This window comes from Streptomyces sp. NBC_00569 (assembly GCF_036345255.1).
GTDB lineage: Bacteria > Actinomycetota > Actinomycetes > Streptomycetales > Streptomycetaceae > Streptomyces.
This window is the reverse complement of sequence record NZ_CP107783.1, coordinates 3,397,501-3,628,186: the sequence shown is the minus strand read 5'-3', so window position 1 is coordinate 3,628,186 and position 230,686 is coordinate 3,397,501. Positions and strand designations below refer to the sequence as shown.

At 70.3% G+C, this 230,686-nt stretch carries 200 protein-coding genes, 5 tRNA genes and 1 pseudogene (2 of these 206 running past the window's edge); 135 read left to right on the top strand and 71 right to left on the bottom strand.

Annotation, left to right across the window (positions count from 1 at the left end; all coding sequences use genetic code 11):
- The 3 genes from OHO83_RS16210 to OHO83_RS16200 all read left to right on the top strand — a co-directional run.
- Window positions 1-1,249, top strand: partial view of a glycoside hydrolase family 3 protein gene (locus tag OHO83_RS16210; RefSeq protein ID WP_266674518.1) — the 3' portion only. The gene continues 1,778 nt to the left of window position 1, outside the view; 1,249 of the gene's 3,027 nt are visible here — the last part of the coding sequence; its start codon lies off the left edge, out of view; its stop codon occupies window positions 1,247-1,249.
- A gap of 91 nt (window positions 1,250-1,340) precedes the next feature.
- On the top strand, window positions 1,341-2,711 hold the full coding sequence (locus OHO83_RS16205; RefSeq protein WP_443066047.1) for a hypothetical protein: 1,371 nt from the start codon (window positions 1,341-1,343) through the stop codon (window positions 2,709-2,711).
- Between the two features lie 185 nt (window positions 2,712-2,896).
- A complete protein-coding gene (locus OHO83_RS16200) occupies window positions 2,897-3,772 on the top strand; it encodes an LLM class flavin-dependent oxidoreductase (RefSeq protein WP_266674520.1) in 876 nt (291 codons plus the stop codon).
- A gap of 15 nt (window positions 3,773-3,787) precedes the next feature.
- On the opposite strand, the gene qcrB is transcribed toward OHO83_RS16200, so the two are convergent.
- The 4 genes from qcrB to OHO83_RS16180 form a co-directional block, all read right to left on the bottom strand.
- Complete coding sequence (gene qcrB / locus OHO83_RS16195; protein WP_266674522.1) at window positions 3,788-5,431, bottom strand: cytochrome bc1 complex cytochrome b subunit; 1,644 nt, start codon at window positions 5,429-5,431, stop codon at window positions 3,788-3,790.
- A gap of 122 nt (window positions 5,432-5,553) precedes the next feature.
- On the bottom strand, window positions 5,554-6,474 hold the full coding sequence (locus OHO83_RS16190; RefSeq protein ID WP_266674524.1) for a hypothetical protein: 921 nt from the start codon (window positions 6,472-6,474) through the stop codon (window positions 5,554-5,556).
- Window positions 6,475-6,544: 70 nt separating this feature from the next.
- Window positions 6,545-8,011: an APC family permease gene (locus tag OHO83_RS16185; RefSeq protein ID WP_266674526.1), complete on the bottom strand. Its 1,467-nt coding sequence runs from the start codon at window positions 8,009-8,011 to the stop codon at window positions 6,545-6,547.
- 354 nt (window positions 8,012-8,365) lie between these two features.
- The gene (locus tag OHO83_RS16180) at window positions 8,366-8,977 is read right to left on the bottom strand and encodes a YceI family protein (RefSeq protein WP_266674528.1); all 612 of its coding nucleotides are present in this window, start codon (window positions 8,975-8,977) and stop codon (window positions 8,366-8,368) included.
- A 244-nt stretch (window positions 8,978-9,221) separates the two neighbouring features.
- Between OHO83_RS16180 and OHO83_RS16175 the strand changes: the two genes are divergently transcribed.
- From OHO83_RS16175 to OHO83_RS16155, 5 genes are all read left to right on the top strand, one after another.
- Complete coding sequence (locus tag OHO83_RS16175) at window positions 9,222-9,731, top strand: hypothetical protein (protein WP_266674530.1); 510 nt, start codon at window positions 9,222-9,224, stop codon at window positions 9,729-9,731.
- Between the two features lie 117 nt (window positions 9,732-9,848).
- Window positions 9,849-13,688: an endo-alpha-N-acetylgalactosaminidase family protein gene (locus OHO83_RS16170; protein WP_266674532.1), complete on the top strand. Its 3,840-nt coding sequence runs from the start codon at window positions 9,849-9,851 to the stop codon at window positions 13,686-13,688.
- Between the two features lie 92 nt (window positions 13,689-13,780).
- Window positions 13,781-16,132: a polysaccharide lyase 8 family protein gene (locus OHO83_RS16165; protein WP_266674534.1), complete on the top strand. Its 2,352-nt coding sequence runs from the start codon at window positions 13,781-13,783 to the stop codon at window positions 16,130-16,132.
- A gap of 154 nt (window positions 16,133-16,286) precedes the next feature.
- Window positions 16,287-17,888: an acyl-CoA carboxylase subunit beta gene (locus OHO83_RS16160; protein WP_266674536.1), complete on the top strand. Its 1,602-nt coding sequence runs from the start codon at window positions 16,287-16,289 to the stop codon at window positions 17,886-17,888.
- 22 nt (window positions 17,889-17,910) lie between these two features.
- Window positions 17,911-18,105, top strand: a complete 195-nt coding sequence (locus tag OHO83_RS16155) for an acyl-CoA carboxylase epsilon subunit (protein ID WP_266674538.1) — start codon at window positions 17,911-17,913, stop codon at window positions 18,103-18,105.
- A 121-nt stretch (window positions 18,106-18,226) separates the two neighbouring features.
- Here OHO83_RS16155 and OHO83_RS16150 read toward each other — a convergent pair whose 3' ends face one another.
- From OHO83_RS16150 to OHO83_RS16115, 8 genes are all read right to left on the bottom strand, one after another.
- Window positions 18,227-18,808, bottom strand: a complete 582-nt coding sequence (locus OHO83_RS16150; protein WP_054239772.1) for a GTP-binding protein — start codon at window positions 18,806-18,808, stop codon at window positions 18,227-18,229.
- Complete coding sequence (locus OHO83_RS16145) at window positions 18,789-19,385, bottom strand: DUF742 domain-containing protein (protein ID WP_227297381.1); 597 nt, start codon at window positions 19,383-19,385, stop codon at window positions 18,789-18,791. Before OHO83_RS16145 ends, OHO83_RS16150 begins: the two co-directional genes overlap by 20 nt.
- A 93-nt stretch (window positions 19,386-19,478) precedes the next feature.
- Window positions 19,479-19,892, bottom strand: a complete 414-nt coding sequence (locus OHO83_RS16140) for a roadblock/LC7 domain-containing protein (RefSeq protein WP_100595178.1) — start codon at window positions 19,890-19,892, stop codon at window positions 19,479-19,481.
- 10 nt (window positions 19,893-19,902) lie between these two features.
- Window positions 19,903-23,136, bottom strand: a complete 3,234-nt coding sequence (locus OHO83_RS16135; RefSeq protein ID WP_266674541.1) for a sensor histidine kinase — start codon at window positions 23,134-23,136, stop codon at window positions 19,903-19,905.
- A 367-nt stretch (window positions 23,137-23,503) separates the two neighbouring features.
- Entirely contained in the window at window positions 23,504-24,085 is a 582-nt protein-coding gene (locus tag OHO83_RS16130) for a GTP-binding protein (protein WP_100595019.1), read from the bottom strand.
- Complete coding sequence (locus OHO83_RS16125) at window positions 24,066-24,476, bottom strand: DUF742 domain-containing protein (RefSeq protein WP_100595020.1); 411 nt, start codon at window positions 24,474-24,476, stop codon at window positions 24,066-24,068. Before OHO83_RS16125 ends, OHO83_RS16130 begins: the two co-directional genes overlap by 20 nt.
- A 108-nt stretch (window positions 24,477-24,584) precedes the next feature.
- On the bottom strand, window positions 24,585-24,998 hold the full coding sequence (locus OHO83_RS16120; protein ID WP_067164664.1) for a roadblock/LC7 domain-containing protein: 414 nt from the start codon (window positions 24,996-24,998) through the stop codon (window positions 24,585-24,587).
- Window positions 24,999-25,007: 9 nt separating this feature from the next.
- Window positions 25,008-28,829: a sensor histidine kinase gene (locus OHO83_RS16115; RefSeq protein WP_266674544.1), complete on the bottom strand. Its 3,822-nt coding sequence runs from the start codon at window positions 28,827-28,829 to the stop codon at window positions 25,008-25,010.
- A gap of 578 nt (window positions 28,830-29,407) precedes the next feature.
- On the opposite strand from OHO83_RS16115, the gene OHO83_RS16110 reads away from it, so the two are divergent.
- The 9 genes from OHO83_RS16110 (at window position 29,408) to OHO83_RS16070 (ending at window position 33,304) form a co-directional block, all read left to right on the top strand.
- Entirely contained in the window at window positions 29,408-29,605 is a 198-nt protein-coding gene (locus OHO83_RS16110) for a hypothetical protein (protein ID WP_116509458.1), read from the top strand.
- A gap of 91 nt (window positions 29,606-29,696) precedes the next feature.
- Window positions 29,697-30,485 carry a fumarylacetoacetate hydrolase family protein gene (locus tag OHO83_RS16105; protein WP_116509456.1) on the top strand — a complete coding sequence of 263 codons (789 nt, stop codon included), beginning with the start codon at window positions 29,697-29,699 and terminating at the stop codon, window positions 30,483-30,485.
- Window positions 30,478-31,953 carry a glutamate--tRNA ligase gene (gene gltX, locus OHO83_RS16100; protein WP_266674548.1) on the top strand — a complete coding sequence of 492 codons (1,476 nt, stop codon included), beginning with the start codon at window positions 30,478-30,480 and terminating at the stop codon, window positions 31,951-31,953. The genes OHO83_RS16105 and gltX overlap by 8 nt, the downstream gene beginning before the upstream one ends.
- A 10-nt stretch (window positions 31,954-31,963) precedes the next feature.
- Window positions 31,964-32,692: an HAD family hydrolase gene (locus OHO83_RS16095; RefSeq protein ID WP_266674549.1), complete on the top strand. Its 729-nt coding sequence runs from the start codon at window positions 31,964-31,966 to the stop codon at window positions 32,690-32,692.
- An 88-nt stretch (window positions 32,693-32,780) separates the two neighbouring features.
- Window positions 32,781-32,852: transfer RNA gene (locus OHO83_RS16090), tRNA-Gln, on the top strand.
- 41 nt (window positions 32,853-32,893) lie between these two features.
- Window positions 32,894-32,966, top strand: a tRNA-Glu gene (locus OHO83_RS16085).
- Between the two features lie 62 nt (window positions 32,967-33,028).
- Window positions 33,029-33,101 (top strand) — tRNA-Glu (locus OHO83_RS16080).
- A 30-nt stretch (window positions 33,102-33,131) separates the two neighbouring features.
- Window positions 33,132-33,203: transfer RNA gene (locus OHO83_RS16075), tRNA-Gln, on the top strand.
- A 28-nt stretch (window positions 33,204-33,231) separates the two neighbouring features.
- Window positions 33,232-33,304 (top strand) — tRNA-Glu (locus OHO83_RS16070).
- A 150-nt stretch (window positions 33,305-33,454) separates the two neighbouring features.
- Here the strand turns inward: OHO83_RS16070 and ndgR are convergent.
- Window positions 33,455-34,171: an IclR family transcriptional regulator NdgR gene (gene ndgR, locus OHO83_RS16065; protein WP_100595026.1), complete on the bottom strand. Its 717-nt coding sequence runs from the start codon at window positions 34,169-34,171 to the stop codon at window positions 33,455-33,457.
- Between the two features lie 185 nt (window positions 34,172-34,356).
- Between ndgR and leuC the strand changes: the two genes are divergently transcribed.
- The 4 genes from leuC to OHO83_RS16045 all read left to right on the top strand — a co-directional run bounded on the left by leuC (window position 34,357) and on the right by OHO83_RS16045 (window position 37,695).
- Window positions 34,357-35,787 carry a 3-isopropylmalate dehydratase large subunit gene (gene leuC, locus OHO83_RS16060; RefSeq protein ID WP_266674551.1) on the top strand — a complete coding sequence of 477 codons (1,431 nt, stop codon included), beginning with the start codon at window positions 34,357-34,359 and terminating at the stop codon, window positions 35,785-35,787.
- 6 nt (window positions 35,788-35,793) lie between these two features.
- A complete protein-coding gene (leuD, locus tag OHO83_RS16055) occupies window positions 35,794-36,387 on the top strand; it encodes a 3-isopropylmalate dehydratase small subunit (RefSeq protein ID WP_266674553.1) in 594 nt (197 codons plus the stop codon).
- 270 nt (window positions 36,388-36,657) lie between these two features.
- Complete coding sequence (locus OHO83_RS16050; RefSeq protein WP_266559656.1) at window positions 36,658-36,888, top strand: hypothetical protein; 231 nt, start codon at window positions 36,658-36,660, stop codon at window positions 36,886-36,888.
- Window positions 36,889-37,026: 138 nt separating this feature from the next.
- Window positions 37,027-37,695 (top strand): HU family DNA-binding protein, encoded by a 669-nt coding sequence (locus OHO83_RS16045; RefSeq protein ID WP_266674555.1) that lies wholly within the window; start codon window positions 37,027-37,029, stop codon window positions 37,693-37,695.
- 96 nt (window positions 37,696-37,791) lie between these two features.
- Here the strand turns inward: OHO83_RS16045 and OHO83_RS16040 are convergent, their stop codons facing one another.
- A complete protein-coding gene (locus OHO83_RS16040; protein WP_266674557.1) occupies window positions 37,792-37,995 on the bottom strand; it encodes a hypothetical protein in 204 nt (67 codons plus the stop codon).
- A 13-nt stretch (window positions 37,996-38,008) separates the two neighbouring features.
- Window positions 38,009-38,644: a 2-phospho-L-lactate guanylyltransferase gene (gene cofC / locus OHO83_RS16035; protein WP_266674559.1), complete on the bottom strand. Its 636-nt coding sequence runs from the start codon at window positions 38,642-38,644 to the stop codon at window positions 38,009-38,011.
- 165 nt (window positions 38,645-38,809) lie between these two features.
- On the opposite strand from cofC, the gene OHO83_RS16030 reads away from it, so the two are divergent.
- Genes OHO83_RS16030 through OHO83_RS16020 form a run of 3 tightly spaced genes read left to right on the top strand, consistent with a single transcriptional unit; the run spans window position 38,810 to window position 41,832 of the window.
- Window positions 38,810-39,610, top strand: coding sequence for a lysophospholipid acyltransferase family protein (locus OHO83_RS16030; RefSeq protein WP_266674561.1), 801 nt, complete (start codon window positions 38,810-38,812; stop codon window positions 39,608-39,610).
- The gene (locus OHO83_RS16025) at window positions 39,607-40,617 is read left to right on the top strand and encodes an NAD(P)H-dependent glycerol-3-phosphate dehydrogenase (RefSeq protein WP_266674563.1); all 1,011 of its coding nucleotides are present in this window, start codon (window positions 39,607-39,609) and stop codon (window positions 40,615-40,617) included. The genes OHO83_RS16030 and OHO83_RS16025 overlap by 4 nt, the downstream gene beginning before the upstream one ends.
- A 57-nt stretch (window positions 40,618-40,674) precedes the next feature.
- On the top strand, window positions 40,675-41,832 hold the full coding sequence (locus tag OHO83_RS16020; RefSeq protein WP_266674565.1) for a D-alanine--D-alanine ligase family protein: 1,158 nt from the start codon (window positions 40,675-40,677) through the stop codon (window positions 41,830-41,832).
- A gap of 26 nt (window positions 41,833-41,858) precedes the next feature.
- On the opposite strand, the gene OHO83_RS16015 is transcribed toward OHO83_RS16020, so the two are convergent.
- Both OHO83_RS16015 and OHO83_RS16010 read right to left on the bottom strand, forming a co-directional pair.
- A complete protein-coding gene (locus tag OHO83_RS16015) occupies window positions 41,859-42,350 on the bottom strand; it encodes a DUF3515 domain-containing protein (RefSeq protein ID WP_266674567.1) in 492 nt (163 codons plus the stop codon).
- 20 nt (window positions 42,351-42,370) lie between these two features.
- Entirely contained in the window at window positions 42,371-42,604 is a 234-nt protein-coding gene (locus OHO83_RS16010; protein WP_016642988.1) for an Lrp/AsnC family transcriptional regulator, read from the bottom strand.
- Window positions 42,605-42,828: 224 nt separating this feature from the next.
- Between OHO83_RS16010 and OHO83_RS16005 the strand changes: the two genes are divergently transcribed.
- On the top strand, window positions 42,829-43,794 hold the full coding sequence (locus OHO83_RS16005) for a thiamine-phosphate kinase (protein WP_266674569.1): 966 nt from the start codon (window positions 42,829-42,831) through the stop codon (window positions 43,792-43,794).
- 5 nt (window positions 43,795-43,799) lie between these two features.
- Here OHO83_RS16005 and OHO83_RS16000 read toward each other — a convergent pair whose 3' ends face one another.
- The 3 genes from OHO83_RS16000 to rpmB all read right to left on the bottom strand — a co-directional run bounded on the left by OHO83_RS16000 (window position 43,800) and on the right by rpmB (window position 48,509).
- A complete protein-coding gene (locus tag OHO83_RS16000; protein WP_266674571.1) occupies window positions 43,800-45,056 on the bottom strand; it encodes an FAD-dependent monooxygenase in 1,257 nt (418 codons plus the stop codon).
- A 35-nt stretch (window positions 45,057-45,091) separates the two neighbouring features.
- Window positions 45,092-48,112, bottom strand: coding sequence for a BTAD domain-containing putative transcriptional regulator (locus OHO83_RS15995; protein WP_266674573.1), 3,021 nt, complete (start codon window positions 48,110-48,112; stop codon window positions 45,092-45,094).
- Between the two features lie 211 nt (window positions 48,113-48,323).
- A complete protein-coding gene (gene rpmB / locus OHO83_RS15990) occupies window positions 48,324-48,509 on the bottom strand; it encodes a 50S ribosomal protein L28 (RefSeq protein WP_003951095.1) in 186 nt (61 codons plus the stop codon).
- Window positions 48,510-48,756: 247 nt separating this feature from the next.
- Here rpmB and OHO83_RS15985 point away from each other — a divergent pair, with 247 nt between their 5' ends.
- The 9 genes from OHO83_RS15985 (at window position 48,757) to mutM (ending at window position 57,918) form a co-directional block, all read left to right on the top strand.
- Window positions 48,757-50,418, top strand: coding sequence for a DAK2 domain-containing protein (locus tag OHO83_RS15985; protein ID WP_266674575.1), 1,662 nt, complete (start codon window positions 48,757-48,759; stop codon window positions 50,416-50,418).
- A gap of 221 nt (window positions 50,419-50,639) precedes the next feature.
- On the top strand, window positions 50,640-52,865 hold the full coding sequence (gene recG, locus OHO83_RS15980; protein WP_266674576.1) for an ATP-dependent DNA helicase RecG: 2,226 nt from the start codon (window positions 50,640-50,642) through the stop codon (window positions 52,863-52,865).
- A 52-nt stretch (window positions 52,866-52,917) separates the two neighbouring features.
- On the top strand, window positions 52,918-53,520 hold the full coding sequence (gene rsmD / locus OHO83_RS15975) for a 16S rRNA (guanine(966)-N(2))-methyltransferase RsmD (RefSeq protein WP_116509421.1): 603 nt from the start codon (window positions 52,918-52,920) through the stop codon (window positions 53,518-53,520).
- 26 nt (window positions 53,521-53,546) lie between these two features.
- A complete protein-coding gene (gene coaD / locus OHO83_RS15970) occupies window positions 53,547-54,026 on the top strand; it encodes a pantetheine-phosphate adenylyltransferase (protein WP_199841845.1) in 480 nt (159 codons plus the stop codon).
- Window positions 54,027-54,099: 73 nt separating this feature from the next.
- On the top strand, window positions 54,100-55,170 hold the full coding sequence (locus OHO83_RS15965; protein WP_330279626.1) for an ATP synthase F0 subunit B: 1,071 nt from the start codon (window positions 54,100-54,102) through the stop codon (window positions 55,168-55,170).
- 152 nt (window positions 55,171-55,322) lie between these two features.
- The gene (locus OHO83_RS15960; RefSeq protein WP_266676663.1) at window positions 55,323-55,958 is read left to right on the top strand and encodes a YceD family protein; all 636 of its coding nucleotides are present in this window, start codon (window positions 55,323-55,325) and stop codon (window positions 55,956-55,958) included.
- A gap of 2 nt (window positions 55,959-55,960) precedes the next feature.
- Window positions 55,961-56,134, top strand: coding sequence for a 50S ribosomal protein L32 (gene rpmF, locus OHO83_RS15955; RefSeq protein WP_006139588.1), 174 nt, complete (start codon window positions 55,961-55,963; stop codon window positions 56,132-56,134).
- 19 nt (window positions 56,135-56,153) lie between these two features.
- The gene (gene rnc / locus OHO83_RS15950; RefSeq protein ID WP_266674579.1) at window positions 56,154-56,954 is read left to right on the top strand and encodes a ribonuclease III; all 801 of its coding nucleotides are present in this window, start codon (window positions 56,154-56,156) and stop codon (window positions 56,952-56,954) included.
- Window positions 56,955-57,051: 97 nt separating this feature from the next.
- A complete protein-coding gene (gene mutM / locus OHO83_RS15945; protein WP_330279625.1) occupies window positions 57,052-57,918 on the top strand; it encodes a bifunctional DNA-formamidopyrimidine glycosylase/DNA-(apurinic or apyrimidinic site) lyase in 867 nt (288 codons plus the stop codon).
- Here mutM and OHO83_RS15940 read toward each other — a convergent pair.
- Entirely contained in the window at window positions 57,885-58,277 is a 393-nt protein-coding gene (locus OHO83_RS15940) for a winged helix-turn-helix transcriptional regulator (protein ID WP_330279624.1), read from the bottom strand. The genes mutM and OHO83_RS15940 overlap by 34 nt on opposite strands.
- A gap of 72 nt (window positions 58,278-58,349) precedes the next feature.
- Complete coding sequence (locus OHO83_RS15935; protein ID WP_330280782.1) at window positions 58,350-59,444, bottom strand: CAP domain-containing protein; 1,095 nt, start codon at window positions 59,442-59,444, stop codon at window positions 58,350-58,352.
- A 134-nt stretch (window positions 59,445-59,578) separates the two neighbouring features.
- Between OHO83_RS15935 and OHO83_RS15930 the strand changes: the two genes are divergently transcribed.
- The 4 genes from OHO83_RS15930 (at window position 59,579) to OHO83_RS15915 (ending at window position 66,190) form a co-directional block, all read left to right on the top strand.
- Complete coding sequence (locus OHO83_RS15930) at window positions 59,579-59,860, top strand: acylphosphatase (protein WP_330279623.1); 282 nt, start codon at window positions 59,579-59,581, stop codon at window positions 59,858-59,860.
- A 381-nt stretch (window positions 59,861-60,241) separates the two neighbouring features.
- Window positions 60,242-60,445, top strand: coding sequence for a hypothetical protein (locus OHO83_RS15925; RefSeq protein ID WP_100595048.1), 204 nt, complete (start codon window positions 60,242-60,244; stop codon window positions 60,443-60,445).
- Window positions 60,446-60,712: 267 nt separating this feature from the next.
- Window positions 60,713-64,465 (top strand): AAA family ATPase, encoded by a 3,753-nt coding sequence (locus OHO83_RS15920; protein ID WP_330279622.1) that lies wholly within the window; start codon window positions 60,713-60,715, stop codon window positions 64,463-64,465.
- 300 nt (window positions 64,466-64,765) lie between these two features.
- On the top strand, window positions 64,766-66,190 hold the full coding sequence (locus OHO83_RS15915) for a sugar porter family MFS transporter (protein ID WP_266674589.1): 1,425 nt from the start codon (window positions 64,766-64,768) through the stop codon (window positions 66,188-66,190).
- Between the two features lie 40 nt (window positions 66,191-66,230).
- On the opposite strand, the gene OHO83_RS15910 is transcribed toward OHO83_RS15915, so the two are convergent.
- Window positions 66,231-67,211 carry an LLM class flavin-dependent oxidoreductase gene (locus tag OHO83_RS15910; protein WP_266674591.1) on the bottom strand — a complete coding sequence of 327 codons (981 nt, stop codon included), beginning with the start codon at window positions 67,209-67,211 and terminating at the stop codon, window positions 66,231-66,233.
- 65 nt (window positions 67,212-67,276) lie between these two features.
- Complete coding sequence (locus OHO83_RS15905; protein WP_266674593.1) at window positions 67,277-68,725, bottom strand: cytosine permease; 1,449 nt, start codon at window positions 68,723-68,725, stop codon at window positions 67,277-67,279.
- A gap of 406 nt (window positions 68,726-69,131) precedes the next feature.
- Between OHO83_RS15905 and ftsY the strand changes: the two genes are divergently transcribed.
- Window positions 69,132-70,346 (top strand): signal recognition particle-docking protein FtsY, encoded by a 1,215-nt coding sequence (ftsY, locus tag OHO83_RS15900; protein WP_266674595.1) that lies wholly within the window; start codon window positions 69,132-69,134, stop codon window positions 70,344-70,346.
- 112 nt (window positions 70,347-70,458) lie between these two features.
- Here ftsY and OHO83_RS15895 read toward each other — a convergent pair whose 3' ends face one another.
- The gene (locus OHO83_RS15895) at window positions 70,459-71,136 is read right to left on the bottom strand and encodes a bifunctional DNA primase/polymerase (RefSeq protein WP_266674597.1); all 678 of its coding nucleotides are present in this window, start codon (window positions 71,134-71,136) and stop codon (window positions 70,459-70,461) included.
- A gap of 467 nt (window positions 71,137-71,603) precedes the next feature.
- On the opposite strand from OHO83_RS15895, the gene nsdA reads away from it, so the two are divergent.
- The 5 genes from nsdA to ffh all read left to right on the top strand — a co-directional run bounded on the left by nsdA (window position 71,604) and on the right by ffh (window position 79,291).
- Complete coding sequence (gene nsdA, locus OHO83_RS15890) at window positions 71,604-73,076, top strand: transcriptional repressor NsdA (protein WP_266674599.1); 1,473 nt, start codon at window positions 71,604-71,606, stop codon at window positions 73,074-73,076.
- A 303-nt stretch (window positions 73,077-73,379) separates the two neighbouring features.
- Entirely contained in the window at window positions 73,380-74,723 is a 1,344-nt protein-coding gene (locus OHO83_RS15885) for an ammonium transporter (RefSeq protein ID WP_266674601.1), read from the top strand.
- Window positions 74,720-75,058: a P-II family nitrogen regulator gene (locus tag OHO83_RS15880; protein WP_116509391.1), complete on the top strand. Its 339-nt coding sequence runs from the start codon at window positions 74,720-74,722 to the stop codon at window positions 75,056-75,058. The genes OHO83_RS15885 and OHO83_RS15880 overlap by 4 nt, the downstream gene beginning before the upstream one ends.
- 21 nt (window positions 75,059-75,079) lie before the next feature.
- Entirely contained in the window at window positions 75,080-77,569 is a 2,490-nt protein-coding gene (locus OHO83_RS15875) for a [protein-PII] uridylyltransferase (protein WP_266674603.1), read from the top strand.
- Between the two features lie 168 nt (window positions 77,570-77,737).
- Window positions 77,738-79,291, top strand: coding sequence for a signal recognition particle protein (gene ffh, locus OHO83_RS15870; RefSeq protein WP_266674604.1), 1,554 nt, complete (start codon window positions 77,738-77,740; stop codon window positions 79,289-79,291).
- A 51-nt stretch (window positions 79,292-79,342) separates the two neighbouring features.
- On the opposite strand, the gene OHO83_RS15865 is transcribed toward ffh, so the two are convergent.
- The 8 genes from OHO83_RS15865 to yhfZ all read right to left on the bottom strand — a co-directional run bounded on the left by OHO83_RS15865 (window position 79,343) and on the right by yhfZ (window position 87,062).
- Entirely contained in the window at window positions 79,343-80,593 is a 1,251-nt protein-coding gene (locus OHO83_RS15865) for a phosphopentomutase (protein WP_266674605.1), read from the bottom strand.
- Complete coding sequence (locus OHO83_RS15860) at window positions 80,593-81,756, bottom strand: alanine racemase (RefSeq protein ID WP_266674606.1); 1,164 nt, start codon at window positions 81,754-81,756, stop codon at window positions 80,593-80,595. The genes OHO83_RS15865 and OHO83_RS15860 overlap by 1 nt, the downstream gene beginning before the upstream one ends.
- A gap of 2 nt (window positions 81,757-81,758) precedes the next feature.
- Complete coding sequence (locus OHO83_RS15855) at window positions 81,759-82,895, bottom strand: aminotransferase class V-fold PLP-dependent enzyme (RefSeq protein ID WP_266674608.1); 1,137 nt, start codon at window positions 82,893-82,895, stop codon at window positions 81,759-81,761.
- A gap of 2 nt (window positions 82,896-82,897) precedes the next feature.
- Window positions 82,898-83,848 carry a phosphotriesterase family protein gene (locus OHO83_RS15850; protein WP_266674610.1) on the bottom strand — a complete coding sequence of 317 codons (951 nt, stop codon included), beginning with the start codon at window positions 83,846-83,848 and terminating at the stop codon, window positions 82,898-82,900.
- A 29-nt stretch (window positions 83,849-83,877) separates the two neighbouring features.
- Window positions 83,878-85,218 carry a YhfT family protein gene (locus tag OHO83_RS15845; RefSeq protein ID WP_266676667.1) on the bottom strand — a complete coding sequence of 447 codons (1,341 nt, stop codon included), beginning with the start codon at window positions 85,216-85,218 and terminating at the stop codon, window positions 83,878-83,880.
- Between the two features lie 49 nt (window positions 85,219-85,267).
- Window positions 85,268-85,624 (bottom strand): DUF2620 family protein, encoded by a 357-nt coding sequence (locus OHO83_RS15840; protein ID WP_266674612.1) that lies wholly within the window; start codon window positions 85,622-85,624, stop codon window positions 85,268-85,270.
- Window positions 85,621-86,022: a PRD domain-containing protein gene (locus OHO83_RS15835; RefSeq protein WP_266674614.1), complete on the bottom strand. Its 402-nt coding sequence runs from the start codon at window positions 86,020-86,022 to the stop codon at window positions 85,621-85,623. The genes OHO83_RS15840 and OHO83_RS15835 overlap by 4 nt, the downstream gene beginning before the upstream one ends.
- 101 nt (window positions 86,023-86,123) lie before the next feature.
- On the bottom strand, window positions 86,124-87,062 hold the full coding sequence (gene yhfZ / locus OHO83_RS15830; RefSeq protein ID WP_266674616.1) for a GntR family transcriptional regulator YhfZ: 939 nt from the start codon (window positions 87,060-87,062) through the stop codon (window positions 86,124-86,126).
- Window positions 87,063-87,155: 93 nt separating this feature from the next.
- On the opposite strand from yhfZ, the gene ftsH reads away from it, so the two are divergent.
- Window positions 87,156-89,165 (top strand): ATP-dependent zinc metalloprotease FtsH, encoded by a 2,010-nt coding sequence (gene ftsH / locus OHO83_RS15825; protein WP_266674618.1) that lies wholly within the window; start codon window positions 87,156-87,158, stop codon window positions 89,163-89,165.
- A 6-nt stretch (window positions 89,166-89,171) separates the two neighbouring features.
- Here the strand turns inward: ftsH and OHO83_RS15820 are convergent, their stop codons facing one another.
- Window positions 89,172-90,035 carry an SAM-dependent methyltransferase gene (locus OHO83_RS15820; RefSeq protein ID WP_266674620.1) on the bottom strand — a complete coding sequence of 288 codons (864 nt, stop codon included), beginning with the start codon at window positions 90,033-90,035 and terminating at the stop codon, window positions 89,172-89,174.
- Between the two features lie 222 nt (window positions 90,036-90,257).
- Here OHO83_RS15820 and proS point away from each other — a divergent pair, with 222 nt between their 5' ends.
- The 18 genes from proS to OHO83_RS15730 all read left to right on the top strand — a co-directional run bounded on the left by proS (window position 90,258) and on the right by OHO83_RS15730 (window position 104,950).
- A complete protein-coding gene (gene proS, locus OHO83_RS15815) occupies window positions 90,258-91,673 on the top strand; it encodes a proline--tRNA ligase (protein WP_266674622.1) in 1,416 nt (471 codons plus the stop codon).
- Window positions 91,674-91,943: 270 nt separating this feature from the next.
- Complete coding sequence (locus OHO83_RS15810) at window positions 91,944-92,540, top strand: hypothetical protein (protein WP_266559563.1); 597 nt, start codon at window positions 91,944-91,946, stop codon at window positions 92,538-92,540.
- A 221-nt stretch (window positions 92,541-92,761) separates the two neighbouring features.
- The gene (gene rpsP, locus OHO83_RS15805) at window positions 92,762-93,199 is read left to right on the top strand and encodes a 30S ribosomal protein S16 (protein WP_116509370.1); all 438 of its coding nucleotides are present in this window, start codon (window positions 92,762-92,764) and stop codon (window positions 93,197-93,199) included.
- Window positions 93,200-93,201: 2 nt separating this feature from the next.
- A complete protein-coding gene (locus tag OHO83_RS15800; protein ID WP_014176063.1) occupies window positions 93,202-93,441 on the top strand; it encodes an RNA-binding protein in 240 nt (79 codons plus the stop codon).
- 101 nt (window positions 93,442-93,542) lie between these two features.
- Window positions 93,543-94,121 (top strand): ribosome maturation factor RimM, encoded by a 579-nt coding sequence (rimM, locus tag OHO83_RS15795; RefSeq protein WP_266674625.1) that lies wholly within the window; start codon window positions 93,543-93,545, stop codon window positions 94,119-94,121.
- Window positions 94,121-94,942 carry a tRNA (guanosine(37)-N1)-methyltransferase TrmD gene (trmD, locus tag OHO83_RS15790; protein ID WP_266674627.1) on the top strand — a complete coding sequence of 274 codons (822 nt, stop codon included), beginning with the start codon at window positions 94,121-94,123 and terminating at the stop codon, window positions 94,940-94,942. The genes rimM and trmD overlap by 1 nt, the downstream gene beginning before the upstream one ends.
- Before the next feature lie 133 nt (window positions 94,943-95,075).
- Window positions 95,076-95,426, top strand: coding sequence for a 50S ribosomal protein L19 (rplS, locus tag OHO83_RS15785; RefSeq protein WP_054235359.1), 351 nt, complete (start codon window positions 95,076-95,078; stop codon window positions 95,424-95,426).
- Window positions 95,427-95,471: 45 nt separating this feature from the next.
- Complete coding sequence (lepB, locus tag OHO83_RS15780; protein WP_266674629.1) at window positions 95,472-96,170, top strand: signal peptidase I; 699 nt, start codon at window positions 95,472-95,474, stop codon at window positions 96,168-96,170.
- Window positions 96,163-97,248: a signal peptidase I gene (gene lepB, locus OHO83_RS15775; protein ID WP_266674631.1), complete on the top strand. Its 1,086-nt coding sequence runs from the start codon at window positions 96,163-96,165 to the stop codon at window positions 97,246-97,248. The genes lepB (OHO83_RS15780) and lepB (OHO83_RS15775) overlap by 8 nt, the downstream gene beginning before the upstream one ends.
- The gene (lepB, locus tag OHO83_RS15770; RefSeq protein ID WP_266674633.1) at window positions 97,136-98,125 is read left to right on the top strand and encodes a signal peptidase I; all 990 of its coding nucleotides are present in this window, start codon (window positions 97,136-97,138) and stop codon (window positions 98,123-98,125) included. Before lepB (OHO83_RS15775) ends, lepB (OHO83_RS15770) begins: the two co-directional genes overlap by 113 nt.
- Window positions 98,126-98,184: 59 nt before the next feature.
- Entirely contained in the window at window positions 98,185-98,940 is a 756-nt protein-coding gene (gene lepB / locus OHO83_RS15765) for a signal peptidase I (protein ID WP_266674635.1), read from the top strand.
- Complete coding sequence (locus tag OHO83_RS15760; RefSeq protein ID WP_266674637.1) at window positions 98,906-99,451, top strand: NUDIX hydrolase; 546 nt, start codon at window positions 98,906-98,908, stop codon at window positions 99,449-99,451. The genes lepB (OHO83_RS15765) and OHO83_RS15760 overlap by 35 nt, the downstream gene beginning before the upstream one ends.
- Window positions 99,452-99,506: 55 nt before the next feature.
- Window positions 99,507-99,815 (top strand): DUF2469 domain-containing protein, encoded by a 309-nt coding sequence (locus tag OHO83_RS15755; protein ID WP_003965949.1) that lies wholly within the window; start codon window positions 99,507-99,509, stop codon window positions 99,813-99,815.
- Window positions 99,816-99,944: 129 nt separating this feature from the next.
- Window positions 99,945-100,328 carry a YraN family protein gene (locus OHO83_RS15750; RefSeq protein ID WP_266674639.1) on the top strand — a complete coding sequence of 128 codons (384 nt, stop codon included), beginning with the start codon at window positions 99,945-99,947 and terminating at the stop codon, window positions 100,326-100,328.
- Window positions 100,328-101,947 (top strand): YifB family Mg chelatase-like AAA ATPase, encoded by a 1,620-nt coding sequence (locus OHO83_RS15745; RefSeq protein WP_266674640.1) that lies wholly within the window; start codon window positions 100,328-100,330, stop codon window positions 101,945-101,947. The genes OHO83_RS15750 and OHO83_RS15745 overlap by 1 nt, the downstream gene beginning before the upstream one ends.
- Window positions 101,944-103,104 carry a DNA-processing protein DprA gene (gene dprA, locus OHO83_RS15740; protein WP_266674642.1) on the top strand — a complete coding sequence of 387 codons (1,161 nt, stop codon included), beginning with the start codon at window positions 101,944-101,946 and terminating at the stop codon, window positions 103,102-103,104. The genes OHO83_RS15745 and dprA overlap by 4 nt, the downstream gene beginning before the upstream one ends.
- A 347-nt stretch (window positions 103,105-103,451) precedes the next feature.
- The gene (whiG, locus tag OHO83_RS15735; protein ID WP_266674644.1) at window positions 103,452-104,288 is read left to right on the top strand and encodes an RNA polymerase sigma factor WhiG; all 837 of its coding nucleotides are present in this window, start codon (window positions 103,452-103,454) and stop codon (window positions 104,286-104,288) included.
- Between the two features lie 104 nt (window positions 104,289-104,392).
- Window positions 104,393-104,950, top strand: coding sequence for a TetR/AcrR family transcriptional regulator (locus OHO83_RS15730; RefSeq protein ID WP_266676669.1), 558 nt, complete (start codon window positions 104,393-104,395; stop codon window positions 104,948-104,950).
- A 151-nt stretch (window positions 104,951-105,101) separates the two neighbouring features.
- Here the strand turns inward: OHO83_RS15730 and OHO83_RS15725 are convergent.
- Window positions 105,102-105,617: pseudogene (locus OHO83_RS15725) on the bottom strand (M23 family metallopeptidase); the annotation flags it as partial.
- Window positions 105,618-105,901: 284 nt separating this feature from the next.
- Here OHO83_RS15725 and rpsB point away from each other — a divergent pair.
- The 6 genes from rpsB (at window position 105,902) to OHO83_RS15695 (ending at window position 111,254) form a co-directional block, all read left to right on the top strand.
- Window positions 105,902-106,816 carry a 30S ribosomal protein S2 gene (gene rpsB, locus OHO83_RS15720; RefSeq protein WP_266674645.1) on the top strand — a complete coding sequence of 305 codons (915 nt, stop codon included), beginning with the start codon at window positions 105,902-105,904 and terminating at the stop codon, window positions 106,814-106,816.
- Between the two features lie 93 nt (window positions 106,817-106,909).
- Window positions 106,910-107,746, top strand: coding sequence for a translation elongation factor Ts (gene tsf / locus OHO83_RS15715; RefSeq protein ID WP_266674647.1), 837 nt, complete (start codon window positions 106,910-106,912; stop codon window positions 107,744-107,746).
- Window positions 107,747-107,956: 210 nt separating this feature from the next.
- Complete coding sequence (pyrH, locus tag OHO83_RS15710; RefSeq protein WP_266674649.1) at window positions 107,957-108,730, top strand: UMP kinase; 774 nt, start codon at window positions 107,957-107,959, stop codon at window positions 108,728-108,730.
- A 124-nt stretch (window positions 108,731-108,854) separates the two neighbouring features.
- Window positions 108,855-109,412 (top strand): ribosome recycling factor, encoded by a 558-nt coding sequence (frr, locus tag OHO83_RS15705; RefSeq protein ID WP_093780078.1) that lies wholly within the window; start codon window positions 108,855-108,857, stop codon window positions 109,410-109,412.
- Between the two features lie 7 nt (window positions 109,413-109,419).
- The gene (locus OHO83_RS15700; protein ID WP_266674652.1) at window positions 109,420-110,703 is read left to right on the top strand and encodes a phosphatidate cytidylyltransferase; all 1,284 of its coding nucleotides are present in this window, start codon (window positions 109,420-109,422) and stop codon (window positions 110,701-110,703) included.
- Between the two features lie 392 nt (window positions 110,704-111,095).
- On the top strand, window positions 111,096-111,254 hold the full coding sequence (locus OHO83_RS15695) for a hypothetical protein (RefSeq protein WP_266674654.1): 159 nt from the start codon (window positions 111,096-111,098) through the stop codon (window positions 111,252-111,254).
- A 116-nt stretch (window positions 111,255-111,370) separates the two neighbouring features.
- Here OHO83_RS15695 and OHO83_RS15690 read toward each other — a convergent pair whose 3' ends face one another.
- Both OHO83_RS15690 and OHO83_RS15685 read right to left on the bottom strand, forming a co-directional pair.
- Complete coding sequence (locus OHO83_RS15690) at window positions 111,371-111,601, bottom strand: winged helix-turn-helix transcriptional regulator (RefSeq protein WP_266674656.1); 231 nt, start codon at window positions 111,599-111,601, stop codon at window positions 111,371-111,373.
- Window positions 111,601-111,798, bottom strand: a complete 198-nt coding sequence (locus OHO83_RS15685) for a hypothetical protein (protein WP_266674658.1) — start codon at window positions 111,796-111,798, stop codon at window positions 111,601-111,603. Before OHO83_RS15685 ends, OHO83_RS15690 begins: the two co-directional genes overlap by 1 nt.
- Before the next feature lie 273 nt (window positions 111,799-112,071).
- Here OHO83_RS15685 and rlmN point away from each other — a divergent pair, with 273 nt between their 5' ends.
- The 5 genes from rlmN to OHO83_RS15660 all read left to right on the top strand — a co-directional run bounded on the left by rlmN (window position 112,072) and on the right by OHO83_RS15660 (window position 118,119).
- Window positions 112,072-113,178: a 23S rRNA (adenine(2503)-C(2))-methyltransferase RlmN gene (gene rlmN, locus OHO83_RS15680; RefSeq protein ID WP_266674660.1), complete on the top strand. Its 1,107-nt coding sequence runs from the start codon at window positions 112,072-112,074 to the stop codon at window positions 113,176-113,178.
- 208 nt (window positions 113,179-113,386) lie between these two features.
- A complete protein-coding gene (locus OHO83_RS15675; protein ID WP_406316370.1) occupies window positions 113,387-114,487 on the top strand; it encodes a thiamine ABC transporter substrate-binding protein in 1,101 nt (366 codons plus the stop codon).
- A gap of 107 nt (window positions 114,488-114,594) precedes the next feature.
- A complete protein-coding gene (locus OHO83_RS15670; protein ID WP_266676673.1) occupies window positions 114,595-116,241 on the top strand; it encodes an ABC transporter permease in 1,647 nt (548 codons plus the stop codon).
- A complete protein-coding gene (locus OHO83_RS15665) occupies window positions 116,241-117,296 on the top strand; it encodes an ABC transporter ATP-binding protein (RefSeq protein WP_266674662.1) in 1,056 nt (351 codons plus the stop codon). The genes OHO83_RS15670 and OHO83_RS15665 overlap by 1 nt, the downstream gene beginning before the upstream one ends.
- 10 nt (window positions 117,297-117,306) lie before the next feature.
- Window positions 117,307-118,119 (top strand): maleylpyruvate isomerase family mycothiol-dependent enzyme, encoded by an 813-nt coding sequence (locus OHO83_RS15660; protein ID WP_266674664.1) that lies wholly within the window; start codon window positions 117,307-117,309, stop codon window positions 118,117-118,119.
- Window positions 118,120-118,169: 50 nt separating this feature from the next.
- Here the strand turns inward: OHO83_RS15660 and OHO83_RS15655 are convergent, their stop codons facing one another.
- The 6 genes from OHO83_RS15655 to OHO83_RS15630 all read right to left on the bottom strand — a co-directional run bounded on the left by OHO83_RS15655 (window position 118,170) and on the right by OHO83_RS15630 (window position 123,852).
- Window positions 118,170-119,309, bottom strand: coding sequence for an LOG family protein (locus OHO83_RS15655; protein WP_330279621.1), 1,140 nt, complete (start codon window positions 119,307-119,309; stop codon window positions 118,170-118,172).
- A gap of 32 nt (window positions 119,310-119,341) precedes the next feature.
- Window positions 119,342-119,749: a VOC family protein gene (locus OHO83_RS15650; protein WP_266674668.1), complete on the bottom strand. Its 408-nt coding sequence runs from the start codon at window positions 119,747-119,749 to the stop codon at window positions 119,342-119,344.
- Window positions 119,750-119,901: 152 nt separating this feature from the next.
- Entirely contained in the window at window positions 119,902-121,068 is a 1,167-nt protein-coding gene (locus OHO83_RS15645) for a hypothetical protein (protein ID WP_266674670.1), read from the bottom strand.
- Window positions 121,050-121,796, bottom strand: a complete 747-nt coding sequence (locus OHO83_RS15640; RefSeq protein ID WP_266674672.1) for an ABC transporter ATP-binding protein — start codon at window positions 121,794-121,796, stop codon at window positions 121,050-121,052. Before OHO83_RS15640 ends, OHO83_RS15645 begins: the two co-directional genes overlap by 19 nt.
- Before the next feature lie 194 nt (window positions 121,797-121,990).
- Window positions 121,991-123,370: an aspartate aminotransferase family protein gene (locus tag OHO83_RS15635; protein WP_116509314.1), complete on the bottom strand. Its 1,380-nt coding sequence runs from the start codon at window positions 123,368-123,370 to the stop codon at window positions 121,991-121,993.
- A complete protein-coding gene (locus OHO83_RS15630; protein WP_206302065.1) occupies window positions 123,355-123,852 on the bottom strand; it encodes an Lrp/AsnC family transcriptional regulator in 498 nt (165 codons plus the stop codon). The genes OHO83_RS15635 and OHO83_RS15630 overlap by 16 nt, the downstream gene beginning before the upstream one ends.
- A 181-nt stretch (window positions 123,853-124,033) precedes the next feature.
- On the opposite strand from OHO83_RS15630, the gene OHO83_RS15625 reads away from it, so the two are divergent.
- Both OHO83_RS15625 and OHO83_RS15620 read left to right on the top strand, forming a co-directional pair.
- The gene (locus OHO83_RS15625) at window positions 124,034-125,473 is read left to right on the top strand and encodes a gamma-aminobutyraldehyde dehydrogenase (RefSeq protein ID WP_227297499.1); all 1,440 of its coding nucleotides are present in this window, start codon (window positions 124,034-124,036) and stop codon (window positions 125,471-125,473) included.
- Between the two features lie 197 nt (window positions 125,474-125,670).
- Window positions 125,671-126,864, top strand: a complete 1,194-nt coding sequence (locus OHO83_RS15620) for a polyamine ABC transporter substrate-binding protein (RefSeq protein WP_266676675.1) — start codon at window positions 125,671-125,673, stop codon at window positions 126,862-126,864.
- A gap of 42 nt (window positions 126,865-126,906) precedes the next feature.
- Here the strand turns inward: OHO83_RS15620 and OHO83_RS15615 are convergent, their stop codons facing one another.
- The 3 genes from OHO83_RS15615 to OHO83_RS15605 all read right to left on the bottom strand — a co-directional run bounded on the left by OHO83_RS15615 (window position 126,907) and on the right by OHO83_RS15605 (window position 129,331).
- Window positions 126,907-127,302 carry a hypothetical protein gene (locus tag OHO83_RS15615; protein WP_266674674.1) on the bottom strand — a complete coding sequence of 132 codons (396 nt, stop codon included), beginning with the start codon at window positions 127,300-127,302 and terminating at the stop codon, window positions 126,907-126,909.
- Window positions 127,303-127,546: 244 nt separating this feature from the next.
- Window positions 127,547-128,227, bottom strand: a complete 681-nt coding sequence (locus tag OHO83_RS15610) for a glycerophosphodiester phosphodiesterase (RefSeq protein ID WP_266674675.1) — start codon at window positions 128,225-128,227, stop codon at window positions 127,547-127,549.
- Window positions 128,228-128,248: 21 nt separating this feature from the next.
- Window positions 128,249-129,331 carry an adenosine deaminase gene (locus tag OHO83_RS15605; RefSeq protein WP_389567623.1) on the bottom strand — a complete coding sequence of 361 codons (1,083 nt, stop codon included), beginning with the start codon at window positions 129,329-129,331 and terminating at the stop codon, window positions 128,249-128,251.
- Between the two features lie 87 nt (window positions 129,332-129,418).
- Between OHO83_RS15605 and OHO83_RS15600 the strand changes: the two genes are divergently transcribed.
- The gene (locus OHO83_RS15600; protein WP_266674677.1) at window positions 129,419-130,438 is read left to right on the top strand and encodes a DUF4190 domain-containing protein; all 1,020 of its coding nucleotides are present in this window, start codon (window positions 129,419-129,421) and stop codon (window positions 130,436-130,438) included.
- 115 nt (window positions 130,439-130,553) lie between these two features.
- Here OHO83_RS15600 and OHO83_RS15595 read toward each other — a convergent pair whose 3' ends face one another.
- A complete protein-coding gene (locus OHO83_RS15595) occupies window positions 130,554-131,141 on the bottom strand; it encodes an NADAR family protein (protein WP_266674679.1) in 588 nt (195 codons plus the stop codon).
- A 207-nt stretch (window positions 131,142-131,348) separates the two neighbouring features.
- Between OHO83_RS15595 and OHO83_RS15590 the strand changes: the two genes are divergently transcribed.
- The 7 genes from OHO83_RS15590 to OHO83_RS15560 all read left to right on the top strand — a co-directional run bounded on the left by OHO83_RS15590 (window position 131,349) and on the right by OHO83_RS15560 (window position 139,154).
- Complete coding sequence (locus OHO83_RS15590; RefSeq protein WP_266674681.1) at window positions 131,349-132,878, top strand: gamma-aminobutyraldehyde dehydrogenase; 1,530 nt, start codon at window positions 131,349-131,351, stop codon at window positions 132,876-132,878.
- Window positions 132,879-132,949: 71 nt separating this feature from the next.
- Window positions 132,950-134,197 (top strand): polyamine ABC transporter substrate-binding protein, encoded by a 1,248-nt coding sequence (locus tag OHO83_RS15585; protein ID WP_330279620.1) that lies wholly within the window; start codon window positions 132,950-132,952, stop codon window positions 134,195-134,197.
- A gap of 48 nt (window positions 134,198-134,245) precedes the next feature.
- Entirely contained in the window at window positions 134,246-135,400 is a 1,155-nt protein-coding gene (locus tag OHO83_RS15580) for an ABC transporter ATP-binding protein (RefSeq protein ID WP_266674685.1), read from the top strand.
- Window positions 135,397-136,332, top strand: a complete 936-nt coding sequence (locus OHO83_RS15575) for an ABC transporter permease (RefSeq protein ID WP_266674687.1) — start codon at window positions 135,397-135,399, stop codon at window positions 136,330-136,332. The genes OHO83_RS15580 and OHO83_RS15575 overlap by 4 nt, the downstream gene beginning before the upstream one ends.
- Window positions 136,332-137,129, top strand: a complete 798-nt coding sequence (locus OHO83_RS15570; RefSeq protein ID WP_266674689.1) for an ABC transporter permease — start codon at window positions 136,332-136,334, stop codon at window positions 137,127-137,129. Before OHO83_RS15575 ends, OHO83_RS15570 begins: the two co-directional genes overlap by 1 nt.
- Before the next feature lie 13 nt (window positions 137,130-137,142).
- Complete coding sequence (locus tag OHO83_RS15565) at window positions 137,143-138,570, top strand: NAD(P)/FAD-dependent oxidoreductase (protein WP_266674691.1); 1,428 nt, start codon at window positions 137,143-137,145, stop codon at window positions 138,568-138,570.
- A gap of 116 nt (window positions 138,571-138,686) precedes the next feature.
- A complete protein-coding gene (locus OHO83_RS15560) occupies window positions 138,687-139,154 on the top strand; it encodes a hypothetical protein (protein WP_266674692.1) in 468 nt (155 codons plus the stop codon).
- A 19-nt stretch (window positions 139,155-139,173) separates the two neighbouring features.
- On the opposite strand, the gene OHO83_RS15555 is transcribed toward OHO83_RS15560, so the two are convergent.
- The gene (locus tag OHO83_RS15555; RefSeq protein WP_323186934.1) at window positions 139,174-139,854 is read right to left on the bottom strand and encodes a phosphatase PAP2 family protein; all 681 of its coding nucleotides are present in this window, start codon (window positions 139,852-139,854) and stop codon (window positions 139,174-139,176) included.
- 271 nt (window positions 139,855-140,125) lie between these two features.
- Window positions 140,126-141,460 (bottom strand): 4-aminobutyrate--2-oxoglutarate transaminase, encoded by a 1,335-nt coding sequence (gene gabT / locus OHO83_RS15550; protein WP_266674696.1) that lies wholly within the window; start codon window positions 141,458-141,460, stop codon window positions 140,126-140,128.
- Window positions 141,461-141,689: 229 nt separating this feature from the next.
- On the opposite strand from gabT, the gene OHO83_RS15545 reads away from it, so the two are divergent.
- The 18 genes from OHO83_RS15545 (at window position 141,690) to OHO83_RS15460 (ending at window position 166,257) form a co-directional block, all read left to right on the top strand.
- On the top strand, window positions 141,690-144,089 hold the full coding sequence (locus OHO83_RS15545; protein ID WP_266674698.1) for an ATP/GTP-binding protein: 2,400 nt from the start codon (window positions 141,690-141,692) through the stop codon (window positions 144,087-144,089).
- A 139-nt stretch (window positions 144,090-144,228) separates the two neighbouring features.
- A complete protein-coding gene (locus tag OHO83_RS15540; protein WP_266674700.1) occupies window positions 144,229-145,926 on the top strand; it encodes a PucR family transcriptional regulator in 1,698 nt (565 codons plus the stop codon).
- A 170-nt stretch (window positions 145,927-146,096) separates the two neighbouring features.
- Window positions 146,097-147,542, top strand: a complete 1,446-nt coding sequence (locus OHO83_RS15535) for an aldehyde dehydrogenase family protein (protein ID WP_266674702.1) — start codon at window positions 146,097-146,099, stop codon at window positions 147,540-147,542.
- Window positions 147,543-147,808: 266 nt separating this feature from the next.
- Window positions 147,809-149,749 carry an acyl-CoA dehydrogenase family protein gene (locus OHO83_RS15530; RefSeq protein WP_266674703.1) on the top strand — a complete coding sequence of 647 codons (1,941 nt, stop codon included), beginning with the start codon at window positions 147,809-147,811 and terminating at the stop codon, window positions 149,747-149,749.
- A 66-nt stretch (window positions 149,750-149,815) separates the two neighbouring features.
- Window positions 149,816-150,202, top strand: coding sequence for a hypothetical protein (locus OHO83_RS15525; protein WP_266674704.1), 387 nt, complete (start codon window positions 149,816-149,818; stop codon window positions 150,200-150,202).
- A 104-nt stretch (window positions 150,203-150,306) separates the two neighbouring features.
- On the top strand, window positions 150,307-153,036 hold the full coding sequence (gene secA / locus OHO83_RS15520) for a preprotein translocase subunit SecA (protein ID WP_266676677.1): 2,730 nt from the start codon (window positions 150,307-150,309) through the stop codon (window positions 153,034-153,036).
- 58 nt (window positions 153,037-153,094) lie between these two features.
- Window positions 153,095-154,369 (top strand): 1-deoxy-D-xylulose-5-phosphate reductoisomerase, encoded by a 1,275-nt coding sequence (gene dxr / locus OHO83_RS15515; protein ID WP_266674705.1) that lies wholly within the window; start codon window positions 153,095-153,097, stop codon window positions 154,367-154,369.
- An 8-nt stretch (window positions 154,370-154,377) separates the two neighbouring features.
- Complete coding sequence (locus OHO83_RS15510) at window positions 154,378-155,670, top strand: M50 family metallopeptidase (RefSeq protein ID WP_266676679.1); 1,293 nt, start codon at window positions 154,378-154,380, stop codon at window positions 155,668-155,670.
- A 189-nt stretch (window positions 155,671-155,859) separates the two neighbouring features.
- The gene (gene ispG / locus OHO83_RS15505) at window positions 155,860-157,014 is read left to right on the top strand and encodes a flavodoxin-dependent (E)-4-hydroxy-3-methylbut-2-enyl-diphosphate synthase (RefSeq protein WP_266674706.1); all 1,155 of its coding nucleotides are present in this window, start codon (window positions 155,860-155,862) and stop codon (window positions 157,012-157,014) included.
- 250 nt (window positions 157,015-157,264) lie between these two features.
- The gene (locus OHO83_RS15500; RefSeq protein WP_266674708.1) at window positions 157,265-158,113 is read left to right on the top strand and encodes a GNAT family N-acetyltransferase; all 849 of its coding nucleotides are present in this window, start codon (window positions 157,265-157,267) and stop codon (window positions 158,111-158,113) included.
- A 161-nt stretch (window positions 158,114-158,274) separates the two neighbouring features.
- Window positions 158,275-158,997 (top strand): DUF1684 domain-containing protein, encoded by a 723-nt coding sequence (locus OHO83_RS15495; protein ID WP_266674709.1) that lies wholly within the window; start codon window positions 158,275-158,277, stop codon window positions 158,995-158,997.
- A gap of 44 nt (window positions 158,998-159,041) precedes the next feature.
- Window positions 159,042-160,562, top strand: a complete 1,521-nt coding sequence (locus tag OHO83_RS15490) for an ABC transporter substrate-binding protein (protein ID WP_266674710.1) — start codon at window positions 159,042-159,044, stop codon at window positions 160,560-160,562.
- Window positions 160,562-161,527 carry an ABC transporter permease gene (locus OHO83_RS15485; RefSeq protein ID WP_266674711.1) on the top strand — a complete coding sequence of 322 codons (966 nt, stop codon included), beginning with the start codon at window positions 160,562-160,564 and terminating at the stop codon, window positions 161,525-161,527. Before OHO83_RS15490 ends, OHO83_RS15485 begins: the two co-directional genes overlap by 1 nt.
- Window positions 161,524-162,342 carry an ABC transporter permease gene (locus OHO83_RS15480; protein WP_266674712.1) on the top strand — a complete coding sequence of 273 codons (819 nt, stop codon included), beginning with the start codon at window positions 161,524-161,526 and terminating at the stop codon, window positions 162,340-162,342. The genes OHO83_RS15485 and OHO83_RS15480 overlap by 4 nt, the downstream gene beginning before the upstream one ends.
- The gene (locus OHO83_RS15475) at window positions 162,339-163,139 is read left to right on the top strand and encodes an ATP-binding cassette domain-containing protein (protein WP_266674713.1); all 801 of its coding nucleotides are present in this window, start codon (window positions 162,339-162,341) and stop codon (window positions 163,137-163,139) included. The genes OHO83_RS15480 and OHO83_RS15475 overlap by 4 nt, the downstream gene beginning before the upstream one ends.
- Window positions 163,136-163,900 (top strand): ABC transporter ATP-binding protein, encoded by a 765-nt coding sequence (locus OHO83_RS15470; protein WP_266674714.1) that lies wholly within the window; start codon window positions 163,136-163,138, stop codon window positions 163,898-163,900. Before OHO83_RS15475 ends, OHO83_RS15470 begins: the two co-directional genes overlap by 4 nt.
- Window positions 163,901-163,940: 40 nt before the next feature.
- Entirely contained in the window at window positions 163,941-164,483 is a 543-nt protein-coding gene (locus tag OHO83_RS15465; protein ID WP_266674715.1) for a GNAT family N-acetyltransferase, read from the top strand.
- Between the two features lie 79 nt (window positions 164,484-164,562).
- A complete protein-coding gene (locus OHO83_RS15460; RefSeq protein WP_266674716.1) occupies window positions 164,563-166,257 on the top strand; it encodes a proline--tRNA ligase in 1,695 nt (564 codons plus the stop codon).
- An 86-nt stretch (window positions 166,258-166,343) separates the two neighbouring features.
- Here OHO83_RS15460 and OHO83_RS15455 read toward each other — a convergent pair whose 3' ends face one another.
- The 3 genes from OHO83_RS15455 to OHO83_RS15445 all read right to left on the bottom strand — a co-directional run bounded on the left by OHO83_RS15455 (window position 166,344) and on the right by OHO83_RS15445 (window position 168,287).
- Entirely contained in the window at window positions 166,344-167,237 is an 894-nt protein-coding gene (locus OHO83_RS15455) for an aminoglycoside phosphotransferase family protein (protein WP_266674718.1), read from the bottom strand.
- 65 nt (window positions 167,238-167,302) lie between these two features.
- Window positions 167,303-167,785, bottom strand: coding sequence for a ferritin-like domain-containing protein (locus OHO83_RS15450; RefSeq protein WP_266674720.1), 483 nt, complete (start codon window positions 167,783-167,785; stop codon window positions 167,303-167,305).
- 1 nt (window position 167,786) lies between these two features.
- A complete protein-coding gene (locus OHO83_RS15445) occupies window positions 167,787-168,287 on the bottom strand; it encodes a hypothetical protein (RefSeq protein WP_266674722.1) in 501 nt (166 codons plus the stop codon).
- 183 nt (window positions 168,288-168,470) lie between these two features.
- Here OHO83_RS15445 and rimP point away from each other — a divergent pair, with 183 nt between their 5' ends.
- From rimP to OHO83_RS15400, 9 genes are all read left to right on the top strand, one after another.
- Window positions 168,471-168,983, top strand: a complete 513-nt coding sequence (gene rimP, locus OHO83_RS15440) for a ribosome maturation factor RimP (RefSeq protein WP_266674724.1) — start codon at window positions 168,471-168,473, stop codon at window positions 168,981-168,983.
- A 2-nt stretch (window positions 168,984-168,985) separates the two neighbouring features.
- Window positions 168,986-169,975: a transcription termination factor NusA gene (gene nusA, locus OHO83_RS15435; protein ID WP_266674726.1), complete on the top strand. Its 990-nt coding sequence runs from the start codon at window positions 168,986-168,988 to the stop codon at window positions 169,973-169,975.
- Between the two features lie 79 nt (window positions 169,976-170,054).
- Window positions 170,055-170,333 (top strand): YlxR family protein, encoded by a 279-nt coding sequence (locus tag OHO83_RS15430; RefSeq protein WP_266674728.1) that lies wholly within the window; start codon window positions 170,055-170,057, stop codon window positions 170,331-170,333.
- A 146-nt stretch (window positions 170,334-170,479) separates the two neighbouring features.
- Window positions 170,480-173,578 carry a translation initiation factor IF-2 gene (infB, locus tag OHO83_RS15425; protein ID WP_329433861.1) on the top strand — a complete coding sequence of 1,033 codons (3,099 nt, stop codon included), beginning with the start codon at window positions 170,480-170,482 and terminating at the stop codon, window positions 173,576-173,578.
- 141 nt (window positions 173,579-173,719) lie between these two features.
- Entirely contained in the window at window positions 173,720-174,013 is a 294-nt protein-coding gene (locus OHO83_RS15420; protein WP_116509238.1) for a DUF503 domain-containing protein, read from the top strand.
- A gap of 33 nt (window positions 174,014-174,046) precedes the next feature.
- Window positions 174,047-174,514 carry a 30S ribosome-binding factor RbfA gene (rbfA, locus tag OHO83_RS15415; RefSeq protein ID WP_266674733.1) on the top strand — a complete coding sequence of 156 codons (468 nt, stop codon included), beginning with the start codon at window positions 174,047-174,049 and terminating at the stop codon, window positions 174,512-174,514.
- Window positions 174,511-175,419: a tRNA pseudouridine(55) synthase TruB gene (gene truB, locus OHO83_RS15410; protein WP_266674735.1), complete on the top strand. Its 909-nt coding sequence runs from the start codon at window positions 174,511-174,513 to the stop codon at window positions 175,417-175,419. Before rbfA ends, truB begins: the two co-directional genes overlap by 4 nt.
- A gap of 226 nt (window positions 175,420-175,645) precedes the next feature.
- On the top strand, window positions 175,646-179,101 hold the full coding sequence (locus tag OHO83_RS15405; protein ID WP_266674737.1) for a serine protease: 3,456 nt from the start codon (window positions 175,646-175,648) through the stop codon (window positions 179,099-179,101).
- A 123-nt stretch (window positions 179,102-179,224) separates the two neighbouring features.
- Complete coding sequence (locus OHO83_RS15400) at window positions 179,225-180,178, top strand: bifunctional riboflavin kinase/FAD synthetase (RefSeq protein ID WP_266674739.1); 954 nt, start codon at window positions 179,225-179,227, stop codon at window positions 180,176-180,178.
- A 49-nt stretch (window positions 180,179-180,227) separates the two neighbouring features.
- Here OHO83_RS15400 and OHO83_RS15395 read toward each other — a convergent pair whose 3' ends face one another.
- The 8 genes from OHO83_RS15395 to eccE form a co-directional block, all read right to left on the bottom strand.
- Window positions 180,228-181,226, bottom strand: a complete 999-nt coding sequence (locus OHO83_RS15395; protein ID WP_266674741.1) for an oligopeptide/dipeptide ABC transporter ATP-binding protein — start codon at window positions 181,224-181,226, stop codon at window positions 180,228-180,230.
- Window positions 181,223-182,224 (bottom strand): ABC transporter ATP-binding protein, encoded by a 1,002-nt coding sequence (locus OHO83_RS15390; protein ID WP_266674743.1) that lies wholly within the window; start codon window positions 182,222-182,224, stop codon window positions 181,223-181,225. Before OHO83_RS15390 ends, OHO83_RS15395 begins: the two co-directional genes overlap by 4 nt.
- Window positions 182,221-183,165 (bottom strand): ABC transporter permease, encoded by a 945-nt coding sequence (locus OHO83_RS15385; RefSeq protein WP_266674745.1) that lies wholly within the window; start codon window positions 183,163-183,165, stop codon window positions 182,221-182,223. The genes OHO83_RS15390 and OHO83_RS15385 overlap by 4 nt, the downstream gene beginning before the upstream one ends.
- Window positions 183,162-184,238 carry an ABC transporter permease gene (locus OHO83_RS15380; protein ID WP_266674747.1) on the bottom strand — a complete coding sequence of 359 codons (1,077 nt, stop codon included), beginning with the start codon at window positions 184,236-184,238 and terminating at the stop codon, window positions 183,162-183,164. The genes OHO83_RS15385 and OHO83_RS15380 overlap by 4 nt, the downstream gene beginning before the upstream one ends.
- Before the next feature lie 77 nt (window positions 184,239-184,315).
- Window positions 184,316-186,220, bottom strand: coding sequence for an ABC transporter substrate-binding protein (locus OHO83_RS15375; protein ID WP_266674749.1), 1,905 nt, complete (start codon window positions 186,218-186,220; stop codon window positions 184,316-184,318).
- Between the two features lie 330 nt (window positions 186,221-186,550).
- On the bottom strand, window positions 186,551-189,496 hold the full coding sequence (locus tag OHO83_RS15370) for an SCO5717 family growth-regulating ATPase (protein ID WP_266674750.1): 2,946 nt from the start codon (window positions 189,494-189,496) through the stop codon (window positions 186,551-186,553).
- 337 nt (window positions 189,497-189,833) lie between these two features.
- Window positions 189,834-190,652: a hypothetical protein gene (locus tag OHO83_RS15365; protein WP_266674751.1), complete on the bottom strand. Its 819-nt coding sequence runs from the start codon at window positions 190,650-190,652 to the stop codon at window positions 189,834-189,836.
- The gene (gene eccE, locus OHO83_RS15360; RefSeq protein ID WP_266674752.1) at window positions 190,652-192,013 is read right to left on the bottom strand and encodes a type VII secretion protein EccE; all 1,362 of its coding nucleotides are present in this window, start codon (window positions 192,011-192,013) and stop codon (window positions 190,652-190,654) included. Before eccE ends, OHO83_RS15365 begins: the two co-directional genes overlap by 1 nt.
- 179 nt (window positions 192,014-192,192) lie before the next feature.
- Between eccE and eccB the strand changes: the two genes are divergently transcribed.
- The 6 genes from eccB to OHO83_RS15330 all read left to right on the top strand — a co-directional run bounded on the left by eccB (window position 192,193) and on the right by OHO83_RS15330 (window position 198,484).
- The gene (gene eccB / locus OHO83_RS15355; protein ID WP_266674754.1) at window positions 192,193-193,725 is read left to right on the top strand and encodes a type VII secretion protein EccB; all 1,533 of its coding nucleotides are present in this window, start codon (window positions 192,193-192,195) and stop codon (window positions 193,723-193,725) included.
- A gap of 14 nt (window positions 193,726-193,739) precedes the next feature.
- The gene (mycP, locus tag OHO83_RS15350; protein ID WP_266674756.1) at window positions 193,740-195,014 is read left to right on the top strand and encodes a type VII secretion-associated serine protease mycosin; all 1,275 of its coding nucleotides are present in this window, start codon (window positions 193,740-193,742) and stop codon (window positions 195,012-195,014) included.
- Entirely contained in the window at window positions 195,011-195,613 is a 603-nt protein-coding gene (locus OHO83_RS15345) for a hypothetical protein (protein WP_266674758.1), read from the top strand. Before mycP ends, OHO83_RS15345 begins: the two co-directional genes overlap by 4 nt.
- 644 nt (window positions 195,614-196,257) lie before the next feature.
- Window positions 196,258-196,563 (top strand): hypothetical protein, encoded by a 306-nt coding sequence (locus OHO83_RS15340; RefSeq protein WP_266674760.1) that lies wholly within the window; start codon window positions 196,258-196,260, stop codon window positions 196,561-196,563.
- A gap of 62 nt (window positions 196,564-196,625) precedes the next feature.
- A complete protein-coding gene (locus tag OHO83_RS15335; protein ID WP_266674762.1) occupies window positions 196,626-197,924 on the top strand; it encodes a putative T7SS-secreted protein in 1,299 nt (432 codons plus the stop codon).
- Window positions 197,925-197,947: 23 nt separating this feature from the next.
- Complete coding sequence (locus tag OHO83_RS15330; RefSeq protein WP_266674764.1) at window positions 197,948-198,484, top strand: hypothetical protein; 537 nt, start codon at window positions 197,948-197,950, stop codon at window positions 198,482-198,484.
- 73 nt (window positions 198,485-198,557) lie between these two features.
- On the opposite strand, the gene OHO83_RS15325 is transcribed toward OHO83_RS15330, so the two are convergent.
- Entirely contained in the window at window positions 198,558-199,274 is a 717-nt protein-coding gene (locus tag OHO83_RS15325; protein WP_330279619.1) for a hypothetical protein, read from the bottom strand.
- Window positions 199,275-199,527: 253 nt separating this feature from the next.
- On the opposite strand from OHO83_RS15325, the gene OHO83_RS15320 reads away from it, so the two are divergent.
- Window positions 199,528-199,881, top strand: a complete 354-nt coding sequence (locus OHO83_RS15320) for a DUF4333 domain-containing protein (protein WP_266674768.1) — start codon at window positions 199,528-199,530, stop codon at window positions 199,879-199,881.
- Between the two features lie 279 nt (window positions 199,882-200,160).
- On the opposite strand, the gene OHO83_RS15315 is transcribed toward OHO83_RS15320, so the two are convergent.
- From OHO83_RS15315 to OHO83_RS15305, 3 genes are read right to left on the bottom strand one after another with little or no spacing between them, the layout of a single operon-like run.
- The gene (locus tag OHO83_RS15315) at window positions 200,161-200,706 is read right to left on the bottom strand and encodes a hypothetical protein (protein WP_266674770.1); all 546 of its coding nucleotides are present in this window, start codon (window positions 200,704-200,706) and stop codon (window positions 200,161-200,163) included.
- Between the two features lie 47 nt (window positions 200,707-200,753).
- Entirely contained in the window at window positions 200,754-203,015 is a 2,262-nt protein-coding gene (locus OHO83_RS15310) for a hypothetical protein (protein WP_266674772.1), read from the bottom strand.
- Window positions 203,015-203,518, bottom strand: coding sequence for a hypothetical protein (locus OHO83_RS15305; RefSeq protein WP_266674774.1), 504 nt, complete (start codon window positions 203,516-203,518; stop codon window positions 203,015-203,017). Before OHO83_RS15305 ends, OHO83_RS15310 begins: the two co-directional genes overlap by 1 nt.
- Window positions 203,519-204,168: 650 nt before the next feature.
- Between OHO83_RS15305 and OHO83_RS15300 the strand changes: the two genes are divergently transcribed.
- From OHO83_RS15300 to OHO83_RS15265, 8 genes are all read left to right on the top strand, one after another.
- Window positions 204,169-204,573 carry a hypothetical protein gene (locus OHO83_RS15300; RefSeq protein ID WP_266674776.1) on the top strand — a complete coding sequence of 135 codons (405 nt, stop codon included), beginning with the start codon at window positions 204,169-204,171 and terminating at the stop codon, window positions 204,571-204,573.
- A complete protein-coding gene (locus OHO83_RS15295; protein ID WP_266674778.1) occupies window positions 204,570-205,445 on the top strand; it encodes a hypothetical protein in 876 nt (291 codons plus the stop codon). Before OHO83_RS15300 ends, OHO83_RS15295 begins: the two co-directional genes overlap by 4 nt.
- Window positions 205,446-205,797: 352 nt before the next feature.
- A complete protein-coding gene (locus tag OHO83_RS15290) occupies window positions 205,798-206,274 on the top strand; it encodes a hypothetical protein (protein WP_266674780.1) in 477 nt (158 codons plus the stop codon).
- Between the two features lie 92 nt (window positions 206,275-206,366).
- Window positions 206,367-207,995 (top strand): WXG100 family type VII secretion target, encoded by a 1,629-nt coding sequence (locus tag OHO83_RS15285; protein ID WP_266674782.1) that lies wholly within the window; start codon window positions 206,367-206,369, stop codon window positions 207,993-207,995.
- A 98-nt stretch (window positions 207,996-208,093) separates the two neighbouring features.
- The gene (locus OHO83_RS15280) at window positions 208,094-209,296 is read left to right on the top strand and encodes a S8 family serine peptidase (RefSeq protein WP_266676681.1); all 1,203 of its coding nucleotides are present in this window, start codon (window positions 208,094-208,096) and stop codon (window positions 209,294-209,296) included.
- Between the two features lie 96 nt (window positions 209,297-209,392).
- Complete coding sequence (locus OHO83_RS15275) at window positions 209,393-209,731, top strand: WXG100 family type VII secretion target (RefSeq protein WP_266674784.1); 339 nt, start codon at window positions 209,393-209,395, stop codon at window positions 209,729-209,731.
- Between the two features lie 59 nt (window positions 209,732-209,790).
- Window positions 209,791-210,090, top strand: coding sequence for a WXG100 family type VII secretion target (locus OHO83_RS15270; RefSeq protein ID WP_266674786.1), 300 nt, complete (start codon window positions 209,791-209,793; stop codon window positions 210,088-210,090).
- Between the two features lie 189 nt (window positions 210,091-210,279).
- Complete coding sequence (locus OHO83_RS15265; RefSeq protein WP_266674788.1) at window positions 210,280-211,692, top strand: outer membrane protein assembly factor BamB family protein; 1,413 nt, start codon at window positions 210,280-210,282, stop codon at window positions 211,690-211,692.
- Window positions 211,693-211,912: 220 nt separating this feature from the next.
- Here the strand turns inward: OHO83_RS15265 and OHO83_RS15260 are convergent, their stop codons facing one another.
- From OHO83_RS15260 to eccCa, 5 genes are all read right to left on the bottom strand, one after another.
- Window positions 211,913-212,245 carry a DUF397 domain-containing protein gene (locus OHO83_RS15260; protein ID WP_266674790.1) on the bottom strand — a complete coding sequence of 111 codons (333 nt, stop codon included), beginning with the start codon at window positions 212,243-212,245 and terminating at the stop codon, window positions 211,913-211,915.
- A gap of 155 nt (window positions 212,246-212,400) precedes the next feature.
- Complete coding sequence (locus tag OHO83_RS15255) at window positions 212,401-212,889, bottom strand: hypothetical protein (RefSeq protein ID WP_266674792.1); 489 nt, start codon at window positions 212,887-212,889, stop codon at window positions 212,401-212,403.
- Window positions 212,890-212,936: 47 nt separating this feature from the next.
- On the bottom strand, window positions 212,937-215,006 hold the full coding sequence (locus OHO83_RS15250; protein WP_266674794.1) for a hypothetical protein: 2,070 nt from the start codon (window positions 215,004-215,006) through the stop codon (window positions 212,937-212,939).
- Window positions 215,006-215,455 carry a hypothetical protein gene (locus tag OHO83_RS15245; protein WP_266674796.1) on the bottom strand — a complete coding sequence of 150 codons (450 nt, stop codon included), beginning with the start codon at window positions 215,453-215,455 and terminating at the stop codon, window positions 215,006-215,008. The genes OHO83_RS15250 and OHO83_RS15245 overlap by 1 nt, the downstream gene beginning before the upstream one ends.
- A gap of 149 nt (window positions 215,456-215,604) precedes the next feature.
- Window positions 215,605-219,573, bottom strand: coding sequence for a type VII secretion protein EccCa (gene eccCa, locus OHO83_RS15240; RefSeq protein WP_266674797.1), 3,969 nt, complete (start codon window positions 219,571-219,573; stop codon window positions 215,605-215,607).
- A gap of 315 nt (window positions 219,574-219,888) precedes the next feature.
- On the opposite strand from eccCa, the gene eccD reads away from it, so the two are divergent.
- The 6 genes from eccD to OHO83_RS15210 all read left to right on the top strand — a co-directional run bounded on the left by eccD (window position 219,889) and on the right by OHO83_RS15210 (window position 227,090).
- Entirely contained in the window at window positions 219,889-221,403 is a 1,515-nt protein-coding gene (gene eccD, locus OHO83_RS15235) for a type VII secretion integral membrane protein EccD (protein WP_266674799.1), read from the top strand.
- Between the two features lie 184 nt (window positions 221,404-221,587).
- Window positions 221,588-221,875 (top strand): 30S ribosomal protein S15, encoded by a 288-nt coding sequence (rpsO, locus tag OHO83_RS15230; protein ID WP_116509164.1) that lies wholly within the window; start codon window positions 221,588-221,590, stop codon window positions 221,873-221,875.
- 370 nt (window positions 221,876-222,245) lie between these two features.
- Window positions 222,246-224,462 (top strand): polyribonucleotide nucleotidyltransferase, encoded by a 2,217-nt coding sequence (locus tag OHO83_RS15225; protein ID WP_266674802.1) that lies wholly within the window; start codon window positions 222,246-222,248, stop codon window positions 224,460-224,462.
- Window positions 224,459-225,838 carry a M16 family metallopeptidase gene (locus tag OHO83_RS15220; RefSeq protein ID WP_266674804.1) on the top strand — a complete coding sequence of 460 codons (1,380 nt, stop codon included), beginning with the start codon at window positions 224,459-224,461 and terminating at the stop codon, window positions 225,836-225,838. Before OHO83_RS15225 ends, OHO83_RS15220 begins: the two co-directional genes overlap by 4 nt.
- Before the next feature lie 35 nt (window positions 225,839-225,873).
- Window positions 225,874-226,629, top strand: a complete 756-nt coding sequence (gene dapB / locus OHO83_RS15215; protein ID WP_266674806.1) for a 4-hydroxy-tetrahydrodipicolinate reductase — start codon at window positions 225,874-225,876, stop codon at window positions 226,627-226,629.
- Between the two features lie 8 nt (window positions 226,630-226,637).
- On the top strand, window positions 226,638-227,090 hold the full coding sequence (locus OHO83_RS15210) for a hypothetical protein (RefSeq protein ID WP_266674808.1): 453 nt from the start codon (window positions 226,638-226,640) through the stop codon (window positions 227,088-227,090).
- A 72-nt stretch (window positions 227,091-227,162) separates the two neighbouring features.
- Here the strand turns inward: OHO83_RS15210 and OHO83_RS15205 are convergent, their stop codons facing one another.
- Together OHO83_RS15205 and OHO83_RS15200 are read right to left on the bottom strand one after the other, a co-directional pair.
- Window positions 227,163-227,723, bottom strand: a complete 561-nt coding sequence (locus OHO83_RS15205) for a PH domain-containing protein (RefSeq protein ID WP_266674810.1) — start codon at window positions 227,721-227,723, stop codon at window positions 227,163-227,165.
- A 104-nt stretch (window positions 227,724-227,827) separates the two neighbouring features.
- Window positions 227,828-228,067 carry a hypothetical protein gene (locus OHO83_RS15200; protein ID WP_266674812.1) on the bottom strand — a complete coding sequence of 80 codons (240 nt, stop codon included), beginning with the start codon at window positions 228,065-228,067 and terminating at the stop codon, window positions 227,828-227,830.
- 256 nt (window positions 228,068-228,323) lie between these two features.
- On the opposite strand from OHO83_RS15200, the gene thyX reads away from it, so the two are divergent.
- The 3 genes from thyX to OHO83_RS15185 form a co-directional block, all read left to right on the top strand.
- Window positions 228,324-229,064 carry an FAD-dependent thymidylate synthase gene (gene thyX / locus OHO83_RS15195; RefSeq protein WP_266674814.1) on the top strand — a complete coding sequence of 247 codons (741 nt, stop codon included), beginning with the start codon at window positions 228,324-228,326 and terminating at the stop codon, window positions 229,062-229,064.
- A gap of 208 nt (window positions 229,065-229,272) precedes the next feature.
- The gene (gene dapA / locus OHO83_RS15190) at window positions 229,273-230,172 is read left to right on the top strand and encodes a 4-hydroxy-tetrahydrodipicolinate synthase (protein ID WP_266559340.1); all 900 of its coding nucleotides are present in this window, start codon (window positions 229,273-229,275) and stop codon (window positions 230,170-230,172) included.
- A gap of 135 nt (window positions 230,173-230,307) precedes the next feature.
- Window positions 230,308-230,686 carry the 5' portion of a ribonuclease J gene (locus OHO83_RS15185; protein ID WP_266674815.1) on the top strand. 1,307 nt of this gene lie beyond the right edge of the window, so the window shows 379 of its 1,686 coding nt (coding positions 1-379); the start codon lies at window positions 230,308-230,310; its stop codon lies off the right edge, out of view.

The window sequence follows — 230,686 nt, the reverse complement described above, 5'->3', positions numbered from 1 at the left end:
CCCGGTGAAGATGCACGCGGACGCCGCCATGATCAACGGAGTCCTGAAGGACCGCATGGGCTTCGACGGCTTCGTCATCAGCGACTGGCAGGCCATCGACCAGCTCCCCGGCGACTACGCGTCCGACGTCCGTACGTCGGTCAACGCGGGCCTGGACATGATCATGGTCCCGTCCGCGTACAAGGACTTCCGGACGACCCTGATCGACGAGGTGAAGGCGGGCCGGATCGGCGAGTCGCGGATCGACGACGCTGTGTCGCGCATCCTGACCCAGAAGTTCAAGCTGGGCCTCTTCGAGAAGCCGTACGCCGACACGAGCGGGGCCGCCGCCATCGGCTCGGCCGGACACCGCGCCGTCGCCCGCACCGCCGCCGCCGAATCCCAGGTCCTCCTGAAGAACGCGGGCGGCGTGCTCCCCCTCAAGAAGAGCCAGAAGGTGTACGTCGCCGGGTCCAACGCCGACGACATCGGCAACCAGACAGGCGGCTGGACCGTCTCCTGGCAGGGCTCGTCCGGAAAGATCACCGACGGCACGACGGTCCTCGAGGGCATGAAGAAGGCCGCGCCAGGCGCCACCATCTCCTACTCCAAGGACGCCTCCGCACCCACGGACGGCTATGACGTGGGCGTCGTCGTGGTCGGCGAGACCCCGTACGCGGAAGGGATCGGCGATGTCGGCAACGGCAACGACCTGGAGCTCACGCCCGCCGACCAGGCCGCCGTGGACAAGGTGTGCGGCGCCATGAAGTGCGCGGTGCTCATCGTCTCCGGCCGCCCGCAGCTCATCGGCGACCGGCTCGGCGACATCGACGCGCTCGTCGCGTCCTGGCTGCCCGGCACGGAGGGCGACGGCGTCGCGGACGTCCTGTACGGGGCGAAGCCCTTCACCGGGCAGCTCCCCGTGACCTGGCCGAAGTCGCAGGCCCAGCTGCCGATCAACGTCGGGGACACGGCGTACGACCCGCAGTTCCCCTTCGGCTGGGGACTGACGACGCTGCGCACCCCGCCGGGCGGCGGCACGCTCACCCTCAAGGCCCTCGCCCTCGCGGCCGCCGCGGCGCAGAAGGCCGGGTCGGCGGAGGCCGGCCGCGCGGTGGTGGGCAGGGCGCGGCTGCTCGTCCAGCAGAAGGTGGGGCAGGACATCACGCCGGCGGTGGCCGAGCCGTTCGCCGACGCGGACCACCTGCTCCTGTCCGGGCGCTACGCGGACGCGGTCGCGAAGCTGACCGAGGCGTACCGCGCCGCGTGAGACGGCGCGGGGAGGGGCCCACCGCGGAGCCGGTGGGCCCCTCCCCGCAGTACGTACGGCATACGGGTGCCTCCTGGGTTAGCGTCGAGGTATGAGGCCCACCCGTCGGGCATCGCGCCTGATATCCGTCCTGTCCGGTTCACTTCTCGCCCTGGGGGCCATGACGGCGGTGACACCGGGGGTCCAGGCGGCTGCCTCCGACGTCTCGACGGTGGCCGACGCCCTGAAGAAGAGCCCCGTGTACGTCGACCCGGCCGCCTCCGCGCAGCTGTCCGCCGGGGACGCCGACGCCCTCAGCAAGAAGATCAAGGACGCGGACAAGCCCGTCATGGTGGCGGTGCTGCCCGCGAACTTCCCCACCCAGGACCTCTTCACCGACCTGCGAACCAAGACCGGCATCACCGGCGTCTACGCGGTCCGCCTCGGCCAGAAGTTCGATGCCCGGGCCGACAGCCGGGTCATGTCCCAGGACGCGGTCAGAAACCTGACGACCAGCGTCCAGGGCGAGAACGCCACCCGCCAGCTCAACGACTTCGTCGACACGGCCGTCCGTAACGCGCGCGGCTCGGCGCCCTCCGCGTGGGGCGCGGGCGGCGCCGGCAGCGGCGCCCCGGTCGGCGCCCTGATCGGCATCGGAGCGGTCGTCGTCGCGGCCGGCGGCGCGGCGTACGTGGTGTCCCGCAGGCGGCGCCGGCAGCGGGAGGACGAGCAGCGGGCCGCCCTGGAGCAGCTGCGCGTGGTCGTCGACGAGGACATCACGGCGTTCGGCGAGGAGCTGGACCGCCTCGACTTCCACCCCGCCGAGCCCGGCGCCGACGACGCGATGCGCGCCGACTACGAGCGGGCGCTCGACTCGTACGAGAAGGCGAAACAGTTCATGGCCGCCGCGCAGCGCCCCGAGGAGGTGCGCGGGGTGACGCAGGCCCTGGACGACGGACGGTTCTCGCTGGCCATGCTCGCCGCGCGCCGCGAGGGCCGGCCGCTGCCCGAGCGCCGGGTGCCCTGCTTCTTCGACCCGCGGCACGGGCCCTCCGTGACGGACGCGCTGTGGTCGCCTCCGTCCGGCGCCGAGCGCGAGGTCCCCGTCTGCGCGGCCGACGCGACCCGCCTCAAGGACGGCGCCGAACCCATGGTCCGCACGGTCGACACGGGTTACGGCGAGCGGCGCCCCTACTACGACGCAGGCCCGGCCTACGGCCCCTGGGCGGGCGGCTACTTCGGCGGCGGCATCCTGCCCGGACTCCTCCTCGGCACGTTGCTCGGCTCGATGATGTCGAGCCCCGCCTACGCAGCCGACTACGGCTCCGGATACGGCGACTTCGGCGCGGGAGCCGGATACGACGGCGGGGACTACTCGGGGGCCGACTTCGACTCGAACGACTTCGGGGACTTCGGCGGCGGCGGGGACTTCGGCGGCGGGGGCGACTTCGGGGGCGGCGGGGATTTCGGCGGCGGGTTCTGAGCCCCGCGGTCCGAAAAGGGAAGGCGCGAGGGCCCGCGTCCCGGCTAGTCTGGCCGCACTCTTACGAACCGCTTCCCCAGAAGTACGCCGCAGACGGGAAGCAAGCCGGCACGTACACACCGTGCGCGGTCCCGGAGGGGCGGCAGCGAGATTCCGCATGCCCCCTTCCGAAGGAGCTCCACCCCATGCGTACCGCGCGCACCCCGCGTATCGGCCTCGGCCTGCCCGTCGACGACCCCGCCGTCCTGCTCGACTGGGCCCGTCGCGCCGACGCGACCCCCTTCTCCACGCTCGGCCTCCTCGACCGGCTCGTGTACGACAACCCCGAGCCCCTGGTCACCCTCGCCGCACTCGCCGGAGCCACCTCACGCGTCCGCGTCCAGACCGAGGTCCTGCTGGCCCCGCACCACGGCACCGCCCTGCTCGCCAAGCAGACCGCGACCCTCGACCGGATGTCCGGCGGCCGCTTCACGCTCGGCATCGGCGTCGGCGGCCGTGAGGACGACTGCCGTGCGGCGGGCATCGACATCCGCCGCCGCGGCCGCCGCCTCGACGAGCAGATGGAGACCCTGCGCCGCACCTGGGCGGGCCACCCCTACGACGACGCCGAGGGCGTCGGCCCGATCGGCCCCGCCCCTCTCACCCCCGGCGGCCCCGAGGTCCTGTTCGGGGGCTTCGCACCGGCGGCCCTCGCCCGCGTGGCCCGCTTCGGCGACGGCTTCCTCGGGGCCGCGCTGCCTCCGCAGTGGATGGACCCGATGTTCCGCGACGTGGAGCGGCTCTGGGACGAGCACGGCCGCCCCGGCCGCCCGCGTCTGGTCGCCCAGGTCAATGTGGCGCTCGGCCCGGACGACCTGACCGCCCGCGCCCGCGACGCGATCACCGCGTACTACGGCTTCGACCCGCGCGCCGCGGGATCCGCCGAGCGCATGCTCGCCACGACCGCGCAGATCCGCGAGGCCGTCACCGGCTTCACGGACATCGGCGCGGACGAGGTGATGCTGTACTGCTGGGGCACCGACCCCGACCAGGTCGACCGCCTGGCCGACGCGTTGTTCTGACGCCGCTTCCACGCCTCACCGGTGCTCGCGCCGCGCCTCCTCGTACTCCCGCGCGGTCGGCTTCGGCACCTGCGCGCCCTCTCCGTGGAGGGCGCGCGAGAGGCGCACCCGGAGCCGCTCGGCCCGGGGTGTGCGCCGCCGCACGCCGTTCCCGTCGGTCTCCGGCCCGCTCTCCAGGGCCGGGGGCTGCTCGTGCGCGGTCAGGGTGTGCAGCTCGGCCCGGGTGAGCGGCTCGTGGATCTCGACGTACTCGCCGTGCGGGAGGCGCTTGATACGGCCCGACTCCCTTCCGTGCAGCACCAGTTCGCGGTCCCGGTGCTGGAGCCCGAGGCAGATCCGCCGCGTGACGACGAAGGTGATCACCGGGCCCACGACGAGCGCGACGCGCACGCACCAGGTGACCGCGTTCAGTGACACATGGAAGCGCGTGGCCCAGACGTCGTTGCCGCCGCCCACCAGGGCCACGAGGAAGAACGTCAGCCAGGCCACGCCGAGTCCTGTGCGCACCGGCCGGTTGCGCGGCCGGTCCAGGAGGTGGTGCTCGCGCCGGTCGCCCGTGACCCAGGCCTCCAGATACGGATACACGCCGATCACGACGAGCACCGCGGGGAAGACGACCAGCGGGACGAGCACACCGAGGGCCAGCGTGTGCCCCCACAGCGTGATCTCCCAGCCCGGCATCACCCGCAGCAGCCCCTCCGCGAACCCCAGGTACCAGTCGGGCTGCGCCCCCGTGGACACCTGGTCGACGCGGTAAGGCCCGTAGTTCCAGACGGGGTTGATGGACGCGACGGCCGCGAGGAACGCGACGACGCCGAACACCAGGAAGAAGAAGCCGCCGGCCTTGGCGAGGTAGACGGGGAAGAAGGGTGCCCCCACGACATTGCGCTCGGTCTTTCCCGGCCCCGGAAACTGTGTGTGCTTGTGGTGGACGACCAGGATCAGATGGGTCACCACGAGTGCCGCCATGATGCCGGGGAACAGCAGCACGTGCACCGAGTAGAACCGCCCCACGATGTCGTGCCCCGGGAACTCCCCGCCGAAGAGGAACATCGACAGATACGTCCCGACGACGGGCACCGACAGGATCGCCCCGTCGAGGAAGCGCATGCCCGTACCGGACAGCAGGTCGTCCGGCAGCGAGTACCCCAGCAGGCCCTCGAACAGGCCGATCAGGAGCAGCGTCCAGCCGAACACCCAGTTCAGCTCGCGCGGCTTGCGGAACGAGCCCGTGAAGAAGTGCCGCATCATGTGCAGGAGCATCGCCGCGACGAAGATCAGCGCCGCCCAGTGGTGGATCTGCCGGATCAGCAGTCCGCCCCGGACGTCGAAGCTGATGTCGAGCGTGGAGGCGTACGCCTCGGACATCCGGATCCCGTTCAGCGGGACGTAACTGCCTTGATATTCCACCTCGTTCATCGAGGGGTGGAAGAACAGGGTGAGGTAGACCCCGGTGAGGACCAGGATCACGAACGTGTAGAGGCAGACCTCGCCGAGCAGGAACGACCAGTGGTCCGGGAAGACCTTGCGCAGGTACTTCCTGGACAGGGTGTGCAGACCGAGGCGGCCGTCCGCCCAGTCCGCGAGCCGCTCACCGGCCGGTGCCGGCCCTCTCTCCCGCGCCGTCCCCGTGCTGCCTTCCGCGACCCTCTCGGACATCGGGCTCGCTCCTCCCCTGGGCGCTCACCACATGGGTGCTCACCAGTTGGACGGAAGAGACGGGCCGGAATGTGACATCACGGAGGCGTGAAGTGGCCCACGTCACATGTGTGTAGGTCAGGTCAACCCAGAAGCTTCGACTGCCAGCGCGTGAAGATCTCCTCCGGGGCGCCGTGGCACGACCACGGGACACGGGTCGCGTGCCCGTCGAGAAGCCGGAAGAGGTGCGCGGCCTCGCCGGTCAGGTCGGCGTAACAGGACGCGTGCGCAAGAGTGTTGAGGTCGGCGACGTCCTGTGCGTACGTGTACTGCCGCTGCGCCATCCACAGGTGCCAGGCACGCCGGGCCTGCGACGCGCTGTTCTCGTTGTTCCAGAACTGGAGCAGGCCGATCGCCTGGGAGCCCTCGCGCTCGACGCGGTAGCGGTACTCCTCGATCCGGGCCACCTGCGGCAGCACGGCGAGCGGCGACCCGGGCGGGAGGGTCGCCGTCACGTCCTGCGCGAAGTTGTACATGACGCCGTGCGAGCCGTGCCAGCGCGCCGAGAGATGGCGCAGCACCTGGTGGTTGCCCTCGCGGTTGTACGGGTCCCGCTGGTGCAGCTCCTTCCACCAGAGCTCCATGGACGGGTGCCCGCCGGGGAACAGGCGGGCGACCGTCAGGAGCGAGACCCAGGGCACCGGATCCGCGGGAAACGCCTCGGCCGCCCGCAGCGCGGTGCGCACGGCCCGCTCCAGCTGGTCCGGGTCCACCGGGTTCCCCGGGCCGGCCGCCATCGCCAGGTTGAACGCCCGCATCACCTCGGTCTCGGCCCGCAGGACCAGCGCGTCGGCGTTCTGCGGCTGCGACTCGTGCCAGGACTCGGCGACGGACGTGCCCGCGGTGGCCTGGGCGAGCAGACGCATCCGGAACGTCCGCCGGTCCCAGTCGGAGCCGGCCGCCGCGCACAGCCCGGGCAGTCCTTGCCAGCGACCGATCGTGATGTCCGCGCGGGCCTCCGCCAGGGCCCGGTCGCCGTTCGTGGGATCGAAACGGACGGTCATCGGCGTCCTCGCCAGTCAGTAGTCGGTGATGGTCCTGGGTGCGGTCGGCCGGTCCGCCGGCGGGGGCTGCTCAGAAGTCCGTGGACAGGGTGTCGCCGGACGACGCCGCGTACACCGGCGCCTGGTGCCCGTATTCGGCGTGCACCTGCTCCGAGCGCGCTGCGTCCAGGCGGGCGGGCCGGTAGTAGGGGGAGCCCTTGGCGCGGTACCAGAGCATCGGGACGAGACCCACGGCGATGCCGCCGACGCCGATCGAGACGGCCGTGCCCGACAGGCTGCCGAGGGACTCGACGAACACCCAGATCATGAAGAGCGAGCCGGTCAGCGGCCACAGACCGCCGAAGAAGAAGTTGGCCGCCGACTTGAACAGCAGCTTGCGGTACGCCACGACGACGGCGAGGCCCGCGAGGCCGTAGTAGACCGCGATCTGCAGTCCGATCGCGGCGACGGCGTCCTCCAGGACGGCCGAGACCGAACCGAGCGCGGTCGACGCCACGAAGAGGGCGAGGGCGACGACACCGACGACGACGATCGCGACCCACGGCGTCTGCCGGCGCGGGTGCGACCTGCCGAGGGCGGAGGGCAGCGTCCGGTCGCGGCCCATGGAGAAGAGGGAGCGCGTCACCTGGATCAGGGTGGTCTCCAGGGTGGCGATGGTGGACAGCATCACGGCGACGATCAGCAACTCGCCGCCGGGGCCCGGCAGTACGCGTTCGCCGAGCAGCCTCAAGATGTTGTCGCTGGTGGCGATCTCCTTGGGCGTGAGCAGCATGTTGGTGGTGATCGTGAAGACCTCGAAGAGGACGAACACGATGCCGACGCCGATCAGCCCGGCGAGCCCCGAGGTCTTCCGGCTGTTACGGGTCTCCTCACTGAGGTTGCTGGTGACGTCCCAGCCCCAGTAGTAGAACGCGGCGATCAGCGCGCCCGCGGCGAACCCGGACGCCCCGTCGAAGTGCCCGAACCCCAGCCAGGACCAGGAGAATTCGTTGACCCGCTTGTCGCTGAACAGCGCGGCGACGGCCACCGCGAGCAGGATGACCAGCTCGATCCCGGACATCAGGAGCTGGGCGTGGACGGTCAGTTTGGCGCCCATGAGCACGACGACCAGCATGGCCAGGAACCAGACCGCGCCCACGGCCGCGGCGAGCGCGGTGTTGTCCGCGTGGGAGGGGGCGACGAGTTCGAGCGTCATGGCGCCGGCCGGGAGCGAGCCCGCGACCATGAAGATGGTCGCCGAGACGACCAGGGACCAGCCGCTGATGAAGCCGAGGAAGGGGTGCAGCGCGCGGCCGACCCAGGAGTAGCTGGCGCCCGCGTTCACGTCGAGGCGGCCCAGGTAGTTGAAGGCCCAGGCGATGCCGAGCATGGGTATCGCGCAGTAGAGGAGCGCGGCCGGTGCGGCGAGGCCCACCGTGCCGATCAGCACGGCGGTGGTGGCGGCGATCGAGTAGGCGGGCGCGCTGCCCGCCACGGCCATCACGATGCTGTCGGTGGTGCCGAGGGCATTGGCCTGAAGCCCTCTGTTCGTGCTCATGGGATCGGTGGCGCCTTTCGGGGAACGGCAGAAGGCCTGCCCTGCGGCGCCACCGGGGCGCGACGGGGAGGGGGAGACCTCTGGAGGCGAGCGGAGTCGAATCGAGCGGAGTCGATCGCTCGGCAGTCGCTCGCAGCGTAGCGCCGCGTGATGCCCAAGTGAAGGGAGAGTAACGAGTCGTCTCAAGTGACGGAATTACCGGAAGGTAGCCTTCAATTTCCTTGGCCGCGGCCCGTGTTGTCGCTCGCGTGGACACCCCGTACACGACGAGAGCCCGCCCTTCGTCCGCGCGGGACGGGAAGGACGGGCGCGCTCGTGGTGCGGTGAGCCGTGAGGGGTGGGCTCGTGGCGGCGTCAGGCGGCGTTCTTGATCGCCGAGATGTCGAAGGTCAGCTTGATCTTGTCCGAGACGAGGACGCCGCCGGTCTCCAGGGCCGCGTTCCAGGTCAGGCCCCACTCGGAGCGCAGGATCTCGGACTTGCCCTCGAAGCCGACGCGCTCGTTGCCGAACGGGTCCGTGGCCGAGCCGTTGAACTCGAGGTCGATCGTGAGCGGCTTGGTGGTGCCGAGGATCGTCAGGTCGCCGGTCATCCGGTAGTCGTCGCCGCCCAGGGACTCGGCGGAGGTGGAGCGGAACGTCATCGTCGGGAACTCGTCCGTCTTGAAGAAGTCGGAGCTCTTCAAGTGGGTGTCACGGTCGGCGGAGCCGGTGTCGATGCTGTTCATCGTGACCTCGATCGTCGCGGTCGACTTCGACGGGTCCGCGCCGTCCAGGTGCAGGGTGCCCGACGACTGGGTGAACGAGCCCTTGACGTTGGTGACCATGGCGTGGCGGGCCACGAAGCCGATCGTGGTGTGCGCCGGGTCGATGGCGTAGTCGCCGGTCAGCGCGGCGAGGTCGGGGCCGGCGGTGCCGGTGGCTGCGGGGGTTTTGGCGTCGTCGTTCTTGCGGCCGAAGAGACCCATGACTGCTCCTTGGGGACGGGATGGGGCGGGGGAGTCCGTTGAATGTTTAACGTTCAACGAGCTCGACTGTAGCGCCGTTCTGTTCAACTTTCAACATCCAACATCTGGTGTCGTCTCGATTACACCGCGTCGTCATCCGACGCGCTCTGGCGGACGCGCGTAGAACTCGGGCACTATCTCCTTGCTCCACCTGCACAGCCGTCTCACAGTCAGCACGGTCACCAGCAGGAAGGACCTCCTCCCCATGAGAATCCGCTCGGTCGTGAGCGCCCTCGCGCTCGTACTCGGCGCCCTCTTCGCCCCCGGCTTCGGTGTGTTCAGCTCCGCCACCGACGCCCAGGCCGCCACCAAGATCACCCACGCCACCGCGACCTCCATGTTCAGCCAGGTAGGCATCACATGGTCGTCCTCCGGCGGCTGCTCCAACCGCAACAACTCCACCTGTACGTCCTTCGACCAGCTCAACCTCGCCACCGCCCAGGGCGCCCAGACCCTCAAGCGCGCCACCGGCTGCGCCCTGAACATCACCGGCGGCACCGAGACCGGTCACGCGAGCGGCACCTACTCGCACTGGAACGGCTACAAGCTCGACTACGGCAAGAACACCTGCGTCACGAACTACATCAAGAACACGTTCACGTACATCGGCCTGCGCGGTGACGGAGCCCCGCAGTACCAGTCGGGCTCCGGCAACATCTACGCCGACGAGGGCAACCACTGGGACGTCCTCTACTACAACTGCGGCGGCTGCTGACCGAACCGTCGCCCGTGCGCGGTGACTTGGACTTCCGGGCGGTGGTTGTTGGACTGCCGCCGCCCGGGAGCGCCGAGTCCGTTGACCGGCCGCGCCCGCGCAGATACCCAGTCTCCTATGTCACGAAGATCTCGCGCCGCATGCGCCGTCGCGGTCGCCGCCGCATCGTCCGCCGTGTTCGCCCTCACCGGCCCCGTACTGCCGGCCGCCGCCGACCCCGCGCCCGCCGTGGCGCAGTCCGTCATCGGATCCGCGCAGCTGTCCGTCGCCGTCGCCGACGACTTCCCGCGCGTCCTCGCGTACACCGACCGCGCCTCCGGGGCCGAGCTTCTCGGCAGTACGAACCCGGTGGACAAGGTCACCCTGAACGGCAAGGCGTATGCGGTCGCCGTGAAGGGCTCCCCGGTCCTCACCGGGTCCAAGGCCTCGTACACGCTGACCTTCCCGGACCTCGCCGGCGTCGAGATCGACGCCTCGCTGAGCGTCAGCGGGCGCGCGACGACCTTCAAGGTGACCGCCGTGCGCGACACCGCGGCCTTCCGGGTCGGCACGATCGACATACCCGGGCACGACCTCGTCTCCGTGGGCAGCGCGGACGGCGGCGCCGAGACCGCGTTCACGACGCTGGACAACGACTCGACGCGGACCGCCGACGTCTTCGGCAAGGTCGCGGCGGACACCCCGGCCGACGCCTCGCCCGTCGGCGCCACGTACGCCATCGTCAACACGGGGCGGCTCGCCGCCGCCGTCGAGTCCAACTCCACGTACGACAAACCGAGCGGCAAGACCGGCGGCGACGACGCCCGCTTCTGGCACCAGGCGCGCAAGTCGGCCGACGGCTCCACCCGCGTCGGCGTCTGGTCGGGCCAGTGGACCTATCGCGGTGAAGGCGCCCCGGAGCCGGACAAGGACCTGCCGTGGGCCAAGGTCGTCGTCACGCCCGACGCGAACGGCGACGGCAAGGTCGACTGGCAGGACGGTGCGGTCGCCTTCCACTCGATCGGCGTGAAGGCGAAGGGCAGTGACGCGACCCCCGACCGGGTCATCACGCACATCCCGTTCAACTTCGCCAGCCAGGCCACGCACCCCTTCCTGCGCACGCTCGACGACGTCAAGCGGATCTCGCTCGCGACCGACAACCTCGGCCAGTTCGCCCTGCTCAAGGGCTACGCCTCCGAGGGCCACGACTCCGCGCACCCCGACTACGGCGGCAACACCAACAAGCGTGCCGGCGGCCTGAAGGACCTCAACGAGCTGCTCAAGGGCGGCAAGAAGTTCGGCACCAGCTTCGGCGTGCACGTGAACGCCACCGAGGCGTACCCCGTCGCCAAGCACTTCACCGGCGACCTGGTCGACCCCAAGGCCCCGGGCTGGAACTGGCTCGACCAGAGCTACTACATCGACCAGCGCCGCGACATCAACAGCGGGGACCTCGCCGCCCGGTTCAAGCAGCTGCGCGAGGAGACCGACCCGAACCTCACGACGATCTACATCGACGTCTACTACACGCACGGCTGGATCGCGGAGAAGACCGCCGAGGCCGTCCGCGCCCAGGGCTGGAACCTGGCCTCCGAGTGGGCCGACAAGTTCGAGCGCGAGTCGCTGTGGTCGCACTGGGCCAACGACCTCGACTACGGGCCCAAGACCGACAAGGGCCTCAACTCGAAGATCATCCGCTTCATCCGCAACGGCGAGAAGGACGTCTGGAACGGCGACCCGGTCCTCGGCCAGAGCGCCGTCGACGAGTTCGAGGGCTGGACCGGCGAGAACGACTGGAACGCCTTCTACGACAACGTCTGGCAGCGCGACCTGCCCGCCAAGTTCCTTCAGCACCAGCAGATCACCCGCTGGAACGGCGACGACATCACCTTCACCGGCGGGCTCCGCGGCACCGTCGAGGACGGCCGGCGCACCTTCTACGACCACGGCAGGAAGGTCCTCGACGGGACGGCCTATCTGCTCCCGTGGGACGGCGGCAAGAAGCTGTACCACTACAACAAGGACGGCGGTACGACGAGCTGGGCCGTGCCCGGATCCTCGTACACCGTCTACCGGCTCACCGACAACGGCCGCGTGAAGACCGGCACCGTGCGGGCCTCCGGCGGCAAGGTCACGCTGAAGGCCGAGGCCGGGCAGCCGTACGTGCTCTACCCCGCGGACAGGACGCCGCACGCGGTCGACCCGGCCTGGGGCGAGGGCACGCACATCAAGGACCCCGGCTTCAACGACGCCCGCCTCGCCGCCTGGGACAAGGACGGCACGGTCGGGCGCGACACCGACGACCACGGCCGCAACAGCGCCGCCCTCAGCGGGAACGGCACCGCCGCGCTCGAGCAGCGCGTGAGCGGACTCGACGCGGGCAAGCGCTACACCGCCTCCGCCTGGGTCGAGGTCGAACCCGGCAAGTCCCGCCGTACGACGCTCAGCGCGGGCGGCAGATCGGTCGCGGTCGAGCGCTCCACGCTGCAGAACAGCGTCGCCTCCAACGACTGGGGCGGCACCTACATGCAGCGGGTGAAGGCCACCTTCACGGCGCCCGCGAACGGCCGCACCACGCTGCGGATCGAGGCAGCCAAGGGCTCGTCCGCGAAGGTCCGCATCGACGACGTACGTCTCGTGCGCAACGACCCGTCGACGAAGCCCGGCACCGTCGTGCACGAGGACTTCGAGGGCGTCGACCAGGGCTGGGGCCCCTTCGACAAGGGTGACGCCGGCGGCGTCACGGACCCGCGCACGCACATCGCGCAGAAGAACGCCCCGTACACCCAGGCCGGCTGGAACGGGAAGCTCGTCGACGACGTCATCGGCGGCGGCGAGTCCCTGAAGTCCCACGAGGAGAACGCCGGCGTCGTCTACCGCACGTCCCCGGCCGAGGTGCCGATGACGGACGGGCACGCCTACAAGGTCGCGTTCGACTACCAGTCCAGCCACGCGGGCGCCTACCAGTGGGTGAGCGGCTACGACCGGATCGCCGCCGACGGCACCCCCGACCAGGTCGAGACCGCGAGCACCCCGATCGGGCAGCAGCGCACCACGGGTCACTACGAGGGCACCGTCACGGCGGGCTGCGGCGACACCTGGACCGGCCTGCGCAAGCTCGAAGGGGCCCCGGACGGCGCCGACTTCGTCCTCGACGACTTCACCGTCACCGACCTCGGCCCGGCCGAGAAGAAGGCGGCCTGCGGCACCCTCGCCCTGAAGTCGGACGAGACGCTGGAGCCCGGACAGAAGAACAAGGTCGAGGCCACCTTCACCAACTACGAGGCGAGCGAGATCCAGGGCGCGTCCCTCTCGCTCGACCTTCCCGAGGGCTGGCAGGCCGAGCCCGCGGGCCCGGTCACGCTCGACCCGGTCGCGCCCGGCGCCAAGGCGACGGCCACCTGGCAGGTCACCCCGCCGGTCGACGCCAAGTACCAGCCGTACCAGCTGAGTTCGAAGGCGACCTACACCGTCGGGGACAGTGCGCGGACGCTGACCGCGGGCGCCGCCGTGCGCACGCTCCCGCCGCCGCCCACCGCGGACACGTACGCCAGTGACCTGGACTGGACGGCCATGGACAACGGCTGGGGTCCCGCCGAGAAGGACATGGAGAACGGCGAGACCGGCGCCGGCGACGGCAAGCCGCTGACCGTCAACGGCACCGTCTACGCCAAGGGCCTCGGCACCGCGTCCCCCGGGAAGATCCGCTACTACCTGGGCGGCCGCTGCACCTCGTTCACCGCCGAGGTCGGCCAGGACGACTCGCAGGGGACGCGCGGCAGCGTGCAGTTCTCCGTCGAGGCGGACGGCACCCAGAAGGTCCAGTCGCCGGTCCTCAAGGCCGCCGACAACGCCTGGTCGCTGACCGCGGACGTGACCGGCGCCAAGTACGTCGACCTGCTCACGGGCGACGGCGGCGACGGCCCGGGCAACGACCACGCCGACTGGGGCAACGCCCGCTTCCACTGCGGTAGTTGATCCCACCACCCCCGGGGCCCCGCTCTCAGTGGCGGGGCCCCTTCCGCGCACACCGTAGACAGCGCTTTCTACGACTGATTAGGTGCAACCCCATGACACCCACGCGCCGCACGTTCCTCATCGCGTCGACTCTCCTCGCCGGGGCGGCGCTTGCCCCGCCCGCCCATGCCGCCGACGCTTCGGACGCTTCCGGCGACGAGTTCGACGCCCTGCGCGAGCGATGGCTGGAGATCTCCCTCGGCACCGGCTACGACGCCACCGCCGAGCCCTTCGCCTCGCGCCTGAAGGAACTCGGAGAACTCGCCCGCGGCTTCAGGGCGACGATGGCCCCGACGGCCACGTCCCTCTGGCCCGGCTACCCCTTCGACCCGCCCGCCGGCATCACCCAGGCCTACAACCGCCTGTGGACGATGACCCAGGCGTACGCCCAGGAGGGCACGGGATCCACCGGCGACACGGGCCTCCTCGCCGACATCGTCAAGGGCCTCGACCACGTCGCCACGACCGTCTACAACGCGACCACCACGCCTTACGGGAACTGGTGGGAGTGGCAGATCGGCAGCCCCCGCCTCCTGATGGACATCGTCGCCGTCCTCTACGAGCACCTCTCGCAGGACCGGCGCGACGCCGCGTTCGCCGCCGTCGACCACTTCGTCCCCGACGCTGTCCTGCGCGACTACTCGGGCACCTCCACCGGCGCCAACCGCGTCGACCTGTGCCGCTCGGTCGCGCTGCGCGGCATCCTCGGCAGGAACGCCGACAGGACGGCCCTGGCCCGCGACGCCCTCTCGCCCGTCTTCCCCTACGTCACCAAGGGGGACGGCCTCTACGCCGACGGCTCGTTCATCCAGCACACCTGCATCGCCTACTCGGGCACCTACGGACAGGTCATGCTCGACGGGCTCGGCCGCCTCTTCGCGCTGCTCGCCGGGTCCACGTGGGCCGTCACCGACCCGAACCGGCAGATCATCCTCGACAGCGTGGAGCACGCCTACGCCCCGCTCCTGTTCGACGGCCTGATGATGGACAGCGTCAACGGCCGTGCCATCAGCCGCGGTTACCTCAACAGCGACGACCTCAAGGTCATGCGCAGCGACCACTTCCACGGCCAGGTCCTGATCGCCGCCATGGCGCAGCTCGCCGCCGGCGCGAGCGCGGCCGAGCGCGAGCGCTGGCACGGGCGGATCAAGGGCTGGATCGAGCGGGACACGGTCACGCCCCTGCTGACCGCCAGGCAGTTCGGGGTCGCCGACCTGTCCCGGCTGCACGCCGTTGCGGACTCCGCCGTCGCGGCCGCGCCCGAGCCCGTCGGACACCAGCTGTTCGCCGCCATGGACCGCGCGGTGCACAAGCGCCCCGGCTTCGCCGCGAACATCTCCATGTCCTCGGACCGGATCGCGTACTACGAGTGCGGCAACGGCGAGAACCCGCGCGGCTGGCACACCGGCGCCGGCATGCTCTCCTGGTGGGCGTCCGGGAAGCGCGGCGACCGGTCCGACCAGTACACGGACTGGTTCTGGCCGACCGTCGACTTCTACCGGCTGCCCGGCACGACCGTCTCCACCAAGCGCCTCGCCGACAAGGCCGGCGGGGAGTGGGGCGCGGCCCGGCCCGACGTGAAATGGGTCGGCGGCGCCACCGACGGCGAGTTCGCGGCGGTCGGACAGCACGTCAAGGGCCTCGGCTCGACGCTCCAGGCCCGCAAGTCGTGGTTCTGCCTCGCCGACACCGTCGTCTGCCTGGGCGCGGGGATCACGGCGACCGACGGTGTCCCCGTCGAGACCGTCGTCGACAACCGCAACCTCGGCGAGGGCGGCACCCAGGCCTTCACCGTCGACGGCGCCGCCCGCGCCCGCTGGGCCCACCTGGAGGGACACGGCGGCTGGGTCTTCCCCGGCGGTGCCCCGCTGCGCCACCTGCGCGAGGACCGCACCGGCGCCTGGTCCGACATCAACACCACCAGCTCCACCGAGCGCCGCACGCGCCGCTGGCAGACGCTCTGGCTCGACCACGGCACGGACCCCACCGACGCCGCGTACGCCTATCTGCTGATGCCGGGCGCCTCGAAGCACGACCTCGCGCGGCGCGCGGGCGACCGCCACTGGCTGTCGGTCCTCGCCAACACGGCCGCCGCCCAGGCCGTCGCCGTGCCCTCCCTCGGTGTGATCGCGGCGAACTTCTGGCAGGCCGGGAGCGCGGGGGAGCTCACCGTGTCGGCTCCCGCCGGCGTCCTTGTGCGCAGGCAGGGGCGCACCGCGACGCTGACCGTCAGCGAACCGCCGCGCACGGGGGAGCCTGTGGACATCACCTGGGACCGGCCCGTGCGCCGCGTCGTCAGCCACGACCCCTCGGTCGAAGTGGTCGCCACGGGCCGTAGGCTGCGGCTGCGCGTCACTCCGGGGGAGGCATGCGTGAGCCATCGGTGTGAGGTGACTCTCAGCTGAGCCATTTGTGTGACCCCTACAAGGCAGCGGGGCCCTGAGCAGTCACTTCGCCTGCATGGCGACGACGTTCTGTTCGGGGGTACCAGGAAAACGGGCCGGAGACTGTACGGAGTCGACGGCCCGTTTTGCTTGGTGGTCTTCGTAAGGTCGCTACATGACCGTTTTGGACGACACCGCCTCAGCCGGTTCCACCGGGGATGAGCCCACCGACGCGCGCGGACGCGTCGCCGAGCTGCACGCGATCCGTGAGGAGGCGCTGCGCGGGCCCAGTGACAAGGCGACCGAGGCTCAGCACGCGAAGGGCAAGCTGACCGCACGCGAGCGGATCGAGCTGCTGCTCGACGCGGGATCGTTCAACGAGGTCGAGCAGCTGCGCCGGCACCGGGCGACCGGCTTCGGCCTGGAGGCCAAGAAGCCCTACACCGACGGTGTCATCACCGGCTGGGGCACGGTCGAGGGCCGCACGGTCTTCGTCTACGCGCACGACTTCCGCATCTTCGGCGGCGCCCTGGGCGAGGCCCACGCCACCAAGATCCACAAGATCATGGACATGGCCATCGCGGCCGGTGCTCCGCTGGTCTCCCTGAACGACGGCGCGGGCGCCCGTATCCAGGAGGGCGTCTCCGCCCTGGCCGGCTACGGCGGCATCTTCCAGCGCAACACCAAGGCGTCCGGCGTCATCCCGCAGATCAGCGTGATGCTCGGCCCGTGCGCCGGTGGCGCGGCCTACAGCCCCGCCCTCACCGACTTCGTCTTCATGGTCCGCGAGACCTCGCAGATGTTCATCACCGGACCGGACGTCGTCAAGGCGGTCACCGGCGAGGAGATCACCCAGAACGGCCTCGGCGGCGCGGACGTGCACGCCGAGACCTCGGGCGTCTGTCACTTCGCGTACGACGACGAGGAGACCTGCATCGCCGAGGTCCGCTACCTCATCTCGATGCTGCCCTCCAACAACCGCGAGAACCCGCCGACCGTGGCCTCCGAGGACCCCGCCGAGCGCCGCTCGGACGTCCTGCTCGACCTGGTCCCGGCCGACGGCAACCGCCCGTACGACATGACCAAGGTCATCGAGGAGCTCGTCGACGACGGCGACTACCTCGAGATCCACGAGCGCTGGGCCCGCAACATCATCTGCGCCCTGGCCCGCCTGGACGGCCAGGTCGTCGGCATCGTCGCCAACCAGCCCTCGTCCCTCGCGGGCGTCCTGGACATCGAGGCCAGCGAAAAAGCTGCCCGCTTCGTCCAGATGTGCGACGCTTTCAATATTCCCATCGTGACCCTCCTGGACGTTCCCGGCTTCCTGCCGGGTGTCGACCAGGAGCACGGCGGGATCATTCGGCACGGCGCCAAACTGCTGTACGCGTACTGCAACGCCACCGTGCCGCGGATCTCGCTCATCCTGCGCAAGGCGTACGGAGGTGCCTACATCGTCATGGACTCGCAGTCGATCGGTGCCGACCTCACCTACGCCTGGCCCACCAACGAGATCGCCGTGATGGGCGCCGAGGGCGCCGCCAACGTCATCTTCCGCCGTCAGATCGCCGAGGCCGAGGACCCCGAGGCCATGCGCACCCGCATGGTGAAGGAGTACAAGGCCGAGCTGATGCACCCGTACTACGCGGCCGAGCGGGGCCTTGTCGACGACGTCATCGACCCCGCCGAGACCCGCGAGGTGCTCATCCGCTCCCTCGCGATGCTGCGCACGAAGCACGCCGACCTGCCTTCGCGCAAGCACGGCAACCCCCCGCAGTAACCCCACAAGGAGATCACTGCACATGACTGCACACGACATCCGCGTTGAGAAGGGCCACGCCGAGCCCGAGGAGGTCGCGGCCCTGACCGCGATCCTGCTGGCCCGCGCCGCGGCCGCGCCGACCGACGGCCCCGCCCTGCGCGGCCGCGACAAGGCCGGCTGGCGCCGCCTGGAGCGCCAGCACGGCTTCCGCGCCCCGCACAGCTGGCAGGGCTAGGCAGCGGGCCCGTCCGGCCCGATCGGCCCGTCCGGCCTCGCAGGACGGGCCCCCAACGCGAAGAAGCCCCCGGTGACCCAAAGGGTCCCGGGGGCTTCTCCATGACCGGAGGCGCCGGAGGCTAGCGGAGGCGGGCCATCAGCGCGTGCTCGACGAGCGTGATGAGCGCCGACTTCGCATCCGCGCGGTGGCGGGCGTCGGTCGTGATGATCGGGGTGTCCGGGCCGATCTGGAGCGCCTCGCGCACCTCGTCCGGCTGGTACGGCTGGCTGCCGTCGAAGCCGTTGAGGGCGACGACGAAGGGCAGCCCGGAGTTCTCGAAGTAGTCGACGGCCGGGAAGCAGTCGGCGAGGCGGCGGGTGTCGACGAGGACGATCGCGCCGATCGCGCCGCGGACCAGGTCGTCCCACATGAACCAGAAGCGGTCCTGACCGGGTGTACCGAAGAGGTACAGGATCAGGTCCTGGTCGAGCGTGATGCGGCCGAAGTCCATCGCCACCGTGGTGGTGGTCTTGTCCCCGGTGTGGGTGAGGTCGTCGATGCCCGCGGACGCGGACGTCATGACGGCCTCGGTGCGCAGAGGGTTGATCTCCGAGACGGCGCCCACGAAGGTCGTCTTGCCGACGCCGAAGCCGCCCGCCACCACGATCTTCGCGGACGTGGTGGAGCGGGAAGGCCCTCCGCTAGAGCTTGCGAAGTCCACTGAGCACCCTTTCGAGCAAAGTCACGTCTGGCTGGCCGCCGGCGTTCTCTTCGCCGCCGGGCTGATGAATGGCGACCAGGCCCGCCTCCGCCAAGTCGGCGACGAGGATCCTGGCCACACCGAGGGGGATGCTGAGCAGGGCCGAGACTTCGGCCACTGACTTGATCTCTCGGCAGAGGGTGCAGATCCGCTGGTGCTCGGGCAACTGGCCCTGCAACTGGTGCGGCTGCGCGGTGGTGTGCACCAGTGCCTCGATGGCGAGCTGGTAGCGCGGCCTGGTGCGGCCACCCGTCATGGCGTAGGGACGCACCAGGGGGTTGTTGGCAGCCGGCGCAGGGGTGTCGGGACGCCGCTGCGGCTGCACGGGCTGGATGCGCGGTGCCGACGGCTGGTCGTACGGCCCCGGCTGCCGCGGCTGCGGCGGGTGCGGGGGCGCGTACGGCTGTCGCCGGTGGCTCGGCGCGGAGGGGAAGTTGTACCGGTTCGGCGCGTCACCCTGCCCCTGGCCCTGACCCTGGCCAGGGCCGTAGGACCAGTTCGCCGATGAACCGCTCGGGGGTGTTGCAGAACCAGCCACGCTTTCCTCCTCCAACTGTGCCGGGCACCATCACCGTGGAGCCGCGTCCCGAAACCTTACGGCCACGGGACGCGAAATCGCACCGTCTGTCTGTCAGTTGAGAAGGCTCCCCTGAAGCTCGGCCCGCAGGTCGGGAGTGAGAACCGTCCCCGCGCGGTCGACAAGAAGTGCCATCTCGTACCCGACGAGGCCAATGTCCGCCTCCGGGTGTGCGAGGACAGCGAGAGAAGAGCCGTCGGAGATGGACATAAGGAAGAGGAATCCTCGCTCCATCTCCACAACTGTCTGATTCACGCTGCCGCCCTCGAAGATGCGGGACGCGCCCGCGGTCAGCGAGGTAAGACCCGACGCTACGGCCGCCAGCTGGTCGGCACGGTCACGCGGGAACCCTTCGGACATCGCCAGAAGGAGTCCGTCGGCGGAGACCACCACCGTGTGGGACACCCCAGGGGTGTTGTCCACGAAGTTGGTGATCAACCAGTTCAGGTTCTGTGCCGCCTGGCTCATCGGGCTCACACTAACGCTCCTGGTTGTAGGTGCTGTCAGGACCACTGTGCTGATTCGTGGCCTGGCCGTTCGTGTCACTTCCTGCTTCGCGTCCCCGCTGCACGCCACGGCGCAGGTTGCTCAGCCTGCCCCTGACGTCCTCAGGCGCGCGGGAGACCTGGGGGCCGCCCTGCGGGGTCGATTCCGCCGTGCCCTCGACCAGGTTGGCCTTGGGCACCCGGCGCGGCAGACCGGAGGAGGTGACTCCGCCGGCCTTGGGCTTCCGGAGCTGCTCCGCGCGGACCCAGCGCTCGTCGTTGGACGAACGCCAGTCGTCGGGGCCGCCGCCGTTGCTGCCGCTGCCGTTGTCCTGGGGGGTGTTGTCGCCGCGGTCGGGCGTCGGCGTCGCCGGGGCCTGGTGCTGCTGCCCGCCCGAACCGCGCATCGGAAGACCGGCGTCGGTGAGCGAACGGGCGGCGGACGAGGTGGGGCCGGCCGGCGCCGCGGGACCGTGCGGGTCGAAGCCTACGCGCTCCTGCTGACCGGCGTCAGCGCGCTGCGCGGATTCCGCTTGAGCGCTGCGCTCGGACCGGTACGCCTCCTGGTAACCGTCCCGCGTCGGCCAGTCGTCCTGCTGCGAGTTGCGCCGCGGTCCGCCGCCGAAGGCCGAGTACGTCTCCTGGACGGGTTCCGTATAGGCGTCCTGCGGCGCGTAGCCGTCCTGCGGGGCGAAGAACGAGTCGCTGTAGGAGCCGTTCTGGGGCTGCTCGTCGTACGTCTGCCGGCCCTGCGCGTAGACGGACGAGGGGTCCTCGTACGTCTGCTGCTGACGGTCGTCGTACGCGGGCTGCGCGGGGGCATAAGTGGTCTGCTGCTGCTCGTACGGGTCCGGGCCCTGCGCCGCCGTGATCTCGTCGCGGAACAGGGGGCGGTCGTCACCGGTGTGCGCCTGGGCCTCCAGGGCCGCGCGGCGCTCCTCGCGCATCAGCGAACGGCCGACCGGGTCCAGGTCGCGCACGTCGTCCGGGGTCTCGCCGTAGCGGCTGTCGTCGAAGCCGAGCTCCGCGGCGGTGCGCAGCGGGGCGGGCTCGTACGCGGCCTGGGACGGGATCATCGAGGAGACGGTGAACTCGGACTCGGGGAGCTGGTCGCCGCTGCCACCGTGGGTGATGACGTCGGGCAGCATGACGAGCGACGTCGTGCCGGCCTGCTCGCCCGAGGGGCGCAGCTGGACGCGGATGCCGTGCCGGTCGGACAGGCGGCCGACCACGAACAGACCCATGCGCTGCGAGATCGCGGCGTCCACCGTCGGCGGGTTGGCCAGCTTGTGGTTGATGTCCGCGAAGTCCTCGGCGGTGAGGCCGATGCCCTTGTCGTGGATCTCGACCATGACGCGGCCGTCGGGGAGACGGGTCGCGGTGACGCGGACCTTGGTCTGCGGCGAGGAGAACGTGGTGGCGTTCTCCAGGAGCTCGGCGAGCAGGTGCACGAGGTCGGTCACCGAACGGCCGTGGATCTCGGCCTCCGGCACGCCCGACAGCTCGATGCGCTCGTACTGCTCCACCTCGGAGGAGGCGGCACGCAGGACGTCGACCAGCGGGACCGGCTGGTCCCAGCGGCGGCCCGGCTCCTCGCCCGCGAGGACGAGGAGGTTCTCGCCGTTGCGGCGCATACGGGTCGCGAGGTGGTCCAGGCGGAAGAGGTTCTCCAGCTGGTCCGGCTCGGCCTCGTTGTTCTCCAGGTCCGTGATGAGGGTCAGCTGGCCCTCGATCAGGGACTGGTTGCGGCGCGACAGGTTGGTGAAGATCGCGTTGATGTTGCCGCGGAGCAGGGCCTGCTCGGCGGCGAGGCGGACGGCCTCGCGGTGCACCTGGTCGAAGGCGCGGGCGACCTCGCCGATCTCGTCCGTGGAGTTGATCGGGATGGGCTGCACACGGGTGTCGACGCGGCCCGGGTCGGTGCGCGAGAGCTGGTCGACGAGCATCGGCAGGCGCTGCTCGGCGACGTCGAAGGCGGCGGTGCGCAGGCGGCGCATCGAGCGGCTCATCTGGCGCGCCATCATGCCGGCCAGCGCGAACGCGGCGAGCAGGGCGACCAGCACGATCGCACCGGTGACGAACGTGGACTGCTTGGCGTCGTCGGCGATGCCGGCGGCCTCGTTCACCGCCTTGTCGGCGAGGTCGGACTCGATGGTGCGGTACGCGTTGAACTTGGCGGTGTTGACCGCCCACCAGTTCTCCGCGGTGACGCCCTTCTGCGCGATGGCGAGGCGGGCGCTCGGCTGCGTGGTGGGCAGCGTCGCGATGTAGGACACCATCGGGGGGTCGGTCGGCGGCGGGACATAGGTCTTGCCCTGCGCCTTCGCGGCCGCGACGGTCTGCTTGGCCTGCTTGGCGCCGTCGATCGCCAGCTGCTTCTTGGCGGCGTCGAGCTTGTCGACGTCGGCCTGCGTGCCGCCGCCCTTGTACTCCTCGACGGCGATGCCCTCGAGGTAGGCGTAGGAGGAGAGGGCGATCTTCTGCTTGCCGAAGGTCTCGGCCGTCGGGCCCGGCTTGACCAGCAGGTGCATGCCGATGGACCGCTCCAGCGAGAGCGCGGCCTTGGAGAGCGAGATCGCGTAGACCGTGCGGCCGTAGCTCGTGATGTTTCCGGTGCCGAGGCCGAGCTCGTTGGCGAACTCCATCAGCGGGTGCTGGATGCCGACGTAGCCCTCTTCGGTCTGCACGGCGGGGAGCTTGCTCGTGTAGGCGGCGGCCCGGAGCTTCTCCAGACCGGGCTCGACCTGACGGAACTGGGTGAGGCGGCGCTCGAGGCCTTCCTTGGCCGGCATGTTCTTCGCGGCGGCGTCGAAGGCGTCGGCGGCCTCGTTCGTCGTCTCGCGGGCCTTGACGACCTTCGGGTCGTTCTTGTGGCCGAGCAGCAGGGGTTCCGCGGAGATGTCGCGCTCGTCGATCAGGCTGTTGGCGTACGTGAGGGACGCCTGCACGAGACGGGCGGTGTTCTCCGCGTCCTCGGCCTCGTTCCAGGTGTCGATCGAGCCCTTGACCTGGAAGCCACCCATGATCAGACCCACGAGCACGGGTATGAGCAGGATCGCGTTCAGCTTGGTGGGCACACGCCAGTTGCGCGGCGACATCCGTCCGCCGGACGGCTCGGGGGCCGCCTCGGCCCGTGGCACATGCGCGGCCGGCGCCGCTGCACGCGGCGGCGGGGTGAAGTTGCCCCGTGCCGACGACGGCTCGGGACTGTTCTTGCTTCGCCTCACTCGACCAACAACCTCTCGGCGTCGGCACCTACGCTGTGCCGCTGTCTCCAGGCCCTTACCTACTGGGCAGTTCAGCGCATTCCAGCACGTCAGGCGGTTCTCTTCCAAACACCGGGAACCGGAACCTCTGAGTGACGGATGCCCCAGATAAAACGGTCATAAAGAGCGAGCCCCGCCAAAAGGCGGGGCTCTTGTGCGCACAGTGGAACCGGGTGTGCGCGACCTGTGTCTGAGGCCCTGGAATTCTCTGTCGAAACGTTATGAACACGGAGGCCGACCGTGTCAAAGGACACAGCGGCCTCCGGGCGCACTACGACAACTGCCGTATGCATCTAGCCACTTGGTGGCCGGATTTTCGGCGGTCGGGCTACTTCAGGCGGGCCATCAGGGCGTGCTCGACCAGCGTGATCAGGCCACTCTTTGCATCCGCACGGTGTCGGGCGTCCGTGGTGATGATCGGGGTGTCCGGGCCGATCTGGAGCGCCTCGCGCACCTCGTCGGGCGTGTAGGGCTGGTGTCCCTCGAAGCCGTTGAGGGCGACGACGAAGGGCAGCCCGGAGTTCTCGAAGTAGTCGACGGCCGGGAAGCAGTCGGCGAGGCGGCGGGTGTCGACGAGGACGATCGCGCCGATCGCGCCGCGGACCAGGTCGTCCCACATGAACCAGAAGCGGTCCTGACCGGGTGTACCGAAGAGGTACAGGATCAGGTCCTGGTCGAGCGTGATGCGGCCGAAGTCCATCGCCACCGTGGTGGTGGTCTTGTCCCCGGTGTGGGTGAGGTCGTCGATGCCCGCGGACGCGGACGTCATGACGGCCTCGGTGCGCAGAGGGTTGATCTCGGAGACGGCGCCCACGAACGTGGTCTTGCCGACGCCGAAGCCGCCTGCCACCACGATCTTCGCGGACGTGGTGGAACGGCCGCCTCCGCCGTTAGAGCTTGCGAAGTCCACTGAGCACCCTTTCGAGCAGTGTCACGTCGGGCTGGCCGCCTGCGTTCTCGTCGCCACCGGGCTGGTGGATGGCCACCATTCCCGCTTCCGCCAGGTCCGCGACGAGGATCCGGGCCACACCGAGAGGCATCGACAGCAGGGCCGACACCTCCGCCACGGACTTGACCTCGCGGCACAGGTGGCAGATGCGCTGGTGCTCGGGGAGCAGCCCTATCAGCTGGGCCGGGTCGGCGGTCGTGCTGACGAGCGCCTCGATGGCGAGCTGGTAGCGCGGCCGTGTCCGGCCACCGGTCATCGCATAAGGACGCACCAGCGGCTGGTCGCCCTCAGGACCGTACGAGGCGTGCGGAGATACGCCGTACGGGTCGTGAGAGGCGGTGGGCGGGGTCATGAATCCTCCGGGCGGGACAGCAGGTGGTCTGCGTGCCGTCTGACGTGGCCGGTGGGGGCGGTGGCGGCCTGACGGTGCGGTCATACGTGCGTGTGGGGGAGGTCTTGACTAGTGCAGCAGGCTGCCCTGCAGTTCGGCGCGGAGATCGGGGGTGAGCACGGAGCCCGCGCGGTCCACGAGCAGCGCCATCTCGTAGCCGACGAGGCCGATGTCGCACTCGGGGTGCGCGAGCACCGCGAGGGACGAACCGTCCGAGACCGACATGAGGAAGAGGAAGCCACGCTCCATCTCCACCACGGTCTGGGCGACCGTGCCGCCCTCGAAGATCCGGGACGCACCCGCGGTCAGCGAGGTGAGGCCCGAAGCGACGGCGGCCAGCTGGTCGGCGCGGTCCCGGGGGAACCCCTCCGACATGGCGAGCAGCAGGCCGTCCGCGGACACGACGACGGTGTGGGAGACCCCCGGCGTGTTGTCCACGAAGTTGGTGATCAACCAGTTCAGGTTCTGTGCCGCCTGGCTCATCTGGGTCAACTAACGCTCCTGCTGGTGAGTGGGGCTGGGGAAGCTGCCGGTCTGGCCCGTACCGGCCTGGCGACCCTGCTGGATGCCCCGACGGAGATTGGTCAGCCGGCCGCGAACGTCATCAGGCGAACGCGAGACCTGCGGACCGGTTTGGTGCTGTTGCTGCTGAGCCGTGCCCGCGACGAGGTTCGCACGCGGGACGCGACGCGGGAGCCCGGAGACGGTGACTCCGCCGGCCGAGGGCTGGCGGACCCGCTCGGCCTGGCGGCCGAGCTCGTCGTTGGGCGACTGGCGCCAGTTGGCGGGCGCCTGAGCCTGCTGGGGCGCCGAGGGTGCGGCGGCCGCCGGGCGGGCGGGGGCGGGAGTGGCGTTGGGCGACTGGGGCTGCTGCGGCGAGCGCTGCGGCAGGCCGCCCGGACGGCCGTTGTTCTGCTGGGGGGCGGGCGCCTGCTGCGGGGCCTGCTGGCCCGACTGCTGGCCGTGGAACCAGTTGGTCTCAAGGGTGTCGAAGAGCGGCGTGCGGCCGTCGCCGGGTCCGGCGGGCGGCAGCTCGTCCTGCCGTCCGGGGGCCTGCGGCTGCGCCGGGAACCCCTGGTCCCGGCCGCCCTGGGCGGGCGGCCGCGGCATGGAGAAGTCCGCCGCGTCCCGGGAGCCGAGCTGCGGCAGGTCGCGCGCGGAACCGCCGTTGCGGCCCTGCGGCTGCGGCTGCGACTGACCCTGTCCCTGGCCGAAGGCGTCGGCACCGGGGAACTGGCCGTCCTGGCGCGGATGCCCCGGGGGGTTCTGGCCGGGGGCCGCGAACTGGCCGGTGGCGGACGGGTCCTGAGCACCGGAGCGCAGACCGTCGTCGAAGCCGGGCGCCGCGAACTGGCCGGTCTGGTGGTTCGGGTTCTGCGGCTGGCCGGGCGCCTGGTTCTGGGGCTGGAAGTGGTTCGGGTTCTGCGACTGGCTCTGGTGGCCGCCGAAGACGTCGTTACGGACGAACGCACCCGTGTCCTGACCCTGGCCCTGGTCGAGCGGGGCGGGCGCGCCGGGACGGGGCCCGTCGAAGTCGGGCCGGGGGAACTCGGCCGTCGAGCCGGGGCCCTGACGGTCGTCCACCCGCGGGAACTGCGACGTGGAGTCCGGCTCCTCGTGCCCGCGCGGCGCGTCGAGCGAGGCGCGCGGCACGGGCGGCTGCGCGTCGTCGTTGCCCCAACTCGGCACGCGCGGCTGGGGGTTGCCCCCGGGCAGCTCGGCACGGGGACCGCCACGCGGCGGCAGGACCGGCCTGCGACCCTGCTCGGGAGACTGGTTCGTACGCTGCTGGGGCGGCACGGGACCGTTCTGGCCCGGGCCCTGGCCGAGGCCCTGACCCTGGCCGGGACCACCCTGCGGGCCGGCCTGCGCGCCGAACAGTCCGGCCGGAGCCGGACGCCCCTGCTGAGGGGACTGCTGCGGCTGCTGGGACTGCGGAGACTGAGGTGCCTGCGGCCCGTTGCCGTCACGGCTGGGCAGCGCCGCGCGCGGACCCGAGCCGGCGACCTGCGGACGTGTCGCGCCGGGACCGGCACCGAGCCGACCCGCACCACTCGCACCGCCGGGACCGCCCTGCGGACCCGCGCCGACCCCACGCCGTGCGGCGGCCACACCGGCGGCGGCCTGCGCGGCGGCGGGGCCACCGGAGGCGGCGCCGGGACCGGGCTTGCCCGGAGCCTTCTTGCCACCCTGGGCGACGTCGACGGGCAGCATGACGAGTGCCGTCGTACCGCCGGAGTCGGACGGGCGGAGCTGGATACGGATGCCGTGACGCTGCGACAGACGGCCGACCACGAACAGACCCATGCGGCGCGAGACCGACACGTCCACGGTGGGCGGCGACGCGAGCCGCTCGTTGATCGCGGCGAGGTCCTCGGGGGAGAGGCCGATGCCGGTGTCGTGGATCTCGATGAGCACACGGCCGTCGGGCAGCGCGTGACCGGTGACCTTGACCTTGGTCTGCGGCGAGGAGAAGGAGGTCGCGTTCTCGAGCAGCTCGGCGAGCAGGTGCACGAGGTCGTTGACGACGCGTCCGGCGACCTCGGTCGAGGGGACCGAGGCCAGCTCGATGCGCTCGTACTGCTCCACCTCGGAGGCGGCGGCGCGCAGGACGTCGACCAGCGGGACCGGGCGGGTCCAGCGGCGGCCGGGCTCTTCACCGGCGAGAACGAGGAGGTTCTCACCGTTACGGCGCATACGGGTCGCGAGGTGGTCGAGCTTGAACAGCGAGGACAGCTGGTCGGGGTCGGCCTCGCGCGACTCCAGCTCGGAGATCAGCGAGAGCTGGCGCTGGATAAGACCCTGGGAACGGCGCGAGAGGTTGGTGAACATCGCGTTGACGTTGCCCCGCAGGAGGGCCTGCTCGGCGGCCAGACGGACCGCCTCGCGGTGCACGTCGTCGAAGGCCGAGGCCACCTGGCCGATCTCGTCGCGCGAGTGCACACCGACGGACTCGACGGAGGTGTCGACGTCCTGCGGGTCCGACTCGGACAGCTGCTTGACCAGCTCGGGCAGGCGGTCCTGGGCGACCTTGGTGGCGGTGTCCTGGAGCCGGCGCAGCGAGCGGATCATGGACCGGGCCACGACGAACGCGCCGACGAGCGAGACGCCGAGGACGAGCAGGATCAGCGCACCGTTGATGATGGCCGTGCGCTCGGACTCGTTGCGCAGCTCGCGGGCCTGCTGCTCCATCTGGTTGAGCAGCGTCAGCTCGATCTTGGACATTTCCTGCAGACGCTGGCTGTCCGCGTCGACCCAGTCCTTGTAGGACCGCTTGTCCTGGATCCTGATGCCGCCCTCCTGGCTGAGGGCGCGGCGGGCGTACTGGTCGGCGGCCTTGATCGTCGCGTTGCCCGAGTCGATGGGCTTCATCAGCTCGGTGGCGGCGACGTTTCCGTAGACGGAGCTGAAGCCCTTGAGGTCGGACTCCTGGTTCTCCAGCGCGGACTCGCCGTAGCGGCGGTCGGTCTCGGAGAGCTTGCCGAAGTCACGGTCGTTCGGGGGCAGGGCGGCCGCGATGACGGCGCGCTGCACGGACGCGTACTCCTTGGCGGAGGAGAACGACGCCAGGGCGCGCGTGCGCTTGATCATCTCGGGGTTGCTGGTCGCCTGCGCCATGTCGGTGGACAGCGACAGGAGCTGCTCGACGAGGCGGCTGTAGGCGTCGATCGTCTGGGACGAGGTGCTGCGGTCCTTGAACGCGTCCTGCCGGATGCCCTTGAGGTTGTTGAGCTGGCCGGCGATCTGCGTGACGTGGTCCTGCACACCGTCGAGACCGCTGTTGCTGGACCCGTCGGTGATCTCGTAGGTGCCTTCCATGAAGGCCTTGCGCGCGCGGTCGGTCTTCTGGCGCGCTCCCTTGACGGTGTAGTCCTCGGTCGCCTTGCCGCCATTGGCCAGCGGGCCCGCCGACTGGTCGCGCTCCTCCTGGAGCGCGGACGCGAGCTCGGTGGCCTGCTTGGTCATGTCGGTCAGCAGCTTCATGTTGTCGAGCTGCTGGATGTCGCTCATCGACTCGCCGATACGCAGCGCGCCGAGGGAGGTCGCGGCGACCACGGGGAGGGCGAGCAGCGACACCAGGCGGGTGGAGATACGCCAGTTGCGAAGAGCTATTCGCGAGCCGGGGCCGGTCGGGCTCTTCGGCTTCGCGGCGGTCTTGGGCGCGGCCGAGGCCGCCGTACTGCCCTCGACGGAGGCGGTCCGGCCCGGGTTCTGGGCGTGCTGGGGCGAGGAACTGCCTGTCATCGGGCCAGTCCCGCCGCGCGGCTCCGGCTCCGCCGCAGCGCTGCCATCCCTGTTCTTACGTCCCTGCACTAGCGTCGCAACCTCTGGACCAGGCGTCCCCCGCGTGCGCGGACGGGACGGTGTCGGCGTAGTTCGGGGGCGAGCTGACACGCCCCCTTCGGTCGTCGGTGACCGGCGCTGCTCCCCCTTCCCGCCGCGACTCGGCGCTGCGTTGCGCCCCGTGCGCGCCGGCTCGATCTCGCGGCGGTCCCGCGAATTCCAGCACAGTGCAGGATCTCCAACAAGGGCCGAGGGTCAGGACCGGACCAGTGTGACGCCTTGTGAGGGGTGCGTCACGAGACGTAGAAAGTGATCTCATCGATAACGGACTTTTACTGACGTTCCACCTACACCCCGGGGGTGTCCCAGTCGCCATGATCGGGAGCGGAATGGTGGCTTCAGTGGCGGAATGCCCTTTTCGGTACGACGCACATCGGGTCCGAATTGAAACTTTTGCCCGCCCTCTGGTGAGGAAACTCACATGAAGAACTTCGCCTCTTCCTCGCTTTCGACGGGAATCAGATGTTTAGCCTGACGCTTTACAGGGATGGCGAATCCGACAACCGGCGCCCCGCGGGCGCCCGCACCGACAAGGTCACGAGCGACACATGAAGACTGTGAAGTCCACGATGTTCCGCAACATCGCCAACCCCCGGCGCACGACGCTGATGCACCTCAAGGACGCCGACGAGCTGCAGACGGCACCGGAGCTCCCGGAGTACTCCGTCGAACTCCCCGCGCAGACGGCCAACCCGCGCCGCGCCATCCTGATGGAAGCCCCGGAGCAGACGCCCGTCGCGTCCTGACGCGCGGCAATCCGCGAGGCCGGGGGCCCGCGCCGCGTTAGCCTGGGGCGTCAGACTCCAGCCAGCGGAAGTAGAGGGGCGCAAGGCACCCGTGCGCATCGCCAGATTCTCCATCGACGGCAATGTCGCCTTCGGCGCGGTCGAGGGCGACAGTCCCCCCGGAACGACCGATGGGCTTGTCCTCGACATCATCAAGGGCATTCCGTTCGCGGACTTCGAACTCTCCGGCACGAAGGTCCCGCTGAGCAAGGTCAGGCTCCTGCCGCCGGTGCTCCCGAACAAGGTCGTCGCCTTCGGCCGCAACTACGCGGAACACGCGAAGGAACTGGGCAACGAGGTCCCGGACGCCCCCTTCGCGTTCTTCAAGCCGTCCACCTCGGTGATCGGTCCCGGCGACGAGATCGCGTACCCCTCCTTCTCGCAGGAACTGCACCACGAGGCCGAGCTCGCCGTGGTCATCGGCCGCATGTGCCGCGAGGTCCCGCGCGAGCGCGTCAAGGACGTCATCCTCGGCTACACCTGCGCGAACGACGTCACCGCGCGTGACGTCCAGAAGCGCGAGAAGCAGTGGGCCAGGGCCAAGGGCTTCGACACCTCCTGCCCGCTCGGCCCCTGGGTGGAGACGGACCTCGACCCCAGCGACCTGACGATCCAGTGCACGGTCAACGGACAGCAGCGCCAGCTCGGCCGCACGTCCCAGATGATCCACTCGATCGAGGACCTGATCGTCAACATCTCCGAGGCCATGACGCTGCTCCCCGGCGACGTGATCCTCACGGGCACCCCGGAAGGGGTCGGCCCGCTCAACGTCGGCGACGAGGTCGCCGTCACCATCGAAGGCATCGGCACTCTCACCAACAAGGTGATCAAGCGTGGCTAACGCGAACGTCCGCGTACGTTTCTGTCCGTCCCCGACCGGCAACCCCCACGTGGGCCTGGTCCGCACGGCGCTGTTCAACTGGGCCTACGCCCGGCACAACCAGGGCACCCTGGTCTTCCGCATCGAGGACACCGACGCGGCCCGCGACTCCGAGGAGTCGTACGAGCAGCTCCTCGACTCGATGCGCTGGCTCGGCTTCGACTGGGACGAGGGCCCCGAGGTCGGCGGCCCCCACGCGCCGTACCGCCAGTCGCAGCGCATGGACATCTACAAGGACGTCGCCGAGAAGCTCCTCGCCGCCGGTCACGCCTACCGCTGCTACTGCTCCACCGAGGAGCTCGACGCCCGCCGCGACGCCGCCCGCGCCGCCGGCAAGCCCTCCGGTTACGACGGCCACTGCCGCGACCTGAGCGCCGAGCAGATCGCCGCGTACGAGGCCGAGGGCCGGCAGCCCATCGTCCGTTTCCGCATGCCCGACGAGGCGATCACCTTCGAGGACCTGGTCCGCGGCGAGATCACCTACCAGCCGGAGAACGTCCCGGACTTCGGCATCGTCCGCGCGAACGGCGCCCCGCTGTACACGCTGGTCAACCCGGTCGACGACGCCCTGATGGAGATCACCCACGTCCTGCGCGGCGAGGACCTGCTCTCCTCCACACCCCGCCAGATCGCCCTCTACAAGGCGCTCACCGAGCTCGGCATCGCGAAGCTCACGCCCGCCTTCGGTCACCTGCCGTACGTCATGGGCGAGGGCAACAAGAAGCTCTCCAAGCGTGACCCGCAGGCGTCGCTCAACCTCTACCGCGAGCGCGGCTTCCTGCCCGAGGGCCTGCTCAACTACCTGTCCCTGCTCGGCTGGTCCTTCTCGGCCGACCAGGACGTCTTCTCGATCGAGGACATGGTCGCGAAGTTCGACCTCGCGGACGTCAACTCGAACCCGGCGCGCTTCGACCTCAAGAAGGCCGAGTCGATCAACGGCGACCACATCCGCATGCTGGACGCGAAGGCGTTCGCGGAGGCCTGCGAGCCGTGGCTGCGCGCCCCGTTCGCCAACTGGGCGCCCGAGGACTTCGACCAGGCGGCCTGGGAGGCCATCGCCCCCCACGCGCAGACCCGCGTGACGGTCCTGTCCGACATCACGGCCAACGTCGACTTCCTGTTCCTCAAGGAGCCGGTGGAGGACGAGGCGTCCTGGACCAAGGCCATGAAGGGCGACCCGGTCGGCCTCCTGACCACGGCCCGCGCGAAGCTCGAGGCCGCCGACTGGGCGTCGGCCGACTCCCTCAAGGAGGCCGTCCTGGCCGCCGGCGAGGAGCACGGCCTCAAGCTCGGCAAGGCGCAGGCCCCGGTCCGCGTCGCCGTCACCGGCCGCACGGTCGGCCTGCCCCTCTTCGAGTCCCTGGAGATCCTGGGCAAGGACAAGACTCTGACCCGCATCGACGCCGCCCTGGCCAAGCTCACGGCCTAAGCTCGGGCACATGCCGATCCGCGCGGTCCTGTGGGACGTAGACGACACGATCTTCGACTACGCGAACGCGGACCGCGCGGGAATGCGGGACCACCTTCGGGCCGAGGGCCTGGCCGACGGATTCACCTCCGTCGGCCAGGCCCTCGCCCGTTGGCGCACCCTCACCCGGGAGCACTGGGCGCGCTTCGAGTCGGGCGAGACCGACTGGGAGAGCCAGCGCCGCAATCGCGTACGGGCCTTCGTGGAGCGCGGCGCCGACGACATGGACGACGCCGAGGCGGACGCCTGGTTCGGGCGCTACATCGTCCACTACGAGGCCGCCTGGGCGCTTTTCCCCGACACCGTCCCCGTGCTCGACCTGCTCGCGGAGCGCTACCGGCACGCGGTCCTGTCCAACTCCTCGCTCCACAACCAGGACCGCAAGCTGCGCGTCCTCGGCGTCAGGGACCGCTTCGAGGCCGTCGTCTGCGCCGCCGAACTCGGCGTGGCCAAACCGCAGGCCGCCGCCTTCCACGCCGCCTGCGAGGCCCTGGAACTGCCCCCGCACGAGGTCGCGTACGTCGGCGACCAGCCCGACACCGACGCCCGCGGAGCCGAGGAGGCGGGGCTCACCGGCATCTGGCTGGACCGTGCGCGGACCGGCGGCCGTCCCGAACTCACCCGCATCACAGCGCTCGATCAGCTCCCCGCCCTGCTGGCCCCGGATACCCGTTTTGGAGCGCCGTCCACCTTCGGGTAATGTTCTTCCTGCGCCAAGGGAAACGGGCCGACAGGCCGGACCCGGAAGCGTAAATCAAACAGAACCCTCGCAAGGGGTTGCTTTTTGATGGCCTATGGTGTAATTGGCAGCACGACGGTTTCTGGTTCCGTTAGTCTAGGTTCGAGTCCTGGTAGGCCAGCTCGCAGAGCTTATCTGCATCGCGGATTCCAGATCCGCAAAGCCCCCGTTGTGTAGCGGCCTAGCACGCTGCCCTCTCAAGGCAGTAGCGCCGGTTCGAATCCGGTCGGGGGTACAGATCCTTCCCAGGGGGACAGTCCGGGTCGCACCCGCTGTTTTTCATGCAGGATCGCTAGGGCCCCCGTTGTGTAGCGGCCTAGCACGCCGCCCTCTCAAGGCGGTAGCGCCGGTTCGAATCCGGTCGGGGGTACTGATCGGGCCATCCAGGCCTGGATCGCATTGGGCTATGGTGTAATTGGCAACACGACGGTTTCTGGTTCCGTTGTTCTAGGTTCGAGTCCTGGTAGCCCAGCTGGATCGTGTGGCAACACAAGATCCTTGCCCCCGTTGTGTAGCGGCCTAGCACGCCGCCCTCTCAAGGCGGTAGCGCCGGTTCGAATCCGGTCGGGGGTACAAGACAGCAAGAGGCCCTCCCCACAGGGGAGGGCCTCTTCGCGTTGCCCGGAGCACGTGGGCGGGAAAGTCTCACCGAGTCTCAACTCGGGCCGGTCGCTGCGGCGTTGAAGCGGCCGGCCCGAGACGGGGCGGTGTGGTGGGGGAGGGTCAGCCGGTGCGGCGAAGGGCCTCGGAGAGGCGGCCCGCCGCGTCGATGACGGCCTGCGCGTGCATGCGGCCCGGGTGGCGTGTCAGGCGCTCGATCGGCCCGGAGACCGAGACCGCCGCGACGACGCGGTTCGAGGGGCCGCGCACCGGTGCGGAGACGGACGCGACGCCCGGCTCCCGCTCGCCGATCGACTGGGCCCAGCCGCGGCGCCGCACGCCCGACAGGGCCGTCGCCGTGAAGCGGGCGCCCTGGAGGCCGCGGTGGAGGCGCTCGGGCTCCTCCCAGGCCATCAGGATCTGCGCCGACGAGCCCGCCTTCATCGTGAGCGTGGAGCCCACGGGGACGGTGTCCCTGAGCCCCGACAGGCGCTCGGCGGCCGCGACACAGATGCGCATGTCGCCCTGCCGGCGATAGAGCTGCGCGCTCTCGCCCGTCACGTCCCGGAGGTGGGTGAGTACCGGGCCCGCCGTCGCGAGCAGGCGGTCCTCGCCCGCCGCCGCGGCCAGCTCGGCCATGCGCGGGCCGAGGATGAACCGGCCCTGCATGTCACGCGCCACCATCCGGTGGTGTTCCAGTGCCACGGCGAGACGGTGTGCCGTGGGTCTTGCCAGTCCGGTCGCCGCGACCAGCCCCGCGAGGGTGGCCGGACCGGACTCCAGGGCGCTGAGAACAAGGGCCGCCTTGTCCAGAACGCCGACGCCGCTAGAGTTGTCCATGCGTCGATACTCGCGTCTCACTCTGTGAAACGCAAGTTCAATTTCCCGTGAAACTTGACACCCTGTACTTACGGCGGCCCGCAGACCAACGGGCCGGGACGTTCACGTCCGGTACGAGGGGTACGGACGTCGGCGACCACGATCTCTAGTTGGGCCGGCTCACGATGCCGGCCGGAGGGAAAGCGATGGGTAGGACACTCGCGGAGAAGGTCTGGGACGACCACGTCGTCCGGCGCGCCGAGGGCGAGCCCGACCTCCTCTTCATCGATCTGCACCTGCTGCACGAGGTGACCAGCCCGCAGGCCTTCGACGGCCTGCGTCAGGCCGGTCGCCAGGTGCGGCGCCTCGACCTCACCATCGCGACCGAGGATCACAACACCCCGACCCTCGACATCGACAAGCCGATCGCGGACCCGGTCTCGCGCGCCCAGCTGGAGACGCTGCGCAAGAACTGTGCCGACTTCGGTGTGCGTCTGCATTCGCTGGGTGACGTCGAGCAGGGCGTCGTGCACGTCGTCGGCCCGCAGCTGGGCCTGACCCAGCCGGGCACCACGGTCGTCTGCGGCGACTCCCACACGTCCACGCACGGCGCGTTCGGCGCGCTGGCCTTCGGCATCGGCACCTCCCAGGTCGAGCACGTCCTGGCGACCCAGACGCTGCCGCTGGCCCGTCCCCGCACGATGGCCATCACCGTCGACGGCGAGCTGCCCGACGGCGTCACCGCCAAGGACCTGATCCTCGCCATCATCGCGAAGATCGGTACGGGTGGCGGCCAGGGCTACATCCTGGAGTACCGCGGCTCTGCCATCGAGAAGCTCTCGATGGAAGCCCGCATGACCATCTGCAACATGTCGATCGAGGCCGGCGCCCGCGCGGGCATGATCGCCCCCGACGAGACCACCTTCGCCTACCTCGAGGGCCGCGCGCACGCCCCCAAGGGCGAGGACTGGGACGCCGCGGTGGCGTACTGGAAGACGCTGAAGTCGGACGACGACGCGGAATTCGACGCCGAGGTCGTCATCGACGCCGCCGCGCTGTCGCCGTTCGTCACCTGGGGCACCAACCCCGGCCAGGGCTCCCCCCTGTCGGCACAGGTCCCCGACCCTGCTTCGTACGAGGACGCTTCGGAGCGCCTCGCCGCCGAAAAGGCCCTGGAATACATGGGGTTGACCGCCGGGCAGCCGCTGCGCGACATCAAGGTCGACACCGTCTTCGTAGGTTCGTGCACCAACGGCCGCATCGAGGACCTGCGCGCCGTCGCCGAGATCGTCGGGGGCCGCAAAGTCGCCGACGGCGTACGGATGCTGGTCGTTCCCGGCTCCGCTCGGGTGGGTCTGCAGGCCGTCTCCGAGGGCCTGGACAAGGTCTTCAAGGAGGCCGGCGCCGAATGGCGGCACGCGGGCTGCTCGATGTGTCTGGGCATGAACCCCGACCAACTCGCCCCCGGCGAGCGCTCCGCGTCCACCTCGAACCGCAACTTCGAGGGACGGCAGGGCAAGGGTGGCCGTACGCACCTGGTCTCGCCCCAGGTGGCCGCCGCCACCGCCGTGCTTGGCCACCTGGCCGCTCCGGCCGACCTGTCCGACACTGACGCCCGTACGCCCGCTGGAGTCTGATCAGCCATGGAAGCATTCACCACGCACACCGGCCGGGCCGTCCCGCTGCGCCGCAGCAACGTCGACACCGACCAGATCATCCCCGCCCACTGGCTCAAGAAGGTCACCAGGGACGGTTTTGAGGACGGGCTCTTCGAGGCCTGGCGCAAGGACCCCGAGTTCGTGCTGAACAAGGCCGAACGCGAGGGCGCCACGGTCCTGGTGGCAGGTCCCGACTTCGGCACCGGATCCTCCCGCGAGCACGCGGTGTGGGCGCTGCAGAACTACGGCTTCAAGGCCGTCATCTCCTCGCGCTTCGCCGACATCTTCCGCGGCAACTCGCTCAAGAACGGCCTGCTCACGGTGGTGCTCGACCAGAAGGTCGTGGACGCGCTCCAGGACCTGGTGGAGAACGACCCCCAGGCCGAGATCACGGTCGACCTGGAGGCGCGTGAAGTACGGGCCGAGGGCATCACCGCCGCCTTCGAGCTCGACGAGAACGCGCGCTGGCGGCTGCTGAACGGCCTGGACGACATCAGCATCACGCTCCAGAGCGAGGGTGACATCGCGGAGTACGAGTCCAAGCGTCCCGCGTTCAAGCCGCAGACCGTGCAGATCTGAACTCTGCAAGGCTGATTCCGGCCATCGCAACAAGCCCTCTGTACCCCCAATCGTGGACGGTTGGGGGTACAGCTGTGTCCGGCCCCGAACCGCTCGCCAAGTGCCGTTCCGGGTCTCTCAACTCCCCGTGTTTTCAAGGGTGTTCAGGGGGTACGCGCATTTCGTGGCGCCCGTGCGCGTACGCCTCTCGAAGGGGCCCAGGAGGCCCGCCAGGGACGGCAGTTACCCCCTGCGGAGGCGACAACTCGCCCCAGATGGCACAATCTGTGCATGGAACACGACGGCCAACTCCAGCTCTATGCGGCGGTCGCGGACCAACTCAAGGAAGCGCACTCCAGGGTGCGCGCACTGCAAGTCCCGGAGGGCGTACGGATGGCGCTGACCCGGAAGCTGCTGGTCATTACGGCCGCGGCCAAGCACGATCTCGCCGATGCGGCAAGGCGACTGGACCGATTCATGGTGGACCTCGACGAGGGTCGATTCTCGCAAGAGGACCACTGAGTAACTTCGCGACAGCCCGAGTTCGTTGCGGCACAAGGGTGATTAGCCCGTTTCGTGTTTGATTTGCGGTATATATCTGCCTAACGTGCGAAAAAGCCGGACCGGATACGTTCCGGCAATGTCTCCGAAGGGGAAGACGTGAACAAGGCGCAGCTCGTAGAAGCGATTGCCGACAAGGTCGGCGGCCGTCAGCAGGCCGCGGACGCCGTCGACGCGGTCCTGGACGCCATCGTCCGTGCCGTCGTCAGCGGGGACCGGGTCTCGGTCACCGGCTTCGGCTCGTTCGAGAAGGTCGACCGCCCCGCCCGCTACGCCCGTAACCCGCAGACGGGTGAGCGCGTACGGGTCAAGAAGACCTCCGTTCCGCGTTTCCGTGCCGGTCAGGGCTTCAAGGACCTCGTCGCGGGTTCGAAGAAGCTCCCGCGTGGTGGCGAGGTCGCGGTCAAGAAGGCGCCCAAGGGCAGCCTGACCGGCGGCGCCGCGGCGACGGTCAAGAAGGCCGCGGCCAAGAAGGCCACGACGGCCAAGAAGGCGACGGCGAAGAAGACCACCGCCAAGAAGGTCACCGCCAAGAAGACGACGGCGAAGAAGACCACGGCGACGGCGAAGAAGGCCACCGCCAAGAAGACCACCGCCACGGCGAAGAAGGCCACCGCGAAGAAGGCCGCTCCGGCGAAGGCCGCCGCGAAGAAGGCCACCGCGAAGAAGACGGCGCCCGCCAAGAAGGCCACGGCCAAGAAGGCGCCCGCCAAGAAGTCCACTGCGCGCAAGACGACCGCCAAGAAGACCACCGCCCGCAAGAAGTAAGGGCGACGGCCTCAAGGGCCCCTCACGCGCCGGGCCGGGCTCCCCTCGGGGAGCCCGGCCCGCGGTGTGTGCGCGAAAGCCCGGTTCGGCGGAGGCTCAGAGCGTCTGCAGCGTCACCAGCGTGATGCGCCGCGCCTCGCCCTCGCCCTCGACCTCGATACGGACCCGCTGCCCGGGGCGCAGCAGCCGGAGGCCGCCCGCGTCGAACGCCGGGCCGTCGAACGGCACGGGGGTGCCGTCGTCGAGCAGCACGCTGCCGGAGCGGGAGTCGGGGTCGTATGTGTACGCGGTCGCCTGCATACAGGCAGCGTACTCAGTCCGGGATCAGCAGCCCGGCGGCCGCCCCCGCGGTGCGCGGGCCGACGCCGAGCGACAGCGCCACCCGCAGGTCCTCGCCGGTGTCCACGTCCTGGCGTACGGAGTCGACGCCCGTCAGCGGGAGTTCCACCGCGCCGGACGCGGCATGACGGGCGCGGGACGCGGTGCCGAATGCGGGAAGCAATTCCGTACCGGAACGGGCACTGAGAAGTGTCGTCCCGATTCCCGCCGCATCGGGGAGAAATGCGCGGGGAAATAGCGCGGCCTCCGCGAGAACCCGGGACAATTCCGCGGACCGCAGGGCCGGCAGATCGGCGTTGAGTGCCGCGACGGCCGCATCGGGACGCCGGGCCCTCGCCGCCGCCGCACCGTGCGCCAGGGCGGCGTTCAGGCCCGCTCCCGGGGCATCGGGGACGATCAGGGCACCCAGGGCGGCCAGTTCCCTCCCGGCGAGCGCGTCGTCCGTGACTACCACCACATCCCGCACCCCGGCCGAGGCGGTCGCGGCGGCCACGGTGTCCTGCGCGAACGCCAGCGCGAGCCCGGGACGCACCCCGTCACCCGCCGTGGGTGCCAGCCTGCTCTTGGCCCGCACCAGGGGTTTCAGCGGTATCACGAGGGTCCACTGCACGTGAGGTCCGTCCCTTCGGGTCGCGCTCATTGTGGCCCGGCGCGTGAGGTGGGCATAAACGTGCGGGCGTACGGTGTTCTCGACAGACCGGCGGCCCGGGGCGACACTTGTGCGGCTGACCAGGTCCGAGAGGGCCTTCAAGGGTCCATAGAGGAAGGTGTCCGAGTGTCCCGCCGCAGAATCGGCTTCTGGTACCGCCTGGCGGCGGTCATCGCTAAACCGCCGCTCGTGGTTCTGATCAAGCGGGACTGGCGCGGAATGGAGAACATTCCGGCCGACGGCGGCTTTATCACCGCGGTGAACCACAATTCGCATCTCGACCCGTTCGCGTACGCGCACTTCCAGTACAACACCGGACGCGTTCCGCGATTCCTCGCCAAGCACGGGCTCTTCAAGAAGGGGTTCATCGGCGCCATCATGCGCGGCACCGGACAGATCCCCGTCTACCGCGAGACCACGAATGCGCTCAGCGCGTTCCGTGCCGCCATCGACGCCGTCGAGCGCGGGGAGTGCGTCGCCTTCTACCCCGAGGGCACCCTCACCCGCGATCCGGACCTGTGGCCCATGACCGCCAAGACGGGCGTCGCGCGCGTGGCACTGCAGACCAAGTGCCCCGTCATTCCCGTCGCCCAGTGGGGCGCCAACCTCGTGCTCGCGCCGTACGCGAAGAAGCCCGACCTGCTGCCGCGCAAGACGCACCACGTCCTCGCCGGGCCGCCGGTCGACCTGGAGCGCTTCTACGACAAGGAGATGACCCCGGAACTCCTCAAGGAGGCCACCGAGGTCATCATGACGGCGATCACCGGACTGCTCGGTGAACTGCGCGGCGAGCAGCCTCCGCAGCGGCGTTACGACCCCCGCGAGGCGCGCATCGCGCAGCGCCGCAAGGCCGCCGGGGTCAACACCCTTACGGAGCAGGCCGGTTCGGCCGCCATCGAGCACGGAAGTCCTGAGGAGAGCAAGTGACCCCACCCGTCAAGGCGGCCGTCTTCGGAACCGGCTCCTGGGGCACGGCCTTCGCCATGGTGCTCGCCGACGCGGGGTGCGACGTCACCCTGTGGGCGCGCAGGCCCGAACTGGCCGAAGCGGTCAACTCCACGCGTACGAACCCCGATTACCTCCCCGGCGTCGAACTCCCCGGCAACATCAGGGCCACCACCGACGCCGCCGAAGCCGCGGACGGCGCCGACTTCACGGTGCTCGCCGTGCCCTCGCAGACGCTGCGTGCCAACCTCGCCGAGTGGACGCCGCTGCTCGCGCCCGGCACGGTCCTCGTCTCCCTCATGAAGGGCGTCGAACTCGGCTCCGCCATGCGGATGAGCGAGGTCATCGAGGACGTCACCAAGGTCGGCGAGGACCGCATCGCGATCGTCACGGGCCCCAACCTCGCTCGCGAGATCGCCGCCCGGATGCCCGCCGCCGCCGTCGTCGCCTGCCGCGACGAATCGGTTGCGCAGCGCCTCCAGACCGCCTGCCACACCCCGTACTTCCGGCCGTACACGAACACCGACGTGATCGGCTGCGAGCTCGGCGGAGCCGTGAAGAACGTCATCGGGCTCGCCGTCGGCATCGCCGACGGCATGGGCCTGGGCGACAACGCGAAGGGCTCGCTCATCACGCGCGGCCTCGCCGAGACCACCCGGCTCGGCCTCGCGATGGGCGCCGACCCGCTCACGTTCTCCGGGCTCGCGGGCCTCGGCGACCTCGTCGCCACCTGCTCCTCGCCCCTGTCGCGCAACCACACCTTCGGCACGAACCTGGGCAAGGGCATGACCCTTCAGGAGACGATCGCGGTCACCAAGCAGACCGCCGAGGGCGTCAAGTCCTGCGAGTCGGTGCTCGACCTGGCGCGCCGGCACGGCGTCGACATGCCGATCACCGAAACCGTCGTCGGCATCGTGCACGAGGGGAAGTCCCCGGTCGTCGCCCTGAAGGAGATGATGTCGCGCAGCGCCAAGCCCGAACGGCGCTGAACGCGGGTCTCGCCGGACGCTGACTCCGCTGCTACCAGCAGGTACGCTCAACGCGATATGAGCAGCGAGAACCTTCCCCAGAGCAGCCGTCCGTCGGGCCAGAAGCCCCGTGTGGCCGTCGTCTTCGGCGGTCGCAGCTCCGAGCACGGCGTTTCCGTCGTCACCGCAGGTGCCGTGCTGCGGGCCATCGACCGCACCAAGTACGACGTGCTGCCGATCGGCATCACGCGGGAGGGGCGTTGGGCGCTGACGGCCGACGATCCCGAGCGGATGGCGATCACCGACCGCAAGGTGCCGGACGTCGCCGAGCTCGCCGAGTCCGCCGAGGGCGGGGTCGTGCTGCCCGTCGACCCGTCGAGCCGCGAGGTCGTCTACACGGAGCCCGGCTCCGTGCCCAAGGTCCTGGGCGACGTCGACGTCGTGTTCCCCGTCCTGCACGGCCCCTACGGCGAGGACGGCACCATCCAGGGCCTGCTCGACCTGTCCGGGACGCCGTACGTCGGCTGTGGCGTCCTGTCCTCGGCCGTCGGCCAGGACAAGGACTACATGAAGCGGGTGTTCACCTCGTTCGGGCTGAAGGTCGGCCCCTACCTGGTGATCCGGCCGCGCGAGTGGGAGAACGACCGGGAAGGCGCGCGGCGCCGCATCGCGGACTTCGTCGGCGAGCAGGGCTGGCCGCTGTTCATCAAGCCCGCGCGCGCGGGCTCGTCGATCGGCATCACCAAGGTCGACTCCTTCGAGGGCCTCGACGAGGCGATCGAGGAGGCCCGCAGCCACGACCCGAAGATCATCGTGGAGGCGGCGCTCGTCGGCCGCGAGATCGAGTGCGGCGTCCTGGAGTTCGAGGACGGGCCGCGCGCGAGCGTGCCGGCCGAGATCCCGCCGGTCCAGGCCCACGACTTCTACGACTTCGAGGCCAAGTACATCGACTCGGCGTCCGGCATCGTGCCCGCGCCGCTCACCGAAGAGCAGACGGCCGAAGTGCAGCGGCTCGCGGTGGAGGCGTTCGACGCGGCGTCCTGTGAGGGCCTCGTGCGCGCCGACTTCTTCCTCACCGAGGACGGCGAGTTCGTGATCAACGAGATCAACACGCTGCCCGGCTTCACCCCGATCTCCATGTACCCGCGGATGTGGCAGGAGAGCGGCGTGAGCTACCAGGAGCTGGTGGACCGCCTCATCCAGGCGGCGCTGAACCGGTCGACGGGGCTGCGCTAGTCACGCAGCGACCCGATCCGCGCAGGTCAGTCGGCGATCCCTTCGGGGATCGCCTTCTTGACGGGCTGGGCGAAGTCGACCAGGGGCGAGGCCCCCTCGGCGGCCAGCTCCTTGGGCAGGGTGACCTCCACGTAGGCGACCCGCAGCGTCGTCGTGAGCACCTGCGTGCCGTCGTCCCGCTTCTCGTACGCCCAGCCCACGCCGTTCACCTTCACCGGCAGAGCCTGGGGGTCGTCCATCAGCGCGGGCCGCGCGACACCGCAGCGCAGTATGATCGCCGGATCTCCCCACCCCGCGGTCAGCTCGGACCGCGGAGAGGGGTCGTTCCTTCCGTGCCCGTCCACCGTGTCCGGAAGCCTTTTGTGCAGGTTCCGGCACAGGTCCGTGACCTTGGCGTCAGGGGTGGGAACCGCTGCGTGTGCCGTGTCGTCTGCTGAGGAGCAGCCCGAGACGGCGACAAGCAGGGCCAGGGCGGGGAGCCCGGTGGCAAGGCGGGGCCGGTGACGGAAGAAGTTCACCGGCCAAGGTTAGACGGGGGCTACAAGTGCACGACCGGGCAGGTCAGGGTGCGGGTGATGCCGTCCACTTGCTGGACCTTGGCGACCACCATGCGGCCGAGCTCATCGACTGTGTCGGCCTGTGCGCGCACGATGACGTCGTAGGGACCTGTCACGTCCTCGGCCTGGATCACCCCCGGGATCTTGCCGATCAGCTCGGCTACGGTCGACGCCTTGCCGACTTCGGTCTGAATCAGGATGTACGCCTGTACCACGGAACCTCCAGGGCGGCCACGAGGATCATGTGGGGAGAAGAGACGCCACGGTATCGCGTCGCCGCTCGCCGCGGGGAGACCCGCGGTGACTGTGGCGTACACACTGCGACTGACGTACGGCGGGCACCGGTCCACAGGACGGCCCCGCCGATGACAATGACCGTACCTATGACAGAGACGGCTCGCGACCGCAAGCGGACCGGGGCAGAAGGGGCAGTACGCGCATGAAGGGCACCGTCGGCGAGCTGGGAGAGTTCGGGCTCATCCGAGAGCTCACCTCCCGGCTCACCACCACCCCGGCCGTACGACTCGGCCCGGGCGACGACGCGGCCGTGGTGGCCGCGCCGGACCGCAGGGTCGTCGTGAGTACGGACATCCTCCTCGAAGGGCGGCACTTCCGCCGCGACTGGTCCACGGCCTACGACGTCGGGCGCAAGGCGGCCGCGCAGAACCTCGCGGACATCGCCGCCATGGGCGCCGTCCCGACCGCGCTCCTGCTCGGCCTCGTGGTCCCCGCCGAACTCCCCGCCAGCTGGCCGAACGAGCTGATGGACGGCCTGCGCGACGAGTGCCAGGTCGCGGGCGCCGCCGTCGTCGGAGGCGATGTCGTACGCGGCGACACCATCACCGTCGCGATCACCGCGCTCGGCGACATGCGCAACCACGAGCCGGTCACGCGCTCCGGCGCGCAGCCCGGCGACGTCGTCGCGGTGACCGGCTGGCTCGGCTGGTCCGCGGCCGGGCACGCGGTCCTCTCGCGCGGCTTCCGCTCGCCCCGTGCCTTCGTCGAGGCCCACCGCCGGCCCGAGCCGCCGTACCACGCGGGCCCCGCGGCCGCCGGGCTCGGCGCCACGGCCATGTGCGACGTCAGCGACGGCCTCATCGCCGACCTGGGGCACATCGCGGAGGCCAGCAAGGTCCGTATCGACATCAAGTCCGGCAAGGTCGACGTGCCTTCGCAGATGAACGACATCGGGCAGGCCGTCGGCGTCGACCCGATCCAGTGGGTGCTCACCGGGGGAGAGGACCACGCGATCGTGGCCACGTTCCCGCCGGACGTGAAACTGCCCGCCCGCTGGAAGGTGATCGGCGAGGTCCTCAACCCGTCGGCGCTGCCCCAGGTGACGGTCGACGGCGCCCCGTGGACGAACAAGGGCGGCTGGGACCACTTCGGGGACGTGGAGGGCTGACGGGCTCACCGGCCGCGTACCGCCGCGGCCGGTGCGCCCAGCAGGGCCGGGTAGTCCTTCAGGTCGATCGCGGTCGCGGCCTTCTCCGTCAGGCGCTTGAAGAACCCGGCCATCAGGCGGGAGCTGAGCAGCCGGTACATCCGGTCGCGGCTGCGGATCCTCCGCTCGGTGGGCGGGGCGAAGAAGGGGCCCGCGTTGCCCGAGATCTTCTGGCAGCCCTTCGCGAAGTCCCCGATCTGCGCCTCGTAGGCGGCGAACGCGGTGCGGTGATCGCCGCCGGCCAGGGCCAGTTCACCCGCCAGGACGTACGCGCCGACGATCGCGACGCCGGTGCCCATGCCGCCCATCGTGGCGCCGTACCCGGCGTCGCCGAGCAGGACCACGCGGCCCTTGGTGAGCCGCTCGACGTGGATCTGCGCGATGGCGTCGAAGTACAGGTCGTCCGCGTCCTCCAGCGCCTCCAGGACCCGTGGCGCCTCCCAGCCCATCCCCGCGAACCGCTCCGCGAGGATCCGCTTCTGCTGGTCCACGTCCCTGCGGTCGTGGTCGAGGGGTTCGGAGCGGAACACCAGGAGCGCGCCCGCGCGGTCCGGGTCACCGTCGTAGTTGCTGACGGAGACCGCCCGGCCCGGGTCGCTGTACAGCCGGCCGGTGCGGTCGAGGCCCAGGTGGTTGGGGATGCCGAAGCCGGCCACGTAGTGGTCGAGGAACCGCAGGTAGCGGGACTCGTCGCCGAACACGAGGCGGCGGGTGGGGGAGTGCAGCCCGTCGGCCGCCACGACGAGGTCGAAGCGGCGGGGTGCCGCGTGCTCGAACGTGACGTCGACCCCGCGGTCGTCCTCGGTCAGGGTGGCGATCGAGTCACCGAAGACGTACTTCACCGCGTCCTTGCTGTGTTCGTACAGGATGTGGGCGAGGTCGCCGCGGAAGATCTCCACGTCGCCGCTCATCAGCTCCGCCGGCAGATCGACGCGCGGGGTGCCGTCGGCGTCGACGACCGTCTGGCGGCCCATGCGGGTCTGGCGCGCGTGGATGTCGTCGTGGATGCCGAGGGCGGTCAGGACCGTGCGGTGCACCCAGCCGCGGAAGTCGACCGCGAATCCACCCTCGCGCAGGGCGGGGGCCTTCTCGACTACGGTGACGCGGGCTCCGTGGAGGGACAGGGCGAGGGCGACGGCGGGACCGGCGACGCTGGCGCCGGAGACCAGGACGTCGAGGTGGGACAGCCGGGTCGACGCGTACGGGGTGTGTGTGTTCTTCATGTCCCCGAGCCTCGCGGGCGCCCCTGACCACCCGCTTACCGTCGGCTGACCGCCGCTGACCGCATCGCCCGGCCCTCCTCGAACGCCTTCTCGTACGTCTCCGGAGTGAGCGCCGCACGGACCCGCGCCTCCACGGGGGCGACGTCCGGGTCTCCCACGAGCGCGAGCCCGCGCAGGCCCGTACCGGCCCCGAGCAGCACCGCGGCTTCGCGCGGATCCTGTGTCACGCACGCCAACGCCTCGGCCGCATCGGCGAGTTCGAGGGCGCGCGTGGGCCCGTCGCAGAGCGCGACGCCCTGCTCGAACCAGTCGCGCGCCTCGTCGGGCCGTGACGCGGCGAGCGCGATGCGGCCCAGGCCGATGAGGGTCCGCACGGTCTCGCCGACGCTGAACCAGTTCGCCGCGCACAGTTCGAGAGCCGCTTCGTAGTGCACGCGCGCGTGCTCCGTGTCCCCGCCGATCCGTGCCACATCGCCCAGTCCGCGCCGCGCGCTCGCCACCTTGTCGGGGACGGCCGCCGTGCGGGCCATCGCGGCCGACCGAGTGAAGTGGTCCGCGGCGTCCCGGAGTTGGCCCTGGTGAAGCAGTACGTACGCGCGCCGGTGCAGCAGATCGGCGGTCTCCTCCGGGGCTTCGAGCGCGGCCACGTGCGCGAGACCCTCGTCGAGCAGCGTCAGGGCCCGCTCCCGATCGCCGCGCCAGTCCGCGAACATGCCGAGCGGATCAAGGCAGTTGGCCATGCCCCACCGGTCCCCGGTCGCCCGGAATCCGGCGAGCGCCCGCTCGAAATGCTGCTCCGACGTGTCGGGGCGCCCCGTGAACCACTCCTGGAAGCCCAGCCCGACGTCGAGCAACGCGAGTCCCCAGGGCGCTTCTCCGACCTGCCGGCGCACTCGCTCCTGCACGGCGTACTGCGGCCCGTACGCCACCGACCACAGGACCACCACGAACGGCCGCCGCAGCGCGTGGTCCCGGGACGCGAGCACGGCCTCCGCGCGGGCCAGGCGCTCCGGTTCGCGCGGGTCGTTCCCGTCGCCCGAGACCGTGTTGATCACGCACAGGACGTACTCCTCGGCAAGGTCCTCCGGCGGCTCGTCCCCGAGCGCGGCGAGCAGTTCGCGGGCCAGCGGCACATGCGCGCCGTGCAGCCCGCGCAGCCGCCAGAACCAGGACAGGTCCGCCATCAGCCGCAGCGCCGCGCGCGGGTCCGCGCGCACGAGGTGGCGCAGGGCCGCCGACAGGTTGTCCCGCTCGGCCCCGAGCGCGGCCAGCCGCGGCAACTGCCCGCCGCCGCGCAGATACGGCTCGGCCCGCGCCGCCACCCCCCGGAAGTACGCGGCGTGCGCGTCCCGCAGCCGCGTCAGCTCGCCCTCGTCGGCCAGGTGCTCGGCGCAGAACGCGCGGATCGTCTGAAGCATCCGGTAGCGCCCACCGGCCGCTTCCAGGAAGGACTTCTCCGTGAGCGAGGCCAGCAGGTCCTCCGGATACGGCACCCCGCACACGGCCTCGACCGCGGCGAGCGTCGCACCCCCGGACGACCCTCCGGCGAACACGGCCATCCGCCGCGCGAGATCCCGCTCCTCCTCGTCGAGCAGCTCCCAGCTCCACTCGACGACCGCGCGCAGCGTGCGGTGCCGGGGCGCCTTGGTGCGGTCGCCGCGCGACAGCAGCCGGAAGCGGTCGCCCAGGCGGTCGGCGAGCTCGTCCACGGTGAGCGTGCGCAGCCTGGCCGCGGCGAGTTCGATCGCCAGCGGCAGCCCGTCGAGGGCCTCGCAGATCCCGTGAACGGCCTCCACGCGCGCGTGGAGATCGGCATCGGGCCGTACGGCGGCCGCCCGGTCCATGAACAGACGCGCCGCGGGTCCGGCCGCGAGTGGCGGCACCGGGCACAGCGCCTCACCGGTGATACCGAGCGCCTCCCGGCTCGTGGCGAGGACGCGCAGCCCGGGACACGCGCCGAGCAGCACGCCCGCGGTGCGGGCCGCTTCGTCGACGAGATGCTCGCAGTTGTCGAGCACGAGCAGCACCTCGCGCCCCTCCAGCGCGTCGATCAGCCGCTCGACCGGATCCCCCTGAGGCCCCCGGAACCCCTCACGCACCCCGAGCGCCGCGAGCAGCGCGTACGGCACCTGCTCCCCGCCGGCGAGAGGTGCCAGCTCCGCCCAGCACACGTCGGCCCTGTCCCGCGCGGCCTCGGCCGCGAGCCGGGTCTTGCCCGCCCCGCCCGGCCCCGTCAGCGTCACGAGCCGCGCCCGGGCGAGCAAGGTGTCGATCCGCGCGAGCTCGTCGGTCCGCCCGACGAACCGGGTCAGCTGCGCGGGAACGCCCCGCCCGCGCGCGGGCTCCCGCCCCCGAAGGAGTTCCACGTGCAGCCCCGAGAGTTCCGCCGACGGATCGGCCCCCAGCTCGTCGGCGAGGACGCGCCGCACCTCCTCGTACACGGCGAGCGCCTCCGCGGGCCGCCCGTCCGCGTGGAGGGCGCGCATCAGCTGACCGTAGAGGCGTTCGCTCAGAGGATGGGCGGCGATCAGCTCCCGCAGCTCGGGGACGAGGCCGCCACCCGAGCCGAGCGCGAGTTCCGCCTCGATACGGGTCTGCGCGGCGGTGAGCCTGATCTCGTCGAGACGGCCGCCGAAGGCGGCAGGCAGGTCGGCGAGGGCGGGACCGCGCCAGAGACCGAGCGCCTCCCCGAGGAGGGCGGCTGCCTGGGAAGGATCCCCGGCCGTGAGGGCACGCTCGCCCTCGGCGGCCAGCCGCTCGAAGCGGTGCACGTCCACGTCGTCCGGGCCGACGGCCAGCCGGTAGCCCGCCGGAGTGGCCTCGATGTCGAGGGAGAGCCGCTTGCGCAGCCGTGAGACCTGCGACTGCAGCGCGTTCGCGGCGCCGGCCGGCGGCTCGTCCCCGTACAGGCCGTCGATCAGGCGCTCCGCCGTGACGGTCCGGCCCGCCTCCAGGAGCAGCAGCGTCAGCAACGCCCGCGGACGCGGACCGCCGGGGTCCAACGGGGTGCCGTCGGGGGCGCGTACGTCGAGGGGGCCGAGGATGCCGAAGCGCATTGGTCAGATTGTGGCAGGGGTTACGGGGAGCATCCCGGGTCTGTGCCTTGGCACTTGCCGGCACGAGAGCCCTCGGGACTCCTCCTGGCATGAGGACGGCATGGAGAAGGCAGAAGGCATGGCGACGGCATGAGACGGCATAAAAAAGGACCGGTCCCCGAGGGGACCGGTCCTTCAAGCAACCAGCTAGGTGGCCGCGCTACGCGTTACGTCAGCGCGAGACCTTGCCGGCCTTGATGCACGAGGTGCAGACGTTGAGCCGCTTCGGCGTCCGCCCGACCACTGCACGTACACGCTGGATGTTCGGGTTCCAGCGACGGGACGTACGGCGGTGCGAGTGCGAAATGTTGTTGCCGAAGCTCGGCCCCTTGCCGCAGACGTCGCAGTTGGCAGCCACGGGTCACTCCAAGACTTCAGATGCACTTACGGTTGATCCCGGCATGCCGGGATCGGATCGGAGGATCTGAGTGGCGGTGCCAGGGGAAGGCCCGATGGATATCGGGCAACCGGAGCAGCATACAACGGCTGCTTCGGTAGAACGAAACTACCATGGTTGCCCCGGTTGCCGTCCCGGGCCCTCTTCCGGAGGGACCCCCTCCGGGGTCTACGCTGCGATGCCAGTTCGGCTGCTCTAGGAGGCGCAGGTGCCGCAGGTGCTCGACGTCCACGCGGTGCGCGCCTGGTGCGCACTGGCCCTGGAGGCGCTCGGGCGGGACCGCGAGGAGATCGACGCGATCAACGTCTATCCCGTGGCGGACGGAGACACAGGCACCAACCTGTACCTGACCGTCGAGTCCGCGGTACAAGCTGTGGAAGCGGTCTTCACGGGCCTCGAACCCGCACCGCCCGCGCTGCCCGACGTCGTCCACGCGATGGCTCACGGAGCCTTGATAGGGGCCCGCGGAAACTCCGGAACAATCCTCGCGCAGCTCCTTCGCGGCATGGCCCAGGTCCTCGCGGCCGACGCCGGAGGTGAGGCGGATCACAGCGAGAATGCCGACGGTGACAGCCTGCGGCACGCACTGCGCCGAGCCGCCGAGTCCGCCCGGGAGGCGGTCGCGCACCCCGTGGAGGGCACGGTCCTGACGGTGGCCGCCGCCGCTGCCGACGCCGCCGACGCTCACTCCGGAGACTGCGGTGACGTGGCCCGCGCCGCGTACGACGGTGCCCGTGCCGCGCTCGACGCGACTCCGGGACAGCTCGCGGTCCTGGGGCGCGCGGGCGTCGTGGACGCGGGCGGGCGCGGGCTCGTGGCCGTACTCGGCGCGCTGACCGAGGCGCTCTCGGGCGACCCGGTGGCACCTCCGGCCGGCCGGGGCGTGCACCACGCGCGCGTGACCGCCGACCAGTCGCTGGACTGCGCGGACGGCGAAGGGCCCGCCTTCGAGGTCATCTACCTCCTGGAGGCCGACGACCGGGCCGTGGCGCGGCTGCGGACCCGGCTCGACGGCCTCGGCGACTCCCTCGTGGTCGTCGGCGGCGACGGACTGTGGAACGTCCATGTGCACGTGGACGACGCGGGCGCCGCCGTCGAGGCGGGCGTCGAGGCCGGCCGCCCGTACCGCATCCGCATCACGCACTTCGCCGTCGGCGACGCCCATACGACGCACCCCACGTCCGGCTCCGCGCCGACCGGGGAACGCGCCCAGCGCGCGATCGTCGCCGTGGTCCCCGGAGAAGGGCTCGCCGGTCTGTACAGCGAGGCGGGCGCCACCGTCGTACCCGAGCGGCCCGGCGAGGCGCCCGGCAGCGGTGAACTGGTCGAGGCGATCCGCCGGGCGCACGCGCGTGAAGTGGTGCTCCTGCCGAACGACGCCGAGCTGCGTCACACCGCCGCGGCAGCGGCCGAGCAGGCCCGCACCGAAGGCGTGCGGGTCGCCCTCATCCCCACCCGGTCCGCGATCCAGGGCATCGCCGCGCTCGCCGTCCATGAGAAGGAGCGGCGCTTCGACGAGGACGTCGTCGCGATGACGTCGGCGGCCGGCGCGACCCGCTACGCCGAACTGGCCGTCGCGGAGCGGCAGTCGTGGACGATGGCCGGCATCTGCCAGGCCGGGGACTTCCTCGGCCTCATCGACGGGGACGTCGCCGTGATCGGCGAAGAGGTGACGCGGACGGCCCGTACGACCCTCGACAGGATGCTGGCGGCGGGCGGCGAGATGGTCACCCTCGTCCTCGGCGACGAGGTGCCCGACGAGGTCGCCGACCGGCTCGAACGGCACGTACGCGAGACGTACCTGGCCGTCGACACCGTGGTGTACCGGGGCGGACGGAACTCCGCTCTGATGCTCATCGGTGTCGAGTGAGAGCGTGACCTGTCGACGAGCCTGAGAATAAGTGGCGTGGTGTGCAGTGACTCCGCCGTCGCGTGGACGCGATGGCTTCTCACCCGTCCGCTGACGCGGATGCATGACGGACAAGCCCTGCCCGTTGCCTGAAAGGCACGCCGCGACTCCAGAGCTCTGCCGACGCTCGGAGTCGAGGATCACGGGATCGCGAGCCGTCGATGTCAGAGCCATGGTGTGAAATGAATTCCGTGCCCGCGCTCGAAGAACCGCTGAAGAAAGCGCTCGGACCCGCCACCGCGAAGGTGATGGCCGAGCACCTGGACCTGCACACGGTCGGTGACCTGCTCCACCACTATCCGCGCAGATACGCGGAGCGCGGCGAGCTCACCCGCCTGGCCGACCTGCCCCTCGACGAGCACGTCACCGTGGTCGCCCAGGTCGCGAGCGCCCGCATCCTGAAGTTCAGCGGGGGCACCGGCCAGCGCCTCGAAGTGACCATCACGGACGGCAGCGGCCAGCTCCAGCTGGTCTTCTTCGGCCGGGGCATCCACAAGCCGCACAAGGACCTCCTGCCCGGCACGCGCGCGATGTTCGCGGGCAAGGCCTCCGTCTTCAACCGCAAGATGCAGCTCGCGCACCCGGCGTACGAGCTGCTGCGGGCCGACGCCCTGGACGCCGGCGAGGCCGACGAGGCGATCGGCTCCTGGGCCGGCGCCCTCCTCCCGATCTACCCGGCCACCGCCAAGCTGGAGTCGTGGAAGATCGCGAAGGCCGTCGACATGGTGCTGCCCAGCGCCCAGGAGGCCCTCGAGCCCCTGCCGGACTCGCTGCGTGAGGGCCGCGGCCTCGTCCCGCTGCCCGAGGCACTCCTGAAGGTCCACCGGCCCCACACCAAGGCGGACATCGCCGACGCCCGCGCCCGCCTCAAGTGGGACGAGGCGTTCGTCCTCCAAGTCGCCCTGGCCAGGCGGAGGTTCGCCGACGCGCAGCTGCCCGCCGTGGCCCGCGTCCCCCGCCCCGAGGGTCTGCTCACGGCGTTCGACGCGAAGCTCCCCTTCACCCTCACCGACGGTCAGCAGAAGGTCTCCAAGGAAATCTTCGACGGCCTCGCCACCGAGCACCCGATGCACCGCCTGCTCCAGGGAGAGGTGGGTTCCGGAAAGACGATGGTCGCCCTGCGCGCCATGCTCGCCGTGGTCGACGCGGGCGGACAGGCCGCGATGCTCGCGCCGACCGAGGTCCTCGCCCAGCAGCACCACCGCTCCATCACCGAGATGATGGGCGAGCTCGCCGAGGGCGGGATGCTCGGGGGCTCCGAGCACTCCACCAAGGTCGTTCTGCTCACCGGTTCCATGGGCGTCGCGGCCCGCCGCCAGGCCCTTCTCGACCTCGTCACGGGCGACGCGGGCATCGTCATCGGGACGCACGCCCTGATCGAGGACAAGGTCCAGTTCCACGACCTGGGACTGGTCGTCGTCGACGAGCAGCACCGCTTCGGTGTCGAGCAGCGCGACGCCCTGCGCGGCAAGGGCAAGCAGCCCCCGCACCTGCTGGTCATGACGGCCACCCCCATTCCCCGTACGGTCGCGATGACGGTCTTCGGTGACCTGGAGACCTCCGTCCTCGATCAGCTGCCCGCCGGACGCTCGCCGATCGCCACCCATGTCGTGCCCGCCGCCGACAAGCCGCACTTCCTCGCGCGCGCCTGGGAGCGCGTACGCGAGGAAGTGGAGAACGGGCATCAGGCGTACGTCGTCTGCCCCCGCATCGGCGACGAGGAGGAGCAGGGCAAGAAGGGCAAGGGCGGCAAGGGGGCCAAGAAGGAGTCCGCCGAGGACGCGGCCGAGAAGCGGCCTCCGCTCGCCGTCCTGGACGTCGCCGAGGAGCTGGCCCACGGCGCCCTGCGCGGGCTGAAGGTGGAGGTGCTGCACGGCAGGATGCAGCCCGACGACAAGGACGCCGTGATGCGCCGCTTCGCCGCGGGCGAGACGGACGTCCTGGTCGCGACCACGGTCATCGAGGTCGGGGTGAACGTGCCGAACGCCACAGCCATGGTGATCATGGACGCCGACCGCTTCGGCGTCTCCCAGCTCCATCAGCTGCGCGGCCGCGTCGGCCGTGGCTCGGCGGCGGGCCTGTGTCTCCTGGTCAGCGAGATGCCGGAGGCCAGCCCCGCCCGCGCCCGGCTCGGCGCCGTCGCCGCCACGCTCGACGGGTTCGAGCTCTCCCGTATCGACCTGGAGCAGCGCCGCGAGGGCGACGTCCTCGGCCAGGCCCAGTCCGGGGTGCGCTCGTCCCTGCGCATGCTCGCCGTCATCGAGGACGAGCAGATCATCGCCGAGGCCCGCCAGGAGGCGACGGCCGTCGTCGCCGCGGACCCGGACCTGGAGCACCTGCCGGGCCTGCGCACGGCCCTGGACGCGCTCCTGGACGAGGAGCGCGAGCAGTACCTCGACAAGGGCTGACAAACTGGAGGTCCCCGCACGTCCCTTCAGCCCCTTCTCCACTAGGACTCAGATGACCCGCGTGATCGCCGGCCGGGCCGGCGGACGTCGCCTGTCCGTCCCGCCGGGCAACGGCACCCGCCCCACGTCCGACCGGGCGCGCGAAGCCCTCTTCTCCACCTGGCAGTCACTGCTGGGCGGCGGCCCGCTGGACGGCGAGCGCGTGCTCGACCTGTACGGCGGCTCGGGCGCCGTGGGCCTGGAGGCGCTGTCACGCGGCGCGGGGCACGCGCTCCTGGTGGAGGCCGACGCCCGCGCGGTCCGCACCATCCGCGAGAACGTGAAGTCCCTCGGCCTCCCCGGCGCCGAGGTCAGAGCGGGCAAAGCGGAACAGATCGTCCGGGGCCCGGCCCCTGCCACCCCGTACGACCTGGTCTTTCTCGACCCTCCGTATGTCGTCCCGGACGACGATCTTCGGGAGATTCTGCTCACACTCGCCTCTGGGGGCTGGCTCGCGGACGAAGCGCTCGTCACCGTGGAGCGAAGCACCAGGGGCGGTGTTTTCCCGTGGCCGGACGGATTTGAGGCACTGAGGTCCCGTCGCTACGGCGAGGGAACGTTTTGGTACGGTCGCGCCGCCCTGAAGAGCACCGTCACGTGCGAGGAAGCACCGTGACCGGACCGGAGAGCGAGGAACTCACGTTGCGCCGCGCCGTCTGTCCGGGGTCGTTCGACCCCATCACCAATGGCCACCTCGACATCATCGGCCGAGCGTCCAAGCTGTACGACGTCGTGCACGTCGCGGTGATGATCAACCAGTCGAAGAAGGGCCTCTTCGAGATCGAGGAGCGGATCGAGCTGATCCGCGAGGTCACCGCCGAGTTCGGCAACGTGGAGGTCGAGTCGTTCCACGGACTGCTCGTCGACTTCTGCAAGCAGCGCGACATCCCGGCCATCGTGAAGGGCCTGCGCGCCGTCAGCGACTTCGACTACGAGCTGCAGATGGCCCAGATGAACAACGGCCTCACGGGCGTGGAGACCCTCTTCGTCCCCACCAACCCGACGTACAGCTTCCTCTCCTCGTCCCTGGTGAAGGAGGTCGCGGCCTGGGGCGGCGACGTCTCCCACCTGGTGCCGCCGGTGGTCTTCGAGGCGCTCACCCAGCGCCTCCCCAAGAAGTGACATCAGGGCGCCAGTTGGCCGTACAGTCGTTCCGTCCGTCTCCAACACCCCTGTAGAGAGTGGCGAGCACACGGTGGACGTGCAGAAGAAGATCGACGAGATCGTCGCCGCGGTCGGCAATGCCCGGTCCATGCCCATGTCGGCCTCGTGTGTGGTCAATCGCGCCGACCTGCTCGCGATGCTCGAAGAGGTGCGCCAGGCACTGCCCGGCTCCCTCGCGCAGGCCGAGGAGCTGATCGGCGGGCGCGCGCAGATGGTCGAGCAGGCCCGCCAGGAGGCCGAGCGGATCATCGAGACGGCGCACGCCGAGCGCGGTTCGCTGATCTCCGACACCGAGGTCGCGCGCCGTTCCCAGGACGAAGGGGAGCGGATCCTCGCCGAGGCCCGCAAGGAGGCCGAGGAGATCCGGGCGGAGGCCGACGACTACGTCGACTCCAAGCTCGCCAACTTCGAGGTCGTCCTCACCAAGACCCTCGGCTCCGTGGGCCGCGGCCGCGAGAAGCTCCTCGGCACCGGCCCGGGCGTCGACGACCAGGGCTACGAGGACGAGGACGCCCCTGAGCGCAGCCACGACCCCGAGACCCTGCGCCGCGACGCAGACTCGTACGTCGACGTGAAGCTCGGCGCCTTCGAGGCGGTCCTCGCCAAGACCCTGGAGGCGGTCGGCCGTGGCCGGCACACGCTCCAGGGCCGGGTCGCCAGCGACGAGCTCGGCACCCTCGGCGACGGCACGGGCGCCCAGCACACCAGCGACGCCGACTACCTCGCCGGTCTCGCGGAGATCGGCAACGCCCCCGCCGAGCCGGAGCGGGAGATCCCCCAGGCCCCGCAGATCCCGGCCCAGCAGACCCAGCAGCCGGTGTACGCCCAGCAGCAGGACCCGCAGCAGGACATGTACGGCTACCAGCAGCAGCCCTACGGCCAGCAGGACCCGTACGCGGTGTACCAGCAGGACCCGTACGCGTACCAGCAGCAGGACCCGTACGCCTACCAGCAGCACCAGCAGCAGGGCTACGACCAGGCCCAGGCGGGCTATGCGCAGCCGCAGGCGGCGCACGAGCCTGCGGCGCTCGACGAGACCAGCCTCTTCGACACGAGCATGATCAGCACGGAGCAGCTGAGGCAGTACGAACAGGGACGCTGACTCCGGATTGGGCCGTGAGCGAAAGGTCCAGTATCCTGGTTCTTCGGTCGCGCGTACGTCCGCGATCACAGCTGCCCGGGTTCATTCGGGACAGCGATCCCCTTGAGCAGCTTGAACAACCTGAGCATCGAAGACCGAAAGCAGGACCAGCCCTGAGTACGCACCTCGACCACCGCAACCCTCTCGTGTTCGATACGCACGAGCTGGGACGGCGTCCTGGTGCCCAGCAGCGGCTGACCCGCACGGTCGACGCCCCCAAGGACTTCGGTATCGAAGGGGTCATCGGAGTGCCGGAAGGCGCGCCGGTGGAGCTCGAGGTCCGCCTCGAGTCGGTCATGGAAGGGGTGCTTGTCACAGGCACCGCCCGTGCATCGGCTCAGGGGGAGTGCGTAAGGTGTCTGGAGCCGCTCGGCCTCGAGGTCGACGCGGACTTCCAGGAGATGTTCTCGTACCCTGACGCCGACGACCGGGGCCGCACCGCGGAACCGGCCGACGACGCCGAGGAAGACGAGGACATGCTCTTTCTCGAGGACGGCTTGTTCGACCTCGAGCCTGTGCTGCGTGATGCGGTGGTGCTCGCACTGCCGATGCAGCCGGTGTGCCAGGACGACTGCCCGGGTCTGTGCTCCCAGTGCGGAGCTCGGCTCGCGGACGATCCGGACCACCACCACGACGCCGTCGACATCCGTTGGGCGGCACTGCAGGGACTCGCCGGGACCATCCAGGACGGCGAGAAGGACGAGATGAGCGGCGCCGAAGCTGGCGTCGACGAGAAGCAGGAGAAGTAGCCGTGGCTGTTCCGAAGCGGAAGATGTCGCGCAGCAACACGCGCCACCGCCGGTCGCAGTGGAAGGCTGCGGTCCCCACCCTGGTTGCGTGCGAGCGCTGCCACGAGCCCAAGCTGCAGCACATCGCGTGCCCGGCTTGCGGCACTTACAACAAGCGCCAGGTCCTCGAGGTCTGAGCGGCTGGTGAGAGGCGCAATGTCTGAGTCGAACAAGACGGACAATGCCTCGTCCCACACGCTTCTGGAAGGGCGGCTCGGGTACAAGCTCGAGTCCGCCCTTCTGGTGCGTGCACTGACCCACCGCTCGTACGCGTACGAGAACGGCGGTCTCCCGACGAACGAGCGGCTCGAGTTCCTCGGGGACTCCGTGCTCGGCCTCGTCGTCACGGACACGCTGTACACCACCCACCCCGACCTGCCCGAAGGCCAGCTGGCCAAGTTGCGGGCCGCGGTGGTCAATTCGCGTGCACTTGCGGAGGTCAGCCGTGGGCTCGACCTGGGCTCCTTCATCCGGCTCGGCCGGGGCGAAGAGGGCACGGGCGGGCGGGACAAGGCGTCCATCCTCGCCGACACGCTTGAAGCGGTGATCGGCGCCGTCTATCTCGACCAGGGTCTGGACGCGGCGGGCGAACTCGTCCACCGTCTCTTCGATCCCCTGATCGAGAAGTCCTCGAATCTGGGTGCGGGCCTGGACTGGAAGACCAGTCTCCAGGAGCTCACCGCGACCGAGGGGCTCGGCGTTCCCGAGTACCTGGTCTCGGAGACCGGCCCCGACCACGAGAAGACCTTTACTGCTGCCGCCCGCGTCGGAGGCGTCTCGTACGGCACCGGCACCGGCCGCAGCAAGAAGGAAGCGGAGCAGCAGGCCGCTGAATCGGCATGGCGCGCGATCCGCGCGGCTGCCGACGAGCGCGCCGAGGCGGCGAAGACGGCTGATGCCGTCGACGCCACCGTGGCAGCCGAGGGGAACGCCGACTCCTCCTCGGCGTCTGCCTGACGCCCGCATCCGAACTGTCCGGTGCCGACCGTCCTGAGGGACGGTCGGCACCGTTCGTTTCGCATCTGAGCTTTCAGAGCCCTCACAAGGAGACAACGTGCCCGAGCTGCCCGAGGTCGAGGTCGTACGGCGCGGACTCGAGCGCTGGGTCGCCCACCGCACCGTCGCCGACGTGGAGGTCCTGCACCCGCGCGCCGTGCGCCGTCACCTCGGGGGCGGCGAGGACTTCGCGAACCGGCTGAAGGACCAGCGCATCGGCGTACCCGAGCGGCGTGGGAAGTATCTGTGGCTTCCGCTGGAGCCGACGGGTGGCGCGATCCTCGCGCACCTCGGCATGAGCGGACAGCTCCTGGTGCAGCCGGCCGAGGCGCCGGACGAGAAGCATCTGCGCATCCGCGTCCGCTTCGCCGACGACCTGGGTACGGAGCTGCGCTTCATCGACCAGCGCACCTTCGGCGGCCTCTCGCTGCACGAGACGGGCCCCGACGGGCTGCCGGACGTCATCGCGCACATCGCGCGCGACCCGCTGGACCCGAAGTTCGACGACGCGGCGTTCCACGAGGCGCTGCGCAGGCGCCGTACGACCATCAAGCGGGCCCTGCTCGACCAGTCCCTGATCAGCGGCGTCGGCAACATCTACGCGGACGAGGCGCTCTGGCGCTCGCGGCTCCACTACGAGCGTCCGACCACCGGCTTCACGCGCCCGCGCACGGCCGAACTCCTCGGCCACGTACGGGACGTGATGAACGCGGCCCTCGCCGTCGGCGGCACCAGCTTCGACAGCCTCTACGTGAATGTGAACGGCGAGTCCGGCTACTTCGACCGCTCGCTCGACGCCTACGGGCGCGAGGGCGAGCCCTGCCGGCGCTGTGGCACGATCATTCGCCGGCGCCCCTGGATGAACCGTTCCAGCTACTTCTGCCCGCGCTGTCAGCGCCCGCCGCGCGCCCCGTCCGCGTCGTAGCGGGAACGCGAGGCGAGCACGTCGTCCATCCGGCCCTCGACGAACTGGATGAGGGCCAGCAGCCGTTCGGAGATCTCGCGCCCGAGCGGCGTCAGCTCGTAGTCCACGCGCGGCGGGTTGGTCGGCTGGGCCTCACGGTGCACGAGGCCGTCGCGCTCCAGTGCGTGCAGGGTCTGCGACAGCATCTTCTCGCTCACGCCGTCCACCCGGCGCCGCAGTTCGTTGAAGCGGAAGCTGCCCTCGTGCAGCGCCCCGAGCGTGAGCGCACCCCAGCGGCCCGTCACGTGCTCGAGGGTGCCGCGGGACGGGCACTGCCGGGAGAACACGTCGTACGCGAGGTCGCCGCCGCTCGATTCCATGCGGCAAGCGTACTCCGGCACAGCGCGAACCTCAGGGGTGCGCTAACCCATGGTTAGTGCGCGTTCCCGGCGTCAGAAGCCGAAGTCCTGCGTCCACCACGGGCCGCCCGACCCGAAGTGCACGCCGACACCCAGCGTCTTGTAGTCGCAGTTGAGGATGTTCGCGCGGTGGCCGGGGCTGTTCATCCAGGAGTCCATGACGGACTGGGCGTTGGCCTGGCCGCGGGCTATGTTCTCGCCGCCGAGGTCCGTTATACCGGCCTTCTTCGCGCGGTCCCAGGGCGTTGCACCGTCCGGGTCCGTGTGGTCGAAGAAGCCGCGCGCCGCCATGTCCGCGCTGAAGTTCCCGGCGAGGGAGGCGAGGCCGCTGTCCGCGGTCACCGGGCTGCAGCCGACCTTGGCCCGCTCGGTGTTGACCAGCGCGAGCACCTGGGCCTCGGCCGACGCCTCGCCGGACGGGGCCTTCAGGCTGGGCGCGGCCACCGGGGGCTTCGGCTTCGTGGTGGCGGTCTTCGACGGGGTCGCGGTCCTCGGCGAGGTCGCCTTGCCGTCAGAACCGGAACTGGAGGACTTGCTCGGTGACGCCTTCTTCGACGGGGTGGAAGAAGGCTTCGACGAAGATTGTGAAGGGGAAGCGGAAGGAGAGCCCGAGCGCTCCGAGCTGCGGCTCGCGGAGGACGGGGCGCGGTCGGCGCTGCCGTCCGTCCCGCCCTGAGTCTGGAGCCCCGAGGGGGAGTCGGCGGCACGCACCTTGTCGGCGTCGCCGCCGCCCAGCGAGTAGTTGTCCAGGCCGGGGATCACCCCGGAGGTCACCGCGACGGCGCCCATCGCCACGGCGGCCGAGACTCCGACGAGTCCCGTCCGCACCGGCCTGGCGACGCGGTTCCTGCGGCGGTGCGAGCCGCTGCCCGGGCTCCCGGAGGGTGTGTACACGGCCCGGGGCCCGCCCGGGTAGGTGTCGTCGAAGGCCCGGCCCGGGTCGCCGTTCGCCGTGCCGTACGGGCCGGTGAATCCGTCGGCGGCGTACCTGTCCTCGTGCGCGCCGTCGTACGCGCCGGTCCCCCCGGCCTCGTGCGTACCGTCGTGCCCGGCATACGAACCGGCCGTGCTGTTCGTGGCGCGACCCGTGGCGGCGCGGCCGGCGTCGGAGCGTCGGTGGCGTCCCATCTTGTGGCCTTCCTCGTCCTCGCTGTGGTCAATGTGACTCACCCGTTCGAGTGAGGCGCAGTGGTCCGGGACGGTACCCCAAGGCGCAAGGGGGCGAAGTGCTCCGAGTGCAATTGGCCGGTTAGCGTGCCCCTATGAACGAAGACGTACGCATCACCGCCTGGGTGCGCGGACGCGTCCAACGTGTGGGTTTCCGCTGGTTCACGCGGGCCAAGGCCCTCGAGATCGGCGGCCTGAGTGGCTTTGCTCTCAATTTGGACGACGGCCGGGTCCAGGTCGTGGCGGAGGGGCCGCGCGAGAGTTGCCAGGGCCTTCTCGACTGGCTCCGCGACGGCGACACACCCGGGAGGGTCGCCGGAGTCACGGAGATCTGGGACGCCCCGCGCGGCGGATATGCCGACTTCGCCATTCGCTGAGAAGGACGCGCAGGCCAGGGCCCCGAGAGGCGTTCGTGACATGCCCCGGGCAACTGTGCCGGGCATGAATGACCTGGTGGTTGCCAATAAGGGCTTGTCGTGGCAGGCTCGCAAAGTAAGGATGATCTCCACGCCCCCAGGGGCCCGAAGTGAGGCCGCGCCGGAGTTTTCACGGTGCCGAGCCCCCGGGCGCACCCGCCAATACGGGCTGTGATCGTGTTGACCGTCAAACTTTTTGGTGAGACTCTGGAAGCCCCGCGCACCTTAGCTGTTTGGCATGTATGAACGGCAGCAAGACAACGAGTGCCAAGCACCGCGGGTGCGAATCCCTCACGACCCACACCGCTTCGGTCGGTCACTCATTGTGGAGGACCATCCATCATGGCAAAGGCGCTTCTCGGTTACGTCGGCGGTTCCGACCCGCGACTCCTCGCCGAGATGCGACGGCTCCAGCAGCGCGTCCAGGACCTTGAGTCCGAACTCGTTCGGATCCAGTCCGAGAACGACGCGCTCGCGGCTGCCGCTTCTCACGACTCGCTCCTCGAGAGCATCGACGTACCCCAGGCGGAGCCTGCGCTCACCTGACCACATCCCGCACACGACACCAGTGGTCAGGCAGCCCTTTCATCAAGCCGCTTGATCAGATTTCTCAGATCTGCAAGGGACGCTTTCGCGTCCCTTCTTTCTGACTTTTCGCTCCGCATGCGCCGCCCCGTACCGCGCTCACTCGAATGCCCCGTCAATGCTCCGCGCGTCGACGTCTTTCTTTAACGTCTGATGTGCCCTGCACTTTCCTGGGTGAAACCGCGGGTTCATGGAGTGAGACACACGCGGCGGGTAGAGTCCGGCGGCGTGCACCTCAAGGCCCTGACCCTGCGCGGGTTCAAATCGTTCGCCTCGGCCACCACACTGCGGTTCGAGCCGGGCATCACCTGCGTCGTCGGCCCCAACGGCTCGGGCAAGTCCAATGTCGTGGACGCCCTCAGCTGGGTCATGGGCGAACAGGGTGCGAAGTCGCTGCGCGGCGGCAAGATGGAGGACGTCATCTTCGCCGGCACGACCGGGCGCCCGCCGCTCGGCCGCGCCGAGGTGTCGCTGACCATCGACAACTCCGACGGCGCGCTGCCCATCGAGTACGCCGAGGTCACCATCACGCGGATCATGTTCCGCAACGGCGGCAGCGAATACCAGATCAACGGCGACACATGCCGGCTGCTCGACATCCAGGAGTTGCTCTCCGACTCCGGTATCGGGCGTGAGATGCACGTCATCGTCGGCCAGGGCCAGCTCGACTCCGTGCTGCACGCCGACCCGATGGGGCGCCGCGCCTTCATCGAAGAGGCCGCCGGTGTCCTCAAGCACCGCAAGCGCAAGGAGAAGGCGCTGCGGAAGCTGGACGCGATGCAGGCCAACCTCGCACGCGTGCAGGACCTGACGGACGAGTTGCGGCGGCAGTTGAAGCCGCTCGGGCGCCAGGCCGCCGTAGCGCGCCGCGCCGCCGTCATCCAGGCCGACCTCCGCGACGCGCGGCTGCGGCTCCTCGCCGACGACCTCGTACGCATGCGAGGTGCGCTGCGCGCCGAGGTCGAGGACGAGGCGGCGCTCAAGGAACGCAAGGACGCCGCCGAGGCCGAGCTGAAGAAGGCACTCCAGCGCGAGGCGCTCCTGGAGGCCGAGGTCCGGCAGCTCACGCCGCGGCTCCAGCGTGCCCAGCAGACCTGGTACGAGCTGTCGCAGCTGGCGGAGCGGGTACGCGGCACCGTCTCGCTGGCCGACGCGCGGGTCAAGAGCGCGATGTCCGCCCCCGCGGAGGAACGGCGCGGGCGCGACCCCGAGGACATGGAACGCGAGGCCGCCCGGATCCGCGAGCAGGAGGCCGAACTGGAGGCCGCCCTCGAAGCGGCCGAGCGCGCCCTCGACGACACGGTGGCCCACCGGGCCGATCTGGAACGGGAGTTGGCGGCCGAGGAGCGCCGGCTGAAGGACGCCGCCCGGGCCATCGCCGACCGGCGCGAGGGGCTCGCGCGGCTGAACGGGCAGGTCAACGCCGCCCGTTCGCGGGCCGCCGCGGCGCAGGCCGAGATCGACCGACTTGCCGCCGCGCGGGACGAGGCACGGGAGCGGGCCGTCGCGGCGCAGGAGGAGTACGGGCAGCTCAAGGCCGAGGTCGACGGGCTCGACGCCGGGGACGCGGAGCTCGGGGACCGGCACGACGCGGCCAGGGCCGCCCTCGCCGACGCGGAGTCCGCGCTGACGGCGGCCCGGGAGGCCCTGACGTCCGCGGAACGCAAGCGGGCGGCGGTTTCGGCCCGGCACGACGCCCTCGCGCTCGGGCTGCGTCGCAAGGACGGCACCGGCGCGCTGCTCGGCGCCCGCGACCGCCTGACGGGAGTGCTCGGCCCCGCGGCCGAACTGCTCTCCGTCACCCCCGGCTTCGAGGTCCCGGTCGCCGCGGCGTTCGGTGCCGCGGCCGACGCCATCGCCGTGACCACGCCCGCCTCCGCCGCGGAAGCGATCCGCCTCCTGCGCAAACAGGACGCGGGGCGCGCGGCACTGCTGCTGGCGGGGGAGGAGGACGCGTCCGGTGTGGCCGGGGGCGTGCCCGCGTCGTCGGCTGAGGGGTCGCCTCCCGGCGGAGGGCCTCTTGGTGGCGGGTCAGCGGACGGTGGGCCTGAGGCCGGTGGTGACGGTGGGGTGGCCCATGCCGCGAGGGGTGCTTCGGCGGCCAGGGCGGCCGGTGACGGTGACGGGGCCGGTGGCGTCGGGAGTGCGTACCCGGGACGGCCCTCGCGGGGCGGGGACGGGCCGCCGCTCGTGGCCGGTTTCGTGCGGGGACCCTCGGAGTTGATGCCTGCCGTGCGGCGGCTGCTGCGGGGGATCGTGGTCGTCGGGACGCTCGAGGATGCCGAGGATCTCGTCTACGCACGGCCCGACCTGACCGCGGTCACCGCCGAAGGGGACCTGCTCGGGGCGCACTTCGCCCAGGGCGGCTCGGCCGGGGCGCCCAGTCTTCTCGAGGTGCAGGCCTCCGTCGACGAGGCCGCGGGCGAGCTGACCGAACTCGGGGTGCGGTGCGAGGAACTGGCCGAGACGCAGCACAGCGCGGTCGCGCGGCGCGCGGAGGCCGCCGCGCTCGTGGAGGAGCTGGGGGAGCGGCGCCGGGCCGCCGACCGGGAGAAGTCGTCCGTGGCGCAGCAGCTCGGCCGGCTGTCCGGACAGGCGCGGGGCGCCGCCGGGGAGGCTGAGCGCAGCGCCGCCGCGGCCGCCAAGGCGCAGGACGCGCTGGAGAAGGCCGTACAGGACGTCGAGGAGCTGGCCGAACGGCTCGCCGTCGCCGAGGAGATGCCGGCGGACGAGGAGCCGGACACCGCGGTACGCGACCGGCTCGCCGCCGACGGGGCCAATGCCCGCCAGACAGAGATGGAGGCCCGGCTCCAGGCGCGTACGCACGAGGAGCGGGTGAAGGGCCTTGCCGGACGCGCCGATTCGCTGGACCGGGCGGCCCGTGCGGAGCGCGAGGCACGCGCGCGTGCGGAGCGGCAGCGCTCCCGGCTGCGCCACGAGGCGGCCGTGGCCGAGGCAGTGGCCCTCGGCGCCCGGCAGCTCCTCGCCCATGTGGAGGTCTCGGTCGGGCGGGCCGAGCAGGAGCGGGCGTCCGCCGAGAGCGCCAAGGGCGAGCGGGAGCGGGAGCTCGTCGCCGAGCGGGCCCGGGGCCGGGACCTGAAGGCGGAGCTCGACAAGCTGACGGACTCGGTGCACCGGGGCGAGGTGCTCGGCGCCGAGAAGCGGCTGCGGATCGAGCAACTGGAGGCCAAGGCGCTGGAGGAACTCGGTGTCGAACCGGCGGGACTCGTGGCGGAGTACGGGCCGCAGCAGCCCGTACCGCCCTCGCTCCCGGCAGAGGGCGAGGAACTGCCCGACGACCCCGAGCACCCCCGCAACCAGCCGCGGCCGTTCGTGCGCGCGGAGCAGGAGAAGCGGCTCAAGTCAGCCGAACGGGCGTACCAGCAGCTCGGGAAGGTGAATCCGCTGGCTCTCGAGGAGTTCGCCGCGCTGGAGGAGCGCCACAAGTTCCTCAGCGAGCAGCTCGAGGACCTGAAGAAGACGAGGAGCGATCTCCTTCAGGTGGTGAAGGAAGTTGACGAGCGCGTCGAGCAGGTCTTCACCGAGGCGTACCGGGACACGGCCCGGGAGTTCGAGGGCGTCTTCGGCCGGCTCTTCCCCGGCGGCGACGGACGGCTGATCCTGACCGATCCCGACAACATGCTCACCACGGGCGTCGATGTGGAGGCCCGCCCTCCGGGCAAGAAGGTCAAGCGGCTGTCTCTGCTCTCCGGGGGCGAGCGTTCCCTGACCGCGGTGGCGCTGCTCGTCTCGATCTTCAAGGCACGGCCGAGTCCCTTCTACGTGATGGACGAGGTCGAGGCCGCACTCGACGACACCAACCTCCAGCGGCTCATCCGCATCATGCAGGAGCTCCAGGAGGCCTCCCAGCTCATCGTGATCACGCACCAGAAGCGCACGATGGAGGTCGCCGACGCGCTCTACGGGGTGTCGATGCAGGGTGATGGTGTGTCGAAGGTCATCAGTCAGCGGCTGCGCTAGCCGCACGCGGGTCCGTCCGGTGACCGATCACCGTCCCCGCCGGATCCCGGTCACCGGTGCTGTATCGGCTCCAGCGTCAGCTCCAAGATCAATCACAGGTTCCCGTTCAATACTTGAACGATGCCTGCCACCAGGGCTTCTGAAGTTCACAGTTACCCCCCTCTTGACTTCGAAACTTGAAGGCATAGTCTCTGCAACGTTGCTTTTACCTTCAGGTGGTGGGCGGCGTGAAGTTGTGCGCCACTGGAAGGGCTCTCACCCCCACCCCCGGCACCGCTGCCCGGGGCCCGAGGAGTACACGTGACCAGCACAGCGAAGCCGCCAAGCGCCCGAGAGGCTCACCCCGACCATCTCGGCCACGTCATCTTCATCACGGCGGCGGCCGCGATGGGCGGCTTTCTCTTCGGCTACGACAGTTCCGTGATCAACGGAGCCGTCGAGGCCATCCGTGACCGGTACGACATCGGCTCCGGAACGCTCGCCCAGGTCATCGCCATCGCCCTGATCGGCTGTGCGATCGGTGCGGCCACCGCCGGCCGTATCGCGGACCGCATCGGCCGTATCCGCTGCATGCAGATCGCGGCCGTCCTCTTCACGATCAGCGCCGTCGGCTCCGCGCTGCCCTTCGCCCTCTGGGACCTGGCCTTCTGGCGGATCGTCGGCGGCTTCGGCATCGGCATGGCCTCCGTCATCGGCCCGGCCTACATCGCCGAGGTCTCGCCGCCCGCGTACCGCGGCCGCCTCGGCTCCTTCCAGCAGGCCGCGATCGTCGTCGGCATCGCCATCTCGCAGCTCGTCAACTACGGCATCCTGCAGGCCGCCGGCGGCAACCAGCGCGGTCAGGTCCTGGGCCTCGAGGCCTGGCAGGTCATGCTCGGCGTGATGGTCATCCCGGCCGTTCTCTACGGCATGCTGTCCTTCGCGATCCCCGAGTCGCCGCGCTTCCTCATCTCGGTCGGCCGCGAGGCCAGGGCCAAGGAGATCCTCGCCGAGGTCGAGGGCACGAAGATCGACCTGGACGTCCGCGTCGCCGAGATCGAGCACGCGATGAAGAGCGAGCACAAGTCCACGTTCAAGGACCTGCTCTCCGGCAAGGGCAACGGCGGTCTCTACTTCAAGCCGATCGTCTGGATCGGCATCGGCCTCTCGGTCTTCCAGCAGTTCGTCGGTATCAACGTCGCGTTCTACTACTCCTCGACGCTGTGGCAGTCGGTCGGCGTGAACCCGACGGACTCGTTCTTCTACTCGTTCACCACGTCGATCATCAACATCATCGGCACCGTGATCGCGATGCTCCTGGTGGACCGCGTCGGCCGTAAGCCGCTCGCCCTGGTCGGTTCCGCCGGTATGGTCATCGGTCTCGCGCTGGAGGCCTGGGCGTTCTCGTACGACCTGGTGGACGGCAAGCTGCCGGCCACGCAGGGCTGGGTCGCCCTGATCGCGGCCCACTTCTTCGTCCTGTTCTTCGCCCTGTCGTGGGGTGTCGTCGTCTGGGTCTTCCTCGGCGAGATGTTCCCGAACAAGATCCGTGCCGCGGCGCTCGGCGTGGCCGCGTCCGCGCAGTGGATCGCCAACTGGGCCATCACCGCGAGCTTCCCGTCGCTGGCCGACTGGAACCTCTCGGGGACGTACATCATTTACACAATCTTCGCCGCGCTCTCGATCCCCTTCGTGCTCAAGTTCGTGAAGGAGACCAAGGGCAAGGCGTTGGAGGAGATGGGTTAAGTCCCCGCTGCCATCTCCTCACCCTCGTCACTGCCCCGGCTCAGACCGCAAGGTCTTCGAGCCGGGGCAGTACGTTTTCGCAGAACAGATGCAGGCTGCGCCATCCCTCGTCGACCGGCATACCGCCCGACAGCGGGTGCAGCACATAGCTGTCGAGGGCCTGCTCCACGCACTCGTCGGGCGTGAGGATCCGGTAGACGCCCTCGGCGCGCAGCTCGTCGACCGTCGTCGCCCCGGACTTCACCGCCGACTTGATGTCGCCCGACTGCCAGGACGCGTACGTCCGCGCCTCGTGCAGGAAGTGCTCTCCGTGCTCGGCCCACACGCGGTCGGGGTCCTCGGCGACGTGCAGCAGCGGGGTGACCGCCGCCGGCATCATGGTCCAGCCCTCGGTGCCGTGCTCGACGAGCTGTTCCTTGTAGTACGCCTCGAGTTCGGGCAGATGCGCGCTCGGGAAGAACGGCAGGCCGAGGCGGGCCGCGCGCCGCGCCGCCGCCCGCGAGGAGCCGCCGACCAGGAGCAGCGGGTGGGGCTGGGTGAAGGGACGCGGTGTGACGCGGACCGTGCGGCCGCGGAAGCTGAACTCCTCGCCCGTCCACGCCTTGAGCAGGGTGTCGAGGAGCTCGTCCTGGAGCTTGCCCCGCTGCTTCCACTCGACGTCGAACTGGCCGTACTCCTCGGGCCGGTAGCCGATGCCGGCCACAGTGACGAGCCGGCCGCCGCTGAGCAGATCGAGTACGGCGATGTCCTCCGCGAGGCGCAGCGGATCGTGCAGCGGGCCGATGATCGCGGAGACCGTGACGGCGATGCGCCGGGTCGCGCCGAAGACGGCGCCCGCGAAGGTGAAGGGTGACGGCAGCCAGTTGTTGGCGACGCCGTGGTGTTCCTCGGTCTGGACGGTGGAGATGCCGCGGTCGTCGGCGTACGCCGCCATCTCGACGGCCGCCCTGTATCGGGCGCTCAGCGATTCGGGCGTCGCCGCGGGGTCCACGAGGTTGAAGCGCACGACCGTGACGGGCATGAGAAGTCCCCCTTCACAGGGCGGAGTCGGGCCGCTGGTGAAGGGGGACGGTAGCTGACGGAGCGTCAGACGGCCAGTGTCTCGCGCTTCTCTTCGCCGGAGGGTCCGGGCGGGACGGCGACGGCGGGCTTCGGCAGGACGATGTACAGCAGGCCGGAGATCACGATCGTGGCGACCCAGCCGAGGCCGTACTCGCCGATCGGGTTGTTCGCGGCGAGCGGGCCGGTGAACCAGTCGGACGTGGTGAACATCAGGCCGCCGACGAGGCCGATGGCCCAGGAGGCGACGGCCGCCGGGCTGAAGCCGGCCTTGTACCAGTAGGCGCTGGTGCGCGTCGTGTCGACGAGGGCCTCGGCGTCGTACTCCGTGCGCCGCAGCATGTCGGCGCCGAAGACGCCGACCCAGGCGGAGAACGCCACTGCGAGCAGCGACAGGAAGGCGATGAACGAGCCCATGAAGCTGGTCGCGACGAGCATCAGGATGCCGCCGAAGATCAGCGAGATCAGCGCGTTGATCGAGACGGCCCAGTGGCGCGGGACCTTGAAGCCGAGGGTCTGGGCGGTGAAGCCCGCCGAGTACATCGACATCGAGTTGATCAGCAGCATGCCGACCAGGGCGATCAGGAGGTAGGGGACCGCGATCCACAGCGGCAGGATCTCGCCGAGGAAGGAGACCGGGTCGGCGGCCGAGGCCAGGTCGGGTGTGGACACGGCCATGACGGCGCCCATGAGGATCATCGGCAGGACGACGATGCCGGCGCCGCCGACGGAGTTGCGCACGATCGCGGCCGACGAGGCCGTGCGCGGCAGGTAGCGCGTGAAGTCCGGCGACGAGGGGATCCAGCTGACGCCGCCCGCGGCGATCAGACCGATGCCGGCGACCATCAGCGACATCTTGCCCGCGGGCTGGTCGAAGACGCGGTTCCAGTCGGTGTTGGCGATGAGGTAGACCAGCACGAGGACCGAGAAGAGACCGAAGAGGTACGTCGCGTACTTGTTGCACTTCTGTACGGCGTTGATCCCGAGGCCGGAGATCACGAACGTCGTGACGACGAAGAGCAGCAGCGTGACGATCACCAGGACGTCGTTGCTCTTCACCCCGAAGAGGATGTCCAGGACGGTGAGCACCGCGTAGGCGCCGGTCACCGCGTTGATCGTCTCCCAGCCCCAGCGGGCGACCCAGATGAGCGAACCGGGCAGCAGATTGCCGCGCTGGCCGAAGACCGCGCGTGACAGGGCCATGCCCGGCGCACCGCCGCGCTTGCCGGCGATGCCGATCAGGCCGACGAGGCCGTACGAGACGACGGGGGCGGCGATCGCGACGACGAGCGCCTGCCAGAAGTTGAGCTTGTACGAGACGACCAGGCTCGCGCCCATCGTGAGCAGCAGCACACTGATGTTGGCGGCGACCCAGGTGGGGAACAGTTCACGGGTCCTGGCGGTGCGCTCGGACTCGGGGACGGGCTCGATGCCGCGGGTCTCGAGTGTGCCTTCGGATACGGCGGTCTTGCTCATGCGGTGGGGTTCCGTGCCTCTCGCTCGGCTCCGTGGGTGGTGGTGGGGGGAGCCGGTGGGGGGTGTGGGGAGGGGACGCGATGGACTCTACGCGCGTTGACGCAGCCTCTTCCATCGTACTTTAGTCCGAGTAATGCACTCAAGTGCCTTATGTTCTTTGGAGGAAACCACAAAGGAGCCGGGTGACGGTTCACGAAATGGGCCATCACACGCCCTGGGTGCGCTGTGCGTACCGGGACCCGTTTCCCGCGTCCCGGTGCTGATGCCGGACGGGTTGTGACTCCGCCCCGGAGGGCTCCTCGCCGACACACGGTCGGACGGCGGGCCGGCCCGGCCCGTAGGGGCACGCAGCCCCGCGCCGGCAACGAGGGGGTATCGCGCTCGGTCACGCCATACTGGACCCGTTATGGAAATCGTCATCCTTGCTGTAGTCATCGCCGTGGTCGTGATCGGCGCACTCGGCGGGCTCGTGGTCGGCAGCCGCAGAAAGAAGCAGCTGCCCCCGCCGCCCCCCTCCGTGCCCGACATCACCGCCCCTCCGGCCGAGCCGCACGTCGGCGAAGAGGCCGAGACGCCGCGCGACGAACCCCGCCGCACGATCGAGGAGGTCGACCTCCCGCTCGTCGAGCCGGAGCCGTCCGCGCCCATCGCGGTGGAGGAGCCCCCGGCTCCGGCCGCGCCCGAGATCGAGGTTCCGGAGCCGACCGCGGGGCGTCTCGTGCGTCTGCGCTCCCGGCTCTCCCGCTCGCAGAACGCGCTCGGCAAGGGGCTGCTCACGCTCCTCTCGCGCGAGCACCTGGACGAGGACACCTGGGAGGAGATCGAGGACACCCTGCTCACCGCCGACGTCGGCGTGCAGCCCACGCAGGAGCTCGTCGACCGGCTGCGCGAGCGCGTCAAGGTGCTCGGCACCCGCACGCCCGACGAGCTGCGCGCGCTGCTGCGCGAGGAGCTGGTCCAGCTTCTCGTCCCGGAGTTCGACCGCTCGGTCAAGACCGACTCGAACCTCGACACCCCGGGCATCGTGATGGTCGTCGGGGTCAACGGCACCGGCAAGACCACCACCACCGGCAAGCTCGCCCGCGTCCTGGTGGCCGACGGCAGGAACGTGGTGCTCGGCGCCGCCGACACCTTCCGCGCCGCCGCCGCCGACCAGCTCCAGACCTGGGGCGAGCGCGTCGGTGCCCGCACCGTGCGCGGCCCCGAGGGCGGCGACCCCGCGTCCATCGCCTTCGACGCCGTCAAGGAGGGCATCGAGGAGGGCGCGGACGTCGTCCTCATCGACACCGCGGGCCGGCTGCACACCAAGACCGGCCTCATGGACGAGCTCGGCAAGGTCAAGCGCGTCGTCGAGAAGCACGCCCCGCTCGACGAGGTCCTCCTCGTGCTCGACGCGACGACCGGGCAGAACGGCCTGGTCCAGGCCCGCGTCTTCGCCGAGGTCGTGGACATCACCGGCATCGTGCTCACCAAGCTCGACGGCACGGCCAAGGGCGGCATCGTCATCGCGGTGCAGCGCGAGCTGGGCGTGCCGGTGAAGCTGATCGGCCTGGGCGAGGGCCCCGACGACCTGGCTCCGTTCGAGCCGGAGGCGTTCGTGGACGCGCTGATCGGCGAGTAGCCGTACGGACGTGTCTTCGCACAGGGAAGCGCCCGCTCCTCAGGGAGCGGGCGCTTCCCTGTGCGCGGGCCGCCGCCGGGCACTCTCGTTCGGACCGGGCGAGCGAAGGGCCCTAGACCGCCGGCGAGCGATGGGCCACGTACGCCAGGGTGCCGAGGACGAGGCGGGCCTGCGGGGGCTGCGTCGCCGAGTCGAGTCCGGGGGAGCGCAGCCACCGGACCGGGCCGAGGCCGCCGCGGTCGGAGGGCGGGGCGGTGATGTGGGTGCCGGGGCCGAGCGCGTGCAGGTCGAGGGCCGCGTCGTCCCAGCCCATCCGGTACAGAAGTGAGCCGAGTTCGGCGGCGGAGCCCGGCGCCACGAAGAAGTGGGCGCGCCCCTCGGGCGTCGCCGTCACGGGGCCGAGCGGCAGCCCCATCCGCTCCAGGCGGACGAGTGCGCGACGGCCGGCCGCCTCGGGTACGTCGATGATGTCGAACGCGCTGCCGACGGGCAGCATCACCGCGGCGCCCGGGAACTGCTCCCAGGCCTCGGTGACCTCGTCGAGCGTGGCACCGGCGGGGACGGTCGGCGCGTGGTCGATGGGGTGCGCGCCGGGCGAGGGGCAGTCCGCCTTGCCGCAGGAGCAGGCGCCTGCCGAGGCCCGTGTCCCCGGCACCGCCTCCCAGCCCCAGAGCCCGGTGAACTCGGCCACCGAGGTGCAGTCCGACGCGCGGCCCGCAGTGCGGCCGCGGCGACGTGTGCCGGACCGGATGTCGAGAATCCCGCGGCTGCCGCCGATCGTGAAGCCCATGCCCCCTCCAACGGGTCCTGCGCACCGGTGGTTACGAGACGGAATCGGATCGTTACCCTCTGCTTCGCGGGGTCGTGAACCGCCGACTCGGGGCGGCGCTCGAGAGCTTCGGAGGTGGTGCACCCGGTGTCGCACGCCCCGGCGTACACCGCTCCGCCCACTTTCGGCCGTCCTATGTCAAGTGAATCGTGTGTGGCGCTCCCCTAGTTCATTCGAAGGGGTGGCGAATGGTGGCGTTTCCGGGTTCGCCATGGCCGGAGGGGTGATCGTAGGATTACTTTCAGTACACGAGCCCCTGGGGCGTATGCACTCCTGGGTATGCCGCAGGCAAGTCGGTTTCCTGTTCGAGGAGTGACAACCACCGGACGGGCGGCCGTCGTTGACGGCATGCTGGTAGGGCTTGACGCACATCGCACCCGGCAACAGCGGGGTGGCGAAGAGGTGGCTTCAGGGATGGGGGCGTTCCAGTGGGCGGCAGCGACGGAAGCGTGACGAACGCTGAGAAGCGCCCCAATGAGCTGCTGAGCTCGTGGTTCCTGCGCAGCGGCTGGTCCAAGGGTGAGCTGGCGCGCCAAGTGAACCGCCGGGCACGGCAGTTGGGCGCCAACCACATCTCCACGGACACCTCACGCGTGCGCCGCTGGCTCGACGGTGAGAATCCGCGCGAGCCGATCCCGCGGATCCTGTCCGAGCTGTTCTCCGAGCGCTTCGGCTGCGTCGTGGCCGTCGAGGATCTCGGGCTGCGCGCCGCGCACCAGTCGCCCTCCGTGTCCGGCGTCGACCTGCCGTGGACGGGCCCGCAGACGGTGGCGCTGATCGGTGAGTTCTCCCGCAGTGACCTGATGCTGGCGCGCCGCGGATTCCTCGGCAGCGCCCTCGCGCTCTCCGCGGGCCCCGCGCTCATCGAGCCCATGCAGCGCTGGCTCGTGCCCTCGCCGGGGACCCCGGTGGCGGAGCCCGACCCGGCGGCCCTGCGCCGGGGGAACCGGCTCTCGAAGCCCGAGCTCGACCTCCTGGAGTCCACGACGGTCATGTTCCGTCAGTGGGACGCCCAGTGCGGCGGCGGGCTGCGCCGCAAGGCCGTGGTCGGCCAGCTGCACGAGGTGACCGACCTGCTCCAGGAGCCCCAGCCGGAGGCCACGACGAGGCGGCTCTTCAAGGTCGCGGCCGAGCTGGCCGAGCTGGCCGGCTGGATGAGCTACGACGTGGGCCTCCAGCCCACCGCCCAGAAGTACTTCGTCCTCGCCCTGCATGCGGCCAAGGAAGCCGGCGACAAGCCGCTCGGCTCGTACGTCCTGTCCAGCATGAGCCGGCAGATGATCCACCTCGGCCGGCCCGACGACGCGCTGGAACTCATCCATCTCGCGCAGTACGGCAGTCGCGACTGCGCCAGTCCGCGCACGCAGGCCATGCTGTATGCGATGGAGGCCCGCGCGTACGCGAACATCGGGCAGCCCGGCAAGTGCAAGCGGGCCGTCCGGATGGCCGAGGAGACCTTCCACGACGCCGACGACTGGGACGACCCGGACCCCGACTGGATCCGCTTCTTCTCCGAGGCCGAGCTGCACGGGGAGAACTCGCACTCGTTCCGCGACCTCGCCTACGTGGCGGGCCGCAGCCCCACGTACGCCTCGATGTCCGAGCCCCTGATGCGGCGCGCCGTCGAGCTCTTCGAGAAGGATGCCGAGCACCAGCGTTCGTACGCGCTGAACCTGATCGGGATGGCGACGGTGTATCTGCTCCAGCGTGAGCCCGAGCAGTCCACGGTGCTCGCCGAGCAGGCCATGATCATCGCCAAGAAGGTGCGCTCCGAGCGGGTCAACACCCGTATCCGAAAGACCGTGGACACCGCGGTCCGTGAGTTCGGGGACGTCGCCGAGGTCGGGCACCTGACCGACCAGCTCGCGATCCACCTGCCGGAGACCGCCGAAGCGGTCTGAACCCATGTCCCCGGCCGCGGCCGGCTGTCCCGGACTGCCCGACTCGGCTCCCCCGTGCCAGGTCAACCGGACGGCCCGCCGCGGCCGGCCTTTGTTGGTTGCGTCACGATAACGATCGCCGCACCCGGTATCAGGCAGTTCATTGACGCGTAACACGCACGACCTCTTCGTCACTGCGGCGAAACATCGAGGGGCGTCCACGGAAACCGCGCTACGCCAATCTCATGGCGCATAACCGGCCCACCCCTCATGACCGCACAGGCTTCGCCCGCACGGGGCCGTACCAACGACGAGGAGACGCCGATGCCCCCAGGCATCACGCTTGCCGCAGACACGCCCACGCTGTCTGCCGCCAATACAGGGTTCATGCTGATCTGTTCCGCCCTGGTGATGATCATGACGCCCGGACTCGCCTTCTTCTACGGAGGCATGGTCCGCGTCAAGTCCACCCTGAACATGCTGATGATGAGTTTCATCAGCCTCGGGATCGTCACGATCCTCTGGGTCCTCTACGGCTTCTCCGCCGCCTTCGGCACCGACCACGGCAGCCTGATCGGCTGGTCCTCGGACTACGTCGGGCTCAGCGGCATCGGCCTGACGCAGCTGTGGGACGGCTACACCATCCCGATCTACGTCTTCGCCGTGTTCCAGCTGATGTTCGCGATCATCACGCCCGCCCTGATCAGCGGCGCGCTCGCCGACCGCGTGAAGTTCAGCGCCTGGGCGCTGTTCGTCACCCTGTGGGCCACGCTCGTGTACTTCCCGGTCGCGCACTGGGTCTGGGGGACCGGCGGCTGGGCGTTCGACCTCGGCGTCATCGACTTCGCCGGCGGTACCGCGGTCCACATCAACGCGGGTGCGGCCGCTCTCGGTGTGATCCTCGTCATCGGCAAGCGCGTCGGCTTCAAGAAGGACCCGATGCGGCCCCACTCGCTGCCGCTGGTGATGCTCGGCGCCGGTCTGCTGTGGTTCGGCTGGTTCGGGTTCAACGCGGGCTCCTGGCTCGGCAACGACGACGGCGTCGGCGCGCTGATGTTCGTCAACACGCAGGTCGCCACCGCCGCCGCGATGCTCGCCTGGCTGATCTACGAGAAGGTCAGGCACGGCGCGTGCACCACCCTCGGCGCCGCCTCCGGCGCGGTCGCCGGCCTCGTCGCGATCACCCCGTCCGGCGGCTCCTGCTCGCCGCTCGGCGCGATCGCCATCGGCGCCATCGCGGGTGTCCTGTGCGCCATGGCCGTCGGCCTCAAGTACAGGTTCGGCTACGACGACTCGCTCGACGTCGTCGGCGTCCACCTCGTCGGCGGGGTCATCGGCTCGCTCCTCATCGGCTTCTTCGCCACCGGCGGCGGCCAGTCCGACGCGCAGGGCCTCTTCTACGGCGGCGGCCTGACCCAGCTGTGGAAGCAGCTCGCCGGCGTCGGCGCGGTCCTCGCGTACTCGCTCGTCGCCTCCGCGATCCTGGCCTTCCTGATCGACAGGACGATCGGCATGCGGGTCAGCGAGGACGACGAGGTGTCCGGTATCGACCAGGTCGAGCACGCCGAGACGGCGTACGACTTCAGCGGCGCGGGCGGCGGCACGGCTCCCCGCACGGCCGGCCCGGTCCAGGATGCAGCAGCGCAGACCAAGAAGGTGGACGCATGAAGCTCATCACGGCGGTCGTCAAGCCGCACCGGCTCGACGAGATCAAGGAAGCTCTCCAGGCGTTCGGTGTCCAGGGCCTGACGGTCACCGAGGCCAGCGGCTACGGCCGCCAGCGGGGACACACCGAGGTCTACCGCGGCGCCGAGTACACCGTCGACCTCGTACCGAAGATCCGCATCGAGGTCCTCGTCGAGGACGACGACGCCGAACAGCTCATCGATGTCGTGGTCAAGGCCGCCAGGACCGGCAAGATCGGGGACGGCAAGGTCTGGGCCGTCCCGGTGGAGACCGCCGTCAGGGTCCGCACCGGTGAGCGCGGGCCGGACGCGCTGTAAACGGAACAGAGGAGTCGCTTGGTGACGAGTGTGGATGTGCAGCCCGGAAAATCGGACGACGACGATTCAGCATCCAGCGGCTATGCGGCGGCCCGGCTGCGCCTCCTCCGAGAGGAGGCGCGGTCCGGGCCGCCGCGCCGTTCGGCGCTCGCCGAGCTGACCGACGGCTGGCTCGGCGAGCTGTTCACCGCCGGGGCGCGCGAGCTGACCGGGGTGTCCCTCGTCGCCGTCGGCGGCTACGGGCGCGGCGAGCTGTCCCCGCGCAGCGACCTCGACCTGCTGCTCCTGCACGACGGCGACGCCGGCCCCGGTGCCGTCGCCTCCCTCGCGGACCACGTCTGGTACCCCGTGTGGGACCTGGGGCTCGCCCTCGACCACTCCGTCCGTACGCCCGCGGAGGCCCGCAAGACGGCGGGCGAGGACCTCAAGGTGCAGCTCGGCCTCCTCGACGCCCGGCACATCGCCGGCGACGCCGGCCTGACGGCGGGCCTGCGCACCGCCGTCCTCGCCGACTGGCGCAACCAGGCGCCCAAACGCCTGCTCGAACTGCGCGACCTGTGCGACGAACGGGCCGAGCGCCAGGGTGAGCTGCAGTATCTGCTCGAACCCGACCTCAAGGAGGCCAGGGGCGGGCTCAGGGACGCCACCGCGCTGCGCGCCGTCGCCGCGTCATGGCTCGCGGACGCCCCCAGGGAAGGCCTCGCCGACGCGCGGCGCAGGCTCCTCGACGTACGGGACGCCCTGCACCTGGCCACCGGCCGCGCCACCGACCGCCTCGCCCTCCAGGAGCAGGACCAGGTCGCAGCGGAACTCGGCCTCCTCGACGCCGACACCCTGCTCCGCCAGGTCTACGAGGCCGCCCGCACCGTCTCGTACGCCAGCGACGTCACCTGGCGCGAGGTCGGGCGCGTGCTCAAGTCGAGGGCCGTGCGGCCCCGGCTGCGCGCCATGCTGGGCGGCGGGAACAAGCCCGTCACCGAGCGGTCACCGCTCGCCGAAGGCGTCGTCGAGCAGGACGGCGAGGCGGTCCTCGCCCGTGCGGCCAGGCCCGAGCGTGACCCCGTGCTGCCGCTTCGCGCGGCCGCGGCCGCCGCCCAGGCCGGACTGCCGCTGTCCCTGCACGCCGTCCGCAGGATGGCCGCCGCCGCGCGCCCCCTGCCCACGCCGTGGCCCGCCGAGGCCCGCGAGCAGCTCGTGACGCTGCTCGGCGCGGGCCGGCCGACCGTCGAGGTCTGGGAGGCGCTGGAGGCCGAGGGCCTGATCACGCGGTTGCTGCCCGACTGGGAGCGGGTGCGGTGCAGGCCGCAGCGCAACGCCGTGCACACCTGGACCGTCGACCGGCACCTCGTCGAGACCGCCGTGCGCGCGGCCGAGCTCACGCGCCGTGTCGGCCGCCCCGACCTGCTGCTCGTCGCTGCGCTCCTGCACGACATCGGAAAGGGCTGGCCCGGCGACCACTCCGTGGCCGGCGAGATCATCGCGAAGGACGTGGCCGCGCGCATCGGCTTCGACCGCGCGGACGTCGCCGTCGTCGCCACCCTCGTGCGCCACCATCTGCTGCTCATCGAGACGGCGACGCGGCGCGACCTGGAGGACCCGGCGACGGTGCAGGCCGTCGCGGACGCCGTCGGCTCCGTGGGGACGCTCGAACTGCTGCACGCCCTGACGGAGGCGGACGCGCTGGCCACCGGGCCCGCGGCCTGGTCCTCGTGGCGCGGGTCGCTCGTCACCGACCTCGTCGAGCGGGTCGCCGCCGTCCTCGCGGGAGAGGACCCCGACGGCGGCGACGGCCCCGCCGCGGCCGAGCCCACGGCCGAACAGGAGCGGCTGGCCCTGGAGGCGTTCCGCACGGGCGGCCCGGTGCTGTCCCTGCGCGCGCAGACCGAGGCACCCGGCGACCGGGACGCGGAAGGCGCCGCGGCCGCGCCCGCCGACCCGGAGCCCCTCGGCGTCGAACTGCTCATCGCCGTCCCCGACCAGCCCGGCGTGCTGCCCGCCGTCGCCGGGGTGCTCGCCCTGCACCGGCTCACGGTCCGCACGGCGGAGCTGCGCGCCCTCGACCTGCCCGCCCAGGTGCCGGGTTCGGTCCTGCTCCTGGACTGGCGGGTCGCCGCCGAGTACGGCTCCCTGCCCCAGGCCGCCCGGCTGCGCGCGGATCTCGTGCGGGCCCTGGACGGCTCCCTGGACATCGCCGCCCGGCTCGCGGAGCGGGACGCCGCGTATCCGCGGCGGCGCGGCACCGTGGCGCCGCCGCCCCGGGTGACGGTCGCCCCCGCCGCCTCGCGGCACGCGACGGTGATCGAGGTCCGGGCGCAGGACGCACCGGGCCTGCTGCACCGCATCGGCCGGGCGCTCGAGACGGCGCAGGTACGGGTGCGGTCCGCGCATGTGTCGACCCTCGGGGCGAACGCGGTGGACGCGTTCTATGTCACGTGCGCCGAGGGGGAGCCGCTCCCCGCGGCGGAGGCGGCCGCGGTGGCGGGCGCGCTGGAAGGGGCGTTGCGGGGGTAGCGGGGCCCGGGGGGAGGCGGGCGGACGGGGCGCCGGCCTCCCCGGAGGCGTTTCCTGCTGCCTCGGGAACGCTTCGTACGAATGGGGTGGAGACCCCACTGGACACCTCCGGATACCCTGGAGGACGACCTGTCCGCCCGCCCTTCAACCCGAGGATTCGCGACCGCCGTGTTCGACACTCTTTCCGACCGCCTCGCAGCGACATTCAAGAACCTCCGCGGCAAGGGGCGCCTCAGCGAGGCGGACATCGACGCCACGGCGCGCGAGATCCGTATCGCCCTGCTCGAAGCGGACGTGGCCCTGCCCGTCGTCCGTGCCTTCATCAAGCAGGTCAAGGAGCGTGCGGCCGGCGCGGAGGTCTCCCAGGCGCTGAACCCGGCCCAGCAGGTCATCAAGATCGTCAACGAGGAGCTCATCGGCATCCTCGGCGGCGAGACCCGGCGCCTGCGGTTCGCCAAGAACCCGCCCACCGTGATCATGCTCGCGGGTCTCCAGGGTGCCGGTAAGACGACCCTCGCCGGAAAGCTCGGCCACTGGCTGAAGGGGCAGGGCCACGCGCCGCTGCTCGTCGCCTGTGACCTCCAGCGCCCCAACGCCGTGAACCAGCTGAGCGTCGTCGCCGAGCGCGCCGGCGTCGGCATCTACGCGCCCGAGCCCGGCAACGGCGTGGGTGACCCGGTCCAGGTCGCCAAGGACTCCGTCGAGTTCGCCCGGCAGAAGCAGTACGACGTCGTCATCGTCGACACCGCCGGCCGCCTGGGTATCGACCAGGAGCTCATGCAGCAGGCCGCGGACATCCGCGACGCCGTCTCGCCCGACGAGGTCCTCTTCGTCGTCGACGCCATGATCGGTCAGGACGCGGTCAACACCGCAGAGGCCTTCCGTGACGGCGTCGGCTTCGACGGTGTGGTGCTCTCCAAGCTCGACGGTGACGCCCGTGGTGGTGCCGCCCTGTCGATCGCGCACGTCACCGGCCGCCAGGTCATGTTCGCCTCGAACGGCGAGAAGCTGGACGACTTCGACGCGTTCCACCCGGACCGCATGGCGTCCCGCATCCTCGGCATGGGCGACATGCTCACGCTGATCGAGAAGGCCGAGCAGACCTTCTCGCAGCAGGAGGCCGAGAAGATGGCCTCCAAGCTGGCCTCCAAGAAGGGCCAGGACTTCACGCTCGACGACTTCCTGGCCCAGATGGAGCAGGTCAGGAAGATGGGCTCCATCTCCAAGCTGCTCGGGATGCTGCCCGGCATGGCGCAGATGAAGGACCAGATCAACAACCTCGACGAGCGTGACGTCGACCGCACGGCCGCCATCATCAAGTCGATGACTCCGGCCGAGCGCGCGGACGCCACGATCATCAATGGCTCGCGCCGTGCTCGTATCGCCCGTGGTTCGGGCGTCGAGGTCAGCGCGGTGAAGAACCTCGTCGAGCGGTTCTTCGAGGCCCGCAAGATGATGTCCCGCATGGCGCAGGGCGGCGGCATGCCGGGGATGCCCGGGATGCCGGGCATGGGCGGCGGCGCCGGCCGGCAGAAGAAGAAGCAGAAGCAGGCCAAGGGCAAGCAGCGCTCCGGGAACCCGATGAAGCGCAAGCAGCAGGAAGAGGAAGAGGCGGCGCGCCGCGAGGCCGCCGGCCAGAGCGGTAACGCGTTCGGCCTGCCCGCCGCCGACCAGGACAAGAACTTCGAACTGCCCGACGAGTTCAAGAAGTTCATGGGCTGACCGGCCACTTCGTAGACATGTGTAAGGGGCGTCCGCCGTTGCGGGCGCCCCTTACACATGGGCGGGTCGGGCCGCCCGAGCCTCCGACCGGCCGATCTCCGTGCCGTTGGCGAGCCCCGCCGGATCGAGGCCGAGCGCCGCCGCGGCCGTCGCGCCCACGTCCGCCAGGCTGCCCGCGTCCGGCAGCAGCTCCACACCGGCCGCACCCGGGCGGTGGACGAGGACCGGCACGAACTCCCGGGTGTGGAAGGCGTGGCCGATCGTCGGGTCGTTGCCGTGGTCGCCGGTCACGATCAGCCGGTCGCCGTCCGCGTCGAGCAGCGCGACGAGCGCCGCGAGCCCCGCGTCGACCTGCTCCAGGACGTGCCCGTAGCGCTCCACGTCCTGCTGGTGCCCGGCCAGATCGCTCTCCTGCACATTGGCCACGACCAGCGCCTCGCCCTCCGCGCGGACGGCTTCGAGTGTGTACGCGAGCACGTCCGCGGTCGGCACGGCCGGGCGCCGCACCGCGTCGTCGCAGGCCAGGATGTCCGCGGCCTTCCCGACGAGCGTGACGGGGATCCCGGCCCGCGCCGCCAGGTCCGGGAGTTGCCGCGTGTGGTCGAGGCCCGCGCCGAGATGCCGTACTTCGAGGCCACCGTTGCGGTAGAAGCCGCTCGCCGGGGTGTCGAGGCCGACCGTGCCACCATCCCCTTCGCGTACGAAGTCCGAGAGCGGACCGCTCGCGTGGCCGCCCACCGCGATCACCCGCGCGACGGGCGCCACCGCGCGGACCGTGCGCGCGACGGAGAGGATCCCGTCGAAGTCCAGGTCGTCGAGGCGGCCCGAGGTGTTCCAGTTGATACCGGGGTCGGCCTCCAGGTTGTCGTGCACGAGCACGGCCCCGTCGACCATCAACAGGGGTCTGTCGCCGAGGAGTTCGACCCGGTGGCCCGCGCCCTCCAGGGCCGCGGTGACCTCGTCGAGGTGGTCACCGAGCCGCGCCACCGTCACCCGGCTGAAGTCGGCGCCCATCATCGTCTGGTGGCCCGCGTACGTGTCCGCGCCGGGGTAGCCGAGCCCGGCCCGGCCCGCCGAGACCGGCAGACGGGTGTGCCGCGCGAGGTCCGGGTGCGGGTGCACGAGGCCCAGCCCGAGCGCACCGAGCGCGGGCAGCCGCAGCGGCCGCCCGAACGCCTCGCGGCACCCGTCGAGCACGTGTCCGCAGGTGTCCGCCGCCAGGTCACCGGGGCGCAGGGCACCCGCGTCCGGCATGGCGCCGACACCGAATCCGTCGACGACGACGATGACGGTCCTGCCCATCACAGTGCCCTTCCTTGCGCGTCGTACAGGCCGGTCAGACGCGGCGACCCGGACGTGAGGCCCGCCACCACCGCGACCGTCGAGCGGGTCACGAAGATCTGTGTGCGGAACGCGAGCAGCGCCGTGTCGCCCGCCGTGAGGGCGCGGCCGGGCGGGGGCGCGTCGAGCAGCCGGTAGTAGTCGATGTTCTCCGCGGGCGCGTCCCGCACCGCGAGGCGCTGGTCCGAGTCGGGCAGCAGCGCCGAACCGATGTGCGCGCGGGGGTAGAAGCCGCCGCCGAACACGGCGGGCCGGCCGTCGGCGAGGGTGTGGGCGACCTCGGTGACGTAGACGTACGCGGGCTTCTCGGGCTGGCCGGCGTCGCGGGCGTGCAGGGGTGTGGTGCCGGTGAGCGAGTGGCCCGGCTCGCCGTGGGTCGCGCCGTGCTCGGCGAGGAGGGGGAGACTGGCCATGGAGGTGGCGCTCGGGGCGCTCAGCTTCAGGCCGTCGTGGCCGCGTGAGGTGAGCAGTTCCCTTGCCTTGACGGCGAGTTCGAAGTTGGCGGTAGGGCGTGGCGTGCCCGTCGCCGGGTCGCACAGGACGCACGGGAACGCGGTGACGCCACCGATCCGTACTCCCGGCAACTGTTCGACGGCGGCCGCGAAGTCGTCGAGCGCGTCGAGCGGAACGCCACCTTCCTGCCCGGGGTAGACCGCGCCCTCCGCCCCTTCGAGGCGTACGAGGACGTCCTGGACGAAGCCCTGCGCGCGCGCCTCGTCCGAGACCGCGCGGGCGTTGCCGACGTCGAAGACGGTCACGGTCTCGGGACGCCAGGCCAGCATCTCGGGCAGCGCGCGGCGCGGGATCTGCGCGAGGTGGCCGAGGTTGCCCGCCCGCGGCCCCGCCGCGTGCAGGGTGCGTGCCTCCGGCGCGTCGATGGCCGCGTACTTCGGGATGTGCCGGGCGATCGCCCTGATCAGCTCGGGGTTGCGGCCGAGCTGCTTCACGACGAACCAGAGGGCGAGCCCGAGGCGGTCGGCCTCGGCGGCGAGCAGCGCGGCGTTCGACTCGATCGCGTCGAGATCCATGACGTACGTGTCGGGCGGGACCGCGCCCCGCCGGTGGAGGTCGGCCGCGGCGTCGACGAGCTCGGGATTGCGGGTGAGCAGACTGTCGAGGAACACGGTCAGTCGTCCTTTGCGTGGTGCTTCAGCACGTCGAGGGAGCGGCGCAGGATGTCGATCACGAGGTCGGCGCCCGCCCGCATCGGGTTGATCCGCACCGTCCAGTCCGCGAGCCCGGGGGAGTCGTCGAGGGACGAACTGGACATGCGGTAGAACAGCGGCGCGATCTCGTATCGGGAGTTGGAGCCGACGGGATAGGGCGCCGCGCCGAACCGGGCGGCGACAGCGGGGAGTTCACGCGCGACAGGTCGGTCGAGACGCACGAGCAGACACCGGTCCTGCGCGTTCGCGAGCCGCACCTCGGCGACGCCGTCCACCTCACCGGCGGCGAGCCGCTCGGCCACCTGGGCGCCCACCCGCGACTGCACCGCCCACATCACCGGCACGTGGGTCAGGGCGCGCAGCACGTCCAGCGCCTGATGGCCCTGGACCTGACCACCGCCCGAGTAGTTGTCCGCCCGGACCCGTGCGACGAGGTCGCGCGCCCCGACGACGATGCCCACGCCTTCGGGCCCGTGCAGCTTGAACAGCGAGAAGCAGGAGGCGTCCGCGCCGAGTTCGACCCCCGACGCGGGCACGCGCAGCACGGCGTAGTTGTCGTCGACGACCGTGCGCACCCCCGCCGCCCGGCACGCGGCGAGCACCTCGCCCGGGTCGTACGAGTCGCCGAGCCGCTGCCGGGTGTGCTGGACGTACGCCCACCGGAAGCGTCCCGACGCGAGGGCCTCGCGCAGCGCGCCCAGGTCGTTGAAGTCGACCTCCTCGGCGCGTACGCCGATGCCGCGCAGCGTGACCTCGGTGGTGCGGTACACCGGCGCCCGGTGGATCAGCAGCGGATCGCCCGCGCTCACGGCGGCGTTCAGCGCGGCACGGATCGCTCCGGTGCCCGCCCCCTGGACGAACGCGGCGTCCTCGGCCCCGAAGAAGTCGGCGAGCACCGCCTCGGCCTTGGCGGTCGTGCGGGGCCGGCCGAGACCGGGCACGACGCCCGCGTCGGCGTTGAACAGCTCCTCGCCGGAGAAGTGCGCGGCGGTGCACTCGATCAGCCGGAACTGCCGGGCCATCGCCTCGTCGACGGGGATCGTGGCGAGCGGGAACGTCTCGGGGAGCGTGGATGCGGCCGAGCGGGTGGGCGTCATCGTCAGATCTCCTCCACGCTCGCGCCGGTCAGAAAGCGCAGCGGATTGTGGCGTGTCATCAGCTCCACCAGTGCGTCGTCCACGCCCGCGGCACGCGCCCGGGGCAGGAACGACCGGAACAGATGCCCGTAACCCTGACCGCCCTCGCGCTCCAGATAGCCGTGGCGCGAGATGTCGCAGCTGAGCAGGACACGGTCGGCGTAGCCGGCCTCGACGAGGGCGAGCAGCAGCCGGAGCCGGACGTCGTCGCTCTGGTAGCTCTCCTTGCCGACCGTGTCGAACGCGACGTACGCGCCGCTCGCGGCCAGCTCCTTGTGCACGGCCGGATCGTCGAGGAGGTCCTGGTGGCCGACCGAGATCCGGTGCGGGGCGAGGCCCTCGGCCGTGAGCAGCTCCAGCTGGGCGAGCCCGCCGCGGCCGAGCTGCGCGTGCGTGGCGACCGACAGGCCCGTGGCGACGGCGGCCCGCGCCGCGGCGCGCAGCGCACGTGACTCCGGCTCGCTGGGCACGTCACCGTGGCTGCCGACCTCGCCGAGGACGCCCGGCCGGACGCCCGTGGACCCGAGACCGCCGTCGATCTCGCGGACCAGTGTGTCGGCCAGCTGTCCGACCCCCGCGTCGGCCAGTTCGGACGGGTGGAACGGCTCGTAGTACCAGCCGGTGGCCGCGACGACGGCGACCTGCGCGTCCCGGGAGATCCGGGCCAGGGCACGCGGGTCGCGCCCCATGCCGCGGCAGGTCAGCTCGATCACCAGGGCGAGGCCGAACTCCTCGCGCAGGGCGGCCAGTTCGGACGTGACGGCCGGTCCGTGCGCCTCGGGGTCGAGGACGGCGCCGCCGTCGCCGCGCCGGTCGAGGTCGAGCACCAGATGCTCGTGGGCGAGGGCCGGGCCACGTACGGCAGCCGCGGGGAGCGGGCCGGTGACGGTGTGGATGAGGGGCGGGGTGTGCATGGTTTCCTTCCCGGCGTACGTACCCGGCCTCAGCCCTTGACGGGGGTGAACAGGTCGAGCCAGTACAGGAGGTTGAGCAGGACGCCGCCGACGATCACCGCGGCGGGAGCGGCCGCCATCCGTACGACGGGCCGGCCCATCGCCTCGTTCAGCAGGTAGAGCCCGCCGACGACGAGGATGCCGAGGCCGGCGCCCATGGCGTTGGCCGCCATCAGCGAACCGAAGAGGATCGCCAGCTGGAGCGTGTCGGTGATGGCGCTGCGCAGATGCTCGGACGAGTCGCGCACGGTCGGCAGCTTGCCGAGGAACTTGCCGATGTAGGAGAGGGCGAGCACCTCGACGGCGAACACGGCCGCGCCGACGATCGCCGCGAGGAACGGGTTCGGCAGCAGATAGCCGATGGGGTAGACGAGCGTGAAGCCCGCGATGCCGTACGCCCCCGAGGCGAGCGCCGTCGTCGCGATCAGCGGGATGAAGCCGAACACCCGGTAGAAGTCGACCTGGGCGGCCTCGCTGTAGTGCCCCTTCGCGATCAGGAAGCTGGTGGCCTCACCACCGCCGAATATGTGCATCTGCGCGAGCACACAGACGCCGGCGCCGAGCACCATGAACAGCGGAAGGAACTTGCGCAGTCTGGCCGCGCCAGCACTGAACAGCGACGCCATCGGGTCGTCCGCGAGGACCACTTCCTCGACGCCGCCGCCCTCGGCCCGCGCGGCCTTGCGCTCCCGGACGTCCTTGGCGATCGCGAGGCCGATGAGCATCAGGACACCGACCGCCATGGCGAGCGCGCCCGCGAACATGTTCGGCCAGATCTTCATGGTCATCACGACCAGGGCCAGTTCGAGGACGCCCGCGACGCCGCCCCACACGCGCCCGAACTGCTTGGTGATCGCCAGCACCGGGAACAGCGTGAACAGGAACAGGATCGGCGTCGACATCTGCTGCATCGCGGTGAGGAAGTCGACCGGCAGGTCGTGGGCCACGTCGTTCGCACCGTTCAGGCCGAACACGACGACGGCGCCCCAGGCACCGCCCAGGATCGGCGCGATCCACTTCTTCGGGGCGAGCAGCCCGAGGATGTCCGTGGGCAGGAACAGCAGCCACGGGTTGAGTACGCCGGTGGACAGGGCCATCGGCGCGCCGAGACCGAAGACGAACCCGGCGGAGAGCCCGAAGGAGACCGCGGCGGTGGCGCTGCGGGTGGACCGGCCCTGGATGAAGTCCAGCATGAACGGGCGTACACCGTCGTTGAAGACGGCCAGCGCCATGTGCGAGATGAACGCGGTCAGCGCGCACAGGGCGATCACGGTCAACTGCTGCGCCAGGGAGAGGTCGAGGTTCGCACCTGCGGCGAGAGTGGTGTTCACGGGGCTCACGGGATCTCCTTCGTGCCCGGGGCGGAGGTGCCTGGTGTGATCAGGCGCGCGCGGCGATGGCGCGGGCGATCAGCGGAGCGATGACGTCGATCTGGTCCATGGAGAAGCCGAAGACCTTCTTGCCCTGGTCGAGCAGGGAGTTGACCTGGTCCTCGGTCGGTACGGAACGCCCGAAGGTGTGGCACGCGGGCCGGCCCATGAGCCCGACGAGGACGCCGAGCGAGGCGCCGGCGCCGGTGTGGCAGGTGCCGAGGTAGAAGTCGGCCTGGCCCACGCGGAGCTTCATCGCGGCGTCCATGTCGCTGGAGGCGACGATCTCGACGCCGTCGAGGGCGAGCGCCTTGACGGTCCCGACGACCTCGACCTTGCCTACGCCGCCGGTGAGGATCTTCTTCATGGGGTGGTCCTTGGGGGTTGGGAGTCGGTTGATGGCTGTCCCGCCAGCACCGCGAGATGCATGGCCAGGAAGTTGACCTCGGAGTCGGGCAGGGTGGCGCCGAGCCGTTCGCGGGCGCGGGCGGCGACCTCGCGGGCGCCGGACACGGCGTGGGGGTGGCCGGCCAGTTCCGCGGCCACCTGCTCGTCGGTGAGGAACTGCTCGATCGGCTCCCCGTCGACGAGCCGGGTGAGCGCCATCATCAGATGGCTGGTGAGCATGCCGGCGGTCTGCTCGGTCACCTCGTTCCCGCGCTCCGCCAGGGCGGTGAGTTCGGCGGTCACGAAGTCGGCGACCTCGGGCCTGACCTGGCCGCCTTCGCGGAACAGCCGGATACGGAGGGCGAGTCGGTCGTCCATGGGATCTCCTTCCGGGGCCACTGGCCAATTCGACAATAATCAGGATTCTGGATATTCAGCCTGGGAAGGGCGGGCGAATCCCTCCACCCCACCCCGCCGGCTCAGTACGACGGCACGCGCTCGCCCCGCAACACCTCGGCCTGCAGTGACGTCACGGTCGACAGGTCGATCGCGTCCCGCACCGCGGAGAGCGCCTTCGCGCCCTCGGTCCTGCCGATGATCGCCGCGCTGGAGTTGCGCAGGGACAGATCGCGGGTGACCTCGTCACCCAGCGGCAGCACCTCCCCGCCCATCCCCGTCCGGCCCTGTACCTCGTCGAGGTTCCAGACGGTGGCGTCGGCCAGGTTCCGCGCGAACAGGTCCCGCAGCTGCATGTACGAGGACTCGACCCACTCGATGTCGGTGCGCGCGGCGAACGCGCGCTCGGCGAGCATGCGCTGGTCCTCGGAGGTGGGGTCCACGGCGATCCGCAGGCCGGGCGCGTCGAGCGAGGCACCCTCGCGCAGCAGCAGCCCATGGGCGCCGACGTACGTGGCCGGGCCCAGGTCGGCGACGAGCTCCACCGGATGCTCCTCGATCAGCCGGTCGGCGGCGAAGCGCGAGAGCACCACCAGGTCGACCTTGCCTTCGAGCAGGGCCGTGGTCCGGGCGCCCGCGCCCCGCATGAACGTGATCGCGAACGGCGTGCCCGCCTCCTCGAAGGCGGTCCGCAGGCCGGTGGCCAGGCCCTCGTAGCGGCGGGAGTAGGGGAGGGGCATCGCGGCGAGCAGAGTGCCGAGGCCGGAGAGGCGCCACAGGACGGAGCGCTCGGAGCGCACCAGGAAGGTGCCCAGGTGGCCGCGTGCGGCGGTCTCGATGGCGCCGGACTCCTCCAGGAGCCGCAGAGCGGCCTGAACCGTGCCGTTTCCGCACCCCAGTTCCTCGGCGAAGTCGCGGACCCGGGGCAGTCGTGTGTCGGGCTCGTGGTTGAGCAGCAGGACCGCGAGCTGGCGGGCCGCGAGGCCGTTGCGCGTAAGGAAGCGCTCGTCGAAACCGTTCACGGCTCGGACAGTAACCAGGATTCTGGATACTGGCAAGGGTCCCGGATGTGTGCGGTCATGGGCGGGAGGCGTGACGGCAGGAGGAGAGCAGGCGTGGCCAACCCCGTACCCCCGCGCGACCGGACGGACCAGCCGTGGCGCTCCGAGGGGGCGCCGCCTCCGCAGCCCGCCAAGCCGCCGCGCAAGAAGATGCCGGGCGGCTGGGGCGGCCTCATTCTCACCGCTCTGATCGTCTACCTCATCGCCAACCTCGTGCTGTCGTTCTTCAACCGGGGCAACGAGCCGACGATCTCGTACACCGAGTTCAGCAAGCAGGTCGCCGACAACAACGTCACCAAGATCTACTCCAAGGGTGACGCGATCCAGGGCCAGCTCAAGAAGGAGCAGCCCACGCCCGACGGCAGTGACAGCTCGAGCAAGAACTACACCAAGTTCAAGACCCAGCGGCCGTCCTTCGCGGACGACGACCTCTGGGCGAACCTGGAGAAGCACAACGTCACCGTGACGGCCTCGCCGGTCGTCCAGGAGCGCAGCTTCCTCGCCAACCTCCTCCTCTCCCTCGCCCCGATGTTCCTGCTCGTCGTGCTGTGGATCTTCATCGCGCGGCGGATGCGACAGGGCATGGGCGGCGGCATCGGGGGAGGAATGCTCGGGCGCAAGCAGCCGCCCAAGCCGGTCGAGCTGGAGCCCGGGGTGCAGCGCACGACGTTCGCGGACGTCGCCGGCATCGACGAGGTGCAGGGCGAGCTCAGTGACGTCGTCGACTTCCTCAAGAACCCCGACGCCTATCGCGCGATGGGCGCGAAGATGCCTCGCGGTGTCCTCCTGTCGGGCCCGCCGGGAACCGGCAAGACGCTCCTGGCCAGGGCCGTCGCGGGCGAGGCCGGGGTGCCGTTCTTCTCCGCGTCCGCCTCCGAGTTCATCGAGATGATCGTCGGAGTCGGCGCCTCGCGCGTACGCGAACTCTTCGCCGAGGCCCGCAAGGTGGCGCCCTCGATCATCTTCATCGACGAGATCGACACCATCGGGCGGGCCCGCGGCGGCGGCTCCGCCATGGGCGGCCACGACGAGCGCGAACAGACCCTCAACCAGATCCTCACCGAGATGGACGGCTTCTCGGGATCCGAGGGCGTCATCGTCATCGCGGCCACCAACCGCGCGGACGTCCTCGACCCGGCCCTCACCCGCCCCGGCCGCTTCGACCGCGTCGTGACCGTCAGCCCGCCCGACCGCGGCGGCCGCGAGGCCATCCTCAAGATCCACACCCGGCAGATCCCGCTCGCCCCGGACGTGGACCTGCTGCAGGTCGCCCGCACGACCCCGGGCATGACCGGTGCCGACCTCGCCAACCTCACCAACGAGGCCGCCCTCCTCGCCGTCAAGCGCCAGCAGAAGACCGTCACCCAGACCGACCTCTCCCAGGCCCTGGAAAAGGTCCAACTGGGCGCCGAACGGCCCCTCGTCATGCCGGACGAGGAGCGCCGCCGCACCGCCTACCACGAGAGCGGCCACGCCCTGCTCGGCATGCTCCAGCCCGGCGCCGACCCCGTCCGCAAGATCACCATCGTGCCGCGCGGCCGCGCACTCGGCGTCACCCTCTCCACGCCCGACGCCGACAGATACGCCTACACGGAGGAGTACCTGCGCGGCCGCATCATCGGCGCGCTCGGCGGCATGGCGGCCGAACAGGTCGTATACGGGCTCGTCACCACCGGCGCCGAGAACGACCTCGAACAGGTCACGAACATCGCGCGAGGCATGGTCGCCCGCTGGGGCATGAGCGACCGCATCGGCCGCCTCTCCGCCCTGCCGAGTGACGCCCAGCAGGCATACGGGCTCTCCGCCGCGCCGCACACCCTCGACGCCATCGACCACGAGATGCGCCGCATCGTCGACGAGTGCTACGAGGAGGCCTGCACCAAACTCCGCGACCACCGCGGCCAGTTGGACGCCCTGGCCGCGGCACTCCTCGCGAACGAGACCCTGGACGAGGCGGAGGCCTACCGCGTCGCTGGCGTCATCCGCCTCACCAAGGACGAGGAGGCGCAGGGGACTCAGGGGACCCAGGACACCGACGGCCAGGGGACGGAGACCGACCGCTAGCGACCGTCACGGCGTGCGCGCGATCACGTAGCGGAACACGTTCGGCATCCACACCGTCCCGTCCTGCCGCTGATGCGGGTGCAGTGCCTCCGTCATCTCCTTCTCGACCTGGGACCGGTCCGTCGCGCCGATCGCCGCGTCGAACAGCCCCGTCGACAGCAGCCCGCGCACGGCGCTGTCCACGTCCGCGTAGCCGAACGGACAGGCGACCCGGCCCGAGCCGTCCGGCCTCAGCCCGGCCCGATGTGTGACCTCCTCCAGGTCGTCGCGGAGCGCCGGCCGCCAACTGCCCGCGCTGCGCAGCGGATCGGCGAGCTTCGTCGCGACCCGCAGGACCGACGACGTCGCGCACCGCTCCGGCGGACCCCAGCCGGCCAGCACCACGGGAGTACCCCGCTCGGCGAACGGCGACGCCGACTCCAGGAGCGCGCCGAGCCCCTCGGAGTCACCCGCCATGCAGCCGATCGGCTGGAACGCGGTGATCAGGTTGTACGGCGCATCGTCCGGTTCCGCCGCGTCCCCGGGGCCCCCTTCGGTCAGTCGCGTGTCACCACGCGCGCGCGTGCTCCGCGTCTCGCCCTGGAGACGCTCTCTGGCCAGTGCGAGCCGCTCGGGCGCGGCCGCCTCGACGCCCGTGACCGCCGCGCCCCGCGACGCCGCCATCAATAGGGCGAGCCCCGAGCCGCAGCCGAGGCCGAGAAGCCGGGTGCCGGCCGCTTCGCCGACCTCCAGCCGTTCGTAGACCGCTTCGTAGAGCGGGACCAGCATCCGCTCCTGTATCTCCGCCCAGTCACGCGCGCGTGCGCACAGGTCCACGCGGGGCACGCGCCCTGCGTGGGGGAGGTGCCGCTGCACGAGCGTAGGTGTCATCGAAAGCGCCCCAATCCGCCGAGAGTTACTGCTGTGCCGTGTTCCTGCGGTTCGTCCGCCCCCGTACATGTGCGCTCGCAGTTCCCCCGTATGCCAGAGAACTCCGCATCCGTCGTCCCGTCTAGGGGGTGTTCCCAAGGGCCTTCGCGCACCGCCGCGGGCCTGCGCCGCGCGGTCAAAAAGAATGCCGACCGGGCGTCATCGCGCCGTAGCATGCGCGCCATGGCCAAGACACCCGTCCTCACGCCTCAGGCAGAGGACTTCCCGCGCTGGTACCAGGACATCGTCAACAAGGCCGAGCTGGCCGACAACGGTCCGGTGCGCGGCACGATGGTCATCCGACCGTACGGCTACGGCCTGTGGGAGCGGATGCAGCAGGACATGGACGCCCGCATCAAGGAGACGGGCACCCAGAACGCGTACTTCCCGCTCTTGATCCCGCAGTCGTACCTCCACAAGGAGGCCGAACACGTCGAGGGGTTCGCGCCCGAACTCGCCGTGGTCACGCACGGCGGCGGCAAGGAGCTCGAGGAGCCCGCCGTCGTCCGCCCCACCTCCGAGATGATCATCAACGAGTACTTCGCCAAGTGGGTGCAGAGCTACCGCGACCTGCCCCTCCTCATCAACCAGTGGGCGAACGTCGTCCGCTGGGAGCTGCGCCCCCGACTTTTCCTGCGCACCACGGAGTTCCTCTGGCAGGAGGGCCACACCGCGCACGCCACGTACGAGGAGGCCCGCGACTTCGCGGCCCGCATCCACCGGCACGTGTACGCGGACTTCATGCAGGACGTCCTCGCGATGGACGTCGTCCTCGGCCGCAAGACCGCCAAGGAGCGCTTCGCCGGCGCCGTCAACACCCTCACGCTCGAAGGGATGATGGGCGACGGCAAGGCCCTCCAGCTGGGCACCAGCCACGAACTCGGCCAGAACTTCGCCAGGGCCTTCCACACCCAGTACCTGTCCAAGGAGGGCAAGCAGGAACTGGTCTGGCAGACCTCCTGGGGATCGACCACCCGCATGATCGGCGCGCTCGTGATGATGCACGGCGACGACAACGGCCTGAGGATCCCGCCCCGGCTCGCCCCCACTCAGGTCGTCGTGCTGGCCATCAAGGGGGACGACGCCGTTCTGGCCAAGGTCCACGAGATCGGCGGCGCCCTTCAGGCGGCCGGCATCCGCGTCCACGTCGACGACCGCACGGACACCCCGTTCGGCCGCCGCGCCGTCGACTGGGAACTCAAGGGAGTGCCCGTACGCGTCGAGATCGGCCCGCGCGACCTGGAGAACGGCACGGCGATGCTGGCCAGGCGCATCCCGGGCGGCAAGGAGCCGGTGGCCGTAGAGGCGCTCGCCGCGCTGCTGCCCACCGTTCTGGAAGAGGACCAGGCGCTGCTCCTGAAGCAGGCGCGCGAGCGCCGCGAGTCCCGCACGGCCGATGTGACGACGGTCGACGAGGCCGTCGAGGCCGCCGCTTCGGGCGGCTGGGCCCGCATCCCGTGGGCCACGCTCGGCGAGGCGGGCGAGGCCGCGCTGGCCGAGCACTCCGTCTCCGTACGGTGCCTGGTCACCGAGGACGGGGCGGTGCCGGACGCGGATGACGCGGCGGGTAACGTCGCCGTCGTGGCGCGCGCGTACTGAGCCACCCCACCCGCGAAGCGAGCGGCGCGAGAGAGGCCGAAAGGCCCCTTGCGCATCAGAGGGACACAGTCGCCCCGGCGTGCGGACATCGTCTACGCGCCGGGGCGTACGTATACCTACGCACCACCTTGGTGTGAGCTGTGAGGCTTCTCCGCAGATCAGCGCACCCGCCCTCGTCCGGACGCATGAGCGGCAACTGACTGGTACGTGCAAATTATTTGGGATGCCCCGGAATAGGAACACAGAGGCATCCCGGCTCGTTGTCACGACGTGAGCACGACACCACCTGTTCTCGCCGCAGAGCTGGCACAGGCGTGGGCCGACATTCAGCGGCACCACCCTGAGCTGCCAGATCTAGCCGCGCCCGAATCCCTGATCGGGGAGTCGTCGTCCGCCTGCGGACACGAGCTCTCCTTCGAGCGACTCCTCCATGAGGCAGTCCATGGCATCGCCGCCGCCCGAGGAGTCCGCGACACCTCCCGCGCCGGCCGGTACCACAACCGCAGATTCCTCGCCATCGCCGAAGAGCTGGGCCTCGACCACCCCGAGGAACCGCACCCCAGCAGCGGCTTCTCGCTGGTGACGCTCAACCCCGAGGCGAAGCAGCGTTACCGGCCGACGATCGAGCGGCTCAAGAGCGCCCTCAAAGCGCACACCGTGGCCACGGCCGCGGACACCAAGCGCAGCTTCCGCGGCCCGGCCGCGCGGCACGGCTCCTCCGGGGGCGGCGTCCGCGTCAAGGCGGTCTGCGACTGCGGGCGCAATGTGCGCGTGGTGCCCTCGGTCCTCGCCCAGGCCCCGATCGTCTGCGGCGGCTGCGGCAAGCCGTTCCGCATCCCGGAAGCCGTCGGCGCGGGCGTCGGGTGATCTCCGGCTGATCTTCGGTGAGGGTGTACGACCTGCTGCGGGGCGTCCGGACCAGGTTCGGCCGCCCCGCCGGCGTATGGCACAATGGCTAGCTGTACTCGACAGCCGCATAGGAACCCTCTCGCCTCCGGCTGACGCGTCCATCGGGCACCCCGAGTACCGCAACCCCACGTGGCATCCCGTTGTGCCCAACCACGTCAAGACCAGGAGACACCACTCCAGTGGCAGTCAAGATCAAGCTGAAGCGTCTGGGCAAGATCCGTTCGCCTCACTACCGCATCGTCGTCGCCGACTCCCGTACCCGCCGTGACGGCCGGGCCATCGAGGAGATCGGTCTGTACCACCCGGTGCAGAACCCCTCGCGCATCGAGGTCAACTCGGAGCGTGCCCAGTACTGGCTGTCCGTCGGCGCCCAGCCGACCGAGCCGGTCATGGCCATCCTGAAGCTCACCGGTGACTGGCAGAAGCACAAGGGCCTGCCGGCCCCCGCGCCGCTGCTCGTCGCGGAGCCCAAGGACAAGCGCGCCGCGTTCGAGGCCTTCACCAAGGGTCTCGAGGGCGACGACGCCAAGGGCGAGGCCATCACCCCGAAGGCCAAGAAGGCTGACAAGAAGGCGGACGAGGCCCCGGCCGAGTCCACCGAGTCCACCGAGGCCTGAGCATGCTCGAGGAGGCTCTTGAGCACCTCGTGAAGGGCATCGTCGACAACCCCGACGATGTGCAGGTCGCCTCGCGCAACCTGCGCCGTGGGCGCGTTCTCGAGGTCCGGGTCCACCCCGATGACCTCGGCAAGGTGATCGGCCGCAACGGCCGCACCGCGCGTGCCCTGCGTACCGTCGTGGGCGCCATCGGCGGCCGCGGTGTCCGCGTCGACCTCGTCGACGTGGACCAGGTTCGCTGAGCCGGACCAACGGTTCGGCGACAAATGAAGCACCGGCTCGGGCCGGGGAGGGCCTCAGGGCCGTCCCCGGCCCGTGGCCGTATGACAGGAGAGTTGTTCACGTGCAGCTGGTAGTCGCGCGCATCGGCCGCGCCCACGGCATCAAGGGCGAGGTCACCGTCGAGGTACGTACCGACGAGCCCGAGCTGCGGCTCGGCCCCGGTGCCGTGCTCGCCACCGACCCCGCCTCCGCGGGGCCGCTGACGATCGAGACCGGCCGCGTGCACAGCGGCCGCCTCCTGCTCCGCTTCGAGGGCGTACGCGACCGTACGGCCGCCGAGGCGCTGCGCAACACGCTCCTCATCGCCGAGGTCGACCCGGAGGAACTGCCGGAGGACGAGGACGAGTTCTACGACCACCAGCTGATGGACCTGGACGTGGTCACCACGGACGGTGTCGAGGTCGGCCGGATCACCGAGATCTCGCACCTGCCCTCGCAGGACCTGTTCATCGTGGAGCGCCCCGACGGCAGCGAGGTGATGATCCCCTTCGTCGAGGAGATCGTCACCGAGATCGACCTGGAGGAGCAGCGGGCGATCATCGACCCGCCGCCCGGGCTCATCGACGACCGCGCCGAGATCGCCTCCAGCCGCGACGCGGACGACGACTCCGGCGAGCACTCCGAGGCGGGCGGCGCCTGATGCGGCTCGACGTCGTCACGATCTTCCCCGAGTACCTCGACCCCCTGAACGTCTCCCTCGTCGGCAAGGCCCGCGCGCGCGGGCAGCTCGACGTACGGGTGCACGACCTCAGGGAGTGGACCTACGACCGGCACAACACGGTCGACGACACCCCGTACGGCGGCGGCCCCGGCATGGTCATGAAGACCGGCCCCTGGGGCGACGCCCTCGACGACGTGCTCGCCGACGGCTACGAGACCGGGTCCCACGGCCCCGCCCTCGTCGTCCCCACGCCCAGCGGCCGCCCCTTCACCCAGGAGCTCGCCGTCGAGCTCTCCGAGCGCCCCTGGCTGGTCTTCACGCCCGCGCGCTACGAAGGCATCGACCGCCGTGTCATCGACGAGTACGCGACCCGGATGCCGGTCTACGAGGTCTCCATCGGCGACTACGTGCTGGCCGGCGGAGAGGCCGCCGTGCTCGTCGTCACGGAGGCCGTCGCGCGACTGCTGCCCGGGGTCCTCGGGAACGCCGAGTCCCACCGGGACGACTCCTTCGCGCCCGGCGCCATGGCCAACCTCCTCGAAGGGCCCGTCTACACCAAGCCCCCCGAGTGGCGCGGCCAGGGCATCCCCGACGTGCTGCTCAGCGGCCACCACGGCAAGATCGCGCGCTGGCGCAGGGACGAGGCGCTGCGGCGCACCACCCGCAACAGGCCCGATCTCGTGGAGCGTTGCGACCCCTCGGTCTTCGACAAGAAGGACCGCGAGATGCTCTCCATCCTGGGCTGGCGGCCCGGCCCCGACGGCCGATTTGGGCGAGACCCCGCAGCCGTGGAACAATAGGCCGCTGCTGTACGTCCAGCGTGCGCCCCTGCCACAGGGGGAACGACGCCCGCCCGACGCGATCAGCTACCGAATCCTCATTTCGAACATTCCCGCCGATGACCTGTGGCATCGGTGAAGAAAGCAGACGATCATGTCTCACCTGCTCGACTCCGTCGACAGCGCGTCGCTGCGCAGCGACATCCCGGCCTTCCGCCCGGGTGACACCGTCAACGTCCACGTCCGCGTCATCGAGGGCAACCGCTCCCGTGTGCAGCAGTTCAAGGGCGTAGTCATCCGCCGCCAGGGCGCCGGTGTCCGCGAGACCTTCACGGTCCGCAAGGTCTCCTTCTCTGTCGGCGTCGAGCGCACCTTCCCGGTGCACACCCCGATCGTCGAGAAGATCGAGCTCGTCACCCGCGGTGACGTGCGTCGCGCGAAGCTCTACTACCTGCGCGACCTGCGCGGCAAGGCCGCGAAGATCAAGGAGAAGCGCGACAACTGAGCTCGCGCACGGGGTCACAGCCGGGCCGGATAGCATCTGGCCTCGATGGACACCGAAGCACAGACAACGGAACGCGATCGCGCCTCCCACCCCTCCGTACACGAGGGCGGGGAGGAGCGGTCGCGTTTCGCGTTTGTGTCGCGGGCCGCGTCCTGGCTTCCCGGTGGCCGCCTGACCCTGTCGGCGCTGCTCGGACTCGTTCTGCTGCTCCTGCTGAGCATCTTCGTGATGCAGCCCTTCCAGATCCCCAGCGGTTCCATGGAGCCCGCATTGAGGGTCGGGGACCGCGTTCTCGTAAACAAGTTGGCGTACCGTTTCGGTGCTGAGCCGCAGCGGGGCGATGTCGTTGTCTTCGACGGGACCGGGTACTTCGGTGACGCCGACTACATCAAGCGGGTCGTGGGCGTGGGGGGAGACCATGTGGTCTGCTGCGACAGCAGGGGGAGGATCGCGGTGAACGGCGAACCGGTGGACGAGAGCACGTTCCTGTACCCCGGCAACACCCCCTCCGAGGTCCCCTTCGACCTCGTCGTGCCCGACGGCACCCTCTTCCTGCTCGGTGACCACCGGGGCGACTCCCGGGACTCACGCGACTACCTGGGCGCACCCGGCGGCGGCATGGTCCCCGTGGGCGATGTGATCGGCAAGGCCCAGTGGATCGCCTGGCCGACGGGCCACTGGGGCTCCCTGTCCCGCAACGACGTCTACGCGCGCGTGCCCGCACCCGGCGGTGCCCATGGGTAACCGCGGACGCTCCCACTCGCGCAGGGGCGGCGGCGACACCCGCCTGCCCACCGGGACGCGCCGCGCCGGCAGCCCGCCGCTGCCGGGCCGTGCCGAGCGGCGCAGGCTGGCGCGCAAGGTCAAGCGACGCCGACGGCGCTCCGCGCTCAAGGAGATCCCGCTCCTCATCGGGGTGGCGCTGCTGATAGCACTCGTCCTGAAGACGTTCCTCGTCCAGGCCTTCGTGATCCCGTCCGGCTCCATGGAGCAGACGATCAGGATCGGCGACCGGGTCCTCGTCGACAAGTTCACCCCGTGGTTCGGCGCGAAGCCGCACCGCGGCGACGTCGTCGTCTTCAAGGACCCCGGTAAGTGGCTGGAACAGGAACAGGGAACGAAGAAGGACGCCCCTGTCGGCGTCAAGCAGGTGAAGGAAGGTCTCACCTGGATCGGCCTGTTGCCCTCGGACGACGAGCGCGATCTCATCAAGAGGGTCGTCGCGGTCGGCGGTGACACCGTCAAGTGCTGCGACAAACAGGGCCGCGTCACGGTCAACGGGACGCCCCTGAACGAGCCGTACATCCATCCGGGTGACGTGCCGTCAAAGTTCGAGTTCGAGGTCAAGGTGCCCAAGGGGCGCCTGTTCGTGATGGGCGACCACCGCTCCAACTCGGCCGACTCCCGCTTCCACCGCACCGAGGCCTTCAGCGGCACCGTCTCGGAGAAGTCGGTCGTCGGCCGGGCCCGCGTCATCGCCTGGCCGGTCGGTCACTGGAGCACGCTCCCGGAGCCGAGCACCTACGCGACTGTGGCCGCCGCGCAGAACAGGTCGGCCGCAGCCGCGCAACCGTCGCATAGGGTGGCCTCCACGGATCTGAACGGATCGATCCCTCTCCCGAGCCCTGCGGAACTCCCGCTCGTTATGGGAGTGGTGGGCCTGCATCGCGTATGGGACGACAGGCAGCGGCACGGAGTGAGGAGTGGATGTGGGGGACTTGGCGGTCGGCGCGCGGTCAGGGCATGGGCCCGACGAGCAGCCCGGGCGATCCGACGACGGAGCGGCAGCGGCCGCGACGGGCGCCGTGAACCTCGAGAGTGACGGCGTGGACGGCAACGGACACGGTGGTGGCCACGGCGACGGCCCGGGAGACGGCTCCGTCGGCGGCAGCAGGTCGGGCGGTCAGGCGAAGAGGCCCCGCTCCTTCTGGAAGGAGCTTCCGCTCCTCATCGTCATCGCGCTGGTTCTGGCGCTGGTCATCAAGACCTTCCTGGTGCAGGCGTTCTCGATTCCGTCGGCGTCGATGGAGAACACCCTGCAGATCGGCGACCGCGTGCTCGTCGACAAACTGACGCCGTGGTTCGGGTCCGAGCCCGGGCGCGGCGAGGTCATCGTCTTCCACGACCCGGACGGCTGGCTGAAGGACGAGCCGACGGCCGAGCCGAATCCGGTGCAGCGCGTTCTCGGCTGGATCGGCCTCATGCCGTCCACGAACGAGAAGGACCTCATCAAGCGCGTCATCGGCGTCGGCGGCGACACCATCGAGTGCAACGGGACGGGACCGCTCACGGTCAACGGCAAGGCGCTCGACGAGCCGTACGTCTACCCGGGGAACACCCCGTGCACCGACGACAATGTGGGCGGCAAGTTCAAGGTCACCGTACCCATCGGCAAAGTTTGGGTCATGGGTGACCACCGCCAGGACTCCATGGACTCCCGGTACCACCAGCAGGACAGCAACCAGGGCTTCGTCCCGGTGGACAACGTCGTGGGCCGCGCGATCGTGGTCGCCTGGCCGCCCACCCGCTGGACGACCCTGCCTGTGCCGGACACCTTCGACCAGCCGGGCCTGAAGGCCGCGATGGGAGCGGCCCCGGGCGCGCTCGGCCTCGCGGGCGCCGCGCCGATCGTGCTGTGGCGCAGGCGTCGGCTTACCCAGGGGAACACCAGGGTTTCTGAGGTGAAGACCGCCGGGTAGGGTGCCGTCCCAGATCGCCGATCTTCCACGGCGAATCTCCGAGGCGGGGAGCAACTGGGATGAGCAGGACACGTCGTACGGACGAGGGCCATGGCCGGCTCGGCAGCACGCTGTCGGGATTGGCCGTGGCCCTCGGCTGTGTGCTGTTCCTGGGCGGGTTCGTGTGGGGCGCCATCGTGTACCAGCCGTACACCGTGCCCACCGAGTCGATGACGCCGACGATCGGCGCCGGCGACCGGGTCCTCGCGCAGCGCATCGACGGCAGTGAGGTCAAGCGCGGCGACGTCGTCGTCTTCACCGAGTCGGCGTGGGGCGACATGCCCATGGTCAAGCGCGTCGTCGGCATCGGCGGCGACAAGATCGCCTGCTGCGAGGCCGGCAAGCTGACCGTCAACGGCAAGGAGATTGCCGAACCGTATCTCCCCAAGGGGCAGGGCCCCTCGGCCACGGGCATCCCGACCACCACGGTCCCCGAGGGACGCCTCTTCCTGCTCGGTGACGAGCGCAGCGGCTCCCTCGACTCCAGCGTCCACATCGGCGACTCCAGCCACGGAACGGTGCCGCGCAGCGCGGTGGCCGCCCGGGTCGACGCCGTGGCCTGGCCGATGGACGGCATGCTCGCGCGGCCCACCGGCTTCGAGGCGCTGCCGGGCGGGCTCTCCCAGCCGGGCCCCCTGAAGCTGGTCCTGGCCGCCGTGGTCGCGGGTGCAGTCCTGGTGCTCGGCGGGGCCGCGTACGGGCCGATCGCCAAGCGCGCGAGCAAGGGCCGCGACCGGTCGCATGCGTCGGCGGGGGAGCGGGCCCTTGCGGGCTGAGCCGCCCGGCGCCGGCCGGGAGCTGCGGAAGGTGGCTCGGGTCGTACTGCTCGACCCGGACGACCGCATTCTGCTCCTGCACGGGCACGAGCCGGGGGACACCGCCGACGACTGGTGGTTCACCCCGGGCGGCGGCCTGGAGGGCGACGAGACCCGCGAGCAGGCCGCGCTGCGCGAGCTCGCGGAGGAGACGGGCATCATCGACGTCGAGCTCGGCCCGGTCCTGTGGCGGCGCACCTGCTCCTTCCCGTTCGACGGGCGGCGCTGGGACCAGGACGAGTGGTACTTCCTGGCCCGTACGACGGCTGCTGTGGCCGGGTCGGAGATCGCCGGGGAGGGCCTGACCGAGCTGGAACGGCGCAGCGTCGCCGGAGCACGTTGGTGGACGTGCCGGGAACTGACCGAAGCACATGAGACGGTGTATCCGACCAGGCTCGCCGGGCTGCTGGAACGGCTGCTCGACGAGGGTCCCCCGAGTCGTCCCGAAGTCCTCGACACGGAAATCGTCTAGAGGCGTACGGGGCTGACGCACAATAGGGGGACGCACGGCTGAAGGGGAACATGCCATGAGCGCCGAGGACCTCGAGAAGTACGAGACCGAGATGGAGCTGAAGCTCTACCGGGAGTACCGCGACGTCGTCGGTCTGTTCAAATATGTGATCGAGACCGAACGGCGCTTCTATCTCACCAACGACTACGAGATGCAGGTGCACTCGGTCCAGGGTGAGGTTTTCTTCGAAGTATCCATGGCGGATGCCTGGGTGTGGGACATGTACAGGCCCGCACGGTTCGTGAAGCAGGTCCGGGTACTCACGTTCAAGGACGTGAACATCGAGGAGCTGAACAAGAGCGATCTGGAGCTGCCGGGCGGGTGAGCCGGAGCCCCTGAGTCGGTGGAGTTCGCTGGGTCGGGTGGCTGTGTTGTCCACAACCCGTGAGTAGTTCACCAAGATCCACTTCTTCGGCGCCCATGCCTCAGCGTGGGCGTCGGAGGTGGTGCCGACATGAACGCGTCCAAGGCACGCAGCGCACTCGGAAAGTACGGCGAGGAGCTGGCCGCACGACGGCTGGTCGAGTCCGGAATGACGGTCATCGAGCGCAACTGGCGCGCGGGCAGGACCGGTGAGATCGACATCGTCGCCCGGGAGGGCGAGGCCCTCGTCGTCTGCGAGGTGAAGACCCGCAGGGCGGGCGGCCGCGCCGGGCCCTTCGAGCATCCGATGGCCGCTGTCACACCCGTCAAGGCCCAGCGGCTGCGCGACCTCGCGGAGCGCTGGGTGCAGGAACACGGGGGAGCGCCACCCGGCGGCGTACGCATCGATGTGGTCGGGGTCGTTCTGCCGGAACGCGGCGCCCCCGTCGTCGAGCATGCGCGAGGGGTGGCCTGATGGGGTTCGCGCGCACATGCTCCGTGGCCCTCGTCGGCGTCGAGGGCGTGGTCGTCGAGGTCCAGGCCGACCTGGAGCCCGGGGTCGCCGCTTTCACGCTGGTCGGACTGCCCGACAAGAGTCTTTCGGAGAGCCGCGACCGGGTCAGGGCGGCGGTCGTCAACTCCGGCGGGGAGTGGCCGCAGAAGAAGCTCACGGTGGGGCTCAGCCCGGCGTCCGTACCCAAGAGCGGCAGCGGATTCGACCTGGCCATCGCCAGCGCGGTGCTGGGCGCGGCCGAGCGGATCGATCCGCGGGTCCTCTCCGAGGTCGTGATGATCGGCGAGCTGGGGCTCGACGGCCGGGTCCGGCCCGTTCGCGGGGTGCTACCGGCCGTCCTGGCGGCGGCCGACGCGGGCTACGAGCAGGTCGTGGTCCCCGAGTGCTCGGCCGGCGAGGCCGCGCTCGTCCCGGGCGTCTCGGTCCTCGGAGTGCGGAGCCTGCGCCAGCTCATCGCGGTCCTCACGGATGAGCCGGTCCCGGACGAGCCGCCCGACGAGACCGGACGCCCCGACCCGATGCTCGCCGGCCTGAGCATCCCGGGCCAGGGCCTCGGTGTCGGCCTCGCCGGGATGCCGCACGACGCCCACATCCTCGATCTGGCCGATGTCGTCGGCCAGCGCGCGGCACGCACGGCGATCGAGGTCGCGGCCGCCGGTGCCCATCACGTCCTCCTCCAGGGGCCGCCGGGTGCCGGCAAGACCATGCTCGCCGAGCGGCTGCCGCTGGTCATGCCGCCGCTCACCCGCGTGGAAGCCCTCGAAGTGACGGCCATTCACTCGGTGGCGGGCATGCTCCCGCCGGGCAAACCGTTGGTCGACGCCGCCCCCTACTGCGCGCCCCACCACTCGGCGACGATGCAGTCGCTCGTCGGCGGCGGACAGGGGATGCCGCGGCCGGGCGCGGTGTCGTTGTCCCACAGAGGAGTGCTCTTTCTGGACGAGGCGCCGGAGTTCAGCGGCCAGGCACTCGACGCGCTGCGCCAGCCGCTGGAGTCCGGCCACGTGGTCATCGCCCGCAGTGCCGGGGTGGTGCGGCTGCCCGCCCGCTTTCTGATGGCGCTGGCCGCCAACCCGTGCCCGTGCGGCAACCACGCGCTCATGGGAGGCGGCTGCGAGTGCCCTCCGGCGGCCGTACGCCGCTATCAGGCACGCCTCTCCGGGCCCTTGCTCGACCGCGTCGACCTCAGGGTGGACGTGGAGCCCGTCACGCGAGCCGAGCTGACCGGGGGCGGCGCACAGGGCGAGACCACCGCCGTCGTCCGCGAGCGCGTGCGGGCCGCCCGTGAGCGGGCCGCGGCGCGGCTCGCGGACACGCCCTGGCGGACGAACAGTGAGGTGCCCGGGCACGCCCTGCGCACCCGGTGGCCCGCGGCGCCGAGGGCCATGGACGAGGTCGAGAACGACCTGGAGCGCGGCTTCCTGACGGCCCGGGGTGTCGACCGTGTGCTGCGGGTGGCCTGGACCGTCGCCGACCTGTGCGGCCACGACCGGCCACGCGCGCAGGACGTGGGGCTCGCCCTTCAGCTGCGCACCGGGATCTCGCGCGGTGTGGCCATGGCCATCGGAGGGTCGGCGTGAGTGGGGCGGAGGTCTCCGACGGAATCCGGCTGGCCAGGGCCGCCCTCACCCGGATCGTCGAGCCCGGGGACGAGAGGGCGGGGCGGTGGCTCAGGGAGTTCGGTGCGGTGGACGTCGTGCGGCGCATCGTCGAGGACGGGGAGCCGCTGCCCGGGGTGAGCGAGGGCCGCTGGGCGGGGCTGCGGGCCAGGGCGGCCGGCGTGGTGCCCGAGCGTGACCTGGAGCGGGCGGCGGGCGTGGGGGCGCGGATCGTGTGTCCCGGAGACGCCGAGTGGCCGGCCCAGCTGGACGATCTCGGCGACGCGCGGCCCGTCGCCCTGTGGGTGCGGGGGCGGCCCTCCCTGCGGATATGGGCGTTGCGGTCCGTCGGGGTCGTGGGGGCGCGGGCCTGCACGGACTACGGGGCGCGGGTGGCGGCGAGCCTTGGCGCGGGGCTCGCGGAGCGCGGCAGCGTCGTCGTGTCGGGCGGGGCCTACGGGGTGGACGCGGCGGCGCATCGAGGGACCCTGGGCGCGAGCGGTGCCACTGTGGCGGTCCTTGCCTGCGGGGTCGACCGGCCCTATCCGCGCGGTCACGTCCAGTTGATCGAGCGGATCGCGGAACAGGGTCTGGTCATCGCGGAGTTGCCACCCGGTGATCATCCGACGCGGAGCAGATTCATCCTCCGTAACCGCCTGATCGCCGCGCTCACCAGGGGGACTGTAGTCGTGGAGGCCGCGTACCGCAGCGGTGCTCTCGGTACGGCGCGCTGGGCGCAGCGTCTCGGGCGTCACACGATGGGGGTTCCTGGGCCGGTCACGAGCACCCGATCAGCGGGGGTGCACGAACTGCTGCGCGGGGAAGCCGTTCTCGTCACCGACGCTGCGGAAGTCATGGAGCTGGTCGGAGACATGGGGGAGCTCGCGCCGGCGCGGCGCGGTCCCGTACTGCCGCACGACCTGCTCGCGCCGGACGCCGCGGCGGTCCTGGCGGCGCTGCCCGCCGGCGGAGCCGTGGGGGCGGGGGACATCGCCCGGGCGGCGGGCACCGGAGTCGACGACGCAATCGGGAGGTTGTACGAACTGCGCTCACTAGGGTTCGTCGAACGACACAGCGATGGCTGGCAGTTGACACGCCAGGCGATCCGGCCTGTCTCGCCGGAAGGAGATGATCGGTGACAGAGGGTGTTGCGCCGTCCGGATGACTGCCGAACCCCTTGGCATTACGGGGCGTTGACCTTTCAGCCCGGTCACTTACAGCGACGGATGTGATCCCGCAAGTCGCCCAACGGAACGTATCTGCGCACGTGCGATCCCATAGCCTTCGCACACTGCGACACTGCAGTCACGCTACGCTCACCAGGATTCCGGCTCGTTCGGTTCAATCCGGAATGAGCCAGGCACCGAAGAGCAACCACGATCAGATGGGCAACCGAGCATCAGACAGTTAACTTGGGATCTTTACCACCAGTCCGGCGCCAGGCGCACAAATCACCAGTTCACGGCAGAACGGCACAAGGCGACGAATGCCCCAGCACACCTCCGGGTCTGACCGGGCTGCGGTTCCCCCCGCTGCCCGTGGCAGCGTGCGGCCTCCTGCTCCCTCTTCGCTCGAGGAGCTGTGGAGGTCATACAAGGCGACGGGTGACGGGCGATTGCGCGAGCAGCTCATCCTGCACTACTCGCCCCTGGTCAAGTACGTCGCGGGACGCGTCAGCGTCGGCCTGCCGCCCAATGTCGAACAGGCCGACTTCGTGTCCTCGGGCGTCTTCGGGCTGATCGACGCGATCGAGAAGTTCGACATCGAGCGCGAGATCAAATTCGAGACGTACGCGATCACCCGGATCCGCGGCGCCATGATCGACGAACTCCGGGCACTCGACTGGATTCCGCGCTCCGTACGGCAGAAGGCGCGCAACGTCGAGCGGGCGTACGCCACGCTCGAGGCGCAGCTGCGGCGGACTCCGTCGGAGAGCGAGGTCGCCGCCGAGCTCGGCATCAAGGTCGAGGAACTGCACGCGGTCTTCAGTCAGTTGTCCCTCGCGAACGTGGTGGCCCTGGAGGAGCTGCTGCACGCCGGCGGCGAGAGCGGCGACCGGCTCAGCCTGATGGACACGCTCGAGGACCAGTCTGCCGACGACCCGGTCGAGGTCGCCGAGGACCGCGAGCTGCGGCGGTATCTGGCGCGCGCGATCAACACGCTGCCGGAGCGCGAGAAGACCGTGGTGACGCTCTACTACTACGAGGGCCTGACCCTCGCGGAGATCGGCAATGTGCTCGGCGTGACCGAGAGCCGCGTCAGCCAGATCCACACCAAGTCCGTCCTCCAGCTCCGCGCGAAGCTGGCCAGTTTCCGGCGCTGACTATGCGGAATCGTCCCTGCCGGGCCGTGCGCGGGGCGGGACGACTCCCGCGGCGCGCGTCCCGTCCGTAAAGTGGTGGCGTGCCAAGGATTCGAGCGGCCTCTGTGGCCGAGCACCGGTCGATGCAGCGCGGCGCCCTTCTGGACGCGGCGCGCTCCCTGCTGTCCGAGGGCGGGACGGAGGCGCTGACCTTCCCCGCGCTCGCCGAGCGCACCGGGCTCGCCCGGTCCTCCGTGTACGAGTACTTCCGGTCGCGGGCCGCGGTCGTCGAAGAGCTCTGCGAGGTCGACTTCCCCGTCTGGGCGGCGGAGGTCTCCACGGCGATGGAGCGCGCGGGTACGCCCGAGGGCAAGGTCGAGGCGTACGTTCGGGAGCAGCTCTCGCTGGTGGGCGACCGCCGGCACCGTGCCGTCGTGGCCATCTCGGCGAGCGAACTCGACTCAGGGGCACGCGAGAAGATCCGCGCCGCGCACGGCGGGCTGGTCGCGATGATCGTCGAGGCCCTCGCCGACATGGGCCACACGGAACCGCGTCTCGCGGCGATGCTCCTTCAGGGGGTCGTGGACGCGGCGGTCCGCCGGATCGAGCTGGGTGCGGCGGAAGACCCCTCGGCGATCACCGAGGCGGCCGTGGGCATGGCCCTGCGGGGCGTCAGCGGCTGATCCGGGGCGCGAGCCCTGGACGGAGCGGCGGGATCAGCAGCGGCGGTACCGGCCCCGGTCCGGTACCCGGCGCCGTACCGGCGCCGACGCCCGACAGGACCGGCAGCAGCGGGACCAGCAGGGGTGGGTCAGCCCCGGGCGGGACCAGTCCCGGTACCGCGACAGTCGGGGGTACCGACAGCAGTCGCGACGGGCCTCGTCGCAGCAGCCGCGGGGGCAGCAGGGACAGCGGGTCCAGATAGGTGTCGCCCCGCAGCAGGCCCCAGTGCAGGCATGACGTAGGGCCGCAGTGGTTTGTCGGGGGTTCCAGTGCGCCCAGCACCTCGCCCGGCGCCACCAGGGCGCCCTTCTTCACCGACGGCGTCACCGGTTCGTACGTGGTGCGCAGCGGCGGGTCGCCCGTTCCGGACAGTTCCACCGCCACGACCCCTCTGCCCGCCACGCGCCCCGCGAAGGACACCCGGCCGCGCGCCACCGCTCTGACCGGGGTGCCGACGGGCGCGGCCAGGTCCACGCCGCGGTGGCCCGCCCCGTACTCCGTCGCCGGCGGGGCCCAGCCCCGTACGATCGGGGGCCGCGTCCCCACCGGCCAGGTGGCGCCCACGGCGGGTACCGGCGGGGGCGGCACGAGGCTCGCCAGCGCCGCGGTCATCGTCAGCATCAGCATCAGTCGCATGCACTGAACGGTCCCGTCCTGACGCGGTCCGCGGGGATCATGGACCCGAACTGGGGACTACCGACCGGTTGTGGACAGCGGCGTCACCCGGCACCCCGCGGGTCCCGTACACTTCTGATGGCGATCCGGGTCACCGGATCGACTTCGCACGCCCCAACACCAAGTCATTCGTGACGGTGTTCGCGCTCCTCGGTCCCTCGTGGCACAGCGCGCGGGGCGTCAGGCGCGACAGCAATCCTGCGGTCGCGGCAACCGAGAACCCAAGGAGTACGGCCATGGCCGTCGTCACGATGCGGGAGCTGCTGGAAAGCGGCGTCCACTTCGGTCACCAGACCCGTCGCTGGAACCCGAAGATGAAGCGCTTCATCTTCACCGAGCGCAACGGCATCTACATCATCGACCTGCTCCAGTCGCTGTCGTACATCGACCGCGCCTACGAGTTCGTCAAGGAGACCGTCGCCCACGGCGGCACGGTCATGTTCGTCGGCACGAAGAAGCAGGCGCAGGAGGCGATCGCCGAGCAGGCGACCCGCGTCGGCATGCCCTACGTCAACCAGCGCTGGCTGGGCGGCATGCTCACCAACTTCTCGACGGTCTACAAGCGTCTGCAGCGCCTCAAGGAGCTTGAGCAGATCGACTTCGAGGATGTGGCCGCGTCCGGCCTCACCAAGAAGGAGCTGCTCGTCCTCTCCCGCGAGAAGGCCAAGCTGGAGAAGACCCTCGGCGGTATCCGCGAGATGTCCAAGGTGCCCAGCGCCGTCTGGATCGTGGACACCAAGAAGGAGCACATCGCGGTCGGTGAGGCCCGGAAGCTCAACATCCCGGTCGTCGCCATCCTCGACACCAACTGCGACCCCGACGAGGTCGACTACAAGATCCCGGGCAACGACGACGCGATCCGCTCCGTCACCCTGCTCACCCGCGTGATCGCCGACGCCGTCGCCGAGGGCCTCATCGCCCGCTCCGGTGCCGCCACTGGCGACCAGAAGCCGGGCGAGAAGGCCGCGGGCGAGCCGCTCGCCGAGTGGGAGCGCGACCTGCTCGAGGGTGAGAAGAAGGCCGACGAGCAGCCGGCCGCCGAGGCTGAGGTCCAGACCTCCGCCGAGACGGAGAAGGTCGCCGACGCCGAGGCCGAGGTCGCCACCGAGGTTGCCACCGAGGCTCCGGCCGCGGACGCCGAGCAGGCCTGAACCTCACCGGTTCGGTAGTTGACGGCGGGGGCCGGGTCGGCCCCCGCCGTTCACCCGTAGATCTTTCAGACTTCGAGAGAGAATTTCAGGATCATGGCGAACTACACCGCCGCTGACGTCAAGAAGCTCCGCGAGCTCACGGGCGCCGGCATGATGGACTGCAAGAAGGCGCTCGACGAGGCCGACGGCAGCGTCGACAAGGCCGTTGAGGCCCTGCGCATCAAGGGCCAGAAGGGCGTCGCCAAGCGCGAGGGCCGCTCCGCCGAGAACGGCGCCGTGGTCTCCCTCATCGCCGACGACAACACCTCCGGTGTCATCCTCGAGCTGAAGTGCGAGACGGACTTCGTCGCCAAGGGTGAGAAGTTCCAGGCCGTCGCGAACTCCCTCGCCGCGCACGCCGCCAAGACGAACCCGGCCGACATCGCGGCGCTCCTCGCGTCCGAGATCGAGCCCGGCAAGACCGTCCAGGCGTACGTCGACGAGGCCAACGCCAACCTCGGCGAGAAGATCGTCCTGGACCGCTTCGCGCAGTTCTCGGGCGCGTTCGTCACCGCGTACATGCACCGCACCATGCCCGACCTGCCCCCGCAGATCGGTGTTCTGGTCGAGCTGGACAAGGCCGACGCCGACCTCGCCAAGGGCATCGCGCAGCACATCGCCGCCTTCGCGCCGAAGTACCTCTCCCGTGAGGACGTCCCGGCCGAGGTCGTCGAGTCCGAGCGCCGCGTCGCGGAGGAGACCACCCGCGCCGAGGGCAAGCCGGAGGCCGCGCTCCCGAAGATCGTCGAGGGTCGCGTCAACGGCTTCTTCAAGGAGGCCACCCTCCTCGGCCAGCCGTACGCGCTGGACAACAAGAAGTCCGTGCAGAAGGTTCTGGACGAGGCCGGTGTCACCCTGAAGCGCTTCTCGCGCATCAAGGTCGGCATCTGAGTCCGTACCGCGACAGCCGGAAGACACCGCTAGGGTCGACGAGATCCCAGTAGGGTCGACAGCAGTCTCCCGCGTACGCCGCCACGCGCGCGTGCGCGTCGGGTGACCGCAGATGTGACGAGGAGGCCATTGCCGAGCATGGGATGCGAACAACACCCCACCGGCAATGGCCTTCTTTGTATGTGTGCCAAGTAAAGAGGCGAGATCACCATGACCACCACCACCAAGGCCGACAAGGGCGACAAGAGCGACGACGGCAAAGGCGCGGGGCGCTTTTTGCTGAAGCTGTCCGGCGAGGCGTTCGCCGGTGGCGGGGGTCTGGGCGTCGACCCCGACGTGGTGCACAAGATCGCCCGTGAGATCGCGGCCGTCGTGCGCGACGGCGCGCAGATCGCCGTCGTCATCGGCGGCGGCAACTTCTTCCGCGGCGCCGAGCTCCAGCAGCGCGGCATGGACCGGGCCCGCTCCGACTACATGGGCATGCTCGGCACCGTCATGAACTGCCTCGCGCTCCAGGACTTCCTGGAGAAGGAGGGCATCGACAGCCGCGTGCAGACCGCCATCACCATGGGGCAGGTCGCCGAGCCGTACATCCCGCTGCGCGCCGTGCGCCACCTGGAGAAGGGCCGCGTCGTCATCTTCGGCGCCGGTATGGGCATGCCCTACTTCTCCACCGACACCACCGCCGCCCAGCGCGCCCTGGAGATCGACGCCGAGGCGCTGCTCATGGGCAAGAACGGGGTGGACGGGGTCTACGACTCCGACCCCAAGACCAACCCCGAGGCCGTGAAGTTCGACGCGCTCAGCTACGGCGAGGTCATCACCCGCGACCTCAAGGTCGCCGACATGACCGCGATCACCCTGTGCCGCGACAACAAGCTGCCCATCCTCGTCTTCGAACTGCTCGCCGAGGGCAATATCGCGCGAGCGGTCAAGGGTGAGAAGATCGGCACGCTCGTGGGCGACCACGGAACGCGGGCCTGACACGACCCCCCGCCAGGGGATGGACAATGTCCTGCCGGTCGGACACCGTGCAGGAAAGACACACGACGCAGCCGGCCGCCCTGGGCGCATGCCGGGCCTCACTCAAGACACGCAGGAGCAAGTGGTGATCGAAGAGACCCTCCTCGAGGCCGAGGAGAAGATGGAGAAGGCCGTCGTGGTCGCCAAGGAGGACTTCGCCGCGATCCGCACCGGCCGTGCGCACCCGGCGATGTTCAACAAGATCGTGGCGGACTACTACGGCGCGCTGACCCCGATCAACCAGCTGGCCTCGTTCTCCGTGCCCGAGCCGCGGATGGCCGTGGTGACCCCGTTCGACAAGAGCGCGCTGCGCAACATCGAGCAGGCGATCCGCGACTCCGACCTCGGCGTCAACCCGAGCAATGACGGCAACATCATCCGTGTGACGTTCCCGGAGCTGACCCAGGACCGCCGCAAGGAGTACATCAAGGTCGCCAAGACCAAGGCCGAGGACTCCAAGATCTCGATCCGCTCCATCCGCCGCAAGGCCAAGGAGACGATCGACAAGCTCGTCAAGGACGGCGAGGTCGGCGAGGACGAGGGCCGCCGCGCCGAGAAGGAGCTCGACGACACCACCGCGAAGTACGTCGCGCAGGTGGACGAGCTGCTCAAGCACAAGGAAGCCGAGCTGCTCGAGGTCTGAGGAATCCGTGAACGACTCTTCCTGGGGAGCGCCGACCGGAGCCGGGTACTGGGGGCCGCCCGACCAGGGGCCTTCCCAGGGGGCTTCCCCGGCGGGTCCCGCGTACGAACAGCATGCGGTTGAGGAGACTCGGCCCATGCCGATCGTGCCCGAAATGCCCGACGTACCCGCCGGTGGTCGTGACCAGGACGACGATCGGGGGGCTGCTCGGCCGAGCGGTCCCCTGTTCCGCGACGAGTCGCCGCGCGGGACGCAGCACGAGCACCCTCACGGGCCCCGGCACGAGCAGCCGCGGGCGCCTCAGCACGAGCGGCCGCGCGGGAACTCTCCGTACGAGCAGCCGCGCGGGGCACAGCACGAACCGCAGCATCCGACACCGCATCAGACGCCGTATGTGACGCCGCACGAGGCGCAGCACGAGAGCCGGCAGGAGCCCATGCCAAGCGCCGCACAGCCCGCCCCCGCACCGCCGAAGAAGAGCGCGGGCCGTGACCTCGGGGCAGCCATAGGAGTCGGGGTGGGGCTGGGCGCGGTGATCGTCGCGTCGCTCTTCATCGTCAAGGCCGTGTTCATCGGCGTGATAGCGGTGGCCGTCGTCGTCGGCCTCTGGGAGCTCACCTCGCGGCTCGAGGAGCGCAAGGGCATCAAGGCGCCCCTCGTGCCGCTCGCGATCGGCGGCGCGGCGATGGTCGTCGCCGGATACGTCCGCGGCACCGAGGGCGCCTGGGTGGCGATGGCGCTCACCGCGCTCGCCGTCCTGGTCTGGCGCATGACGGAGCCCCCCGAGGGCTACCTCAGGGACGTCACGGCCGGTGTCTTCGCCGCGTTCTACGTGCCGTTCCTCGCGACCTTCGTGGCGCTGATGCTCACGGCGGACGACGGGCCGCAGCGCGTCCTGACGTTCCTGCTGCTCACGGTCGTCAGCGACACCGGCGCGTACGCGATCGGCTGGCGCTTCGGCAAGCACAAGCTCGCCCCGCGCATCAGCCCCGGCAAGACCCGCGAGGGCCTGGTCGGCGCCGTGACGTTCGCGATGGCCGCCGGCGCGCTGTGCATGCAGTTCCTGATCGACGACGGTGCCTGGTGGCAGGGCCTGCTGCTCGGGCTCGCGGTCGCGGCCAGCGCCACGCTCGGCGACCTCGGCGAGTCGATGATCAAGCGCGATCTCGGGATCAAGGACATGGGCACGCTCCTGCCCGGACACGGCGGGATCATGGACCGTCTCGACTCGCTGCTCCCGACGGCGCCCGTGGTCTGGCTGCTCCTGGTGATCTTCGTCGGGGCCGGCTGACCGATCCGAAATCCCGGTTGACCTGCGCGGATTCAGGTGACGGGCTCGTTGTCCACAGGGCGGCGGGCCCGTTGTCGTATGTCTGGCGGGACTCGGTCCGAAGCCGGCACCCGATGTCGCGCCCACGCCTGTACAGGCGTGACTCTGCAGGGAGCTACGGATCGGATGCCGACCATTCCTGGCGTGCCCGCGAGGCAGGGCATCATGGGCCCATGGGGATCGATCTTGAGCTGCACTCCGCACGGCCGACGCGAAACTGGCGCAAGTCCCGGGCAACGCTTCTGCGGAGCTCGTGCGGGCACGGGGACGCGTTGGCCGATGCACTTGACTCCCTTCGGCTGCCGGGGGTCCCGGGGAGGCTCACCGCCGTTGATCCGTACCGAGACACTTTGATGAACGAGCAGGAGGCCGCCGTCGCGCTCACCGAGATCAGCGGACTGGCCCGACGGTGCAGTGATCGACGTCAGCTTGCCGCGCTGGACGATCTTGCGACACGGCTCCAGCAGTGCGCCGACACTCCTGGCAGCTACCTGTGGTTCCAAGGGGACTGAACGCGTGCCGCCGGCGTGCCAGAACCTACGGGGGCTGTTCCGCTGCAAGCCCGCCGGGGGCGCCGGGCGAACCTCCGCCACGGGGGGAACGAGTCAAGGGGGCGCGTCGTCGGACGTCAGCTGAGCCGGTAGTCCCGCGAGCCGGTGCCCCGGGCACGCCGTACGGCGCCGGCCTCCTCGAGGCGGCGCAGCTGATACAGCACCGACGAAGGGCTGGCCAGTCCGACGGCCGCGGCGATCTCCCGCACGGTGGGGGCCTCGCCGTGATCGGCGATGTGGGCGCGTATCGCGGCGAGCACCGACCGCTGGCGCTCAGTGATGTCCCAGGACCGCCGGACGCGGGTCACTAGTCCTCCTCAGCCTGCTGGCGCAGGTCTGCGCGCTGTTCCCGGGGGACGTCCTGGACGAGTCGGCGGGACAGATCGATCAGACGCCGGCGCAGGCGCGTATTGCTGCCGGTCGGGGCCTCGGCGAGGGCGTTGTAGGTGCGGATCCAGTCGCGCTGGGCCTGCACGATGTCGCGGGAATGTTCGTGGTGCGCCATGAGTCCAGTAGAGCATGTGTTCGATTTTCTGCGCACGCTGAAACATGCCCCCGCATGAAGTTCTGAAGCGTCCTGGGGCGACGACGACCACGCGTGCCGGCAGTGCGCGGAGTCCGGCGCCGACCTGCACGGATGTTGCCTGAGGGAGAAGGGTGCCGGGCCGTCTGCGGGCCGTAGGGAGAGGGCCCACGACCACCAGGGACGACCATTGGCGCCCCCCTCCCTCTCTTGAGCCCCAGGTCACATGATTCGATCTGCGACACTGGAACGGTTATGCCTAAGCCCGGAGAACTCACTTTCGTTGCCCCGCGCGGAGCCAAGAAGCCGCCGCGGCACCTCGCCGACCTCTCGCCCGCCGAGCGGAAGGAGGCCGTCGCCGCGATCGGTGAGAAGCCGTTCCGCGCCAAGCAGCTGTCGCAGCACTACTTCTCGCGGTTCGCGCACGACCCCGCGGAGTGGACCGACATCCCCGCCGGCTCGCGCAGCAAGCTGCAGGAGGCGCTGCTTCCGGAGCTGATGACCGTCGTCCGGCATCTGTCGACCGACCAGGACACCACCCGCAAGACCTTGTGGCGGCTCTTCGACGGCACGCTCGTCGAGTCCGTGCTGATGCGCTACCCGGACCGGGTCACCATGTGCATCAGTTCGCAGGCCGGCTGCGGAATGAACTGCCCGTTCTGCGCCACGGGACAGGCCGGCCTCGACCGGAACCTGTCGACGGGTGAGATCGTGCACCAGATCGTCGACGGCATGCGCGCGCTGCGCGAGGGCGAGATCCCGGGCGGTCCGGCGCGCCTGAGCAACATCGTCTTCATGGGCATGGGTGAGCCCCTGGCCAACTACAAGCGGGTCGTCGGCGCCATCCGCGCGCTCACCGACCCCGAGCCCGACGGCGTCGGCCTCTCGCAGCGCGGGATCACCGTCTCGACCGTCGGTCTGGTCCCCGCCATGCACCGGTTCGCCGACGAGGGCTTCAAGTGCCGCCTCGCCGTCTCGCTGCACGCCCCCGACGACGAGCTGCGCGACACCCTCGTCCCGGTCAACACGCGCTGGAAGGTCCGCGAGGTCCTCGACGCGGCGTGGGAGTACTCCGAGAAGTCGGGCCGCCGCATCTCGATCGAGTACGCGCTCATCCGGGACATCAACGACCAGGCCTGGCGTGGTGACCGGCTCGGCCGCCTGCTCAAGGGCAAGCGCGTCCACGTCAACCTGATCCCGCTGAACCCGACCCCGGGCTCGAAGTGGACGGCCTCGCGCCCCGAGGACGAGAAGGCGTTCGTCGAGGCCATCGCGGCCCACGGCGTGCCGGTCACCGTCCGCGACACCCGTGGCCAGGAGATCGACGGGGCGTGCGGTCAGCTCGCCGCCACCGAGCGGTAACCTGACTGGCGTACTTACATCTTCATATTCCGACAGGGGAGCGCCACAGCGCTGAGAGTGCGGCATCGGCCGCAGACCCTCTGAACCTTGCCCAGGTCATTCTGGGTAGGAAGTTCGGTCGCCACTCAAGCTGTTGTGCCCTGCCCGGGAATCGTCCGCGATCCCGGGCAGGGCCGCGTCTCTTCCTGGTCACCCAGGAGGGAACTCAGTGAGCACCATCATCAAGGCCACGGCCGTCGCCGTGGCGGCCGGTCTCGGACTCGTCACGCTCTCCGCGTGCGGGGGATCCGACTCCGGCAAGAACTCGGCGGACCCGGCGGACTCCAAGACCGTCACCCTCGTCAGCCATGACTCGTGGGCCGTCTCCAAGAACGTGCTCAAGGACTTCGAGAAGCGCTCCGGCTACAAGGTCACGGTCCTGAAGGACGGTGACGCGGGCGAGGCCGTGAACAAGGCCATCCTGTCCAAGGACAACCCGCAGGGCGACGTCCTCTTCGGCGTCGACAACACGCTCCTGTCGCGCGCCCTCGACAACGGGCTCTTCCAGCCGTACGAGGCCAAGGGCCTGGACCGGGTGGGGGCCGAGTACCAGCTCGACAAGGGCAAGCACCGCGTCACCCCGATCGACACCGGCAACATCTGCGTCAACTACGACAAGAAGTACTTCGCCGATCACAAGCTGACGCCGCCCGCCTCGTTCGACGACCTCGCCAAGCCCGCGTACAAGAACCTGCTGGTCACGGAGAACGTGTCGACGTCGTCGCCCGGCCTCGGTTTCCTGCTCGGCAGCGCCGCGCAGTACGGCGACCACGGCAACGGCTGGCAGGGCTACTGGAAGAAGCTCAAGGCCAACGGCGTGAAGGTCGTCGACGGCTGGGAGCAGGCCTACAACGAGGAGTTCTCGGGCTCCGCCGGCGGCAGGAAGGCGGGCGGTGACCGGCCGCTCGTCGTGTCGTACGCGTCATCCCCGCCCGCCGAGGCGATCTACTCGGACCCGCAGCCCAAGACCGCCCCGACCGGGGTCGCGACCGGCACCTGCTTCCGCCAGACCGAGTTCGCCGGCCTGCTGAGCAACGCGAAGAACGAGAAGGGCGGCAAGGCACTCCTCGACTTCCTGATCGCGAAGGAGTTCCAGCAGGACATGCCGCTGAACATGTTCGTGGACCCGGTGACGAAGGACGCGGCCCTGCCCGCCGACTACGCGAAGTACGACGTCAAGGTCGACGCCCCGAAGACCATGGCCCCGAAGAAGATCGCCGACAACCGTGACGCCTGGGTCAAGTCGTGGACCTCGCTCGTACTGAAGTGACACCCCCCGGTGGAGCTCCGGTAGAGCGCCCGGTGACGCGACCGGAAAAGCCTCCGGTGGAGTCCCGTAAGGGTCGTCGGCGCGGGAGCGCGGCGCGGCTCGGCCTGATGGCCGTGCCCGTCGCGTTCTTCGCGGTCTTCTTCGCCTACCCGGTCGCCGCGATCGTCTCCCGCGGCCTGAAGGCGGGCGGCCACTGGCAGTTCGGGCGGATCGCCGACGTGCTCGGGCAGTCCGACATCCGGCACGTCCTGTGGTTCACGACCTGGCAGGCGTTCGCCTCGACCGTGCTCACGCTGCTGATCGCGCTCCCCGGCGCATACGTGTTCGCGCGCTTCGAGTTCAGGGGCAAGCAGGTTCTGAGGGCCGCCGTCACCGTGCCGTTCGTGCTGCCGACCGTCGTCGTCGGCACGGCGTTCCTGGCGCTGGTCGGCCGCGGCGGGCTCCTCGACGGCCTGTGGGGCGTACGCCTCGACACGACGGTGTGGGCGATCCTGCTCGCCCATGTCTTCTTCAACTACGCCGTCGTCGTGCGCACCGTCGGCGGACTGTGGTCGCAGCTCGACCCGCGACAGGAGGAGGCCGCCCGCATGCTGGGCGCCTCCCGCTGGGCGGCCTGGCGGAAGGTGACGCTGCCCGCGCTCGGGCCGGCCGTCGCGGCCGCCGCGCTGATGGTCTTCCTCTTCACGTTCACGTCGTTCGGCGTGGTCCAGATCCTCGGCGGGCCGACGTTCTCCACTCTTGAGGTGGAGATCTACCGGCAGACCGCACAGATCTTCGACCTCTCCACGGCGGCTGTTCTCACGATCGTGCAGTTCGCCGCCGTAGGGATCATCCTCGCCGTGCACGCCTGGAGCGTGCGCCGGAGGGAGAGCGCGCTGCGCCTCGTCGACGCGGCGCACACCGCCCGGCGCCCGCGCGGCGCGGGCCAGTGGGCGCTCCTCGCCGGAGTGGTCGCCACGGTCGCGGTGCTGATCCTGCTGCCGCTCGGCGTGCTGATCCAGAGGTCCTTCGAGGGGTCGGACGGCTTCGGGTTCGCCTACTACAAGGCGCTCACCTCGTCCGACAGCGGCGTGTTCCTGGTGCCGCCGATCGAGGCGATCGGGAACTCCCTCACGTACGCGCTCGCCGCCACCGCCATCGCGGTCGTGATCGGCGGACTCGCCGCGGCGGCCCTGACACTCCCCCACTCTCGGCTCCGCTCGAGCGGGGGGACCCCCATGGCCGGCCGTCTCGTACGGGGCTTCGACGCGCTCCTCATGCTGCCGCTCGGCGTCTCCGCCGTCACCGTCGGCTTCGGCTTCCTGATCACCCTGGACAGGCCGCCTCTCGACCTGCGCGGCACCTGGATCCTGGTTCCGCTGGCCCAGGCCCTCGTCGGGGTGCCCTTCGTCGTCCGCACCATGCTGCCGGTCCTGCGCGCGGTCGACGGGCGGCTGCGCGAGGCCGCCGCCGTCCTCGGCGCCTCGCCGCTGCGGGCCTGGCGCGAGGTCGATCTGCCGATGGTGCGCAGGGCTCTGCTGATCGCGGCCGGGTTCGCGTTCGCCGTGTCGCTCGGCGAGTTCGGGGCGACCGTGTTCATCGCCCGCCCGGACCGCCCGACCCTGCCGGTCGCCGTGGCGCGGCTCCTCGGCCGCGCCGGTGACCTCAACTACGGCCAGGCAATGGCCCTTTCGACGATTCTCATGGTGGTGTGCGCGGTGTCGCTGCTGCTGCTCGAACGCATCCGCACGGACCGTACGACGGGGGAGTTCTGATGGCCCTGCTGACCCTGGACGACGCGACCGTGCGGTTCGGCGGTCCGCCCAGAACGGCGCATGCCGCGCTCGACCGGGTCGATCTGGAGGTCGCCGAGCACGAGATCGTGTGTGTGCTCGGCCCCAGCGGCAGCGGAAAGTCGACGCTGCTGCGGGTCGTGGCCGGGCTCCAGGGGCTCGACGGGGGACGTGTGTTCCTCGAGGGCCGTGACCAGTCGGGCGTGCCCGCGCACCGGCGGGGCGTCGGCCTCATGTTCCAGGACCACCAGCTGTTCCCGCAGCGTGACGTCGGCGGCAACGTCGCCTTCGGGCTGCGGATGCACGGCGCCGTGCGCTCCGAACAGCGGGACCGGGTAAGGGAGTTGCTGGCACTGGTCGGGCTGCCCGGGGCCGCTGGGCGGGCCGTGGCCTCGCTGTCCGGCGGGGAGCAGCAGCGCGTCGCCCTCGCCAGGGCGCTCGCCCCGAGACCCCGCCTGCTCATGCTCGACGAGCCGCTCGGTCAGCTCGACCGCTCGCTGCGGGAGCGTCTGGTCGTCGAACTCAGGGAACTCTTCGGTGAGTTGGGTACGACCGTGCTCGCCGTGACACACGACCAGGGCGAGGCCTTCGCCCTCGCCGACCGTGTCGTGGTGATGCGCGACGGACGGATCGCCCAGTCCGGCACGCCACTTGAGGTGTGGCAGCACCCGGCCGACGAGTTCGTGGCCCGCTTCCTCGGATTCGACAACGTCGTCGACGCCACGATCGTCGGGGAGGTGGCCGACACGCCCTGGGGGAAGGTGCCCGTGCCCGCGGGGTCCCCGCAGGGCCGCGCCAAGATCCTCGTCAGGCCCGCGGGCGTACGCCTCGTGCCCGCCGCCGAGGCCCAGTTGACGTGCACGGTCACCGCGCGCACCTTCCGCGGCACGCATGTCGCCGTACACCTCCAGGCCGCGGAAGCGCCCCGCCTCGAAGCGGCCTGCGCGCTGCGGGACGCACCGGAGCCGGGGGACGAGGTCGCGGTGGCGTTCGACGCGGGCGAAATCGTGGTGCTGGACGGCCCGTCCGCCGCATAGGGTCCGCCGTATGACGACGGAGACCGCGGCATCCGGACAGCTCGCCCATGACCGCTACTGCGACGAGGTCGTCGCGCAGAGCGCCCTGCTGGCCGGGCATCTCGTCGGCGCCGACCTCACGGCGACGGTGCCGACCTGCCCCGACTGGACCCTGCGCGACCTCGTCGTGCACCTCGGCGGCGCGCACCGCTGGGTCGAGGCGATCGTACGGACCGGGGCCACCGAGGTGATCCCCGACGAGAAGGTGCCGGGTTTCGAAGGGCCGGGGAGCGACGACCCGGCCGCGCTCGCGGCCTGGCTCATGGAAGGCGCCGAGCTGACCGCGCGGACGCTGCACGCCGCCGGCCCCGGCACCCGCGTCTGGACCTGGTCCTGGCAGCGGACCACGGGGTTCTGGGCGCGCCGCATGACGCACGAGACCGTGATCCACCGGGCGGACGCGGCGCTCACGGCGCAGGCCGCGTACGAGGTGGCGCCCGAACTCGCCGCCGACGCGATCGACGAATGGCTGCAGATCGTCGCCTACGCCCAGCGGTCGGACCCGTCCGACGCCGCGGCGGAGCTGCGCGGCGGCGGGCGCAGCCTGCACCTCCACGCCACCGACGCACCGGCGGAGCTGAACGCCGAATGGCTGGTCGAACTGGGCGAGGACGGGTTCACCTGGCGCCGCGGCCACGAGAAGGCGACCGTCGCCCTGCGGGGGCCGCTGACCGATGTGATGCTCGCGTTCTATCGGCGCGCGCCCCTCGACGGCGGACGCGTGGAGGTCCTGGGAGAGCGGGAACTACTGGACTTCTGGCTGGAACGGGCGACGTTCGGGTAGCCCTGGCCTGGCTTCCGTGCCGCCGCCGGGGAGTTCGGCCCGCCGAAGAGTCAGCCCAGCTTCGCGAGCGCGTCCGCCGCTTCCTCCACGGTGTCCACCAGCGCGATCCGCGCGTCCATCGAGCGCTCGCGGGCCAGAGCGGTGAGCAGCGGCCAGGCCGGCAGGCGCTCCGTCCAGTGGGCGCGGCCGACGAGGACCATCGGGGTGGGCGCGCCCCGGGACTCGTAGTAGTTCGGCGTCGCGTTGTCGAATATCTCCTGGACGGTGCCGGCCGCGCCCGGCAGGAAGACCACCCCCGCGTTCGAGCGGGCCAGGAGCCCGTCCTCGCGGGTGGCGTTCGCGAAGTACTTCGCGATGTGCCCGGCGAAGGCGTTCGGCGGCTCGTGCCCGTAGAACCAGGTGGGGATGCCGACCGAGTCGCCGCCGTCCGGCCAGCGGGAGCGCACCTCGAAGGCGGCCGACGCCCACGCCGTGACGGACGGGGTGAACGAGGGTGCGGCGGACAGGAGTCGGAGCGCCTCGGCCAGCATCCCGTCGTCGAACCGTGCCGCGTACGCGCCCAGGTTCGCCGCCTCCATCGCGCCCGGACCGCCGCCCGTGGCGACGGTGACCCCGGAGCGCGCGAGCGTCCTGCCGAGCCGCGCCGCGCCCGCGTACCCGTCCGTGCCGCGAGCCATCGCGTGACCGCCCATGACCCCCACCACCCTGGTGCCGGCGAGGAGTTCGTCGAGGGCGTCGGAGACGGAGTCGTCGTGCACGGCCCGCAGCATCGACGCGAAGACGTCGTGGTCGGCCTTGGTCTGCTGGAACCAGTCGTACGCGCGGGCGTCCGGCGTCGACTCGTATCCACCCTCCGCGAGGCCCGCGAACAGCTCGTCGGGGGAGTAGAGAAGGCCCCGGTACGGGTCGAAAGGGAGGCCGGGGACCGGCGGGAAGACCAGGGCGCCGGTGGCCCGGATCCGCGCCGCGGCGTCGGGCCCCATCGGGCAGCCGAGGAAGACGGCGCCCTCGGCGTCCAGGGTGAGCAGTTCGTCCGTACGCTCCGTCAGGTCGACGGCCTGCACGCGGCGTCCGGCGAGTGAGCCGTGCGCGGCCACGACCTCGTCGAACTCGTCGAGCGTCTCGATCTCACGGCCGGGGTCCGTGTGCGGGATCGCGGGCCTGCGCGGGGCGGGTTCAGAGGTCTGCACCCGCCCATGCTAGGGCGCCGTACTCCTGAGGATCAGCCCTGGACGGCCGCCGGGTCCATCCACATGATCTCCCAGGTGTGGCCGTCCGGGTCGTCGAAGGCGCGGCCGTACATGAAGCCGTGGTCCTGCTTCTCGCCGGTCTCGGTGCCGCCCGCGGCGATCGCCTTGTCGACGAGCTCGTCGACCTTCTCGCGGCTCTCCGCGCTCAGACACAGCAGCACCTCGGTGCTCTTGGTCGAGTCGACGATCGTCTTCTTCGTGAAGCCGGAGTACTTCTCCTTGGTGAGCAGCATGACCACGATGTGCTCGCTGACCACCACGGAGGCGCAGGTCTCGTCGGAGAACTGCGGGTTGATCGAGTACCCGAGCTCGGTGAAGAACTTCTTCGACGCGTCGAGGTCGTTCACGGCGAGATTCGGGAAGATCATCTGCTGGTACATGGTGGGGCCGTCGCTTTCGCTCGCTGGTCTCGGTGTCGTGTCGCTGTGCCGTACGCAGGGTTAGACGTGCCGCTCGCCCGTAACTCATCGCCCGCCGCGAACTTTCCTCCGGTCTTTTTCGGGGGTCCGAGACGAGAGGGTGCGGGTTCCGCTCAGGCCGCGAGCGGGAGCGCCGCGAGTTCCGCGACGGCCCATGTCAGCAGCCCGAACACGGAGAGCAGTGCCGCCGCGCGCAGCCCGGCCGCGCCCCGGAGGAGACTCACGGGGGCACCGAGCCGGAGCAGGGCGGCCATGGTGTCGGAGCGGGCGTGCTTGGCCTCGGTCGCGGCCGTCAGGAGCGTGGCGACCGTACAGCCCATGACGAGGACGGCGCCGAGCGCGGACAGCGGGCCGAGGTCGGGCTGACGTCCCGACCAGAGGGTGAGCCCCGCGTACGCGCCGGAGGCCACCGCGCAGACCACGCCCAGGGGGCGGCCGATACGACGGGCCTCCTCCTGAAGCACCCGGCCCGCCAGGAGCCGCGCCGCCCCGGGCCGCACCGCCTGAAGGGCCCGGCCGCACTGGTACGTGAGTCCGGGGCCCGCGAGCGCGAGGCCGAGGGCTGTCAGTGTCCAGCCGGCCAGCACGCCGGCCGGGCTGCCGCCGAGACCGCCCGGCATGGGGAAGCCCGCTGTGCCCTGCGCGCGGGAGGCGTATGTCTCCACGGCGAGACCCATGGCCAGCAGCGCCACGCCCCAGGGCAGGCCGATCGGCGCGGGAATCGGGGCGGCGGGATCGCGTGGGTCCGGCTGGGGCTCGCCGGCCTTGGCGGCGCGCGGGCGCAGCACGAGGGCGGAGGCGCCGGACGCGGCGAGCGGGACCAGGGCGAGCAGGGTCAGGGTGGCGGCCAGCGGCAGGGGCTGGTCCGCGGCGAGGAGACCGCGTGCCGCCCCGTCGAAAGGCAGCCCGGAGAGGTCGCCGCGCAGGTGCAGGAAGACCAGCAGCGCCAGCAGGGAGCCGAGCGCGCAGGCGGCCGCGGTGGAGATCGCCGAGATGAGCGTGAGGCGTGCCGGGCCGAGGCCGACCGCGGACAGGCCGGGACGCGGCTTGGTGCCCGGGTCGGTGCGGGCGACGGCGACGGCGAGGTGGACGGTCGCGGCGATCGGCACCACGCACCAGGCCAGGCGCAGTACGGATCCGGTGGAGGTGTCGGGGTGGCCCATCGCGTAGCCGAGCGTGCACAGGAGGAGGAACCCGGTTCCGGCGGAGGCGGCCGCGACCAGGAGCCGGCGCAGCTGGACGACGGGCTGGCCCCTGCGGGCTAGACGGAGAGCGAGCACGCGGCCCGGCCCTCCGCGTCGGTGCCGCCGGGTACGCCGGGCAGATGGACCGTGTTCACGCGGCGTCCGTCGAGGAGCGCCATCGAGCGGTCGGCCAGGGCGGCGACCTCGGTGTCATGGGTGGCGAGGACGACGGTGATGCCGTGCGAGCGGGACGCGGCCATCAGGGTGCGCAGGACGTGGGCGCGGTCGGCGCGGTGCAGGGGCGCGGTGGGCTCGTCGGCGAAGAGGACCGAGGGCGCGGTGACCAGGGCGCGGGCGATGGCGACGCGCTGGCGTTCCGACTGGATCAGGGCGTGCGGGCGCTTGCGGGCGCACATGCCGATGTCGAGGCGCTCCAGCCACTCCAGGGCACTGGCCTTGGCGGCGCGGCGGCTGCCGCCGCGCATCATCAGGGCGAGCGCCGTGTTCTCCCAGGCGTTCAGCTCGGGCACGAGGTGGGGCTCGGGGTCGATCCAGGCGAAGCGGTCGCGGCGCAGCCGTTCCCTGACGAGCGGGCCCATGGTGTGCACGGGGGTGCTGTTGAACCAGACCTCGCCCGCATGCGGCAGGAGCTGGCCGGAGAGGCACTGCAGGAGCGTCGTCTTGCCGCTGCCGCGCGGCCCTGTGACGGCGAGGATCTCGCCCTCGCGGACACCGAGCGACACGCCGGTGAGTGCGGGCGAGCCGTTGTGGGAGAAGTGCAGGGCGCGTGCCCAGAGTACGTCGTTGTCCGGTGGGGCCACCATGGCGAACACCTCGTTCAGAGACTTCAGATCAGAAATGCCGTAAGACGAGCCGTCCCCCTTACGGGGGAACGAAGGCAGGGCCGATCGGTCACTGGGCACGCTAGGTATTCGCAGGCGCGGGTCGGGAAAGGACGCGGCCCGGCCGCCCCCATCTCACTCGGATGGGCGCAGCCGGGCCGCGGGAGCCGTCAGGCTCAGATCTTGCTCCAGGCCTCCGTGAGGACCTGGCGGATGATGCCCTCGATCTCGTCGAAGGTGGACTGGTCCGAGATCAGCGGCGGCGACAGCTGGATGACCGGGTCACCACGGTCGTCGGCGCGGCAGTACAGGCCGTACTCGTAGAGCTTCTTGGACACGAAGCCGTAGAGCACGCGCTCCGACTCCTCGTCCGTGAAGGACTCCTTGGTGTCCTTGTCCTTGACGAGCTCGATGCCGTAGAAGAAGCCGTTGCCGCGGACGTCGCCGACGATGGGCAGGTCGTGCAGCTTCTGCAGCGTCTTGAGGAAGTTGGCCTCGTTGTCGAGCACGTGCTGGTTGAGACCCTCGCGCTCGAACAGGTCGAGGTTGGCGAGCGCCACGGCCGAGGAGACCGGGTGGCCACCGAAGGTGTAGCCGTGCAGGAAGGTGTTGTCACCCTTGTAGAACGGCGCCGCGATCCGGTCGGAGACGATGGTCGCACCGATCGGGGAGTAGCCCGAGGTCATGCCCTTGGCGCAGGTGATGATGTCCGGGATGTAGCCGAACTTGTCACAGGCGAACATCGTGCCGAGGCGGCCGAAGGCGCAGATGACCTCGTCCGAGACGAGCAGCACGTCGTACTGGTCGCAGATCTCGCGCACGCGCTGGAAGTAGCCGGGCGGCGGCGGGAAGCAGCCGCCGGCGTTCTGCACGGGCTCGAGGAAGACCGCGGCGACGGTCTCGGGGCCCTCGAAGAGGATCTCCTGCTCGATCTGGTCGGCGGCCCAGCGGCCGAAGGCCTCGGGGTCGTCGCCGTGGATCGGGGCGCGGTAGATGTTGGTGTTCGGGACCTTGTGCGCGCCCGGCACCAGCGGCTCGAACGGGGCCTTCAGGCCCGGCAGGCCGGTGATGGACAGCGCGCCCTGCGGGGTGCCGTGGTAGGCCACCGCGCGGGAGATCACCTTGTACTTGGTGTGGTTGCCGTTGAGCTTGTGGTACTGCTTCGCAAGCTTCCAGGCGGTCTCGACGGCCTCGCCACCACCGGTGGAGAAGAAGACCTTGTTGAGGTCACCCGGGGCGTAGTGGGCGAGGCGCTCGGCCAGCTCCACAGCCTTCGGGTGGGCGTACGACCACACGGGGAAGAAGGCCAGCTCGGACGCCTGCTTGGCGGCGACCTCGGCGAGCTCCCTGCGTCCGTGGCCGGCCTGCACGACGAACAGGCCCGCGAGCCCGTCGAGGTACTTCTTGCCCTTGTCGTCGTAGATGTAGGTGCCCTCGCCACGCACGATGGTGGGAACGGGCGCGTTCTCGTACGACGACATGCGGGTGAAGTGCATCCACAGGTGGTCGTACGCGGTTCGGCTGAGGTCCTTGCTCACGGCTATCGGGTTCCCCACATATAGGTCTGCTTCTTGAGCTTGAGGTAGACGAAGCTCTCGGTGGAGCGCACGCCGGGAAGGGCCCGGATGCGTTTGTTGATGACGTCCAGGAGTTGGTCGTCGTCCTCACACACGACCTCCGCGAGGAGGTCGAACGAGCCCGCGGTCATGACCACGTACTCGACTTCCGGCATGGCCGTCAGCGCTTCGGCGACGGGATCGAGGTCACCCTCCGCGTTGATGCCGACCATCGCCTGCCGGCGGAAACCCACGGTGAGCGGGTCCGTGACGGCGACGATCTGCATCACGCCCTGGTCGAGCAGCTTCTGGACGCGCTGTCGCACGGCCGCCTCGGAGAGGCCCACGGCCTTGCCGATGGCGGCGTACGGCCTACGACCGTCTTCCTGGAGCTGTTCGATGATGGCGAGGGAAACGGCGTCGAGCGGCGGGGTGCCGGTGCCGTTCCTCGATCCCTTTGGGTCTGCGCTGCGACTGGCCACGTCCCCCACCATGCACGAGGAGTCGACAGTTCCGCAAGCCTGGATCGATGAAATTCGTTGTTTGAGGGCTCGAACTTCACGGATTTCGCAGATCTGGCGGGGTGGGGGGTGTTGAAAGCGTGGGACTACGGATTAGGGTGGTATCTCATCCAATGGACATCCGACCAGGAGGGCCGCCTCAGTGACCAGCGAGCTGCGTCGTCTGCGCAATTACATCGACGGTGAGTTCCGGGACGCCGCCGACGGACGGACCACCGAGGTGGTCAACCCGGCCAACGGTGAGGCGTACGCGACCGCCCCCCTGTCCGGCGACGCCGATGTGGACGCCGCCATGGCCGCCGCCGCTGCCGCGTTCCCGGCCTGGCGCGACCTCACCCCCAGTGAGCGCCAGAAGGCCCTCCTCAAGATCGCGGACGCGTTCGAGGAGCGGGCCGAGGAGCTCATCGCCGCCGAGGTCGAGAACACCGGCAAGCCGACCGGCCTGACCCGGTCCGAGGAAATCCCGCCCATGGTCGACCAGATCCGCTTCTTCGCGGGTGCGGCGCGCATGCTCGAGGGCCGCTCGGCCGGCGAGTACATGGAGGGCCTGACCTCGATCATCCGCCGCGAGCCCATCGGCGTCTGTGCCCAGGTCGCGCCGTGGAACTACCCGATGATGATGGCCGTCTGGAAGTTCGCCCCGGCGCTCGCCGCGGGCAACACGGTCGTCCTGAAGCCGTCGGACACCACCCCGGCCTCCACGGTTCTGATCGCCGAGATCATCGGCTCCATCGTCCCCAAGGGTGTCTTCAACGTCATCTGCGGTGACCGCGAGACCGGCCGCGCGATGGTCGAGCACAAGACCCCGGCGATGGCCTCCATCACCGGCTCCGTGCGCGCCGGCATCTCGGTGGCCGAGTCCGCCGCCAAGGACGTCAAGCGCGTCCACCTGGAGCTCGGCGGCAAGGCCCCGGTCGTCGTCTTCGAGGACACGGACATCGCCAAGGCCGTCGAGGACATCTCGACGGCGGGCTTCTTCAACGCGGGCCAGGACTGCACGGCCGCCACCCGCGTCCTCGTCCACGAGTCCATCCACGACGAGTTCGTCCAGGCCCTCGCCAAGGCGGCGGCCGACACGAAGACCGGCCAGCCGGACGACGAGGACGTGCTCTACGGGCCCCTCAACAACCCGAACCAGCTCGCCCAGGTCACCGGCTTCATCGAGCGCCTGCCCGCGCACGCCAAGGTCGAGGCCGGCGGCCACCGGGTCGGCGACAAGGGCTACTTCTACGCCCCGACCGTCGTCTCGGGCGTCAAGCAGGACGACGAGATCATCCAGAACGAGGTCTTCGGCCCGGTCATCACCGTCCAGTCCTTCGCGGACGAGGCGCAGGCCGTCGAGTGGGCGAACGGCGTGGAGTACGCGCTGGCCTCCTCGGTCTGGACGAAGGACCACGCGCGCGCGATGCGCATGTCCAAGATCCTCGACTTCGGCTGTGTGTGGATCAACACGCACATCCCGCTGGTCGCCGAGATGCCGCACGGCGGCTTCAAGAAGTCCGGCTATGGCAAGGACCTGTCGGCGTACGGCTTCGACGACTACACGCGCATCAAGCACGTCATGACGTCGATCGAGGGCTGATCAGCGGCACCGACTCGCTCCACCCGCCCCCGCGTGGCTCCGGCCGCGCGGGGGCGGTCGCGTGTCCGGGCAGGTGGGTGCGCGGCGGGGTGCCGGGTGATCGACAGTGTGTCGGCTCTCACCTCGTCGGCTTGACGCAGCGTCCATTGTCCGGCCCCGCTGGCCGCGGGCATCCTGCACGGGTGCGAGCGACCCCGATGAACCCCAAGCCGTCCTTGTCCCGCCGTTCCCTGCTGCGTGCCCTGGGCGGAGGTGCCACGGCCGCGGCGGTCGGCGCGCTCGCCTCGGGATGCGGTGTGCCCGCCGCCTACGTCGCGCCGGGGGACCGCGCCGCGACGGACCGCTCCGGCAGCGACAAGCGGCTCGTCTTCGCCAACTGGCCGCTCTACATCGACGTCGACGACGACGATCCGTCGAAGCGGCCCACGCTCGACGCCTTCCGGAAGCAGACCGGGATCGACGTCAAGTACATCGAAGAGATCAACGACAACGACGAGTTCTTCGGCAAGATCAGCCCGTCCCTGATGAACCATCAGAAGACCGGCCGGGACCTCATCGTCATCAGCGACTGGATGTGCGCCAAGTTCGTGACGCTCGGCTGGGTCCAGGAGATGGACCGTGCCCGGCAGCCGCACGTCGCCAAGTACCTCGACCCGCTGCTGCGTTCACCGCACTTCGACCCCGGCCGCAAGTACACCGTGCCGTGGCAGTCGGGCATCACCGGCATCGCGTACAACAAGCGCAGGGTCGGGCGCGAGATCAGGCACGTGTCCGACCTGTGGGCGGCCGACCTCAAGGGCAAGGTCACGCTGCTGTCCGGGCTCGACGAGTCGTTCGCGCTGCTCATGCAGGGCAACGGCGTCGACATCACCCGGTGGACCCCGGACGACTTCCACCGCGTGTGCGACCAGGTCGAGAAGCGCGTCAAGAGCCATCACATCCGCCGCTTCACCGGCAACGACTACATCAAGGACCTCTCCAGCGGCGACGTCCTCGCCTGTCAGGCCTACAGCGGGGACGTCATCCAGCTCCAGGCCGACGACCCGGACATCGAGTTCGTCGTGCCCGAGGAGGGCGGCGAGCTGTGGGCCGAGTCGCTGATGATCCCCAACCTCGCCGACCACAAGCGCAACGCCGAGAGCCTCATCGACTACTACTACCGGCCGGAGGTCGCCGCCGAGCTGGCCACCTGGGTCAACTACGTGAGCCCCGTGCCGGCCGCCCGCGAGATCCTCGCCGACTCGAAGGACAAGGACACCGCGGCACTCGCCGAGGACCCGCTGATCTTCCCCGACGACACGATGCGCCGACGCCTCGCGATCGCGCGCGACATCACGTCCGAGGAGCGCCCGGAATTCGCCAAGCGGTGGAACGCGATCGCGGGGCTGTGAGATCGCGGGGTGGCGTGAGCGGGCCGGCCGGTTCCGGTCCGGTCAGTTCCACAGCGGAGTGGTCATGACCTTCTGGAACGCGTCCGGGTGGCCGTTCGGGTAGCTGAGCGTGATCCGGGAGTAGTGCTGGGTGTCCTGGTGCTTGGTCCAGGACTGCGGCCGGTCGAGGCGGACCGTGACGCGGTACGAGCGGAACTTGCCCGCGGCGCAGTACGGCTTGCAGTCGTTCACCCAGCTCGTGCCCGTGGCCACCGCCTTGCTCGGGCCCCACTGCGACCAGTGGAGCGAGGTGAGGCGGCTGTTGCCGTCCCCGCAAGCGAGCAGGAAGTCCGTCGGTCGCACCTGCGGCTGCCAGGTGCAGTTGACGATCACGGGGACGCCGGTCCCATGCTGCGGCTCGGGCTTCGGTGCCGCGGCGGAGGCGGAGGCCGGAGCCATGGCTGCTGCGAGGGACGCGGCTGCACAGAGTGCGAGCGCTGCCTTCAGTGTGTTGCTCCGCAAAGTATGCTCCCGGCCGATCGGGGGGCCCTGGGCCCCGTGGTGCTCGTTCCGACGCTAAGGCCGCTGCGTGAGATGCGCCACTCGGACGGCCTAGTGTCGCGCGGACGGGTGCAGGCGCACAGGTCGGCGCTTGATCACCGCCATGCCGAGGCCCCCGCGACGGGCCGCGGGGAGCCGGTGGTCAGTCGCGGCGCAGCCCGCACAGGACGTCGATGCGGTTGGTCGTGACCGAGTCGACGCCGAGGCCGAGGAGACGGCGCATCGCCGACTTCGTGTCCGGTGTCCACGCGGACACCAGCAGGCCCTGGCGGTGCACATGGGCCGTCAGCTCCCGACTGACCAGCGGGAAACGGTAGTTGAGCCAGGTGGGCCTGATCGCTTCGAGCACGCCCGGCCGCGGCGGGGCCAGCGTCGTCCAGGTCAGCGCGATCTCGGCGGCCGGGTCGGCGCGCCGCACCTCCAGCATCGTCTCGGCGCCCGCGCAGTAGTAGGCACGCTCACCGGCGTCGCCGTCACGGATGACGCCGATGACCGTACGGACCGTGCGCACGTCCGCGCCCGGCAGGTCCACCATCACCCGCCGCTCGGCCAGTACCTCAAGGGCCTGTTCGAGGGTGGGCACGCCGCCCGCGGTGAGGCCGCGCACCTCGTCGTACGAGAGCGCGGAGAGCGGGCGGTCGTGGTCCCACAGCCGCTTGAGTGTGGAGTCGTGCAGCAGTACGGGCACGCCGTCGCGGGTCAGACGGACGTCGATCTCGACCGCGTCCGCCCCCTGCTCCAGCGCGGAGCGCAGGGAGGCGAGGGTGTTCTCACGGACGCGGTAGGGGTCGCCCCGGTGGGCCACGGCAGTCACGGTACGCATGGCCTCATTGTGGTCAGCCGGTCATGCCCGGGCGAGCCACGTGTCCGTGTAGGTCTCGATCTCCGCGGCGATACGGGCCTTGCCCGGCTCGTCCAGGAACGACGCGTCCACCGCGTTCCTGGCGAGCGCGGCCACGCCCCGCTCGTCGAGGTCGAGGAGGCGGGCGGCGACGGCGTACTCGCTGTTGAGGTCCGTGCCGAACATCGGCGGGTCGTCGGAGTTGACGGTGACGACGACCCCGGCGTCGACGAACTGCCTGATGGGGTGCTCGTCGAGGGTCTTCACGGCGCGCGTCGCGATGTTCGACGTCGGGCAGACCTCGAGCGGGATGCGGTGCTCGGCGAGGTGGGCGAGGAGCTTCGGGTCCTGGGCGGAGGTCGTGCCGTGGCCGATGCGTTCGGCGCCGAGGTGGACCAGCGCGTCCCAGACCGTCCCGGGGCCCGTCGTCTCGCCGGCGTGCGGCACGGAGTGCAGGCCCGCGGCGATCGCGCGGTCGAAGTACGGCTTGAACTGGGGTCGCGGCACGCCGATCTCGGGACCGCCGAGCCCGAAGGAGACCAGGCCCTCCGGGCGGATCGTGTCGGTGGTCGCGAGCCGCACGGTCTCCTCGGCGGACTCGAGCCCGGCCTCGCCGGGGATGTCGAAGCACCAGCGCAGCACGGTGCCGAACTCGGCCTCGGCCGCCTTGCGGGCGTCCTCGATCGCCTCCATGAAGGCGTACTCGTCGATGCCGCGGCGGACGGAGGAGTACGGGGTGATGGTCAGCTCGGCGTAGCGCACGTTCTGCCGGGCCAGGTCCCGTGCGACCTCGAACGTGAGGAGGCGGACGTCCTCCGGAGTGCGCACGAGGTCGACGACCGAGAGGTATACGTCGATGAAGTGCGCGAAGTCCGTGAACGTGAAGTAGTCGGCCAGCGCCTCGGGGTCCGTGGGGACCTTGGAGTCCGGGTGGCGGGCCGCGAGCGTGGAGACGATCCGGGGGGACGCCGAGCCGACGTGGTGCACATGCAGCTCTGCCTTTGGCAGTCCGGCGATAAAGGCATGCAGATCGGTCACGGATTCCTCCCCAGGAACTTGGTTGATCGGCTGATCGGTGGGTCGCAGTCATCGTAGGCGTGCCCCGGCCACGCCCCGGCGGCGGCCGTAGCATGACGGGACGTCTGGGTGGGAGAAGAAGGGGACGAGCGAGCGATGTCCGAGGACACAGAGGGCAGAGAGGGCGCCGAGGGCGCCGACGGTCCGGTCACTTCGCCGGAGCGGGGGACGGGGACGGGGACAGGGCCGGGGGACCGGGGTGCGGGGGACCCGCCCGCGAGCAGGGTGTCCCTGGGGAAACGGGACCCGGACCCGTGGGCGGCCCCGGCCGCCCAGGCGGACCCGGGCCCGCGGGACGCGGTGCCGCAGAACGCCGCCGGGCCGGCTGCTCAGGCGCCCGCGCATCCGTTCGCCCCGCCGTCGCAGGGGGAGACGCCGGTGGACCCGTTCAGGCCGCCGTCGCACGCCGAGACGCAGGTGGACGCCTTCGCCGCGCCGTCGTCCCCGTCCTCGCCCACTCCGCCCGGCGAGCCGTACAACCCGTTCGCCCCGCCCTCCCCGGGCGCCGCGCCGGCCCCCGGCCCCTGGTCACAACAGCCGCAGCACCCGCACCCGTACGCACACGCCCAGCCGCCGGGTGCCCCCTACGCGATGCCTCCCGGTTACCCGGCGCCGCAGGCCGGTGCCCCCTGGGCACCGAGCGCCAACCCCTTCGCGCCGCCCGGAGAACCCGTGCCCCCGCCGCCCGTCTCGCCCGACGGGCCCGGGCAGATGCACTACGGCTACCCGGCCGCCCCTTACGGCTACGGACACCACGCGGCGACCGGCCCGGCCCCGATGCCCTACGGTGGTCCCGGCTACGGCTGGCCCGGGATGCAGCCGCGTCCCGCGAACGGTATGGGCGTCGCCGCCCTGACGCTCGGGATCATCTCGGCCGTGGGATTCATTCTGTGGCCGATCGCGATCGTGGTCGGGATCCTCGCCATCATCTTCGGCGCCATCGGCCGTGCGAAGGCGACCCGGGGCGAGGCCACGAACCGGGGCCAGGCACTGGCCGGACTGATCTGCGGCATCGGCGGACTGGTGCTCGCGCTGGTCCTGATGTTCTTCGTCATCGCCGACAGCAACTCGTCGAGCGACAGCAGCGACGACGGCGGCTACTCCGCCGCCCGGTAGGCCGGAGACCCGCAGGTTACGTGCCGGCAGGACACCGGCACGTAAGACATCGAGGCGCAGGACACCGGTAGGCAGAACACCGGCAAGCAGAACATCGGTGACGGGGGCCGGGCCGTCAGGCCCGGTCCGCCAGCCGCTCGCGCGCCGCCATCAGCGCGAACCCGAGCAGATTGGGCCCACGCCATCGCCTCGGGTCGCCGGCGGCCTCCGCGTCGGCCGCGAGTCCGATGCCCCACACGCGGTCGAGCGGGCTGGCCTCGACCAGAACACGCTCGCCCGTCCCGAGCAGGAACTCCCGCAGATCCGCGTGCGCCGCGAACTTGTGCACGCTGCCCTCGACGACGATCCCGAACCGCTCGCGCGCCCAGACGTCCTCGTCGAAGCCGCGCACGAGGCGCCCCGCCTTCTTGGCCTGTGAGGGATGGGCCGCCCCGACGGCTCGGCGCTCGGCCTCCGCGTCCCCGAACAGCCGGGCCTTCGCGGCCATCATCCGGTGCTCGGCCGTCGCGTACTCGACCCCGTCCACCGTGAACGGCGCGACCCACCACTGACTGAGGCAGCTCGCCCCGACCGTGCCGTCCGCCCGCGGCGTGTGCCCCCAGAAGTGCAGGTACTTGACCCGTACACCCGCTTCCACCGCCCTGACCAGCGAGTCCCGATCGTGGATGGGCGCGTTCCCCTCAAGCCTGTCGATCTTCCCCATGCACGCGAGTCTGGCACGCACCACGGACACTCCGTCCTTGGTTCTTCAGGGGGACTCGACACCTGGTCGACAGATTCCGTCGCGTAACCAAAAGGCAACAACGGAATCACTTGTTGCAGTACATCGCCTCTGTCAGGATCGGCACTCAAATCGAGCTGGAGCTACGCCGGCCCCGCGGGACGGGGCTTCCGGCGGAGGAGAGCGATAATGCACAACCCTGGCAACAGCACCCGCTTCCAGGCCCAGGACCGGTTCGCCGAGGGCGCCCAGTACATCGCGGGCCGTCTCACCAAGGGCACATCCGGCCGCACCCACGCAGTCGTCGACCCGGCCACGGGCCAGGACGTCTACACGTACGAACTGGCCGGCACCGAGGACGTCGACGCCGCCGTGGCCGCGGCCCGCGAGGCCTTCCCCGGCTGGGCCGGCGCCACGCCGGGCGAGCGTTCCGACGCGATGCACCGCTTCGCGGGCGTCCTGGCCGAGCACGCCGAGGACCTCGCGCAGGCCGAGTCCCTGCAGTGCGGCAAGCCCCTCAAGCTGAGCCGCGAGTTCGACGTCCCCGGGACCGTCGACAACACCGCGTTCTTCGCGGGCGCCGCCCGGCACCTCCAGGGCCAGTCCGCCGGCGAGTACAGCGGCGACCACACCTCGTACGTGCGGCGCGAAGCCATCGGTGTCGTCGGGTCCATCGCTCCCTGGAACTACCCGCTCCAGATGGCCGCCTGGAAGGTCCTTCCGGCGATCGCGGCGGGCAACACCATCGTGCTCAAGCCCGCCGAGCTGACCCCGCTCACCTCCCTCCTGTTCGCGCAGGCCGCGACCGAGGCGGGCATCCCCGACGGTGTCGTCAACATCGTCACGGGCGCGGGCAGGGACGCCGGCGAGCACCTCGTCGGACACCCCGACGTCGCCATGACCTCCTTCACCGGGTCGACGGGCGTCGGCAAGCGCGTCGCCGAGATCGCCACCTCCACCGTGAAGCGGCTGCATCTGGAGCTCGGCGGCAAGGCGCCGTTCGTCGTGTTCGACGACGCCGACCTGGAGGCCGCCGTGCACGGCGCGGTCGCGGGCGCCCTCATCAACACGGGCCAGGACTGCACCGCCGCCACGCGCGCGTACGTGCAGCGCCCCCTCTACGACGCCTTCGTGCAGGGCGTGGCCGACCTCATGGAGGGCATCCGGGTCGGCGACCCGTTCGCCCCGGACACCGACCTCGGCCCGCTGATCTCGCACGCCCAGCGCGACCGCGTCGCCGGATTCGTCGACCGGGCCCGCTCCTACGCGCGCGTGGTCGCCGGCGGCGTCATCCCCCAGGGCGACCTCGAGCAGGGGGCGTACTACCGGCCGACCCTCGTCGCGGACGCCGCCCAGGACAGTGAGATCGTCCAGGCCGAGATCTTCGGTCCGGTGCTCGTCGTGCTGCCCTTCGACAGCGACGACGAGGGCATCCGCCTCGCCAACGACACCCCCTACGGCCTGGCCGCCTCGGCCTGGACCAGGGACGTGTTCCGGGCGAACCGCGCCACCCGCGACATCAAGGCGGGCTGCGTCTGGGTCAACGACCACATCCCGATCCTCAGCGAGATGCCGCACGGTGGCTACAAGGCGTCCGGCTTCGGCAAGGACATGTCTGCCTACTCCTTCGAGGAGTACACGCAGATCAAGCACGTCATGTTCGACAACACCGCGGTCGCCCGGAAGGACTGGCACCGCACGATCTTCGGGGACCGATAGTCATCGGGCCGCCCTTCGGGGCGGCCGCACACCCTCCCGCAAGGGACCCTCCCGAAAGGGCATCCAAGCGCATGGAGCAGTACGAGTCCGACAGCCTGTCCCCGGTACAACTCGCCGCCATGCGGCGCAGTTTCCGCAACGGCAGGGCGGCCATGACCCGCCGTTCCCTGCTGCGCGCCTCCGCGGGCGGCGCGCTCGCCGTCGGCGGGATCGGGTCGCTGAGCGCCTGCGGCATCCCCGCGGCGAGCAAGAGCCAGGGCGGTGTCTCGTCCGAGGACCACTCGGCCAAGGAGAAGGTGGTCAACTTCTCCAACTGGACCGAGTACATCGACCTCAGCGACGACGAGAAGCACCGGCCCTCCCTGGACGCGTTCACCAAGCGCACCGGGATACAGGTCAAGTACACCGAGGACATCAACGACAACGTCGAGTTCTTCGGCAAGATCAAGCCGCAGCTCGCGGCGGGCCAGGACACCGGCCGGGACATCATCGTCCTCACCGACTGGCTGGCCGCCCGGCTGATCCGCTTCGGCTGGGTCCAGAAGCTCGACCCGGCCAACCTGCCCCACGCGTACGCGAACCTGTCCTCCCAGTTCCGCAACCCCGACTGGGACCCGGGCCGCGCCTACTCGTACCCGTGGCAGGGCATCGCCGTGGTCGTCGCGTACAACACCAAGGCCACGAACGGCAGGGAGGTCACCTCGGTCTCGCAGCTGTTCGACGACCCCAAGCTGAAGGGCAAGGTCGGCCTGCTCTCCGAGATGCGGGACACCGTCGGAATGACGCTGCTCGACATGGGCAAGGACCCGGGCACCTTCACGTCCGACGACTTCGACGCGGCCATAGCCCGGATGCAGAAGGCCGTCGACAGCAACCAGGTCCGCCGCTTCACCGGCAACGACTACATCTCCGACCTGAGCAAGGGCGACCTCGCGGCCTGTCTCGCCTGGTCGGGCGACATCGTGCAGCTCCAGGTCGACAACCCCGACATCAAGTTCCACATCCCCGACAGCGGTTTCATGTACGGGACGGACAACATGCTGATCCCCAACAAGGCCCGTCACAAGACGAACGCCGAAAGGCTCATCGACTACTACTACGAGCCTCCGGTCGCCGCCGAGCTGGCCGCCTGGATCAATTACGTCACCCCCGTCGACGGCGTGAAGCCCGAACTCGCCAAGATCGACAAGAAGATCGCGAACGACCCTCTGATCGTTCCCGACAAGACCATGAGCGCCAAGGCGCACGGTTTCCGCTCTCTCACCTCCAAGGAAGAGAAGGCGTTCGAAGAGAAGTTCGCCCAGCTCACCGGCGCGTGAGACCCGCAGCACCGAGCCCCCTGCCCCCTCGACTCCTTGGACTGCACCATGACGACAGAAAACGGCGGCGACGTCCGCCTTGCCGGGATCAGCAAGACCTACGGCTCCTTCACCGCCGTCAAGCCGCTGGACCTGACCGTGCCGCAGGGCTCCTTCTTCGCCCTCCTCGGCGCCTCGGGCTGCGGCAAGACCACGACCCTGCGGATGATCGCGGGGCTCGAGGAGCCCAGCTCCGGCACGGTCATGCTCGGCGACCAGGACGTCACCGCGCTGCCCCCCTACAAGCGCCCGGTGAACACCGTCTTCCAGTCGTACGCGCTGTTCCCGCACCTCGACATCTTCGAGAACGTCGCCTTCGGCCTGCGCCGACGCGGCATCAAGTCCGTGAAGAAGCAGGTCGGGGAGATGCTCGACCTGGTCCAGCTCGGCGAGCAGGCCCGCAAGAAGCCGCACCAGCTCTCCGGTGGCCAGCAGCAGCGCGTCGCCGTGGCGCGCGCCCTGATCAACCACCCCAAGGTGCTGCTCCTCGACGAGCCGCTGGGCGCCCTCGACCTCAAGCTGCGCCGCCAGATGCAGCTCGAACTCAAGCGCATCCAGACCGAGGTGGGCATCACGTTCGTCCATGTCACGCACGACCAGGAGGAGGCCATGACCATGGCCGACACCGTCGCCGTGATGAACGCGGGCCGCGTCGAACAGCTGGGCGCCCCGGCCGACCTGTACGAGAACCCGGGTTCCACGTTCGTCGCCAACTTCCTCGGCACGTCGAACTTCATCGAGGCCGAGGTGGCCGGCCGCAGCGGCGAGGACCTCACCCTGAAGGCCGGCGACGGCAAGCTCGTCCTGCCCGCCGCCCGCTGTACGGCCGCCGCCACCACCGGCGGGAAGGTCCTCGTCGGCGTGCGCCCCGAGAAGATCTCCCTCACCCACGCCGACGACGCGGGTTCCATACCCGACGGCCGCAACCGCATCACCGGCCGCGTCGCCGACAGCAGCTTCATCGGCGTCTCCACGCAGTACGTCATCGACAGCCCGCTGTGCGACTCCTTCGAGGTCTACTCCCAGAACATCGAGCGCGACAGCCGGCTCGCCCCCGGCGCCGAGGTCGTCCTGCACTGGAACCCCGCGCACACCTTCGGCCTCGACGCCGCCCAGGACATCGAGGCGGGCGCCGCGAAGGTCGAGGAGGACGCCGCCGCATGACGACCGTCACCGACACCCCCGCGGCGCCGCCGGCACCGCCGGCCGCCAAGACCGCGCGCCCGCCGCGCAAGCGCGGCCGCCTCGTCCCGTACTGGCTGCTGCTGCCCGGCCTCCTGTGGCTGGTCGTCTTCTTCGCCCTGCCGATGGTCTACCAGGCGTCCACGTCGATCCAGACGGGCTCCCTGGAGGACGGCTTCAAGGTCACCTGGCACTTCGCGACCTACTGGGACGCGCTCGGCGACTACTGGCCGCAGTTCCTGCGCTCGGTGCTGTACGCGGGCGCCGCCACGATCCTGTGCCTGGCGCTCGGCTACCCGCTGGCCTACCTCATCGCCTTTCGCGCGGGACGCTGGCGCAACGTCGTCCTCATCCTCGTCATCGCGCCGTTCTTCACCAGCTTCCTGATCCGCACGCTGGCCTGGAAGACGATCCTGTCCGACAGCGGCCCGGTCGTCAGCACGCTCAACAGCCTGCACATCCTGGACGTCACGAGCTGGATCGGCATGACGGACGGGAACCGCGTCCTCGCGACCCCGCTCGCCGTGATCTGCGGACTCACGTACAACTTCCTGCCGTTCATGATCCTGCCGCTCTACACCTCGCTGGAGCGCATCGACGGCCGGCTGCACGAGGCCGCGGGCGACCTGTACGCCACGCCCGCCACCACGTTCCGCAAGGTGACGTTCCCGCTCTCCATGCCGGGCGTCGTCTCCGGCACGCTGCTCACCTTCATCCCCGCCGCCGGTGACTACGTCAACGCGGACCTGCTCGGCTCCACCGACACCCGCATGGTCGGCAACGTCATCCAGACGCAGTTCCTGCGCATCCTGGACTACCCGACGGCGGCGGCGCTCTCCTTCATCCTGATGGCCGCGATCCTGATCATGGTCACCGTCTATATACGCCGGTCCGGAACGGAGGACTTGGTCTGATGCCCTTCGTACGCTGGCTGCGCCGCAATCTCGTCGTCATCGCGGGTCTGGTCACCCTCGGCTATCTGCTCCTGCCCAACGTCATCGTGACGGTGTTCTCCTTCAACAAGCCGAAGGGGCGCTTCAACTACGAATGGCAGGAGTTCTCGCTCGACGCGTGGACGAACCCCTGCGGCGTCGCCGACATGTGCGGCTCACTGTCGCTGAGCCTCCAGATCGCCCTGTGGGCGACCATCGGCGCCACCGTCCTCGGCACGATGATCGCCTTCGCCCTGGTCCGCTACCGCTTCCGCGCCCGCGGCGCCGTGAACTCGCTGATCTTCCTGCCGATGGCGATGCCCGAGGTCGTCATGGCCGCCTCGCTGCTCACGCTCTTCCTCAACATGGGCGCGCAGCTCGGCTTCTGGACGATCCTCATCGCCCACATCATGTTCTGCCTCAGCTTCGTCGTGACGGCCGTCAAGGCGCGCGTCATGTCGATGGACCCGCGCCTCGAACAGGCCGCCCAGGACCTCTACGCCGGTCCCGTCCAGACCTTCGTACGGGTCACCCTGCCGATCGCCGCGCCGGGCATCGCCGCGGGAGCGCTGCTCGCCTTCGCGCTCTCCTTCGACGACTTCATCATCACCAACTTCAACGCGGGCTCGACCGTGACCTTCCCCATGTTCGTCTGGGGATCGGCGCAGCGCGGTACGCCCGTTCAGATCAATGTCATCGGTACGGCGATGTTCATCGTCGCCGTGCTGCTCGTCCTTGCCGCGATGCTGGTCGGCAAGCGTAAGAACAAGGCAGTTTGAGGGAGTTGAAATCATGGCCGCACGTGCCATGAACCGTGGTACCGACTGGATCAGGTCACTGGCGGACGCCAAGCCGCTGTCCTACTGGCTGGACGACCCCGGCAGGCCCGGGGCCCGGCCGGCGCTCACCGGTGACGAACGCTGCGACCTGCTGGTCGTCGGCGGCGGCTACAGCGGCCTGTGGACCGCGCTCCTCGCCAAGGAGCGCGACCCCGGGCGCGATGTGGTCCTGCTCGAGGGGCAGGAGGTGGGCTGGGCGGCGTCCGGCCGCAACGGAGGCTTCTGCGCCGCCTCCCTCACGCACGGCGTCGCGAACGGGCTGGCCCGCTGGCCCGGCGAGATCGGGAAGCTGGAGGAGCTCGGCAACCGCAACCTCGACGCGATCGAGGACGCGGTCGCCCGCTACTCCATCGACTGCGACTTCGAGCGCACCGGCGAACTGGACGTGGCCACCGAGCCGCACCAGGTCACCGAACTCCAGGAGTTCCACCGGGAACTGACCGAGGCCGGGCTCGCCGGCGGCACCGAGCTGCTCGACGCCGACGCGACCCGTGAACAGGTCGACTCGCCCACCTTCCTCGGCGCCCTGTACGACCGGCGCGGTGTCGCGATGCTGCACCCCGCCAAGCTCGCCTGGGGCCTCAAGCAGGCCTGCCTCGACCTCGGCGTGCGCATCCACGAGCACACCCCCGCGCTCGAACTCTCCTCGTCCGGCGCCGGGACCGCGGTCCGCACCCCCTACGGGCGCGTCTTCGCCCAGCACGTCGCGCTCGGCACGAACGTCTTCCCGTCCCTGGTCAAGCGCGTGCGCTCGTACACCGTCCCGGTCTACGACTACGCGCTGATGACCGAGCCCCTGACCGACGACCAGCTGGCCTCCGTCGGCTGGAAGAACCGCCAGGGCCTCGGCGACTCGGCCAACCAGTTCCACTACTTCCGGCTGTCCGCAGACAACCGGATCCTGTGGGGCGGCTACGACGCGATCTATCCGTACGGCGGCCGGGTGCGCGCCGAGTACGACCACAGGCCCGAGACGTACGCGAAGCTCGCCGGCCAGTTCTTCACCTGCTTCCCGCAGTTGGAAGGGGTGCGCTTCAGCCACGCGTGGGGCGGCGCCATCGACACGTGCTCCCGCTTCTCCGCGTTCTTCGGTACGGCCCACAAGGGCCGCGTCGCGTACGCAGCCGGGTACACCGGCCTCGGTGTGGGCGCGACCCGCTTCGGCGCGGACGTGATGCTCGACCTGCTCTCCGGCGAGCGCACGGAACGTACGGAACTGGAGATGGTCCGCACGAAGCCGCTGCCCTTCCCGCCCGAGCCGTTCGCCTACACCGGGATCGCGCTCACCAAGTGGTCCCTGGCGCGCGCCGACGACAACGGCGGCCGGCGCAACCTGTGGCTGAAGGCGATGGACAAGGCGGGCCTCGGCTTCGACAGCTGACCCGGATCCGCGACAACTCGTGGGCAGAACCCGCGTAATGCTCGCGCCCCAGCCTCCTCTCCCTGGTGACACGCACAGCTTTCGGCAGTTGCGTACCAGGAAGAGGAGGTCCCGCCATGACTGGCTCGGGGGCGAAGTCGGCGGTCGAGTGGCTGGCGTCCGTGGCGCCTGATCCGGACGCCTGCCGCTGGGAATGGGAGCGCAACCCCCTCGGGGTCGCGCTCCTTCCCGCGGGCAGGCTCTGGGACGTACTGATCCTCCCCGGGGAGCTGGGGTACCCGACGCTCGACGTGCTCACGCGCGTCATGGACCGGCCGGGCCCCGTGCTCGCCGACTTCGGTGACGCGCGCATGGGCTTCTTCGTGCCCTCCGGCACGGCCGGCCGCTGGCTCGGCACAGGGGTGCGGGGCGCCGGCCGCGGCACCTGGATCGTCGTGCCGCATCCCCACCCGGGCCGCGCCGCCGGAGCCGTCCGCTGGCTGATCCCGCCCGACGGCTCGGGCACCCTCACCGACCCGACCGTTCTGGAACTGGCGATGCACGAGGCGGCGGCGCAGCTCGCGCGGGACGGCACGCGCGAGTAGCCCCGATGGGCCGGCCGGGTCAGCCGCGCGGCGCCCGGCCCGCCCACACCGCGCACATCACGTACAGCAGCACCACCGAGAGGCACCAGCCGCCGACGACGTCCAGCGGCCAGTGGTAGCCCCGCCGCACGAGACCGAAACCCACGGCCGCGTTCAGGACGGTGCAGCCGATGACGAGTTCCCGGCGCACGTAGGCGCCGCGCACGTACGGCAGCAGGAGGAGCAGACAGGCGCCGTACGCGACCGCGGCCGTCGTCGCGTGTCCCGACGGGTAGAAGCCGGTGCCGGGGCCCATCACGGCCGGGCCCGTCCGGGCGACGGTCTCCTTGATCGGGACGACCAGGAGCGGGACCGCGGCCATCGTGAGCGCGGCGGTGACGGGGCGCGTCCACCAGCGGGGCACACCGTCGCGGCGGGCGCGCCAGGCGGCGTAGCCGAGGACGGCGGCGAGGACCGGGAGGGCGACGGTGATGCTGCCGAGGTCGGCGAGGAGCTCGGCGGCCCGCTTCGGCAGGCGGCTGGATCCGATCGCGTCACCGAGGCGTTCGTCCGCGCGGCGCAGCGCACCGCCGGCGGCGATCTGCCAGGTGAGGAAGAGGAAGAGCAGGGCGCTCAGAACGGCGGCCCAGCGGAAAATGGCCGGCCGCCCCGGAACAGGGGGGGTAGTTCCGAGGCGGCCGATCTGACCGGTTTGCCGCACGCCCCGGGGGGTTTGGGGCGGGCGGCCATCCGATCGGTGAGGAGTTCCGGAGCCCGAAGCTCCGGGTGTGTGCGCGAGGGCACGACCAGGGCGGGGCTGGGGAGGCTCCGTCCCGGTTTCGCCCACAGTCCCCTGTGGGCGGGGTGTTTCTCTCATCTGCAGAAACCGTACGGCAGGGCGTGGGTGTCCGACAGCCGGAACGGCAACCCGTCATCGGCCCCGCACACGTTCTTCACACGCCCTGACCGTTGCCCGAAGTCGCCGGAGCGGCTCAGACGCCCGCGAACGCGGTCTCGATGATGTCCAGGCCCTCGTTGAGCAGGTCGTCACCGATGACGAGCGGGGGAAGGAAGCGCAGCACGTTGCCGTAGGTGCCACAGGTGAGGACCAGCAGGCCCTCGGCGTGGCAGGCCTTGGCGAGCGCGGCGGCGGCCGCCGGGTGCGGCTCCTTGGTGCCCTTGTCCTTGACGAGCTCGATGGCGATCATCGCGCCACGGCCACGGATGTCGCCGATGATGTCGAACTTCTCGGCCATGGTGGCGAGGCGGGCCTTCATGATGGCCTCGATGTTCTTCGCCTTGGCGTTGAGGTCGAGCTCCTTCATGGTCTCGATGGCGCCGAGCGCACCGGCGCAGGCCACCGGGTTGCCGCCGTAGGTGCCGCCGAGGCCGCCCGCGTGCGCGGCGTCCATGATCTCGGCGCGGCCCGTCACGGCGGCGAGCGGCAGACCGCCCGCGATGCCCTTGGCGGTCGTGATCAGGTCGGGGACGATGCCCTCGTCCTCGCACGCGAACCACTGGCCGGTGCGGCAGAAGCCGGACTGGATCTCGTCGGCGACGAAGACGATGCCGTTGTCCGCGGCGAACTGGCGGATCGCGGGCAGGAAGCCCTTCGCCGGCTCGATGAAGCCGCCCTCGCCGAGGACCGGCTCGATGATGATCGCGGCGACGTTGTCGGCGCCGATCTGCTTGGTGATCTGGTCGATCGCCTGGGCGGAGGCCTCGGCGCCCGCGTTCTCGGCGCCGGTCAGCCAGCGGTAGCCGTAGGCCACCGGCACGCGGTAGACCTCGGGCGCGAACGGTCCGAAGCCGTTCTTGTACGGCATGTTCTTGCTGGTCAGCGCCATCGTCAGGTTCGTACGGCCGTGGTAGCCGTGGTCGAAGACGACGACGGCCTGACGCTTGGTGTACGCACGGGCGATCTTGACGGCGTTCTCGACGGCCTCGGCGCCCGAGTTGAACAGCGCGGACTTCTTGGCGTGGTCACCCGGCGTGAGCTCGGCCAGCGCCTCGGCGACGGCCACGTAGCCCTCGTACGGCGTGACCATGAAACAGGTGTGGGTGAAGTCCTGCAGCTGGGCGGAGGCGCGGCGCACGACGGCCTCGGCGGAGGCGCCGACCGAGGTCACGGCGATGCCGGAACCGAAGTCGATCAGGCGGTTGCCGTCGACGTCCTCGATGATGCCGCCGCCGGCGCGGGCGGTGAAGACCGGCAGCGTGGAGCCCACGCCGGCCGCGACCACGGCGTTACGTCGGGCCTGCAGCTCCTGCGACTTCGGACCGGGGATGGCGGTGACGACGCGGCGCTCCTGCGGGACTGCGCTCATGCGGGGCTCCTGGGGGTGTTTCGGGTGCTTTCTTCGCAGGTTAGGGGTGAGGGACGGGGTGGGGCATGCTCCATCCGGGCGCGGTTCGCGGATTGCGTTGTCCGCCGTGGACATAGGGCGGCGCCGCCGGGATCGCCCCAGGTCCGGGCGCGTAACCGGTGAACTCCCCTTGCGGGGGCACTAGATTGACCCGCGGACACACAGACCGGCAGGTCAGGGGGCAAGGGCAATGGACACCGACGGCACGCAGGGCGCACACGACCCGATTGGCAGGCGGCTGCGCGGGTCGGTGCCCCGCGCCGCGCAGCCGCCCCGCCCAGCCACGCCGCCGATGCCCCGGCAGGCGCCCGACGCCGGCGGCGGTTCCGTGACCGAATGGCTCTCGGCGCGCCGCCCCAAGGCCGGTCCGGGAGTGTGGCGCTACGGGCACGTCCCGCGGCCGCCCGAGCAGAACACCGCTGCCGTCGGGCGTCGGCTGCTGGTCTGGATGGCAGGCTCGTTCCTCGTCGGTGTGTTCCTGTGGGGCCTGTGGCGGGAAGGCACCCTCCCGTACCAGTGGGTGCCGCTGAAGGTGCTGACGCCGGACAGGTGGTGGTGGACCGGCACCACGACCCCCAAGGAGCAGGAGGCAGTCGACGCGCTGGTCGTGTACCAAGGCGTGGCCTTCGGGGCCATCGTCTTCCTGGTCGGACGCTTCGGCGCCTGGGCGGAGGGCATCCGGCACTTCGTGACCGACCGCCCCCAGCCCGCCCGCGCCGTCACGGCGTCGGTTGCCGCGGTGGGCGTGCTGATCTTCGTGTGGCCGGACGCCCTGGGGCTCGATTGGCGCCCCTTGCCGATCGCCGACCCGGTCCTCTCCCTCGTCGTCCTCGTCACGGGCGGCAGCGGGTTCTTCAAGGTCCCGGTGCTCGCCTACACGCTGTACGCCCTGATCACCCTGGCCGTCCTGTGGCCGTTCGCCCGTGTGGGAGGCTGGCTCGACGCCTGGTCGGGGCGGCCCCGGAAGGGGTCGCGCAAGGCCCCGCCGCGGCCCGGCGCGTCGCCCCTCGTCCGCGCCCAGTGGGCCGAGCTGCGGGCGGCCGGGCAGGACCGGGCCGCCGACGTGCTCACGGCGGAGGTCGCGGGCGGCCGGATGAACGACGTCGACTGCGTCCGTGTCGCCCATGTGTGGCGGGATGCCACGGCGAGGCCGGATGGCTCCGTCACTTTCGCGGACACCGTGGTCAGGCAGGGCGGGGCCGCCTGGACGCACCCCTCCGGCCAGCGGGACCTGCCGGCCCGCGCCGCCGAGCACGACCTGCTGGTCGGCCAGGTGCGGATCGGCCGGTACGCGCGCGACGAGCGCAATCCGTACGCCCTGCGCGGCGCCGGAGCCGCCCTCGACCCGGGCGTGCTCGGCACCTCGATGCTCGCCGTCGGCCCGTCAGGCGCGGGCAAGACCGTAGGCGTGGTGCGGCCCGTGGTGGAATCGCTGGCCCTGCAAGCCCTCACCGGCCAGTGCTCCGTCATCGCCGTCTGCGCGGCCGGAACCCCACTCGGACCCGACGACGCGTACGACGTCGTCGTCAAGCCCGGCGACCCCGCCTCGGTACACGACCTCGACCTCTACGCCGGCTCCACGGACCCGGACGAGGCCGCAGGCTTCCTCGCTGAAGGACTGGTTGGCGACCTGGAGACCGTCGACACGCGCCGCGCCGCCACCGCGCTCGCCCAACTGCTCGGGCCGTATCGCACCGTGCACGGCAGGTTCCCCGCGGTACCGGTGCTGCGGGAGTTGCTGGAAGGGGCGCCGGGTGCGCTCGCCGACCTCAGGACACGGCTCACGGGCGACCCGGAGGACGACGCGCGACGCTCCGCGATGCGCCGCGAGCTGGAGGCCCGCCTGCGTCAGTCGGGCACCGTGAGCGACCCGGGGCCGAGCCTCGCGGACCGGCTCGGCCTGCTGGACCGGCCGGTGTTCGCCGGCTTCTTCGACGCCGGCGACGCGGGACGCCCGTTCTCCGTCCGTGCCGTCACTCACCACCCGCTGCGGGTTCGCGTCGACCTGCCCGAGCAGGGCCACGAGGAGGCGTCGCGGCTGCTCGCCCGGCTGCTGCTCGCCCAGTTCACCTCCGTCGTGCGCAGCCGGCCGCAGCGCTCCCACTTCGCTTGCCTGATCCTCGACGACGCGTCGCGGACCCTGACCCCGGAGACAGTGCGGGCCATTCAGCGGCTCCGGTCGACGAATGCCGGAGTCGTGCTCGGCCTGCGGACGATCGGCGACGTCTCCGAGTCCTTGCAAGGGCCCTTGTACGCAGCGGTCGGCTGCCGCATGGCGTTCTCCGGCGTGACCACATGGGACGGGCGGCGCTTCGCCGAGGCCTGGGGCACGGAGTGGGTCGAGACCGAGGAGGTCGCCCAGCACGCAGTCTTCGCGAACCAGCCAGTGACCCGTGCCCTCCACAAAATGCGCAAGATGGTCACCGGGAAAGCCGTGACGACCGACGCGGTCACGGTGCGCAAGGTCGAGCGCGAGCGCTGGTCCGCCTCCGAACTGGCGCACGCCGTGCCGCCCGGCCACGCCGTCCTGTCCCTGACGACGGTGCGGGGCGAGCACGCGCCCCCGCTCCTGGTGGATCTGCGCGACTGAGGCGGCCCGCTGAGTGGGGGAGGCCGCAGACGTACGTACGGTGAGGCAGAATCGACACTGGTCGTTCATACGTACCGGCCAAAAGATCCACAGGATCCACCCCCACCCGAGCACCACCTGTCGCACACCTGAAGGCCTCATGCCGCCCACGCTCGCCTCCCTCGTCCACCACTCCGCGCTCAAGCTGACCGTGCGCGCCGGGGAGGAGCGGCTGGACACGGCCGTGCGCTGGGCCCACGTCAGCGAGCTCGCCGACCCCGTGCCGTACATGGAGGGCGGCGAGCTGCTCCTGTTCACCGCGCTCAAACTGGACGCGGAGGACCCGGACGCGATGCGCCGCTACGTGAAGCGGCTCGCGGGCGCCGGGGTCGTCGGGCTCGGCTTCGCCGTCGGCGTCAACTACGACGCGGTGCCGCAGGCACTCGTCGACGCGGCGCGCGAGGAGGAGTTCCCGCTCCTCGAAGTCCCGCGCCGCACCCCCTTCATCGCCATCAGCAAGGCCGTCTCCGCCGCCATCGCCGCCGACCAGTACCGCGCCGTCACCGCGGGGTTCGCCGCCCAGCGCGAGCTGACCAAGCAGGCCCTGAGCGGCGGCCCCGAGGGGCTGCTCGGCGCGCTCGCCGGCCAGGTCGACGGCTGGGCAGCGTTGTACGACGCCTCGGGCGCCGTGGTCGCCGCCGCGCCGGAGTGGGCCGGGCGCCGGGCGGCGAGGCTCGTCGCCGACGTCGAGCGGCTGCGCGAGCGGCCCGCCCCGGCCAGCGCCGTGGTGGGCGGCAGCGAACAGCACGGCGGCGGCGACGAGGACCGCGTGGAACTGCACTCGCTCGGCACCGGACGCAGGCCCCGCGCCGCGCTGGCCGTGGGCACCGCCGCGGCCCTCGGCACCGCCGAGCGCTACGCGCTGCACTCCGCCATCGCCCTGCTCACCCTCACCACCGAGCGCTCCCGCTCGCTGCACTCCGCCGAGCAGCGCATCGGCGCCGCGGTCCTGCGGATGCTCCTCGCCGGGGAGCCCGAGCACGCCAGGACCGTCGCGGGGGACCTGTACGGAGGGCTGCTCGACGCGCCCTTCCGGATGATCGTCGCCGAGGTCGCGTCCGCGTCGGCGGGCCGTGCGCACGCCGACGGCCACGCGCGCGTGGCCCTCGACAAGCCGGAGCGGCCCGCGCCGGGCACGGGGACGGCGGCCGTCGCCGCCTCCGGCGACCCGCTCACCGGGCTCGCCGACGTCGTGGAGGCCGCCGCCGCCCGTTCCGGCGAGGCCGTCCTCGTGGTGCCCGACGGAGACCGGCTCGTGCTGCTCGCCGCCGATGGCGGCGCGTCCACGGGTGCCTGCACCCAGTACGCCGAGGCCCTGGAGACCGCCCGCCTGACCCAGCGCGAGCAGGGCGGCACGGGCGAGGACGACGAACTCGTGGTGGGCCTGTCCGCACCGGCCGGGCCGATCGCCGCCGCGACCGCGTTCAAGCAGGCCGAACAGGCCCTGTCGGTCGCCCGGCGTCGCGGGCGCGCCCTCGTCGAGCACGAGGAGGTCGCGGCGGGCTCCGTCGTGCCGCTGCTCGCCGACGACGCCGTACGCGCCTTCGCCGACGGCCTCCTGCGGGCCCTGAAGGACCACGACGCGACCGGCCGTGGCGACCTCGTGGCCTCGCTGCGCGCCTGGCTGTCGCGGCACGGACAGTGGGACGCGGCCGCCGCCGACCTCGGCGTGCACCGCCACACCCTGCGCTACCGGATGCGGCGTGTAGAGGAGATCCTCGGCCGCTCGCTCGACGACCCGGACGTGCGCATGGAGCTGTGGCTGGCCCTCAAGGCGACGGGCGCGGGCGGCGAATAGGCCCACCCGGCCCGCTCTTCCGGACGGAACCCGCGCCCGCCTCTGCCAAAGAGGCGCGCCGCACTCGCGGACTCCGACACGTCGGACAAACACGGCTCCGGCCGGGCCCGCCTACCGTTGGTCCGGAAAGACCCCAGTACACACCCACTGCGGAAGGGCCGGGACCGACTATGACCGCCACTCACGCCTTCTGGCTCGCGGGCCGCGAGGCCACCGGTGACGCCACCTTCGACGTCACCAACTCCTACGACGGTCGGCTGGTCGGCAAGGTCAGCGTGCCCACGGACGCGCAGGTCGAGGAGGCCGTCGCCGCCGCGTACGCCGTCCGCGACGAGTTCGCCGCCACCCCCGCCCACGTACGGGCCAAGGCCCTCAACCACGTGGCCGACCGGCTGACCGAGCGCACCGAGGAGATCGCCCAGCTGATCTCCGCCGAGAACGGCAAGCCCATCAAGTGGGCGCGCGGCGAGGTCGGCCGTGCCGTCTCCGTCTTCCGCTTCTCCGCCGAAGAGGCCCGCCGCTTCAACGGCGGCGAGGCCCAGCGCCTCGACACCGACGCGGGCGGCACCGGCCGGCTCGCCCTGACCCGCCGCATTCCGCACGGCGTGGTCCTCGGCATCGCGCCGTTCAACTTCCCGCTGAACCTCAGCGCACACAAGGTCGCCCCGGCCATCGCCGTCGGCGCCCCGATCATCCTCAAGCCGGCCCCGGCCACGCCGATCTCCTCGCTGATCCTCGGCGAGCTGCTCGCCGAGACCGACCTCCCGGCCGGCTCCTGGTCCGTCCTCACGGTCCCGAACGACCGCATGCCCGCCCTGGTCCAGGACGAGCGCCTGCCGGTCATCTCCTTCACCGGCTCGGGCCCGGTCGGCTACGCGATCATGGACAGCGTGCCGCGCAAGCACTGCACGCTGGAGCTCGGCGGCAACGGCGCGGCCGTCGTCCTCGGCGACTGGGCCTCCGACGAGGACCTGGACTGGGCGGCGACCCGCATCGCCACCTTCTCCAACTACCAGGGCGGCCAGTCCTGCATCTCCGTGCAGCGCGTCATCGCCGACGCCTCCCTGTACGAGCGGCTCCTGCCGAAGATCGTCGCGGCCGTCGAGGCGCAGGTCACCGGTGACCCCGCGGACGACGCCACCGACGTCGGCCCGCTGGTCAGCGAGGACGCCGCCAAGCGCGTGGAGTCCTGGGTCGACGAGGCCGTCGCCGCGGGCGCCTCGCTGCTCGCGGGCGGCAAGCGCGAGGGCGCCACGTACGCCCCGACCGTCCTCGCCGACGTGCCGTCCGACGTGACGATCTCCTGCGAGGAGGTCTTCGGGCCGGTCCTCACGGTCAAGAAGGTCGACGGCGAGGCCGAGGCCTTCGCCGCGGTCAACGACTCCAAGTACGGCCTCCAGGCGGGCGTGTTCACGCACGACCTGCAGACCGCGTTCCGCGCCCACCGCGCCCTCGAGGTCGGCGGTGTGGTCATCGGCGACGTTCCGTCCTACCGCGCGGACCAGATGCCGTACGGCGGCGCCAAGCAGTCCGGCGTGGGCCGTGAGGGCGTGCGCTACGCGATGGACGACTACACGTACGAGCGCGTGCTCGTCCTGACGGGCCTCGCCCTGTAGGGCCGGGCAAGACCCCGGCGTACGCCTGATCCGTACGCCGGCCATGGACGGCCGGAGCCCACTGTGCGGGGGCTCCGGCCGTCCGCGTTTCCCGGGCCTTCGTTTGACGGCAGGCCCGGCGGACCCATGTCACCCGGATGCCGCCACCGATGACCCGATCGGTGCGCGAGGGGTGGTCGGGTTGCCGGTTTTCGGGTACATACGACCGAGTAGCACCCGTCGGTAGTCGATGCCGAACGGCCCCTACTCGCGGCGAGGTGAGCCCCATGGCGGCCCCAACTTCCCAGCAGCCATCCGTGACGGAACGCGAGGCCCGGCAGGTCGCCGAGGCAGCGCGCGAACAGGGCTGGCGCAAGCCGAGCTTCGCCAAGGAGCTCTTTCTCGGGCGCTTCAGGCTGGACCTGATCCACCCCCATCCGCAGCCGGCGGGCGAGGATGTCCGGCGCGGCGAGGAGTTCCTCGCCAGGCTGCGCGACTTCTGCGAGACACACATCGACTCGGCCCGTATCGAGCGCGAGGCGCGCATCCCCGACGAGGTGATCAACGGGCTCAAGGAGCTCGGCGCCCTCGGCATGAAGATCGACATCAAGTACGGCGGCCTCGGCCTCACGCAGGTCTACTACAACAAGGCCCTCGCCCTGGTCGGCTCCGCGAACCCCGCGATCGGCGCCCTTCTGTCGGCCCACCAGTCCATCGGCGTACCGCAGCCGCTGAAGATCTTCGGGACGCAGGAGCAGAAGGACACCTTCCTGCCGCGCTGCGCCCGTACCGACATCACCGCGTTCCTGCTGACCGAACCCGATGTCGGCTCGGACCCGGCGCGCCTCGCCACGACCGCGGTGCCCGACGGGGACTCGTACGTCCTCGACGGCGTGAAGCTGTGGACGACGAACGGCGTCGTCGCCGACCTGCTCGTCGTCATGGCGCGGGTGCCGAAGGCGGAGGGACGCAAGGGCGGCATCACGGCCTTCGTCGTCGAGGCCGACTCCGAAGGGATCACGGTCGAGAACCGCAACGCCTTCATGGGCCTGCGCGGCCTGGAGAACGGCGTGACCCGCTTCCACCAGGTCAGGGTCCCGGCCGCGAACCGCATCGGCCCCGAGGGCGCCGGCCTCAAGATCGCCCTCACCACGCTCAACACGGGCCGGCTCTCGCTGCCCGCGATGTGCGTGGGTGCCGGCAAGTGGTGCCTGAAGATCGCCCGCGAGTGGTCGGCCGCCCGTGAGCAGTGGGGCAAGCCGGTCGCGTTCCACGAGGCGGTCGGCCAGAAGATCTCGTTCATCGCCGCCACGACCTTCGCGCTCGAAGCCGTCGTCGACCTGTCCTCGCAGATGGCCGACGAGAACCGCAACGACATCCGCATCGAGGCCGCCCTCGCCAAGCTCTACGGCTCCGAGATGGGCTGTCTGATGGCCGACGAGCTGGTCCAGATCCGCGGCGGCCGCGGCTTCGAGACCGCCGAGTCCCTCGCCGCGCGCGGCGAACGCGCCGTCCCCGCCGAGCAGCTCCTGCGCGACCTGCGGATCAACCGCATCTTCGAGGGCTCGACGGAGATCATGCACCTCCTCATCGCCCGCGAGGCCGTGGACGCGCACCTGTCGGTCGCCGGTGACCTGATCGACCCCGAGAAGTCCCTGTCCGACAAGGCGAAGGCGGGCGCGAAGGCCGGCGGCTTCTACGCACGCTGGCTGCCGAAACTCGTCGCAGGTCCCGGGCAACTCCCCAACTCCTACGGCGAGTTCCACCCTGAAGGCCACGTCGACCTCTCCGGCCATCTGCGCTACGCGGAGCGCTCGGCGCGCAAGCTGGCCCGCTCCACCTTCTACGCCATGTCCCGCTGGCAGGGAAAGATGGAGACCAAGCAGGGCTTCCTCGGCCGGATCGTCGACATCGGCGCCGAACTCTTCGCGATGAGCGCGGCCTGCGTGCGTGCCGAGCACCTGCGCGCCACCGGCGAACACGGCCGCGAGGCCTACCAGCTCGCCGACGCGTTCTGCCGCCAGTCCCGCGTCCGCGTCGACGAACTCTTCGGGCGCCTGTGGCACAACACCGACGAACTGGACCGCAAGGTCACCAAGGGTGTCCTCGGCGGGTCCTACACCTGGCTGGAGGAGGGCGTCATCGACCCGAGCGGAGACGGCGCGTGGATCGCGGACGCGACCCCCGGCCCCTCGAAGCGGGAGAACGTCCGCCGACCCATCCGCTGAACCGTGCCCCGGGGCCCGCGGGTATCTTGCTCACCGCAAGGCCCACAGGCCCCGGGGGAGATGGCGATGCGTGACGAGCGCAAGTACCGCGACGACCTGGAACGACGGTTCCTCGACAACGCGCTGAGGACGCGCACCCGCGGCTTCCGGCTCCTGCTCGTCGCCGCGCTGATGTGGCTGTACGTCCTGGCCCGGCTCCTGCTGCCGCCGGGCATCCTTCTCGCGTCCGGTGGCGAACACGGCGCCGGCTGCGACGGCCCGCTCCTCTTCGAGGAGATCCGCAGCGGATACGACGACGGCATCGCCAACGTCTGTGTCCTCGAACCCTGGCCGATGATCTTCGCCGTCCTCGCGCTCTCCCTCCCCGTCGGGCTGGCCGGCGCCATCCTCTACGTGCGCGGTGTCCTCAGCGCCAGCCTCGGTCACTACATCCGGACCATGACCGGGCGGTGACCCGGTCCCGCCTACTTGCCTCAAAGGGCCACGAGGCGGACATTGGGTACAGGGGGGAGGCTCCTGTGCCGGACACCGGAATCAATCGCATCACCACCAGGATCATGCGCGCGGGCGAAGGCAGGATCCTGCGCAAGCTCCAGCGCGTCGCCGACCAGGTCAACTCGGTCGAGGAGGAGTTCCGCGCGCTCACCGACGCCGAGCTCCAGGCCCTCACCGAAGAGTTCAGACAGCGCCACACCGACGGCGAGAGCCTTGACGACCTCATGCCCGAGGCCTTCGCCGCCGTCCGCGAGGCCGCGCGCCGCACGCTCGGCATGCGCCACTTCGACGTACAGCTCATGGGTGGCGCCGCGCTCCACCTCGGCAACATCGCCGAGATGCAGACCGGCGAGGGCAAGACCCTGGCCGCGACCCTGCCCGTCTACCTCAACGCGCTGGCCGGGAAGGGCGTCCACCTCGTCACCGTCAACGACTACCTCGCCGAGCGCGACGCCGCGTGGATGGGCCAGGCCTACCGGTTCATGGGCCTCACCGTCGGTGTCGTCAAGAACGACATGGACCCGGCCGACCGGCGCGCCGCGTACGCCTGCGACATCACGTACGGCACCAACACCGAGTTCGGCTTCGACTACCTGCGCGACAACATGGCCTGGTCGAAGGACGAACTGGTGCAGCGCGGCCACCACTTCGCGATCGTCGACGAGGCGGACTCGATCCTCATCGACGAGGCCCGCACCCCGCTGATCATCTCCGGCCCGGCCGACCAGCCCACCCGCTGGTACGGCGTCTTCGCGCACCTGGTCCAGCACATGAACGGCGTCCATGTCCAGGACGAGCACTTCACCAGCCAGGCCGACAAGGACCGCCTCGCCGAGCTGCGGGCCACGCACGACTACGAGTACGACCCGAAGAAGCGGACCGTGGCGATCCTGGACCGCGGCGTCTCCTTCCTGGAGGACCAGCTCGGCATCGAGAACTTCTACGAGGCGGCCCACACCCCGCTCATCGGGCACCTGAACAACGCGCTCAAGGCCAAGGAGCACTTCAAGAACGACAAGGACTACGTCGTCCTCGACGGCGAGGTCCTCATCGTCGACGAGCACACCGGCCGCCTCCTCCCGGGCCGGCGCTACAACGAGGGCCTGCACCAGGCCATCGAGGCGAAGGAAGGGGTGGCCGTCATGGCCGAGAACCAGACGCTCGCCACGATCACCCTGCAGAACTTCTTCCGCCTCTACTCCAAGCTCGGCGGCATGACCGGCACCGCCATGACCGAGGCCGCCGAGTTCCACCAGATCTACAAACTGCACGTCGTGCCCATCCCGACCAACCGGCCGATGATCCGTCGCGACGACCCCGACCTGATCTACCGCACCGAGCGTGCCAAGCTCGACGCGATCGTCGAGGACATCGCCGAGAGGCACGCCGCCGGCCAGCCCGTCCTCGTCGGCACCACCTCCGTCGAGAAGTCCGAGCTCCTGTCCCGGCAGCTCAGCAGGCGAGGCATCCGGCACGAGGTCCTCAACGCCAAGAACCACCGCGGCGAGGCCCAGATCGTCGCGCAGGCCGGCCGCAAGGGCGCCGTCACCGTCGCCACGAACATGGCGGGCCGCGGCACCGACATCATGCTCGGCGGCAACCCGGAGGCGATGACCGCCGCCGCACTCGACGGACGCGGCCCCGCCGAGGACGACGACCCCGACCGGCGCCGCGCCGTCGAGGAGAGCGTCGCCGCGTCCGCGGCCGCCGAGCACGAAGAGGTGAAGGAGCTCGGCGGGCTCTACGTCCTCGGCACCGAACGGCACGAGTCCCGGCGCATCGACAACCAGCTGCGCGGCCGCTCGGGACGCCAGGGCGACCCCGGGGCGTCCCGCTTCTACCTGTCGCTGGAGGACGACCTGATGCGCCTGTTCCGCGCCCAGCTCGTCGACCGCGTCATGGCGATGGCGGACGTCCCCGCATCCGTGCCCATCGAGACCAAGATGGTCACCCGCGCCATCGCCTCCGCCCAGTCCCAGGTCGAGCAGCAGCACTTCGAGTCCCGTAAGGACATCCTCAAGTTCGACGAGGTCCTCAACCGGCAGCGCACCCTCATCTACCGGGAGCGGCGCCGCGTCCTGGAGGGCGAGGACCTGCGCGCCCAGATCCTCCTCTTCATGGACGACACCATCGAGGCGTACATCACCAACGAGACCGCCGAGGGCTACTCGGAGGAGTGGGACCTCGACGCGCTCTGGGCCGCCTTCCACGAGCTCTACCCGTGCGGCGTCACCCCCGAGGAGCTCGTCGAGAGGGCGGGCGGGCGTGCCGATCTGACCGCCGGCCTGCTCGTCGAAGCCGTCACCGACGACATCCACGCCCGCTTCGAGGAGCGCGAGAGCGAGCTCGGCGCCGACGTCCTGCGCGATCTGGAACGCGTCGTGGTCCTCGCCGTCCTGGACCGCAAGTGGCGCGAACACCTCTACGAGATGGACTACCTCCGCGAAGGCATCGGCCTGCGCTACACGCTGGGCCGCGAGCCGATCTTCGAGTACGAACGCGAGGGGTTCGACCTGTTCACGGCCATGATGGACGCCATCAAGGAGGAGTCCGTCGGCTACGTCTTCAACCTCGACACCACCCCCGACGTACCCCCCTCCGACGCCCTCGACGCGGCGCGGCGCCCCGACCGTCTTCACTTCAGCGCGCCCACCCTGGACACTGCGGAGGGCCTGCAGGAAGGCGACTTCAACGCCGCCCCCGCCGACCTCGCACCGGACGACGTGGAGCCGCCCGCGGGCTCCCCGCCGCCGCCCGCCGGGCCGAAGGGCCCCCGCCGGCCCGGGCCATGACGAACCGCCGGGGGACGCGCTGTCCAGGAGGGCCGGAGGCCACGCCACAATGGGGGGTATGAGCGACAGCGCATCCCCCCTCGCGGACCCGCACCTCGTCTTCGACCCCGCCGGCTCGGACGGCCCGCGGGACGTCGTCATCCTCGGCTCCACGGGCTCGATCGGCACCCAGGCCATCGACCTGGTGCTGCGCAACCCCGACCGGTTCACGGTCACGGCGCTGTCCGCCGCGGGCGGCCGGGTCGGCCTGCTCGCCGAGCAGGCCAGGCAGCTGCGCGTACGTACCGTCGCGGTCGCCCGCGAGGACGTCGTGCCTGCCCTGCGCGAGGCCCTGAGGGCCCAGTACGCCGGCGGCGATCCCCTCCCCGAGATCCTGGCGGGCCCCGACGCGGCCACCCAGCTCGCCGCCTCCCCCTGCCACACGGTGCTCAACGGCATCACCGGATCCATCGGCCTCGCCCCGACACTCGCCGCCCTGGAGGCCGGACGCACCCTCGCCCTCGCCAACAAGGAGTCGCTCATCGTCGGCGGCCCCCTGGTCAAGGCGCTCGCGAAGCCGGGCCAGATCATCCCGGTCGACTCCGAACACGCCGCACTCTTCCAGGCCCTCGCGGCCGGCAAGCGCTCCGACGTCCGCAAGCTCGTCGTCACCGCGTCCGGTGGCCCCTTCCGGGGGCGGACCAAGGCGGACCTCGCACACGTCACGCCCGAGGACGCGCTCGCGCACCCGACCTGGGCGATGGGCCCGGTCATCACCGTCAACTCGGCGACTCTCGTCAACAAGGGCCTGGAGGTGATCGAGGCGCACCTCCTTTACGACATCCCGTTCGAGCGGATCGAGGTGGTCGTGCACCCGCAGTCGTACGTGCACTCCATGGTCGAGTTCACGGACGGCTCCACCCTCGCCCAGGCCACGCCGCCCGACATGCGCGGACCCATCGCCATCGGCCTCGGCTGGCCCGAGCGGATCCCCGACGCGGCGCCCGCGTTCGACTGGACGAAGGCGTCGAGCTGGGAGTTCTTCCCTCTCGACACCGAGGCCTTCCCCTCGGTCGGGCTCGCCCGGCACGTCGGCGAGCTCGCGGGCACGGCCCCGGCAGTGTTCAATGCCGCAAACGAGGAGTGCGTGGACGCGTTCCTGAACGGCGCGCTGCCGTTCAACGGCATCATGGAGACCGTCACGAAGGTCGTCGAGGAACACGGCGTACCTTCGACCACGACGTCGGGAACTTCCCTGACCGTCGCGGACGTCCTCGAAGCGGAGACCTGGGCACGCGCCCGGGCCCGCGAACTGACGGCACAGGCGACATCGACCGCGGAGGCTCGTGCATGACGACCCTGATGATGATCCTCGGCATAGTCGTCTTCGCGATCGGACTCCTCGTCTCGATCGCCTGGCACGAGCTGGGGCATCTGTCGACCGCGAAGCTCTTCAAGATCCGCGTGCCGCAGTACATGGTCGGCTTCGGCCCGACCGTCTGGTCGCGCAAGAAGGGCGATACGGAGTACGGCGTCAAGGCGATCCCGCTGGGCGGCTACATCCGCATGATCGGGATGTTCCCGCCCGGCCCGGACGGAAAGATCCAGTCCCGCTCCACCTCGCCGTTCCGCAGCATGGTCGAGGACGCGCGGGCGGCGGCCTTCGAGGAGCTCCAGCCGGGCGACGAGACGCGGCTCTTCTACACGCGCAAGCCGTGGAAGAGGGTCATCGTGATGTTCGCGGGCCCCTTCATGAACCTGATCCTCGCGGTCGGTCTCTTCTTCACCGTCCTGATGGGCTTCGGCATCACGCAACAGACCACCACGGTCAGCTCGGTCCAGCAGTGCGTGGTCAAGCAGAGCGAGAACCGCGACACGTGCAAGAAGTCCGACCCCGCGTCCCCGGCCGCCGCGGCCGGACTGCGGGCCAAGGACAAGATCCTCTCGTTCAACGGTGTGAAGACCGAGCAGTGGAACACCCTGTCCGACGAGATCCGCGCCAACCCCGGCAGGACCGTCGACATCGTCGTCCTGCGCGACGGCCAGGAGAAGGTCCTGCACGCCAAGATCGCCACCAACCAGGTGGCGAAGAAGGACAGCAGCGGCCAGATCGTCCAGGGCCAGTACATCAACGCCGGATTCCTCGGCTTCAGTGCCTCGACCGGTGTCGTGCGCCAGGACTTCGGCGACTCCGTGACGTGGATGGGCGACCGGGTCGGCGACGCCGTCCAGTCGCTCGCCGCCCTGCCCGGCAAGATCCCGGCCCTGTGGGACGCGGCCTTCGGCGACGGCCCGCGTGAGCCGGACTCGCCGATGGGCGTGGTCGGCGCCGCGCGCGTCGGCGGGGAGATCTTCAACCTGGACATCCCGGCGACCCAGCAGCTCGGCATGGCCCTGATGCTCGTCGCGGGCTTCAACCTGTCGCTGTTCCTCTTCAACATGCTGCCGCTGCTCCCCCTGGACGGCGGGCACATCGCCGGCGCCCTGTGGGAGTCCCTGCGACGGAACGTGGCGAAGGTCTTCAGGCGGCCCGACCCGGGCCCCTTCGACGTGGCGAAACTGATGCCCGTCGCCTACGTCGTGGCCGGGATCTTCGTCTGCTTCACCGTCCTGGTACTGATCGCGGACGTCGTCAACCCGGTCAAAATCACGTAGTTACCGACTGTTCATGGTGGCTGGGCATGCTGTGTGCCCAGCCACCTACCTTTGGGTGGACTTCCCGACGTGATGTGCTCGCCGCCAGGCCGGTGCCGTAATCTCGAAGCCTGGAGCCCGCTCACCACGGGACCCCGATCCGTGTCTTCGTCTCGGGTCTCGATTCCACACCTTGGGGTTGCACAGCAGATGACTGCGATTTCTCTCGGCATGCCGTCCGTTCCGACCAAGCTCGCCGAGCGCCGCAGGAGCCGGCAGATCCAGGTCGGCACCGTGGCGGTCGGCGGAGACGCACCGGTGTCGGTGCAGTCCATGACGACGACCCGTACCTCCGACATCGGCGCCACGCTCCAGCAGATCGCCGAGCTCACCGCGTCCGGCTGCCAGATCGTGCGTGTGGCGTGCCCCACGCAGGACGACGCCGACGCGCTGCCCGTCATCGCGAAGAAGTCACAGATTCCCGTGATCGCGGACATCCACTTCCAGCCGAAGTACGTCTTCGCCGCCATCGAGGCGGGCTGCGCCGCGGTCCGGGTGAACCCGGGCAACATCAAGCAGTTCGACGACAAGGTCAAGGAGATCGCGCAGGCGGCCAAGGACCACGGCACCCCGATCCGCATCGGCGTGAACGCGGGCTCGCTCGACGCCCGGCTCCTGAAGAAGTACGGCAAGGCCACCCCCGAGGCGCTCGTCGAGTCCGCCCTGTGGGAGGCGTCCCTCTTCGAGGAGCACGGCTTCCGCGACATCAAGATCTCGGTCAAGCACAACGACCCGGTCGTGATGGTGAACGCCTACCGGCAGCTCGCCGCCGCCTGCGACTACCCGCTGCACCTCGGCGTCACCGAGGCGGGCCCGGCCTTCCAGGGCACCATCAAGTCCGCCGTCGCGTTCGGCGCGCTGCTCTCCGAGGGCATCGGCGACACCATCCGCGTCTCCCTGTCGGCCCCGCCGGTCGAGGAGATCAAGGTGGGCAACCAGATCCTGGAGTCGCTCAACCTCAAGCCGCGCCGCCTGGAGATCGTCTCCTGCCCGTCCTGCGGACGCGCCCAGGTCGACGTCTACAAGCTCGCCGAAGAGGTCACCGCGGGCCTCGACGGCATGGAGGTTCCGCTGCGCGTCGCCGTCATGGGCTGCGTCGTGAACGGACCGGGCGAGGCCCGCGAGGCCGACCTCGGCGTCGCCTCCGGCAACGGCAAGGGCCAGATCTTCGTGAAGGGCGAGGTCATCAAGACCGTCCCCGAGTCGAAGATCGTCGAGACTCTCATCGAAGAGGCGATGAAGATCGCCGAGCAGATGGAGAAGGACGGCGTCATGAGTGGGGAGCCCGAGGTCTCCGTCAGCTGACGCACCACGTGGCGCAAGGGACCCGAGTGCCCCTCCGGAGGTGGCGCCCGGGTCCCTTGCGCGCGGTGTGCTGCTCAGCTTCTCCGGCTAAAGTACGGAGATCAGCAGACCGTGTGACTCCGCCCCGAGGGGCTTCTCGCCGTGACGCGACGGTCAAGCCCTGGCCGGTGCTCGCGAGCGAGCGCGCGGCGACGCTAGCAGGGTGTTCGACGGGTTGTCGTTGCCCGCAAGGAGTGATGGAGCCGTCCCGTTGTTGACTCAGACCACCACCCGGGTCCTCGAACCGAGTGACCTCGACGCCGCGCTCGCCGTGCTGGACCGCGAGCCGGTTGCCAATGCCTTCGTGGCGTCCCGCGTCCAGGTGGCGGGCCTCGACCCGTGGCGTCTGGGCGGCGAGATGTGGGGCTGGTACGAGGACGGGATGCTCGAGTCCCTCTGCTACGCGGGCGCGAACCTGGTTCCGATCTGCGCCACCCCGAGGGCCGTGCGCGGGTTCGCCGACCGGGCCCGCAGGGCCGGTCGCCGCTGCTCCTCCATCGTCGGCCCCGCCGAGCCCACCGCCCAGCTGTGGCGCCTGCTCGAACCGAACTGGGGCCCGGCCAGGGACGTACGCGCCCAGCAGCCCCTCATGGTCACCGACCGGCTCCCCGGCGACATCGCCCCGGATCCGTATGTCCGTCGCGTCCGCAAGGACGAGATGGAGACGATCATGCCGGCGTGCGTGGCGATGTTCACGGAGGAGGTCGGCGTCTCGCCGCTCGCCGGTGACGGAGGCCTGCTGTACCAGGCGAGGGTGGCCGAGCTGGTCGGCTCGGGGCGCTCGTTCGCCCGGCTCGACGAGCACGGCAAGGTGATCTTCAAGGCCGAGATCGGTGCCGCGACGTCGCGGGCCTGCCAGATCCAGGGCGTGTGGATCGCCCCCGAACACCGCGGCCGCGGCCTCGCGGCTCCCGGCATGGCGGCCGTCCTGCGCTACGCGCTCGCGGATTTCGCGCCCCAGGTCAGCCTGTATGTGAACGACTTCAACACCCCGGCGCGGGCCGCGTACCGCCGGGTCGGATTCGAGGAAGTCGGCGCCTTCATGAGCGTCCTGTTCTGACGCGTCGGCGCGCTCCCCGTGGCACCTGTCTCACATTTCTGGCGCCATTTGACATTAGTACTCCTTATGGAAGATAAAGAAGCTCCTTTGGTTCAAGCTTCACCCAGTGTGAACAACCTCCGTGTGCACACCGGCGTGGATGCTGATGAGTTTCTACGCGAATGAGTGCCGCCATGCCCGACCGTGCCAGTGACCCCTCCCAGGCCTGGGAGGAGTGGCGTGCAGAGCGGCACCGCTCCGTCACCGGCCCCACCGGGAACCTCGCCCTCGTCGAGACCCGCTGGCTGCCCGCCGGCGAGCGCCCCGACCTCACGGCGGCCCGCGCCGGAGAGCGCGACAGCGTGACCGTCACCACCGTCGAGCGCACCGACATGGTGACCGGCGAGCCCGAGTACGCGCTGCGGTTCTGGGACGCCGAGTCCCCCGCGATCCAGAACTTCGAGCGCACCGACGTGTTCCCGTTCGACCCGGCCTGGGTCCTGGACGCCACGTACACCCCCGTCGAGGACGGCCGCCGCGTCGCCTTCGAGCACATACGGGACAACGGCGGCACCCGCGACCTCGCCGTCCCCGGCGACATCGCGCTCACCGTCGACGGCACCGACTACACGCTCAGCGCCTTCGACGACGACGGCACGCTGCTGCTCGTCTTCGGCGACCCGACCAACGGGACGGCCACCTACGGCGCGGGCCGGTTCCTCTTCGTCGAGCACACGGGGGAGGGGCGGGTGCGCCTCGACTTCAACCGGGCGTTCGTCCCGCCGTGCGGCTTCTCCGATCAGTACAACTGTCCGATGCCGCCGCGGCAGAACCGCTTCCATCTGCCCGTGGAAGCGGGCGAGAAGCTCCCCGTCTTCCGCGACGGCTTCGCCGACCAGCACTGATCCCCGCGCTCCCCCTCCCCGCGCTCCGCACGAAGGCAGCCACCATGAACCTCCCCAAGAAGCCCCTGTCCGCCGGTGTCCTCACCGTCGCCCTCGCCGTGACCCTCGCCGCGTGCGGCGGCTCCGGCGACAACAACAGCAACGGCGGCAGTGGCTCGTACGACAAGAACGCCACGGTCAACATCGGTTCCCTGTACGAGCCGCAGAACCTGGACAACACCGCAGGCGGCGGCCAGGGCGTCACCGAGGCGCTCAACGGCAATGTCTACGAGGGCCTGTTCAAGCTCACCGACGACGGCAAGGTCGACAACCTCCTCGCCAAGGACTACAAGGTCTCCGGCGACGGTCTCACCTACACCTTCACCCTGCGCGACGGCGTGAAGTTCCACAGCGGCAAGGCGCTGACCAGCAAGGACGTCAAGTACAGCCTGGAGAAGGTGATCGCGCCGGACTCGCAGTCCGCGCGCAAGACCAACCTCGAGGTCATCAAGGCGGTCGACACCCCCGATGCGAAGACCGTGAAGGTCACGCTGAAGCAGAAGTCGATCTCCTTCGTCTACAACCTCTCCTACGTCTGGATCATCAACGACCAGGCGAAGAACCTGAAGACGACCGAGGACGGCACGGGCCCGTACAAGCTGGGCAAGTGGACGCGCGGCTCCGCGCTCGGCCTCGACCGCTTCCCCGGCTACTGGGGCACCGCCGCCACGAACAAGCAGGTCGTCTTCCACTACTACAAGGACGCGACCGCGCTGAACAACGCGCTGCTGACGAACGCCGTGGACGTCGTCACCAGCGAGCAGTCGCCCGACGCCCTCGACCAGTTCAAGTCCAACCAGAGCTACAAGGTCAACGACGGCAACTCGACGACCAAGCTCCTGCTCGCCTTCAACGACAAGGCCAAGCCCTTCACGGACGTCAAGGTCCGCAAGGCCGTCTCGTCCGCGATCGACGACAAGAAGCTCCTCGAGTCCGTGTGGGGCGGATACGGCAAGGAGATCGGGTCGATGGTGCCGCCCACCGACCCCTGGTACGAGGACCTGACCAAGGTCAACGCGTACGACCCGGCCGAGGCCAGGAAGCTGCTCAAGGAGGCCGGTTACGCGAAGGGCTTCAGCTTCACGCTGGACACCCCGAACTACGACCCGCACCCGACGGCCGCCACCTTCATCAAGTCGCAGCTCGCCAAGGTCGGCATCACCGTCAAGATCAACACGATCACGCCCGACGAGTGGTACACGAAGGTCTACAAGAACCACGACTTCTCGGCCACGCTCCAGGAGCACGTGAACGACCGTGACGTCGTCTGGTACGGCAACCCCGACTTCTACTGGGGCTACGACAACAAGCAGGTCGTCAAGTGGGTCGAGGACGCCGAGAAGGCGTCGTCGACGCAGCAGCAGACCGACATCCTCAAGAAGGTCAACCGCAAGACCGCCGAGGACGCCGCCAGCGACTGGCTGTACCTGTACCCGCAGATCGTCGTCGCCAACAGCAAGCTGTCCGGCTACCCGCTCAACGGCCTGAACTCTCAGTTCTTCGCGTACGACATAAAGAAGGGCTGATGACCGGCTATCTCCTGCGCCGCCTCGCCTTCCTCGTCGTCTCCCTGGTCCTCGCGAGCATCGTCCTGTTCGTGCTCCTGAGGATGCTGCCCGGCGACCCGGCGAACGCCCTCACCTCCGTGGGCGCCTCGCCGGAGCAGATCGCGGCGGCACGGCACTCCATCGGATCCGACCGACCGCTCCTCGAGCAGTTCACCCACTGGACCGGGCAGCTCGCGACCGGCGACCTCGGCACGTCCTTCGTCAGCTCGCTGCCCGTCGGACCCGAGGTCGTCCAGCGCCTGAGCGTGACCCTGCCGCTGACCCTGTCCGCGTTCGTGCTCGCCGTGCTGATCGCGGTCCCGGCCGGCTTCGTCGCCGCGTACAAGCGCCGGACCTGGTACGGCGCCCTGCTCAGCGGGGTGTCCCAACTGGGCATCGCCGTACCGGTGTTCTGGCTCGGCATGGTCCTCATCGTCGTGTTCGCGCTGAACGCGGGCTGGCTGCCGTCCGGCGGCTTCCCGCAGGACGGCTGGTCCGACCCCGCACAGGCGATCCGCTCACTCGTGCTGCCCGTCGTGACCATCGCCCTGGTCATGTCGGCGTCCCTGATCCGCTACGTCAGATCGGCGACGCTCGACGTCCTCGACAGCGACTTCCTGCGCACCTCGCGCGCCCTCGGCTCGTCCTTCGGGCAGGCCATGTGGCGCCACGGACTGCGCAACGCCTCCGTGCCGGTCATCTCGATCCTCGGCATCGAACTGGCGTCGACCCTGCTCGGCGCGGTCGTCGTCGAGTCCGTGTTCGCGCTGCCGGGGCTCGGCTCCCTGCTCGCCACCGGCATCGCCCAGCACGACTACCCCGTCATCCAGGGCGTCCTGTTCGTCTCCACCCTCGCCGTGCTGCTCATCGGCTTCGCCGCCGACCTCGTGCAGCGGATCATCGACCCACGGCTGCGCAACCGGCTCTCCGGAGGCGCCCGATGAAGCGTTCCGCGACCCTGTGGACGGGGTGCGTCCTCGCCGGACTCATCGCCCTCATCGCACTCGTCTCCCTCTTCTGGCTGCCGTACGACCCCTCGGACACCTCCGGCGGACGCCTCGCCGGGCCGGGTGACGGACACCTGATCGGCACCGACAAGCTCGGCCGCGACCTGCTGACGCAGCTCATGACCGGGTCCCGGATCGCGATCGCGGCCGGGCTCGGGTCCGTCCTGATCGCGGCCGTCGTCGGCATCACGCTCGGCCTCCTGGCGGCGTTCGCGCAGGGCTGGTTCGACGACACCGTCTCGGCTCTGCTCGACATCCTCATCGCGTTCCCGACGCTGCTGCTCGCCATGCTGATCGTCTCCGCCCGCTCGGCGACCCTCACCTCGGCGATCATCGCGATCGGCCTCGCCCAGAGCGCGATCGTCGCGCGCCTGACCCGGATCCTGGCCAAACGCGTCCTCGCGCAGGACTACATCACCGCCTCACGCACCTCCGGCACGTCCTGGCCGCGGATCGTCGGGGAGCACGTGCTGCCCAACATCTGGCCGACGCTCTCGGTCAATCTGGCGCTCCAGTTCGGACTCGCCGTCCTCGCCGAGGCGAGCCTGTCCTACCTCGGCCTCGGCGCCCCGCCGCCCAACGCCTCGTGGGGACGCATGCTCCAGGAGGCCCAGGCCACGTTCACGACCGCGCCGGCGGGCGCCCTCGCGCCCGGCATCCTCCTCGTCCTGCTCGTCATCGGCGTCAACCTCGTCGCCGACGGCCTGCGCGACACCTTCGACCCGGCCCGGCGCAGGAGGACAGCGGCATGAGCCTGCTCGACGTACGCGACCTCACCATCCGCACCGGCGACGGCCGCGACCTCGTCTCCGGCCTCAGCTTCTCCGTGGACCGGGGCGAACGGCTCGGCCTCATCGGCGAGTCCGGGTCCGGCAAGTCACTCACCACCCTCGCCGTGCTCGGCCTGCTCCCCGACGGGATGACCGCCACGGGCAGCGTCGAACTCGACGGCACCCAGATCGTCGGCGCCGGCGAGAAGCGGCTCGTCGACGTACGCGGCCGCGCCGCCGCGATCGTCTTCCAGGAACCGCTCACCGCGCTCGACCCGCTCATGCGCGTGGGCAGGCAGCTCGCCGAACCGCTGCGCCGCCGCCGCGGCCTCAAGGGCGACGCGCTGCGCAAGGCCGTCGCCGAAGCCCTCGACCAGGTCAGGCTGCCCGAACCCGGGCGCATCGCCCGCGCGTTCCCGCACGAGATCTCCGGCGGCCAGCGCCAGCGCGTGGCCCTCGCCATGGCGCTCGCCTGCGACCCCGGCCTGCTCATCGCCGACGAGCCGACCACCGCGCTCGACGTCACCGTGCAGTCCGAGATGCTCGTCCTGCTCGACACCCTCGTCGGCGAGCGCGACATGGCCGTCCTCTTCGTCAGCCACGACCTGGCCGTCGTCTCGCGGGTCACCGACCGCGTCCTCGTGATGAAGGACGGGCGCGCCGTCGAGGACGGGACGGTACGCGACCTGGTGCGCGCGCCCCGGCAGGCGTACACGAAGGCGCTCGTCGACAGCGCGCGGAAGCTCGAATCCGCCCTCGACCTGGGAGAGCCCCGATGACCGCCGTACTGGAACTCGACTCGGTCGGACACACCTACCGGGGGAGCGCGGCGCCCGTCGTCGAGGACGTCTCCCTCAAGGTCGACGCGGGCCACAGCCTCGCGCTCGTCGGCGAATCGGGGGCAGGCAAGACCACCCTGCTCCGGCTGCTGCTCGGCCTCGCCGGCCCCAGCACCGGCACGGTCCGCTTCGACGGGGACCCGCTGCGGCTCGGCGACCGCGAGCAGATGCGGCGCTTCCGGCGCTCTGTGCAGTGCGTCTTCCAGGACCCCTACGCCTCCCTCGACCCGCGCCGGCGCATCGGCCGCATCGTCGCCGAACCGCTGCGCTCGCTCGGCGTGGCCACCGGCGCCGCCGCACACGCGAAGGTCGCCGAGGCCCTCGAACAGGTCGGGCTCCCGGCGGACGCGGCGTCGCGCTACCCGCACGAGTTCTCCGGCGGCCAGCGCCAGCGCATCGCCATCGCCCGGGCCACCGTGTGCGACCCGCGCGTCCTGCTCGCCGACGAACCCGTCAGCGCGCTCGACGTCACCACCCGCGTCAAGGTCGTCGACCTGCTCGGCGAGCTCAAGCGGGAGCGGGGCCTGACCATCGTCATGGTCTCCCACGACCTGTCCGTCGTGGCCGCCCTGTGCGAACGGACCGCCGTGCTCGAACGCGGACGCGTCGTCGAGCAGGGCGAGACCCGTGACGTGCTCGGATCGCCCGAACACCCCTACACACGGCGGCTGCTCGACAGCGTTCCACGGCTGCCCGTCTGATCAGGCGAGGGCCGTCGGACGGCCCTGTAGTCTCCCCGTCATGACCCAGGACGACGTCGTCACCATCGGGCCTCTCGACCTCGCGGCACACGTCGACGAGGCACTGGCCGTGCAGGCGTACGCCTTCGGCCTGAGCGACGACGAGATCGCCGTGCGCCGCCAGATCGTGCTGCGGCACCTCGTGTACCCCGGAGCGCGCGCCCTCGGCGCCCACACCGGGGGCGGCCGACTCGTCGGCTTCGTCTACGGCATGCCGAACGACCGCGCCCACTGGTGGTCCACCGTGGTGGAGCCCTATCTGCGCTCGCGCTCACTGGACGGATGGCTCGACGACTCCTTCGTGATCACCGAGCTGCACGTCCACCCCCGCTACCAGAACCGCGGGATCGGCCGGTCCCTCATCACGACCATCACGGACAGCGCCGACGAGCCCAGGTCGATCCTCTCGGCCATCGACTTCGACAGCCCGGCCCGCGGCCTGTACCACTCGCTCGGCTACGAGGACCTCGCCCGGCAGGTCCTCTTCCCCAGCGCTCCCCGGCCCTACGCGGTCATGGGCGCACCGCTCCCGCTGCGTCGCTGAAGGCAGCCGATTTCCGGGCGCGGGACGGACCCGGCTAACCTCCTGCACATCCCTACCTTTCGCAGCAGGAGTCAAAATCATGGCCCAGGTCCAGCGCATGTCCCGGTTGATGGTCAAGACACTGCGTGACGACCCGGCCGACGCCGAGACGCTCAACCACAAGCTGCTCGTCCGTGCCGGGTACGTGCGCCGCACGGCCGCCGGCATCTGGTCCTGGCTGCCGCTGGGCAAGAAGGTCCTCGAGAACGTCGCCCGCGTGGTCCGCGAGGAGATGGACGACATGGGCGGCCAGGAGGTCCTGCTCCCCGCCCTGCTGCCCAAGGAGCCCTACGAGGCGACGGGACGCTGGGAGGAGTACGGCCCCGAGCTGTTCCGCCTCAAGGACCGCAAGGGCGCGGAGTACCTCCTCGGCCCGACCCACGAGGAGATCTTCACGCAGCTGGTCAAGGACCAGTGCTCGTCCTACAAGGACCTGCCCGTGATCCTCTACCAGATCCAGGCCAAGTACCGCGACGAGGCCCGCCCGCGCGCCGGCATCCTGCGCGGCCGCGAGTTCCTCATGAAGGACTCGTACTCCTTCGACACCACCGACGAGGGCCTGGCCGAGTCGTACGCCCTGCACCGCGATGCGTACATCAAGATCTTCGAGCGCCTCGGCCTCGACCACCGCATCGTCTCCGCCGTCTCCGGCGCGATGGGCGGCTCGGCCTCCGAGGAGTTCCTCGCCCCGGCCCCGGCCGGCGAGGACACCTTCGTCGACTGCCCGGCCTGCGACTACGCCGCCAACACCGAGGCCGTCACCTTCGCCGCGCCGGTCCCCGCGAGCGCCGAGCACCCGGCCGTCGAGGAGCTCGACACCCCCGACACCCCGACCATCGAGACCCTCGCCGCCCACCTCGGCGTCCAGGCCTCGGAGACCCTGAAGAACCTCCTGGTCAAGGTCGACGGCGAGATCGTCGCCGTGGGCGTGCCCGGCGACCGCGAGGTGGACCTCGGCAAGCTCGGCGAGCACCTCTCCCCGGCCGTCGTCGAGCTCGTCACGGCCGAGGACTTCGAGGGCCGCGACGACCTCGTACGCGGCTACGTGGGCCCGCAGGGCCTGGAGAAGGTCCGCTACATCGCCGACCCGCGCATCGCCGCCGGCACGGCCTGGATCACCGGCGCCAACAAGCCCGGCAAGCACGCGAAGAACGTCGTCGCGGGCCGAGACTTCGAGGTCGACGACTACCTCGACGTCGTCGTGGTCGAGGCGGGCGACCCCTGCCCCAAGTGCGGCACCGGCCTGCGTCTGGACCGCGCCATCGAGATCGGCCACATCTTCCAGCTCGGCCGCAAGTACGCCGACGCCTTCCAGCTCGACGTCCTCGGCAACCAGGGCAAGCCGGTCCGCGTGACCATGGGCTCGTACGGCATCGGCGTCTCCCGCGCCGTGGCCGCCCTCGCCGAGCAGACCGCGGACGACAAGGGCCTGTGCTGGCCCAAGGAGATCGCCCCGGCCGACGTCCACGTGGTCGCCGCCGGCAAGGCCCTCCAGACGGAGCTGGCGCTCGACGTCTCCCAGAAGCTGGGCGCCGCCGGAGTCCGCGTCCTGGTCGACGACCGCGCCGGTGTCTCGCCGGGCGTGAAGTTCACCGACGCCGAACTGATCGGTGTCCCGCAGATCCTCGTCGCCGGCCGCCGCTCGGCCGAGGGCATCGTGGAACTGAAGGACCGCAAGACCGGCGAGCGCGAGGAAGTGACGGTCGAGGAGGCCATCGCGCGCCTCACCGCCTGATACGAGAGCACTGAGGGCCGGGACGCGATGTCCCGGCCCTCAGTCATGTTCCGCGACGTGCCCGTCCGGCCCGCACGCGAGAACCGTCAGAGCCAGCTCGCGAACTCCAGCAACAACTCCGCGTCCCGCCCACGACCCACGCGCAGGGCCCGGACACCGGACTCCACCGCACGGAAAAGCGTCCAGCCGCGCAGCCGCTCCTGGTCCACCTCGAGGGACTCCGCGAGCCGCTTCACGCGCCGCCGCGTCGTCGCCGCACCGGACGGCGACGCGATCAGATCCTCCACCCGGTCCCTGACGAGCCGCGCGAGATCGAAGGCGCACTCGCCGACGACCGGGTCGGGCCCGACCGCGAGCCACGGCGTCCGCTCCCCGGCCAGCACCTTGCTCTGCCGGAACGTCCCGTGCAGCAGCCGCACCTCCGGCGGGGCCACGAGCAGCTCGTCCCGCGCCGTGAGCGCCGCGTCGACCAGGGGCACGACATCCGGCTCCGCGGCGGCGGTGGCCCGCATCGCCCCGGCCTGACGGCCCGTCCGGTCGGCGACCGTCTCGCAGGACCGCCAGGGCGGCGGGTCCACCCACAGCCTGCGCAGGGTGCCGGCCGCCTCCAACAGCGCCTTCGCCTCGGGCAGCGAGCGCACCGACACCTCGGGGTGCAGCCGCTCCAGGAGCAGGTCGCCCCCGTCGCCGAGGAGCTGCACCGCCCCGAAGCCGTTCCAGTGGGTGAGAGCCGCGTGCTCGGCCTCCGGGCGGTAGCGTTCCGGCGCCAGCTTGAGGACGGCGGGCGACCCGTCGGCCCGCCGCACCAGGACGACGAGGCTGCTGCGCCCGCCCGGCACATGCACCCGCTCGACCGTCAACTCAAGCCGTTCCACGGCCTCCTGAAGAATCTCCGGCAGCCTCGCCAGCCACGCCGACGCCCCCTCGTCCCGCACCTCGCCGAGCGCGTTGACCAGCCGCTTCGGCGGTTCGAAAGACATGCGTGAGTAACTCCCTTCCCCGTGACCGTCCCCGTGACCGCGGACCGTACGTGTGACCCTGCCGGCTACGCCTGCGGTGTCGCGGACGCTTCGGGCGCCACGGACCGCTCGGCGAGACCAGGGAAGGCTACGCTGCCGCCCCGCCAGCGCACCGCCCGCACCGCCGCCTCCCGCAGCGCGTCCGCCGCCCCCCTGCGCCGTGCGCCCTCGGAGGCCCGCACCAGGTCCGAGTAGACCCCGGCGACACGGTCCTCGATGTCCGCCGCGAGCCGCGCGGCCGCCGCCGAGTCCGGTACGGGGAAGGGCAGCGCGTAGGCGCCCGCGGACGGCTCGGGGTCGCCGCCGAGGTCGCGGACCGTCCGCCGCAGGTCGTCGCGGCGCGCCCGGTGGGAGTCGTAGGCGGTGCGCGCCTCGGGCTTGCGGGCCTCGCTTATCCGGCCGCCGACGACGCCATAGCCGTACACCGCGGCATGCTCGGCGGCCAGTGCGGCCTGGACCGCGGTGAGGAGCCGCTTGTCGCTGTCGTCCTTGTCGCGCATGTCGGCCATGTCAGTCCTTCGTCAGCAGATACGCGTGGCCGGCGCCCGCGGCGGCCACCGAGGCCAGCAGTCGCGCCAGTTCGGCGGGGGCTTCGACCAGGGCGGCCGCACGGCGGTCGGCGATGTCCCGCTCGGCCTTCGCCAGTGCGCTCACCGTGTCCTTCTCGGAGGCCGGTGACGCGGACGGCGAGGGAGAGGCCTGCGCGGCCGGGCGAGCCGGCGCACCGAAGGTCTTCGCGTGCCGGGCCACCTCGTCGCGCAACGGGCCGAGCCGTGCGGCCAGGGCCGGATGGGCCGCAAGCGCGGCCTCGTAACGGTCGAGCAGGTCGCCGCTGTCGCGGGCGGCGCGCGCCTTTATCCGCTGCGTGGCGGAGGCGCTGCGGCCGCCCGTGGCACCGTCCGACGCGGGGTCCTCGGCGTCGGAACAGCCCGTCAGGAGCGCGGCCCCGGCCACCGAGGCCAGCAGGCTCCTTCTACGCGGCCCGGCGGGGGCCCCAGTGGTCAACGGCACGGCAGACGTCCTCGGCAGGAAGGGTGGCAGGAAGGATTCAGCAGGAGCGGCGGGCGGCAGGCCCGGTGATCACCGTACCTTCGGCCCCTGCCTGGTGGACGGCAACACCCCCCCGGACCGGATACCCTTTGACCTGACGCACGACGAGACCACAACAGCACACGCGGCCGAGGAGTCACCCGGATGAGCACCACCCAGAGCGAGAGGCTGCGGTCACTACTGGAACCGCTCGTGAGCTCCCAGGGCCTCGATCTCGAAGAGATCGAAGTGGCATCGGTCGGACGTAAGCGCGTGCTGCGAGTCGTCGTCGACTCCGATTCCGGAGCCGATCTGGACCAGGTCGCCGATGTGAGCCGCGCGCTCTCGGCGAAGCTCGACGAGACGGACGCCATGGGCGAGGGCGAGTACGACCTCGAGGTCGGCACCCCGGGCGCCGAGCGGCCGCTCACCGAGCACCGGCACTACCTGCGTGCGATCGACCGCCTGGTGAAGTTCCAGCTGGCCGACGGCGCCGACACCGAGCTCGTCGCGCGGATCCTGAAGGTCGACGACGAGGGCCTGGACCTCGAGGTGCCCGGCGTGAAGGGGCGCAAGCCCACCGCCCGCAGGCTCACCTTCGACGACATCGCCAAGGCGCGCGTCCAGGTCGAGTTCAACCGTAAGAACAAGAACGAAGAGAATGCAGAGGAGGCGTAGCCGTGGACATCGACATGAGCGCCCTGCGGGGTCTGGTGCGAGAGAAGGAGATCTCCTTCGACCTGCTGGTCGAAGCGATCGAGTCGGCCCTCCTCATCGCCTACCACCGCACCGAGGGAAGCCGTCGCCACGCGCGCGTGCGCCTCGACCGTGAGAGCGGACATGTGACGGTGTGGGCGAAGGAGGACCCGGCGGACCTCGAAGAGGGCCAGGAGGCCCGGGAGTTCGACGACACCCCGTCCGACTTCGGCCGTATCGCCGCGACGACCGCGAAGCAGGTCATCCTGCAGCGGCTGCGCGACGCCGAGGACGACGCGACGCTCGGCGAGTACGCCGGCCGCGAGGGCGACATCGTGACAGGCGTGGTCCAGCAGGGCCGCGACCCGAAGAACGTGCTCGTCGACATCGGCAAGCTCGAGGCCATCCTGCCGGTGCAGGAGCAGGTCCCGGGCGAGGAGTACCAGCACGGCCTGCGCCTTCGCTCGTACGTGGTGCGCGTGGCGAAGGGTGTGCGCGGTCCTTCCGTCACTCTGTCCCGCACGCACCCGAACCTGGTGAAGAAGCTGTTCGCGCTCGAGGTCCCCGAGATCGCCGACGGCTCCGTGGAGATCTCCGCCATCGCGCGCGAGGCCGGGCACCGCACGAAGATCGCGGTCCGCTCGACCCGCTCCGGCCTGAACGCCAAGGGCGCCTGCATCGGCCCGATGGGCGGCCGTGTGCGCAATGTCATGGCCGAGCTCAACGGCGAGAAGATCGACATCGTCGACTGGTCCGACGACCCGGCCGACATGGTGGCCAACGCCCTGTCCCCGGCACGCGTGTCCAAGGTCGAGGTCGTGGACATGGCTGCCCGCTCGGCACGGGTGATCGTGCCGGACTACCAGCTGTCGCTCGCCATCGGCAAGGAGGGCCAGAACGCCCGCCTCGCCGCGCGGCTCACGGGCTGGCGGATCGACATCCGTCCGGACACCGAGCAGCAGTCGGCGGAGTAGCCACCACAAAGATCACGACAACAACCGTTCGATTTTTGCCCCAAAGGGGTGAGGTCGGTGCGGGGAGGTAGACTTAAGCGTGTCTGGCCGGACGCATGCCGGTGCATGCCCAGAGCGCACGTGTGTGGGATGCCGGGAGCGAACGGCCAAGAGCGATCTGCTGCGCATCGTGGTGATCGAGGGTGAATGTGTCCCCGATCGTCGCGGTACGCTGCCCGGCCGGGGTGCGTATGTGCATCCCGCCCTGGTCTGTCTCGACCTGGCGGTCCGCCGCCGGGCGTTCCAGCGGGCGTTCAAAGCCCCTGGACCGTTCGATACGGAGGCACTGCGCCACCGCGTCGAGCAGGTAACACCGTAGAACGTGCCGTACGGGACCCCGTGCGGTCCTGGTACCCCCGCGAGTTGGAAGTAGGTCGAGATTGCGATGAGCACTCGATGAGCACGCGATGAGTACGCCCATGAAGTAGCGACGGTCCGGCGTAACCCGGACCTAAAAGGAGCGAAGTGGCTAAGGTCCGGGTATACGAACTCGCCAAGGAGTTCGGGGTGGAGAGCAAGGTCGTCATGGCCAAGCTCCAAGAACTCGGTGAATTTGTCCGTTCGGCGTCCTCGACGATCGAGGCGCCTGTAGTACGCAAGCTGACTGACGCCCTCCAGCAGGGCAGTGGCGGCGGCAAGCCCGCCGCCCGCAAGGCCGCGCCCGCGAAGCCCTCGCCGGCCCGTCCGACCCCGTCTCCGGCGCAGGCCGCAAAGCCTGCTGCTCCGCGCCCGCCGGCTCCCAAGCCTGCCGCCGCGGAGAAGCCCGCTGCCGCCGCCCCGGTGACCCCGGCCGCCGGTCAGCGTCCGACGCCCGGCCCGAAGCCGGCTCCGCGTCCCGCGGCTCCGGCCCCGGCCGCGCCCGAGTTCACGGCGCCGCCCGCGGCTCCGGCCGCTCCCGCTGCCCAGGCCCCCGCGGCCTCCCCGGCAGCCGGTCCGCGTCCGGGTGCCCGTCCCGGTGCCCCCAAGCCCGGTGGCGCCCGTCCGGCCGGTCCCGCTCAGGGGCAGGGCCAGGGTCGCGGCGACCGCGGCGACCGTCAGGGTGCCCCGCGCCCCGGCGGCCAGGGTCAGGGCCAGCGTCCCGGCGGTCGTCCCGCCGGCCCGCGTCCCGGTAACAACCCGTTCACCTCTGGTGGCTCCACCGGCATGGCGCGCCCCCAGGCGCCCCGTCCCGGCGGTGCCCCGCGTCCCGGCGGCGGCCAGGGTGGCCCCGGCGGCCCGCGCCCGCAGGGTGGCCCCGGTGGCGCCCCGCGTCCGCAGGGTCAGGGCGGCGCCCGTCCGACTCCGGGCGGCATGCCCCGTCCGCAGGCCGGCGCTCCGCGTCCGGGTGGTGCCCCCGGTGGTAACCGTCCGAACCCGGGCATGATGCCGCAGCGTCCCGCTGCCGGCAGCCCGCGTCCCGGTGGTGGCCCCGGCGGTGGCCGTGGTCCCGGCGGCGGCGGTCGTCCGGGTGGCGGCGGCGGTCGTCCCGGTGGCGGCGGCTTCGCCGGTCGTCCGGCCGGTCCCGGTGGCGGCGGTGGCGGTTTCGCCGGTCGTCCCGGTGGTGGCGGTGGCGGTTTCGCCGGTCGTCCCGGTGGCGGTGGCGGTTTCGCCGGTCGTCCCGGTGGCGGTCGTCCCGGTGGTCCCGGTGCCCGTGGTGGCACGCAGGGTGCGTTCGGCCGTCCCGGTGGGCCCGCCCGTCGTGGCCGTAAGTCGAAGCGGCAGAGGCGCCAGGAGTACGAGGCCATGCAGGCCCCGTCGGTGGGCGGCGTCATGCTGCCTCGCGGCAACGGACAGTCCGTCCGTCTGTCGCGCGGTGCCTCCCTCACCGACTTCGCGGAGAAGATCAACGCCAACCCGGCGTCGCTCGTCGCCGTGATGATGAACCTCGGCGAGATGGTCACTGCCACGCAGTCCGTCTCCGACGAGACGCTGAAGCTCCTCGCGGATGAGATGAACTACATCCTCGAGATCGTCAGCCCCGAGGAGGAGGACCGCGAGCTGCTCGAGTCCTTCGACATCGAGTTCGGCGAGGACGAGGGTGGCGAGGAGTTCCTCGTCGCGCGTCCGCCGGTCGTGACCGTCATGGGTCACGTCGACCACGGTAAGACCCGACTGCTCGACACCATCCGCAAGACGAACGTCGTCGCGGGCGAGGCCGGCGGTATCACGCAGCACATCGGTGCGTACCAGGTCTCCACCGAGGTCAACGAAGAAGAGCGCCGCATCACCTTCATCGACACCCCGGGTCACGAGGCGTTCACCGCCATGCGTGCCCGTGGTGCCAAGTCGACCGACATCGCGATCCTCGTGGTGGCGGCCAACGACGGTGTCATGCCGCAGACGATCGAGGCGCTGAACCACGCGAAGGCGGCCAACGTGCCGATCGTCGTCGCGGTCAACAAGATCGACGTCGAGGGTGCCGACCCGACCAAGGTGCGCGGTCAGCTCACCGAGTTCGGTCTGGTGGCCGAGGAGTACGGCGGCGACACGATGTTCGTCGACATCTCCGCCAAGCAGGGTCTCAACATCGACTCCCTGCTCGAGGCCGTGGTCCTGACCGCGGACGCCTCGCTCGACCTGCGGGCCAACCCGGAGCAGGACGCGCAGGGTATTGCGATCGAGTCGCACCTCGACCGTGGCCGCGGTGCCGTGTCGACCGTCCTCGTCCAGCGCGGCACGCTGCGCATCGGCGACACGATGGTCGTCGGCGACGCGTACGGCCGTGTCCGCGCGATGCTCGACGACAACGGCAACAACGTCGAGGAAGCGGGTCCCTCGACCCCCGTCCTCGTCCTCGGTCTCACCAACGTGCCGGGTGCCGGCGACAACTTCCTGGTGGTCGACGAGGACCGTACGGCCCGTCAGATCGCCGAGAAGCGTGCCGCTCGTGAGCGCAACGCCAACTTCGCGCGGCGTGGCGTCCGGTTCTCCCTGGAGAACCTGGACGAGGCCCTCAAGGCCGGTCTGGTGCAGGAACTTAACCTCATCATCAAGGGCGACGCGTCCGGTTCGGTGGAGGCTCTCGAGTCCTCGCTGCTCCAGCTCGACGTCGGCGAAGAGGTCGACATCCGCGTCCTGCACCGCGGCGTGGGTGCCGTCACCGAGTCGGACATCGACCTGGCGACCGGCTCCGACGCGATCGTCATCGGCTTCAACGTCCGCGCTGCGGGCCGCGCGGCCCAGATGGCGGACCGCGAGGGCGTCGACGTCCGCTACTACTCGGTGATCTACCAGGCCATCGAGGAGATCGAGGCGGCCCTCAAGGGCATGCTCAAGCCGGAGTACGAAGAGGTCGAGCTCGGTACGGCGGAGATCCGCGAGATCTTCCGCTCGTCCAAGCTGGGCAACATCGCCGGTGTGCTCGTCCGGTCCGGCGAGGTCAAGCGCAACACCAAGGCGCGCCTGCTGCGCGATGGCAAGGTCATCGCGGAGAACCTCAACATCTCCGGTCTGCGTCGCTTCAAGGACGATGTCACCGAGATCCGCGAAGGCTTCGAGGGTGGTATCAACCTCGGAAACTTCAACGACATCAAGATCGACGACGTCATCGCGACGTACGAGATGCGCGAGAAGCCGCGCGCCTGATCCGCGCACGGTGAAGGTCGGGGCCGGTCGGCGGGACGAAATCCCGTCGATCGGCCCCGGCCGTTGCGTGTACGGTTCTGGTGTCCCTGCCAAATAGCTGGCGGGGCCACGAACCCGAACCGGCGGGACATCCGGACACACATGTATGTGGGGACTCTGTCCTTTGATCTGCTCCTCGGCGACGTCCACTCGCTGAAGGAGAAACGCTCCGTGATCCGCCCGATCGTCGCCGAACTCCAGCGCAAGTACGCGGTGAGTGCGGCGGAGACGGGGAACCAGGAACTTCACCGCAGGGCCGAGATCGGCCTGGCGATGGTCTCCGGGGACACGGGGCACCTCACCGACGTACTGGACCGGTGCGAGCGTCTGATCGCCGCCCGTCCCGAGGTGGAGCTGCTCTCCGTTCGACGCAGGCTCCACGGCGACGAAGACTGACTTTAAGAGCAAGGCGAAGAAGGAGACGGCGCAGTGGCCGACAACGCGCGGGCGAAAAGGCTGGCGGACCTCATCCGAGAGGTGGTGGCCAAGAAGCTCCAGCGCGGGATCAAGGACCCGCGGCTCGGTACGCATGTGACCATCACGGACACCCGGGTGACGGGTGACCTGCGGGAGGCGACCGTCTTTTACACGGTCTACGGCGACGACGAGGAGCGTGCCGCTGCCGCGGCCGGCCTCGAGAGCGCCAAGGGCGTACTCCGTTCGGCGGTGGGCCAGGCGGCCGGTGTGAAGTTCACGCCGACCCTGGCCTTCGTGGCGGACGCCCTGCCGGACAACGCCAAGGCCATCGATGACCTCCTCGACAAGGCCCGGATCTCGGACGCGAAGGTCCGGGAGGCGTCCGCCGGTGCCGAGTTCGCCGGGGGTGCGGACCCGTACCGCAAGCCCGAGGACGAGGACGAGGACGGCGCGGACGAGGACGGCGAAGCCTCGGAATGACGCAGAAGAACACCCCGACGCCCGACGGTCTTGTCATTGTCGACAAGCCGTCGGGCTTCACTTCGCACGACGTGGTGGCCAAGATGCGCGGGATCGCGAAGACCCGCCGCGTCGGCCACGCGGGCACGCTCGACCCCATGGCGACCGGTGTCCTGGTCCTCGGCGTGGAGCGGGCGACCAAGCTTCTCGGCCATCTCGCGCTGACCGAGAAGGAGTACCTGGGCACGATCAGGCTCGGCCAGAACACGCTGACCGACGACGCCGAGGGCGACCTCACGTCGTCCACGGACGCGTCCGGCGTGCGCCGGGACGCGATCGACGCCGGGGTCGCCAAGCTGACCGGCGCCATCATGCAAGTGCCGTCCAAGGTCAGCGCCATCAAGATCAACGGCGTGCGTTCCTACAAGCGGGCCCGTGAGGGCGAGGAGTTCGAGATCCCGGCACGGCCGGTCACCGTCTCGTCCTTCACCGTCTACGACATAAGGGACGCGGTCGCCGAGGACGGCACTCCGGTCCTCGACCTGGTCGTCTCGGTGGTCTGCTCGTCCGGGACGTACATCCGGGCCCTCGCCAGGGACCTGGGCGCGGACCTGGGCGTCGGTGGTCACCTCACGGCGCTGCGGCGCACGCGGGTCGGCCCCTACAAGCTGGACTCCGCACGCACCCTCGACCAGCTCCAGGAGGAGCTGACGGTGATGCCCGTCGCGGACGCCGCCACCGCCGCGTTCCCCCGCTGGGACGTGGACGCCAAGCGCGCCAAGTTGCTGCTCAACGGGGTCCGTCTGGAGGTGCCCGGCGAGTACGCGGGCGCCGGGCCCGTCGCCGTGTTCGACCCCGAGGGTGTGTTCCTCGCGCTCGTGGAGGAGTCGAGGGGCAAGGCGAAGAGCCTCGCCGTCTTCGGCTGATCTCTTCGCCGGCCCCCGCCGTGGAGCGGCGCGCGCAGTCCGTCGCGTGCCGCTCCACGACCCCCCCTCCAAGGGTCTATCCATCACCCCCGATCTGTTCACCCCTTCGGGCGGGCGCTCGGAGTGAACCGAGGGAGTGGAAGGGGGCGCGTTCGCTTCGGCGCCTGTTCCGCTGATCACCGCGCGCCTACCGTCGGTCCTACGGGGCGTGGCGGGAGGTTCGACGATGGCGGGACGTGGCCCCCGGGCGGGCGACGGGGACGCGACGGGTCCCGGGACCGGGCCGCCCCTCGTCCACATCTTCGATCTGGCCGGACGCCCGCGCGGCGCCGGCTTCGTCGCCGACGACCACGGCACCGTTGTCACCAGCCATGAAGTGGTCGACGGACTCGGCCGCGTCGTGCTGCGCGCGCCCGGCGGGGCCACCTGTGTCGTGGGCGCCGCCGACGTCGTCCCGCTGCCCGGATCGGCCCTCGCGCTCATCCGCACCGACACGACGGAGGGCCTTGGGATGCGCCCGCTGCCGGTGGCCGTCCGGGGCCCGGCCGGAGCGGGGTCCTATGTGCGGATCGCCGCCGGGGGCTGGCGCGAGGCGCGCGTCCTCGGCCGTGCCGACGTCACGTACACCGCGACCGACCGTTTCCACGTCGTCCCCGGGGCCATGGAGCTGGCCATCGGCACGGACGGCCGCGACGCGTTGCGGCTCGGAGGAGGGGCGGCCGGGGGACCTGTGGTCGACGCCGCTTCGGGCGCCGTCCTCGCCGTTCTCGGCACGGCCCTCGAGGCCGGGCATCGGGCCGCCGCAGGATTCGCCGTGCCGCTGCGGGAGGCCGCTGCCACCGACCCGGACGGACCGCTCGCCGCGCTCCTCGCGCGGAACGCTGCCACCGTGCCGGTGTACGGGGACGACCTCAATCTGGCGGGCGCGCTCCAGCTGACGGCCACGTCGGTCGGGTCCGACGGGCCGGGTGCGGTCCTCGACCCGGAGCCGGTCGAACGGCCGGAAGTAGCAAGGGAGTTCGCCGCGTTCGAGGCGTCCGGCGCGACGGTCCTGGCCCTCGTGGGAGCGCCGGGCAGCGGCCGTACGACGGAGCTCGCCGCCTGTGCCGCGCGACGCGGCCGCGGGGCCCACCCCGCCCCCACCCTCTGGCTGCGCGGCGCGGACCTGCACGGCGACGACCGGAGCGTGGCCGACGCCGCGAGGCGGGCGCTGGTGAGGGCCGGGCGCATCGTCGCGGCGTCACTGCCCGGGGCCGTCCCCGGACAGACCGGCGAGCCCGGAGGCCCGGAGTCCGGCGGTGTCGGCGATGTGTCGCCGGAGCGGATCGCGGCGCCCGCACGCGCCGCCGGCCGGCCCCTCGTACTGCTGCTCGACGGGCCCGAGGAGATGCCGCCCGTCCTGGCGCACCGGCTGGCGGAGTGGACCGAGGGCACGACGCGCTGGCTGCGGGAGACCGGCGTGCGGCTCGTCGTGGCGTGCCGGGGGGAGTACTGGGAGCACGCGGGCGAGCTGTTCCCGCCTGGTGTGCTGTACGGACGGACCGGGCGGCTGCCCGCCTGTGTCCCGCTGGGGGAGCTGACCGGCGACCAGGCCCGCGTGGCGCGGGAGCGGTACGGGCTTCCCGGGGACGCGCTCGCCGGCCGCGACGCCCGGCATCCGCTCGCGCTGCGGCTCCTCGCCGAGGTGCGGGCCGCGCTGCCCGGGCCCGCGCCGGGCAGCGCCGACCGGGACGCCGTCTTCGCCGCGTATCTCGACCTCATGTGCCTGCGGGTGGCGGTGCGCCTCGCCGCTGTGAACGGGCTGCGCGGCACGGCCGTGCGCAGGCTCGCCGCCCGGGTGTCCGGGCAGGTCCACGAGGCGGCGCGGCGCTGTCTGGGGCCGGGTCAGGGCGAGCTGGACCGGGAGGCGTTCGAGGAGGTGTTCCCCTGGGGCGCGCTGCCGGGGCGGCACGGCGGGGGCGTCACGGCGTGGGCCCCGGCCGTCCTCACCGAAGGCGTACTCGTCCCCGCGGGGCGCGGCTACCGGTTCGCGCACGAGGAGGTCGCCGACTGGATCCAGGGCATGCACCTGGACCTGGACGAGGCGCTGCGGGCGCTCGTCCACCGCGACCGGGACGCCGGCCGGGCCGCGCCCTCGGTGCCCGTGCCCCGGCACCGCGCGGGCCCCGTCGTCCAGGCGCTCCTCCTCGTCGAACGCCAGCAGGGGCCGGTCCAATTCGGCGCCCACCTGGCCGAGTTGGCGCTCAGATCCCTCACTCCCGGCGACCCTGACGCCTCCTGGTGGGCGGCCCACCTCGTCGAGGAGGCGCTCCTGCGCGTGCCCGACGCCACTCCCTATCTCGGGGTGCTCGAACCGCTCGCCGACCGCGGACGCCTCGACCCCTCGTTCTGGCGCCGCGTCCCCGTCACGGACGCCGTCCGCCTCGGCCTCCTGCGCCGCCTCGTCGTGCACGATCCGCCGCCCGGGAGCCGCGACCGCCACCTGGACACCGTCGCCGACCTGCTCACCGCGGACCCGGCCGGCGTCCAGGTCCACCTCACCCGTTGGTTCGACGACGCGCGGCCGCTGCCCGCCCTGCCCGACGCGACCGTCGCCACCGCGGCCCAGGCGCTCCTCCACACGCACCGGCACCGCGCCGTCGACGACCTCACCGAGGCCCTCGCCGACTGCGCGCACCCGCACGCCGACGAACTCCTCGCCGTGCTCGCCGACGAGGAGCCGTCCGCGCTGTGCCGCGCCGTCGACCGCTGGGCCCACGACGAGCGCCCTGCCCGCCGCGCGTCCGCCGTCACCTACGCGCTGCGGGTCGCCCCGCACGTCACCACCGACGCCGATCGCGCCCTGCTGCGCTACGCCGCGCTCGCCCTGCTGGCCCGCACCACCGACAGCGCCCGGCACGGCGCCGCGCTCGCCCTCCTCGTGCGCGACCCGCAGACCCGCGACACCTATCTGGCGCGCGCCCTGGAGCGGTTCGCGGACGGCGATGCCCAGGTGCCCGTGAGCGCGCTCGCCGCCGCGCTCGCCACGCACCCGGAGCCGGTTCTCCGCGCCTTCCGGGCCCGTGTGCGGGAGCCGGGCGGTGCGGCCGACGTACTGGGGACACTCGCCGGCGTGACCGCGCCCGCGCTCGCGCGCCGGGCGGCCGCCCTCGTCGAGGACCTCTCGGCGGACCGGCCCGACGCCGCTCAGGACGTCGCCGCGTACGTCGACCGGTGCCTGGAGCACGGACCGGCCGGGCGGGCGGTGTTCCATCCCCTCGTCACGGGGCTGCTCCGGACCTGTCCGGCCGCCGGACGGGCCGCGCTCGCGCCCGTCCTCGCCGCACCCGGCACGGGCGCCTCGCGGGCCCTGCGCGGTGAGCTCCTCGACGTGCTGCTCGCCCACGAGGACGACCCGGACGTGCTCGACGCCGTCCTGCGGACCGCCGCCCGCAACGCCGGGGGCGCCGGAGCGACCCGCGCCCGAGACCTGGTGCGGCGCACCGGACAACGGCTCGTCCGCACCCCGGAGGGAGCCGCCCGCTTCGACCGCGCCCTCGTGGAGTTCGCCGACTCGGTGCCCGGGTTCGCCGCCCTTCTCGTCGAGTGGCTGGCGGGGGCGCCGCGCGAGTGGGCCGCCCTCGTCGGGCCGAGCGCCCGCCGCGTGATCGGGGGTCTGGCCGGGGTACGCGTACCCGCGTGACCTGCCCCGGCCGGTACGGCGCCTCCCGATGCGGGGCGTGGGCGCTCGGCATGGCACTCTTAGACCTGCGTATTCGGCAAAGAGACGTAACAGTCGTACACAGGTTCGCGAGGAGCAATCACCGTGCAGCGCTGGCGTGGCTTGGAGGACATCCCCCAGGACTGGGGGCGCAGCGTCGTCACCATCGGCTCCTACGACGGAGTGCACCGCGGCCATCAGTTGATCATCGGCCGGGCCGTCGAACGGGCCCGTGAGCTCGGTGTGCCCGCCGTCGTGGTCACCTTCGACCCGCACCCCAGCGAGGTCGTGCGCCCCGGCAGCCACCCTCCGCTGCTCGCCCCGCACCACCGGCGCGCGGAGCTGATGGCCGAGCTCGGCGTCGACGCCCTGCTGATCCTGCCGTTCACCACCGAGTTCTCGAAGCTGTCGCCGGCCGAGTTCGTCGCGAAGGTCCTGGTCGACAAGCTGCACGCGCGCCTCGTCGTCGAGGGGCCGAACTTCCGCTTCGGCCACCGCGCCGCGGGAAATGTCGCGTTCCTCGCCGAGCAGGGCACGACGTACGACTTCGAGGTCGAGGTCGTCGACCTGTACGTGAGCGGCTCGGCGGGCGGCGGCGAGCCCTTCTCGTCCACGCTGACCCGGCGGCTCGTCGCCGAAGGTGACATGGAAGGCGCGCGCGAGATCCTCGGCCGCCCCCACCGCGTCGAGGGCGTGGTCGTGCGCGGCGCCCAGCGCGGCCGTGAGCTGGGCTTCCCGACCGCCAACGTCGAGACGCTCCCGCACACCGCGATCCCGGCGGACGGCGTCTACGCGGGCTGGCTGCACGTGGGGGACGAGGCGATGCCCGCCGCGATCTCGGTGGGCACCAACCCGCAGTTCGACGGCACCGAGCGCACGGTCGAGGCCTACGCCATCGACCGCGTGGACCTCGATCTGTACGGGCTGCACGTCGCCGTCGACTTCCTCGCCTATGTGCGCGGCATGGCGAAGTTCGACTCGATCGAGTCGCTCCTGGTCGCCATCGCGGACGACGTGAAGCGGTCCCGGGAACTGGTCGAGGCGTACGAGGGGGAGTAGGAGGGATCGGCCGAGGTCGCGAGGGCTCTGCCCCCGCGACCCCCGAACCTCACACGCCGGGCCGGTCGGCCTGTGCCGACGCCCAGTGGCAGGCCACCTGGGTCGTGCTCGCGCCCGACAGCACCGGCAGGTCCTCCCCACGACAGCGCTCCGCCACGCCCGAGCGTTCCGCCTCGCCCGACGCCAGGATCTGGCAGCGGGCGTGGAAACGGCACCCGGACGGGATGCGCGACGGGTCCGGCGGCTCGCCCGTGAGGACGACCGGATCGCCCGGCGCCTCCGGCAGGACCGACAACAGGGCCTGCGTATACGGGTGTTGAGGTGCCGTCAGGACTTCCTCCACCGTTCCTGTCTCCACGATCCGGCCCAGGTACATCACCGCGACCCGGTCCGCGATGTTCCAGGCGAGCCCCAGGTCGTGCGTCACCACGAGGGCGGACAGGCCCAGTTCGTCGCGCAGCCTGAGCAGCAGGGCGAGGATCTCGCCGCGCACCGACGCGTCGAGGGACGCCACGGGCTCGTCCGCGACGATCAGTTCGGGGTCCAGGACGAGCGCGCCCGCGATCACCACGCGCTGCCGCTGGCCGCCCGACAGCTCGTGCGGGTAGCGCAGGAAGAAGCGGTCCGGCGGGCGAAGTCCCGCTCGTGACAAGGCGTTCGCCACCGCCTCGCGCTCGTCGCCCGCGTACCCGTGGATGCGCAGGCCCTCGGCCACCGCGTCGTACACCGTGTGCCGAGGGTTCAGCGAACCGCTGGGGTCCTGGAGGACCAGCTGCACGCGCTTGCGGTACGCCTTGAGGGCGCGCGAGGAGTAGTCGAGGGGCTTCCCGTCGAACGTGACGCGGCCGGACGTCGGCGGAACCAGGCCGAGCAGGGAGCGGGCGAGCGTCGTCTTGCCGCAGCCCGACTCGCCCACCAGCGCCACGATCTCGCCGGGCGCGATGTCGAGGTCGACGCCGTCCACGGCCCGCGCGGGGTCCGCGCCACGGCGGCCGGGGAAGGTGACGTGCAGGGCGCCGGCCGTGAGCAGGGGGGACGTACTGGTCATGCTGTGGTGCTCCTTGCCTCGGCGCCGGCGGCGTCGTCCGGATCGGTGGCGCCGCCCACGTGCACACAGGCCGCCCGCCGGTCCGTGGCCGCGGCCCGTAGTTCCGGGTCCTCGGTGATGCAGCTGTCGAGCGCCACCGGGCAGCGCGGGTGGAACGTGCAGCCCGAGGGCAGCGCCGACGGGTCGGGCGGGTCGCCGGGCAGACCGCGCGGCGCGAACCGGGACGCGGCGTCGCCGATCCGCGGGAACGCCGCCGACAGGGCCTTCCCGTACGGGTGTTGCGCGTTCTCGTAGACCTCGGAGGCGGGGCCCTCCTCGACGACGCGGCCCGCGTACATCACCGCGAGCCGGTCGCAGGTGTCCGAGAGGACCGCGAGGTCGTGGCTGATCATGATGAGGCCGAGGTCCTGATCGGACACGAGCTGCTCGATCAGGCGCAGGATCTGCGCCTGGATCATCACGTCGAGCGCCGTCGTCGGCTCGTCCGCGATGATCAGGCCCGGGTCGCAGGCGAGCGCCATCGCGATCATCACGCGCTGGCGCTGGCCGCCGGACAGCTCGTGCGGATACGCGTCCGCGCGCGCGGCGGGCAGGCCGACGTGCTCCAGGAGCTCCGCGACCTTCTTCTTCGCGCCCGCGGGCGTCGCTTTCTTGTGCAGCAGGATCGGCTCGGCGATCTGGTCGCCGATGCGGTGCACCGCGTTGAGCGAGTGCATCGCGCCCTGGAACACGATCGAGGCGCCGGCCCAGCGCACCGCCCTGACCTGGCCCCACTTCATCGTGAGGACGTCCTCGCCGCCCAGCAGGATCTCGCCGGAGACCTTCGTGCCGGCCGGAAGCAGACGCAGCAGGGCGAGCGCGAGCGTCGACTTGCCGCAGCCGGACTCGCCGGCGATGCCGAGCTTCTGGCCCGCGTCGACGCTGAGGTTCACACCGCGGACGGCCCGTGCCCCGCCCGCGTACGTCACTTCGAGGTTTCTGACGTCGAGAAGGCTCACCTGGCCACCCCCAGCTTCGGATTGAGGACGGCTTCGATGGCGCGGCCGCACAGCGTGAACGCCAGCGCGACCAGCGCGATGGCGAGTCCGGGAGGCGCGAGATACCACCAGTCGCCCGCGCTGACGGCGCCCGCCTCGCGCGCGTCCTGGAGCATGCCGCCCCATGACGTGATCGTCGGGTCGCCGAGGCCGAGGAAGGCGAGTGTGGCCTCGGTGAGGATCGCGCTGGAGATCACGAGCGTGGTCTGCGCGAGGACGAGCGGCATCACGTTCGGCAGGACGTGGCGCAGCATGATGTGCCCGTGCCCGCCGCCGAGCGCGCGGGCCCGCTCGATGTACGGCCGCGACTCCACGGCGAGCGTCTGGGCGCGGACCAGGCGGGCCGTCGTCGGCCACGTCGTCACGCCGATCGCCAGGATGACCGTCCAGATGGAGCGGGACATCACGGTGGCGAGCGCGATCGCGAGGACCAGCGTCGGCATCACCAGGAACCAGTCGGTGACCCGCATCAGGACCGTCGAGTACCAGCCACGGAAGTGACCCGCGACGATGCCGACGACCGTACCGATCGCCACGCACAGGAACGCGGCCAGCAGGCCCACCGTGAGGGACACGCGCGCGCCCCACACCAGCAGGGCGAGCACGCTGCGGCCGAACTGGTCGGTGCCGAGCGGGAATTCACCGCTGGGCGCCTCGAGGGCGCCACCGGGCGCGTCGGTGACGCTCTGGGAGTCCGCGCCGACGAGCAGGGGCGCGCAGATCGCGATGAGGGCGATCAGGATCAGCCCCGCGAGACCCCACAGCCCGCTCCGGTGGGTGCGGTACTCGCGCCAGAAGCGGGCGACGGAGCGGCGCTTGCGGGCGCGTGCCAAGGCCCGCGCGCTCTTCTCGGCCGGCGGCGGGAGCTGCGCGGTGTCGAGGTCGTTCGTGTCGGCAGTCATCGGCCCACCCGGGGATCGAGCAGCGGATACAGCACGTCGGCGAGGGTGTTCGCCAGGATCACCGCGGTGGCGAAGACGAAGAACAGCCCTTGGACGAGCGGCAGGTCGGGCACGCTGAGTGCCGAGTAGAAGAGGCCACCGAGGCCGGGCCAGGAGAAGACCGTCTCGACGAGGATCTGACCGGCCACGACGTGCCCGAGGTTCACGAACATCAGTGTGAACGTGGGCAGCATCGCGTTCGGGACGGCGTGCTTGCGGCGTACGACGTCGTCGCGCAGGCCCTTCGCGCGCGCCGTCGTCAGATAGTCGCTGCCCATCTCGTCGAGCAGCGAGGAGCGCATCACGAGGAGCGTCTGCGCGTAGCCGACCGCCACCAGCGTGACCACCGGCAGGACCAGATGGTGCGCGACGTCGATGACGTACGCGAACCCGCTCTCGCCGCCCGACTCCAGACCGCCCGTCGGGAACAGGCCCGGGATCGGGCCCAGCCCCACCGAGAAGACGATGATGAGCAGCAGACCGAGCCAGAACGACGGGATCGAGTAGAGCGTGAGCGCGAACGCGGTGTTGAAGCGGTCGCTGCGCGATCCGTTGCGCCAGGCGGTGCGCGTGCCGAGCCAGATGCCGAGCGCGGTGTAGAGGACGTACGCCGTGCCGGTCAGGAGCAGCGTCGCCGGGAGCGCCTCGGTGATCTTGTCGATGACCGGGGTGTGGAACTGGTACGACGTGCCGAAGTCGCCGGTCAGCGCGTCACCGATGTAGTTGGTGAACTGCTGCCAGAGCGGCAGGTCGAGGCCGAACTGGTGGCGGAGCGTTTCGAGCTGCTGCGCCGAGACACGGCGCCCGCCGGTCATCTGCTTCACCGGATCGCTGGGGATCAGGCGGAACAGGAAGAAGCTGGTGACCAGGACCGCGAAGAGCGACACGATCGCCCCCGCGATCTTGCCCGCCACGTACTGGAGATAGGCCTTCGTGTTGCGCGCACGTGGACCGCGGGCCGCCGACGGCCCGGCTTGCGCCGGGCCGTCGGTGTCCGCACTCTGCACGAGCGCCGGAGTGCTCTCTGCTGTCATGTGGAACTCTCGTTACTCGTGCGGTACTTGCGACGCCTGCGGACGGACGAGACGCGTTCTCTCCTGACCGGGTGCTGCTACTCGCGGTCGTCCGCCGAGGTACGGCGGCGCCGCGCGAGGAACAGCCCGCCGCCGCCCAGGACGACGACGGCCGCGACGATACCGATGATCACGCCGGTCGAGCCGGAACCACCGCCGCCACCGCCCTTCGAGTCGCTCTTGCCGTCCGCCGGAACGGCCGACCACCAGCTCCAGTACCCGTCCTGCCCGTAGATGTTGCCGGACGCGGTGGGCATGGTCTGGATCGACTTGATCTGGTCGGTGCGGTAGGCCTCGACGGCGTTCGGGTACGCGATGACGTTCATGTACCCGGAGTCGTACAGCCACGACTCCATCTGCTTGACGATGTCCGCACGCTTGGCCGGGTCGTATTCGGCGAGCTGCTTCTTGTACAGGTCGTCGTACGTCTTGTCGCAGATGAAGTTGTCCGTCTGGGCGCTCTCCTTGGCCTTGGCCGGCAGCGCGGCGCAGGTGTGGATACCGAGGACGAAGTCCGGGTCGGGGTTGACCGACCAGCCGTCGAACGCGAGGTCGTACTCACCTGCGTACCAGGGCACCGAGACGTCGTCGAGGCAGTCGACCTTCAGGCCGATGCCGAGCTTGCCCCACCACTCCTTGAGGTACTTGCCGATCGCCTTGTCGTTCGGGTCCGTGGCGTGGCACAGGATGCGCAGGTTCAGCGGCTTGCCGTCCTTGCCGACGCGCTCGCTGCCCTTCATCTTGTAACCGGCCTCGTCGAGCAGCTTGCCCGCCTTGTCGGGGTCGTACCCGAGGGCCTGGCTGCCGGACGGCTTCCAGAAGTAGTCGCCGAAGCGCGGCGGGATGTAGCCCTCGCCCTCGACGGCGTGGCCCTGGAAGACCTTGTCGACGATCGTCTTGCGGTCGATCGACAGGAACAGCGCCTGGCGCACCTTCTGGTCGAGAAGGGCCTTGTTGCCGTTGCCGAACTTCTTGCCGTCCTTGGTCTGCGCGCCCGGGTTCGTGGCGAGCGCGAAGAAGCGGCGGCCGGGGCCCTCGTTGACCTTGATGTTCGGCTCGCCCTTGAGGGACGCCGCCTGAGCGGGCGTCAGGGCGGGGGAGCCGGCCACGAAGGAGACCTCACCCTTGCGCAGGGCGGCGACCGCGGCGTCCTGGTCCTTGTACGTCTTGAAGACGACCTCGTCGAACTTGGGCGCGCCGCGCCAGAAGTCCTTGTTGGCCTTCAGCTTCACGTACTGGTCGACCTTGTAGTCGGTGAGCACGAACGGGCCGTTGCCGACGATCGGGAAGGTCTTGTCGTTGTTGAACTTCGAGAAGTCCTTGACGTTCTTCCAGATGTGCTCGGGCACGATCGGGACGTCGAGCGCGGCCATCGTGGCCTGCGGCTTCTTCAGCTCGATGACCAGCTTGGTGGCGCTGGGGGCGGTGACCTTCTTGAAGTTGGAGACGAAGCTGCCGTTCGAGGTCGCGGCGCCCTCGTCCGTCATCATCTTGTTGAAGGTGAAGGCGGCGTCGGCGGCGGTGGCCTGCTTGCCGTCGGACCACTTCGAGTCGGACCTGATGGTGTAGGTCCAGGTGAGCTTGTCCGCGGACGGCTTCCATGCGGTGGCGAAGGCCGGGACGGCGTGGTTGTCCTTGGGGTCGTAGTTGGTCAGGTACTCGTACATCATCCGGTGGATGCTCGTACTGACCAGTCGCTGGGCGAGGAACGGGCTCAGCGAGTCGACGCTCTGGGCGAGGGCGACGGTGAGGACCTTCTTGCCGCCGTCGGCCGCCTTGGCTTCCTGGGGTGCGGGGTTGAGCGGCGTGGCGAGGCCGGCCGTCAGGGTGAACGCCGCGGCGCCGGCCGCCAGGAGGACCCGCAGGGTCCGGCGGGGCGCGCGCCGTGGGGAACGGGAGAAGAGCGGGGCATGTGCTCTCTTGGGCTGATCTTTTGTGTCCATGGGTCGGTGACCTCGCGTCGTTGCTCGCGCAGGAGTGGCAGGTTGATCATGGGACGCCAGCTGGTTGATGTGTGTGTCTATCAGCGGCAGTCTGCGCACGTCAACGGCACATGAACCCCATGTGGCCTGCGGAAATAACGAGTTGACCCGCATTTCACGCACATTGGTCGAGACCTCTGACGCTTTGCAGGCCAGGGCGTGATGCCCGTTGCGCTCAACAATGGGCGCCTGGTGGCTGTTTGGCGGAATTTCGACAGGCACGGAAAAGGCCCGCACCGTGGTCTCGGTGCGGGCCTCTCGTGTACCCGAACGGCCGGGATATCAGCGCTGTTACTGCTGAGGCGGCTGAGGCTGTGCGGTGTACGGGGGAAGGGGCTGACCGGGCTGACCGGGGGCGGCCTGGCCGGGGGCGGGCGGCTGACCGGGCACGGGCTGACCCGGCGCGGGGGGCTGCTGCTGCCACATCTGCGGGGGGCCGGGCTGGCTCGGCTGACCCGGCTGCTGACCCGCCTGCGGGGGCTGGCCGGGGGCGCCGGCCTGAGCCTGGCCGGGCTGCTGCGGATACGGCTGGCCGGGGTAGGGCTGGCCCGGGAACTGCTGCCCCGGCGCGGGCTGTTGACCCGGCGCGGGCGGCTGGGGCGCGCCCGGCTGCCCCGGATACGGCTGCCCCGGGTAGGGCTGCTGCGCGGGGTACGGTTGCTGCTGGTGACCCGGCACCGGGGGAGCCATCGTGGGCGGCGGGTTGCCGTCCGACGTCCACAGGCCCTGCTGCTGCTGGGCTCGCGGGAAGTCCTCCGCGACCATCGCCGAGAGGTTGAAGTACGCCTCGCGCACCTTGGGCCGCATCATGTCGAGGTCGACCTCGGCGCCGGCCGCGAGGTGCTCGTCGAACGGCACCACCACCACGCCGCGGCACCGCGTCTCGAAGTGCGACACGATGTCGTCGACCTTGATCATCTTGCCGGTCTCGCGGACCCCGGAGATGACCGTGATGGAACGCGACACCAGGTCCGCGTACCCGTGCGCCGACAGCCAGTCGAGCGTCGTGCTGGCGCTGCTCGCGCCGTCCACGGACGGCGTCGAGATGATGATCAACTGGTCGGCGAGGTCGAGGACTCCGCGCATCGCGGAGTACAGCAGGCCGGTGCCGGAGTCGGTCAGGATGATCGGGTACTGCTTGCCGAGCACGTCGATCGCGCTGCGGTAGTCCGTGTCGTTGAACGTCGTCGAGACCGCCGGGTCCACGTCGTTCGCGATGATCTCCAGGCCGGACGGCGCCTGCGAGGTGAACCGCCGGATGTCCATGTACGAGTTGAGGTGCGGGATCGCCTGCACCAGGTCTCGGATGGTCGCCCCGGTCTCACGGCGCACGCGGCGGCCGAGCGTGCCGGCGTCCGGGTTGGCGTCGATCGCGAGGATCTTGTCCTGGCGTTCCGTGGCGAGCGTCGAACCGAGCGCCGTCGTCGTGGTCGTCTTGCCCACGCCGCCCTTGAGGCTGATGACGGCGATCCGGTAGCAGGAGAGGACCGGCGTGCGGATCAGGTCCAGCTTCCGCTGCCGCTCGACCTCCTCCTTCTTGCCGCCGAGCTTGAAGCGCGAGTTGCCGCCGCCGGGGCGGGTGCTCTTCGCCTTCTGCTTCTTGTTGTTGAGCAGCCGGTCGGCCGACAGCTCCACGGCCGCCGTGTAGCCGAGCGGCGCACCGCCGACGTTCGTGGGCGTGCGCTGGTCGTGCTGAATGGGCTGCGGCCAGGCGCCGCCCGCACGGGGGTCGGCGGGGGGCGCCTGTCCGGGGAAGGGCTGACCGGGCTGGCCCTGGAACTGGCCGGGCTGACCCTGGGCCTGCTGATCGGGCTGGCCCGGGTGGGGGGCCGGGGCCTGCGGCGCGGGCTGCTGCTGGTGCGGCTGCGGCTGCTGTGCGACCGGAGGCTGGGGGCCGGGCTGCTGCGTGTGCGGTGCCGGCGGCTGCTGAGGGTTCTGCTGCGCCGGGAGGTGCGGGGCGGGCGGGGCCGGGGTGTTGGGCCCGGCCGGGTGTCCCTGAGCGGGGGCTCCGGGCTGCGGCTGCGGGAACCCGTAGCCCGTGCCGGGCTGGGGCTGCTGCTGCGGGAACCCGTAACCGCCTTGCGGGGCGGGCTGGTTGGGTGTGCCGGGCTGGGGCTGCTGTGGGAACCCGTAACCGCCTTGCGGGGCGGGCTGGTTCGGTGCGGCGGGGCCGGGCGGCGTCGGCTGCGGGAACCCGTAGCCTTGCTGCTGCGGCGGTGCCGGGGGCGCGGGCTGCTGCGGGTCGGCGGGCGCCGGCTGCTGTGGGAAGCCGTAACCGCCCTGCGGCGCGGGCGGGGTGTTCTGTGCGGGCCAGGTCGGCGGCGCGGCCTGGGCCGGAACCGGCGCGCCGGGCTGCTGCTGCGCGGGCCACTGCGGGGCCGACGTGGGGGCGGCGGGCTGGAACGCCGGGGGCAGCGGCGGGATACCGTCCTGCGGCACGGGCGGCGGGGCCCAGGCGGCGGGGGCGTCCTGTGCGTCCGGGGCTGCGGGTGTGTCGGTGTCGGCGGGGGTACCGGTGTCCGCGCCCGCGTCGGCCGACGCGGGCGTAGTAGCGGCCTGGGCGGCTTGGGTGGCGCCGGAGCCGGTGTCGTCCGAGCCCTCCGAGCCCTCCGCCTGGGACGCGCCGTCGGAGGCGGCCTCGGAGTCGGTGCTGTCGGCCGAGGCCTGAGTGATGTCGGTGTCCCCGCTCTCCGCGGAGTCCGCGGAGGCGCTCGCCACCTCGTCGTCCCCGGTGGGCCCGGCTGCGGCGACGACAGCGAAGTCATCGGAGTCACCCGAGCCACCCGAGTCGGAGCCGCCGGACCCGGCGTTCCCGCTGTGCTCCTCGGCCGTCGGCTCGGCCTTCTGCTCGTCCTGTGCGGCCAGTTCGGCGAACTCCCGCTTCAGCGCGGCCGCGGAGAACCGCATCGTCGCGCCGCTCTCCAGATCCCCGTTCCCCGAACCCGCGTCCGGCTCAGGGGCCGAAGCGGCCGAAGCGGCCGACGTGTACGGCGTGTAGGGCGCGGGCGGCGCCGGGGGCGTCACCGGCGCGGGGACGGGAGGCACCGGCGGCGGAGGCGTGGCCGGTGTGGCCGAGGGGGTCTCGCCCGTGCCGGACGACGCGTTCTGCGTGTACCAGGCCGGTGGGGCGTAGTCGATGGTGAACTCGCCCGTCGTCTCAGTGGCGGACTCCGCGTCGGAGTGATCATCGACGGGTGTGTCCCAGCCCCCGCGGATCTCGTCCCGATCGCTGTTCACAATGCCTCCTGGTGTGGTCGAGCACCCTCGTGCCGTGGTGGGGGGCGACCGTTCCTGTCGTCCGATCCGCCGCGCTCTTCCCCTCGGACGCCTACGAGCCGCTCGTGGGTTCTCGCGCGCGTCCTGGTCCCAGCCTAATCACCAAAACCGCGAGCACGGCAGGCCCGTCCGTCCCGCCGACGCCGTCCAGGAGGTCACACCCGGCCAACAAGTGATGTCCAAGCGATACGGAAGTGACGAACACCCCTCAGTCCGTCACGCGCAAACTGCCCGAATAAGCCGCAAAGGGGACCGAGTTCGATCGCCGGATCGCTCTGCGGCGGGCTCCGGGCCGGTCTCAGTCCATGCGGCGCGCGTTACCCAACAATCCGGTCTCGGCGTCCGTCGCCCGGGTCATCACGTACTGCCGGTCGCGGTCGGTGCACCACAGAGTGACGCCGTCCGCGAGGGTCGGCAGGGACTCCCACTCGCCACGTGGAAGTCCGATGACACGGCCGATCTCCGCCGCCTCGTCCGGCGAGACCCGCTGGACCCCGACGAGCCGCGCCTGACGCATCAACCGGGGCGCCACCGGGCTCAGATAGGGAAGCAGCGTCAGCACGGACTGCCACGGCGCGGACGCCACGCGCCCGCGCGGCGGACGCATACCGCAGTCCCGCACCACGAGCACCGGGCCGCCGGCGGACGCGCCCTGCGGCGGCACCCGCCCGACGTCGTGCACCGTCATCCCGGACTGGCCGCCACCGACCGCCTGCACCAACTGCGCCCAGGCCTGGGCCCGCCCGGTCTCCACCGCTACCCGCGCGCCCGTCGCGGCGGCCCGCAGCGCGAGCACCTGAGCCGTCCACAGGCCACCGATGAGCACCATGTCGTACGGCGTCGGCCGGTTCACCCCGAGCACGGCGGGCTGGCCGTCGGCATCGACGCCGACGACGACACCGTCGTCCCCGATGGGCAGCGCGAGCGAGTCCAACTGCTCCACGGAGAGCGTGTGACGCTGGTGCCGCGGTCCGAAGAGTCCGAACCCGGTACGGGGCCGGTCACCGGCGGCAGGCGCGGGAGCCGCGCCCGCATTGCCGTTTCCGTACCCATTGCCGTTCCAGGAGTTTCCGTCCCAGGATCCTGCACCGGCCGGGGGAGATGACGTCATGGCCATCAGCGCGCACCTCCGAGGGGCAACGTGGCGAGAACTCCGGGCAGTTGCTCTCGGTCGAGCCGGACGAGACCCGTCTTGGCCTGCCGGGCGGCGGTCTCCAGGGACCGCCGGGCTGTGGTCAGCTCGCTCTCGCTGCGTCCCGTGATCCGCATGTGTCCGCAGAGCTGGATGTCCCGCTGGTCACCGCGGGACAGTGTCAGGCTGAACGTCGTGGCCAGCGCGGGCACCGTGGTCAACAGTGCGACCAACTGGTGCAGAGCGGGCCCGGATCCGCCGAGCTGCGGCCAGCGCCGCACCCAGTACGTGGTGTGCCTGCGGTTGTCGCAGCGCCAGCTGCGGCCGGACTCCTCGGTCCTCCGCTGCGGCAGCTCGCTCCGCCCGGCCTGCGCCGTCACCATGGGGTTGGCGCACGCCGACGTGGCGACGGCGGCCGTGAGCTCCTCCTCCGTCAGCACGCTGGCGCGGAAGCCCGCGCCGGTCAGCCGGCTCGCCAGATGCTGGGCCGCGCGGGCCACGCACTTCTGCGCTCCCGCGGTGCCGCCCCCGCGCGCGGCCACGGCCTCCGGGCACAGCTCCGGGTCGAGCTTCAGGGCGATCCACGTGATGCGGACGGCGGGAGAGCCGGTCTGGGCCTGCAGCGGCGCGTAGTTGCTCACCGCCACGGACTGCTGCGGCAGGTGCAGCGCGGGCGCGGGCTGCGTGTGCAGCACGATCTGCGCCGATTCGAGCTGGATCCCGTCGACGTCGAGGGCGTCCCGCACGATCCCTATCGGCAGCGGCCGCCGGGAGCGCTCGGCCCGCAGGGCGGTGGCGTCCGACTCGACCTGGAGCACGGCGGTCAGGAAGCCGCCGTCGCCGACCATGCCGATGGGCCGCTGGTCGCGGTCGTCACCGCGGCTGTAGCTGTACGTCCGCAGCGACGGGTCGCACTCGACGGCCGGAGCGAGGCCCGGCTCCGTGCCGGGCGGAACCGGTGTGCTCGCCGCACGGCGCTTGCGCGCGCGCAGCGCCAGGACGGTGCCGAGCCACTCGGGCAGCGACCGCCCCCGGCGGCGTACGACGGCGAACAGGACGAGGATCACGGCGACGACGCCCGCGGGCACCATGGCCAGCTTGTCGACAACTGCTGCGCCGACGACCAGTGCGGCGGCGACCTCGATCATCACCATCTGCTGGAGCCGGAACGACCCGGCCCGTCCGGAACGCGACTTCAGATGAAGCGAGACCGGACCGGCGGGCGCCGCCGGAGAGCCGGCCCCACCGCCGGACCGAGCCGCCGGCGCACCGTCTCCCGGTCCCGGCCGACCGTCCGACCGCGACCGGGATTGCGACCGCGACCGGGTCCGCGTTGCGGAAGCCATCACTCCAAACCCCCCGAACTCTCCCGAAAATCCCTGACGTACAGGGCCTTTGAAGGCCCCAGCACCCTACCCGTCCCACACGCACAACCACGCAACAGGCATAGTAGGGGCCGGGTCTGACAACGGAGGGCGGGGGACGCAGGTGCCCCCGAGTGCTGCACGGGGAGAAGCGGACACAGATGGCATCACGGCGGGACGAACTCAACGCCTACACCTTCGCGAAGCGTCGTACGCTCGCGTCCTTCCTTCAGCCCTCACCCTCCGGTTCGGAGGAAGGGGCACCGAAGCCGCTGCGTGCGGTGCTGCCGGGCGTCATCGTCGGCATCGTCGTCCTCGCGGTGTTCGGGGCGTGGGGGATGTTCAAGCCGACGGCGCCGCCCAAGTGGGACGAGCTCCACAAGAACGTCATCGTCGCGAGCAAGTCGACGACGCGTTACGTGGTCCTGAAGACGGACGGCAAGAAACAGCTTCACCCCGTCCTCAACATGGCGTCGGCCAAGCTCCTCGTGGACCCGAGCGACAACGCCCCGGTGACGGTGTCCGAGGACGTGCTCGACAGCGGCAAGATCCCGCACGGCGCCACGATCGGCATCCCGTACGCCCCCGACCGTCTGCCGCCGGACTCCGAGGCGGAGTCCGCGAAGCGCTGGGCCGTCTGTGAGCGCCCGGGCGAGGGCGGCCGCGCCATCCAGAAGGCGGCGTTCGTCCTCGCGAAGCGCGACCTGGCGAAGACCGAGGGCCGCGAGTCCAAGCTGAGCGGCGGCGACCTGATGTACGTCGTCGGCCCGGACAAGGCCAGGACCGAGTACGTCGTCGACGCCCACGGCACCGCCTACCCCATCGAACAGGGCCCCGACAAGGAACAGCTCCTGCGCGCCCTGGGCATCGACCTCCCCGCCGGCCAGAAGCCGGAGCGCGTCTCCAGGGACTGGCTGGACACCCTCAACAAGGGCACGCAGATCTCGTTCCCGAAGCTCAACGGCAACCCCGGCGCCGCCGCCCGGACGAGCAGCACGCTGGACGGCACCGCGAACCGCGTCGGCATGGTCCTCAAGACGCCGGACCAGTACTACGTCGTCCTGCCCGACACGGTCGCCCCGATCACCGACTTCACCGCCCACCTGCTCCTGGGCAGCCCCGAACTCGACCCCTTGCACCAGAACGGCGAGCCGCTCAAGGTGGGCCCGGGTGCCATCGTCGCCGGCAAGAGCTTCGGGCCCGCCAACTGGCCGAAGTACGAGCCGAAGACGGTCAACGAGGCCACCACCGCGGCCGGCAGCCGCAACACCGTCTGCAACGTCCTCGACAAGGTCGACCCCGACAACGGCGGCACCACCCTCAGCACCTGGGCCGGCAAGAACTTCCCCGCCCCCCTGCCCGTCGGCTCCTCCAGTGCCTACGTCACCGCCGGTTCGGGCCAGCTCTACCGTCAGTTCACGGGCACCGAGACCAGCGTGGGCCCCGTGTTCCTCGTCACCGACACGGGCCTCCGTTACGCGATGCAGTCCAACAGCGACAGCGGCGGCGACGACGCGGGCATCGGCACCACCGCGAAGGAGCGCGAGGCCCGGCGTAACGAGGCCAAACAAGCGGTGACCAGGCTCGGTTACGACAAGGTCGACCCGGCGCCGATCCCGCTCGCCTGGTCGCAGTTCCTGCCCACGGGCCCGCGCCTGTCCACGACGGCGGCCAGCCAGCCGCAGGGCTCCTAGGGCCGGGGGACACGATGGCGTACGCATCCGGGGAATCCGCAGCCACGTGGACGCGCAGGGCGGCACTGGTCGCCGCGCTGACCGTGACCGTGACGACCACCGCGCTCCTGCCCGCCGGGCCCGCGGCCGCCGACGGTGAACAGTGCACCTTCGGCCCGAAGAACCCGAAGTACGCGGGCCGTCCCTGGTCGCTCCAGCGCGTCCTCCTGGACGACCTGTGGAGCGAGACCAAGGGCAAGGGCGTCAAGGTCGCCGTCATCGACACGGGCGTCGACGTCAAGAACCCGCAGCTCACACACGCCGTTGACGCGTCCAAGGGCAAGAACCTGCTGCCCAAGAATCTCAAGGACGACAACGGCGAGAAGATCGCACGCGGCAAGGAGAACGGCACCACCGACACCGTGGGCCACGGCACACGCGTCGCGGGCATCATCGCCGCGCGCCCGGCCAAGGGCACCGGCTTCGTCGGCCTGGCCCCCGAAGCCACGATCATCCCGATCCAGCAGAACGACGCGGAGGGCCACGGCACGGCCGCGAGCCTCGCGTCGGCCATCCTGTACGCGAAGCAAGTCGGCGCCCAGGTCATCAACATCTCCCAGGACACGGCGAACGCGGTCAAACCCGACCAGGTGCTGCAGGACGCGGTCGACTCGGCGTTGGCCGCCAAGATCGTGGTCGTCGCCTCGGCAGGCAATGACGGCCTGGACGGCAAGGTGCAGAAGACCTACCCGGCGTCGTTCCCCGGCGTCCTGGCGGTCGCGGCCTCGGACCGCAACAACGAACGCGCCGCGTTCTCCCAGGAGGGCTACTTCGTGGGCGTGGCGGCGCCGGGCGTGGACATGGTCTCCACGGTCCCGGGCGCCGGCCACTGTTCGGACAACGGCACCAGCTTCTCCGCCCCCTACGTCGCCGGGGTCGCGGCCCTCGTCAAGGCGAAGCACCCCGACTGGACGGCGGCGGAGGTGGTCGCCCAGATGGAACAGACCGCGGAACGCTCGATCTCGGGCCACGACCGCCTGGTCGGCTGGGGTGTCGTCGACCCCGTCCGCGCGGTCACGGAGGATCCGGATCACCCGATCGAGTCCCCGTCCCCCGACGAGGGCGTCACCCGGGCGAAGGCTCCTACGGCGGCGAAACTCCACTTCGGCGAGACGGCCGAGCAGCGCAACACCCGCCTGGCCACGTACACGGTCGTCGGGACCGCGGTGCTGGTGGCGGGCCTGGGAGGAACGGCCGTCGCGGTACGGGACGCGCGGCGTCGGCGAGGGAACGCGGCAGGCGGCTCATGACCGCGATGATCGCGATCAGCTTCGGCGTCGCAGTCCTGCTGTTGTTGGCTGCGTGCGTCAAGTCGGACCGCGTACGCGGCTGGCGCCACAGCCTCAACCCGTCGGCGCCCGATCTCCCTGACGCCGCTTTCGTCGTGGGCCGCGTGGTCTTCCTGATCATGGCGGGCGTCATGGTGTTCGAGGGGTTCGACCTGCTGCGGGTCTCGGCAGACTCGGGCTGGAGCGACGACGAACTGACCAGCGCGGTACACCAGGCCACGGACGGCCTGGACGGCTGGATGTACCGCGACGACGGACTCACCACGGACTCCGCCTACTTCGACGACTACGCGTCCCTGCTCGAGGACAAGGTCATCCAGTACGGCGGCGGGGGAGCACCCCAGTCCGGCGTGGACGCCGGCCCGGCCGACACGAACACGGACACCGACGCGTACTTCACGGTGCAGGCGGACGGCACGGACGCGGTGTTCTGCACACACATCGAACGCACCCGGCGGGCGAAGGACGACTACACGCCGCCAGGCATCGCGGGCGGCGAGGGAACCATCACCGAGCGCGCGTATCAGCTGGCGGTGACTTCGAAGGAGGGCCCGTGCTGAGGCTCCCCACGCACGTCAGCGCTTGCTGCAACCACCGGACCGGGTAACGGAGTTCGCCTGGTCCGTGACGAGCTTGGGCATGTCCGCCGCTGTGGCGGGGTGCGTGGTCCGAGCCGTCGCCCTAAGCGAACTGTCTGGACGTGCCGAACCGGAGCACTCCGATTTGCCGACAGCGCTGGTCTCGGAGTAGATGAACCGTCCGCTGCCCGCGCCGGTATCGGAGGGCCCGACGCCGACGGCCGACACGTCCCCCGCCGAGACACCGGCGCCCGGCTTCTCCACACTGCTGGAGACATGACGAGACATGACCTCCCATCGACCAGAAGCCGACACCGCTCGACATCCACCGCTGACGAGGTCCGAGCCGAGTTCGCCTTCCCCGGCGACAACAACGGCTCGAGGGAGGCAGCGGACACTTCATTTGTCAGGTTGGGCGGACCGGCGGATTCCCTGCTTGACGTTCCCTGGGGTTGGCCTCGCGGCGTAGGGCGTACGGGACGCTCTTCGGTGCTGGAAGGCGTCGTGGGGTGGAGTGGTGAAGGGGCAGTGAGGAGGCGCGTTGAAGCGCATTTCCGCTGGTAGCTTGCCTGTGCCCGGTGCTGTCAGGTGTGCGTGCAAGTGGAGTTGCAAGAGGGGGAGTTGCCGTGGCCGCGGACCTCGGAGTCGGCCCAGGCGTCTTGAAACAGGGCGCGAAAGACATGGTGGAAATCCTCAAACCGGTCAAGAAGGTGGACCTTGGGGACGCGGCGGACCTGTCCACCAAGATGGGGAACGACGACGTGGCCGCGTCCCTGGTGACGTTCTGCGCGACGTGGGAGTCAGGGGGAGCGTTCCTGGCCGACTGCGCGGCGACTCTGGCAGACGGACTGGAAGCGGCCAACGGTAACTACGAGGACACGGATGACGCCATCCGTGACGCCGTGAAGTCCGTCAAGACGGCGCTTGCCTGACGGTGTTGATCCAGCACTGACCCACACTCAAGAACAAGAACAGAACAGGGATTCCGCACTTAATGGCAGCGACGCTCGGGTCGACTGACGACCCGAAGGATCTCATTCCGGGTGAGGTCAGCAAGCTCGGCGAGATCGAGACCGCTTTCAACAGCTGGTCCGACAAGTTCGAGAAGATCGGCGACGGCCTGCGCGACCTGCGCATCAAGGGCTGGGTCGGTCAGGCCAGCGAGGCCTTCTGGCCCACCTTGACCAAGGAAAAGACCAACTGGTACTTCGCCAGCGACGCGATGTCGGGCGCTGCCAAGGCCGTTCACTCGTACTCCTCCATGCTGAGCTGGGCGCAGGGGCAGGCCGGAACCGCGATCGACAAGTGGAAGTCCGGCGACCACGAGGCCGCCGAAACCCTCTTGAAGGGTGCGCAGAAGCAGCTCAAGGAAGAGACCGAGAAGCTCACCAAAAAGCTGCACGACCTCGCTGGTGACACCAAGGACAGCCCTGACTGGCTCACCGCGATCCGAAGTGGCGTGGACGCCAAGAAGTGGTTGGAGGACCACGGCGTCGGCAAGAGCGCCATCGCGCCCGCGTCGTGGAAGAAGGAGAACCAGCGCTGGTTCGGCACCCCGGAAAACCCACGCCGCAGGGACAAGGAGTGGGGCAAGGGCGAGGACGGCAAGTGGTACTTCCGCGACAAGGCCGAACCGGCCGGCGCCGACGATGAGACCACGCCGGAGAAGAAGAAGCCCGAGGTGAGTATCAAGATCGCCGAGTGGTCGGGCAAGGCCAGTGTCTGGTCGGACGGCATCGACGGCGACGGAAAATGGGGCGACGCCAAGTACAAGTACGCCGCAGGTGCACAGGCCCTGGGCGTTGACGGTTCGGCCGGTCTGAGCGTCACCGACGGACGGTTCAAGGCCGGTGTTTCGGGAACGGCGTATCTCGCCCAGGCCTCGGCGAACGGCAGCGTCGAGTACGGCGTCGCCGCCGTCCAGGGTGAGGCGAAGGCCTTCGTGGGTGCCGACGCGTCGGCGAACGTCTCCGTCGGCAAGGACGGAGTGCATGCCGGCGCCGAGGCATTCGCCGGAGCCAAGGCGACAGGATCCGCCTCTGCCGACGTCGCCGGTGTCGGCGTCGGTGCGACTGCCGAGGGCTGGGCAGGCGTGGGAGCCGAAGCACATGGCGATCTCGGCATGAAGGACGGCAAGTTCACCGTCGGCGGCGACGTCGGAGTGGGTTTGGGTCTCGGCGGCAAGGCCGGATTCGAAGTCACCGTTGATACCGGCAAGCTGACCGGCGCGCTCAGCGATGGTGCCGACGCCGTGGGCGATGCCTGGGACAGCACAGTCGGCAGCTGGTTCTAGCCCGAGCTGAAGTTCACTGAAGGATGGGAGCCACCATGGCAGCCACGTTGCCGGTCAAGATTTCCTTTTCGCTGCCGGAAGGCTGGCAGGCGGCGCCGCCGGACGAGGTCGGAGCGCCGAACGTCGCGTTCGTCGCGCTCCACGCTGCCTCCGTCGACGGCGGATTCACGGCGAATATCACTATCTCCGGCGAGATGCGCAACGATGGCGCCACCATCTCGCAGATCGCCGACGAGTCGGTACCCCGGCTCGAGCAGGGCGGCCCCGTGCGTGTCCTCAAGAAGTCGGAGATCGGGACGCCGGATCTCCCCGGGCTCACGGATTCCCCGGGAATCGTGCAGAACGTCGTTCTCTCCACCACGCTGCATGGAGAGCCGATCGAGCTGTGCCAGAGCCAGGTGTACCTCGGCTTGGAGGACGTGCGGAACCCGGCTCAGCGCGCCGTGATCGAAATCGTTCTCACAGCGACGCGGAACCAACTCGGTGAAGTCATCGAGGACTACAAGAAGTTCCTGCGGACGGTACAGCAGGCCGACGACTCCGCCAGCGCGTCCAACTAGCCGTCGGCACACGCAAAGCGCCCCTTGGCCCGGAGCATTCTCGATCCAGGGCAAGGGGCGCTTCTGCCTTTCCTCAGGCGGCTGCCCATGCCTGCGCGGGAATTCGCTCCATGACGTCGCACAGGTAGTTCAACCGGCCCTCGATGTCCTGCGGAGTCAGGATGCCGGTGTACCAGGTGAAGAGTTCGTCGTCGCGTACACGAAGCGGGTTCTTCTTGGCGCGCGGATCCGAGAGGAGGAAAGCCCTCACGTCATCGGTCAGGACGTTCCGGACGAAATCTTCGTCATGCCTATCAACTCGGAACTTCTCATCGAATTCCGGCACGTCGAGCAGTTTCCTGGGGCCTCGCCCCAATGCCCGGTCCAGCCTGCTCGGCGGCCCGATATGCATGTACGCCCCCTGGCCGGGCGCAGTGACGAGGAACACCGACTCGTAGGTGAGCTTCTTGTTCCCGGCGTCGGTGGTGGCTGACATGGGATTCACGTAGCGGTACTCGAAGCATTTGAAGGAGCGGCCGCGGAACTCCCCCGTGGTGTAGTGCCACGCGGTCAGGTTCGAGCCCTTGCCCGGCATCGGACCCACACCGCAGTACTCGGTGGCTCGTCCGGGCGAGCGCCGCTCATAGGTCCAGCCGCGCGCAGGGGCTTCCTCTGCGAAGTCCGCCCATGCCTGCCGGACTCGCTCGTCCTCTCGGTTACTGCGTTTGGCCGCCTTGATTGCGAGGGTGATTACCCACGCAATCAAGGCGGCCATCACGACCTGCACCAGGATCCCAATCAGATGTCCCATGGGGCGAGATTATTGCTGCCCTGTGTGCACCCGTGAACCGAGGTCGACCTGGTGACCGTAGCCCGCGATGGCGCAAGTGAAGATTGTTGGCTGGTGACGCGAAGAGTCAGTGGAGCGTTTCGATTTGCCCGGATTCCGGGAAAATGCGCCAAGTGGGCCTCTCTGGTGAGCCATATGCTGAGCGCACCGGAGGGGCGGTCTGCCCTTTCGGCTTTCTGTGACCTGTTTCTCCGACACCGGAACGGACCTCCCCATGATCAAGTCCCGCCTCTCAGCCGCTACGTGGGCCCTGTCGGCCGTAGCCGCGGGCGCGCTGCTCGTCGGCTGCTCGGGGTCGGTGAGTGTGGGGAAGTCCGACCCGAAGGTGTCCAAGAGCAAGTTGGCCGACACGGTCGCCGAAAAGCTCGCTGCCACCACAGGTCAGCCGAAGCCGGACGTCACCTGCCCCGAGGACCTCGTCGGGAAGGTCGGCAACACCGGCCGCTGCACGCTGACGGCGAGTGACGGCAGCACTCTGGGCGTGACGGTCAAGGTTTCCTCGGTCGACGGAGACAATGTCAACTTCGACATCAAGGCCGACGAGACGCCTTCCCCGGCTGCGAGCTGACCCTTTCGCCACCGCGCCCCTCGCGAAGCGAAACAGGAGAGTCGCTGCCAGGTGCCCGGGAGGGCTTGGCAGCGGCCGATCAGTCCTCACGCTGCACGCGGTGTCAGGCCGACGCCCTCCCGCAGTGAGTTGCCGAATCGTCGAGGTCCGGTCACGCCTGAGCCGCCCCGTCTGCCACGCCCCCTTCGAGGTGAAGAGAGGGGAAGTGGGCCCCCGTAAGCTCTGTCGAGCTGGCGGCGACGAGCCACAAGGGGTCCTGCTAGTCCTCCAAGCCCGACGTCACCCCTCGGCGCAGGCCCCCGACCCGGCCGCCGCCGTCGCGTACTCCTTGATGAACCGGTGCATGTCCGCCGCATCCGCATCACCCGAGACGCGTGCCGTCACCCAGAACGAACTGTCCGCACCGGCCGTCTTCGGACACTCCACCCGGCCGACGGCCCCGGTCTTCGAGTAGATGAACCGACCGTTGTCCGCGCCGGCATCGTTCGGATCGACGCCGATCGCGGACGTGGCGACATCACGGGCCGAGGTGTCGGCGCCCAGCTTCTCCACACTCGTGGAGAACACGACCTTCCCGTCGACCTCAAGCCGACAGCGCTTCACGCCGACCGCCGACGCGGGCTTGACCGCGATCTTCTTGCCCGGCGGCAGCAGCGGCTCCAGGGCGGTGGCGGACACCTCGGTGCCGCACAGCTCCTTGGGGGTGGCGTACTCACGCTCGGGCTCGGACGACGAACAGGCGGACACCGAAGCGGCGACGAGCAACGCCGCACCGATCGCCGCCGCCCAGGCCGAACGTGCTCTGCCCCGCGGGAGTCCTTGCATGACGTCTTCCATCGCCTTCGGTGATCGTGCCGGTGAGTCGCGCGGCATCAGTCGGGGATCTCGGTGTCGAGGTCCTTGGCCATCGCGTGGATGTCGGTGTTGGCGTCGTTGAAGCCCGTCGCGGTGCCTTCGCTGACCCAGGTGTCGATCTGGTCCGAGTAGCCCGCGTGGTGCGCCTTCGCGGCCTCGGTGGCCGCCGCGTAGTTGACGTTCGTGGTGGTGTCCTTGATCGTCTCCCACCGCGTCGCGATGTCGTGCCCGGCTTCGGAGCGGTACTGGCCCGAGTCGTCCTTGAAGAACGCCTCCATCACCACCGATGTCACGGTGCCCGCGGCCCCGCCCGCGGCCGCGCCGACCACGGGGGAGGCGATGAAGCTCGTACCGATGCCGACACCCGTACCGACGATGCCCGAGATGACGTTCTTCTTCTGGCTGACGGCGTAGTCGAAGTCGCCGTCCTTCTCGTTCGCCGGGCCGAGCACCGCTTCCTGCCGGCCCTGGGCCAGCAGACCGCTGAACTCCCCGGACTTGCGCGACAGGCTGGTGATCGTGTCCTTCGCGTCGTGCGGGTAGCGCTGGTCCTCGGGGAGGTCGGGGTTCAGGTGGTAGTCCATCAGGTTGGCGGTGTACGCCTTCTCGCCGACGCTCAGCGCGCTGTACCCCTCCGGGTTCTGGCTCGCGGTGACCAGGAAGCGGGACACGGCGCTGTGATCGAGCTTCGCGTCCGCGCCGTCGTTCGGGTACAGCAGGTTCCATCCGGACTTGTCGCCGTTGCCGACCGTGGGGCCGTCGGCCATCGCCCGGTGGATGTCCGGCAGGTACTCGGACCCGATCTGCCCGATGCTGTCCGACATGTAGTCGTGGTCCTTGAGGCGGTTCGGGTCCTCGGAGATGGAGTTGACGAGGTCCCGCATCAGTCCGGCCTGATCGGCGGTGTGCGCCGGAGTGTCCGCCGTCGGCAGCTCGCCCGCCGGATGCCCGGTCGTCCCCGCCTCCAGCGCCAGGGCGAGGTTGTTGCGCCCGGTGTTGAGGTCGTCGCCGTGCATGTCGGACTCCTGAGGCCACTCCCGGTCCTCGAAGAGGTACTTGAAGTTGCTCGCCGCCGCCTTGTCGCCGTCCTTCGGCGTGTACTCCTCGTTGAAGAACGAGGTCGCCGCGTCAGGGCTGTTGGACAGGCCCTTCAGGTAGCCCGTGAGGGGATCGGAACCGCTGTCCTCGCCGATCCGGTTGAGCCAGGGGTCCATGCCCATGTGCTGCCACGCCATGTTGCGGTGCTCGCCGTCGCCGGTGAGCTTGCGCTCGGTGGCCATGAGCTTGGTGCCGTAGTCCTCCATGAACCGGTCGTCGTAGTCGCCGGTCCGCATGAGGTTGCTCATGACCTGGAAGCCCATCGGTCCGCCACGATCGCCGTAGAGCGGCTTGTCGCCCAAGTCGATCATCTTGGACTTCCACTCGTACATCGCCGTCGAGTCGCTCTGCGTCGCGTGGGCCAGGGACATGCCGAGGTTGCGCTGGAGGTCGTCGAACTGGTCGAGCCGCTCGTGCCCCAGCTCGTAGTTGCCCCGGGCCGGGTCGTTGATCCCCGTCCAGAACTCAAGGATCTTCTGCGGGCCGACCTTCGTGGCGAACCGCTCGGAGAACAGCTCGTCGTTCGCGTACTTCTTGAACCCGGCGTTGAGCCGGTCGAACTCCTCGACCGACAGGTCCTTCGGGTCCTTCTGCGCGAGCTTCGCCAGCTCGTCGGCTTCCTTGACGGCCGCGGCCGCGGAGTCGCGGTCCGAGTAGTTCGCGTCGGAGAAGCCCATGGACGTCTGGTTGACCAGCAGCTTCAGGACCGTGGTGGCCGTGTTGTCGCTCTCGCTCGCCCCGTCGACGATCTTCTGGATCTCGTTGCGGACCCCGGTGACGTCGCCGTCGGTCGGCTTGGGGTCCTTGGCGTCGTCCTTGGCGCGCACGGTGAAGCCGCCGTTGCCCGACGCCGTGACGCTGATGTCCTTCGTGCCCGCGTTCTGTATCGCCGTCGTGAGACTGCCGTGATACGTCCTGAGTTCACCCGCGGTGTCCCGGAGAATGTCGTAGATCGACTTCGCCTGGGTGTGCGCGTCGTCGAATTCGCCGACCGTTTTGCCGATGAATTCCTTGGAGACCGTGGCATTCGCGCCGGCCCAGACGGCCTTGCTCGCGGACGCCTTCATGCCCGTACGGGCTTCCTTCGCGAGCGCGTCGAGATTCTTGACCATCGTCGACCAGTCCTCGACGGCGTCGTCGAGGAGCTTGAAGTTGGCGTGGAGGAGCGCCTCGAAATGCATCAGTCGTCCTTCTTCTTCGGCTCGCCGTACACCGGGTTCTTCTTGCCGGGGTCACCGACGCGCTCGTCGAAACCGGCGTCGAGCATGTCGATGCTGCTCATCTGGCGCCGGATGAAGTCCTCGTCGTCCCCGTGCAGCTTCTTGGTGCGGTGCATGTGGTTGGCGATCTGCGCGGTGGCGTCCATCAGCGAGCGGAGCTGCTCCTCCCAGCGGTTCGACACCTCCTGCAGGCCCCCGCCCAGCGAGAAGCCCTGCTTCGTGAGGTCCGACGCCGCCGAGTCGCTGCTGGGTACGGCCACACGGGCCTTGTCCCACATCTGGCCGTACAGCTTGTTGGCGTCCGAACCGACCTTCTCGAGGTCGCCGTGCCCGACCGCGAGGTCGCCGTACTGGGAAGGGGGTGGGCCGCCGCCCTCGTCGTCCGGTACGCGGTTCAGCTGCATCTGCGTCGACTGACGCCCCGCCGCCTCGGTCTTCAGCTGCTCCCACTCGTCCCACGCCATGGGTGAGCTCCTTCCCCCGCGTGCGCGCACCGGATACTGCCGTTGGACGACAGTCGTCGGGTCAAGTTAGCAACTCGGCCCCGAGGAGTGGGCACTCGTACCGGCGCCCGGGACGCCATGCAAGTGAAGGTCTTGTGGACAGCGCGAGTTGTAGGCGTGCGTCCGCAATGGCGGACCGTGCGCGCTCGGTCCGCATCCGCTTCAATCCGCTCCCGCCCGGATCTCCGGACAATTCCCGTGATCGCGATAGGATCACTCGACGACGCCCAGGTCGAGCGCGCGCTCGAACTCGCGACAAAGGGCCACAACATGAGTGAATGTCGAACTCCGTGAATTCAACCGCATCATGAAGTTCAACGGCGGTGAGAAGGACGGCCAGTTCGCACGGGCTTCTACAAGGGCCTCGGCGGTCCCGAGAAGACACTCGAGTTCTACGCGGACATCACCACGGACGGCACGGAGAAGGACGCGAGCAAGGTCCGTCTCGACGCCGTCAAGGACTTCCAGCAGGCCATGGGCCCGGCCCTCGCCAACGCCACGGTCCCGGACACGAAGAACCACCTGCCGGCGAGCTGGGACGACGACTCGGCAGCGACCCCGAACTGCTCAAGCACAACGGCGACTCGGGCGAGAGCGGCCCGCTGTACGCCATGAAGGACAGCCTCGGCGACGTCACCTCCGAGTACATGGGCGACTTCCAGCAGGCCATGTACGAGGAGAACGCCGGCAGCGACATGTTCCCGACCTTCGGAGCGGCCGCCGGCCTCGACCCCGGGCACGCCCAGAAGTTCCTCGGCGAAGCGGGCCAGGACCCGCATGCGTACTCGGCTGTCACCGCGACGCAGCAGGCGTACACGGCGGACGTGGTGAACGACGTCGTGAACGACCCCACCACGTCGAAGGCGTCGATGGACGGCCGCGTGCGTGACGCGGTGGCTCCGGGGGTGGCCATCGCGGGCATCATGAGCGACTCGCGCGCGGACGCCATTTACCGGTACACGCGGCGTCCGACGCGGATTTCAACGAGACCGCGGCCGACAAGGCGAAGTGGGTGAGCCGCATCCTGGGCATGGGCGTCGACAAGGCGGCCGAGCACGTTCCGATCCTGGGCGCGCCCATCGGATGGGCGTCGGAGGACATCCAGGAGAGCGTCATGAAGAGCATCGAGCAGGACACGACGACGGACGCCGAGCACCAGGCCGGCGGCGAGTACTCGCACGGCCGCTCGGAGGCGATCCGCTCCGCCCAGGACGCCGTCGACAGCGCCGTGCGCCACAACCCGAAGATCGACACGCAGACGGCGGACGCCCTGCAACGCGCCGCACGCACTGAGCCGGCATCAGCCATTCGGACGGAGCACAGTGGAACTCGGAAAGCCATCACTGAGGCCGGCCCGCGGGGTGCGGCTCCTGCCTCTGGCCGCCGTCACCGTCGTGATGGTGGCGGCGGCAGCGGGATGCGGCGACTCGGCCGAGCGGGAGTACGCGTGCCGTCCTCGCTGTGCGGCATTCACATCAAGGCGGCGACGCTTACGCCCTTGCTGCCGCCCGGTAAGCACGTCGCCGTGAAGCCGGACACCCCCGTCCCCGACGCCATCAGGACCTGCGAGGTCGTCGTGGACAAGAAGGTCGTGCTGCCGTCGAACGCGAGCGACGCGAACCGGGAGCGGGCGGCGCGTGACATCGCCGTGGACCAACTCTCCGCCCACGAGCCCAGATCCGCGGCGGCCCGCACGATCGCGTACACGGACTCGGCCGCCGTATCCATCACCCGGTGCACCGCCCAGGACGTGGTCGAGGAGGACATCTCCACCGTCATCAGGGTCCTCGAACCGGGCCGCAAGGATGAATCGGCGCTCAAGAACTTGATCGTGGAATACACGGCGGCGCTGAGGAAGTCTTCGCGTTGCGAAGTGAAATCAGGCTGAATTGTTGAACGCCGCCTCCCCTGCGTTCCCCGCCTTCCCCGTAGTCATGATGGTGAAGATTTCATGGAGGAATTGTTCGCCTGCCGGAGAGGGCGCGGGGCCCCGTGAGGCCGGCGTCCGTGCGCGAGCATCACGACCTCTGGCCGGGCGTCGAGAGCGCGTCGGCGAGATGAGAAGATTGCACCGAAAGCGCGATACGGGAAGAGCGTTTCGTAACTGACTTAACACATAGGTCAGTTGGTTCGGTTGTACAGGGTGACTACAGTGGTAAAGGCGCGATGAGGGACGCTCGCGCCACCGCGCTCCGGGCGCGGACTGAAGGACCGACGGGGAACGGGGAAGGGGACACGTCATGCTGCCTGCGGACATGGCGATGGGCGGGGTCTCGGCTGCGGCCGCTGCGGACCTGAAGGTCGGTGCGGGAGTACTCAAGACGTTCAAGCAGCGCGTCGACACGCTGTTGAGCGAGTTCGAGGGCTCGGACGGAGCGCCGTCCAAGGTCGGTGGCCAGCGGATCGCGCCGACCTCCCTGCGTGGCGCGGGTACGAAGTTCCCCGAAGCCGACAGTCTCTACGCGCAGTACAACATCGTTCACGAACGACTCACCTCCCTGTCGAAGACGCTCAGTCTCCAGATCGAGGCGATGGGCATCGCCGCGCATGGCGCGGAGGTCGGCTACGGCAACATCGAGGACGAACAGCGACGCCGGTTCTGGGCCATCCAGTCGAAGATCGAGCATGACCAGCAGGCTGCGGAGCGCGAGAAGGCGGGCGCGCCCGAGCAGCCGAGGAACGACAAGAAGCAGTCGAAGAAGGGATTCGGGCTGTGACTGGGCAGGACGACTGGGACAAGCTGTCGGGCCAGGAGCAGAGCAACGTCCAGGTCGGCGTCACCGACATGACCAGTCGGGTGTCCGAGCTCATGCACGACGCGTTCGGGTTCGGCAGGATGCGGGCCCCTGAACAGTCCAACTTTGAGGGCCATGACCTCAACGACATGATCGACATCGTTGAGAACACGAACCCGTCAGACCTCGAGAGCGCCGGCGAGGCTCTGTGGAAGGCACAGAAGGCCATCTCGGACGCGGCGACCGAACTCCGCGGTCACTTGACGGCCGCCGAGGACGACTGGAAGGGCGAGGCGGGCAAGGCCTTCCAGATCTGGGGCAAGGGACTCGCCGGACACGCGGACGCTCTCGCCGACTACGCGAAGGCCGCGGGCGTTCAGATCACGTCCGCCGGCACGGGCCTGGCGTCCGTTCGCAGCGCCATGCCGCCGCGGGACAGCCGTCTCGTGCGGAAGTCGGTCGCCGACATCCCGGTGGTAGCGCGGGTCGAGACCAACGACGAGTACACCGCGGCCACGAAGGTTGAGGGCCATCGCCAAGAGGCCATCAACCAGATGAACCGGCTGTCGTCGTTCTACGTCGTCTCCGAGGAGTCGCTCAAGGGCCTGGAACCTCCCACGTTCGAGGCGATGCCCAATGTGGGGGTACCGAAGCCGTCGGGGGGCGACGCTACCCCGATTGACTCCAGGGCACCTCGGGGCGCGACGCAGCATCATGCGTCGAGCATCGATGGCACGGTAGAGCAACGCCACACGACCGGCATCCCGCACGCGGACATCGGCTTGCAACCGGTCAAGGACGTTCCCGACTCGATCACCCGGCCGGCCCCAGAAGTCGGAACGGCAATCGACAGCGTCGACACGCTTCCTCAGCAGACGCCGACTCCTGTGACCAGCACCACCACCCCGACGACGCCGACAACCAGCCCGCAAGGTGTCCCGCTTCCTCCTTATGCCCAGGGGGTGCCAAATCCCCTGGGCAAGGGTCCTGTGGGACGAGCGTTCGGTACGACCGGCATGCCGAGGAATCCAGCGACCGCACAAGGACGAGCCGGAACCCCCGGACCTGCTACGGCTCGAGGCCTGGGCCAGAGCGGCACCAACCCAATGGGGCGCCCCAACGCGACCGGCCAGGCCGGCGCCAAGGGCGGCCTGCCCGGCGGCCGTCCGCCGACCATGGGGCGCGGAGTCACCGGCGGTATGCCTAAGTCCGGCGGAACCCCGGCCGGCCGCCAAGGCATGGGGCCGACCGGCGCGGGCCGGAGCAACGGTGGCGTCATAGGTGGAAAGCCCACTTCGACCGGTGCGACCGCGAAGACAGGTCCCAAGGTGCCGAGAGGCACGGTCATCGGGGGCGAGGGCGCTGCTGGTTCGCGTTCTTCGACGGGCGGAATCAGCCAGCGGGGCGTCGTGGGCGCGGCGGGCACCACGAACGGCAACGGCAGGAGCCAGACGCCGGGGCGCGGCTCCATTGGCAACTCCGACGGCGTGACCGGTGCTCCTGTGGGACGCAACTCCCCCTCCCGCGCGGGCAGGAAAGGCTTCACCGCAGGCGGCTCCGGCCTCGTCCGGGGGCCCGAGGGCAACCAGAGTTCCGACCAGGAAGAGGGCGAGGGCGTACTGCGGCCCGACCACCTGGTCGGGGACGATCAGACCCATCTCCCCAAGAAGCCGCAGCGCGATGTGCCGCCGGTGATCGACTAAGCATGAGCGAGGACAGACGAAGCATGAAGTCAGGGATCAGCCGACGCGGCAGATGGACTGTGCCCTTCCTGGGGCGGGTAGGGAGACGCGCGTCCGTGGTGGGCGTCGCGCTTGGCGCTCTTGCCGTCATGTCCACCGGGCTGGCCCCGAGCGCCGTTGCCGACGACGTGCACGCCAAGCAGTGGTACTTGGACGACATGCTGGCCCAGCGGCTGTGGAAGGTGAGCACGGGCAAGGGCATAAAGGTCGCGGTGGTCGACTCCGGCGTCAACCCTTCGACCCCTTCCTTGAAGGGCAAGGTGCTGTCGGACGACGTGCCTGCCGCCGCATCGTACGGAGCCACGCGCGACTATGACGGTCACGGCACCACCATGGCGGAGCTCATCGCAGGTTCCGGGGCCGGCGGGGGGCTTCAGGGGCTCGCTCCCGGGGCGAGGATCATTCCGGTGCGGACTCAGCTCACCACGTTGAAGGGCAAGGCCGAGCGCAAGAAGACCGCTTCGGTCCCCGCCGCGATCAGGGCCGCTGCCGACAGCGACGCTCAGATCATCAACCTCTCGATCGGGCGTGAGTACGGGGATGACGCCATGGAGAGTGCCGTCAAGTACGCCGCGAAGAGGGGCAAACTGATGTTTGCTGGCGTCGGGAACAACGGCGACAAGGACAACTTCATCGGCTACCCGGCCGCGTATCCGGAAGTAGTCGGAATCGGGGCCTCGGACGAATCGGGAACGGTCGGTAAGTTCTCCGAGTCCGGTGATTACATCGACCTCGCCGCTCCCGGCGTAGACGTACCCGTCTGGTGCGACCCGACCTTCAAGCAGTACTGCCCCAGTAAGGGTACGAGCCAGGCAACCGCCATCGCCTCCGCCTCCGCCGCCCTCATCTGGTCGGCGCACCCCAAGTGGACGGCCAGCCAGGTACTCCGGGTCCTGATCGACACTGCCGGTCGTGACTGGCCCAGGAACCAGCCGAGCAAGTATCTCGGCTACGGACTGATCAGGCCCGCCCAGAACTTGATCGCAGGCAAGGGAAGCCCGGGCGCTCCCGATGTCGATCCGATCACCAACCAGAAGACGCCAGTTGCCGGTTCCACTACCAGCGCTACCCCCTCCACCTCCGTACCAGCCTCGTCACAGCCCCCGAAATCCACTTCAGGCGGCGAGACCTCGGCGGCAGGATCTAGTGCGAAGTCCTCTGACAGCAATGACCAGTTGTGGATTGCCCTCGGAGCCGCTGCCGCGGTGGTGGTGCTCGGGGGCGGGGCGTTCGCGGTGGTGCGGGCCAAGCGCTCCAGCTGAGCGCGGTGTCACGACATTTGCCGAGCGGGGCAGATCCATTCCCCGCGAGACAACATCCGGAAAGTTCCAGCAGTAATCAGGAGAGGAAGGCCGAACATGGCAGACGGACAGCGGCTCTCAGACGATGAGATGGTGCGGCTCGAGCGCAAGATCGCCGAAAAGTTCGACAACATCAAGTCCACGGTGCACCGCCTTCAAGGGACGATCGACAGCCTGGAAGGCAACTGGAAGGGCATCGGCGCGAACGCCTTCAACACGAAGCAGCACGAGATCAACACGTCGATGAAGAACATCGGCAACATCCTCGTGAAGTTCATCGACGCCATGACCGGTACTCGGAAGATCAAGGACGACTCCGAGGACAAGGTGCGCCAGGAAGTCAACAAGATCAACGTGTACGACGGCGCCCCGAAGTCCACGCTCAGCGGCTACTAAACCCCCGGGTTGTCGCGCGTCAGCAGTTAACGAAACCACGGGAGATGGAGAAGTAGATCATGGCTCTGAACCACGACGAGATGGTCGTCAAGTACGGCGCTCTCGACACTGCGGCCACCGAGATCGGAAACATGGCCAAGCAGCTCGATGCCGACCTGGAGGAGATCAAGCAGCTGGTCGCCGGCACGGTCGCCTACTGGGAGGGTGAAGCCCAGAGCAAGTACGGCGAAGAGCAGCAGAAGTGGGACAAGGAAGCTCGCGACATCCACCAGGCCCTGCAGAGCATCGGTCACGTGGTGCACCTGGCCGGCGGTGACTACATGGGCGGCGACAAGAAGGCCGCCAGCTTCTTCCTGTAGAGGGAAAAGTACGGATGCGGGGTGGGCGCGCGCGGGAGGCGCCCACCCCGTCCTATTGGTCCGACTGGCGGAACATCAAGCACCGGTTCACGCTCGTCGTTGAAGGGAAAGCAGTTCATGTCATTCGGGCCGGCGCCCTCTCCGTTCACGCAGTCTCTGCGCGCGGCAAAGGATCGCAAAAAGCAGCGCGTGAAGCGTTGGCTGACCATCTGCGGCGTTCTCATCGTCGTGACCGGCGTTGGCTCATGGTTCATGTGGGGTGGAAGCCCGGCGGCGAATGACGCAAAGTCGAGCAACGCGCCCAGTGCTGCCCGGCAAGCCCCCGATGAGGTGAGCGAGGCTGATGGGAAGACCCCGGTCACCCCTGAAGCCCGCATGGCAGTCGAGTACAACGACAAGAAGCTGAAGCCGGGCGATAGCTCCTACCTGCCCGGCAGTTGGGCTACAGCCAAGACGTTCGCCATGGCACAGGGAAGTACACTCACGGGGTACCGATTCAGGCAATGGGACCCCATCTGGAGCACCAGGTTGAGTGGTGCCATCTGCTCGACGACGCGGCACGTGACAGTCGATGGCCGAACTGCCGTCGTTGCTCAGTCTGGCCGTGGGGGCAAGGCAAACGCCAAGTCCGCATGCAACTTGCTCGTGGTATTCAACGTGAACACCGGCAAGAAAATGTGGGAAGTGACGCTGCCGCACTCCGACAATGCTTACGCGACCAATATGAACGTGACACTGACGCGGGGCGTCGCCGTGGCGGCCTGGGGATCGGGCTCGGCAGCGTACGACCTGCGTCAGGGCAAGAAGCTCTGGGAGACTCCAGGGAGGGAAGCCTGCAACGACAGCGGTTTCGCGGGCGGACGTGACTTGCTGGCGCTACAGACCTGCGGAAGCCCTGATGACGACACCTCATATCGCGTCCAGAAGATTGACCGACGTACAGGAAAGCCCGAGTGGACGTACCAGGTGTCTCGGGGTGTCGGGGCAACCTACCTGGTGTCGTCGAATCCACCGGTAATCGCTGTCGCTGCAGGCGCGGACACAGTGACGGACCTCATCGCTCTTGACGCGCACGGCAAGCACAGATCGACGATGGCGCTGGGAGTTGACCGCTACGTCACGGACTGTGGTGGCTCACTCTTCGGGACTGTGGAATCCTGCCACTCGGTGATCGTGGGGAGCCGTCAAGTATTCGTGGGAGGAAAAGCATCCATCGACGCCCTCTTCAGCGACCGTCCCGCGAACTCGATTACCGCCTTTGACCTGCATTCGGGGAAGCCTCTTCGTAAGCTCAAGTCTAAGGCTCGCCGGGCCATGTATCCCGTCCAGATGAGCGGTGACAGGCTCCTGGCATTCAGAGCAAGTGACGACAACCGAGCGCCGTCGGCGGTCGTGAGTATCGACCCGAAGACGGGCACGGAACGTCCCTTTCTCCTGTTCGAGATGCCTTCTGAGATGGCGGCGCTCGGAGAGCCGGAGTCGCTAAACATGAGAGTCAGCAACGGACGGGTTTTCTTCGCGTTCAAGGAGATTCACGCGCCAGACAAGGCTGACGAATCGGGTCTCGTTCCAGGCGTTGTTGGTTACGAAAGCGCCGGCTAGGAAGCTGGACTTGGCTTTCATCTCCCTGCGCTGGGGCGTAGGGAGATGCGGGGCGTCAAACGTGCCGGGCGAGCAGAGGACCGGTAAAGCGGACCCTGTAGCCCGAACCCCTTGCTCTGTTTTTAGGCGCTGTCGAAAGTTGGCCAACACGGTCAGCCGCAGCGGCGGACGGAGAATCCGCTGCCGATAGCAGCGCCCACGTGTGATGCCAGAGGCTTCCTCACCCCGCGTCCGGCCCCGCCGCATCCTCCAGATCGAACTCCCCGTCCCGAGCCCCCAGCACGAACGCCGTCCACTCCGCCTCCGTGTAGCGGAGCACGGTCTCGGGGTCCATCGAGGAGCGCATCGCCACGGCGCCGGCCGGCAGGTACGCGATCTCGACGCGCTCCTCGTGGTCCTCGGTGCCGGGAGCGCTGTGCCATTCGGCGCCGGAGATGTCGAGCGCGTAGAGCTCGTTCTTCTCCCGCTCCTTGCGCGCCTGGATCTCTTCGGGGGACTCCCCGGCGGTATTGCTTCCCACGCCCTGCGTGGCGCCCTGTGCTGCCTCGGCCATGATCCGGGGCCCCTTCCCGATGTACGTACATGCAGTGTGGTCAGCCTACTTGGGGCAGTCGAGCGTGCGCGGGGCGTAACGCGACTTGTGCCGCCCATTTCGGCAAGGCTCTCCGGTGCAGCCCGGCGCTCCGCGCTCCTGCTGCACCGGAGAGCTCAACTGCAGCCCACGCCCTTCATCGCCGCGGGAAGATACGCCTTCAGAAGGCGGCGCAACGCGTCGCGCCGCTCGGGCACATCCTGGATTGCCTGTTTCTTCAGCTCTATGTCAGCGACGAACTTCTGCTGCTTCCCGCCGTACACGCACCTGTCCACCGCGAGGGCTCCGCGGTCTGCGATGCGGGCATCCTGACCAATGTTCGCAGCGGCCGGATGGCCCAGTCCCCGCATGCCGCGCTCATTCACCGCGATGACATCGGTGCCTGCCGGAACCACGTCGCCGGAGACATGGATGACGAGATTCCCGTCGACCTTCAACTCGCAACGGGGTTGTGTGGGACCGAAGTTGTAATCGCGTTGAGTCAACTTCTTGCCGTCGGGGAGGAGCGGGGACAGCAGCTTGGATCCCACCTGGACGCCGCATGCGGCCTGCGGCACCGCATAGTCCCTTCCCGGCGAACCGGTGCATGCCGCTGCCGTGAACATCGCCAGGAGTGCTGCGACACCCAACGGCTTCGACAGTGCGCTCCGCCTCACTGATCGCCCGCCAGTCCCCGAGCCCGCGCGTTGCCGTCAAAGGCAGCCGCGTTGATCTCGTTGGTCAACGTGTAGGAATTGTTCTCGGTCTGGCCGGGGTTGGCCGTGGCCCAGATCTTCGCCAGGGATTCCAGCTGGCCTTCACGGCCTGTGAACGTCTTGCCGTTCTGCTGGTGGTTCTCGTCGTCGATGCGGCCCTGCTCGTCCTGCTGCCACTGGTAGGTCAGTGCGTCGACGCCGCGCTGTGCGGCGTCGCCGACCACCGGAATGAAGTTCACCGCGCCGCCGATGCCGTGGTAGGCCCACTTCGCCTTCCAGGACGGGTCTTCCTTGTCGGTGTCCAGCGCCTGATAGCGCGCCTCCTCCAGGAAGCCGACGGTCGCACCTGCGCGCTGCAGAGTCTCCTTGGGATCACTCGGGTGATCCGTGTTGATGTCGTGGACGATCTCGCGGTTCAGCCCGTCGTTCAGCAGCCCGTAGGAGTCCTGGTCACGGGAGATCTGCTTGGTCACTTCGAGGAGCTGGTGCCGGTCGAGTTGCCTGGGGTCGTCGGGATGGTCGGCCTGGGAACTCATCGTGTTGTGCGTTTCGTCCCCGTAGTTCACCAGGACCTTCGCCATGTCGTCGCGCATCTCGCGGGGGAAGTCGTCGCCGGTCTCGGACAGGTACTTGAGTGACCGGTCCAGGGCCTGGCGGTTCTCCGGAGTGTGCTCCACATACGTGGCGTTGGGATCGTTCGGATTCATGCCGCTCGTGGCTGCGAGAAGAGCCTTGCCGGTCGCGTCACGTGACTGATTCCCGTCCCCGTCGTCGAGCGGGGTGTCGTCGAACGGGTGCCGCTCCTTCAGCACCCATTCCGCGTTGTCCTGCGGATGCGTCTCGTTGAAGAACGCGGTCGCGGCGTCCGGACTGTTGGACAGGCCGGTCATGAAGCCCGTCATCGGATCACGGCCGAAGTCCTCACCGATGAAGTTCATCTTCGGCATCGGCGGCCCGCCGGCTCCCTGCCAGTAGTGGTCGGGGAGCTTCATCTTCTTCTCGGTCGCGACCAGCGCGTTGCCGTACTTGTTCATGAAGTCGTCGTCGTAGTTACCGGTCCGCATGATGTTGCTCATCAGCTGGAACCCGTAGACGTTGCTGCCCCTCGTGTGGACCGTCTGGCCCCCGAGGTCGACCATGCGGTCCTTCCAGGACTGCATGTCGGCCGAGTCGGACTGCGTCGCGCCGGCGAGCGTCATGCCGAGATTCTTCTGGAAGTCGCCGAGCTGGTCGTGACGGGCCCGCTGCAGATCACCGCCGTCCGAGGGGTCGGAGAGGTCCGCCCAGAAGTCGAGGGTGCCCTTGGGGCCGAGGGTCTTGGCGAACTCTTCCTGGAACAGCGGGTCGTTCTTGTACCTGGCCATGGAGGCGTTGAGCCGGTCGAACTCCTCGGGGGACATGTCGTCCCCCTTGTTCTTCATCAGGTTGGCCAGGTCATCGGCTTCCTTGATGGCCTTGGCGGCCCCGTCCCGGTCGCTGTAGTCAGCCCCGGAGAAGCCGTACGTGGCCTGGTCCACGATGAGATTGAGCGCCTTGGCGGCAGTGTTGTCGCTCTCCGTGGCGCCAGTCATGATCCGCTGCACCTCGTCGCGGAGGTCCGTTTCATCCTGCACCGTGTGATCAGGAACCGACGTGCCTTTCGCGGCGCGGTCAGGATGGATGTTCATGGTGACGGTGAATCCGCCGTTCCCGGAGTCCACCACCGTGAGGTTCTTCCTCATCCCGCGGTCTATCGCGTCGTTCAGCTGCTGCCGGTAGTCGATCAGTTCGCTACGGGTGTCGCCGAGGATCTTGGCTATGGAGTTGGCCTGCGTGTGCGCATCGGCGAACTCTCCTGCGGTCTTGTCCACGAACTCACGCGAGACCGTGGCGTTGGCGCCGTGCCAGTTCGCCTTGTCGGCCTTGGCCTTCAGATCACGCTCGGCGTCGTCCTGGAGGGACTTGAGGTTGGCGACCATTTCCTCCCAGTCGCCGACGGCCTCACCCAGGGCGGAAAAGTTGCCGTAACGGAGCGCATCGAGGTCCATCAGTTGCCTCGCTTCTCGTCAAAGCCCTTGTCCAGGGTGGAGATGCTGCTGATGACGCCGTAGATGTGCTCCTCGTCGCCCTTGTGCGCGCCCTTGGTGTAGTCGAGGTGGTTCGAGATGTGGGCGCAGGCGTCGAGGAGAGACTGCACCTGGTCCACCCAGCGCTCAGCCACATGGTCCAGGGCCTTGCCGACGGCGAACTCCGACTTGAGACCCCCAGCGGCCTTCATCGAGGAGATCCGGGCATGGTCGCTCTCCCGGTCCATGCGGGTGCGCAGCCGGAACGCCGCATCTCCGATTGCGGCCAGATCAGGAAAGTTGACCGTCAGGTCGCCCTGAGGATTCCCTCCACCGCCGCCGCCCGGATCGGCAAGCTGGTTCAACTGCATCTTGGCGTTCCCCTTGTGCAGGGCTTCCGCCTTGAGCTGCTCCCACTCGTCCCAGGCCACCGAATGACGCCTTCCCCCGTGTGATTGATGTGCTCCCGTACTGCCCGTCGCCCTCCTAGAGGGCGACGGGCAGTCCACAGCACATCCAACTCACCAGAGTGATTCGGCCAGTTCAAGCGAGCTTGCCGAATCATGACGATCTCTATACGTCACTGGTCGGAAGGCATCAGGCCCGTCTGGACCAACGGCTTCCCCCGCTTGCGCGAGACGAAGACGCCGCGGCCCGCCGGCATCGGCCGTGGCCGCACGCCGCCGAGGAGGTCGCCCTCGCCCGGGTCGCCGGCCAGGACGAGGCCCTGGGCGCCGAGTTCCTTCATGCGCTGGATGAACGGCTCGTACGCGGCCCGGCCGCCGCCCGCCGAGGAGCGGGCGATGATGAAGCGGACGCCGACGTCCCGCGCGAACGGGAGCAGCTCGGTCAGGCCCGAGAGCGGGTTTCCGCTCGACGTGGACACCAGGTCGTAGTCGTCGATGATCACGAAGACGTTCGGACCGCGCCACCAGCTGCGGTCCCGCAGCTGCTGCGCCGTCACCTCCGCCGTCGGCGTGCGCCGCTGCATCAGGTCGGCGAGCGCGTCCATGTGGTGCCCCATGGAGTTCGACATGGGGATGTACTCCGCCAGGTGCGACGGCGGTGTCACGTCCAGCAGGGCGCGGCGGTTGTCGACCACGAAGAGCTTGCACGAGTCGCCGTCGTAGCGCTCGGTGAGGCGCTTGATGAGCAGGCGCAGCAGGTTCGACTTGCCGGACTCGCTCTCTCCGAAGATGAGGAAGAACGGGTCCTGTTCGAAGTCGAGGAACACCGGCTCCAGGTTGTCCTCGTCGAGCGCGAAGGACACACCGCGGTCCGGGAACAGGTTGCCCGGGGGCAGCCGGTCCGCCGCGAACTCGCGTGGAAGCAGCCGCACTTCGGGAGCGCCGGGCGCCGTCCAGTGCCGGGTCACCTCGGCGGTCAGCGCCGCCGTGGCCTCGGCGAGGTCCGTGTCCGACGAGAGGCCGTCGATCCGCGGGACCGCCGCCATGAAGTGCTGCTTCTGCGGCGACTGGCCGCGGCCGGGCACGCCCGTCGGCACGTTCGCCGCGACCTTGCGGTCGAACTCGGAGTCCATCGTGTCGCCGAGCCGCAGCTCGAGGCGGTTCATGAGGTGGTCCTTCATGTTCGCCCTGACCTCCATGGACCGCGAGGCCGTGAGCACCAGGTGGATGCCGTAGCCCAGGCCGCGGGCCGCGATGTCGAGCACCGCCGGCTCCAGACCCTCGTAGTCCGTACGGAAGTTGCCCCAGCCGTCGATGACGAGGAAGACGTCACCCCACGGCTGGTCGGTGACCGAGATGTCGCCGCGCGCCCTGCGGGCGCGGAAGTCGCCGATCGAGGCGATGCCGGAGGAGCGGAAGTACTCCTCGCGGCGCATCATCACGCCGTACACCTCGGCGACCGTGCGTCGCACCTTCTCGGGGTCGAGGCGCGAGGCCACCCCGCCGACGTGCGGCAGCCCGGCGACGGCCGACAGACCGCCGCCACCGAAGTCGAGCCCGTAGAACTGCACTTCGTATGGGGTGTGCGTCAGCGCGAACGAGGCGATGAGCGACCGCAGCAGCGTCGACTTGCCGGACTGCGGGCCGCCCAGGATCTGCATATGGCCTGCCGCACCCGAGAAGTCGCACCACAGGGGGTCGCGCCGCTGCTCGTACGGCTTGTCGACGAGGCCCGCCGGGACGATGAGCCGTCCCGCGCCCTCGTAGCCGGGCTGTGTGAGACCGCGGCCCTGCACGGCGGCGAGGCCAGGGAGGAGACTGTCGAGCGACGGCGGGCTGTCCAGGGGCGGCAGCCACACCTGGTGTGCCGCCGGGCCCTGGGCCTCGAGACGGCGCACGATCACGTCGAGCACGGTGTCCGAGAGCGCGTCGTCGGTCGTGGGTGTGGCCTCGGGGCGCTGCTGGGGCACGGCCACGTACTGCACCGGCACCTCGGCCGCCGTGAACAGCACCGGCCGCCGGTCCATCGGAAGCGGCCCGCCCGCCACCGCCGTCCGCGCGGAACCGGAGCGGTAGGTCCCGGACACGTACGCCGCCTTGAAGCGGACCATCTCGTCCGTGCCGTACTTCAGGAAGCCGGAACCGGGCACGTTCGGCAGCTCGTACGCGTCGGGCACGCCGAGCGCCGCGCGGGACTCGGCGGCGGAGAACGTCCGCAGACCGATCCGGTACGAGAGGTAGGTCTCCAGGCCGCGCAGGCGGCCCTCTTCGAGGCGCTGCGAGGCGAGGAGCAGATGCACGCCCAACGAACGGCCGATGCGGCCGATCTGCACGAACATCTCGATGAAGTCGGGCTTGGCCGTCAACAGCTCGCTGAACTCGTCGATCACCAGGACCAGCGACGGGATCGGCTGGAGCGGGGCGCCGGCCGCGCGCGCCTTCTCGTAGTCGTGGATGTTCGCGTAGTTGCCCGCGTCGCGGAGCATCTCCTGGCGGCGGTTGAGCTCACCGCGGATGGAGTCGCCCATGCGGTCGACGAGCGTCAGGTCGTCCGCGAGGTTCGTGATGACGGCCGCGACGTGCGGCATCTGGGCCATGCCCGCGAACGTCGCACCGCCCTTGAAGTCGGCGAGTACGAAGTTCAGCGTCTCGGAGGAGTGCGTGACCGCGAGGCCGAGGACGAGGGTGCGCAGGAGCTCCGACTTTCCGGAACCCGTCGCACCGACACACAGGCCGTGCGGGCCCATGCCCTCCTGGGCCGCTTCCTTGAGGTCGAGCATGACGGGCCGGCCGTCCTCGCCGACGCCGATCGGCACGCGCAGCCGCTCCGCCTGCGAGCGCGGGCGCCAGGTGCGCTTGGTGTCCACGGACGCGGCGTCGCCGAGGCTCAGCAGATCCGTGAAGTCGAGGTTCGCCAGCAGTGGTTCGTCGTCGTCACCGCCCGAGGCCATGCGCAGCGGAGCCAACTGCCGCGCCAGCGCGTCCGCGGCCTCGTAGGAGAGCAGGTCGGGCGTGCCCTCGTAGACCACGCCGTGCGCCGACTCCAGCGTCAGCGAGCGCGGCTGCACGACGATCGAGAGGTCGCCGCGACCCGTCGTCAGCTCGCCGGGCACGACCTCGACGACGGAGACACCCTGCAGGCCCTCGGGGCTGGCCAGCATCGACACCGGCGGCAGGGACACGCCGTCGAGCACGACGACGAGGTGCGGCTGCTCGGGAACGGGCGCCCCGCCGGGGTGGAAGCGCGGACGGCCCTGGAGGCGCGTGGTCAGCATCGCCTCCAGCTCCATCGGGTCGGTGGTGATCAGACGGCGGCTGCCGGCGCCGTCCGTCTGGCCCGCGGCCTGACTGTGCGGCAGCCACTTGGCCCACTCCCACTGCGGCGCGGCCTCCCGGCCCGTCGCCACGGCGATCACCAGGTCCTCGGGGGAGTGCAGCGACGCGAGCGAGGCGACGACGGCGCGGGCCGTGCCGCGCACCGTCTGCGGCTCACCGCTGACCGTCACGTGGTAGAAGGCCCGCAGCGAGACCGCCATCGGCAGGTCCTCGAGCGTGCCGTGCGCGGCGAGGAAGCGCTGCATGGCGCCCGCCGTCAGCGGCTCCAGCTCGTCCACGGGCGCGGTCTGCGGGGGCACCAGCGGAGTGGCGAGCCCCTGCGGGCCGAGGCCGACGCGCACCTGCCCGAAGTCCTCGTCGCCCGTGCGCCGTTCCCAGACGCGGCTGCCCTCGGCGACGAGCGCCCAGAGCTGCTCGGGGGAGGGGTGCAGGTAGTACTGCGCGTCGCGCTGCTTCCTCGCGGTCTTCGTGGCATCGCGCCGGGTTTGCGACAGATAACGCAGATAGTCGCGGCGCATGTCCGACATCTGGCCCTGCGAACCGCGCCGGTAGCGCACCAGCATCGCGATGCCCATGCCCAGGGTCGACGCGATCATCACCATGCCCATGATCTTCATGAACGGCTGCGCGCTGGGATTGAAGAAGAACACGACGGATCCGCCCATGCCGAGCATCGGCAGGAGCTGCATCATCGCGCCTTCCTGCTGCCCGCGTGGCAGCTCGGGCGGAGGCTGCAGGACCACCTCTTCCGTGGGCACTTCGGACGGCAGCGCCCGAGGCGGGCGCTTCACGACGATGTGACTCACTTCGCACCAATTCCCTTGCCAGACCGAGGCGTTCCGTCCGCCGCCCCGTGTCAGGCGGACGTCGATCGTGATTTGCGATCCTACTGACGGTCACTGACAACGGTGGGCGGTAGGGTGCCGGAGGTGCAGTCGAGCACCGCGGATCCGCCCGGGGAAACAGGGCATTTCACGCGGTCGGGAGCGAGCGCGGCCGCGAATGCCGGTCCTGGAAGCCTCGTTGACAGGCGGCTGGGGTGTGCGCGAGCGACGTACACAACACCTCCACATCCGACTGCATCACCGGACACACCAACCGAGGGGGAACAGCAGGTGAGCATGACGGCTTCCGCTTCCGCGACGGCCGGCGCGACCGGCGGAGCGGGCACCGGAGCCCCTTCGGGGGCCGGCACGGGCCTCGGCTTCTGCCGCGTCACCATCGTCGCGCCCGACAGCCGGATCGATGTCGCACTGCCCGACGACGTCCCGGTCGCCGACCTCAACCCGGAGATCCTGCGGCTCTCCCAGCAGAGCCCCGCCGAGGGCGCGCCGGTCGGCTACCACCTCGTACGCCGCGACGGCACCGTCCTCGACAGCGCCCGGTCCTTCGCCGCGCAGCGCATCCTCGACGGCGAGCTGCTCACCCTGCGCCCGTTCTCCGAGTCGCTGCCGCCGGCCGTCTTCGACGACGTCTCCGAAGCGGTCGCCTCGGCCGTCACCCGCGACCGCACCCTGTGGAACGGCGACCTGACCCGCGGCGCCGGACTCATCGGCGGCGGCGTCCTGCCCGCCCTCCTGGCCTTCGTCACGTGGACGGCCGAGCCGCACCACGACATGAACAGCCTCCAGGGCGTCCTCGCCGCGGTGGCCGGCCTCCTCCTCGTCGTCCTCGCCTGCGTGCGCGCCAGGGTCTACGACGACCGCGGCTCGGCCGTCGCCCTGGGACTCGGCGCCCTGCCGAACGTGGCGGTGGCGGGCTCCGGTCTGCTGCCCCTCGCCGACCACCAGGGGATCGGACGGCTCCAGTTCCTGCTGGCCTGCACGGCCGTACTGCTCGCCTCCGTGGTCCTCACCCTGGTCTCGCCGGGCGGCGACGGTCCCTTCGTGGCCTTCGTCTTCGCGTCGGCCGTCGGGGTGCTCACGACGTTCATCGCCATCCTCACGGACCTGACGGCCGTGGAGACCGCGGGCCTGTGCGCGCCGCTCTCCGTAGGGGCCCTCGCCTTCCTGCCGGGCCTCTCCATGCGCTTCGCCCGTCTCCCCATCGGCTTCGAGCCCCCGAGCATGGCCCGCGGCGAGTACGGCAACGACCCCGCCAACCAGGAGCCCGTCGAGGCCGACCGCATCGCGGCCCAGGCCCGCCGCGGTCACGAGCTGCTCGTCGGTCTGGTCGGCGGCTGCGCCCTGGTGTCCGTCGGCGCCGCGGCCGTCCTCGGCTTCTCGCACGACGTGTGGGGCCAGCTCCTCGCCTTCGCCACCGGCGTCGCGATGCTGATGCGCGCCCAGCTCTTCCGCTACACCGCGCAGGTCGCCTCCCTCCTCGCCGCGGGCCTCGCCTCCCTCGTCCTGCTGGGCCTCGGCCTCTCCCTCCACCCGCCGCTGGACTACCTGGACGACTTCTTCAGGAAGGGCGACAGCACCCCCCTCGACATCCGCACGGTCTGGCTCGTCGCGGTGATCGCGGCGGCCACGGCGCTGATCACGTCGATCGGACTGATCACGCCCCGCCGCGGGGTCAGTCCCTTCTGGGGACGTTTCATGGAGATCGCGGAGACGTTCGTCCTGCTCACGCTGGTCCCGCTGACGCTCGCCGTCTTCGACGTGTACGCACAGGCCCGCGCGATGACCGGCTGACCGGACGGTCGGGTGCACACGGAGCGGCTGGTACGCTGTGTGACGGCCGTTTGTGTACGCGCCCTCGGATTCTCCGGAATCTGAAGACTGCGCCCAGCGGACCTCGCCTCCCGAGTAACGGAAGCTCCCCTGAGATGTGGACCAGGGGCACTCGGTGGCCACGAAAAGACTACGAGGAGTACGCGTGTCGCTCGACGCCGCTACGAAGAAGCAGATCATCACCGAGTTCGGCCAGAAGGAGGGCGACACCGGCTCCCCCGAGGTCCAGGTCGCCATGCTGTCCCGCCGGATCTCGGACCTGACCGAGCACCTCAAGACGCACAAGCACGACCACCACTCCCGTCGTGGTCTGCTGATCCTGGTCGGCCAGCGTCGCCGCCTTCTGCAGTACCTGGCCAAGAAGGACATCCAGCGCTTCCGTACGCTGGTCGAGCGCCTCGGCATCCGCCGCGGTGCGGCCGGCGCCCGCTAAGACGCCGTGAAGGGAGCGGTTCCCACCGACAGGGGGCCGCTCCCTTTGCTGTACGTGCGAAGTGTCACAGACGCTTTGTAGTCTGGACGCACGACAAAAGCACCACCGCACGCACGCATCACCACATGTATGCACCGCTTCGATGCACCGCACCCAGTTGCACCGCATCACCGCGACGCATCACCGCACGAGGAGAAGCGCACCCTCGCCGCCGCCGGTCCTCGGTAGTGGCCCCCGGGAGACGGATCCCGTCCACCCCGGGTGCTTCGATCGAAGACCGGCCCGCACACAAGGCGCGCTTCTCCGGCCCCGTCCCTCCGCCACACGGGCGGAACAGGACAAAAGACGAAAAGTAACGGAGAAAACGCTAGTGGAGAACGAGACCCACTACGCCGAGGCCGTCATTGACAACGGCACTTTCGGCACCCGCACCATCCGCTTCGAGACGGGCCGTCTGGCCCGTCAGGCCGCCGGCTCCGCCGTGGCCTACCTGGACGACGACACCATGGTGCTGTCGGCCACCTCCGCTTCGAAGAAGCCCAAGGACCAGCTCGACTTCTTCCCCCTGACGGTGGACGTCGAGGAGCGGCAGTACGCCGCCGGAAAGATCCCCGGCTCCTTCTTCCGCCGTGAGGGCCGTCCCTCCGAGGACGCGATCCTCACCTGCCGGCTGATCGACCGCCCGCTGCGCCCGTCCTTCAAGAAGGGCCTGCGCAACGAGATCCAGGTCGTCGCCACGATCATGGCGCTCAACCCCGACCACCTGTACGACGTCGTGGCGATCAACGCCGCCTCCGCGTCCACCCAGCTGGCCGGTCTGCCCTTCTCCGGCCCGGTCGGCGGCGTCCGCGTCGCGCTGATCAACGGCCAGTGGGTCGCCTTCCCGACGCACACCGAGCTCGAGAGCGCCGTCTTCGACATGGTCGTCGCCGGTCGCGTCCTCGAGGACGGCGACGTCGCGATCATGATGGTCGAGGCCGAGGCCACCGACAAGACCATCCAGCTCGTCAAGGACGGCGCCGAGGCTCCCACCGAGGAGGTCGTCGCCGCCGGTCTCGAGGCCGCGAAGCCCTTCATCAAGGTCCTCTGCAAGGCCCAGTCGGACCTCGCCGCGAAGGCTGCCAAGCCGACCGCCGAGTTCCCGATCTTCCTCGACTACCAGGACGACGTCCTGGAGGCCCTCACGGCCGCCGTCAGCTCCGAGCTTTCGCAGGCGCTCACCATCGCCGGCAAGCAGGAGCGCGAGGCCGAGCTGGACCGCGTCAAGGAGATCGCCGCCGAGAAGCTCCTGCCGGCCTTCGAAGGCCGCGAGAAGGAGATCTCCGCCGCGTACCGCGCCCTGACGAAGAAGCTCGTCCGCGAGCGCGTCATCAAGGACAAGGTCCGCATCGACGGCCGCGGCGTCACGGACATCCGTACGCTCGCCGCCGAGGTCGAGGCCATCCCGCGCGTGCACGGCTCGGCGCTCTTCGAGCGTGGCGAGACCCAGATCCTGGGCGTCACCACCCTCAACATGCTCCGCATGGAGCAGCAGCTGGACACTCTTTCCCCGGTGACCCGCAAGCGCTACATGCACAACTACAACTTCCCGCCGTACTCCGTCGGTGAGACCGGCCGCGTGGGCTCGCCCAAGCGCCGCGAGATCGGCCACGGCGCGCTCGCCGAGCGCGCCATCGTGCCGGTTCTGCCGACACGCGAGGAGTTCCCCTACGCGATCCGTCAGGTCTCCGAGGCGCTGGGCTCCAACGGCTCGACGTCCATGGGCTCGGTCTGCGCCTCCACCATGTCGCTGCTGAACGCCGGTGTGCCCCTGAAGGCCGCCGTCGCCGGTATTGCCATGGGTCTGATCTCCCAGGAGATCGACGGCCAGACGCACTACGTCGCCCTCACCGACATCCTCGGTGCGGAGGACGCGTTCGGTGACATGGACTTCAAGGTCGCCGGTACGAAGCAGTTCGTGACCGCGCTCCAGCTCGACACCAAGCTCGACGGCATCCCCGCCTCGGTCCTGGCCGCCGCGCTGAAGCAGGCCCGTGACGCGCGTCTGCACATCCTGGACGTCATGAACGAGGCCATCGACGTCCCGGACGAGATGTCCCCGAACGCCCCGCGGATCATCACGGTCAAGATCCCCGTGGACAAGATCGGTGAGGTCATCGGCCCGAAGGGCAAGATGATCAACCAGATCCAGGAGGACACCGGCGCCGACATCACGATCGAGGACGACGGCACCATCTACATCGGTGCCCAGCAGGGCTCGCAGGCCGAGGCCGCGCGCGCCACGATCAACTCGATCGCCAACCCGACCATGCCGGAGGTCGGCGAGCGCTACCTGGGCACCGTCGTGAAGACGACGACCTTCGGTGCGTTCGTGTCCCTGCTCCCGGGCAAGGACGGCCTGCTGCACATCTCGCAGATCCGCAAGCTGGCCGGCGGCAAGCGCGTGGAGAACGTCGAGGACGTTCTCGGCGTGGGCGCCAAGGTCCAGGTCGAGATCGCCGAGATCGACTCCCGCGGCAAGCTCTCCCTCATCCCCGTCGTCGAGGGCGAAGAGGGCGACGAGACGAAGGACGACACCGACAAGTGACGTCCCGTAGCTCCAAGGCGACGGCCCGCACCTCCTCGGAGGCGCGGGCCGTCGCCCGTACCCAAACCCTGATCAAGGGCGAGAACGGCATCGGTACGGTCCGCAGGACCACCCTCCCCGGCGGTCTGCGGATCGTCACCGAGACGTTGCCCTCCGTACGCTCCGCGACCTTCGGGATCTGGGCGAACGTCGGCTCCCGCGACGAGACGCCCACGCTGAACGGCGCGACGCATTACCTCGAGCACCTCCTCTTCAAGGGCACCTCCCGCCGGAGCGCCCTCGACATCTCCTCGACGATCGACGCGGTCGGCGGCGAGATGAACGCCTTCACGGCGAAGGAGTACACGTGCTACTACGCGCGCGTGCTCGACACCGACCTCCCCCTCGCGATCGACGTCGTCTGCGACATGCTGACCGGCTCCCTCATCGAGGAGGCGGACGTCGACGCCGAGCGCGGCGTGATCCTCGAAGAGATCGCCATGACGGAGGACGACCCGGGCGACTGTGTGCACGACCTGTTCGCGCACACCATGCTCGGCGACACCCCGCTCGGCCGCCCGGTCCTCGGCACGGTCGACACGATCAACGCGCTGAACCGCGGCCAGATCGCCCGCTTCTACAAGAAGCACTACGACCCGACGCACCTCGTCGTCGCGGCCGCGGGCAACGTCGACCACAACAAGGTCGTACGCCAGGTGCGTGCCGCCTTCGAGAAGGCCGGCGCCCTCACCCGCACCGATGCCGTCCCCATGGCCCCGCGTGACGGCCGCAAGCCCGTGCGCGCAGCGGGCCGCATGGAGCTGCTCGGCCGCAAGACCGAGCAGGCGCACGTCATCCTCGGCATGCCGGGCCTCGCCCGCACCGACGAACGCCGCTGGGCCATGGGCGTCCTCAACACCGCCCTGGGCGGCGGCATGTCGTCCCGCCTCTTCCAGGAGGTCAGGGAGAAGCGCGGCCTCGCCTACAGCGTGTACTCGTACACCTCGGGCTTCGCGGACTGCGGTCTCTTCGGGGTCTACGCGGGCTGCCGGCCGAGCCAGGTCCACGACGTGCTCAAGATCTGCCGCGACGAGCTCGCCCACGTGGCGGAGCACGGTCTGTCGGACGACGAGATCGGCCGCGCCATCGGCCAGCTCTCGGGCTCCACGGTCCTCGGGCTCGAGGACACCGGCGCGCTCATGAACCGCATCGGCAAGAGCGAACTCTGCTGGGGTGAGCAGATGTCCGTCAGCGACATGCTGGAGGAGATCGCCTCGGTCACCCCCGACGAGGTGCGCGCGGTGGCTCGCGACATCCTGGGGCAGCGCCCCTCGCTGTCGGTCATCGGCCCGCTCAAGGACAAGCAGGCGGCGCGCCTGCACGAAGCGGTGGCATAGCCCACCCGTTCGCAACTCGCGTAAGGAACGAAGAGATGAGCAAGCTGCGCGTGGCGGTCCTCGGCGCCGGGGGCCGCATCGGCTCCGAGGCCGTACGGGCCGTCGAGGCCGCCGACGACATGGAACTGGTCGCGGCCCTCGGCCGGGGCGACAAGCTGGAGACCCTCGCCGAGTCCGGCGCCCAGGTCGCGGTCGAACTGACCACGCCCGACTCGGTGATGGACAACCTCGACTTCTGCGTACGCCACGGCATCCACGCCGTCGTCGGCACCACCGGCTGGACCGACGACCGCCTCGCCAGGCTCACCACCTGGCTCGCGGACTCCCCGCGGACCGGTGTGCTCATCGCCCCGAACTTCTCCATCGGGGCCGTCCTCACTATGAAGTTCGCCGAGGCGGCGGCGCCGTACTTCGAGTCCGTCGAGGTCATCGAGCTGCACCACCCGAAGAAGGTGGACGCGCCCAGCGGCACGGCCGCCCGTACGGCGCAGCTCATCGCGGCGGCCCGTGAGAAGGCCGGCAGCGCCCCGCAGCCGGATGCCACGGCCACCGCTCTCGACGGCGCCCGCGGCGCGGACGTCGACGGGATCCCGGTCCACTCCGTGCGCATGCGCGGCCTCCTCGCCCACCAGGAGGTCCTTCTGGGCGGCGAGGGCGAGACACTGACCATCCGCCACGACTCGCTGCACCACAGCAGCTTCATGCCGGGCATCCTGCTCGGCGCCCGCCGCGTCGTGACCACTCCCGGCCTCACCTTCGGCCTGGAACACTTCCTCGACCTGAACGTCTGACGGACCTCATGCGCGCAAAGCTCACCTACCTCGTCACCGCCCTCGTCCTGGTCTTCTACTTCGTCCTGGTCGGCAGCCGCGGCCTGCTCCTCATCGAGCAGGGCACCCTGCTCACCGTCACGTTCGGCGTGGCCGTGCTGATCCTGCCGGTGATCGGCCTCTGGTTCCTCTGGGCCAACACCCAGTTCGTCCGCAAGGCGAACCGTCTCGCCGAGCTCCTGGAGGCCGAGGGCGGCCTGCCCGTGGACGAGCTGCGCCGTGACCAGTACGGCCGCATCGACCGCGACTCCGCCGACGAGGTCTTCGCCCGGCGCAAGGCGGAGGCCGAGGACACACCGGGGGACTGGCGCTGCTGGTTCCGCCTCGCCGTGGCCTACCGCGACGCCCGGGACACCCCGCGCGCCCGCAAGGCGATGCAGCGCGCCATCGCCCTCCAGGAGGGCAGGACGGTCAGCGTCTGAGGACGTGTGCGTCCCGAGTACATGTGAAGGGCCGCGCCGGTGATCCGGCGCGGCCCTTCACGTATGCCTGGTTCAGGCCTGGTGCGGCCGGTACTCCTCGGCCCACACCTCGATGGCGTCCGACGCCCGGTCGAAGGCCTCGGTCCGCGCGAGGAAGTCCGCACCGTGACTGGTGACCAGGGCGGACCTCTCATCGGCCTTGTCCCGCCGTACGAGGAGCAGGGCCTGTCCCTGCACCGTGCGGGGGAGTCCGAGCCAGCGGACCGGCTGCTGGACGGTGCGCACCGTCACGACCTGGGCCCACGGGACCGTCTGGGTCTGGAAGAAGGCCACACGGCGCAGGCCGTGCGCGCTCACCCACGTACCCATCCGCAGCAGGCGCAGGGCCGCCCCGATGATGAGCAGGGCGATGACGCCGCACCCCGCGCCGCCGCCGAGACCACCAGTGAAGGCGATGATCACCGCGGCGAACATGACGTACGAGGCGAGCAGCAGGAGCAGCGCGGCGCATCCCACGCGCCACGGCCCCGGCCGGTAGGGACGCCGCCATTGGTCGCGATCGTCGAAAGGCAGCGCGACATCGTCGGCCACCTCGTCAAAAGCGCGGTCGGCCGTCAGGAAGGGCAGGGGCACGACTGGTCCTCACTCAATCCACGCTGTATTCGGGCTGTGCCCGGTGAGGCTACCCAGGGGTCCGCCTGCCTTCCACCCTTGGGGGGCCGGACGGAGCAGAGGCGTCAGCGGCCGTCGGACGCTTCGGAGTGCTGCGTGTGCGCCGGTGCCTGACCGGACGACAGGGCGGGCATCCCCAGGAGCAGGGCGCCCACGAGCCCGGCGACGACGGTGAGACCGACGAGCGAGCGACCTGCGATCTGGCCGGCCGACGCGCGTTCGCGCGGGGGTGGAGTGACGTTACTGCGGAACTTGTCGGCTTCGGCGATGAAGGCGAACGGAACTGGCTCGCGCCGACCAAACATGGGTGCTGCTTCTCCTCGTCAAGATCGAACGTTCAGGTCATCGAAGCGCTGAGAGCGCGGAGAGCGGCGAACGAACCGCCCCGTTACCCATACAGACGCACGGATGCACCAAAAGGTGCCCTGTTTCGCCGAATTCACTGAAGTTCGGCGATGTTCGGATCGGAATGTCGCGAGGCACGACCGAATGCCCCGTTGTCAGTGGCGGCCCGTAGAGTGGGCGCCGCCCGAGCGAAGTGATGGAAGGACCCCTCGAACCGTGACCGAAACCCCTGCTGACGACCTCAAGCCGACCTTCCGCGGCGACGTGACGGTCGAGCTGGTCAAGCACACCGCGAGCGACACCGACGTGCTGTTCGCCGCCCGCGTCTCCACCGCGGGAGAGCAGTCCCTCGACGAGCTGACCAAGGACCCGGAGCGCTCCAAGGGCCTGATCAACTTCCTGATGCGGGACCGCCACGGCAGCCCCTTCGAGCACAACTCGATGACGTTCTTCATCAACGCCCCGATCTTCGTGTTCCGGGAGTTCATGCGTCACCGCGCGGGCTGGTCGTACAACGAGGAGTCGGGCCGTTACAGGGAGCTCCAGCCGGTCTTCTACGTTCCGGAGGCATCCCGCAAGCTGGTGCAGCAGGGCCGCCCCGGCAAGTACCAGTTCGTCGAGGGCACGCAGGGCCAGCAGGAGCTCACCGGGCGCGTGATGGAGGACTCGTACCGCCACGCGTACGAGGCGTACCAGGAGATGCTCGCCGCGGGCGTCGCCCGCGAGGTGGCCCGTTCGGTCCTCCCGGTAGGCCTCTTCTCCTCGATGTACGCGACGTGCAACGCGCGCTCCCTGATGCACTTCCTCGGCCTGCGCACCCAGCACGAGCTGGCCAAGGTCCCGTCCTTCCCGCAGCGGGAGATCGAGATGGTCGGCGAGAAGATGGAGGCGGAGTGGGCCAAGCTCATGCCGCTCACCTACGCCGCGTTCAACGGGAACGGCCGCGTCGCTCCGTAGCCGGAGAAGCATGAATGCGGCACAGATGTACGGTTCAGCCGTGTGAAGTGTCCGTATTGCGGCATTTCGGAAAGTTCATCTAGCCTGATCAAACGGACCCGGCACTGCCTGAACCCCCGAGCAGGCAGTGCCGGGATCCATCCCCGCCACACCTCCTGGCATCCCCCGAGGGGGGACCGCGCGCTGAGCAGCGAGTAGCGTATTACCCATGGCTCCGACCTCCACTCCGCAGACCCCCTTCGGGCGGGTCCTCACCGCAATGGTCACGCCGTTCACGGCGGACGGCGCACTTGACCTCGACGGCGCGCAGCGACTCGCCGCCCATCTGGTGGATGCAGGCAACGACGGACTCGTCGTCAACGGCACCACCGGCGAGTCCCCGACCACCAGCGACGCGGAGAAAACGGATCTCGTACGAGCCGTGCGACAGGCGGTCGGCGACCGCGCCCACGTCATCGCCGGCGTCGGTACGAACGACACCCACCACAGCATCGAGCTCGCCCGCGCCGCCGAAAAGGCCGGAGCGCACGGCCTGCTCACAGTGACGCCGTACTACAACAAGCCCCCGCAGGAAGGCCTCCTGCGGCACTTCACCGCGATCGCCGACGCCACCGAACTGCCGGTGATGCTGTACGACATCCCGGGCCGCAGCGGCGTACCCATCAACACCGAGACGATCGTCCGCCTCGCCGAGCACCCGCGCATCGTCGCCAACAAGGACGCCAAGGGCGACCTCGGCCGCGCCAGCTGGGCCATCGCCCGCTCCGGCCTCGCCTGGTACTCCGGCGACGACATGCTCAATCTGCCGCTGCTCTCCGTGGGCGCGGTCGGCTTCGTCTCCGTCGTCGGCCACGTCGTCACCCCCGACCTGCGCGCCATGCTCGACGCGTTCGTCAGCGGCGACGTACAGAAGGCCACCGAGATCCACCAGAAGCTGCTCCCGGTCTTCACCGGCATGTTCCGCACGCAGGGCGTCATCACGACCAAGGCGGCACTCGCCCTCCAGGGCCAGCCCGCCGGTCCGCTGCGCCTGCCCCTCGTGGAGCTCACGCCCGACGAGACCGCCCAGCTCAAGATCGATCTCGCCGCCGGCGGTGTGCAGCTCTAAACACAGACTTCACAACTGAATACGCACGACCGCGGGACACAGCTCCTGCACCCACACAAGACAACTGCTACTGCACGAACGTCACGCGCGCCACGTGCCTTACAGGTACGTGGCGCGCGTGGTGAGGAGAGTCTTTTGAGTCATCCGCATCCTGAACTCGGCGCCCCGCCGAAGCTCCCGAAGGGTGGCCTGCGCGTCACCCCGCTCGGCGGCCTCGGTGAGATCGGCCGCAACATGACGGTCTTCGAGTACGACGGCCGCCTGCTCATCGTCGACTGCGGCGTCCTCTTCCCCGAGGAGGAGCAGCCCGGCATCGACCTGATCCTGCCGGACTTCACGTCCATCAGGGACCGCCTCGACGACATCGACGGCATCGTGCTCACGCACGGCCACGAGGACCACATCGGCGGCGTTCCGTACCTCCTGCGCGAGAAGCCGGACATCCCGCTGATCGGCTCCAAGCTGACGCTCGCCCTCATCGAGGCGAAGCTCCAGGAGCACCGCATCCGCCCGT

Coding starts and splice junctions, on each gene's coding strand:
- eccD (WP_266674799.1), top strand. CDS start 219,889: ATGACGGCTTCCGCTTCCGCGACGGCCGGCGCGACCGGCGGAGCGGGC.
- OHO83_RS15820 (WP_266674620.1), bottom strand. CDS start 90,035: ATGACACCTACGCTCGTGCAGCGGCACCTCCCCCACGCAGGGCGCGTG.
- OHO83_RS15620 (WP_266676675.1), top strand. CDS start 125,671: ATGAACCCCAAGCCGTCCTTGTCCCGCCGTTCCCTGCTGCGTGCCCTG.
- tsf (WP_266674647.1), top strand. CDS start 106,910: ATGGCGAACTACACCGCCGCTGACGTCAAGAAGCTCCGCGAGCTCACG.
- dxr (WP_266674705.1), top strand. CDS start 153,095: ATGAGCGACAGCGCATCCCCCCTCGCGGACCCGCACCTCGTCTTCGAC.
- OHO83_RS15470 (WP_266674714.1), top strand. CDS start 163,136: ATGACCGCCGTACTGGAACTCGACTCGGTCGGACACACCTACCGGGGG.
- OHO83_RS15310 (WP_266674772.1), bottom strand. CDS start 203,015: ATGCATTTCGAGGCGCTCCTCCACGCCAACTTCAAGCTCCTCGACGAC.
- OHO83_RS15285 (WP_266674782.1), top strand. CDS start 206,367: ATGCACGACGCGTTCGGGTTCGGCAGGATGCGGGCCCCTGAACAGTCC.
- OHO83_RS16040 (WP_266674557.1), bottom strand. CDS start 37,995: ATGCAGGCGACCGCGTACACATACGACCCCGACTCCCGCTCCGGCAGC.
- OHO83_RS15495 (WP_266674709.1), top strand. CDS start 158,275: ATGAGTGCCGCCATGCCCGACCGTGCCAGTGACCCCTCCCAGGCCTGG.
- OHO83_RS16110 (WP_116509458.1), top strand. CDS start 29,408: ATGAAGACTGTGAAGTCCACGATGTTCCGCAACATCGCCAACCCCCGG.
- truB (WP_266674735.1), top strand. CDS start 174,511: ATGACGCAGAAGAACACCCCGACGCCCGACGGTCTTGTCATTGTCGAC.
- OHO83_RS15595 (WP_266674679.1), bottom strand. CDS start 131,141: ATGGGGAAGATCGACAGGCTTGAGGGGAACGCGCCCATCCACGATCGG.
- OHO83_RS15255 (WP_266674792.1), bottom strand. CDS start 212,889: ATGTTCACGGCAGCGGCATGCACCGGTTCGCCGGGAAGGGACTATGCG.
- OHO83_RS15855 (WP_266674608.1), bottom strand. CDS start 82,895: ATGACGCCCACCCGCTCGGCCGCATCCACGCTCCCCGAGACGTTCCCG.
- gabT (WP_266674696.1), bottom strand. CDS start 141,460: ATGAGCGCAGTCCCGCAGGAGCGCCGCGTCGTCACCGCCATCCCCGGT.
- OHO83_RS15995 (WP_266674573.1), bottom strand. CDS start 48,112: ATGCGCTTCGGCATCCTCGGCCCCCTCGACGTACGCGCCCCCGACGGC.
- OHO83_RS15610 (WP_266674675.1), bottom strand. CDS start 128,227: ATGCGTACCGTGACTGCCGTGGCCCACCGGGGCGACCCCTACCGCGTC.
- rnc (WP_266674579.1), top strand. CDS start 56,154: ATGTCTGAGTCGAACAAGACGGACAATGCCTCGTCCCACACGCTTCTG.
- OHO83_RS15540 (WP_266674700.1), top strand. CDS start 144,229: ATGCCGCCCACGCTCGCCTCCCTCGTCCACCACTCCGCGCTCAAGCTG.
- whiG (WP_266674644.1), top strand. CDS start 103,452: ATGCCCCAGCACACCTCCGGGTCTGACCGGGCTGCGGTTCCCCCCGCT.
- OHO83_RS15275 (WP_266674784.1), top strand. CDS start 209,393: ATGGCAGACGGACAGCGGCTCTCAGACGATGAGATGGTGCGGCTCGAG.
- OHO83_RS15465 (WP_266674715.1), top strand. CDS start 163,941: ATGACCCAGGACGACGTCGTCACCATCGGGCCTCTCGACCTCGCGGCA.
- OHO83_RS15615 (WP_266674674.1), bottom strand. CDS start 127,302: ATGGCTCCGGCCTCCGCCTCCGCCGCGGCACCGAAGCCCGAGCCGCAG.
- OHO83_RS15565 (WP_266674691.1), top strand. CDS start 137,143: ATGGCCGCACGTGCCATGAACCGTGGTACCGACTGGATCAGGTCACTG.
- OHO83_RS16190 (WP_266674524.1), bottom strand. CDS start 6,474: ATGACCGTCCGTTTCGATCCCACGAACGGCGACCGGGCCCTGGCGGAG.
- OHO83_RS15545 (WP_266674698.1), top strand. CDS start 141,690: ATGGACACCGACGGCACGCAGGGCGCACACGACCCGATTGGCAGGCGG.
- lepB (WP_266674635.1), top strand. CDS start 98,185: ATGAGCAGGACACGTCGTACGGACGAGGGCCATGGCCGGCTCGGCAGC.
- OHO83_RS15320 (WP_266674768.1), top strand. CDS start 199,528: ATGATCAAGTCCCGCCTCTCAGCCGCTACGTGGGCCCTGTCGGCCGTA.
- OHO83_RS15260 (WP_266674790.1), bottom strand. CDS start 212,245: ATGGCCGAGGCAGCACAGGGCGCCACGCAGGGCGTGGGAAGCAATACC.
- OHO83_RS15335 (WP_266674762.1), top strand. CDS start 196,626: ATGGCAGCGACGCTCGGGTCGACTGACGACCCGAAGGATCTCATTCCG.
- trmD (WP_266674627.1), top strand. CDS start 94,121: ATGCGGCTCGACGTCGTCACGATCTTCCCCGAGTACCTCGACCCCCTG.
- OHO83_RS16165 (WP_266674534.1), top strand. CDS start 13,781: ATGACACCCACGCGCCGCACGTTCCTCATCGCGTCGACTCTCCTCGCC.
- OHO83_RS15840 (WP_266674612.1), bottom strand. CDS start 85,624: ATGAAGAAGATCCTCACCGGCGGCGTAGGCAAGGTCGAGGTCGTCGGG.
- secA (WP_266676677.1), top strand. CDS start 150,307: ATGCGCGCGGGCGAAGGCAGGATCCTGCGCAAGCTCCAGCGCGTCGCC.
- OHO83_RS15575 (WP_266674687.1), top strand. CDS start 135,397: ATGACGACCGTCACCGACACCCCCGCGGCGCCGCCGGCACCGCCGGCC.
- OHO83_RS15420 (WP_116509238.1), top strand. CDS start 173,720: ATGTATGTGGGGACTCTGTCCTTTGATCTGCTCCTCGGCGACGTCCAC.
- OHO83_RS15325 (WP_330279619.1), bottom strand. CDS start 199,274: ATGGGACATCTGATTGGGATCCTGGTGCAGGTCGTGATGGCCGCCTTG.
- leuC (WP_266674551.1), top strand. CDS start 34,357: ATGGGTAGGACACTCGCGGAGAAGGTCTGGGACGACCACGTCGTCCGG.
- mycP (WP_266674756.1), top strand. CDS start 193,740: ATGGCGTACGCATCCGGGGAATCCGCAGCCACGTGGACGCGCAGGGCG.
- OHO83_RS15850 (WP_266674610.1), bottom strand. CDS start 83,848: ATGCACACCCCGCCCCTCATCCACACCGTCACCGGCCCGCTCCCCGCG.
- OHO83_RS15330 (WP_266674764.1), top strand. CDS start 197,948: ATGGGAGCCACCATGGCAGCCACGTTGCCGGTCAAGATTTCCTTTTCG.
- OHO83_RS15485 (WP_266674711.1), top strand. CDS start 160,562: ATGACCGGCTATCTCCTGCGCCGCCTCGCCTTCCTCGTCGTCTCCCTG.
- eccE (WP_266674752.1), bottom strand. CDS start 192,013: ATGGCTTCCGCAACGCGGACCCGGTCGCGGTCGCAATCCCGGTCGCGG.
- OHO83_RS15530 (WP_266674703.1), top strand. CDS start 147,809: ATGGCGGCCCCAACTTCCCAGCAGCCATCCGTGACGGAACGCGAGGCC.
- OHO83_RS15315 (WP_266674770.1), bottom strand. CDS start 200,706: ATGCAAGGACTCCCGCGGGGCAGAGCACGTTCGGCCTGGGCGGCGGCG.
- OHO83_RS15910 (WP_266674591.1), bottom strand. CDS start 67,211: ATGCCCGTCACGGTCGTGCGCTTCAACCTCGTGGACCCCGCGGCGACG.
- OHO83_RS15760 (WP_266674637.1), top strand. CDS start 98,906: ATGCGTCGGCGGGGGAGCGGGCCCTTGCGGGCTGAGCCGCCCGGCGCC.
- OHO83_RS15345 (WP_266674758.1), top strand. CDS start 195,011: ATGACCGCGATGATCGCGATCAGCTTCGGCGTCGCAGTCCTGCTGTTG.
- rlmN (WP_266674660.1), top strand. CDS start 112,072: ATGCCTAAGCCCGGAGAACTCACTTTCGTTGCCCCGCGCGGAGCCAAG.
- OHO83_RS15455 (WP_266674718.1), bottom strand. CDS start 167,237: ATGTCTTTCGAACCGCCGAAGCGGCTGGTCAACGCGCTCGGCGAGGTG.
- recG (WP_266674576.1), top strand. CDS start 50,640: ATGAATTCCGTGCCCGCGCTCGAAGAACCGCTGAAGAAAGCGCTCGGA.
- OHO83_RS16005 (WP_266674569.1), top strand. CDS start 42,829: ATGAAGGGCACCGTCGGCGAGCTGGGAGAGTTCGGGCTCATCCGAGAG.
- OHO83_RS15880 (WP_116509391.1), top strand. CDS start 74,720: ATGAAGCTCATCACGGCGGTCGTCAAGCCGCACCGGCTCGACGAGATC.
- OHO83_RS15535 (WP_266674702.1), top strand. CDS start 146,097: ATGACCGCCACTCACGCCTTCTGGCTCGCGGGCCGCGAGGCCACCGGT.
- OHO83_RS16155 (WP_266674538.1), top strand. CDS start 17,911: ATGACTGCACACGACATCCGCGTTGAGAAGGGCCACGCCGAGCCCGAG.
- OHO83_RS16125 (WP_100595020.1), bottom strand. CDS start 24,476: ATGACCCCGCCCACCGCCTCTCACGACCCGTACGGCGTATCTCCGCAC.
- OHO83_RS16140 (WP_100595178.1), bottom strand. CDS start 19,892: ATGAGCCAGGCGGCACAGAACCTGAACTGGTTGATCACCAACTTCGTG.
- rsmD (WP_116509421.1), top strand. CDS start 52,918: ATGACCCGCGTGATCGCCGGCCGGGCCGGCGGACGTCGCCTGTCCGTC.
- leuD (WP_266674553.1), top strand. CDS start 35,794: ATGGAAGCATTCACCACGCACACCGGCCGGGCCGTCCCGCTGCGCCGC.
- OHO83_RS15460 (WP_266674716.1), top strand. CDS start 164,563: ATGGCCCAGGTCCAGCGCATGTCCCGGTTGATGGTCAAGACACTGCGT.
- OHO83_RS15405 (WP_266674737.1), top strand. CDS start 175,646: ATGGCGGGACGTGGCCCCCGGGCGGGCGACGGGGACGCGACGGGTCCC.
- rplS (WP_054235359.1), top strand. CDS start 95,076: ATGTCTCACCTGCTCGACTCCGTCGACAGCGCGTCGCTGCGCAGCGAC.
- OHO83_RS15475 (WP_266674713.1), top strand. CDS start 162,339: ATGAGCCTGCTCGACGTACGCGACCTCACCATCCGCACCGGCGACGGC.
- OHO83_RS15665 (WP_266674662.1), top strand. CDS start 116,241: ATGGCCCTGCTGACCCTGGACGACGCGACCGTGCGGTTCGGCGGTCCG.
- OHO83_RS15755 (WP_003965949.1), top strand. CDS start 99,507: ATGAGCGCCGAGGACCTCGAGAAGTACGAGACCGAGATGGAGCTGAAG.
- OHO83_RS16205 (WP_443066047.1), top strand. CDS start 1,341: ATGAGGCCCACCCGTCGGGCATCGCGCCTGATATCCGTCCTGTCCGGT.
- ispG (WP_266674706.1), top strand. CDS start 155,860: ATGACTGCGATTTCTCTCGGCATGCCGTCCGTTCCGACCAAGCTCGCC.
- OHO83_RS15480 (WP_266674712.1), top strand. CDS start 161,524: ATGAAGCGTTCCGCGACCCTGTGGACGGGGTGCGTCCTCGCCGGACTC.
- rpsB (WP_266674645.1), top strand. CDS start 105,902: ATGGCCGTCGTCACGATGCGGGAGCTGCTGGAAAGCGGCGTCCACTTC.
- OHO83_RS15935 (WP_330280782.1), bottom strand. CDS start 59,444: ATGGGACGCCACCGACGCTCCGACGCCGGCCGCGCCGCCACGGGTCGC.
- ndgR (WP_100595026.1), bottom strand. CDS start 34,171: ATGGACAACTCTAGCGGCGTCGGCGTTCTGGACAAGGCGGCCCTTGTT.
- OHO83_RS15365 (WP_266674751.1), bottom strand. CDS start 190,652: ATGGCCATGACGTCATCTCCCCCGGCCGGTGCAGGATCCTGGGACGGA.
- OHO83_RS15570 (WP_266674689.1), top strand. CDS start 136,332: ATGCCCTTCGTACGCTGGCTGCGCCGCAATCTCGTCGTCATCGCGGGT.
- OHO83_RS16120 (WP_067164664.1), bottom strand. CDS start 24,998: ATGAGCCAGGCGGCACAGAACCTGAACTGGTTGATCACCAACTTCGTG.
- OHO83_RS15250 (WP_266674794.1), bottom strand. CDS start 215,006: ATGGACCTCGATGCGCTCCGTTACGGCAACTTTTCCGCCCTGGGTGAG.
- OHO83_RS16185 (WP_266674526.1), bottom strand. CDS start 8,011: ATGAGCACGAACAGAGGGCTTCAGGCCAATGCCCTCGGCACCACCGAC.
- OHO83_RS16175 (WP_266674530.1), top strand. CDS start 9,222: ATGAGAATCCGCTCGGTCGTGAGCGCCCTCGCGCTCGTACTCGGCGCC.
- OHO83_RS15895 (WP_266674597.1), bottom strand. CDS start 71,136: ATGGGCTTCACGATCGGCGGCAGCCGCGGGATTCTCGACATCCGGTCC.
- OHO83_RS15375 (WP_266674749.1), bottom strand. CDS start 186,220: ATGGACACAAAAGATCAGCCCAAGAGAGCACATGCCCCGCTCTTCTCC.
- OHO83_RS15290 (WP_266674780.1), top strand. CDS start 205,798: ATGCTGCCTGCGGACATGGCGATGGGCGGGGTCTCGGCTGCGGCCGCT.
- OHO83_RS15925 (WP_100595048.1), top strand. CDS start 60,242: ATGGCAAAGGCGCTTCTCGGTTACGTCGGCGGTTCCGACCCGCGACTC.
- OHO83_RS15745 (WP_266674640.1), top strand. CDS start 100,328: ATGGGGTTCGCGCGCACATGCTCCGTGGCCCTCGTCGGCGTCGAGGGC.
- OHO83_RS16000 (WP_266674571.1), bottom strand. CDS start 45,056: ATGAAGAACACACACACCCCGTACGCGTCGACCCGGCTGTCCCACCTC.
- OHO83_RS16160 (WP_266674536.1), top strand. CDS start 16,287: ATGACCGTTTTGGACGACACCGCCTCAGCCGGTTCCACCGGGGATGAG.
- OHO83_RS15385 (WP_266674745.1), bottom strand. CDS start 183,165: ATGACTGCCGACACGAACGACCTCGACACCGCGCAGCTCCCGCCGCCG.
- OHO83_RS15490 (WP_266674710.1), top strand. CDS start 159,042: ATGAACCTCCCCAAGAAGCCCCTGTCCGCCGGTGTCCTCACCGTCGCC.
- OHO83_RS15380 (WP_266674747.1), bottom strand. CDS start 184,238: ATGACAGCAGAGAGCACTCCGGCGCTCGTGCAGAGTGCGGACACCGAC.
- dapA (WP_266559340.1), top strand. CDS start 229,273: ATGGCTCCGACCTCCACTCCGCAGACCCCCTTCGGGCGGGTCCTCACC.
- OHO83_RS15395 (WP_266674741.1), bottom strand. CDS start 181,226: ATGACCAGTACGTCCCCCCTGCTCACGGCCGGCGCCCTGCACGTCACC.
- OHO83_RS15905 (WP_266674593.1), bottom strand. CDS start 68,725: ATGAGCAAGACCGCCGTATCCGAAGGCACACTCGAGACCCGCGGCATC.
- eccB (WP_266674754.1), top strand. CDS start 192,193: ATGGCATCACGGCGGGACGAACTCAACGCCTACACCTTCGCGAAGCGT.
- OHO83_RS15450 (WP_266674720.1), bottom strand. CDS start 167,785: ATGGCCGACATGCGCGACAAGGACGACAGCGACAAGCGGCTCCTCACC.
- dapB (WP_266674806.1), top strand. CDS start 225,874: ATGAGCAAGCTGCGCGTGGCGGTCCTCGGCGCCGGGGGCCGCATCGGC.
- OHO83_RS15660 (WP_266674664.1), top strand. CDS start 117,307: ATGACGACGGAGACCGCGGCATCCGGACAGCTCGCCCATGACCGCTAC.
- OHO83_RS15210 (WP_266674808.1), top strand. CDS start 226,638: ATGCGCGCAAAGCTCACCTACCTCGTCACCGCCCTCGTCCTGGTCTTC.
- OHO83_RS15685 (WP_266674658.1), bottom strand. CDS start 111,798: ATGGCGCACCACGAACATTCCCGCGACATCGTGCAGGCCCAGCGCGAC.
- OHO83_RS15865 (WP_266674605.1), bottom strand. CDS start 80,593: ATGGGCAGGACCGTCATCGTCGTCGTCGACGGATTCGGTGTCGGCGCC.
- OHO83_RS16200 (WP_266674520.1), top strand. CDS start 2,897: ATGCGTACCGCGCGCACCCCGCGTATCGGCCTCGGCCTGCCCGTCGAC.
- qcrB (WP_266674522.1), bottom strand. CDS start 5,431: ATGTCCGAGAGGGTCGCGGAAGGCAGCACGGGGACGGCGCGGGAGAGA.
- ftsY (WP_266674595.1), top strand. CDS start 69,132: ATGGAAATCGTCATCCTTGCTGTAGTCATCGCCGTGGTCGTGATCGGC.
- OHO83_RS15650 (WP_266674668.1), bottom strand. CDS start 119,749: ATGTACCAGCAGATGATCTTCCCGAATCTCGCCGTGAACGACCTCGAC.
- OHO83_RS15750 (WP_266674639.1), top strand. CDS start 99,945: ATGAACGCGTCCAAGGCACGCAGCGCACTCGGAAAGTACGGCGAGGAG.
- OHO83_RS15305 (WP_266674774.1), bottom strand. CDS start 203,518: ATGGCGTGGGACGAGTGGGAGCAGCTGAAGACCGAGGCGGCGGGGCGT.
- OHO83_RS15800 (WP_014176063.1), top strand. CDS start 93,202: ATGCTCGAGGAGGCTCTTGAGCACCTCGTGAAGGGCATCGTCGACAAC.
- OHO83_RS16180 (WP_266674528.1), bottom strand. CDS start 8,977: ATGGGTCTCTTCGGCCGCAAGAACGACGACGCCAAAACCCCCGCAGCC.
- OHO83_RS15560 (WP_266674692.1), top strand. CDS start 138,687: ATGACTGGCTCGGGGGCGAAGTCGGCGGTCGAGTGGCTGGCGTCCGTG.
- lepB (WP_266674629.1), top strand. CDS start 95,472: ATGGACACCGAAGCACAGACAACGGAACGCGATCGCGCCTCCCACCCC.
- OHO83_RS15580 (WP_266674685.1), top strand. CDS start 134,246: ATGACGACAGAAAACGGCGGCGACGTCCGCCTTGCCGGGATCAGCAAG.
- lepB (WP_266674631.1), top strand. CDS start 96,163: ATGGGTAACCGCGGACGCTCCCACTCGCGCAGGGGCGGCGGCGACACC.
- OHO83_RS16050 (WP_266559656.1), top strand. CDS start 36,658: ATGGAACACGACGGCCAACTCCAGCTCTATGCGGCGGTCGCGGACCAA.
- OHO83_RS15585 (WP_330279620.1), top strand. CDS start 132,950: ATGGAGCAGTACGAGTCCGACAGCCTGTCCCCGGTACAACTCGCCGCC.
- OHO83_RS15670 (WP_266676673.1), top strand. CDS start 114,595: ATGGCCGTGCCCGTCGCGTTCTTCGCGGTCTTCTTCGCCTACCCGGTC.
- OHO83_RS15835 (WP_266674614.1), bottom strand. CDS start 86,022: ATGGACGACCGACTCGCCCTCCGTATCCGGCTGTTCCGCGAAGGCGGC.
- OHO83_RS15590 (WP_266674681.1), top strand. CDS start 131,349: ATGCACAACCCTGGCAACAGCACCCGCTTCCAGGCCCAGGACCGGTTC.
- proS (WP_266674622.1), top strand. CDS start 90,258: ATGGCCAAGACACCCGTCCTCACGCCTCAGGCAGAGGACTTCCCGCGC.
- OHO83_RS15940 (WP_330279624.1), bottom strand. CDS start 58,277: ATGGAATCGAGCGGCGGCGACCTCGCGTACGACGTGTTCTCCCGGCAG.
- OHO83_RS15525 (WP_266674704.1), top strand. CDS start 149,816: ATGCGTGACGAGCGCAAGTACCGCGACGACCTGGAACGACGGTTCCTC.
- OHO83_RS15600 (WP_266674677.1), top strand. CDS start 129,419: ATGTCCGAGGACACAGAGGGCAGAGAGGGCGCCGAGGGCGCCGACGGT.
- OHO83_RS15270 (WP_266674786.1), top strand. CDS start 209,791: ATGGCTCTGAACCACGACGAGATGGTCGTCAAGTACGGCGCTCTCGAC.
- OHO83_RS16095 (WP_266674549.1), top strand. CDS start 31,964: ATGCCGATCCGCGCGGTCCTGTGGGACGTAGACGACACGATCTTCGAC.
- OHO83_RS15300 (WP_266674776.1), top strand. CDS start 204,169: ATGAAGGACAGCCTCGGCGACGTCACCTCCGAGTACATGGGCGACTTC.
- OHO83_RS15885 (WP_266674601.1), top strand. CDS start 73,380: ATGCCCCCAGGCATCACGCTTGCCGCAGACACGCCCACGCTGTCTGCC.
- OHO83_RS15695 (WP_266674654.1), top strand. CDS start 111,096: ATGAACGAGCAGGAGGCCGCCGTCGCGCTCACCGAGATCAGCGGACTG.
- rimP (WP_266674724.1), top strand. CDS start 168,471: ATGAGCACCACCCAGAGCGAGAGGCTGCGGTCACTACTGGAACCGCTC.
- OHO83_RS15930 (WP_330279623.1), top strand. CDS start 59,579: ATGAACGAAGACGTACGCATCACCGCCTGGGTGCGCGGACGCGTCCAA.
- OHO83_RS16020 (WP_266674565.1), top strand. CDS start 40,675: ATGAGCAGCGAGAACCTTCCCCAGAGCAGCCGTCCGTCGGGCCAGAAG.
- pyrH (WP_266674649.1), top strand. CDS start 107,957: ATGACCACCACCACCAAGGCCGACAAGGGCGACAAGAGCGACGACGGC.
- OHO83_RS15200 (WP_266674812.1), bottom strand. CDS start 228,067: ATGTTTGGTCGGCGCGAGCCAGTTCCGTTCGCCTTCATCGCCGAAGCC.
- OHO83_RS16170 (WP_266674532.1), top strand. CDS start 9,849: ATGTCACGAAGATCTCGCGCCGCATGCGCCGTCGCGGTCGCCGCCGCA.
- OHO83_RS15640 (WP_266674672.1), bottom strand. CDS start 121,796: ATGGTGGCCCCACCGGACAACGACGTACTCTGGGCACGCGCCCTGCAC.
- OHO83_RS15510 (WP_266676679.1), top strand. CDS start 154,378: ATGATGATCCTCGGCATAGTCGTCTTCGCGATCGGACTCCTCGTCTCG.